At 44.4% G+C, this 230,686-nt stretch carries 249 protein-coding genes, 2 tRNA genes and 2 pseudogenes (2 of these 253 only partly in view); 217 read left to right on the plus strand and 36 right to left on the minus strand.

Going from position 1 to position 230,686, the window contains the following annotated elements; translation table 11 throughout:
• From FS818_RS00275 to FS818_RS00440, 35 genes and pseudogenes are all read left to right on the plus strand, one after another.
• Positions 1 to 899 carry the 3' portion of a hypothetical protein gene (locus FS818_RS00275; RefSeq protein ID WP_145328555.1) on the plus strand. It extends 346 nt beyond the left edge of the window, so 899 of the gene's 1,245 nt are visible here — the last part of the coding sequence; its start codon lies off the left edge, out of view; it ends in the stop codon at positions 897 to 899.
• Between the two features lie 153 nt (positions 900 to 1,052).
• The gene (locus FS818_RS00280; RefSeq protein WP_145328557.1) at positions 1,053 to 2,261 is read left to right on the plus strand and encodes an HNH endonuclease; all 1,209 of its coding nucleotides are present in this window, start codon (positions 1,053 to 1,055) and stop codon (positions 2,259 to 2,261) included.
• A 226-nt stretch (positions 2,262 to 2,487) separates the two neighbouring features.
• Entirely contained in the window at positions 2,488 to 4,500 is a 2,013-nt protein-coding gene (locus FS818_RS00285; protein ID WP_145328560.1) for a tetratricopeptide repeat protein, read from the plus strand.
• Between the two features lie 177 nt (positions 4,501 to 4,677).
• Positions 4,678 to 5,646: a restriction endonuclease gene (locus tag FS818_RS00290; protein WP_145328562.1), complete on the plus strand. Its 969-nt coding sequence runs from the start codon at positions 4,678 to 4,680 to the stop codon at positions 5,644 to 5,646.
• 205 nt (positions 5,647 to 5,851) lie between these two features.
• On the plus strand, positions 5,852 to 6,259 hold the full coding sequence (locus FS818_RS00295; protein WP_090921001.1) for a hypothetical protein: 408 nt from the start codon (positions 5,852 to 5,854) through the stop codon (positions 6,257 to 6,259).
• A gap of 600 nt (positions 6,260 to 6,859) precedes the next feature.
• The gene (locus tag FS818_RS00300) at positions 6,860 to 7,198 is read left to right on the plus strand and encodes a DUF6547 family protein (protein WP_145328564.1); all 339 of its coding nucleotides are present in this window, start codon (positions 6,860 to 6,862) and stop codon (positions 7,196 to 7,198) included.
• A 93-nt stretch (positions 7,199 to 7,291) separates the two neighbouring features.
• Positions 7,292 to 8,059 carry a GNAT family N-acetyltransferase gene (locus tag FS818_RS00305; RefSeq protein ID WP_186375381.1) on the plus strand — a complete coding sequence of 256 codons (768 nt, stop codon included), beginning with the start codon at positions 7,292 to 7,294 and terminating at the stop codon, positions 8,057 to 8,059.
• Between the two features lie 35 nt (positions 8,060 to 8,094).
• Positions 8,095 to 8,274, plus strand: a pseudogene (locus tag FS818_RS29135) (shikimate kinase); the annotation flags it as partial.
• A 328-nt stretch (positions 8,275 to 8,602) separates the two neighbouring features.
• A complete protein-coding gene (locus tag FS818_RS00315) occupies positions 8,603 to 9,058 on the plus strand; it encodes a GNAT family N-acetyltransferase (RefSeq protein WP_145328568.1) in 456 nt (151 codons plus the stop codon).
• A 31-nt stretch (positions 9,059 to 9,089) separates the two neighbouring features.
• Entirely contained in the window at positions 9,090 to 9,620 is a 531-nt protein-coding gene (locus FS818_RS00320) for a P-loop nucleotide/nucleoside kinase family protein (RefSeq protein WP_145332695.1), read from the plus strand.
• An 80-nt stretch (positions 9,621 to 9,700) separates the two neighbouring features.
• On the plus strand, positions 9,701 to 10,492 hold the full coding sequence (locus FS818_RS00325; RefSeq protein WP_145328570.1) for a GNAT family N-acetyltransferase: 792 nt from the start codon (positions 9,701 to 9,703) through the stop codon (positions 10,490 to 10,492).
• A 229-nt stretch (positions 10,493 to 10,721) separates the two neighbouring features.
• Positions 10,722 to 11,615: a serine hydrolase domain-containing protein gene (locus FS818_RS00330; RefSeq protein WP_260989752.1), complete on the plus strand. Its 894-nt coding sequence runs from the start codon at positions 10,722 to 10,724 to the stop codon at positions 11,613 to 11,615.
• 195 nt (positions 11,616 to 11,810) lie between these two features.
• On the plus strand, positions 11,811 to 12,299 hold the full coding sequence (locus FS818_RS00335; RefSeq protein WP_145328574.1) for a hypothetical protein: 489 nt from the start codon (positions 11,811 to 11,813) through the stop codon (positions 12,297 to 12,299).
• A gap of 45 nt (positions 12,300 to 12,344) precedes the next feature.
• Positions 12,345 to 12,767: a GNAT family N-acetyltransferase gene (locus FS818_RS00340; RefSeq protein ID WP_145328576.1), complete on the plus strand. Its 423-nt coding sequence runs from the start codon at positions 12,345 to 12,347 to the stop codon at positions 12,765 to 12,767.
• A gap of 73 nt (positions 12,768 to 12,840) precedes the next feature.
• Positions 12,841 to 13,608, plus strand: a complete 768-nt coding sequence (locus tag FS818_RS00345) for a nucleotidyltransferase domain-containing protein (RefSeq protein WP_145328578.1) — start codon at positions 12,841 to 12,843, stop codon at positions 13,606 to 13,608.
• Between the two features lie 16 nt (positions 13,609 to 13,624).
• Positions 13,625 to 14,017: a hypothetical protein gene (locus FS818_RS29140; RefSeq protein ID WP_260984459.1), complete on the plus strand. Its 393-nt coding sequence runs from the start codon at positions 13,625 to 13,627 to the stop codon at positions 14,015 to 14,017.
• A gap of 18 nt (positions 14,018 to 14,035) precedes the next feature.
• Positions 14,036 to 14,455, plus strand: a complete 420-nt coding sequence (locus FS818_RS28635) for a DUF7674 family protein (RefSeq protein WP_186331475.1) — start codon at positions 14,036 to 14,038, stop codon at positions 14,453 to 14,455.
• A gap of 69 nt (positions 14,456 to 14,524) precedes the next feature.
• A complete protein-coding gene (locus FS818_RS28640; RefSeq protein WP_186331477.1) occupies positions 14,525 to 14,665 on the plus strand; it encodes a hypothetical protein in 141 nt (46 codons plus the stop codon).
• Positions 14,659 to 15,018 carry a GNAT family N-acetyltransferase gene (locus FS818_RS00360; protein ID WP_145328580.1) on the plus strand — a complete coding sequence of 120 codons (360 nt, stop codon included), beginning with the start codon at positions 14,659 to 14,661 and terminating at the stop codon, positions 15,016 to 15,018. The genes FS818_RS28640 and FS818_RS00360 overlap by 7 nt, the downstream gene beginning before the upstream one ends.
• Before the next feature lie 120 nt (positions 15,019 to 15,138).
• A pseudogene (locus tag FS818_RS00365) lies at positions 15,139 to 15,690 on the plus strand (GNAT family N-acetyltransferase).
• Positions 15,691 to 15,744: 54 nt separating this feature from the next.
• Positions 15,745 to 16,326 carry a DJ-1/PfpI family protein gene (locus FS818_RS00370; RefSeq protein WP_145328582.1) on the plus strand — a complete coding sequence of 194 codons (582 nt, stop codon included), beginning with the start codon at positions 15,745 to 15,747 and terminating at the stop codon, positions 16,324 to 16,326.
• 35 nt (positions 16,327 to 16,361) lie between these two features.
• Positions 16,362 to 16,685 carry a hypothetical protein gene (locus FS818_RS00375; protein ID WP_145328583.1) on the plus strand — a complete coding sequence of 108 codons (324 nt, stop codon included), beginning with the start codon at positions 16,362 to 16,364 and terminating at the stop codon, positions 16,683 to 16,685.
• 72 nt (positions 16,686 to 16,757) lie between these two features.
• Positions 16,758 to 17,090, plus strand: a complete 333-nt coding sequence (locus tag FS818_RS00380; protein ID WP_260989753.1) for a DUF2834 domain-containing protein — start codon at positions 16,758 to 16,760, stop codon at positions 17,088 to 17,090.
• An 86-nt stretch (positions 17,091 to 17,176) separates the two neighbouring features.
• On the plus strand, positions 17,177 to 17,638 hold the full coding sequence (locus FS818_RS00385; protein ID WP_145328587.1) for an SRPBCC family protein: 462 nt from the start codon (positions 17,177 to 17,179) through the stop codon (positions 17,636 to 17,638).
• 139 nt (positions 17,639 to 17,777) lie between these two features.
• Entirely contained in the window at positions 17,778 to 18,353 is a 576-nt protein-coding gene (locus FS818_RS00390; RefSeq protein WP_145328589.1) for a dihydrofolate reductase family protein, read from the plus strand.
• A 159-nt stretch (positions 18,354 to 18,512) separates the two neighbouring features.
• Entirely contained in the window at positions 18,513 to 19,142 is a 630-nt protein-coding gene (locus FS818_RS00395; protein ID WP_145328591.1) for a hypothetical protein, read from the plus strand.
• 47 nt (positions 19,143 to 19,189) lie between these two features.
• Positions 19,190 to 19,780, plus strand: a complete 591-nt coding sequence (locus tag FS818_RS00400) for a GNAT family N-acetyltransferase (RefSeq protein WP_145328593.1) — start codon at positions 19,190 to 19,192, stop codon at positions 19,778 to 19,780.
• Between the two features lie 47 nt (positions 19,781 to 19,827).
• Positions 19,828 to 20,385, plus strand: coding sequence for an HAD-IIIA family hydrolase (locus FS818_RS00405; protein ID WP_145332697.1), 558 nt, complete (start codon positions 19,828 to 19,830; stop codon positions 20,383 to 20,385).
• Positions 20,386 to 20,404: 19 nt separating this feature from the next.
• Positions 20,405 to 20,914, plus strand: coding sequence for a hypothetical protein (locus FS818_RS00410; RefSeq protein WP_145328595.1), 510 nt, complete (start codon positions 20,405 to 20,407; stop codon positions 20,912 to 20,914).
• Between the two features lie 161 nt (positions 20,915 to 21,075).
• On the plus strand, positions 21,076 to 21,471 hold the full coding sequence (locus tag FS818_RS00415) for a hypothetical protein (protein ID WP_145328597.1): 396 nt from the start codon (positions 21,076 to 21,078) through the stop codon (positions 21,469 to 21,471).
• Between the two features lie 68 nt (positions 21,472 to 21,539).
• On the plus strand, positions 21,540 to 21,854 hold the full coding sequence (locus FS818_RS00420; RefSeq protein WP_145328599.1) for a hypothetical protein: 315 nt from the start codon (positions 21,540 to 21,542) through the stop codon (positions 21,852 to 21,854).
• 492 nt (positions 21,855 to 22,346) lie between these two features.
• Entirely contained in the window at positions 22,347 to 23,141 is a 795-nt protein-coding gene (locus tag FS818_RS00425) for a hypothetical protein (protein ID WP_145328601.1), read from the plus strand.
• A 148-nt stretch (positions 23,142 to 23,289) separates the two neighbouring features.
• On the plus strand, positions 23,290 to 23,952 hold the full coding sequence (locus FS818_RS00430; protein ID WP_145328603.1) for a hypothetical protein: 663 nt from the start codon (positions 23,290 to 23,292) through the stop codon (positions 23,950 to 23,952).
• A 28-nt stretch (positions 23,953 to 23,980) separates the two neighbouring features.
• The gene (locus FS818_RS00435; RefSeq protein WP_145328605.1) at positions 23,981 to 24,544 is read left to right on the plus strand and encodes a hypothetical protein; all 564 of its coding nucleotides are present in this window, start codon (positions 23,981 to 23,983) and stop codon (positions 24,542 to 24,544) included.
• An 87-nt stretch (positions 24,545 to 24,631) separates the two neighbouring features.
• Positions 24,632 to 25,111 (plus strand): hypothetical protein, encoded by a 480-nt coding sequence (locus FS818_RS00440; protein WP_145328607.1) that lies wholly within the window; start codon positions 24,632 to 24,634, stop codon positions 25,109 to 25,111.
• Positions 25,112 to 25,235: 124 nt separating this feature from the next.
• Here FS818_RS00440 and FS818_RS00445 read toward each other — a convergent pair whose 3' ends face one another.
• Complete coding sequence (locus tag FS818_RS00445) at positions 25,236 to 25,772, minus strand: hypothetical protein (protein WP_145328609.1); 537 nt, start codon at positions 25,770 to 25,772, stop codon at positions 25,236 to 25,238.
• A 211-nt stretch (positions 25,773 to 25,983) separates the two neighbouring features.
• Here FS818_RS00445 and FS818_RS00450 point away from each other — a divergent pair, with 211 nt between their 5' ends.
• From FS818_RS00450 to FS818_RS00495, 10 genes are all read left to right on the plus strand, one after another.
• Complete coding sequence (locus tag FS818_RS00450) at positions 25,984 to 26,550, plus strand: histidine phosphatase family protein (RefSeq protein ID WP_145328611.1); 567 nt, start codon at positions 25,984 to 25,986, stop codon at positions 26,548 to 26,550.
• A gap of 12 nt (positions 26,551 to 26,562) precedes the next feature.
• Positions 26,563 to 27,096 (plus strand): hypothetical protein, encoded by a 534-nt coding sequence (locus tag FS818_RS00455; RefSeq protein ID WP_145328613.1) that lies wholly within the window; start codon positions 26,563 to 26,565, stop codon positions 27,094 to 27,096.
• Positions 27,093 to 27,779 (plus strand): hypothetical protein, encoded by a 687-nt coding sequence (locus FS818_RS00460; protein ID WP_145328615.1) that lies wholly within the window; start codon positions 27,093 to 27,095, stop codon positions 27,777 to 27,779. Before FS818_RS00455 ends, FS818_RS00460 begins: the two co-directional genes overlap by 4 nt.
• 33 nt (positions 27,780 to 27,812) lie before the next feature.
• Positions 27,813 to 28,394: a chloramphenicol phosphotransferase CPT family protein gene (locus FS818_RS00465; RefSeq protein WP_145328617.1), complete on the plus strand. Its 582-nt coding sequence runs from the start codon at positions 27,813 to 27,815 to the stop codon at positions 28,392 to 28,394.
• Between the two features lie 556 nt (positions 28,395 to 28,950).
• Positions 28,951 to 29,778 (plus strand): transporter substrate-binding domain-containing protein, encoded by an 828-nt coding sequence (locus FS818_RS00470; RefSeq protein WP_145328619.1) that lies wholly within the window; start codon positions 28,951 to 28,953, stop codon positions 29,776 to 29,778.
• A 27-nt stretch (positions 29,779 to 29,805) separates the two neighbouring features.
• Positions 29,806 to 30,501: an amino acid ABC transporter permease gene (locus FS818_RS00475; protein WP_145328621.1), complete on the plus strand. Its 696-nt coding sequence runs from the start codon at positions 29,806 to 29,808 to the stop codon at positions 30,499 to 30,501.
• Positions 30,498 to 31,208 carry an amino acid ABC transporter permease gene (locus FS818_RS00480; RefSeq protein WP_145328623.1) on the plus strand — a complete coding sequence of 237 codons (711 nt, stop codon included), beginning with the start codon at positions 30,498 to 30,500 and terminating at the stop codon, positions 31,206 to 31,208. The genes FS818_RS00475 and FS818_RS00480 overlap by 4 nt, the downstream gene beginning before the upstream one ends.
• The gene (locus FS818_RS00485; protein WP_145328625.1) at positions 31,205 to 31,957 is read left to right on the plus strand and encodes an amino acid ABC transporter ATP-binding protein; all 753 of its coding nucleotides are present in this window, start codon (positions 31,205 to 31,207) and stop codon (positions 31,955 to 31,957) included. The genes FS818_RS00480 and FS818_RS00485 overlap by 4 nt, the downstream gene beginning before the upstream one ends.
• Positions 31,958 to 32,005: 48 nt before the next feature.
• Positions 32,006 to 33,016, plus strand: a complete 1,011-nt coding sequence (locus FS818_RS00490) for an LLM class flavin-dependent oxidoreductase (protein WP_145328627.1) — start codon at positions 32,006 to 32,008, stop codon at positions 33,014 to 33,016.
• A gap of 61 nt (positions 33,017 to 33,077) precedes the next feature.
• Positions 33,078 to 33,572, plus strand: a complete 495-nt coding sequence (locus FS818_RS00495) for a DinB family protein (protein WP_145328629.1) — start codon at positions 33,078 to 33,080, stop codon at positions 33,570 to 33,572.
• Between the two features lie 142 nt (positions 33,573 to 33,714).
• On the opposite strand, the gene FS818_RS00500 is transcribed toward FS818_RS00495, so the two are convergent.
• Complete coding sequence (locus FS818_RS00500; protein WP_145328631.1) at positions 33,715 to 34,086, minus strand: hypothetical protein; 372 nt, start codon at positions 34,084 to 34,086, stop codon at positions 33,715 to 33,717.
• A 171-nt stretch (positions 34,087 to 34,257) separates the two neighbouring features.
• On the opposite strand from FS818_RS00500, the gene FS818_RS00505 reads away from it, so the two are divergent.
• The 9 genes from FS818_RS00505 (at position 34,258) to FS818_RS00545 (ending at position 47,526) form a co-directional block, all read left to right on the plus strand.
• Positions 34,258 to 34,551: a hypothetical protein gene (locus tag FS818_RS00505; RefSeq protein WP_145328633.1), complete on the plus strand. Its 294-nt coding sequence runs from the start codon at positions 34,258 to 34,260 to the stop codon at positions 34,549 to 34,551.
• A gap of 151 nt (positions 34,552 to 34,702) precedes the next feature.
• Positions 34,703 to 35,743 (plus strand): ABC transporter substrate-binding protein, encoded by a 1,041-nt coding sequence (locus FS818_RS00510; RefSeq protein WP_145328635.1) that lies wholly within the window; start codon positions 34,703 to 34,705, stop codon positions 35,741 to 35,743.
• 1 nt (position 35,744) lies between these two features.
• Entirely contained in the window at positions 35,745 to 36,521 is a 777-nt protein-coding gene (locus FS818_RS00515) for a (2Fe-2S)-binding protein (protein WP_145328637.1), read from the plus strand.
• Between the two features lie 45 nt (positions 36,522 to 36,566).
• The gene (locus FS818_RS00520) at positions 36,567 to 38,294 is read left to right on the plus strand and encodes a helix-turn-helix domain-containing protein (protein ID WP_145328639.1); all 1,728 of its coding nucleotides are present in this window, start codon (positions 36,567 to 36,569) and stop codon (positions 38,292 to 38,294) included.
• Positions 38,295 to 38,598: 304 nt separating this feature from the next.
• The gene (locus tag FS818_RS00525; RefSeq protein WP_145328641.1) at positions 38,599 to 42,210 is read left to right on the plus strand and encodes an S-layer homology domain-containing protein; all 3,612 of its coding nucleotides are present in this window, start codon (positions 38,599 to 38,601) and stop codon (positions 42,208 to 42,210) included.
• Positions 42,211 to 42,688: 478 nt separating this feature from the next.
• Positions 42,689 to 43,813: a GntR family transcriptional regulator gene (locus tag FS818_RS00530; RefSeq protein WP_145328643.1), complete on the plus strand. Its 1,125-nt coding sequence runs from the start codon at positions 42,689 to 42,691 to the stop codon at positions 43,811 to 43,813.
• A gap of 550 nt (positions 43,814 to 44,363) precedes the next feature.
• Positions 44,364 to 45,665 (plus strand): ABC transporter substrate-binding protein, encoded by a 1,302-nt coding sequence (locus FS818_RS00535; RefSeq protein WP_145328645.1) that lies wholly within the window; start codon positions 44,364 to 44,366, stop codon positions 45,663 to 45,665.
• 70 nt (positions 45,666 to 45,735) lie between these two features.
• On the plus strand, positions 45,736 to 46,671 hold the full coding sequence (locus FS818_RS00540) for a carbohydrate ABC transporter permease (protein WP_145328647.1): 936 nt from the start codon (positions 45,736 to 45,738) through the stop codon (positions 46,669 to 46,671).
• 18 nt (positions 46,672 to 46,689) lie between these two features.
• Positions 46,690 to 47,526, plus strand: a complete 837-nt coding sequence (locus FS818_RS00545; protein ID WP_145328649.1) for a carbohydrate ABC transporter permease — start codon at positions 46,690 to 46,692, stop codon at positions 47,524 to 47,526.
• A gap of 567 nt (positions 47,527 to 48,093) precedes the next feature.
• Here the strand turns inward: FS818_RS00545 and FS818_RS00550 are convergent.
• Positions 48,094 to 48,534 (minus strand): hypothetical protein, encoded by a 441-nt coding sequence (locus tag FS818_RS00550; RefSeq protein ID WP_145328651.1) that lies wholly within the window; start codon positions 48,532 to 48,534, stop codon positions 48,094 to 48,096.
• 389 nt (positions 48,535 to 48,923) lie between these two features.
• Between FS818_RS00550 and FS818_RS00555 the strand changes: the two genes are divergently transcribed.
• From FS818_RS00555 to FS818_RS00585, 7 genes are all read left to right on the plus strand, one after another.
• On the plus strand, positions 48,924 to 49,166 hold the full coding sequence (locus tag FS818_RS00555) for a hypothetical protein (RefSeq protein ID WP_145328653.1): 243 nt from the start codon (positions 48,924 to 48,926) through the stop codon (positions 49,164 to 49,166).
• Positions 49,167 to 49,203: 37 nt separating this feature from the next.
• Positions 49,204 to 49,617 (plus strand): hypothetical protein, encoded by a 414-nt coding sequence (locus FS818_RS00560; protein WP_145328655.1) that lies wholly within the window; start codon positions 49,204 to 49,206, stop codon positions 49,615 to 49,617.
• Between the two features lie 566 nt (positions 49,618 to 50,183).
• The gene (locus FS818_RS00565; protein WP_145328657.1) at positions 50,184 to 51,452 is read left to right on the plus strand and encodes a ComEC/Rec2 family competence protein; all 1,269 of its coding nucleotides are present in this window, start codon (positions 50,184 to 50,186) and stop codon (positions 51,450 to 51,452) included.
• Positions 51,453 to 51,512: 60 nt separating this feature from the next.
• Positions 51,513 to 53,000 carry a HamA C-terminal domain-containing protein gene (locus tag FS818_RS00570; RefSeq protein WP_260989856.1) on the plus strand — a complete coding sequence of 496 codons (1,488 nt, stop codon included), beginning with the start codon at positions 51,513 to 51,515 and terminating at the stop codon, positions 52,998 to 53,000.
• 127 nt (positions 53,001 to 53,127) lie between these two features.
• Positions 53,128 to 55,671 carry a DEAD/DEAH box helicase gene (locus FS818_RS00575; RefSeq protein WP_260989754.1) on the plus strand — a complete coding sequence of 848 codons (2,544 nt, stop codon included), beginning with the start codon at positions 53,128 to 53,130 and terminating at the stop codon, positions 55,669 to 55,671.
• Between the two features lie 1,560 nt (positions 55,672 to 57,231).
• On the plus strand, positions 57,232 to 57,420 hold the full coding sequence (locus FS818_RS00580; protein WP_145328663.1) for an aspartyl-phosphate phosphatase Spo0E family protein: 189 nt from the start codon (positions 57,232 to 57,234) through the stop codon (positions 57,418 to 57,420).
• Positions 57,421 to 57,453: 33 nt separating this feature from the next.
• The gene (locus FS818_RS00585; RefSeq protein WP_145328664.1) at positions 57,454 to 57,759 is read left to right on the plus strand and encodes a hypothetical protein; all 306 of its coding nucleotides are present in this window, start codon (positions 57,454 to 57,456) and stop codon (positions 57,757 to 57,759) included.
• A 210-nt stretch (positions 57,760 to 57,969) separates the two neighbouring features.
• Here the strand turns inward: FS818_RS00585 and FS818_RS00590 are convergent, their stop codons facing one another.
• Together FS818_RS00590 and FS818_RS00595 are read right to left on the minus strand one after the other, a co-directional pair.
• Complete coding sequence (locus FS818_RS00590) at positions 57,970 to 58,311, minus strand: hypothetical protein (RefSeq protein ID WP_260989755.1); 342 nt, start codon at positions 58,309 to 58,311, stop codon at positions 57,970 to 57,972.
• A gap of 300 nt (positions 58,312 to 58,611) precedes the next feature.
• Positions 58,612 to 58,881, minus strand: a complete 270-nt coding sequence (locus FS818_RS00595) for a hypothetical protein (RefSeq protein WP_260989756.1) — start codon at positions 58,879 to 58,881, stop codon at positions 58,612 to 58,614.
• Positions 58,882 to 59,027: 146 nt separating this feature from the next.
• On the opposite strand from FS818_RS00595, the gene FS818_RS00600 reads away from it, so the two are divergent.
• Both FS818_RS00600 and FS818_RS00605 read left to right on the plus strand, forming a co-directional pair.
• Complete coding sequence (locus tag FS818_RS00600) at positions 59,028 to 60,476, plus strand: lipase family protein (RefSeq protein WP_145328668.1); 1,449 nt, start codon at positions 59,028 to 59,030, stop codon at positions 60,474 to 60,476.
• Between the two features lie 33 nt (positions 60,477 to 60,509).
• A complete protein-coding gene (locus FS818_RS00605) occupies positions 60,510 to 60,785 on the plus strand; it encodes a hypothetical protein (protein ID WP_145328670.1) in 276 nt (91 codons plus the stop codon).
• Between the two features lie 135 nt (positions 60,786 to 60,920).
• Here FS818_RS00605 and FS818_RS00610 read toward each other — a convergent pair whose 3' ends face one another.
• The gene (locus FS818_RS00610) at positions 60,921 to 61,157 is read right to left on the minus strand and encodes a hypothetical protein (protein ID WP_260989757.1); all 237 of its coding nucleotides are present in this window, start codon (positions 61,155 to 61,157) and stop codon (positions 60,921 to 60,923) included.
• A gap of 517 nt (positions 61,158 to 61,674) precedes the next feature.
• On the opposite strand from FS818_RS00610, the gene FS818_RS00615 reads away from it, so the two are divergent.
• The 3 genes from FS818_RS00615 to FS818_RS00625 all read left to right on the plus strand — a co-directional run bounded on the left by FS818_RS00615 (position 61,675) and on the right by FS818_RS00625 (position 64,514).
• The gene (locus FS818_RS00615) at positions 61,675 to 62,670 is read left to right on the plus strand and encodes a CPBP family intramembrane glutamic endopeptidase (RefSeq protein ID WP_145328672.1); all 996 of its coding nucleotides are present in this window, start codon (positions 61,675 to 61,677) and stop codon (positions 62,668 to 62,670) included.
• Between the two features lie 633 nt (positions 62,671 to 63,303).
• Positions 63,304 to 63,912, plus strand: a complete 609-nt coding sequence (locus FS818_RS00620; protein WP_145328674.1) for a zinc metalloprotease — start codon at positions 63,304 to 63,306, stop codon at positions 63,910 to 63,912.
• Between the two features lie 17 nt (positions 63,913 to 63,929).
• Positions 63,930 to 64,514: a hypothetical protein gene (locus tag FS818_RS00625; protein WP_145328676.1), complete on the plus strand. Its 585-nt coding sequence runs from the start codon at positions 63,930 to 63,932 to the stop codon at positions 64,512 to 64,514.
• Positions 64,515 to 64,641: 127 nt separating this feature from the next.
• On the opposite strand, the gene FS818_RS00630 is transcribed toward FS818_RS00625, so the two are convergent.
• Both FS818_RS00630 and FS818_RS00635 read right to left on the minus strand, forming a co-directional pair.
• Positions 64,642 to 66,321: a type 2 periplasmic-binding domain-containing protein gene (locus tag FS818_RS00630; RefSeq protein ID WP_145328678.1), complete on the minus strand. Its 1,680-nt coding sequence runs from the start codon at positions 66,319 to 66,321 to the stop codon at positions 64,642 to 64,644.
• Between the two features lie 122 nt (positions 66,322 to 66,443).
• Positions 66,444 to 68,045 carry a response regulator transcription factor gene (locus FS818_RS00635; protein WP_260989758.1) on the minus strand — a complete coding sequence of 534 codons (1,602 nt, stop codon included), beginning with the start codon at positions 68,043 to 68,045 and terminating at the stop codon, positions 66,444 to 66,446.
• A 358-nt stretch (positions 68,046 to 68,403) separates the two neighbouring features.
• On the opposite strand from FS818_RS00635, the gene FS818_RS00640 reads away from it, so the two are divergent.
• Positions 68,404 to 69,348, plus strand: a complete 945-nt coding sequence (locus FS818_RS00640) for an alpha/beta hydrolase (protein ID WP_145328680.1) — start codon at positions 68,404 to 68,406, stop codon at positions 69,346 to 69,348.
• A gap of 202 nt (positions 69,349 to 69,550) precedes the next feature.
• Here FS818_RS00640 and FS818_RS00645 read toward each other — a convergent pair whose 3' ends face one another.
• Positions 69,551 to 71,362 carry a sensor histidine kinase gene (locus tag FS818_RS00645; RefSeq protein ID WP_145328682.1) on the minus strand — a complete coding sequence of 604 codons (1,812 nt, stop codon included), beginning with the start codon at positions 71,360 to 71,362 and terminating at the stop codon, positions 69,551 to 69,553.
• Between the two features lie 361 nt (positions 71,363 to 71,723).
• Here FS818_RS00645 and FS818_RS00650 point away from each other — a divergent pair, with 361 nt between their 5' ends.
• The 4 genes from FS818_RS00650 to FS818_RS00665 all read left to right on the plus strand — a co-directional run bounded on the left by FS818_RS00650 (position 71,724) and on the right by FS818_RS00665 (position 75,745).
• Complete coding sequence (locus tag FS818_RS00650; protein ID WP_145332699.1) at positions 71,724 to 72,674, plus strand: ABC transporter permease; 951 nt, start codon at positions 71,724 to 71,726, stop codon at positions 72,672 to 72,674.
• A gap of 19 nt (positions 72,675 to 72,693) precedes the next feature.
• A complete protein-coding gene (locus FS818_RS00655) occupies positions 72,694 to 73,566 on the plus strand; it encodes a carbohydrate ABC transporter permease (protein ID WP_145328683.1) in 873 nt (290 codons plus the stop codon).
• Positions 73,567 to 74,381: 815 nt separating this feature from the next.
• A complete protein-coding gene (locus FS818_RS00660; protein WP_186375383.1) occupies positions 74,382 to 74,849 on the plus strand; it encodes a GNAT family N-acetyltransferase in 468 nt (155 codons plus the stop codon).
• A gap of 254 nt (positions 74,850 to 75,103) precedes the next feature.
• Positions 75,104 to 75,745 carry a FusB/FusC family EF-G-binding protein gene (locus FS818_RS00665; RefSeq protein ID WP_145328687.1) on the plus strand — a complete coding sequence of 214 codons (642 nt, stop codon included), beginning with the start codon at positions 75,104 to 75,106 and terminating at the stop codon, positions 75,743 to 75,745.
• 248 nt (positions 75,746 to 75,993) lie between these two features.
• Here FS818_RS00665 and FS818_RS00670 read toward each other — a convergent pair whose 3' ends face one another.
• A complete protein-coding gene (locus FS818_RS00670) occupies positions 75,994 to 76,587 on the minus strand; it encodes an NAD(P)H oxidoreductase (protein WP_145328689.1) in 594 nt (197 codons plus the stop codon).
• A 246-nt stretch (positions 76,588 to 76,833) separates the two neighbouring features.
• On the opposite strand from FS818_RS00670, the gene FS818_RS00675 reads away from it, so the two are divergent.
• The 6 genes from FS818_RS00675 to FS818_RS00700 all read left to right on the plus strand — a co-directional run bounded on the left by FS818_RS00675 (position 76,834) and on the right by FS818_RS00700 (position 80,933).
• Positions 76,834 to 77,208, plus strand: a complete 375-nt coding sequence (locus tag FS818_RS00675) for a winged helix-turn-helix transcriptional regulator (protein ID WP_145328691.1) — start codon at positions 76,834 to 76,836, stop codon at positions 77,206 to 77,208.
• Between the two features lie 36 nt (positions 77,209 to 77,244).
• Positions 77,245 to 77,871, plus strand: coding sequence for an NUDIX hydrolase (locus tag FS818_RS00680; RefSeq protein ID WP_260989759.1), 627 nt, complete (start codon positions 77,245 to 77,247; stop codon positions 77,869 to 77,871).
• Positions 77,872 to 77,886: 15 nt separating this feature from the next.
• On the plus strand, positions 77,887 to 79,011 hold the full coding sequence (locus FS818_RS00685; protein WP_145328693.1) for a hypothetical protein: 1,125 nt from the start codon (positions 77,887 to 77,889) through the stop codon (positions 79,009 to 79,011).
• A 188-nt stretch (positions 79,012 to 79,199) separates the two neighbouring features.
• Entirely contained in the window at positions 79,200 to 79,496 is a 297-nt protein-coding gene (locus FS818_RS00690; protein WP_145328695.1) for a hypothetical protein, read from the plus strand.
• Between the two features lie 58 nt (positions 79,497 to 79,554).
• Entirely contained in the window at positions 79,555 to 80,073 is a 519-nt protein-coding gene (locus FS818_RS00695) for a hypothetical protein (protein ID WP_145328697.1), read from the plus strand.
• Entirely contained in the window at positions 80,070 to 80,933 is an 864-nt protein-coding gene (locus FS818_RS00700) for a DUF4085 family protein (protein ID WP_145328699.1), read from the plus strand. The genes FS818_RS00695 and FS818_RS00700 overlap by 4 nt, the downstream gene beginning before the upstream one ends.
• 113 nt (positions 80,934 to 81,046) lie before the next feature.
• Here FS818_RS00700 and FS818_RS00705 read toward each other — a convergent pair whose 3' ends face one another.
• Positions 81,047 to 82,123, minus strand: coding sequence for an anti sigma factor C-terminal domain-containing protein (locus FS818_RS00705; RefSeq protein WP_186375384.1), 1,077 nt, complete (start codon positions 82,121 to 82,123; stop codon positions 81,047 to 81,049).
• Positions 82,123 to 82,635, minus strand: a complete 513-nt coding sequence (locus FS818_RS00710; protein ID WP_186375385.1) for an RNA polymerase sigma factor — start codon at positions 82,633 to 82,635, stop codon at positions 82,123 to 82,125. The genes FS818_RS00705 and FS818_RS00710 overlap by 1 nt, the downstream gene beginning before the upstream one ends.
• A gap of 144 nt (positions 82,636 to 82,779) precedes the next feature.
• On the opposite strand from FS818_RS00710, the gene FS818_RS00715 reads away from it, so the two are divergent.
• The 8 genes from FS818_RS00715 (at position 82,780) to FS818_RS00750 (ending at position 87,469) form a co-directional block, all read left to right on the plus strand.
• Positions 82,780 to 82,992 (plus strand): hypothetical protein, encoded by a 213-nt coding sequence (locus tag FS818_RS00715; protein WP_145328705.1) that lies wholly within the window; start codon positions 82,780 to 82,782, stop codon positions 82,990 to 82,992.
• Between the two features lie 89 nt (positions 82,993 to 83,081).
• Positions 83,082 to 83,618 carry an HAD-IIIA family hydrolase gene (locus tag FS818_RS00720; protein WP_145332701.1) on the plus strand — a complete coding sequence of 179 codons (537 nt, stop codon included), beginning with the start codon at positions 83,082 to 83,084 and terminating at the stop codon, positions 83,616 to 83,618.
• Positions 83,619 to 83,622: 4 nt separating this feature from the next.
• On the plus strand, positions 83,623 to 83,958 hold the full coding sequence (locus FS818_RS00725) for a hypothetical protein (RefSeq protein ID WP_145328707.1): 336 nt from the start codon (positions 83,623 to 83,625) through the stop codon (positions 83,956 to 83,958).
• Positions 83,959 to 83,978: 20 nt separating this feature from the next.
• Positions 83,979 to 84,266 (plus strand): SHOCT domain-containing protein, encoded by a 288-nt coding sequence (locus FS818_RS00730; RefSeq protein ID WP_145328709.1) that lies wholly within the window; start codon positions 83,979 to 83,981, stop codon positions 84,264 to 84,266.
• 18 nt (positions 84,267 to 84,284) lie between these two features.
• Positions 84,285 to 85,151, plus strand: a complete 867-nt coding sequence (locus FS818_RS00735) for a phosphotransferase (protein WP_145328710.1) — start codon at positions 84,285 to 84,287, stop codon at positions 85,149 to 85,151.
• A 525-nt stretch (positions 85,152 to 85,676) separates the two neighbouring features.
• Complete coding sequence (locus tag FS818_RS00740) at positions 85,677 to 86,522, plus strand: hypothetical protein (protein WP_145328713.1); 846 nt, start codon at positions 85,677 to 85,679, stop codon at positions 86,520 to 86,522.
• A gap of 30 nt (positions 86,523 to 86,552) precedes the next feature.
• A complete protein-coding gene (locus FS818_RS00745) occupies positions 86,553 to 86,945 on the plus strand; it encodes a hypothetical protein (RefSeq protein WP_145328715.1) in 393 nt (130 codons plus the stop codon).
• A gap of 143 nt (positions 86,946 to 87,088) precedes the next feature.
• Positions 87,089 to 87,469, plus strand: coding sequence for a VOC family protein (locus tag FS818_RS00750; RefSeq protein ID WP_145328717.1), 381 nt, complete (start codon positions 87,089 to 87,091; stop codon positions 87,467 to 87,469).
• A gap of 171 nt (positions 87,470 to 87,640) precedes the next feature.
• Here FS818_RS00750 and FS818_RS00755 read toward each other — a convergent pair whose 3' ends face one another.
• Positions 87,641 to 88,624 carry a cation diffusion facilitator family transporter gene (locus tag FS818_RS00755; protein ID WP_145328719.1) on the minus strand — a complete coding sequence of 328 codons (984 nt, stop codon included), beginning with the start codon at positions 88,622 to 88,624 and terminating at the stop codon, positions 87,641 to 87,643.
• 394 nt (positions 88,625 to 89,018) lie between these two features.
• On the opposite strand from FS818_RS00755, the gene FS818_RS00760 reads away from it, so the two are divergent.
• From FS818_RS00760 to FS818_RS00800, 9 genes are all read left to right on the plus strand, one after another.
• On the plus strand, positions 89,019 to 89,696 hold the full coding sequence (locus FS818_RS00760; protein WP_145332702.1) for a response regulator transcription factor: 678 nt from the start codon (positions 89,019 to 89,021) through the stop codon (positions 89,694 to 89,696).
• Positions 89,693 to 91,081 (plus strand): sensor histidine kinase, encoded by a 1,389-nt coding sequence (locus FS818_RS00765; RefSeq protein ID WP_145328721.1) that lies wholly within the window; start codon positions 89,693 to 89,695, stop codon positions 91,079 to 91,081. The genes FS818_RS00760 and FS818_RS00765 overlap by 4 nt, the downstream gene beginning before the upstream one ends.
• Positions 91,082 to 91,148: 67 nt before the next feature.
• On the plus strand, positions 91,149 to 92,435 hold the full coding sequence (locus FS818_RS29145; protein WP_260989760.1) for an ABC transporter permease: 1,287 nt from the start codon (positions 91,149 to 91,151) through the stop codon (positions 92,433 to 92,435).
• Entirely contained in the window at positions 92,432 to 93,109 is a 678-nt protein-coding gene (locus FS818_RS00780) for an ABC transporter ATP-binding protein (RefSeq protein WP_145328723.1), read from the plus strand. Before FS818_RS29145 ends, FS818_RS00780 begins: the two co-directional genes overlap by 4 nt.
• Before the next feature lie 212 nt (positions 93,110 to 93,321).
• Positions 93,322 to 93,861 carry an NUDIX hydrolase gene (locus FS818_RS00785; protein WP_145328725.1) on the plus strand — a complete coding sequence of 180 codons (540 nt, stop codon included), beginning with the start codon at positions 93,322 to 93,324 and terminating at the stop codon, positions 93,859 to 93,861.
• Between the two features lie 123 nt (positions 93,862 to 93,984).
• On the plus strand, positions 93,985 to 94,494 hold the full coding sequence (locus FS818_RS00790) for a DUF4275 family protein (protein WP_145328727.1): 510 nt from the start codon (positions 93,985 to 93,987) through the stop codon (positions 94,492 to 94,494).
• A 16-nt stretch (positions 94,495 to 94,510) separates the two neighbouring features.
• Complete coding sequence (locus FS818_RS00795; protein ID WP_186331496.1) at positions 94,511 to 95,104, plus strand: DUF4304 domain-containing protein; 594 nt, start codon at positions 94,511 to 94,513, stop codon at positions 95,102 to 95,104.
• Positions 95,105 to 95,116: 12 nt separating this feature from the next.
• Positions 95,117 to 95,347 (plus strand): hypothetical protein, encoded by a 231-nt coding sequence (locus FS818_RS28645; protein WP_186375386.1) that lies wholly within the window; start codon positions 95,117 to 95,119, stop codon positions 95,345 to 95,347.
• Between the two features lie 42 nt (positions 95,348 to 95,389).
• On the plus strand, positions 95,390 to 95,683 hold the full coding sequence (locus FS818_RS00800) for an RNA polymerase alpha subunit C-terminal domain-containing protein (protein WP_145328731.1): 294 nt from the start codon (positions 95,390 to 95,392) through the stop codon (positions 95,681 to 95,683).
• Positions 95,684 to 95,730: 47 nt separating this feature from the next.
• On the opposite strand, the gene FS818_RS00805 is transcribed toward FS818_RS00800, so the two are convergent.
• Positions 95,731 to 96,675 (minus strand): hypothetical protein, encoded by a 945-nt coding sequence (locus FS818_RS00805; protein WP_145328733.1) that lies wholly within the window; start codon positions 96,673 to 96,675, stop codon positions 95,731 to 95,733.
• 308 nt (positions 96,676 to 96,983) lie between these two features.
• Between FS818_RS00805 and FS818_RS00810 the strand changes: the two genes are divergently transcribed.
• From FS818_RS00810 to FS818_RS01000, 39 genes are all read left to right on the plus strand, one after another.
• Positions 96,984 to 97,505, plus strand: a complete 522-nt coding sequence (locus FS818_RS00810) for a DUF2569 domain-containing protein (protein ID WP_145328735.1) — start codon at positions 96,984 to 96,986, stop codon at positions 97,503 to 97,505.
• Positions 97,506 to 97,537: 32 nt separating this feature from the next.
• On the plus strand, positions 97,538 to 98,155 hold the full coding sequence (locus FS818_RS00815) for a histidine phosphatase family protein (RefSeq protein WP_145328737.1): 618 nt from the start codon (positions 97,538 to 97,540) through the stop codon (positions 98,153 to 98,155).
• A gap of 48 nt (positions 98,156 to 98,203) precedes the next feature.
• Positions 98,204 to 98,860, plus strand: a complete 657-nt coding sequence (locus tag FS818_RS00820) for a pyridoxine/pyridoxamine 5'-phosphate oxidase (RefSeq protein ID WP_145328739.1) — start codon at positions 98,204 to 98,206, stop codon at positions 98,858 to 98,860.
• A gap of 161 nt (positions 98,861 to 99,021) precedes the next feature.
• The gene (locus FS818_RS00825) at positions 99,022 to 99,972 is read left to right on the plus strand and encodes a radical SAM protein (protein WP_145328741.1); all 951 of its coding nucleotides are present in this window, start codon (positions 99,022 to 99,024) and stop codon (positions 99,970 to 99,972) included.
• Between the two features lie 174 nt (positions 99,973 to 100,146).
• Positions 100,147 to 101,169, plus strand: coding sequence for a phosphodiester glycosidase family protein (locus FS818_RS00830; RefSeq protein WP_145328742.1), 1,023 nt, complete (start codon positions 100,147 to 100,149; stop codon positions 101,167 to 101,169).
• A 1-nt stretch (position 101,170) separates the two neighbouring features.
• Positions 101,171 to 102,184, plus strand: a complete 1,014-nt coding sequence (locus tag FS818_RS00835) for a bifunctional glycosyltransferase family 2/GtrA family protein (protein ID WP_145328743.1) — start codon at positions 101,171 to 101,173, stop codon at positions 102,182 to 102,184.
• Positions 102,185 to 102,391: 207 nt separating this feature from the next.
• Entirely contained in the window at positions 102,392 to 103,105 is a 714-nt protein-coding gene (locus FS818_RS00840; protein WP_145328745.1) for an AAA family ATPase, read from the plus strand.
• Positions 103,106 to 103,164: 59 nt separating this feature from the next.
• Positions 103,165 to 103,653 (plus strand): cysteine hydrolase family protein, encoded by a 489-nt coding sequence (locus tag FS818_RS00845; protein ID WP_145328747.1) that lies wholly within the window; start codon positions 103,165 to 103,167, stop codon positions 103,651 to 103,653.
• Positions 103,654 to 103,720: 67 nt separating this feature from the next.
• Positions 103,721 to 103,951: a hypothetical protein gene (locus tag FS818_RS00850; RefSeq protein WP_145328749.1), complete on the plus strand. Its 231-nt coding sequence runs from the start codon at positions 103,721 to 103,723 to the stop codon at positions 103,949 to 103,951.
• 13 nt (positions 103,952 to 103,964) lie between these two features.
• Complete coding sequence (locus tag FS818_RS00855) at positions 103,965 to 104,429, plus strand: NUDIX domain-containing protein (RefSeq protein ID WP_145328751.1); 465 nt, start codon at positions 103,965 to 103,967, stop codon at positions 104,427 to 104,429.
• Between the two features lie 35 nt (positions 104,430 to 104,464).
• Positions 104,465 to 105,088: a hypothetical protein gene (locus FS818_RS00860; protein ID WP_145328754.1), complete on the plus strand. Its 624-nt coding sequence runs from the start codon at positions 104,465 to 104,467 to the stop codon at positions 105,086 to 105,088.
• Positions 105,089 to 105,343: 255 nt separating this feature from the next.
• Entirely contained in the window at positions 105,344 to 105,826 is a 483-nt protein-coding gene (locus FS818_RS00865) for a GNAT family N-acetyltransferase (protein ID WP_145328757.1), read from the plus strand.
• Positions 105,827 to 105,898: 72 nt separating this feature from the next.
• Entirely contained in the window at positions 105,899 to 106,408 is a 510-nt protein-coding gene (locus FS818_RS00870) for a hypothetical protein (protein WP_145328759.1), read from the plus strand.
• 157 nt (positions 106,409 to 106,565) lie between these two features.
• On the plus strand, positions 106,566 to 107,003 hold the full coding sequence (locus FS818_RS00875; RefSeq protein WP_260989858.1) for a LytTR family DNA-binding domain-containing protein: 438 nt from the start codon (positions 106,566 to 106,568) through the stop codon (positions 107,001 to 107,003).
• On the plus strand, positions 107,000 to 107,410 hold the full coding sequence (locus FS818_RS00880; RefSeq protein WP_145328763.1) for a hypothetical protein: 411 nt from the start codon (positions 107,000 to 107,002) through the stop codon (positions 107,408 to 107,410). Before FS818_RS00875 ends, FS818_RS00880 begins: the two co-directional genes overlap by 4 nt.
• 15 nt (positions 107,411 to 107,425) lie before the next feature.
• The gene (locus tag FS818_RS00885) at positions 107,426 to 107,824 is read left to right on the plus strand and encodes a hypothetical protein (RefSeq protein WP_145328765.1); all 399 of its coding nucleotides are present in this window, start codon (positions 107,426 to 107,428) and stop codon (positions 107,822 to 107,824) included.
• Positions 107,825 to 107,844: 20 nt separating this feature from the next.
• Positions 107,845 to 108,195: an immunity protein Imm33 domain-containing protein gene (locus FS818_RS00890; RefSeq protein WP_397351704.1), complete on the plus strand. Its 351-nt coding sequence runs from the start codon at positions 107,845 to 107,847 to the stop codon at positions 108,193 to 108,195.
• Positions 108,196 to 108,433: 238 nt separating this feature from the next.
• Complete coding sequence (locus tag FS818_RS00895) at positions 108,434 to 108,946, plus strand: hypothetical protein (protein WP_145328769.1); 513 nt, start codon at positions 108,434 to 108,436, stop codon at positions 108,944 to 108,946.
• Between the two features lie 29 nt (positions 108,947 to 108,975).
• Complete coding sequence (locus FS818_RS00900; RefSeq protein ID WP_145328771.1) at positions 108,976 to 109,230, plus strand: DUF7660 family protein; 255 nt, start codon at positions 108,976 to 108,978, stop codon at positions 109,228 to 109,230.
• Between the two features lie 46 nt (positions 109,231 to 109,276).
• Positions 109,277 to 109,780, plus strand: coding sequence for an NUDIX hydrolase (locus FS818_RS00905; protein WP_260989761.1), 504 nt, complete (start codon positions 109,277 to 109,279; stop codon positions 109,778 to 109,780).
• A gap of 11 nt (positions 109,781 to 109,791) precedes the next feature.
• Positions 109,792 to 110,364, plus strand: a complete 573-nt coding sequence (locus FS818_RS00910; protein WP_145328773.1) for a histidine phosphatase family protein — start codon at positions 109,792 to 109,794, stop codon at positions 110,362 to 110,364.
• Between the two features lie 75 nt (positions 110,365 to 110,439).
• On the plus strand, positions 110,440 to 111,084 hold the full coding sequence (locus FS818_RS00915) for a Type 1 glutamine amidotransferase-like domain-containing protein (RefSeq protein ID WP_145328775.1): 645 nt from the start codon (positions 110,440 to 110,442) through the stop codon (positions 111,082 to 111,084).
• Between the two features lie 18 nt (positions 111,085 to 111,102).
• On the plus strand, positions 111,103 to 111,996 hold the full coding sequence (locus tag FS818_RS00920) for a PhzF family phenazine biosynthesis isomerase (RefSeq protein WP_145328777.1): 894 nt from the start codon (positions 111,103 to 111,105) through the stop codon (positions 111,994 to 111,996).
• 28 nt (positions 111,997 to 112,024) lie between these two features.
• Positions 112,025 to 112,789 (plus strand): aminoglycoside adenylyltransferase domain-containing protein, encoded by a 765-nt coding sequence (locus FS818_RS00925; RefSeq protein WP_145328779.1) that lies wholly within the window; start codon positions 112,025 to 112,027, stop codon positions 112,787 to 112,789.
• 15 nt (positions 112,790 to 112,804) lie between these two features.
• Positions 112,805 to 113,077: a hypothetical protein gene (locus tag FS818_RS00930; protein WP_145328782.1), complete on the plus strand. Its 273-nt coding sequence runs from the start codon at positions 112,805 to 112,807 to the stop codon at positions 113,075 to 113,077.
• A 45-nt stretch (positions 113,078 to 113,122) separates the two neighbouring features.
• The gene (locus FS818_RS00935; RefSeq protein ID WP_145328784.1) at positions 113,123 to 113,719 is read left to right on the plus strand and encodes an HD domain-containing protein; all 597 of its coding nucleotides are present in this window, start codon (positions 113,123 to 113,125) and stop codon (positions 113,717 to 113,719) included.
• 45 nt (positions 113,720 to 113,764) lie between these two features.
• Positions 113,765 to 114,217, plus strand: a complete 453-nt coding sequence (locus tag FS818_RS00940; RefSeq protein WP_145328786.1) for an NUDIX hydrolase — start codon at positions 113,765 to 113,767, stop codon at positions 114,215 to 114,217.
• 98 nt (positions 114,218 to 114,315) lie between these two features.
• On the plus strand, positions 114,316 to 115,104 hold the full coding sequence (locus FS818_RS00945; protein WP_145328788.1) for a hypothetical protein: 789 nt from the start codon (positions 114,316 to 114,318) through the stop codon (positions 115,102 to 115,104).
• 51 nt (positions 115,105 to 115,155) lie between these two features.
• Positions 115,156 to 115,611 (plus strand): zinc dependent phospholipase C family protein, encoded by a 456-nt coding sequence (locus FS818_RS00950; protein ID WP_145328790.1) that lies wholly within the window; start codon positions 115,156 to 115,158, stop codon positions 115,609 to 115,611.
• A 30-nt stretch (positions 115,612 to 115,641) separates the two neighbouring features.
• Positions 115,642 to 115,824 (plus strand): hypothetical protein, encoded by a 183-nt coding sequence (locus FS818_RS00955; protein WP_145328792.1) that lies wholly within the window; start codon positions 115,642 to 115,644, stop codon positions 115,822 to 115,824.
• On the plus strand, positions 115,821 to 116,270 hold the full coding sequence (locus FS818_RS00960) for a YhfM domain-containing protein (RefSeq protein ID WP_145328794.1): 450 nt from the start codon (positions 115,821 to 115,823) through the stop codon (positions 116,268 to 116,270). The genes FS818_RS00955 and FS818_RS00960 overlap by 4 nt, the downstream gene beginning before the upstream one ends.
• 60 nt (positions 116,271 to 116,330) lie before the next feature.
• Positions 116,331 to 116,891 carry a GNAT family N-acetyltransferase gene (locus FS818_RS00965; protein ID WP_260984468.1) on the plus strand — a complete coding sequence of 187 codons (561 nt, stop codon included), beginning with the start codon at positions 116,331 to 116,333 and terminating at the stop codon, positions 116,889 to 116,891.
• 135 nt (positions 116,892 to 117,026) lie between these two features.
• Complete coding sequence (locus FS818_RS00970) at positions 117,027 to 117,566, plus strand: PH domain-containing protein (protein ID WP_145328798.1); 540 nt, start codon at positions 117,027 to 117,029, stop codon at positions 117,564 to 117,566.
• Positions 117,563 to 119,149, plus strand: a complete 1,587-nt coding sequence (locus tag FS818_RS00975; protein ID WP_145328800.1) for a PH domain-containing protein — start codon at positions 117,563 to 117,565, stop codon at positions 119,147 to 119,149. The genes FS818_RS00970 and FS818_RS00975 overlap by 4 nt, the downstream gene beginning before the upstream one ends.
• 22 nt (positions 119,150 to 119,171) lie before the next feature.
• Complete coding sequence (locus tag FS818_RS00980) at positions 119,172 to 119,534, plus strand: DUF3139 domain-containing protein (protein WP_145328802.1); 363 nt, start codon at positions 119,172 to 119,174, stop codon at positions 119,532 to 119,534.
• Between the two features lie 27 nt (positions 119,535 to 119,561).
• Entirely contained in the window at positions 119,562 to 120,347 is a 786-nt protein-coding gene (locus FS818_RS00985) for a Cof-type HAD-IIB family hydrolase (protein WP_145328804.1), read from the plus strand.
• 115 nt (positions 120,348 to 120,462) lie between these two features.
• The gene (locus FS818_RS00990; RefSeq protein ID WP_123065151.1) at positions 120,463 to 120,633 is read left to right on the plus strand and encodes a YHYH domain-containing protein; all 171 of its coding nucleotides are present in this window, start codon (positions 120,463 to 120,465) and stop codon (positions 120,631 to 120,633) included.
• A 195-nt stretch (positions 120,634 to 120,828) separates the two neighbouring features.
• Positions 120,829 to 121,398, plus strand: a complete 570-nt coding sequence (locus tag FS818_RS00995; protein WP_145328806.1) for a DMP19 family protein — start codon at positions 120,829 to 120,831, stop codon at positions 121,396 to 121,398.
• Positions 121,399 to 121,417: 19 nt separating this feature from the next.
• Positions 121,418 to 121,699 carry a hypothetical protein gene (locus FS818_RS01000; RefSeq protein WP_145328808.1) on the plus strand — a complete coding sequence of 94 codons (282 nt, stop codon included), beginning with the start codon at positions 121,418 to 121,420 and terminating at the stop codon, positions 121,697 to 121,699.
• Positions 121,700 to 121,773: 74 nt separating this feature from the next.
• Here the strand turns inward: FS818_RS01000 and FS818_RS01005 are convergent, their stop codons facing one another.
• Positions 121,774 to 122,547 (minus strand): sporulation protein, encoded by a 774-nt coding sequence (locus tag FS818_RS01005; protein ID WP_145328810.1) that lies wholly within the window; start codon positions 122,545 to 122,547, stop codon positions 121,774 to 121,776.
• A 164-nt stretch (positions 122,548 to 122,711) separates the two neighbouring features.
• Here FS818_RS01005 and FS818_RS01010 point away from each other — a divergent pair, with 164 nt between their 5' ends.
• The 13 genes from FS818_RS01010 to FS818_RS01070 all read left to right on the plus strand — a co-directional run bounded on the left by FS818_RS01010 (position 122,712) and on the right by FS818_RS01070 (position 136,462).
• Positions 122,712 to 123,389 (plus strand): class I SAM-dependent methyltransferase, encoded by a 678-nt coding sequence (locus FS818_RS01010; RefSeq protein ID WP_145328812.1) that lies wholly within the window; start codon positions 122,712 to 122,714, stop codon positions 123,387 to 123,389.
• A gap of 18 nt (positions 123,390 to 123,407) precedes the next feature.
• Positions 123,408 to 123,950, plus strand: a complete 543-nt coding sequence (locus FS818_RS01015) for a GNAT family N-acetyltransferase (protein ID WP_145328814.1) — start codon at positions 123,408 to 123,410, stop codon at positions 123,948 to 123,950.
• Positions 123,951 to 124,019: 69 nt separating this feature from the next.
• On the plus strand, positions 124,020 to 124,544 hold the full coding sequence (locus tag FS818_RS01020) for a YfiT family bacillithiol transferase (protein WP_145328816.1): 525 nt from the start codon (positions 124,020 to 124,022) through the stop codon (positions 124,542 to 124,544).
• Positions 124,545 to 124,715: 171 nt separating this feature from the next.
• Positions 124,716 to 125,099: a VOC family protein gene (locus tag FS818_RS01025; RefSeq protein WP_145328817.1), complete on the plus strand. Its 384-nt coding sequence runs from the start codon at positions 124,716 to 124,718 to the stop codon at positions 125,097 to 125,099.
• 269 nt (positions 125,100 to 125,368) lie between these two features.
• Complete coding sequence (locus FS818_RS01030) at positions 125,369 to 126,109, plus strand: class I SAM-dependent methyltransferase (RefSeq protein WP_145328819.1); 741 nt, start codon at positions 125,369 to 125,371, stop codon at positions 126,107 to 126,109.
• Positions 126,110 to 126,149: 40 nt separating this feature from the next.
• Positions 126,150 to 126,884 (plus strand): SDR family NAD(P)-dependent oxidoreductase, encoded by a 735-nt coding sequence (locus tag FS818_RS01035; protein WP_260989762.1) that lies wholly within the window; start codon positions 126,150 to 126,152, stop codon positions 126,882 to 126,884.
• Positions 126,884 to 127,420, plus strand: a complete 537-nt coding sequence (pgsA, locus tag FS818_RS01040) for a CDP-diacylglycerol--glycerol-3-phosphate 3-phosphatidyltransferase (RefSeq protein ID WP_145328821.1) — start codon at positions 126,884 to 126,886, stop codon at positions 127,418 to 127,420. Before FS818_RS01035 ends, pgsA begins: the two co-directional genes overlap by 1 nt.
• Before the next feature lie 172 nt (positions 127,421 to 127,592).
• Positions 127,593 to 130,265, plus strand: a complete 2,673-nt coding sequence (locus FS818_RS01045) for a winged helix-turn-helix domain-containing protein (protein ID WP_186375388.1) — start codon at positions 127,593 to 127,595, stop codon at positions 130,263 to 130,265.
• 133 nt (positions 130,266 to 130,398) lie between these two features.
• Positions 130,399 to 132,519 (plus strand): S-layer homology domain-containing protein, encoded by a 2,121-nt coding sequence (locus FS818_RS01050; RefSeq protein WP_145328825.1) that lies wholly within the window; start codon positions 130,399 to 130,401, stop codon positions 132,517 to 132,519.
• A gap of 183 nt (positions 132,520 to 132,702) precedes the next feature.
• A complete protein-coding gene (locus tag FS818_RS01055; protein WP_145328827.1) occupies positions 132,703 to 133,155 on the plus strand; it encodes a GNAT family N-acetyltransferase in 453 nt (150 codons plus the stop codon).
• Entirely contained in the window at positions 133,152 to 133,601 is a 450-nt protein-coding gene (locus FS818_RS01060; RefSeq protein WP_145328829.1) for a GNAT family N-acetyltransferase, read from the plus strand. The genes FS818_RS01055 and FS818_RS01060 overlap by 4 nt, the downstream gene beginning before the upstream one ends.
• Before the next feature lie 198 nt (positions 133,602 to 133,799).
• The gene (locus tag FS818_RS01065; RefSeq protein WP_145328831.1) at positions 133,800 to 135,020 is read left to right on the plus strand and encodes an RtcB family protein; all 1,221 of its coding nucleotides are present in this window, start codon (positions 133,800 to 133,802) and stop codon (positions 135,018 to 135,020) included.
• Between the two features lie 263 nt (positions 135,021 to 135,283).
• The gene (locus FS818_RS01070; RefSeq protein ID WP_145328833.1) at positions 135,284 to 136,462 is read left to right on the plus strand and encodes a DUF4272 domain-containing protein; all 1,179 of its coding nucleotides are present in this window, start codon (positions 135,284 to 135,286) and stop codon (positions 136,460 to 136,462) included.
• Between the two features lie 90 nt (positions 136,463 to 136,552).
• On the opposite strand, the gene FS818_RS01075 is transcribed toward FS818_RS01070, so the two are convergent.
• On the minus strand, positions 136,553 to 136,822 hold the full coding sequence (locus tag FS818_RS01075; protein ID WP_145328834.1) for a SunI/YnzG family protein: 270 nt from the start codon (positions 136,820 to 136,822) through the stop codon (positions 136,553 to 136,555).
• Between the two features lie 157 nt (positions 136,823 to 136,979).
• Between FS818_RS01075 and FS818_RS01080 the strand changes: the two genes are divergently transcribed.
• Positions 136,980 to 137,534 (plus strand): hypothetical protein, encoded by a 555-nt coding sequence (locus FS818_RS01080; protein WP_145328836.1) that lies wholly within the window; start codon positions 136,980 to 136,982, stop codon positions 137,532 to 137,534.
• On the opposite strand, the gene FS818_RS01085 is transcribed toward FS818_RS01080, so the two are convergent.
• The 3 genes from FS818_RS01085 to FS818_RS01095 all read right to left on the minus strand — a co-directional run bounded on the left by FS818_RS01085 (position 137,508) and on the right by FS818_RS01095 (position 140,099).
• Entirely contained in the window at positions 137,508 to 138,620 is a 1,113-nt protein-coding gene (locus tag FS818_RS01085; protein WP_145328838.1) for an MFS transporter, read from the minus strand. The two genes, FS818_RS01080 and FS818_RS01085, sit on opposite strands and share 27 nt — an antisense overlap.
• A gap of 90 nt (positions 138,621 to 138,710) precedes the next feature.
• Positions 138,711 to 139,244: a TetR/AcrR family transcriptional regulator gene (locus tag FS818_RS01090; RefSeq protein WP_145328840.1), complete on the minus strand. Its 534-nt coding sequence runs from the start codon at positions 139,242 to 139,244 to the stop codon at positions 138,711 to 138,713.
• An 84-nt stretch (positions 139,245 to 139,328) separates the two neighbouring features.
• The gene (locus tag FS818_RS01095; protein WP_145328842.1) at positions 139,329 to 140,099 is read right to left on the minus strand and encodes a DeoR/GlpR family DNA-binding transcription regulator; all 771 of its coding nucleotides are present in this window, start codon (positions 140,097 to 140,099) and stop codon (positions 139,329 to 139,331) included.
• A gap of 355 nt (positions 140,100 to 140,454) precedes the next feature.
• On the opposite strand from FS818_RS01095, the gene FS818_RS01100 reads away from it, so the two are divergent.
• From FS818_RS01100 to FS818_RS01120, 5 genes are all read left to right on the plus strand, one after another.
• Positions 140,455 to 141,414, plus strand: a complete 960-nt coding sequence (locus FS818_RS01100; RefSeq protein WP_145328844.1) for a metallophosphoesterase family protein — start codon at positions 140,455 to 140,457, stop codon at positions 141,412 to 141,414.
• Positions 141,415 to 141,431: 17 nt separating this feature from the next.
• Entirely contained in the window at positions 141,432 to 142,289 is an 858-nt protein-coding gene (locus FS818_RS01105; protein ID WP_145328846.1) for an EamA family transporter, read from the plus strand.
• A 91-nt stretch (positions 142,290 to 142,380) separates the two neighbouring features.
• Entirely contained in the window at positions 142,381 to 143,235 is an 855-nt protein-coding gene (locus tag FS818_RS01110; RefSeq protein ID WP_145328848.1) for an AraC family transcriptional regulator, read from the plus strand.
• Positions 143,236 to 143,529: 294 nt separating this feature from the next.
• Positions 143,530 to 144,081, plus strand: coding sequence for a nucleotidyltransferase family protein (locus FS818_RS01115; protein ID WP_260984469.1), 552 nt, complete (start codon positions 143,530 to 143,532; stop codon positions 144,079 to 144,081).
• Between the two features lie 24 nt (positions 144,082 to 144,105).
• Positions 144,106 to 144,861, plus strand: coding sequence for a YdcF family protein (locus FS818_RS01120; protein WP_260984470.1), 756 nt, complete (start codon positions 144,106 to 144,108; stop codon positions 144,859 to 144,861).
• Positions 144,862 to 144,953: 92 nt separating this feature from the next.
• Here the strand turns inward: FS818_RS01120 and FS818_RS01125 are convergent, their stop codons facing one another.
• Together FS818_RS01125 and FS818_RS01130 are read right to left on the minus strand one after the other, a co-directional pair.
• Positions 144,954 to 146,408, minus strand: a complete 1,455-nt coding sequence (locus FS818_RS01125) for a M56 family metallopeptidase (protein ID WP_145328850.1) — start codon at positions 146,406 to 146,408, stop codon at positions 144,954 to 144,956.
• A 9-nt stretch (positions 146,409 to 146,417) separates the two neighbouring features.
• The gene (locus FS818_RS01130) at positions 146,418 to 146,792 is read right to left on the minus strand and encodes a BlaI/MecI/CopY family transcriptional regulator (RefSeq protein WP_145328852.1); all 375 of its coding nucleotides are present in this window, start codon (positions 146,790 to 146,792) and stop codon (positions 146,418 to 146,420) included.
• A 226-nt stretch (positions 146,793 to 147,018) separates the two neighbouring features.
• On the opposite strand from FS818_RS01130, the gene FS818_RS01135 reads away from it, so the two are divergent.
• The 17 genes from FS818_RS01135 (at position 147,019) to FS818_RS01200 (ending at position 159,609) form a co-directional block, all read left to right on the plus strand.
• Positions 147,019 to 147,549 carry a hypothetical protein gene (locus tag FS818_RS01135; RefSeq protein ID WP_145412304.1) on the plus strand — a complete coding sequence of 177 codons (531 nt, stop codon included), beginning with the start codon at positions 147,019 to 147,021 and terminating at the stop codon, positions 147,547 to 147,549.
• A gap of 161 nt (positions 147,550 to 147,710) precedes the next feature.
• The gene (locus FS818_RS01140) at positions 147,711 to 148,604 is read left to right on the plus strand and encodes a TIGR01777 family oxidoreductase (protein WP_145328856.1); all 894 of its coding nucleotides are present in this window, start codon (positions 147,711 to 147,713) and stop codon (positions 148,602 to 148,604) included.
• Between the two features lie 256 nt (positions 148,605 to 148,860).
• Positions 148,861 to 149,862, plus strand: a complete 1,002-nt coding sequence (locus FS818_RS01145; protein ID WP_145328858.1) for a beta-ketoacyl-ACP synthase III — start codon at positions 148,861 to 148,863, stop codon at positions 149,860 to 149,862.
• Complete coding sequence (locus FS818_RS01150; RefSeq protein ID WP_260989763.1) at positions 149,852 to 151,093, plus strand: ATP-grasp domain-containing protein; 1,242 nt, start codon at positions 149,852 to 149,854, stop codon at positions 151,091 to 151,093. Before FS818_RS01145 ends, FS818_RS01150 begins: the two co-directional genes overlap by 11 nt.
• On the plus strand, positions 151,090 to 152,085 hold the full coding sequence (locus tag FS818_RS01155; RefSeq protein ID WP_145328860.1) for an NAD-dependent epimerase/dehydratase family protein: 996 nt from the start codon (positions 151,090 to 151,092) through the stop codon (positions 152,083 to 152,085). Before FS818_RS01150 ends, FS818_RS01155 begins: the two co-directional genes overlap by 4 nt.
• Positions 152,079 to 152,963, plus strand: coding sequence for an MBL fold metallo-hydrolase (locus FS818_RS01160; protein WP_145328862.1), 885 nt, complete (start codon positions 152,079 to 152,081; stop codon positions 152,961 to 152,963). The genes FS818_RS01155 and FS818_RS01160 overlap by 7 nt, the downstream gene beginning before the upstream one ends.
• Entirely contained in the window at positions 152,960 to 154,279 is a 1,320-nt protein-coding gene (locus tag FS818_RS01165) for a F390 synthetase-related protein (RefSeq protein WP_145328864.1), read from the plus strand. The genes FS818_RS01160 and FS818_RS01165 overlap by 4 nt, the downstream gene beginning before the upstream one ends.
• Positions 154,280 to 154,507: 228 nt before the next feature.
• On the plus strand, positions 154,508 to 155,512 hold the full coding sequence (locus tag FS818_RS01170; protein WP_260989764.1) for an SDR family oxidoreductase: 1,005 nt from the start codon (positions 154,508 to 154,510) through the stop codon (positions 155,510 to 155,512).
• A gap of 77 nt (positions 155,513 to 155,589) precedes the next feature.
• Positions 155,590 to 155,721, plus strand: coding sequence for a hypothetical protein (locus FS818_RS29150; RefSeq protein ID WP_260984473.1), 132 nt, complete (start codon positions 155,590 to 155,592; stop codon positions 155,719 to 155,721).
• 123 nt (positions 155,722 to 155,844) lie between these two features.
• Positions 155,845 to 156,399: a GNAT family N-acetyltransferase gene (locus tag FS818_RS01175; protein WP_145328866.1), complete on the plus strand. Its 555-nt coding sequence runs from the start codon at positions 155,845 to 155,847 to the stop codon at positions 156,397 to 156,399.
• Positions 156,400 to 156,513: 114 nt separating this feature from the next.
• Positions 156,514 to 156,660, plus strand: a complete 147-nt coding sequence (locus tag FS818_RS28650; RefSeq protein ID WP_186375389.1) for a hypothetical protein — start codon at positions 156,514 to 156,516, stop codon at positions 156,658 to 156,660.
• Between the two features lie 69 nt (positions 156,661 to 156,729).
• The gene (locus tag FS818_RS01180; protein ID WP_145332709.1) at positions 156,730 to 157,098 is read left to right on the plus strand and encodes a hypothetical protein; all 369 of its coding nucleotides are present in this window, start codon (positions 156,730 to 156,732) and stop codon (positions 157,096 to 157,098) included.
• A 13-nt stretch (positions 157,099 to 157,111) separates the two neighbouring features.
• Positions 157,112 to 157,267, plus strand: coding sequence for a hypothetical protein (locus FS818_RS28655; RefSeq protein ID WP_186375390.1), 156 nt, complete (start codon positions 157,112 to 157,114; stop codon positions 157,265 to 157,267).
• Positions 157,264 to 157,716: a hypothetical protein gene (locus tag FS818_RS01185; RefSeq protein ID WP_145328868.1), complete on the plus strand. Its 453-nt coding sequence runs from the start codon at positions 157,264 to 157,266 to the stop codon at positions 157,714 to 157,716. The genes FS818_RS28655 and FS818_RS01185 overlap by 4 nt, the downstream gene beginning before the upstream one ends.
• A 12-nt stretch (positions 157,717 to 157,728) precedes the next feature.
• Positions 157,729 to 158,127: a hypothetical protein gene (locus FS818_RS01190; RefSeq protein WP_145328870.1), complete on the plus strand. Its 399-nt coding sequence runs from the start codon at positions 157,729 to 157,731 to the stop codon at positions 158,125 to 158,127.
• 84 nt (positions 158,128 to 158,211) lie between these two features.
• Entirely contained in the window at positions 158,212 to 159,009 is a 798-nt protein-coding gene (gene murI / locus FS818_RS01195; protein ID WP_145328871.1) for a glutamate racemase, read from the plus strand.
• A gap of 24 nt (positions 159,010 to 159,033) precedes the next feature.
• Positions 159,034 to 159,609, plus strand: a complete 576-nt coding sequence (locus FS818_RS01200) for a histidine phosphatase family protein (RefSeq protein ID WP_145328873.1) — start codon at positions 159,034 to 159,036, stop codon at positions 159,607 to 159,609.
• Positions 159,610 to 159,683: 74 nt separating this feature from the next.
• Here the strand turns inward: FS818_RS01200 and FS818_RS01205 are convergent, their stop codons facing one another.
• Complete coding sequence (locus FS818_RS01205) at positions 159,684 to 160,046, minus strand: DUF423 domain-containing protein (protein WP_145328875.1); 363 nt, start codon at positions 160,044 to 160,046, stop codon at positions 159,684 to 159,686.
• Positions 160,047 to 160,150: 104 nt separating this feature from the next.
• Positions 160,151 to 161,080 (minus strand): type I pantothenate kinase, encoded by a 930-nt coding sequence (gene coaA / locus FS818_RS01210; RefSeq protein ID WP_145328877.1) that lies wholly within the window; start codon positions 161,078 to 161,080, stop codon positions 160,151 to 160,153.
• Positions 161,081 to 161,308: 228 nt separating this feature from the next.
• Between coaA and FS818_RS01215 the strand changes: the two genes are divergently transcribed.
• From FS818_RS01215 to odhB, 8 genes are all read left to right on the plus strand, one after another.
• On the plus strand, positions 161,309 to 162,097 hold the full coding sequence (locus FS818_RS01215) for a DUF3891 family protein (RefSeq protein ID WP_145328879.1): 789 nt from the start codon (positions 161,309 to 161,311) through the stop codon (positions 162,095 to 162,097).
• A gap of 172 nt (positions 162,098 to 162,269) precedes the next feature.
• Positions 162,270 to 162,752 carry an 8-oxo-dGTP diphosphatase gene (locus tag FS818_RS01220; protein ID WP_145328881.1) on the plus strand — a complete coding sequence of 161 codons (483 nt, stop codon included), beginning with the start codon at positions 162,270 to 162,272 and terminating at the stop codon, positions 162,750 to 162,752.
• Between the two features lie 61 nt (positions 162,753 to 162,813).
• A complete protein-coding gene (locus FS818_RS01225; RefSeq protein WP_145332710.1) occupies positions 162,814 to 163,182 on the plus strand; it encodes a YybH family protein in 369 nt (122 codons plus the stop codon).
• 86 nt (positions 163,183 to 163,268) lie between these two features.
• A complete protein-coding gene (locus tag FS818_RS01230; protein WP_145328883.1) occupies positions 163,269 to 163,703 on the plus strand; it encodes a GNAT family N-acetyltransferase in 435 nt (144 codons plus the stop codon).
• Between the two features lie 155 nt (positions 163,704 to 163,858).
• Positions 163,859 to 164,344, plus strand: coding sequence for a GNAT family N-acetyltransferase (locus FS818_RS01235; protein ID WP_123065105.1), 486 nt, complete (start codon positions 163,859 to 163,861; stop codon positions 164,342 to 164,344).
• A 54-nt stretch (positions 164,345 to 164,398) separates the two neighbouring features.
• A complete protein-coding gene (locus FS818_RS01240; protein WP_145328885.1) occupies positions 164,399 to 164,839 on the plus strand; it encodes an NUDIX domain-containing protein in 441 nt (146 codons plus the stop codon).
• Between the two features lie 610 nt (positions 164,840 to 165,449).
• A complete protein-coding gene (locus FS818_RS01245) occupies positions 165,450 to 168,323 on the plus strand; it encodes a 2-oxoglutarate dehydrogenase E1 component (protein ID WP_145328887.1) in 2,874 nt (957 codons plus the stop codon).
• Between the two features lie 5 nt (positions 168,324 to 168,328).
• Positions 168,329 to 169,603: a 2-oxoglutarate dehydrogenase complex dihydrolipoyllysine-residue succinyltransferase gene (gene odhB, locus FS818_RS01250; RefSeq protein WP_145328889.1), complete on the plus strand. Its 1,275-nt coding sequence runs from the start codon at positions 168,329 to 168,331 to the stop codon at positions 169,601 to 169,603.
• A 156-nt stretch (positions 169,604 to 169,759) separates the two neighbouring features.
• Here odhB and FS818_RS01255 read toward each other — a convergent pair whose 3' ends face one another.
• From FS818_RS01255 to mnmL, 4 genes are all read right to left on the minus strand, one after another.
• Positions 169,760 to 170,779, minus strand: a complete 1,020-nt coding sequence (locus FS818_RS01255; RefSeq protein WP_145328891.1) for an alpha/beta fold hydrolase — start codon at positions 170,777 to 170,779, stop codon at positions 169,760 to 169,762.
• 97 nt (positions 170,780 to 170,876) lie between these two features.
• Complete coding sequence (locus tag FS818_RS01260; RefSeq protein WP_145328893.1) at positions 170,877 to 171,857, minus strand: type I phosphomannose isomerase catalytic subunit; 981 nt, start codon at positions 171,855 to 171,857, stop codon at positions 170,877 to 170,879.
• 204 nt (positions 171,858 to 172,061) lie between these two features.
• Positions 172,062 to 172,646, minus strand: a complete 585-nt coding sequence (gene mnmM / locus FS818_RS01265; protein ID WP_145328895.1) for a tRNA 5-(aminomethyl)-2-thiouridylate-methyltransferase MnmM — start codon at positions 172,644 to 172,646, stop codon at positions 172,062 to 172,064.
• Entirely contained in the window at positions 172,647 to 173,600 is a 954-nt protein-coding gene (gene mnmL, locus FS818_RS01270) for a tRNA modification radical SAM protein MnmL/YtqA (protein WP_145328897.1), read from the minus strand.
• A gap of 314 nt (positions 173,601 to 173,914) precedes the next feature.
• Between mnmL and FS818_RS01275 the strand changes: the two genes are divergently transcribed.
• Together FS818_RS01275 and trmB are read left to right on the plus strand one after the other, a co-directional pair.
• A complete protein-coding gene (locus tag FS818_RS01275) occupies positions 173,915 to 174,115 on the plus strand; it encodes a hypothetical protein (RefSeq protein ID WP_090922175.1) in 201 nt (66 codons plus the stop codon).
• 151 nt (positions 174,116 to 174,266) lie between these two features.
• A complete protein-coding gene (trmB, locus tag FS818_RS01280) occupies positions 174,267 to 175,022 on the plus strand; it encodes a tRNA (guanosine(46)-N7)-methyltransferase TrmB (protein WP_145328899.1) in 756 nt (251 codons plus the stop codon).
• A 64-nt stretch (positions 175,023 to 175,086) separates the two neighbouring features.
• On the opposite strand, the gene FS818_RS01285 is transcribed toward trmB, so the two are convergent.
• A complete protein-coding gene (locus FS818_RS01285; protein ID WP_186375391.1) occupies positions 175,087 to 177,351 on the minus strand; it encodes an AraC family transcriptional regulator in 2,265 nt (754 codons plus the stop codon).
• A gap of 385 nt (positions 177,352 to 177,736) precedes the next feature.
• Here FS818_RS01285 and FS818_RS01290 point away from each other — a divergent pair, with 385 nt between their 5' ends.
• The 3 genes from FS818_RS01290 to FS818_RS01300 all read left to right on the plus strand — a co-directional run bounded on the left by FS818_RS01290 (position 177,737) and on the right by FS818_RS01300 (position 181,266).
• Positions 177,737 to 178,642 carry an ABC transporter permease gene (locus FS818_RS01290; RefSeq protein ID WP_090922181.1) on the plus strand — a complete coding sequence of 302 codons (906 nt, stop codon included), beginning with the start codon at positions 177,737 to 177,739 and terminating at the stop codon, positions 178,640 to 178,642.
• A gap of 36 nt (positions 178,643 to 178,678) precedes the next feature.
• On the plus strand, positions 178,679 to 179,614 hold the full coding sequence (locus FS818_RS01295; RefSeq protein ID WP_260984474.1) for a carbohydrate ABC transporter permease: 936 nt from the start codon (positions 178,679 to 178,681) through the stop codon (positions 179,612 to 179,614).
• Between the two features lie 98 nt (positions 179,615 to 179,712).
• Positions 179,713 to 181,266: an ABC transporter substrate-binding protein gene (locus FS818_RS01300; RefSeq protein ID WP_145328903.1), complete on the plus strand. Its 1,554-nt coding sequence runs from the start codon at positions 179,713 to 179,715 to the stop codon at positions 181,264 to 181,266.
• Between the two features lie 109 nt (positions 181,267 to 181,375).
• Here the strand turns inward: FS818_RS01300 and FS818_RS01305 are convergent, their stop codons facing one another.
• Together FS818_RS01305 and FS818_RS01310 are read right to left on the minus strand one after the other, a co-directional pair.
• Entirely contained in the window at positions 181,376 to 182,527 is a 1,152-nt protein-coding gene (locus tag FS818_RS01305) for an MGDG synthase family glycosyltransferase (RefSeq protein ID WP_145328905.1), read from the minus strand.
• A gap of 50 nt (positions 182,528 to 182,577) precedes the next feature.
• Complete coding sequence (locus FS818_RS01310; RefSeq protein WP_145328907.1) at positions 182,578 to 183,105, minus strand: phosphatase PAP2 family protein; 528 nt, start codon at positions 183,103 to 183,105, stop codon at positions 182,578 to 182,580.
• A 710-nt stretch (positions 183,106 to 183,815) separates the two neighbouring features.
• Between FS818_RS01310 and FS818_RS01315 the strand changes: the two genes are divergently transcribed.
• The 9 genes from FS818_RS01315 to FS818_RS28660 all read left to right on the plus strand — a co-directional run bounded on the left by FS818_RS01315 (position 183,816) and on the right by FS818_RS28660 (position 192,512).
• On the plus strand, positions 183,816 to 185,054 hold the full coding sequence (locus FS818_RS01315; RefSeq protein WP_090922190.1) for a glycosyltransferase family 2 protein: 1,239 nt from the start codon (positions 183,816 to 183,818) through the stop codon (positions 185,052 to 185,054).
• Between the two features lie 340 nt (positions 185,055 to 185,394).
• Complete coding sequence (infC, locus tag FS818_RS01320; protein WP_145332711.1) at positions 185,395 to 185,889, plus strand: translation initiation factor IF-3; 495 nt, start codon at positions 185,395 to 185,397, stop codon at positions 185,887 to 185,889.
• A 24-nt stretch (positions 185,890 to 185,913) separates the two neighbouring features.
• Entirely contained in the window at positions 185,914 to 186,117 is a 204-nt protein-coding gene (gene rpmI, locus FS818_RS01325; RefSeq protein ID WP_017689665.1) for a 50S ribosomal protein L35, read from the plus strand.
• An 88-nt stretch (positions 186,118 to 186,205) separates the two neighbouring features.
• Complete coding sequence (gene rplT, locus FS818_RS01330; protein WP_017689664.1) at positions 186,206 to 186,565, plus strand: 50S ribosomal protein L20; 360 nt, start codon at positions 186,206 to 186,208, stop codon at positions 186,563 to 186,565.
• Between the two features lie 574 nt (positions 186,566 to 187,139).
• Complete coding sequence (locus FS818_RS01335) at positions 187,140 to 188,180, plus strand: BMP family lipoprotein (protein WP_145328909.1); 1,041 nt, start codon at positions 187,140 to 187,142, stop codon at positions 188,178 to 188,180.
• Between the two features lie 199 nt (positions 188,181 to 188,379).
• Entirely contained in the window at positions 188,380 to 189,918 is a 1,539-nt protein-coding gene (locus FS818_RS01340; protein ID WP_145328911.1) for an ABC transporter ATP-binding protein, read from the plus strand.
• Complete coding sequence (locus FS818_RS01345) at positions 189,911 to 190,990, plus strand: ABC transporter permease (RefSeq protein ID WP_145328913.1); 1,080 nt, start codon at positions 189,911 to 189,913, stop codon at positions 190,988 to 190,990. Before FS818_RS01340 ends, FS818_RS01345 begins: the two co-directional genes overlap by 8 nt.
• A complete protein-coding gene (locus FS818_RS01350; protein ID WP_145328915.1) occupies positions 190,991 to 191,953 on the plus strand; it encodes an ABC transporter permease in 963 nt (320 codons plus the stop codon).
• A 184-nt stretch (positions 191,954 to 192,137) separates the two neighbouring features.
• The gene (locus FS818_RS28660; RefSeq protein ID WP_186331508.1) at positions 192,138 to 192,512 is read left to right on the plus strand and encodes a hypothetical protein; all 375 of its coding nucleotides are present in this window, start codon (positions 192,138 to 192,140) and stop codon (positions 192,510 to 192,512) included.
• A 6-nt stretch (positions 192,513 to 192,518) separates the two neighbouring features.
• Here the strand turns inward: FS818_RS28660 and FS818_RS01360 are convergent, their stop codons facing one another.
• Positions 192,519 to 192,962, minus strand: coding sequence for a GNAT family N-acetyltransferase (locus tag FS818_RS01360; RefSeq protein ID WP_397351755.1), 444 nt, complete (start codon positions 192,960 to 192,962; stop codon positions 192,519 to 192,521).
• Between the two features lie 601 nt (positions 192,963 to 193,563).
• On the opposite strand from FS818_RS01360, the gene ilvB reads away from it, so the two are divergent.
• From ilvB to FS818_RS01380, 4 genes are all read left to right on the plus strand, one after another.
• Positions 193,564 to 195,315 carry a biosynthetic-type acetolactate synthase large subunit gene (ilvB, locus tag FS818_RS01365; RefSeq protein ID WP_145328920.1) on the plus strand — a complete coding sequence of 584 codons (1,752 nt, stop codon included), beginning with the start codon at positions 193,564 to 193,566 and terminating at the stop codon, positions 195,313 to 195,315.
• Positions 195,312 to 195,794: an acetolactate synthase small subunit gene (gene ilvN, locus FS818_RS01370; RefSeq protein ID WP_090922209.1), complete on the plus strand. Its 483-nt coding sequence runs from the start codon at positions 195,312 to 195,314 to the stop codon at positions 195,792 to 195,794. Before ilvB ends, ilvN begins: the two co-directional genes overlap by 4 nt.
• Before the next feature lie 331 nt (positions 195,795 to 196,125).
• Positions 196,126 to 197,118 carry a ketol-acid reductoisomerase gene (gene ilvC, locus FS818_RS01375; protein WP_090922211.1) on the plus strand — a complete coding sequence of 331 codons (993 nt, stop codon included), beginning with the start codon at positions 196,126 to 196,128 and terminating at the stop codon, positions 197,116 to 197,118.
• Between the two features lie 141 nt (positions 197,119 to 197,259).
• Positions 197,260 to 198,801, plus strand: a complete 1,542-nt coding sequence (locus FS818_RS01380; protein WP_145328922.1) for a 2-isopropylmalate synthase — start codon at positions 197,260 to 197,262, stop codon at positions 198,799 to 198,801.
• 213 nt (positions 198,802 to 199,014) lie between these two features.
• Here FS818_RS01380 and FS818_RS01385 read toward each other — a convergent pair whose 3' ends face one another.
• The gene (locus tag FS818_RS01385; protein ID WP_090922215.1) at positions 199,015 to 199,995 is read right to left on the minus strand and encodes an aldo/keto reductase; all 981 of its coding nucleotides are present in this window, start codon (positions 199,993 to 199,995) and stop codon (positions 199,015 to 199,017) included.
• A gap of 251 nt (positions 199,996 to 200,246) precedes the next feature.
• Here FS818_RS01385 and leuB point away from each other — a divergent pair, with 251 nt between their 5' ends.
• The 11 genes from leuB to FS818_RS01440 all read left to right on the plus strand — a co-directional run bounded on the left by leuB (position 200,247) and on the right by FS818_RS01440 (position 211,877).
• The gene (gene leuB / locus FS818_RS01390) at positions 200,247 to 201,332 is read left to right on the plus strand and encodes a 3-isopropylmalate dehydrogenase (RefSeq protein ID WP_110897647.1); all 1,086 of its coding nucleotides are present in this window, start codon (positions 200,247 to 200,249) and stop codon (positions 201,330 to 201,332) included.
• 368 nt (positions 201,333 to 201,700) lie between these two features.
• Positions 201,701 to 202,240 (plus strand): peroxiredoxin, encoded by a 540-nt coding sequence (locus FS818_RS01395; RefSeq protein ID WP_062320195.1) that lies wholly within the window; start codon positions 201,701 to 201,703, stop codon positions 202,238 to 202,240.
• Positions 202,241 to 202,596: 356 nt separating this feature from the next.
• Positions 202,597 to 203,013 (plus strand): hypothetical protein, encoded by a 417-nt coding sequence (locus FS818_RS01400; RefSeq protein ID WP_090922221.1) that lies wholly within the window; start codon positions 202,597 to 202,599, stop codon positions 203,011 to 203,013.
• A 462-nt stretch (positions 203,014 to 203,475) separates the two neighbouring features.
• Positions 203,476 to 204,582: an ATP-binding protein gene (locus FS818_RS01405; RefSeq protein WP_145328924.1), complete on the plus strand. Its 1,107-nt coding sequence runs from the start codon at positions 203,476 to 203,478 to the stop codon at positions 204,580 to 204,582.
• Between the two features lie 135 nt (positions 204,583 to 204,717).
• On the plus strand, positions 204,718 to 205,668 hold the full coding sequence (locus FS818_RS01410) for an AAA family ATPase (RefSeq protein WP_186331607.1): 951 nt from the start codon (positions 204,718 to 204,720) through the stop codon (positions 205,666 to 205,668).
• Positions 205,669 to 205,672: 4 nt separating this feature from the next.
• A complete protein-coding gene (locus FS818_RS01415; protein ID WP_145328928.1) occupies positions 205,673 to 206,788 on the plus strand; it encodes a DUF58 domain-containing protein in 1,116 nt (371 codons plus the stop codon).
• Between the two features lie 95 nt (positions 206,789 to 206,883).
• Positions 206,884 to 208,104 carry a hypothetical protein gene (locus FS818_RS01420; RefSeq protein ID WP_222128804.1) on the plus strand — a complete coding sequence of 407 codons (1,221 nt, stop codon included), beginning with the start codon at positions 206,884 to 206,886 and terminating at the stop codon, positions 208,102 to 208,104.
• Positions 208,105 to 208,187: 83 nt separating this feature from the next.
• The gene (locus tag FS818_RS01425) at positions 208,188 to 209,144 is read left to right on the plus strand and encodes an aldolase catalytic domain-containing protein (protein ID WP_145328933.1); all 957 of its coding nucleotides are present in this window, start codon (positions 208,188 to 208,190) and stop codon (positions 209,142 to 209,144) included.
• Positions 209,145 to 209,452: 308 nt separating this feature from the next.
• Positions 209,453 to 211,579, plus strand: coding sequence for a bifunctional diguanylate cyclase/phosphodiesterase (locus FS818_RS01430; RefSeq protein ID WP_145328935.1), 2,127 nt, complete (start codon positions 209,453 to 209,455; stop codon positions 211,577 to 211,579).
• A gap of 142 nt (positions 211,580 to 211,721) precedes the next feature.
• Positions 211,722 to 211,795, plus strand: a tRNA-Pro gene (locus tag FS818_RS01435).
• Between the two features lie 11 nt (positions 211,796 to 211,806).
• Positions 211,807 to 211,877 (plus strand) — tRNA-Gly (locus FS818_RS01440).
• A gap of 285 nt (positions 211,878 to 212,162) precedes the next feature.
• Here FS818_RS01440 and FS818_RS01445 read toward each other — a convergent pair.
• Complete coding sequence (locus tag FS818_RS01445) at positions 212,163 to 212,507, minus strand: hypothetical protein (RefSeq protein WP_145328937.1); 345 nt, start codon at positions 212,505 to 212,507, stop codon at positions 212,163 to 212,165.
• Between the two features lie 541 nt (positions 212,508 to 213,048).
• On the opposite strand from FS818_RS01445, the gene abc-f reads away from it, so the two are divergent.
• The 4 genes from abc-f (at position 213,049) to FS818_RS01465 (ending at position 221,900) form a co-directional block, all read left to right on the plus strand.
• Positions 213,049 to 214,950 (plus strand): ribosomal protection-like ABC-F family protein, encoded by a 1,902-nt coding sequence (abc-f, locus tag FS818_RS01450; protein ID WP_145328940.1) that lies wholly within the window; start codon positions 213,049 to 213,051, stop codon positions 214,948 to 214,950.
• Between the two features lie 419 nt (positions 214,951 to 215,369).
• Complete coding sequence (gene pheS, locus FS818_RS01455) at positions 215,370 to 216,404, plus strand: phenylalanine--tRNA ligase subunit alpha (RefSeq protein ID WP_145328942.1); 1,035 nt, start codon at positions 215,370 to 215,372, stop codon at positions 216,402 to 216,404.
• A gap of 57 nt (positions 216,405 to 216,461) precedes the next feature.
• Complete coding sequence (gene pheT, locus FS818_RS01460; protein ID WP_145328943.1) at positions 216,462 to 218,915, plus strand: phenylalanine--tRNA ligase subunit beta; 2,454 nt, start codon at positions 216,462 to 216,464, stop codon at positions 218,913 to 218,915.
• Between the two features lie 138 nt (positions 218,916 to 219,053).
• Positions 219,054 to 221,900, plus strand: coding sequence for a cell division protein ZapA (locus FS818_RS01465; RefSeq protein WP_145328945.1), 2,847 nt, complete (start codon positions 219,054 to 219,056; stop codon positions 221,898 to 221,900).
• Between the two features lie 103 nt (positions 221,901 to 222,003).
• Here FS818_RS01465 and FS818_RS01470 read toward each other — a convergent pair whose 3' ends face one another.
• Both FS818_RS01470 and FS818_RS01475 read right to left on the minus strand, forming a co-directional pair.
• Positions 222,004 to 222,375: a cupredoxin domain-containing protein gene (locus FS818_RS01470; protein WP_145328947.1), complete on the minus strand. Its 372-nt coding sequence runs from the start codon at positions 222,373 to 222,375 to the stop codon at positions 222,004 to 222,006.
• A gap of 222 nt (positions 222,376 to 222,597) precedes the next feature.
• Positions 222,598 to 222,957, minus strand: coding sequence for a phage holin family protein (locus tag FS818_RS01475; RefSeq protein WP_145328949.1), 360 nt, complete (start codon positions 222,955 to 222,957; stop codon positions 222,598 to 222,600).
• 194 nt (positions 222,958 to 223,151) lie between these two features.
• On the opposite strand from FS818_RS01475, the gene FS818_RS01480 reads away from it, so the two are divergent.
• The 4 genes from FS818_RS01480 to FS818_RS01495 all read left to right on the plus strand — a co-directional run bounded on the left by FS818_RS01480 (position 223,152) and on the right by FS818_RS01495 (position 228,038).
• Positions 223,152 to 225,518, plus strand: a complete 2,367-nt coding sequence (locus FS818_RS01480; protein ID WP_145328951.1) for an endonuclease MutS2 — start codon at positions 223,152 to 223,154, stop codon at positions 225,516 to 225,518.
• A gap of 66 nt (positions 225,519 to 225,584) precedes the next feature.
• On the plus strand, positions 225,585 to 226,010 hold the full coding sequence (locus tag FS818_RS01485) for a DUF350 domain-containing protein (protein ID WP_090922248.1): 426 nt from the start codon (positions 225,585 to 225,587) through the stop codon (positions 226,008 to 226,010).
• Between the two features lie 120 nt (positions 226,011 to 226,130).
• Positions 226,131 to 226,697 (plus strand): hypothetical protein, encoded by a 567-nt coding sequence (locus tag FS818_RS01490; RefSeq protein WP_145328953.1) that lies wholly within the window; start codon positions 226,131 to 226,133, stop codon positions 226,695 to 226,697.
• A 132-nt stretch (positions 226,698 to 226,829) separates the two neighbouring features.
• Positions 226,830 to 228,038, plus strand: a complete 1,209-nt coding sequence (locus FS818_RS01495; RefSeq protein WP_145328955.1) for an MFS transporter — start codon at positions 226,830 to 226,832, stop codon at positions 228,036 to 228,038.
• Between the two features lie 119 nt (positions 228,039 to 228,157).
• On the opposite strand, the gene FS818_RS01500 is transcribed toward FS818_RS01495, so the two are convergent.
• On the minus strand, positions 228,158 to 229,381 hold the full coding sequence (locus FS818_RS01500) for an NAD(P)/FAD-dependent oxidoreductase (RefSeq protein ID WP_145328957.1): 1,224 nt from the start codon (positions 229,379 to 229,381) through the stop codon (positions 228,158 to 228,160).
• A 95-nt stretch (positions 229,382 to 229,476) separates the two neighbouring features.
• Between FS818_RS01500 and FS818_RS01505 the strand changes: the two genes are divergently transcribed.
• From FS818_RS01505 to FS818_RS01515, 3 genes are all read left to right on the plus strand, one after another.
• Positions 229,477 to 229,710 carry a hypothetical protein gene (locus tag FS818_RS01505; protein WP_145328959.1) on the plus strand — a complete coding sequence of 78 codons (234 nt, stop codon included), beginning with the start codon at positions 229,477 to 229,479 and terminating at the stop codon, positions 229,708 to 229,710.
• Positions 229,711 to 229,763: 53 nt separating this feature from the next.
• Positions 229,764 to 230,147 (plus strand): spore coat protein, encoded by a 384-nt coding sequence (locus tag FS818_RS01510; RefSeq protein ID WP_145328961.1) that lies wholly within the window; start codon positions 229,764 to 229,766, stop codon positions 230,145 to 230,147.
• 156 nt (positions 230,148 to 230,303) lie between these two features.
• Positions 230,304 to 230,686 carry the 5' portion of an Lrp/AsnC family transcriptional regulator gene (locus FS818_RS01515; RefSeq protein ID WP_145328963.1) on the plus strand. The gene runs 118 nt beyond the window's last position, so 383 of the gene's 501 nt are visible here — the first part of the coding sequence; it begins with the start codon at positions 230,304 to 230,306; its stop codon lies off the right edge, out of view.

A 230,686-nucleotide genomic window follows, 5' to 3' on the forward strand; every position in this document is an offset into this window, starting at 1 on the left:
CTCAACTAGAACCATTTTTTTTTGATATTAGTATATTAGAACAATATTATAACGATCCTAGATATTCTATCTTCTCTTCAGATTATTCTGGGTCTATTTCTTATATTTCTGAACAGATTCTTGATGAAAGAGACCAGATATTATTAGAGACATTTGGAATAGGATATGATAAGAATAATCATCGGGTAGTTGCGGTTTATCTAAGATACTTACATGATTTGACTCCAGAGCATCAGTTACGCTGGAAGACTTATCTTTTAGAAAATGATGATTGCGAGATAGTCTATGAATATTATCAGAATACAATTGCCGGGGAGTGGGCTGATAATGCTTCAATATATCAAGCTTTTATTGAGGAGTTATTTCATATAAATCAAATGGTGACTGTAATGTTTGGTAGTAAATTATTCAAAAATGACTTTAAAGAAGATCGACCACAAGATTTCCGTACTATTTTTATTCCAACAAGAGAGAATTTTTATAAATTTATTCATATCTTGGACAAAATGATGTCTGAGAATATAGATAAGAATTTTTTCCGAGGAAAATTAGAGCTAGAGGGCGAAACTATTCGTACCGATGGCAAAGTAATAGTAAATCAGAAAGGAACCATTCAACTTTTTGAAGAATGGTTAAGAAAATCTGTCCGATTACATGAAGAAGAAGGTTACGAAATTATAATTAATCCATTTAAGGAAATTCGCAAGATAAGACAAAAACCAGCTCATTCAATAAATCATAATTCTTATGATCGTCACATCTTTAAAGAACAAAATGAAATAATCAAGCGTTGTTATGAAGCAATAAGAACTATAAGGTTAGTATTTACCAATCATCCCGCAGTTCGAGAATATCAGATTCCCGACTGGCTATTTAAAGGGAATATAAGAATTTTCTAGTATTCTCAGAGAAGACCAAGACTTCACCTAACATAATATTCAAGCTGCGACTTCAGGAGTCTTGGTCTGCAAGATGGATTTCGAAGAGGGATTTCAGCAGACAACCCCGTTGGGCTTCGTGAATACAGCAACGTTATACGAAAGAATACAAAAATGAGAGAGGGTAAAAAAATGCAGTGTGTATACTGTCCAGCAGACATAGATGAATCCAATTCTAGTAGTGAACATATTATACCTAACGCTCTTGGAGGACTACTTGAATCTAATAAAATTTGTTGTAAGGAATGTAATACTAAATTTGGAGAAACAGCTGACTCAGATTTCACTAAAACTTTTGCGGCAATTACTGAAAATATAAATATTAAGAAGTCGAGAGTTACTGCCCCTTCTAAATATAAAGCAATTGTTGAAGACATGATGGGGAAAAAATATAATGCAGAGATGAAAGGTAAGAAAATCTGGACTGTTCTTTCTAACGAAGGAAAGTATATGAACAATTCAATTGATATAAAAACTTTAGAGCCTATAGAGTATAAATTTGAAGTTAAGAATGACGTTTTTAAAATAGGGTTCACTAAAATTGCTTTTAATTATGCTGTTCATTGTGGTATAGAACCTCGCTATTTAGATGCGGTTTATGACTTTGAGAATAGTAAGTTAAAAAATAAATTAATGGTCATTCCATTTATACCATTGAACTTTTTTGATAAATGTATTGAATATGAAAAAATTAATGATCTGAAGCATGCTATTATTTTGTTTTCTCACAATAATATATTGGCAGCGTACATAGAGTTATTTAGCACTTTTCAATTTTATGTTGTTTTATCAAATGATTGGAAAGGAGATGAAATCTATGAGTCATACTGTCAGTTGGTAGAAAAAAAAGAGTTTGATATTAATAAAGAAAAAGAAAATATAAAAATAAGTAGCTACAAAGATATGATGATAATTGCTGATCAGTATCAATTAGACTATTCTTCTAATTTTGAAGAGATAGAGTTCAAAGCTCTAGAGGCTATCAGAAAAAAAGAGTACGAAATTGATTATTTAAAATATATTTATGAACAAACTTACAAATGTAACTGTGCAAATCAATTAATCAAGAATAAAAATATGGAGGACTACTTCGGATACATGAATTACTTTATTCCAGAAAGTGAAGATGAAGCTGAGTCAATAGATCCTAATAAATTTAGGATTATAAATTATACTAAAAACGAAACACATTTGTATATTAAAGCGATTCATGATGAGATTAGTTCGAACGGATTTACAACAGTAGTTATACCTTATACAAATCAAAAAATGATGTTTCTCTCAAAAAAAATATTAGAAGTTAGATCTTTACAAGAAAGTTAGGTAATTAAGGAGAGAATATTCCATCGTATAACATAATATTCACGCTGCGGACATACATCCTTGATCCAGCATACGCTGGACACCCGACATGCGTCGGGTCGTGAATACGGGAACGTTATACGCAACTCAAAACCTCTACAAAAACTAGTAATCAAAATGATTTAATAACTCTTATAAAACGAGTCGGAAAAGCTTAGTATTTTGAACATTAAAGGAGAATGTAATAATGAAAGAGTTGACAATAGAACATTTAGCATATTTGTTGAAAGAAGCAAAGGAAAACAATAAACCTCAACCAATATTCTTTTTAGGTGCTGGAGCATCGCGTTCTGGTGACATACCGTTGACACAAGAAATCATTAACGACATATTTAAAAAACACCCCAATAGTCCTTTCATTAAAGATTTAGATGAAAAAGAAAGAACATATGCAAAATTGATGAGTTGTCTCACTCCACATGAACGGAATGAATTATTGAAAGGATATATTGATAAAGCGAAAATAAATGTCACACATATTTATTTGGCTCAATTACTAAGAGAAGGTTTTGTAGATTACATATTAACTGTGAACTTCGATAATTTGATGTTAAGAGCATTAGCAATGTTTAATATATTTCCTTCAACATACGACATGGCGATTCTTAAGGATTTGACAACGACAACTTTTAAAGAAAAATCAGTGGTTTATCTTCATGGGCAAAGTCATGGCTTATGGCTACTTAATACACCTGAAGAAATGGGGAAAGTAAAAGCTATAATTCCTCGAATTTTTGATAGCATCAAAAATGAAAGGCCTTGGATTTTTATTGGTTATAGCGGTGAAGATCCAGTTTTCGAACACATAAAAAAACTTGGAAGGTTTGACAATAGTCTTTATTGGATTACTTATAATGATGAGAATCCACAATCTCAAGTAGAAAACTTTATATCTGATCCGCATACTAATGCCTTCTTAATAAAGGGCTATGATTCTGATTCATTTATGCTGAAACTTAATAGCGAATTGGGATTAGATCAACCAAGCATTATAGATAAGCCGTTTACTGCTTTACAGGAAATGATCCAAGAAATTGTCGATATTGACGAGCAAGAACATTTTCAAGGGGTTAAAGAACGTCTAGAAATTGCAAAAAGACAAGTGTCAGAAGCTATACAACAATATGAATTAGGAGATATTATTACAGATCCCAAATTAATAGAACTTGAAATTGATAGATTAAGAAAAGAAATAATTAATTTGATTATTGATGAAGAGTATGACAACGAAATAATATCAAATATCGAAGAAAAAGTTAAGGAAACTAAAGATAATGTACTTTATGAATTGATGTCAAGATTGTATAACAACTGGGGAATTGCTTTAAAGAATTTGGCAGAGAGGAAAGAAGGGGAAGAAGGAGCAAAACTGTATCAGCAAGCTTTTGAGAAATACGAAAAAGCTATTGAAATCAAACCGGACAAGCATGAAGCGTATAACAACTGGGGAACTGCTTTGAAGAATTTGGCAATGAGGAAAGAAGGGGAAGAAGGAGAAAAGCTGTATCAGCAAGCTTTTGAGAAATACGAAAAAGCTATTGAAATCAAACCGGACAAGCATGAAGCGTATAACAACTGGGGAATTGCTTTAGGGGATTTGGCAGAGAGGAAAGAAGGGGAAGAAGGAGAAAAGCTGTATCAGCAAGCTTTTGAGAAATACGAAAAAGCTATTGAAATCAAACCGCACAAGCATGAAGCGTATTACAACTGCGGAATTGCTTTAAAGAATTTGGCAATGAGGAAAGAAGGGGAAGAAGGAGAAAAGCTATATCGGCAAGCTTTTGAGAAATACGAAAAAGCTATTGAAATCAAACCGGACAAGCATGAAGCGTATTACAACTGCGGAATTGCTTTGAAGAGTTTGGCAATGAGGAAAGAAGGGGAAGAAGGAGAAAAGCTGTATCAGCAAGCTTTTGAGAAATACGAAAAAGCTATTGAAATCAAACCGGACAAGCATGAAGCGTATAACAACTGGGGAATTGCCTTAGGGCATTTGGCAATGAGGAAAGAAGGGAAAGAAGGAGAAAAGCTGTATCAGCAAGCTTTTGAGAAATACGAAAAAGCTATTGAAATCAAACCGGACAAGCATGAAGCGTATAAGAACTGGGCAATTGATTTAGAGAATTTAGCTAAGAGAAAGCGCGGGGCAGAGGCAGATCAGTTACGTCAGAAAGCAATACAATTGAAAGAACGATTCTAAAATATGTAAAAAATAAAATATATGATAGGGAAAAGGCTGCGTATAACATAATATTCACGCTACGAGCATTCGCTCTTGGTCCGGCATTCGCCGGACACCCGACATGCGTCGGGTCGTGAATACAGGAACGTTATGCAACATAATTAATTAAATGATGAGAATGTTTTGGAGGACAAAATGGGTATATTAAAGAAATTATGGAGATTTAGACAAAGAATTAATTGTTTGAGTAATGAAGCGCTCATAGATGTTGTTTTTGAAATTATTTCTAAAAATGATAGCTTTGAAAGAGTAATCCTTGTCAATGAGGCCACTGATATTGGTACAGATATAATAGCAGAAACTAAAAGTGATAAATATCTTATTGAAGTAAAATCTGTTGACCTTATTGGTAGTGATTATATAAAAAAAATATCTACACTTAAGGATTCAGTAGGAAAAGCCAAGGAAGACAAGTTGAATATAAAATTAGTTTTGTGTAATACTGGTGATTTCTCTAATGAAGCAATAAAGTTGGCAAGCATCATAGGAATAGAATTATGGGATTACAAGACACTATTTGAGTTAGATTATTTGAAGAAAGAACTTAATGAACTTTTTAGAATTGGACCCAAAGAAACTCAAGAAGACCTTTTGATAAATAGGTTAGAATCAATATCAAGTGGAAAAAGTGAATGGAATGTTTACCAAAAGTGTATTGCAGATATTTTTGAGCTATTATTTTACCCAGTTTTAGGTACTCCAAAGTACGAAATATCAGATTTTGATGGTGCTAATAGAAGAGATATTATTATGGAAAATCAATCTGAATCAGGCTTTTGGCAAAATATAAGGGAACTATATAAAGGTGATTATATAGTAATTGACGCAAAAAACTACAGTGGAAGAATTGGAAAAAAACCTGTTATTGAAATTGCACATTATTTGAAACCATATGGTTGTGGAATGTTTGGGATATTGACAACTAGGAAAGGGAGTGACACTTCAGCACATCATGCAATGAAGGAGCAATGGATTGGTAATAATAAACTAATTATTGAGTTGAATGATTCGGATTTAATAGAAATGTTAAGTATAAAGAAAAATCATGGGATACCAGAAGCAATTATTAAAATGAAGATTGCTAATTTTAGAGTGAAATTGTAAGAATCATAACTTAGAATGAAAATCATTAATTACGTCGCATAACATAATATTCACGCGGCGGGCATGCGCCCTTGGTCCGGCATGCGCCGGACACCCGACATACGTCGGGTCGTGAATACAGGAACGTTATACAAAACCTGTGCAAGTGATAATATATAAACAAAACCTTAAGATACAAGAAATTTTGGCTAGCGGGGGATTAGAAATGAATAAAATGGTTGAGTATGGTTTTTTATGTGGCAGTAAGGATGAAAAGGTGCTTATGAGTGCTCTTTACAGTTTTTTAGAACCATTAAATAGAACTTTCTCAAAAACGAGGAACAAAAGCTTGTTGGATTCGAGGCTTCCATATGTTTATAAATATTATTATTGGAATTTGAACAAAGAAAAACAAGTATATATAGAAGTTTATCCCAACAAAGATTTAGAAGGGAAATATAAGTTTTCGAACGAGGACGTTGGCTGGATACTCTTTGCTAATATTATAGATCAAACACCACCTTACCATGTAACAATCGAAGAGCAAGAAAGGTATCTCCATGATATTTTAGCCTCATCAAATTTTGAGTATTTAAAGTTATATGAGTACAAAAATGGTGAGGAGAGATTGTAAAGGAATGAATATTTAATGATTTTGTATGTAGTTCTGGAAGGTGAAGGCATCGTATAACAATGTATTATCGCTGTGAGGCCTTACGGTTCCTTGGTCTGCCAGAGACATTTCGAAGAAGTTAATTCAGGCAGACAACCCTGTACTGGCTAAGTCCGTCGGACCAGGGGCTGTCACCCCTTAAGCCAGTGAGGGTTCGTGAATACAGAAACGTTATAAGATAGAACGAAGTTTATAGAAAGAAATTGTGCGAAAAGTCATTATCATAAAAATTTACATTATATATTAGGAGAAAACTATTATGTGGGGTATGGTGTCAACGGTGTTTAGCATCATAAGTTTAATAGCATCAATAATAGCATTGTATTTTCTTAATGGAAAAATCAAAGGAGACAGTGTTCAGACATTAAGAAAAGTGAAGTCATATATATATATTTTGATTGCAATCAACGGGATTAGTCTACTTTTTAGACTAATTTAAGTTAATAAATTCTAGGGGATTGAAAGTAATTCAAGGCACTTACGTATAACAAAGAATTAGTACATCGTCGTAAGCTCCTCGGTTACGGATAAGAAGTTGCAGAGAAATTATCAAAATGGGTATTGACTACTGGGTGGCCAAAGACAGAAGAAAATATAAAAGTTAATGAATTTATTGGTTCGCTGTGTGAAGAACAAAAACAATTACTTGCACAAATCATTCAACAATCACGAGATGGTGGCATACATGACGTTTTGGTCTACTTAAATGATGAAATAAACCTGAATGGAATGAAATTAATAAAAAATGACATTGAAATAGCAAAGGAACTTTTGATTCAGAGATGTATTTTGACTGGGTATGTAGAAGAGAAGGAGATCCGTGGCCGGATTCGGAGAAGAAGTGAAGCTTCGTTTAACATAATATTCCACTTGCTTCTCCTTCAGAGCCTTGCTCTGTGAGGTGAATTACGAGGTGGAATTTCCGCAGACTACCCTTCGTGATCCATGAATACAGGAACGTTATAAGAAATAGCCACAAAGGGGGGATAATTGGTGTTAGAATTAGCCAAGAATGAGCTTGAGACTGTTCGCTTTTTATGCAACGGTAGTAGTAATACAGTGCTTTTTGCAAATATAGAAGGAAATATAGGAAGGACATGGATCGACAGCACGAAGGAACCTACGTACTCCGTAATTATTGCAGGAGATTTCGCATTCTTACTTGGAAGTGTCGAAGCTTTGAAAGAAGTAGATATTCCATTGCGGTTCGTTCTTGAAGAATGCAGGGGGAAAATCATCATTACGAATGAGTTTTCTTGGATATCCCTTTTATCTCAATATCACTCCGATTCATTCCAAAAGTTTAACCGGTATTCCTTTAAGAAAGAATCGACTTTCCAAGTAGAACAGTTAGAAGAGAACATAAAAATGTTAGATACTGCTTTCAAAATCGTACCCATAGATGAACATATTTACCCAATGGTACTGCAGGATCCCTTTATGGCAGATTGTTGTTGTTTCTTCTCTTCCTTAGAAGAATTTACGCAGCATGGAATTGGATTTGTTATCCTCAAGGATAATCAGATTATTGCCGGTGCTTCTTCTTATACTTATCATGAAGGGGGAATTGAAGTTACAATTGGGACACATCCCTTGTACAGGCGCCAAGGTTTGGCACTAGCTTGCGCATCAAGATTGATTCTTGAGTGCCTGAGCCGAAATATCCACCCAAACTGGGACGCAGCCAATTCAGAGTCAGTTGCTCTTGCAGAAAAATTAGGTTACAAAATGGAAAAAGAATACGAAGTGTACTCTATATAAACAGTCACACGACGGGGACGAACAGGGCGATTACTATTAAGTTCATAATGATATTTGGCCCACAGGCCGTCGGAAAGATGACGGTTGGTCATGAATTAACGAAAATAACGGAATTAAAATTGTTTCACAATCATATGTCGATCGAGCTGTTTCATCCCTTTTTTGGTTTTGGTAGTGAAACTTGGAGGTTATCAAGTATCGTAAGAAGAGAACTATCTGAGAATCAATAATACAAATTTAAGAGGAAATGAAGTCGCAAGATTAATTAAAGATGAATTTAATTTATAGTACTTATGAGTAATCAAGAAGGTACCAACACCGTATAACTACATATTCAAGCAGCAGGCAAACTCCTTGGGTCTGGCATTCGCTGGGTCGTGAGTACAGGAATGTTATAGGATATCAGCGCAAGATTTTATTAAACAAAACCTACTTAAATTCATTGTTGAATTAAAGGGCAGTCTTGTGAAGTAAACTAGGATATTGATATTTTCAATGGAACTGCGAAATATTTCGAAATATTATAAGAGGGGGAACAAAGAAATGATTACATTAGAATTAATGAATTCTTCTGAATTCCAGGAGTATCTAAATTCAGCAATTAAAAGCTATGCAGAAAGCAACGTTAAATCGGGTAATTGGAGTGAACAGGAATCTGTCAGTAAGGCTGCAGAACAATACGCACAACTTTTGCCGGACGACGAGAAAACAGCTAATAATAAATTATTTACAATTCAATCTGATGGCAAAGAGGTTGGAATGATTTGGCTGGCATTAAAACCAAACAACAAGGGGGTTATCTACGATATAAAGATTAGGGAAGATTACCGAGGACGTGGATTTGGTAAGCAAGCGATGGAGGAGATAGAAAAAGTGGGTAGAGAATTTGACATAAGGAGTATAGAACTTCACGTCTTTGCTCATAATCCAATAGCACGTAATTTATATGAAAAGCTAGGTTATAAAGAAACGAGCATCGTAATGGCAAAAGAAATATAAATACAATACCTTGAAGATAGGAGGTGTAAGCATTTTATTTTTGCAGATGTCAGGATTCCCGGGATCAGGAAAGTCAACATTGGCAAGACAGATTAGCCAAGCAGCTGGAGCTGTGATTGTCGATCATGACATTTCCAAAACAGCAATTATGAAATCGTTATCATTACAAGGAAACACGATGGAGAGCAGAGCAATAGGACAGCTATCCTATGATGTAGATTGGTCGTTGGTGGATTTTTATTTATCGAATGGACACAGTGTCATTATGGATAGTCCTTGTTTGTACAGTAATGTATTAGAAACCGGACTTGAATTAGCGAGAAAATACCAAAAGAGATATAAGTATGTGGAGTGTTATATAGAAGACATTGAAATAATACGAAATCGATTAAAAAATCGAGAAAGACTTCTGAGTCAAATCGAAGGACCATCATCAAAAGAAGCATTTTATAGGACTATAAAAAACAGTAAAAAACCAGAAGGAGAGAAGTATATAGTAGTAGATTCATCGAAACCAATCGCAGATTACTTTCCAAAAGTTTTGGAATATATAAATGAATGAAGATAAAAGTAAATGAAATTAAAGAGCAGTTAATAAAGAAAGTGTGATTTGTATACTACTTAAGGAAGGGGATAAATTTAATGATATTGAATTTGGAACTAGCAGATATTCTAGAAAAATCTGAAATTAATTATATGGTTGATCGAATGACTGCAATCAAAGAACGAGAAGGAAACCCTGAGGGTATTGAAATTAAACAATTCGGGGAGAGCACGGCGTTTTATAGTAAAACCATGCCCTGGGGGCTTTTTAATAATGTAAAGGGAAGAATTTCTGAAGATGTCATTGAAGATATCTTAGACTTTTATAGTGAGAGGGAAAGGAATTTTGAGATACAAGTTATCCCCGGTAACATAAATCAAGAAGTAATGAAACAACTCCATAATAAAGGGTTTTATCAATCAGGATTTCATACAACGCTTTTTTGTGAACCTGGAAATCAAGATTCGTTCGATAATGATAAACTGGAAATTCGTGAACTGCACGAAGATGAGTTTGATACATATGCAGAAATTCATTGTTTAGGTACAGGATTATCTCTTGATGGGAAAGAACACGTAGCTGCAAATAACCGAGTGCTGTTTTCCCGTACCGGATGGCACTATTATTTGGGGTTGGATCAGGGGTGTCCAGTTGCAGTAGCTGTAATGTATGTAGAGGACAGTGTTGCTTCATTAACTTTTGCAACAACACTACCGGAATATCGAAATAAAGGATTTCAAACCAGTTTATTACTTAGACGAATTCATGATGCCTACAACAATTGTAATCTCGTTGTTAGTCAGTGCTCATATGGCTCGCAAAGCCATCGGAACATGGAAAGAGTAGGTATGAGAATTGGATATACCCGAGCAACATGGACAAGAATTTAATTGTGATGAGGGCGGGGTGGTGCATCTAACATAATATCCAAGCTATGGCTCCTTTCGGGGCCTTGGTTTGCGTAGGAGGGGTATTTCAGCAGACAACCCCGTAGGCGTTCCTGAACACAGTGAATGTTAAGTGAAATAATATGCAGATAAGGATGATAGAATGGATTCGAAGACGTTTAATGAATTTGCACGAGCGATAAAAAAGACAAAGGTCAAGAGCTGCCTAATCATGAGGGAAGATCGTTTAGTGTTTGAATACTACAAAAATCGTAAAATAGAAAACAATGCTCAAAAGATAAATTCGTGTACTAAAAGTATTTTATCCATACTTATTGGCATTGCACTTGATAAGGGATACATAAAGAGTATTGCAGAACCAGTGTGTAGTTTTTTCCCGGAATTAATCAATATCCTTGATGATCCTAGAAAACGAGACATCACGATTGAGGATTTACTTACGATGTCGGCAGGGTTTGAGTGGCCCGAATTCGGTGAATGGAATTATTCCACTCCAATGCTGTTTAGTTCGGACATGATAAAGTATGTGTTTGAACGAAATCTTGAACATAACAGAGGAGAGAAAATGAATTACAATTCTGGTTGTTCGCATGTGTTAACAGCGATCTTGCAGAAGACTACAGGAATGAAAGCTATAGAATTCGCACACCTCCATCTGTTTAAACCTCTTGGCATCACGAATGTACATTGGTACGAAGACAATAAAGGGATTAACCGGGGTGGAGACGGCTTGACGATGACCACTGTTGATATGTTAAAGATTGGTACGTTATGTTTGCGACAAGGGAAATGGAAAAACACTCGTATTGTTTCATCAGACTGGTTGGAAAAATCTACGCAACCTTATTATTTTACTTATGAATCGATTGGTCATTATGCTTACCATTGGTGGGTAAGACACCTTAATATGAACAATACAGAAGCAAGTGGGACAGAAATGATATTTGCTTTGGGCTTTGGTGGTCAATATATATGCATAATACCTAGTTTGGATATGGTTATTGCCATAACCAGTGACATGTATGAAGACTCATTGAAACCATTACGAATACTGGAGGAATGCCTTAATAATTTGCAGCAGGGCAGATCCTCGAAGAAGGCTTAATACTTAATCTAATCGCACATTCATACACGGTGCTTACCGGCTCCTTGAACCGCAAGAGGCATTTCGATGAGTCGTTTGCAGTGGACAACATTGAGGATCTAACCATGTCGCGGCTGAAGCATACGTCTTTTAAGCTTCTCGACTTCGTGAATTCCAAACGTTATCTGATATTTTTGCATGAGGTGAATGTATCAAATGATAAAATTAAATATAAAAGTAATGATCTTGATCTTATTTTTAATTTTGACTGCCTGTTCGGCCAGTAATGAAAAAGAGTCTTCTGACTCCATCTTTCAGGTTGGAATAGATGAGATTGAAAATGTTAAGGTCAACAAACCCTTTCAATTCGTAGGGTATTTGAAAAATTCATCAAAAAAGGCAGTGGAGATATCTCATGGTTCAGGCATGTTCAGTTACGAGATTTATAATGAAGCTGGCGAGAGAATCCTTCCAAATGCAACCGTGCTATTAGAACACGCTATTGGCTATCAGGTTGAGATTGGGCCAGGTGAAGAATATAGAAATAATGGACAAGAGCAACGAAGTAAGGAATATTATGAATTAGTTATCCAGCAGCCAGGCAATTACAAAGTTAAAACGCATGTCGAATTTATGATGAATAATGATGACAAGCAAAAGAAAATAAGCTTATCGAGTGAATCCAAAGAATTCAAAGTGCAGTAGAGGATTGCAGGGAATCTCAACATAAATTTAGCCGAGGTGATTTCAATGGAAGTACAAATACTCAAAAAACAAATTAGTGTAGAAGATTATATGAATCTCAGGGAAATCGTGGGATGGGGGAATCCTGAAAATATAGAGGCCATTGAACGTGGATTAAAGAACACGTTATATTCCATCTGTCTAGAGGTTGAGGAGCAGACCATAGGATATGGAAGAGTCGTGGGCGACGGTGGGTTTACTTTTTATATACAAGACATTATCGTGCTGCCTTCCTATCAGAGGATGGGGTTAGGCCATAAAATAATGGCGGAACTGATGGAGTATATCACCAGTACTTATCCGCCAGGAAGTTCAGTGGGACTCATGTCGGCAAAAGGCAAAGAAGATTTTTATAAGAAATTTGGATTCGTGGAGAGACCCAATGAAAGTTATGGTGCAGGAATGATCCAATACTTAAAGAAACCATAGTAGAGGTATTTCGAGCAAGAGGAATCCACCGCACACATAGCCGAAAGAAGTTCTTTAATGAGGAGGACCCTATATGATATTAGAAAAAGTTATAAGTCAAATTACCATACAAAGTGAATATAAGGATTTAGTTGATACGTATGTAGAGCATGTCCTGAACGAATTCAAAGATAAGATTCATAGCATTTATATGTGCGGCTCGATTCCCAAAGGAACGGCTCAACCTTTTAAGTCCGATGCAGACTTTACGATTGTATGTGCAAATCCCAAAGATATTGATTACGAAAGATTGTCGAATATCAAAGATAAGCTTTTGGAAGAATACCCATTTGTCACGAAGATGGATACGATTATTTGCTCGATGGATGATGTATTAAGTCGACCGAATGATTGGGGTTTTTGGGTTAAAATCATTTGTGTTTGCATACATGGGGAGGACATTGGTGAAAAAGTACCCCCGATCATTATCTCTCCGGAATTCATCTTAGACTTAAATACAGATACCAAGGAGGAAGTGGATCGTGTACATCGTTCACTTTCTAATGCTAGTGATGACGCGATGAAAACGAGATATACTAAAGGTTACTCGAAGAGATTACTTCGCGCATTATACTCGTTGATTATAGAAGATACAGGGGTATGGGAAGACGACATGACTAAGATGAAAAATGCGATATTAGACTATTGCGAGATTGACCCCGCTTTAGTTGAGTATCTATATGCTTGTTATTTGGATAGTTGTCATGTACCTGTTGAAGAGTTTCTGAGAAATGCAGAGGAAGTATATCGCTATTTCGAGAATGCTTTACATACAATGGCTGCATCCAGAAATTCAAAATGAATGCGAGGTGGGACAGATGAAGGAGGCTACTCCTAAATATGTTGAACAAGCATCCATGGAAAGTCTCATACAAAAGTTGAATCTGCCGCCACTCACTCCATTTTCACAGGACTGGGAGTATACGTCGGCTGATGCATCGAGATTAGATGAATTCATTACGTATTACGAGAATCATCCATTAAACGAAAATGAGAAATTTACACTGATGATCATTATGATCTCTTCATTGGATGACTACCTTTCCGAAGGAAAAGGAACGGATGATAAGGAACTATGGGATAGAATAAGACAAAATCTACGTAAAGACTATGAGTTACATATCCATACCATTAATTACTGGGCTCAAGATGAGAGCGATCTGGAAGATTGTTTTGCAGTCACACCCTATGTCAGAGAAATGCGAACCTAAACGAAGGTGAATACGACAATGATTGAAAAAGAAGAAATCATGGAGAGGTTATTAATAGCCGTGCCCTCCTATAAGGATAGATACGAACGGTACATCCAAGAGAACTATGAACCTGGAGAAGAGAGATTGATCTATGTCGATATAAGCGACTTCGTCAAACATGTTGTTGAGTGTTATCAACGTAAAAAAACGGATGAATTCGATGCATTATTTGAAGTCATTGAAGAGCTTCATACGAATGGAGATTCATTTGTTAAAGAATTTGCTACAGTCGGTATTCTTGAATCATTTCAGAACCAATTATTGGATAAGAATATCGAGTATAGTGAAGTTGAAAAATATTTAAAAGCGGAATCAAAACGATGGTGGAATCATGTAATTGATTATTGGAATGGAAAGACTCCATACATTGGAGGACCGATTAAGGAACAATCATAATGTTCTGGATACTGGTGATTTTGAAGCAACCCAAGAATCATTCAAAAGCCCGAAAAGGAGATTACGCTTATGAAAGTCACGCTTCGCTTTGTCTTACCTAGTGATGCTGAACATGTACAGCAATATGCAAGTTACCCTGAAATTTCAGAGACAAGCAACTTCCCTATCCTTATCCAGACGGAGCAGGTGAATCATGGGCAAAAATGGTGATTGCCAGACGTGAACAAGGAATATCCTATGTATTTACGATTTTATTGGATGATCAATTTGCGGGTGTCATGTCTTTAAATGCTGTGGATTTAACTGAGAAAACAGCAGAGTTGGATTACTGGATTGCAGTTCCTTTCTGGAACCGAGGCATAGGTACAATCGCAGCCCAAAAGGCTATTGCCTTTGCATTTCATGAATTGGATCTTCAAATTCTTAGAAGTGCATGTTTGGCGAGTAATAAAGGCTCGTTAAAGGTCCTTGAGAAGAACGGATTTGAAAAATTGAATGACTTTGTTTTTGAAGATGGTAAGTTTAAAGATAAAACAGGATGTAGACTTGAATTACATAGGTGACGACCTTTAGGTTGCAAATCCCGATGAGAATTTTACGGAGTCTGTGATTTGATTAGATTGAGTGAGCGGGAAAGGTCTTCATTCTCTACTTCAGCAAAATCCATTAAAGGAGAAGTGTTTATGCCTCGATTTCCAATTTTAGAAACAGAACGATTTGAGCTAAGACAGATCACGCAAAATGATTCGTTAGATGTATTTCAGTATTTTTCTTTGGACGAGGTTACCAGGTTTTATGATGTGGAGAGTTTTAGAGATATTAAATAAGCAGAAGAATTAATTCAGAAGTGGAATGAAAGATTTGAAAATAATCAAGCCATTCGCTGGGGAATCACGTTGAAGTCAGAAGGTAGGGTAATTGGAACATGCGGATTTCATGGTTGGATGAAACATCATTATAAAGCTGCAATTGGATATGAACTTTCGCCTGAGTATTGGTATCAAGGTTTTATGACTGAAGTGATTGAGAAGATTGTTGAATATGGATTTCATCATCTTGAATTAAACCGAATCGAAGCTTTTGTTGAACCAAAGAATGTGGGGTCAAGAAGAGTACTTGAGAAAACTGGATTCAGGGAAGAAGGGGTATTGAAAGAGCACTATTATTGGAGAAATAGCTTCGTTGATAATGTGGTATTTGCTTTACTTAAGAATGATTATAAAGGAAATGAGTAAAAGGAATAAAATCAGGCGATTGTTGATTACGACAGAAAAGAGAGGAATGATTCTATGAAGATGGCACTCATTTTATTCAATGGAGTAACATTTCTTGATTTTGTTGGTTTCTATGATGTTATCTATCGGTTGAATTTATTTGACCAAACCAAAGGAACGACCTGGGACATATGTGGATTGACTGAGGAAGTGACAGATGAACTTGGGATGGGCGTAAAGGTGAATGTCATAAAACCTGATTTATCTCAATATGATCTTGTTTTTGTTCCAGGAGGTATGGGGACTAGAAAATTAAAAGAAGACATTGAATTTGTGGATTGGATTCGAACTGCCGAATCGGTAAGGTACAAAATCTCGGTTTGTACGGGTTCACTTTTATTAGGCGCTGCCGGTTTCTTGAAGGACAAGATAGCAACAACCCATCCGAATGCATATGACTTACTTGAGCCGTACTGCAAAGAAGTAGTTAAAACGAGAATCATTAAAGATGGAAACGTGATCACTGCGGGAGGCGTAGCGACATCGATTGATTTGGGACTATATTTGATTGAATTGTTTGCAGGCCAAGAAGAGGCAGATGTAGTAAAGAAACAAATTGATTATCCATACACTGCAGTAGGAATCATTGAGGTTTAGTTTTTTCGAAGAGGGCAATTCAAAGGGAGAAGGAAATGAAAAAGAAAACGTATCTTGTTAATGTTGCTTATTTAATTGATTTGAGCGATGAAGAATACAAAGAAATGGGTGACCAATTGATCCCAGAACTTGAGAATGAAATGACAGTCAGGCAAAATCTAAAATTAAAATGGGAGAGTAGTTCTACTATATTACTTGATTCAGAGGTTATGAACTGTGGAAGGTGTTCGAAATGTAATTCGTGGGTAACCGACAGAGAAAAACCGGATTATATAGATGAACTAAACAACGGAGCGGTTGTCGATGATCGATTACTCTGTGATGAGTGTTTGCCAGAAGATCATAGGTGGGCATTCTAGAACGCTGTCTGGGTGCACGCACGAGAGTCATTTCCAGTAGGTGAATTTAGATGGACAAAATATATAAATGAGGTGAGAAGTTTGAAGTATTTTTACGGGGTGTTAACTATTTTAGGAATCGCATTGCCCTACATGGCGTTTATTCCTTGGATTGGTGAAAACGGATTCAATCTAACCATGCTATTGAGTGAAGCCAGACAGAATCGGATTAGTGAGTTTGCTTGGTTGGATGTGTTAATTTCGGCAGTCGTATTGATTGGGTTTATCATATATGAAGGAAAGCGAATTGGAGTAAAGCATATGTGGTTACCGATCATTGGAACGTTAACTGCTGGGGTTTCATTTGGATTGCCATTATTTTTATTATTGCGTGAAATTCATATGGATAAAATGAAAAATAAATAAACTTGTGGAGTGGTTATAGGTTAGTGGCGGATTCATGTAGTCCTAATCCAAATAAATCGTTGGTTACTTGTTGAGGTGATTATGGAGTGGTTATAGTTGAGACAGAGATTCTAATCGATGCTCCAATAGAGTTATGTTTTGATATGGCGAGAGATATTGATGTTCATACACAAACGGTCTGGAAACATACGAAAGAGAAAGCTGTCGCAGGAGTGACTTCTGGAAAGATTAATCATAATGATAAAGTAACTTTCGAGGCCAGACATTTTTTGATTAGGCAAAAGTTGACGTCAAGGATCACAGCGTACCAAGCTCCTTATTATTTTGTCGATGAAATGTTGAAAGGTGCGTTTAAAAGCTTGCGCCATGAGCATATTTTTGAAGAACATAACGGCAAGACACTCATGAAAGATCGGCTTACTATGGTGGCTCCGTTTGGAATTATAGGCTGGGTCACCGAACGACTCATTTTAAAATCATATATGAAGCGTTTCCTCATACATCGAAATCAGCAAATGAAATTACTAATAGAGATGCAAAGTAAATAGAGGAACGTGATATACATCTTTTTGAAATAGTCGTATATTTCATTTGTAGTTCGCAAAACATATGAGAAAACAAGATGCATCATGCCGGAGTTCAGTTCAGATTTTCGGAGATATCCCTCATAAACAAGGAGAAGTGAAGATGAGAAAACTCGTTTTATTTCTACATTCATCGCTTGACGGTTTTGTAGAAGGACCAAATGGAGACATGGATATTGGCTGGGTTTCTTACGATTCGGACTTGGAGAAACACGCGAAAGAAGTTCTGAGCACTGCTGACACGGTCATTTGGGGACGTGGGACGTATCAGATGATGCACGGTTACTGGCCATCTGTACGGTCGGACGCATCAGCTTCTCAGCATGAACGGGAGCATGCCGAGTGGATCGAGAAGACCGCCAAAATCGTTTTTTCCACAACGCTGGACGACGTCGAGTGGAACAATTCCCGGTTGGTAAAAGAAAATATCGAAGAAGAGATCAAAAATCTCAAACAGCAGCCAGGACAGGATATGGTCATACTCGGTAGTCCAAGGTTTGCACACTACCTTATGCAGCTTGATTTAATAGATGAATATAAAATTACGGTGTCTCCCGTATTAATCGGAAGTGGATTACCGTTATTCCAAGGTCTCAACCAGAAGATCAATCTTGAACTTATTGAAAATAAAACCTTTGATTCCGGTGCTCTAGGCCTCTTTTACCGGGCGATAAAATGAGGGATCTTCTTAAAGTAGAATAAAGGGAGAGAATTCCATTACACACGATCCAGTCTAAGATAAAATGATCTAAGGCTGGGTTCTTTTATAGATGAAAAAAATCTTCCACAATCTGCTTTTGGCGGAAAGATGTTAAAAAAATGAAAAGGAGCATAAACCGTGAGCGAATTTACTTCAGGAAGCGTAACATTAATGAAATATAAAGAGGAAATCCTTAAATATGATCCAATATACATAGATGATTTAAATGATCAATGGTTTGTATTCATCACTAAAGATACAGAGGTGAGTGAAGAAATTCCGGAAAGTTTAGTTCGAATTTCGGAAAAAATCCCAGTATTATATTTTTATAATTTCGAGGACCATGGTTGGGGTTATCGTTTAGTTTACAACTCAAAAGAGATTGCAAGTCTTCAAATCATATATGAATTAATAGATACGATAATTATAGAGCTTGCGGAAGAGAGGTATCCGGAAGAGGATCATATTGAGTTTTTATATGTCGACCCTAGAGGGGAGAGTATCCGAATAGAACTCATTGAAGAAGTCCAAAGCACGAATAAATATAATGAGGCAATCGCAAGACAGTTTATAAATTGCAATCTAGAGGCATTTAAAAGATTTGAAATTGCTGATGAACAAATACAACGATTAAGCCAAGTTTTGAATGCAAACTATTATTCTCAATTGGAATCTAAACATCAATTAGTAGAAGAATTTAAGGAAGTACTGAACATTCAAGAAATGAGTTGGATCCAAGTTGATCATTTGCATGAAAGTGAAGTGTAATGCCTGAATCACTCTACTATAAATATATAAAACCGGAGGTGTGGAAAATGAAGATTGAAGATGTTTACAACAATTTACCTGTGCTTGAGACTTCGAGAACGATACTTAGAAAAATTGAAAAGAATGATGTGCAAGATATCTATTCTTATTGTAGTGACCCGGATGTATCCAAATATACAACATGGCATCCGCATATGAAAATAGAGGATACAGAGAATTTTGTTGATTTCATTATAGATAAATATAATAAAAGCCAGATCAGCCCATGGGGGATACAAGACAAAACCACAGGCAAGATCATCGGAACTTGCGACTTTGTAGGCTGGGATATCAATCACCACAAAGCAGAGATTGGATACGCATTGTCAAGAGATTATTGGGGACAAGGTTATATGACGGAGTGTGTGAAGAAAATAATCGAATTTGGTTTTGAACATATGGATTTAGTTCGAATTGAAGCTAGATGTATATCAGCGAATACGGGTTCTTCAAGAGTCATGGAGAAAGCAGGCATGGAGTTTGAAGGGATTTACAGAAAGCATATATTCATTAAAGGGAAATTCGAAGACCTCAAAACGTATTCCATCTTAAACGAGAATTCAGCCAAGTTATTTGAAGCAAACTTTTCTACGCGATAACATAATAAAAGTAACTAAACCCTTTCATATGGAGGTTGATTATGGGAGTGCATAAAATAGAAGCTGTTTTTATTGATCGTGATGGTACAATCGGCGGTTCAGATGAAGTCCTTTACCCCGGAGAATTTGAATTGTTTCCATACACTGAAAATTCTTTAGAACAATTAAAAGCACTTGGAATTAGATTATTTGGATTTACGAATCAGCCGGGTATTTCAAGGGGGGAAGTGACAAAAGAGGTATTTGTAAAAGAAATGATAGATTTCGGCTTTGACGATGTTTATATATGCCCACATCAACATACAGATGGGTGTGATTGTCGGAAACCGAACCCAGGAATGTTACTTAAAGCAGCTAAGAAGAATCAATTAAATTTAAGCCATTGTATTGTAATTGGGGATAGATGGTCTGATCTATTGGCAGGTCATCATGCTGGATGCAAGAAAGTATTAGTTTTGACAGGAGCGGGGAATGAGGCTTTGAGCAAATATAGATATAAATGGTCGGATATAGAAGCAGATTTTATTGCAAAAGATTTCGAAGATGCAGTTAATTATGTTATTAGTCTTCACGGAAAGGAAACAGAAGACAGGGCTATCCGCTAAGCAATTTGGAGGGATAATATTGCGAGTAAGTACATTTCTCGAGGAAAAAGATTTTAGATTGATGGATGTGGAATACTTGTCTCCAGCAATCAAGGCGCTCATGGTCGATCATCACATTAAGGTCACACAAGGAGGAAGTGAAAATATTGCAAACATACATGTTCAATATAATGATAACTTGTCTTTTCAATGTAAAGTAATTGATTTATATCAGGAGCATTCACCAAAGATCGAATGGATCAAAAATAGTTACGTAACAGATACTTCGAATGATGATTTTGATTATGAGGATGTTATGCCACCTTTTGGTGTTGTAGAGTTATATGATTTTGATATGGAATGTAACTCGGATTGTACGAAAGTCATGCTGCAAGCGTTGTATCAACTAACGTTCAATTTCTTGCTGGAATATTTCAATGTGATTGTTCTCCATTCAAGCGAAGTTAGGAATGTTATAGATCATGAGAAAATGAGATTTAAGCGTTTTATGATACATGATGAACTATATTATAGGTCGACCGCTTACTGAGTATAAAGAAAAGTGAATTCATGCAACTGTAACGAAATTAGGTGGGAGGCGGGAAATTGCTCCAAAATATGATCCACATGATAAAAGGAAAAAACATAGAGGACATCAATTTGTCAGGGTTTATCAATTTAGAAGAAAATGGTGTGTATGAATTCACTCCAATGCTTACATTTGTATATGTCAAATTTGGAGAAGAATACTTGGAGTTTGCGTCCATAGAACAATATTCGAGACTAAGAATTACGATTGTGCCCTCGATCAGACATGATTTCGAATTGGTTGAAGATTTTTATCCAGCGGTGTCTTCGATCAGTGATGTGGTACTCATTAATCCTACGTCGCTGACGAATATGGTCTCGAGCATTGAAATTTTTAATATGGTAGAGAGAGAAAATGAAATGATATGTGATAGCATTTTGATTACGCTGAAGAATGAACAAGTGCTGTTTTTCGATCCAACGTTTCTCTCTGGCATTAATATAGGCGGAATAGAGCAGTATGAATTTTGGCGGATTCATCATGAAGAGGAAAAACAAGAGGTATACATCAAGATTTAAGGATACGATTGGGAGTATTACTCATTTTATTGCACTACATCAATCTAATATATTGGAAGTGGTCTTCAGTGAAGAAAGTAGCAGTCGCGAGCCTGTATTTTTTGAGTGAGGCAGAGGGCGGACAGAAGTCAGCAATTACGAAGGACTTTTCAGCACCTATCGTTTTTGATGTGGATCCAGATTTGCAATTTGGGCTCTGGAGTGCTGTCGTGAAGTTACATAGTCAACCGGATGAACATAGGGAAGCCAAGGCTGATCTGTACTATCTATTCCATAATTCAGAAGAGGTACCGAATCATCTGTTGGAACCCGGTAACCGTTTTTCACTACAAACGAATAAGACTATTGCCAAAGGCACAATAGAATATTTAAAAGAAGGATAAAAACATCAAACCCTGTAGTTTCGATAATATAAGGTACCCATTCGAGAGATCGAGCAATATGAAACAACTAACAACTTTTGGACGTCTATATTATGTGACCAATAAATATTAAAGGGAGACTGATATGGAGATGAAAAAATTGAAATATCGTCTTATTCTACCACTTATTCAATGTTGTTTAGTGATCGCCGCTTTTGTTACAAATAAGAGTATGCATAACGGGTCAGGGGAAGGCATGAATCAGATCATTGCCAACATCTTAACGAATATAGAGTTTTATTTAAAAACATTATTCGGATACGATGATATTGTTAATTACCATTTTAGATTTGTGACTACATTTCTGGGGATACTTATCTGGTTGTTCCTTGGTTATCTATTAGATGTAATGATGCAACCAAAACATAAATTGAAGTTGAATCCATCCAAAGAATGATCACTAGAGCAAGCGTATATAGTAGACCACATACGTACAGAAGGAGTTATGCATAAATGGTAAATCATATGACCACATTGGGATTTCGTGTACATTCCCCGGAAGATTTTGAAGATATCGCCGAGTATGCACTTTCAACTGGAACCAGAATCAAAGCTACCTATGGGCAATATGCTCTGGCTCTGGCAGGAGAAGGGATTGAGATATGGCTTCAGATAGATAAAAAGAATCAGGTTATCGGACTGAATCCACATTTCTCAGGTTCATCCCGTATGAAGATTGGACTTACCGCAGAACTAGAACCAGACGAAAACAATAAACTAGATGGCAGATTTCATGCTTGGGCCGAACCAGATGAGTCGATGGAGTCGGGAATTTATCCATTCGTTTTTGACCTGCCGAACCGAGGGGTTTACGGGCAGATTCTTATTCCACAGATGATACATGTACAATTGTCTGCATTCGCACATGAAGTGACGATCTATAAAGACGAAGAAGAATTTAACCTATCTCAGGATAGTGAATACAAATTTGCAGTGGAATCCTTTGTTCCATCCGGACTATTTAGTGAAGGTACGCCAAGTGCAACTGCCATGTTCACAGGAAGAATCGTAGAAACAGCAGAGATTGTTAATGAGCAGTCGAAGCTGCGGTTCACCTGGGCATTAGTCAAGACGTTAGGTGGAGAGATTGATGTTCTCATTGATCAAGAACTCGTTAACAAGGAAATGATTGTCGGGGACATTATCTCTGGTTCATTTTGGCTTAGTGCAAAGTTCCAAGATGAACCTATAATGAAGAAAAAGAGCAACGTGATTAACAGAATGTTTGGAAGAAATAAAGAGAAATGAACGAAATTTGATGCCAAACATGAGCCCCGCGATTCATTGTCGCGGGGTTTCTCCATAAGGTAAGATGGAGAAGAAATGTAATCTTTTTACTATGAAGCATGATTGAATCGGATGGATCAAAAACAGCTAATCTGAGGAGTGATCACGAATGGATATGAAGAGTCAGAGCGGTGATTTTCTTGGTAGAATTCAGATGGAATCGCAGGAGAGTGATTACGTCGTAGATCAAATTATACGTACTCTGAAACCCGGTGATGGAAAGGCCATTTACATTGCAAATGCTGGAGAGCACCAATTCACCCAGCAGACGAATTATGCTGCCGTTGAATGGGAGCACGGACTGGAGCAGTTGAAGGAAACGCTGACGGAGTGGCAACCACAGTTTCCGGCCCATGCGGGAGTTGAGAGTATTCAGGTCTATTATGGATTCGATAATCTGACACCTGATGAGATTGAAGCTATGGCTGAAGAGAGCAGAACCACAGGACAGCAGGTCGTGGTCCGCGATTTGCATCCAAATAACAAACTTGTAGGTGTCCGAATCCGTTATCAAGGAGAAGGGGCACTGACCCTTCACATTTTTGGGACAACCAAAAGCCGAGTTTACCTGTCTGAGGATGAATTGTCTCGGGTGAAACCACTACGCGTTCGGGACGCGGAAGCATTTTATTTTTCAAATCACGGAATGGATCGGTTGATCTGGATTGAGGCTGGAAGTAGCGGAAAAGCGCTACAGTATGAACTGATCGGGCAGCAGCAGTCCGCAGCAGCATTAATTCAAATCGCTGAAGGGATGAGCATAGAGTCTTAGTTAAGCATCGAAAAGAAAGGGAACAGATATGAATAACAGAAGATGGGCATTACTTTCAACGATTATTGTGATTGTAGCCGCAATATTTATTTATCAGTATTACAAGTCGGACTCCACAAGCGAGGCAATAACAGAGAAGGTTTTGAACCAAGATGGGTATACCGTCACGCTGAGATCAGAACATATTCCTGTTGAAATTTTTGTAAAACCGGAATGGATTAATTTTAATGTCGATGAACCCATGAACAAAGATATCCAAGCAGCCGAGATCCACAACTCGACGCTGCTACTGGATGTGGTGAACAGAGGTAACGATATTTATTTTTCGTTTAGAACGATCTTTAATATGAACAATCCTTCGGGCGTATTTATATATAATGGATACTTTACTGAAGAGGGAATTCAAACTTATACGGATACAAATGTGAAATTGTACGATAAAAATGGTGAAGAAATCGCAGTAAGTCAAACAGGACTTGGTCCAGGTGCAGCATTTTCCTTTGGAATTGAGGAGGAACAACAGAAGCTTATCAAGGAAGGGTTCTATATGAAGTATGATGATTTTAATGTTTATAATTATATGAAAAAATAGCAGCCCATCATGACTGAGTTCAGCGATCAGATGCGCCTTGCCATGAGGTAAATGGATGGGTGTGTGAAGCAATATATGGAGGATATCATGGATATTGTAACCAAGCAGTTGAAGCTGGAAGAGCTTAGTGATTTGAAATATGAAGTCCATATTGGAGATTCGAAGGCAGTGAAATATTGCAGGATCATGATTCTAAAGTTCATGGGTGAATATGGATATGGTTCTGGGGGGAATTCAGATGCCATCTATATGTGTGCCATAGGCAAAGCGGTGTTAGAAGCCTGGGAACCAGCGGGTTTGATCCTGGATTTCAGTGAACTGACCTATGAATGGGGAGATCAGTTAGAGGATGTGTTCTATATTGGTGAAGATCAGTATCGCAACATTCCTTTTCCAGTAGCACTTATTGTAGGCGAACAGTCGGAAGAAGCGATCAGAACGTTAATATTAGGGGTATATAGTGATCAGACCACCGAAGACATTGACTGGGTGCACCGTGATCTGAACAGTGCGTGGAGATTCATTGAGGAGAAATTGACGGAGTACGATCGAGATAAACGATTGTAAAATCTGCCGTGACAGCCTTTTAAGTATAAATCCAAATGAAAAAGCCCCAACGTTGGGGCTAACTCCAATTCCATGCTAATTCATCGATAAAGGCCTGTGGGAGGGATAAGATAGAGTCACATGGTTAGGAATCCTGATTCAGGTTGTACTTTTTCATAACGAAGTCACGGAACGTCGAATACTCAGATAATTGTTGTGATGAGGAGGACTCAGGTAAGCTATATTGGCTTACGCCTTCCAAGTTGAATTTTCCCAAGTTATCATTAATCAAACCGTAATCACCATAGGAGTTTCTCAGCAAAAAAAGCACACTTGGTTCATTCTTCTGCAGTTCTACATAATCATTTGCCGTGTACTTCACATTTTCATCCAGGCTGACAGGTTCGATGATTGTCAATTCAGTTTGATCTGAAGGGAAATCCTCAGGTTTCTTTAGTATTTTCGTGATCTTTATATTGGTGTTGGTGTGAAAGGACTGCATGGCTCCATCATCGAATGCAGTTATGACATGCTCACGATCCGCAAACCCGTCTGTTGCATAACCAATCACGATGAATTCAGCGAACGCATGTAGCTTTTCCACTTCACTGAAGGTGATGGAGTTGGCCGGTAGATGGACTACGGTATAAACACTTTGCTCCGGTTTGGATTGAACATTCATATATGTGAAGATCGATAGAGTGACAACGGCTATGCATACAACGAATATCAGAATAGATCTCTTATGGAATGAAAACATCAGCTTATCCTCTCTTAGATATTACTTTTCTCCACTTCTACTATCACATATATGAGAATTCTTGTAAATTATACATAGGAGTATGAACCGATAGATGAATGGATTTTAGAGATGAGACCGAAGGAGTTTTTCTATGAAAACGATCATTTATATGGTTAGGCATGCGGAGTCGCCATACAATGAAGGAACGGAAAGAACAAGAGGACTTACCTTGAAGGGCTGGGAGAATGCGGCCAAAGTAACCGAGATGTTAAAGGAAGAAGGAATACATACCATCATCTCAAGTCCGTATGCCAGGGCTGTTCTAACTTTAGAGGGGCTGGCAACGGCTTTGGGGCTAGGTATGCAGCTCATGGAGGATTTGCGAGAAAGGCATTTTTCAGATGAGGCTGTTGCAGATGAGGATTTTAGCGCGATTACGGAAAGAATGTTTGCTGATCCAGAGTATGCATTGCCCGGAGGCGAGTCTAACAAGGTGTGCCAGCATAGAGCTGTGAGTGGTTTGAAACAGATTTTAGAAGAGTATTCTGGGAAAAAAGTAGCAATCGGCACACACGGACATGTCATGACGTTAATGATAAATGCCTTTGATCCCACGTACGGTGTGGAATTTATCAATCAGATCAAGAAACCGGATATCTATCAATTACAATTTGACGGGATGAAGTTAGAGAAAGTGACTAGACTGTGGGAAGAATAGGAGATGGTTCCGATGAAAATTGAACCTACCAAAGAGTTTGCTTGTAAGCTGGGGATCATGCTTGAGAGCAAATTAATCTGGTACAAGCACTTCCACCCGTTTTGTGATGACGTTATTCTGGAATACGAGAAGCCACCATATTGGATCATTGAATTAGCAACGGTGAAATATCAAGGTGACGCGATTGGCATCGTTAACAGATATATTCACTCCGAACCTTTCGTCGATGAATATCTGAACTCCTTACACGACCATTACATCGCTTGTTTGTATATGAAGTACGATCGAAGAGAAATATCCTGGGCCAGTTTTCTGCTCGGTTCCGGACAGTATGCCGATCATTACCAGGCAGTGAAAGTGGAATGCGAATATTTCTATGAATTATTAAATGAATATGAGGCTGAAGAGTTCGATATGGAGCTTGAGCACAAAAAAAGTGAAGAGATTCGGGATACGTTTCGGAACGAGATCACGGAAATGGAAGAGATCTATGATGTGTTTAGGAATTATTTTAAACAATATATCAGGAAGGAAAGAGAAGCATGAAGCTTTTTCATGGAAAAGAAACCGACGATGTACCGCGGATGCCTGCGATGCCGTCTATTTGTACACCTCTGGGCACCGTGGAATTCTCGCTTTCGGTCTCAAACCAATCCTATCTTGCAACAGATTGCGCCAAGCTCAGCAGCGGTGGATGGTTGTATAAGTATTACTACGACTTGTGGGACTGCGAACTCGCGATTTGTAGAGTAGATGTAGAACTTGCTTGCGATCAGGCAGTAGAGGAATGCTGGGGAGCTGTATTCCGAATCAAACCAAAGAATGATCACCAGATTGATGAGTGCAGCTTCACAGCCTTGTGGGAAGAGGGTTATAACTGGACAAGCTGTGGATCGGATACAGGAGAAGGACTCGAAGCGATTGAGTATAAAAATCAAATCGATCGGTTACATATGGGTACACAAGACGGAACCTTGTTAATGATGAGGAGAAACCAAGGGGATCGGATTCCGAAATCCTATGGTGAAGGTATGGATGTTGAAGCACAGGGGTACATCCTGAGTTCTGGAAAAGGGATTAGTGTGCCCATGTCACAGATAGAATCGGATGAAATATGTGAAATTCATGTTGTAATCGCTTGGAAGAAGTATGTAGAAGACGATGTGTCTACCTGGTTCGCTGTGGATCAATTTTCAAAGGATATATTAAGAGGAGAAGGACTCAGATAAGCAACACCAATTTAATAGATAAGGGTGAACCCTATGGAACGAGGACTCATTATCTTTTTAAACGGAACGTCCAGTTCAGGCAAGACAAGCATTGCGCTGGAAATGAAAAAGCAGGGGGAAATGCCGTTGCATCATCTGTCCGTAGATCAATTTTTTCAAAATTACGATCAGTTCATCGATACGACATATCCGGATATGCAGCCAACAAGAGAAGTGGAGCCGGGTGTGATGTCAGATATCCTATTTGGCCCGATTGGCTCATTGTACTTCTCAACTATTAAACTATTTTCGGAGCTGGGCCTGAATGTAATTGTGGATACGGTCATCAGTGATGACAAGTTTTTCAATGATTTTTATGATTTGCTTGCCGATTATCCGATACTGTTTGTTGGTGTTCATTGCTCCAAAGAAGAACTTACCAGAAGAGAGCAAAGCAGGGGGGATCGCGAGATCGGGCTAGCCCATTCCCAGTTCGATTACATATACGCTTACGATGAGTATGATCTGGAAGTGAACACGGAAGAACTCAGTTCAGCTGCGTGTGCGGAAAAGATATTAAGTTATATGAATTCCGGGCAAGAGTACTCGGCATTTAAGAAGTTAATTCGAAGATAACTATATAAGTTGAACTATTTATTTACACAGAAACGGAGAGGACAGAAAAAACCTGAAAAAGCGAAGCGGTCGCCTTTATCATCGGATTTGTCCCTTTAGAAAAGGGAATCAAAAAAATCCGGGGATAACAGCGATGGGAAGGTTATTCTGTCGTCGGAGTACTTCGCGTAAACATCTTTAGTTGAACTTATATAGAAGATAAGTGAAGGAAAGGGCGGCTAGTTATAGTTTCATAAGGATGTTAGACATGTTGAACCTAACGATTCTTCGTTAGGTTTTTTTCTTGTATCTCCGAGATCACCCCTAGATAACGATAAGGATCAGATTTAGTGTAGAAATCGTCTATATTATTGCAAGTGGGCACTGACGGTACTGTTAAGGCGAAGCGAGTTGTAATCGCACCCATCGAATATTTTATTTATATATAGAATTGTTCTATAAGTAAACCCGTTGACGATGTTCCTGTTGGAATGCTATTTTTAGATCAATTAATTCCTAGTTAACATGTAAGAATTAGTGGTTTAAAATAATCGCACACATAACGGGGGAGAAAAACATGAAAAAATGGTCTGTTCTAACACTTACAACCGCAATCGTATTGGCGCTCACAGGATGCAGTACCGGGGGAGACACCAAGACAGCATCGGGAGCTGATGGAGCGAAGGAACCAACCAAGATTATTGTGGGAACAGGCACGCAATTTCCGAATGTCGCTTTTATTGACGAAAATAACAAGCTGACGGGATATGATGTAGAACTTGTCAGAGAAATTGATAAACGACTGGATGATTACGAGTTTGATCTGCAGACGATGGAGTTCACGAACTTATTGCTCAGCCTCGAAACGAACAAGATTGATATGGTTGCGCATCAGATGGAGAAAAACCCGGAGCGCGAACAGAAATATTTATTCAATAAAGAAGCGTATTCCCACTGGAAGAACAAAATCGCGGTTCTCAAAGATGATAATGCCATTCATTCCATTGATGATCTGAAAGGCAAAAAAGTGTTAACGACAGCAACCAGTGCCCAGGCCATCTTGCTTGAAAACTACAACAAGGAACACGGCAACGCACTAGATATTGTATATTCAAGCGGTGTGGCCAACGATTCCATCGCACAGCTCAAGGCTGGACGGGTTGCAGCATTTGTAGCGGCGGATTTTACGCTTCCACTTATTGATCCGAGTGGCGAGCTGAAACTGGTGGGTCCTGCACTTAGTGAATCGGACACCCTGTTTATGTTCCGCAAGGATGATCCGGACGAGCAAAAGCTCGCTGACCGCATCGATGAAGCACTCAAGGAAATCAAGGCAGACGGTACGTTGAAGAAACTGAGTGAGCAGTGGCTTGGCTTTGACGCTACGCAATCAGAAAGCAAATAACACGTAGACGAAAGGCAGGTCGCAGCGATGGGTGCACCATTTGAATTCAGTTATGTCATTGACTACTTTGTAAAGCTCCTACCCACCATCAGTACTACGCTTCTAATTGTAGTTAGTGCAATGGTGTTTGGTCTAATCATCGGTTCCATCGCGGCACTGCCGCAGATGTACAATATTCCGGTGCTGAAACAGCTGTCTAAGCTGTATGTGTCCTTTTTTCGCGGTACACCGATCTTGATTCAGCTATTTTTGTTCTATTACGGTGTGCCGGAAATTTTGGGCTTGTTCGGTATTAATGCGAACCGTGCACCTGCAATCTACTTTGTCATTCTGACTTACTCGCTTCATAGCGGAGCGTTTATGGTAGAGATGATTCGGGCTTCCGTCGCTTCGGTGGATCGGGGCCAGGTAGAAGCTGCTTATGCCATGGGCATGTCTGGCCCGCAAGCGTTCTTCCGAATCGTATTGCCGCAGGCTTATGTGACGGCATTGCCTATATTCGCCAACATGGTCATTGGCAGCCTGAAGGATACATCCCTTGCCTTCAGTGTCGGTGTCATGGAGATGACGGGCAAATCGTCTACACTGGCAACGATCTCTCGTCATTTTATTGAAGCGTATATCTCGCTGGCACTCATTTATTTTGTTTTGAGTTTTGTGCTGGAGCGGGTGTTCGGTGTGCTTGAGCGGAGAGTGCAGAAGAGGGGGTTTGCTCCGATATGAGCTTTGATCTTTCCTTTGTATGGACCGCTTTCGTGCAGCTTCTCGGTGTCATTCCGATCACACTGGCCATCACGGTGGTCTCGGTGGTTCTCGGTTTTATCATCGGCACAGCGGTGGCACTTCTCCGCCAGTTTCGGATTCCTGTACTCAGCCAGCTAGCGACTGCCTACGTTACGTTTATTCGCGGTACACCGATGATTACACATCTGCTTCTGATCTATTTCGGTTTGCCGATGATCATTGACAGCGTGTCTTCGTCACTCGGACTTGGGTTCAATTCATCGTCTATTCCATTGATCGGCTTTGCTTACCTGTCATTCTCGATTACCGCGGGTGCTTATGCGTCAGAGATAGTCAGATCCGGCTTGCTCGCGGTGGATCGCGGTCAGATCGAAGCGGCGTATTCACTGGGTATGACAGCGACGAAGGCATTGCGCAGAATTGTGTTGCCGCAGGCTTTTGCAGCCAGTCTACCCAACATTTCAAACATGCTGATTGGCATGTTGCATGGATCTACACTGGCCTTTGCGGTCTCGGTGGTGGAGATTAACGCCAAGGCACAAATTGTTGCATCAACCAACTGGAAATTTTTTGAGGCGTACGTGGCGGCAGCTCTCATTTTCTGGGGGCTGACCATCATGATTGAAAGACTGACCGCAGTGGCAGAGAAGCGGTTCAGATCGTACAACCGGGGAGGCGTGTCATGATTGAACTCAAGCAAATACACAAAAGCTTCGGAGACAACAAGGTGCTGTCAGGAATTAATCTGAATGTGGCGCGCGGAGAGGTCGTTGCGATTCTGGGGCCCAGTGGATCAGGTAAAACAACGCTTCTGCGCTGCATTAACTATTTGGAAAAACCGGATTCCGGGCATATCACACTCGGTGATTCTACCTTGGATTACGGCAAGCACGCCAAAAAGGACATCCATGCCTTACGCCAAAAATCAGCGATGGTATTCCAGCAATACAATCTGTTCCGCCACAAAACAGCGCTGCAAAATGTAATGGAAGGACTTGTCGCTGTTCGCAAAGTGGCTAAAGAGGAAGCACGGACGCTGAGTGTCGCCCTGCTTGAAAAGGTAGGTCTCGGGAACAAGCTTGATTCATACCCCAGTCAGCTTTCAGGCGGACAGCAACAACGCGTCGGGATCGCCCGGGCGCTGGCGATGAACCCTGAGGTGATTCTGTTTGACGAACCGACCTCCGCGCTGGACCCGGAACTTGTAGGTGAGGTGCTGGCGGTTATTCGCCAGATTGCCGAGGAAGGCATAACGATGATCATCGTGACTCACGAAATGGGTTTTGCACAGGAAGTGGCGAATCACGTTGTATTTATGGATGGCGGGGTCATTGTGGAAGAAGGAGAGCCGAAGCAGCTGTTCCGCTATCCGAAGGAAGAGCGGACGAAGCAGTTTCTCAAGCGCATTACGCCGGATAGTGGGTACTCCATATAAGAAAACGGGATCAGAAACATGATAAAGAATATCTAAGGGGGAAGAGAGATGTCCTTTACATTAGGGATTTTGGATCAGAGCATTGTATTTCCGGGCCAGTCGGCCGCGGAGGCGTTGAAAAATACCGTCGAAGTGGCGAAGCTTGCAGAATCACTTGGATATGACCGGTTTTGGGTAGCGGAGCATCATGACTCGGAAGGGGTTGCCGGTTCATCGCCAGAAGTGCTCGTTTCGTATCTGCTCGCACAGACTCAAAAAATCCGGATTGGCTCCGGAGGTGTCATGCTCCAGCATTATAGCCCATATAAGGTGGCGGAAAATTTCAATGTGCTTGCGACACTGGCTCCGGGGCGCGTCGAAATAGGGATCGGGCGTGCTCCAGGCGGCTTGCCGCGTTCCACAAAGGCGCTACAAAAGGGAATCGCCGAGTCGGAAACGTTGGATGACAAACTGGTAGAACTGAGAAACTTCCTGAACGCCCCCGCAAGTGAAACCCATGCGCAGCCAGGGCTGACAGCACATCCGTTGCCGGGACAGCCGGCACGTATTTATATGCTGGGCACGAGTGTTTCCAGCGCGGAACTCGCAGCCAAGCAGGGGCTACCTTATGCGTTCGCGCTGTTTATCAACAGTGATCCCGAAACGGCACGCATCGCACTGGATACGTACCGCACGCAGTTTAACACGGAACATGGCGGAGAGCCTGAAGCCATTCTGGCCTTGTCGGTCATTGCTGCAGACACGGAAGAAGAGGCAAATGCGCTGGCGGGACAGCACAAAACGGTGCGTGCAACGCTGGCGAGTGGCAAAACCGTGAATGTGCAGACGTTGGAGCAGGCAGCGGAATTTGCAAGGCAAGCGGGAGAAACGTATACGGCGGTTGAGCGCGAAGCGGACATCACACGCGGGACCAAGGAAACCGTGCGGAAGCGTCTGCTTGAGCTGTCGGAGGAATATGGCGTAAACAGCTTTGTGTTTACAACGATTATTCCTAATTTTGAACAACGGACACGTTCGTTCCAATTGCTTAAAGAAGCATTTACGGGGGAGCTGGTGTAAGCACAGCAAATCCTATCATCCGTATTTTAGTTAAACTTATATAGATCGGAGAGCGGTGATCATGGGGAACACAACAGTGAAGACAGAATCAATTATATCGGCATATGTACACGCTTATGAAGAGATTGAGCAGGAGATTGCGGGTCTGACCGAGCAGCAGTTGAGATGGAAGTCTTCTCCATCCTCCTGGAGTGTTACCGAAGTGCTGGCACACCTGGTGGACCACAGTATCGTCGTATCCTTCCGCATTCGGGAAATATTAGCGGGATCACCGGCGACGCTGCCTGGTTTTAACCAGGATGCATGGGTTGCCGGACAAAAGGCAAATGAGGAGCAGATCTCTCAGCTGATTACGATTGCTAATGGTCTGGTCCAGTACAATTCAGGACTACTGGAGCGGCTAAGTGAGGAAGAATGGGAGAAAACAGGCGTTAACTTCAAAGGCGAGACGGTATCTCTGACCGCGATTATTCCGGGTTTTGTCGCTCATGTGCAGAACCATCTCAACCAGATTCGCAGAATCAAACAAGAGTTGGTCGAAAAGAAGGTGCAGTAATAGGAAATGCGGTGGTCAGAGCAACGGGAAGGCAGGCATCCGGTATGTCTAAGTCCGTTATGTCTATGATTCTATGATGGATAAGGATCTGGAATTGAATAAGAAGTGACCTGGAAGAGTTGAATATGAGTTCAGATGAAAGTCAGGAATTGGGCCAAATCTTTCTTTTAGCGTTGTCCTGCCCTGATAAGTAGATTTCATTAATATTCCCATAAGTATTAGAGAATGAAATGTTGAAGTCCTTATGACCTCTAATCGGAAGTTTGCTGCCTTTGATCTGGATGGATAATGAATGATCATGATGTGTAATGTTGTAACCGTGATATTTGCTGATACTGTCTCCAAATCCACCTTGTATCGTAATAAGTTCAGGAGAAACTTCAGTCTTGGTAACCATAATCTCTTCCGGATCGACAACCTTGTTCAACATATAAGATCCAATGACAATAGGAAAAGCAATAATGGCAACGGTGAAAACTATAGTGATATACTTCCTATTTAGTCGCATACTCATGATTCACCTCATAGTTAGATGATATGAATCGATGTCTCAGTTATTATTGGGGCATCGATTCTTTGGTTTTTGATCAGATGATGTGACTGTACTAGGAGTTAGAAGCATTGGCTTTATTTGAATGATATACTAAATAATTTAAGATAGATAGAGATAGGGGGAGGGCACTGAATGGAATCTAAAGCGTTGACTCCAGAAAAGCATATTCAACAAATGTTACATACCATCATTGAGAACGCACAATCCATCATTAGCGGTCAAGGAAAGCAATCCTTCGGCTCTCTGGAATGTTTCCTGGGACATATTTTAGAGTATCGGGATGAAAAGCGATTCCTGACAGAGGATTGGCATATCCGCACACCGCGCTGGCTGGGGGAGTATGGCAATACGCCGGAGGAAGAAGAGCTTCTTGCAGACATTTACCGTCTACAGGCTTATATTGCTAAGAAATTAAAAGGTGCATAGTGGATAGGTGAAATATCAATCATGATGTCGCATTAGTCCGACTGAAATGTCGCAAAAGTACATGGTAACACGATACACAGATCGTTTATACTCTCTTTATGTTTCGATAATGAAAATCATTATCACTAGTATACATAAGGGGGATTTACAAATGAAACAAGGAACACAGGGGCAAGCGGCCGGAAGCAAAGGCTATGCTGCTCACAAATCACGATTACTCATGGGCTTGATGCTGGCCCTGATTCTTGTCCTGACGGCGTGCGGTGCCGGAACAGGTACAGATAGCGGTAAACAATCTGAGGCAACACCTTCGGATACACCTGCAAGTACAGAGACGAAGACCGATGGCGCTTTTCCGGTAACAATCAAGGGTATGAAGGGTGACATCACTCTAAACGAAAAACCGAAGAAAGTTGCCGTGCTGGATGTTAAGTTTTTGGATCAAATGTTAGCCGTTGGCGAGAAGCCGGCAGGTAGTGTTATCGCTGGAGGGAACACTGATTTTCCAGAATACTTGGGTGATCAGGCAAGTGGCGTAGAAGTTCTGGGTACACGGGACGAGCCGAACCTGGAAGCCATTGTTGCACTCGACCCGGATCTGATTATCATGACCGACTTCCAAGAGAAGCAGTATGAGAGTGTGAGCAAAATCGCACCTACCCTGGTACTCGATTTCTACGAAGACTGGCGGGATACGTTAGCTACAATAGCTAAAATTACGGACAAGCAAGACGAAGCAGAGAAAGTGCGCACAGCTTATGAAGAGAAAGTGGCAGGAATGAAAACCAAACTGGCTGAGAAGCTGGGTGACGAGACGGTAGCATTGATTCGTCCGCGTAAAGAAGGTATCCGTGTTCATGGCATCGAGCACCGCACAGGTGGTATTCTGTATAATGATTTGGGCTTGAAAATGCCTGAACTCGTCGCGGGAATCAAGGATGACACTTCCGTAGAAATCTCGATGGAGAAAGTGCCTGAGATTGGAGCGGATCGTTATTTTGTACTGTCGGATGAGCTGTTTGCCGCAGAAGCTGAGGCGATGGTGAATAATCCGGTATGGAAGTCTCTAGATGCAGTAAAAAATAACCGTACTTATGATGTAAACTCCACACTTTGGATTGCATACTACGGACCGCTTGCGATTAATCTGATTGTAGATCAGGCGTCGGAAGCCCTGCTGGGATCGAACTAATATGAGCCGATATCTCTCAACAGACGTATGGAAAGAGACGGTGGAGGATCATTCGATTTTGCTTGGCGAGCCGCCTCAACATAGTGTCCGTAGCATTGCGCTGAGTGAGCTGCATGACGAAGAGGCGTGCCGAGAGTATATCAGCTGGTTTCAACATTATATCGATGCACCAGACATGAAGGTTGCCGCTTCCATGTTAGCCAAGCGAATTGGCTATTTATGGACGACTCCGCTCGTGACTGCGATGACATATCATCATCAGCATGTAACCTTTCAGCTGGAGAACAGCTTTCTCTATCATCCGAAGCTCGAAGAACATGAGGGCGGTACACGTTTTCCTTTTCTAGCGGTGAATGGGCTTAAGGCTGAAGAACTGACGGGAGACAGGCACGTATGGCGGGAAAAGGCGGTCCAGGAGATGTTTGCGGTACAGCTTACACCACTGTTAAAGACACTGGCTGCGATTGCGCCCCTTTCGATGAGCGTTCTCTGGGAGAATATCATGGTACGGATCGGGCGACTGTTCGCTCCTGATGAAGGTGAGACGGAGCAGGAACGTAAGACCATTCGAGAGGACTTCTCCTATCTGACGCAGGTGGCGTCCGGGCAAGTGTTTGGTGAGAGGAAGAATCCATTGACCCGTTTCACCGATTGTAAGGACAATGTACATGTTGCCAAAAGTGATCGGCTCACCTGCTGTTTCTGGTACCAGATGTCAGGGGAATATTGCCTCAAATGTCCGAAAATTGACAATGAGAAAGAATCTCAACTACAATGACAACAGCAATGATTATACCGATGCGATTGTCAGGAGATGAGAGAAATGCCGCTGCAAGAACAGACAAGTGGTTGGAGTGATACAGCGATCAAGATGCTGGACGGATATAGTGGTACTTTGCAGACAGGCAGCGTTTTGCACGAAACCAATGTAACTTCTAATGTGCTGCTGCTGGCATACGGAGGCGAAGGGGAGCTTGCAATGGATGGCGAAGGTTGCCACATTGGAGCTTCTTTTGCCTGTCATGCGGTGAAGGGATCATCCTACACGCTGACGGCCAGATCAGAGGACATTCATTATATAGTGATCATGTACAAGGCTTCTTCGATGGAGGGAGCCTCTATTGTTATGCCTTCATACCGCAAACACCCGCTGCGCAGATCATTTGTGCAGAACTCGGCAGCCCACGCGGAATGGATCGAGAATGTGGAAAAAATAGTAGCCAAATGGCGCCGCGGCGAAGGGCTGGAACGATTCTATGCGAACGCTTTGCTCCAGGGAATGATCTACGAGCTGATCATGGCATATGAACGTGGTCAGGGGGGAGCGGAGTCCGATATGGTGGATGTGGTCGCTTCCTATATTGCGTCACAATATCGTCAGAACCTGGAGCTTAAAGAGCTGGCTGCCCTTGCGGGTTGTAGCGTAAGACAGCTACAGCGTCGCTTCAAACAAGAAAAGCAGCTTGGACCGATGGAGTACGTCATTCAGCTGCGCATGGAAAGTGCTTCACGGATGCTGCGTCATACGGATGCTTCGATCGGTGAAATTGCCGACAAATTGGGCTATCGGGATATGTATTATTTCAGCAGAGCGTTTAAAAAGTATTACGGCGTTCCCCCGCTGCATTATCGGCATGCCGTTGCTTCGAGAACCGATGCAGACTACGCGAAGGCTCTGCTGCAAAATCGCACAGCTTCATCCTATGAATCTGCCCAAGGCCCAGTTATCTGTCATATGCAAGGGGAGTACACCGTCACCGAAACACCGCAGCGTATCGCTGTTCTAGATGTGCAGTATGCCGATCATTTGCTTGCGCTGGGCTTGGCCCCGGTAGGAAGTGTCGGACTAGGAAGCAGCGTGTTATCCTTCCCCCAATCGCTTGGGGCAGAACTCCAGCACACCGAATTACTGGGTACATATGAATATCCTGATCTGCCTGCGGTGGAACGACTTGCACCGGATCTGATTATCTGTACCGAGGTACATGAGCAGTATCTTGAACGGTTAAGTGGGGTGGCTCCAGTACTCATGTTCAGACGAAATGAAAACTGGCAGACGATACTAAGTCTGTTCGGTGAACTAACCGGCAAGCGAGCAGAAGCCAAGCAGATTATTGCGGATTATCTTCGAAGAACGGCTTTGCTGTCTGAGGAATTAGCTACAGTATTGGCAGGCAAAAGTGTGGCTCTGATCCGTCCACTGGACTCTCTCGTTCGTGTGCATTCCGCCGCTCATCGCACAGGTGCTGTGCTGTACCGTGATCTGGGTCTGCCTGTACCAATGTTTGTCGCAGACACCTCCGACACAGCCTATCACATCTCGGTTGAGAGATTACCCGCAGTGCAGGCGAGTCACTACTTTTTGCTGAGTAACGAACTTATGCAGGATGGGATATCTGCGACAGAGGAGCGGGTTTTGGGAATGCTCGGTGGGGGCGAGGAGCAGCGATTGCATTCGGTGGATGCGGCGACCTGGATTGGTTGTTATGGGCCGATGGGGATTAATGGGATTGTGGATCAGGTTGAGCAGGCGTTGTTGGGGTTTACGTAAAGCATTTATTTACCCTAATCAGGGTTCAAATAGCTGTTCTAAAGACTATAGACAGGTCATCTTTTCTCTCCATAAAGAGATTAAGTGACCTGTTTTTTTGGTTTTAATGAGTTGGAATAGGGCGAAAGTTCTAAAGATAGTTCTTAAAGCACAGGAATTCTTTTCGATAATGCCGCAAAATGGATTTTGTCTATGTAGTAAAGGTTTTATAAGGGGTTCAACTAATTCCGGTGTTAATTAATGCTTATGTTTCAGCAATAGTGAGATTCTCAGGATTAAATCTAAACGATAGGGAGAGTAGTCGATGAAGAGTTTATTACGAAAAATGTTAGTCCTGGTCACCATTGCATTAACCTTTCAGGCGGGATTCGGTAATTATATTACACCGATAACCTTTGCAGCAACGGGTCCTGTGTTAACTCTAACTGGAGGTTCTGCTTCGTTCGTTGCTGGGGATAATGCGTCCTCAACTCCGGTTGTTATTGACTCCGCCATAACGGTAACGGCGGATAGCAGCACTACGCTTGTAAGCGCAACAGTGGCGATTACAGGTAATTTTCGTGCTGGAGAAGATATGCTGATGTTCACTAACAATAACGTGCAGATCATGGAGAATATTGCGGCGAGTTATAATGCATCTACTGGTGTGCTGACGTTGACATCAGCTGGCGCAACTGCAACATTGGCCCAGTGGCAAGCCGCTTTGAGATCAATTACTTATACAAATACAGCGGTCACACCAAATGCGGCAACACGTACGGTTAGCATCACGGTAAGTGACGGCGTCAATGCAAGCAGTACAGTGACACGAACTTTGATGGTGACAGCTACCGACCAGACACCAATCGTGACCACGAGTGGTGGTTCGACGAATTACATCTCCGGAGCTTCGACTCCGGTGGCGATCGACAGCGGTCTAACGGTATCCGATCTGGACAACACCACCTTGGCTAGCTCAACGGTTAGCATCATGATGAATTTCGAAGCGGGAAAAGACGTATTGGCATACACTAATGATGGGGTGACCATGGGGAATATTACGGCGAGTTATAATGCATCTACTGGTGTGCTGACACTGACATCGGCAAATGCAACCGCAACGTTGGCCCAGTGGCAGAGTGCGTTGAGAAGTATTTCATTTTCAAGTACAAGTGCTACGCCAGGGCAGCGTATCGTTAGTTATTCCGTAAATGATGGAATGAAGAGCAGCGTTGCTGTTACACGTACAGTGGAAGTAACGGTAATCACGCCCTTGAGCCTGACTACAAGCAGCGGTTCGGCTCCATTCGTGGCTGGGGATAATGCGACCTCAACTCCGGTCGTTATCGACTCCGCCATATTGTTAACAATAGATAGCAGCAAGACTCTTGCAAGCGCAACAGTGGCGATTACAGGCAATCTTCAAGTTGGAGAAGATCTTCTGTTGTTCACTAATAACGGGTTGAACAAGGGAAATATTGTCGCTAGTTATAATGCCTTTACTGGCGTGCTGACATTGACATCCGCAGGCTCTGCTGCAACGGGGTTGCAGTGGCAGAACGCCCTGAGATCAATTGCTTATACTAGTGCGGCGATCACGCCGAGTACGGTGGACCGTACGGTTAGCTTCAATGTGACAGATGGGGTTAGCACAAGCAATACAGCGACAAGACCTGTAACGGTCACAGCAACCAACCAGACTCCAATTGTGGCCACAAGTGGTGGGTCGACGAATTACATTACCGGTGCTTCGACTCCGGTGGTAATCGACAGCGCTCTAACGTTATCAGACCTTGATAATGCAACCTTGGCTAGCGCATCAGTTAGTATTATGAGCAATTTCGACGCGGAAAAAGACGTATTGTCATACACCAATGATGGAGCGAGCATGGGAAATATTACGGCGAGTTATAATGGCTCAACAGGCGCACTAACGCTGATATCCTCAGGCGGGACCGCAACGTTGGCGCAGTGGCAGAGAGCGTTGAGGGGAATTTCGTTCTCAAGCACAAGCGCCACGCCAGGGCAACGCAACATTAGTTATATCGTGAGCGACGGAACTAAGACCAGCGCTGCTGCTACACATCCTGTGGAAGTGACGGTGATCGCGCCTCCGATTCTCACTACAAGCAGCGGTTCGGCTTCATTTGTGGCTGGGAATAATGCACCCTCGACTCCGGTCGATATCGACTCTGGCATAACGGTAACAGCAGATAGCAGCACTACTCTTGCAAGCGCAACAGTGGCGATTACAGGTAATCTTCATGTTGGAGAAGATGAGCTTGGTTTCATCAATGACGGGCTGAGCATGGGGAATATTACAGCCAGTTATAATGCATCTACGGGTGTGCTGACGCTGACATCATCGGGCGGAACTGCAACGTTGGCGCAGTGGCAGGCCGCCTTGAGATCAATTACTTATACAGATACGGCGATCACGCCAAATGAGGCGACACGTATAGTTAGCTTCACGGTGAACTCCAGCGTCAATGCAAGCAATACAGCAACAAGAGCTGTAACGATCACAGCTACCAATCAGACACCAAGGGTGACCACAAGTGGCGGGTCGACGAATTACATCTCTGGAGCTTCGACGCCGACAGTTATTGATAGCGGTGTAACGGTATCCGACCTGGATAATACCACCTTGACTAGCGCAGCGGTTAGCATTACGAGCCACTTCGATACTGGAAAAGACGTATTGGCATACATTAATGATGGAGCGAGCATGGGGAATATTACGGCGAATTATGATGCTCTCATGGGCGTGCTGACATTAACGTCCGCAGGTGGAACCGCAACGTTGGCGCAGTGGCAGAACGCATTGCAAGCAGTTACTTACAGTAACACACAAGTTTCTACGAATATGACGACGCGCACGATCGGCTTTACCGTAAGCGATGGTAACCAAATGAGCAACATTGGAACAAAAAGCATGACCTTGCAGGGATTAAGAAGTTTAAAGGCTACTCCGAATACGTTAAACGTAATGAGCGGGCAGACTGCATCCGTGGCGATTACAGCTGTTTTTTCAGATCAGTCGCAAAGAGATGTGACCTCATCGGTAACCTGGAGCGTTCGCAATCCGTCAATTGCTAATGTTACCGGTGGCATGGTTACAGGTAAGACAGCTGGTACTACTGTCGTCAGTGCTGTCTATGGAACCCAATCGGTAGATATAAACGTAACAGTAACCGGTACGCCAATTTCGGGGTCAGGTTCTTCCCCGAGCAGTTCAACCAATACAAGCACTCCAATCGATACGAACACTCCGGTTAAATCGGACCCTTCAACGCCTCCTGTACAGGAGACCAAGCATTTTCACGCTCTTGTTGAAACCGATCGGCTCGTAGCTTTTATACAAGAGGCATTGGCTGGTAACGCTATAACGTTCCAGGATGCAGCGTCCCATTGGGCTTCCAAAGATATTTTGTCCGCTGCCAAGATAGGTATAATTAATGGGTATCCAGACGGCAGATTCAGACCGGATGCTTCTATTACAAGGGCAGAGTTCAGCACACTTCTCGTTAAAGCATTTGCTCTGCGTTCAGGAAGCGAAACGTTTGAGTTACGGGATATTCAGAATTCGTGGGCGAGAGACTCTATAGAAGTTCTTGCTTCTAATGGCGTTATTAAAGGGTACTCTGATGGAACGTTCCACGCTGATTACAGGATTACACGGGCCGAGATGGTTGCTATGATTTCGAAAATCCTGATTTTTCAGAATAGTGCATCTGGCGATGCGGCAACATTCGTTGATGTAGCACCCAAGCATTGGGCGAAGGAGATCATTGAAGCGGCTGCAAAGGCGGGATTACTTGAGGGCAAGAGCCCGAATCGGTTTGAACCGAACGCCAATCTCACGAGGGCGGAAGCCTTAACGATGATCATGCGTATGCTGAGAGAGAATCCAACGATAGATCAATTGCTGGGTTAACCATGAAATAGCTCATAGCTTCTAAGCTGAGCAGATATAAAACAAAAATGTATCCCCCTTTTCGGTAGGCAGTGTATAGATAAAACCTGCTACAGTGAAGGGGGATATCTTTTGTCGCATAGTCGCCTCCAATAACTAAAACGTGAATAGGACGGAGTGGGCCTTATTCACGCTATGTAATGCAATGCTAAAGATTATTTAAAATCGAGATTGTTTGATGTATATGCATTACATACAAATGTCACTATACGAAATCGATAAAGGTAAATTTTATAAAAAATAACAATTATATTACATTGAACTGATAATTCATAAAGTGATCACGAAAGTTCGGAGAGATTATCTCAATTCAGTTGAATGAGAATGTGGGTTACTGGCAGATTGCCCACAGAAGTTCGGCGGTAATCTGATTAACTTTGCGAAAGACTTCTTGTGTAATATACTTAGTATATTAATATTATGATGTCAGGGTGGTCTTGTGGAATTGCATTTATACGAGCAGATATATGTCTATATTGTACAAGAGATCAAAGAAGGTCGATTAAAAGAAGGAGACCGAGTCTCTTCTGAAAAAGAGTTGGCTGAACAATTTGGCGTCAGTCGTATTACATCTAAAAAGGCTCTGGAGAAATTGGCCGATTCCGGGGTGATCAAACGGATACAAGGAAAAGGTTCATTTGTGGCCGATAGTATAATTGGAGGAAAAGAACCGAAGCACTATGCAGAGGTAACAACGACCTTGGTTCCTGAGGATGATAAGCGGTTGATCGGTTTTATTATACCGAATTTTTCTGACGAGTTTGGCCTGCAGCTTCTTAGATCGATGGAAAAGCGAAGTGCTGAGCACAATTATCAACTCATTATCAAGCGAACTTGCGGGGATCGGGATGAGGAAAAACGTGCGATCGACTTATTTATGGGTTTAGGCATCAAGGGATTAATCGTGACTCCCATTCATGGTCAACACTATAATTCGGAACTGCTTCGGCTTGTATTAGATCGGTTTCCGATTGTTTTGGCCGATAGATATCTTAAAGGGATTCCGGTTTGTTCGGTATACACAGACAATAAGAAAGCAGCCATGGATCTTACACGTCATCTGATTAACAAAGGACATAAAAAAATTGCCTTTTTATCTCCGCCGGAAGAAAACACTTCAACATTGGAGGAAAGGCTGCTCGGATATACGTTTGCCTTCACCCAGGAAGGGATGAATTTGAACAAAGATTATGTATTGACGAACCTGAAGGGCACCCTTCCTATGAACATAAATGGAACAGCGATTGAAAGTGATAAGGAAACAATAAAGCATTTTTTGAAACAACACCCTGATGTAAAGGCGTTTGTCGCGTCGGAATTTCTAATAGCTACCATGCTGGCTCAAGTCATCCACTCGATGGGGAAATCTCTGGAGGAATTCGAGATTGTTTGTTTCGACTCTCTGAATGATTACTTGGGTCAGCCCATCTTCACACATATTAAGCAGGATGAGAAGCAGATGGGTGAATTGGCAGTGGATATGCTAATCTCTCAGCTGCATGGAGCAGCAGTTCCCGAACTGAACATTATTGAACATCGTATGGTCGTGAAAAATAACACATAGGGTTAATACAAGCTCAGTGCAACTCAACAAAATCAAGGATATTTTTCAATGTGTCGAAAAGCCCGCCAGGGGCTTTTCGGCACTTTTTTTTGATATCAGAAATATGAACAACTTCAAAGCTGGGACCTTCCGGACCTGATAACGCAGGAAAAACTTCTTCTAAATGTCGCCTGTCTTCTGTGTAGTATGTCGGTAGCCGTTTTTCTTATGGTAAAGCATGTTTCACATCAGGGAATGGGTTGGGAGACTGGAGACTCATGAACCTTGAAACGTCGATTTACATATCAATTAAAGCCATACGACATGAATAATCATGTCGTAATATTGCAATTGACTTAGTTTGCAATGTCATATTAATATACTTAGTATATCTAGTGTAACTAGTAGGATTCTTATAACCAATTCACTTCGTTCATCATTTTCTGATTTTAAATCGTTCATATCACCAATGTTGTTACCGCTTACATAAATAATGGATTGTTCAGAAAAGGAAGTGGATTCTATAGGAATTCAAGTTAAACGAATTCATTTAACTTAAGGGGGACTTTGAATGAGGAGATCCAAAAAAATCGCATTTCCAATTCTTGCTTACTTCCTGGCTATGTTACTACTTCTAACTGCTTGCTCAACGAAGGCAGGCTCCGGCGATCCGGCTGGAGAGGGGAATACAACGGTTACGATGTGGCATGGTCTTACCTCCATTGATCTAGATAATATGAATAAAGTCGTGAAGGCATTTGAGGAGAAAAACCCTACCATCAAAATGAAATTGGTTTATACGGAATCCAGCGAGGGATCCGATCAGAAGCTGCTGACTGCGGTCGCAGGCGGCAATCCGCCCGATGTTGCACTTTTCGACCGATTTAAGGTCGGTACTTGGGCTGCCCAAGGTTCGCTGACTGACTTATCCTCGATGGCAGCAGAATCCGGAATTCGTAAGGAAATGTATTATCCATTTGCTTGGGAGGAATCCAGTTATCAAGGAAAGCTTTATGCAATGCCGATGGATACGGATTCTCGCCTGCTATTTTACAATAAGGATCATTTCAAAGAAGTAGGGCTGGATCCCAACAAACCACCACAAACGATCGCCGAGCTTGAAGCGGCCGCCGATAAGTTAACCATCAAGGAAGGTAAACGTTTCAAACGGATCGGGTTCATCCCATGGTATTCGCAAGGCTGGCTGTATACTTGGGGATGGGCATTTGGAGGAGAATTCCAGGACACTGCCACCGGCAAAATTACTGCAAATGATCCTAAAGTCGTTGAAGCGCTGCAATGGATGACCGACTTCGGCCAAAAATACAATGTCGAGGATATTGCCGGATTTACTAGCGCAGCTGGCACGGAGGAAATGGATCCCTTCATTTCCGGTCAAGTCAGCATGAAGATCAGTGGAAACTTTACGGTGAAGGGGATCGAAAAATTTAAGCCGGATCTAAATTACGGCGTTGCACCGATACCGACTCCAACGGGAGCGGATTTTACGACATGGTCAGGAGGCGGCTCCGCTATTATTCCTAAAGGGGCCAAGAACGTCGCTGCTGCTTGGAAATTCCTCGAATTCTTAGGGAAAGAAGAGGGGCAAACGTTATTAAACGCCGACTCTCAAATTTCCGTTATCGATTCGGTTAACGACAAATACGGTTACAAGGACGATCCGATCATGAAGGAATTTATTACTATTTTGCCCAATTCACACAACCGCCCGGTTATTCCTGAAGGACAGCTTCTATGGAATGAATTAGCTTCCGCTACGGAAAAGGCAACCCGCGGCAACGGTACTCCGAAAGAGAACCTGGATCAAGTAACAGAGACGGTTAATAAGGCTTTAGAAAAATACGACAAATAGGGTGCTCGGTAGGCAGGGAGCGAATCTTCTCCTTGCCTATTCATGAATGACAATTGGAAGGAGAATGCACATGGCGAAACTAGCCGATTCCGTTCAAGTAAGCGCAATTCCATCGGCAAGGAAACGGGCACTTCACAGAACTAACGTGATTGGGTGGCTGTTTGCTTCACCTTGGGCTATAGGGCTGCTGTGCTTTTATGCAATTCCGATGCTCATGTCCATCTACTTCAGCTTCACGACTTACAGCATTCTGCAGCCTGGTGAATTTGTCGGAATGAATAATTATCGAGATCTTTTCCAGGATCCTCTGTTTTGGAAATCCATATACAACACGATTTATTTTACCGTATTTTTTGTTCCATTAAGTATATTCTTCGGTGTGGCACTCGCTATGATGTTGAATATGAAGGTCAAAGGTATGGCTGTATTCAGAACGATCTTTTTCTTACCTACGCTCGTGCCGCAAGTGGCTTTGGCTGTTCTGTGGATGTGGCTGTTACATCCAAACTTCGGATTGGTTAACGGGATGCTGGCGCATATCGGTATTGATGGGCCTTCCTGGCTTGGTGGTGAGTCGTGGTCCAAGCCTTCGCTCATTCTGATGTCGCTCTGGGGTATTGGACAAGCGGTCGTGATCTACCTTGCTGGACTAGGAGACATCCCTGATGAGTATTATGAAGCGGCACAAATCGATGGAGCTAACTGGTTTCAGAAAACGAGAAAGGTAACCCTGCCTTTGCTCACTCCCGTTATTTTCTACAACCTTGTCATGGGAATGATCGGTGCATTTCAACAGTTTACTCTTCCCTATACGTTGACCAAAGGGCAAGGAACTCCTGCGAATTCCATGACTTTTTACGTCATGTATTTATATGAGAACGGATTCAGGTATTTCAAAATGGGTTATGCCTCCGCCATGGCCTGGATCTTATTTATTATCGTTATGGCATTAACCGGAATTATTTTTATTACGTCTAAACGCTGGGTTCATTATCAAGGGAAATGAAGAGGGGGGAAGTAAAGAATGAGTCCTACCGCGATCAAAAGAATCAATCGGGCGTTAGCCTATTTATGTCTCATTGTTGCTTCTGCATTTTTCATTACTCCGTTCATTTGGCTACTTTCGACTTCTCTTAAACCACTCACACAAATCTTTACATTCCCGCCCGAGTGGATTCCGAGTCCCATTCTGTGGAGTAATTATTCCCGTGCCGTGGAGTATATCCCTTTTTGGACGTATCTGAAAAACACGGCGATTATAACCATCGCGAGTACGCTTGGTGTGATTATATCCTGTCCCTTGGTTGCATATAGTTTTGCCAAGTTAGAGTACCGCGGGAGAGGTTTACTTTTCTTTGTAACCCTCGCTGTGATGATGATTCCCGGACAGGTGACGATGATTCCGCTATTCTTGTTGTTTACTAAATTAGGTTGGGTAGGAACCGCTCTTCCACTGATTGTACCCCAATTTTTTGGAGTGCCCATTTACATTTTTCTATTGCGGCAGTTTTTCATGGGACTGCCTGATGCCCTGCGCGAAGCGGCCCGCTTAGACGGTGCCAGTGAGTTTCGCATATATTTACAGATCATGTTTCCACTAGCCAAATCCGCCGTATTAGCCGTGGCATTGTTTCAATTTATGGGAAGCTGGACTGATTTCATGGGCCCCTTGCTCTATTTAACCAATGAACCATCTTACACGGTTTCGCTCGGATTGCAGCAATTCCAGAGTCAAAAGGGATCCGAATGGGGTCTATTAATGGCCGTATCCACCTTGATGACATTACCTATTATTGTTTTGTTCTTTTTTCTTCAAAAGACGTTTATTAGCGGCATTACATTTAGCGGTATAAAAGGTTGAACATCATGGGTATGGCTGAAGCTCCAGCGATGCGGAACCAAGGCGTGTTAGGACAGACACAGACTTGAGAGGCAGTTTTTCATGAGGAAAAAACAAAAGAAACCGTTTCGTAGTAAATGGAAGTGAAAGCGACCATATACCAAAGGAGACGGTTTCTTTGTACATTTTACATACTCGAGTGAGGATACATTGGACTAGGTCGGGTGTTATGGTACAAGAATGATATATGAAGTAAGGGGTATATGTTAAAATGATAGAAAGTTGATCCATTAAGAAAAATAGGAGGTAACACTGCGTATATTCAGTATTGAAAGCCCAATGGATGTATATGGATTTGAGAGATTAAGTTTCCTAATTATTCGAAGGAATATCTCTTAACATCATATTCATGTTGCGTGGTCTTGTATTTGCAGGTATGCATGATAGGAAGGCTAAGAATCTGCAAGAAAAAAAGAATCGGCGAACCGATTCTTAAAAGTGAGTTTCATGCTCATTCTTAAAGCGTAAAAAAACAATTTTAACATGATAGCAGAATCTACATCAATTTAACCGGTAGATAAGCTTATCTCAATCTTGTAATTCATGATAATTACCAGTCCACGGATCAAAAACGTATGAATTTACTTCTGAATTTTTTTCCACTGAGAACATATAACCTTTTTTAATTTCATTAGATTCATCTTCAATTAACGTATTCTTCTGTTTATTAACCACATAAGGTTCTTCTAGGTTTTGAGTGACCTTATCTACCGCACTTTCATACGTGTATTGAGGAAGTGTGGTTATCGTATAAATTGGAATAAATATTAAAAAGAGTGTTTGTAAAAAAAACACTATTTCTTTACGTTTTTTACTTAGTTGAACTTTTAAGAAATAACTCAGCACCATGAAAAAAACTAACACTCCAATGAAAGGAAAAAGATCTAAAATATTATTGTATCGATATTGTAAAAAAATTAAAAAAGCCACTTCTATCAGACAAGCAATAATGATTAGTCTTCTATACATCATATCTCCTTTGAATAAGTAGTTGAAGCCAAGCATTATATGCTCCGATTATGCATAGATCAGTAACCCCTGTTACTTGAAACACTTAAAATACTAACAATCAGAAGAGAAGAAAAAAGAAGTGAATAATTCTTCCATACGGATACTCCTTTAAATAATATACTTTAAAACGTTTTATATCCAATCATTTCCTAATATAATTACATCATATCATTTAAGGCAAATGATTATCTTTTGACCATGAGTTGTTTTAAAAAAAGTCCGACCACCTTCTAAGCGAATTTGGTGTATAAATTAAGTGAGGATGTATCGCCTACATCTTTGTCTCGAATGTATATGTTACAATGATAGAAAGTTTATAAAAATACAAATAACAGAAGGTTTAGCGTATGAAATGGCATAAAGTGAGAGAACTTTTCCCTGACCAATTTGTCCTGGTTTCCATCCTTCAATATCATGAGGAAGATAACAAAAAAATCGTAGATGAAGTTGCACCAATTCGTACCGTATCCGAACAAGATGCGAATAAAGAGTTTTTTCGAGTAGAGCCTGGTAACGTTGTATATCATACTTCTAATCCAGACTTTGTGATCCATCTCCGTAAAGATCCATTAATGAGGGCGGGATATTGAACCGATATGGAGCAAAAGATTTAGAAGGGGAGAGCCTATGAGCGAAAGAGCTGAAAAGAAATTGAAAATGCAATTTGGTCTCATCATATTATTTATTTTTATCATTGGCGTGCAATTAATTGTCAAAAACTACTTCGTGAATGATCCACCCGCATGGACAACTGGATTATACATTTCTTGTTTTATTATATTTTGTATACTTGGACTGCTAACCTACCTTGATCTCAGAAACCAAGAGCAATTCGTAACCATTGGACAAATCGTAGATGTGAAGAAGGATAAATATATCATTATAGTCAAAGGGCTGGGGAGAGGTCATCGTAAAATATTAATAAAAGATAGTCATATCCTGAATATGATGCAGCCAGATGAACTAATTGAAATCACGAGATTAAAATATACAAACATGATAACGAAGAAAGTGTACCAGGATCAGGAGATGCAGCTTTGATCAAGTGATGAAAGGGTTGTGATTTTTTTACATATCGTTGACAGTAATAAGCAAGCTGATGCATTTAAAAGAAGCAAGGGAGTAGAGCTATTTGCTACACCACTCAATGGTTGTGACCTACAGGAAGCTGTAGATACTCGTAATGAATTTGAAAAGTCTTTAAATAGTCTAAAATAGTTAGGTCAAGCATTGGTGTAATCTGCAGAAGACCGATATCAGAATTGCCTAAAACCTTTGCGAAGCAAGGGTTTTTTATTATTATTTTGCATAATGTTTTATACGACAATATACACGTACTCTATGATTTTGAAGACCCTATAAGTCAGATCTATAGTTTTGAAGCGATCAAAAAGGGGTTATGCGTCCTGCAGGGCGATTTTCAAACCTCAATTCAGTTGTGGTCATGATATCAGTAAAGTCTGAAATATAATTTTTATCCCACAATGTTTTACGAAATTTAGGACTTTTGAAGGAATAAGTAGGATTAGTGTCGAATTGGGAAGAATATGTAGAGGTTACAATTGATTGTTTGAGGATGAACCAAGGAAATGGAGAGAAGGAGCGAGATGCTAAGAATTGAAGTGTTTCCAGCATCGTACGGAGATAGTTTTTTAGTTACGTGTACCGGAGAGCAAAAATGTTACCTTCTTATCGATATGGGATTTATGTCAACGTATTCAAAGAGTATTAAAGCCAAACTATTAGAAATCAAGAACAATGGTGAGAGCTTGTCTTTGATGATTCTTACTCATGTTGATGATGATCACATCTCAGGGGCAATAAAGTTTTTTGCAGAAAATGAATATCATGAGCATCCCCAAATAGTAAGGGTTGAAAATATCTGGTTTAACAGCTACAGACATTTACAGTTTGAAAAAAAGTATGCTTCTGATAAGGTGTTAACAGATGAGAACTCGTTTATACTGGAGAATTTGAAAGGTAAAGAAAGGCCGCGAGAGCAAGGCTTAAGGAGCATAGGTAGCATAGGGGCAATACAAGGCTCGACATTAGCTTCATTATTGTATCACTATAAATATTTAGAAGTGTGGAATTCACATTTTAATAAAAATGCTGTATTAGTTGAAAAACAGGACGATGAAACCTTAAAAAGAATTCAACTGACGGATGAAGTAAGTATTACTATTTTATCTCCAGATATAAATAAACTTAGTGCTTTGGACGCTTTATGGAAAGAAAAGCTCGTTTCTGAAGGATACAAAGGACCAATATTAAGTAGTGAGTTAATGGATGATGCTTTTGAAGTATACTCAGTAAATTATAATGGAAAAGATAAACGGAATAAAAAACTTTACAAAGTCTCTTCTCATCAGGAGGTTGAGAAGATAGCTAATGCTCCCATTATCGAAGATTGTTCACCTGTAAATGGTAGCTCGATTGCGTTTATTTTAGAGTTTCAAAACAAAAAGGTTCTTTTTTTAGCAGACTCACATCCCGATATCATAGTTGAAAATCTTAAAAAAATTATGTTGAAAGAAAAAATTGAAAAAATACATTTTGATGCCGTAAAAATTTCTCATCATGGTAGTAAACATAATACAAGTAATGAATTATTGGAGATAATTGATACAGACAAGTATATATTCTCGACAAATGGAAGAGGAAAAGGTTTTGTTCATCCTGATATTGAAACTGTCCTAAAAATAATAACAGTTAAAACTGATAGGAAAAAGACTTTAATTTTTAATTACAAACCAGTTCATATTTTTCAGATTATTAATAATAACGATTTAATAGAAAAATATAATTATGAAATTATACACATGAATGATGCATCTGTTGGAAAAGACAATTATATTACCACTATAAATATCTAACCTTTGGAGGGAGTTATCATAACTAACATTAAGAAAATTTACGAGATAACATCCATTTTAATGTGTGGTGGAATCCAAGGTACTGCATTTTTCATTGATGAAAGCTTTGCTGTAACTGCAAAGCATTGTGTGAACAATAATATTGATAAAAATGCAGATATCTTATTGTGTTTTGTTGATAACAGTAAGAAAGAATCAAGCTGTAGAGCTGAGATTGTCGATTATGATGAAGAATTAGATATTGCGTTGCTACGTCTTTCTGAGCCAGTGAGTCATGTGAAAGAATGGGTTCAGCTATGTAGCGATAAGGTCATTCAAGATCAAAACTGGGAAACTGTAGGCTACCCCGAAAATTGGAATGAAATCGAAGAAGGAACAAAGCATTGTTATATCAAGGGTAGTGTTCACTATATTGATGATTTTGAGAAAAAAACTGTATATGATGTTCATTTGTCTAGCAATTTAATAAAGGAAGACTGGCCTTATACTTTAGGAGGGCTCTCAGGTTCTCCATTAATTATTGATGGAAAGATTCAAGGTATTATTGTCCGTGAGGAAAATAGTGTAATTAAATCTCAACTAAAAGCAGTTAGTTTCAAGAAATGTGAAGCATTTCTTATAAAAAATCAAAGAGGAATTAGTGGTTCATTTACTAGTAACAATACACTAGTTACTGGACGACTTGAAATTCAGATGCAAAGCTGTAATGAATTTTTTCAAAAAATAGATTCTGTAGCAGCGGATAATGGTTTGAGAGTGGTTATTGATCCGTATTATTTGAAGTATGACAAAACAGGTAAAAGTAAAATAAAGGATTTAGCTGAATACTTAGCAAATTCTTTGAATCAATATGTATGTAACCTTTCAGAATTGAAAGAGTTATCAACAAAGCCTATGAAAGTGAATGAAATTTATAGAAAAACTAAAATTGCAATTCATGAAATACATAGGCAAGGAAAGTTGGGTTCTATTCTACTTTGGATGCTACTGGAAGGTGTTGTAGGAGTTCCAAAGTTTTTTAAACGATTTGGTATGGCAAACACTGATATGAATTTTAGCGAAGTACATTTAGGAATGAAAGAAAGTAAATTACTGTTTTATTTGGGAGAAGGGAAATTAAGTAGTGACTTTAACAAAAGTGTAATGAATTTAATGGAAATATTATCTGAATGTGCTGATATTCAGAAAGATATATATATTTCAGATGAAAACATGTATAACGACCTTTCTCAAGGTCATTTCAAGTTCTTAATAGACAAGTTTATAAATCATAAAACTAGAGACTGGGATGATATTATACTGGAAATAGCTGTTTTTACAGGGTATGATTCAATGCAATTGAAAAGGGTTGAATCTGCAAATTACTCAAATAACATCGAAGAAATATTCAAACAAGTCTACAGTATTGAATCTGAACATAACAGCAGTTCTATCTATGATAAATTGCTTTCGGTAGGAAATATAAATCAAATGACAATAAAATGGTTTATCCTTCCGTTCAATAACGTATCAGAGTTTGAAGAAATGGTATTAAAAGAATTTGAGTAATAATTATGCACATTTTTTAAAAGAATAAATAAATACATCAATGAGAACTGGTGTTCCTTTTTGGCTTGAAGAGGTGTAATATAGTAAATAGTTGGACCTTTAAAATGAAAATGAAGGGGGTATTAAAGTGAATCCTTTAGTTGCAAGAGTTCAAACTAAAGAGAGGGTTGATGAACTCCTTAAAAAGATTAAAGTAATTGAAATTTATAGCGAGTTTTTTAAGAATACAAATAGTGATTTTCAAAAATTAACTTTAGACGAAACGAAAATATTAATTGAAGTGGCTAATATACTAGCTTCATCTTCAGATGTAGAAGACATGAAAATCGCTTTACAGATCGTGACCACTCTCCCACTAATTCATACTTCTAAGGGAGTTGAACTAAGTTCATTTCTAATTTTAAGAAAGCTAGGAAATTATCCGGCAATATCATTGTTGCAAAAAAAGAAAGAAATTGTTGATTATAAAGCCTATTTAGGAGGCTTAGCAACGCTGGAGGAATTTGTGCGTGAAAGCATAAATACAAGAAACTTTCTCGGAAAGGAATACTTACTAACGAATTTCCAAAAAAAGGTGACAGACCTAGCGAATGATAATTTTGGGGTAAGTGTGTCTGCTCCAACATCTGCAGGTAAGTCTTTTGTTTTTTTGAAAATTTTGTTGGATCGGGTTATTGAAGAGCCTGGATCAACAGCAATATATATAGTGCCTACACGGGCATTAATTAGACAAGTAATGAACGATATTTTGCTACATATAAAAGAATTTGATTTAAAAGGTGTTAACGTTAGTTGTTCATCGGAGACCGAAGTCCTTATTAAAAATAATGAGCGGTCTAATATCCTAGTATTGACTCAGGAAAGGCTTTACCATTTATGTGCAGATATAGATTCTTCACATAATTTGAAAACTAAAATAATTATTATAGATGAAGCACAAAATATTCAAAGTGGTGGTAGAGGCGTATTACTGGAAAACTCCATTAAATTTGCTCAAACACTATGGCCTCAAGCAAAAATAGTGTTTTCTAGTCCATTAGTAGAAAACCCTGAAAAACTACTAGAAACGTTTGAAATAGCAAATGGAATTGAAGAAAAGGAAAAATTCCCTTTAGTTAGACAGAATTTGATAAAAGTTGATGTAAAAGCGGATAAGCTAGTGATTAAAACAGTATTTGATGAAGAAGAACTTGAAATTGGATCACTAGACTTTGCTCAAGATGGGACAGCCGACTATAAGCTTCTTGCGGATGTTGCTTTGGCTTTATGGAATAATCAAACATCAATTATATATGCAAGTGAGCCAATGAGATCTACTGATGTAATAAGAGCTATAGCATTTAATGGAGGTTTCCAGAGGTTATACAACGAAAAGCTTGATGAATTCGCGGATTTTATTGAAGAGTACATTTCAAACAATTATGAATTGGCTAACTTTATTCGTCGAGGACTTGCGTTTCACTTCGGTTCCTTGCCACCAATAATTAGATCAGGAATAGAAGATTTATTTAAATCGGGTGACTTAAAAATAGTAAGTTGTACTTCTACTTTGTTGGAAGGGATGAATATGCCAGCCAAAAACATCTTTGTGCATAAGCCAGAAAAAGGCAGTAACGAACCGATGGATAAATTAAACTTTTGGAATTTAGCTGGTAGAGCGGGTCGCATGGGGAACGACTTTTCAGGCAACATAATTTGTTTGGAATTAGAAAAATGGAAAGAAAATCCCTTTAAAGGGTCTAGAGAACAATATATAATTCCTTCAACAGAAAAAAGATTAAAGACAGAGAGTTTGGAGTTTAAAGAATTTCTTTTAAACAATACTTCTAATCCAAAATCTGATGATTATAATGAACAACTAGTATCTGTAATTCTTAATGAAAGAATTCGGGGTAAAAAGTTACAAGGATCAATTTATGAAAATGAATCAAATGTCGCTACACTAATAGAGATAGATCTTATTGCAGAATCTTTAATAGAAGATTTCCGTCCCCCTAAAGAATTGTTGCAAAGAATACCAGGTATATTACCACAAAAAATAAATGAGTTATGGGTATTCTTCTCAAATAGTGATAATCTTGAGGAACTGATGCCAATGTATCCTGTATTTTCATATGGAGATAGCTATAAACGTTTTAAAAAAATCATAGGATTATTTGGTGATTTTTTCGAAAACAGCAACTGGAACGAAGCATTTGTAACGAAAATATCAATTAATGCTTATAGGTGGATGTTGGGGAATTCACTTTCTTCAATAATTTTTTATGATAAAAAAAGCTTGACTAAAAAAGAAAGGAGTTTAACAAGTCTTGTTAAATCGCAGGTTGAGTTTCTTAACAATACAATTAGATATAAAATAGTAAAGTATATGCAGGTATATACGGAAGTATTAAAAGCTTATTTAATTTTTGTTAATAAGAATGATGATGCTGAAAAGCTTGTTAATTTAGCAGCCTATCTAGAGTACGGAGCCTGTACAGTTCCAGCTCTTGAATTTATGGCAATAGGCCTTCCTAGAGAAGCGGCATTACTACTATCCAGTAACTTAGGTTATAGAGAAGTATATACGGCTGAAATTTGCATGGATTGGTTAAAAATACTTGATGTTGAATCGTTAAACACTAGTGTCTACATGAAGAAGCAAATAACAACTGTTCAAAACAGTATATAAGTGCATTTTACTCTTAACCTGGCGGTTAATTTATGTTGACTGGCTTGAAGGCGCATTTTATTCTACAATGAGTAAGGAACCGATAGTACATAACTCGACGCGTGAGTTATGTACTGCTGGTTGTGTATGGAAGAGGAGGAATGTCATAATTCAAACGGCTACTTTAGCAACTTTTTTAATACTTCTAAGCACTTATGATTCTAAAGTAAATAAAATCGACTGCGCACTCTTCTGGTAAGTTCCATTCGATGCGCGCATAATGAGCGATTGGGATTCTGAATCTCCCGAACAAACCCTTCGCAAGATTAAAAAGCCCCTTTTCTCACTCTTCTCTGACTCAGTTGTAGATGAGTTGATTTTTGGAAAAGAGGTGCTCCCTCAAAAAGCTTCGTCCAATAGTGCCGCGCCATCACTCGTTAGTCAATTTCACGAATCTTGGATGCATTACTGTTAGTATCCTCTAGAATTTAATAGAAATAATTATTAAATAGAAAGCTCTGATCTATAAAAGTTTAAGGGCAGTCCTGGTGATTAGCTAGAATATAAACTGGAGTGTCCGAATACATAATTAACTATGCAATATATGCATAAAACCCCATTTGACCGGTAATCCTTTGAGAAGCAATATGCATTAAATCGCAGAAAAAGAAAGCTCCGCAAGATGGGGCGACGTATACTTAGCGCCATGAAATAACCATTAGAGCAACGCAAAAACAAGCAATACAGAGAAAAGTTTTCCATAGACGGCATTTCTGTTGTGCCAAACAATGTCGGGATATTAAGTGTTACTAGATTCAGTGGAAGAAAACGTCTATTTGCCAAAGGGTTTTGTAAATGAGGACGACCTGCTCCGCCGTTATTCCTGAATCGGTAACAACAAAAATTTATCTACCTTAAAAATCACAAAAGAAGACCATGCGACGGTGACGCATCTTCAAGCACCATTGATATGTACCGAGTTGACAGGTGATATCTTGAACACAGAAGAACCGTTGAAAACTTGATGTTGCTAGGCTCTTGTTTTTTCCAGATGAACACTGTCACGAAGTAAAATGACAAAGGATTGTCCTTGGACAGATCGTGAATAGTTAAAAAATACTGGTTTTATTATGGTCATGGATTATGCTTATGGTAAGTCGGAACATTTGAATCGTTATAAAGAAGACATGCTTAGAGTCAAACGTTTCTGTTATTTGAAGTGGCTTCATGTTTCGTTCCTACAAGGCAACATGTAACTTCACTGCAGAATTGTTCTCTTTGGTAAGAAGCCAGGGAAACCGTATTTTTCCCACTGTCATCATGTTGAAGTCAATTATTTAGAAAGGCCAGCCCTCCGCCTCGTTTCACGATTGTAATTGTGGATAAGCAGATGAAAAAGCATGGTATTCTAACACCGAAGATTTTTTCTGTATCATTTTATTATAGTTCGATATTCGCATTAAAATAATAATAAATCTATTTATAATTGGATGAGGCAGAGAAAGTATATTTGTGCTATCTAGGCGTAGCCTCGCATTTAACAAGACATGATGCAGTTAGACCCATCAGAGAGGTGCATGTATGAGCCGGTTGCTTGACTTATTGGAAGAGGAACGGCGCAAGCTTAATCAGCTTGGAGAGGCATCCTTGAAGCAAGCTATTCCGTTGTGGGACAATCCTGCGGTTCAGGAGCAGAGCCGGAGGGTGGATGAACTGGTGGCACGAGTTAATGAAACGAAGGCGAAACTTAGTCGAGTGGTACGGCAATGAGCGAAGTACATAATGCGTAGGGGAGGAGAAGCTATGGATTTTCCGCCGTGGATGCAACGAGCGATTCAGGCAAGGTTGGATGAGATGTCTTCACAGATCGAGCATGATCCTGAACTGAGCCGTGTACGTGGGGAAACCGACGAAGCGTTTGAAGCTTTGTTTGCTGGCAAGGATGTTGAGCTAACAGCTGAATATGCTGAATGGGAGAATCGTTACATTGTCAGCAAAGGCATAGAAAATGAACGGTTGTACATTCAAGGGCTGCGAGATGGTATTCAGCTAACGGCTTCCTTGTTAGGTCAGTCGATGTTGGCGGAGAGAGGGCATGAATCTGACTAACACGCTAGTTGATTTACGAAACTTAGCAATGTGAAAAGCCCGTGCATGCTTACATAGCTTAGCTTGGTAAGCATGTACGGGCTTGATCCACTGACGCGAACCCATAGTCCAGGGGGAGCGCCCCCGCTTTACACTCAAAAACCCGAGCCGTAGCGTGAATAACTCGCTTCGGCTCGGGTTTTAATGCTTTACTTTTCCCAAAACAAAATCTTATTTCCCACTCACAGACTTGAACCAATCATTCACCTCTGGGGTGGTCTGGTCGCCGCCGTTGGATTTCCAGTTGGCTACGAATTGGTCGAATGCATCGATGGGCAGTTTGCCGTAGATGATTTTGTTGAAGGTTTCGAGTTCGGACTGACGGAGCAGGTTCCACTTGGATACCATGGTTGGTGTGGCTGCGCCCGTGAAATAGTTTTGTTTGCGGATGTCGATCTGGGACATCACGACTTTACCAGCATACCAGTTTTCCGGTTTACGGAATTCGGCGATTTGTTTCTCGTACGGTGTTTCAGCTTTCTCGCCGTTGGCGAGCTTCACGAGTGTTTTCATGTACAGATCTGGAATACGCGCCGGGCGGTTAGGAACGGGAATTCGTTGGAGAAGATCTTCAGCAATCTAGTCCTTTGGAATGGTTAAGTGATTTTTTGGGATCAAAATTATCCGACGTTCTATTTATTTATATGGGAAGTATATCCTTTAATGAGGAATTTGATTTATAATGTATGAATATAGCATATATGGGTATCGTCCCAAAAGTATACGTCTAACAACGTAAAAATGATCTAGATATTTGCTCCAGATCATTTCTGATTAAATATATACATTACGTTTTTGTTTAGGTAGACTTTTTCAGGAATCCTTTTTCGGATTTCGACGATCTATAAACCAGCCCGGTCCTTCTACACTGACAACCTCCTGTGTATCGTAGTTGTAAGAAACGGTAATACGTTCATCCTCATGTCCAGTTATGTGACCGTACAGGTATAGACGTGAATGGATGGAAGGGTCATCCACATCGTGACTCGTTACAACAAAGTCTGCATTGTAGTATTTCTTTATGTACTGAATGCTTATGGGTGTAGCCTTTTCTACAATCATTTGTTTATCTGAGGCAGACATACTTGAACATCCTCCTAGTATAAATAAAAAAATAATGAAGGTTAGTAGCAGCAATTTGTTTTTCATAGATGTTAAATCTCCTTTTATGGAAATAAACTCTAAAAATACTTTAATACATATGATTGGATTAGACAAGGTGGGAGAACATGACTTATATCAATGATAAGACGTATTGGACCATTGCTGATGAGGTATACAAACGAGATTTACCCTCTAACGGATATAAAAACGAGAATCTTCCAGGATGGACAATAGTTGAACCTGAGGGAGCAATGTTGCATGATACAAACGGCTCTGGTTTTGATGCTACCGTATTCTATAACGAAGAGCACAATCAAGTTATTATAGGCTACAGAGGGACTGAACCACCTGATCGTCCAATATGGAGCGTACTAACAGACTGGGAGACCGATTTAAGTGATGTTGTGGGGAATCGTGCTAAAAATCTGGAGAAGACTCACAATTATATGGAGCGGCATAAGGAAGAGATTTCGTCGTTACCTTTGCATCAGCAACTACCTTTTATTCAAGAAGAAGCAAGGTACCAGAATAATCAGTTTGTTCAGGCAATGAACCTGTTTGAGAAAGTGAAGGAGGAGTACCCAACTGCTGATATATCAACAACTGGGCACTCGTTGGGAGGTGCTCAGGCGGAATATGTTGCTATTCGTAACGGAGTATCTTCAACAAGTTACAATCCGCCAAGTATTGTACATTTACTTCCCGATGACTTACAAGAGAAGGTTCAAAACGGGGATTATCTGAAAACGAATGTGGCCTATGTCCATCCAGGGGATACTGTTGGATCTGGAGTGAAGAATGCGGATCAGCATGTTGGCTCTACCTATTACATTAATTCGACCTTTGAAGAAGCTAATCGATACGAGACAATCCCTATTTTCTTACCAATGCGACGAGAGACTTGGTGGGAACAAGCGTTGTTCGGTAACAAGTGGTCGACTGAATTTATTCGTGTTCCGTCTATATCTGGAGAACAGAGTGCACTGTCCAAGTTTTTGGATTCCATGCTCGTTGGTCAGAAAGCGCATAGTATGGATCATTTTTCATTCGATGAAGATGGAAACATCAGTAATCCATTATATACGCTAGATGGTCGACGGGTTGATGGCCAGCCTAGAGTGGAAAACTATTCAGAGATGATGAAGACAAGAGAAAAATTGAATGCTGAAATGAACAAACTTTATGAGGAATATGGTCCTGCTGTTAGGGAAAGTTTAAGTAAACTTGTTACAGCGGTACTTGGAACCCACTCAGTAGATATGGCTAGACAGAACTCTGCGTATTATGTGGGTGATCGACACGGGAGCACCATACAGCTAACACCTGAGGAGCTTGCACATGCTTCCAGACAGATGCGGAATAGCCTACATGATTTTGCTAGTGATACCAATTCTTCAATTCAGATGTTCCAAGCTTATATATCAACCAGTGAGAGTCGGTCCTTTAATTCAATTGCCCATGATGCTACAGCAATGTTGGAGCGAATTAATCGGTGGTATCAAGAATCTATTACAGACATCGCAGATTATATTGAGCAGAAAAGACAAGATTTTGTTCTCGCAGATCAATCATAGTGTATCTTTAACGAACGTGTAGGAGGTGTACATATGGGAAGAATAGCTGTTTCTTTGTCAGACTTGAGAAGAGCAGTTCAACAGTGTGAACAGTTGCAGCAGAACTTGATTCAGCAAGAACAGCAGATGCAAAATATATATAGAAAGTTGGAAGAATGGAAGGGAGAATCCGCAATAAAGTTGTCTGAAAAAATGTCGAGGTTCCTTGAAGGGAGTACATCCAGATTAGCAGAGCTAGAAGCACACCAAGAAAGATTAAAACAGTATATCAGGAAAATGGAAGAGGCCGACTATGGATATCAACGATAAATCTGTGCTTATAGTATAGCGAACCCATATGTCATGGGGGAGCGACCCCGCTCTACACTTAAAAACCCGAGACGAAGCGTGAATAACTTGCTTCGTCTCGGGTTTTAATGCTCTACTTTTCCAAAAAACAAATTCTTACTTACCACTCACAGACTTGAACCAATCATTCACCTCTTGGGTGATTTGGTCGCCGCCGTTGGATTTCCAATTGGCTACGAATTGGTCGAATGCATCGATAGGCAGTTTGCCGTAGATGATTTTGTTGAAGGTTTCAAGTTCGGACTGACGGAGCAGGTTCCACTTGGATACCATGGTTGGTGTGGCTGCGTCTGTGAAAACGTTTTGTTTGCGGATGTCGATCTGGGATATCACGACTCTAACTACGTATCAGTTTTCTGGTTTACGGAGTTCGGCGATTTGTTTCCGAATGGTGTTTCTGGTTTCTCAAAGTTTTCAATCAGGAGAAAATCATCAAGAGTATGAATCAATTTAATAGCATGTAACCATCTAGGCAAAAACTTTACAATTAATCGATAGATGTTGGAGGAGAGAAAACCGAAAAAATAAAAGTGTATATGAGCTTAAGAGAAGTGATTGAACAAATATGGGCAAAATTGATATGATTAATATAAAGTTGGAATATACAACTTCTAGCCAAATTTTTGTTGCTCATTGTAATAATGCTTTGAAAAAAAGTAAGAACAGGGGTCCGAGGAGCTCCGAATAAACATCAGATTCAAATACATTTCTGGTGGAGTATAGATCTGCGGGGTGAAGGGGGAGTAGACAATTCCTTTGGAGATATTGAAGCAGTTTGTTTAGAGAGACTAGTTCATCTATAAGAATACATAAGACAAACAGAATGTTACGTAAGGCATAGTTAACGGTAATGGAAATGCGAGATTTTTTCAAAAGAGGAGTGATTAAAATACTTTCTTTCTTCTATCAACGATATAAAACGTGGTTTTGGTTTGTTTTGTTTTTGGCTTTTGGGTCAGGTGCGGTGTCCAAATCTTTTCATTCCTCGTTGTGGGAAGTGCTGCTCAATGCTAGTCTGGGGTTAATATGTCTTGGGGTATTTATTGTCTTTCTTTTTCGTGAAAATTCAATCGCGTCTCCGACTACGAACAAAAATGGTCGGTTAGTTGTAACTTTCACCATCCTTGGCGTAATTGGGGGAGCTACTATTCTACCTTATTTGATAGGAACCGTAGGAACTCAATTGACTGAACAATTCAACCTTCCTCTGTATGGGATCGTTATTATTACGATTTTGAATGTCGCATTTATGTCTTTTATTGCTAGTACGATCGGACTCATTTTAGCCGAAAAAGTTCAACTTGGTGTTCCCATTTTAAGAAGATTATTGTACTCAGGCAGGTTATCGGAAGTTTCAAAACAGTGGATTATTATTGCGATATTGGGTAGCTTCATCGGAACTTTTGTTATTGTTATGCTCGAAACGTACATATTTCAACCACATATGCCACAATTAACGGCAACTCCAACATTGGCATGGTGGAAAGGTTTACTGACTATTTTTTATGGTGGAATTGTCGAAGAAGTTTTTCTGCGTTTATGTTTAATGACGGTACTGGTATGGGGAATGGTGAAGATAACTAAAACTCAAGCAAGCATTCCTGCGGCTATATACTGGATCGCCATCATTATGTCTACTGTATTATTTGGGTTAGCACATCTGCCAGCGACTGCGAGTTTGTTTGGAGAATTGACTCCAATAATAATTATTAGAGCAATTATAAACAATGGAGTGTTAGGAATTCTGTTTGGTTATTTATACTGGAAAAAGGGTCTGGAATACGCGATTCTTTCTCATATGTCAGCAGATTTTTTCCTTCATGTCATTTGGGCATCTTTAGTATGATCCTTCTCCCGATTAATCAAAAAACAAGCCGAGGCGTTAGAACTAAACGCTTTGGCTTGTTTTTTGATTCAATTATTTTGTCTCATACTATTTTCCAAAAAACAAATTCTTACTTCTCACTCACCAACTTGAACCAATCATTCACCTCTTGGGTGATTTGGTCGCCGCCGTTGGATTTCCAGTTGGCTACGAATTGATCGAATGCATCGATTGGCATTTTGCCGTAGATGATTTTATTGAAGGTTTCAGGTTAAGACAAAAATAATAATGATTATAGACACAAAATAGACACAATTTTAAGTAAACATTTTCCATATATGTTACGTTTATATAATTAGAGTGATCAACATTTAGTTATGGTGATAAAGATGCTTATTTTCGTTAAGTGACAGTGCAGATTTAGATTGTAATCAGAGATATTTCCATGCTCTCTTTTACAATACATATGCTTGCTAAATTTCTAGGACGAAGGTGAATTTACTACAAGCTCGAAAGTTCTATTGATTATAAAGATAGAACTGTTGAGACTCGTTCATACAAGGGGGGATTATGCAGTTCATTTCACCACTAAACTGTAGTGTTTTATGTAATTCAAACAAATGCTGAACAAATTTTTGCGGAGAGGTGAATATTTTGAAAAAACGTTGGATGGCAATGTTAACCTGTTTAATGGCTGCATTCCTCATTACAGCATCTGTAAAGGCAGCAAGCTCAGATTATTATAGCGGATCATGGGATACAAGTAATACAACCAGTTTAGGTATAGCAGTAGGATCTAGTATGTCCTCACATTTAAGTTCGTTTCAAAGCTGGTATACCGGCTGGAATGGTGTATCCTCCAAAGTAGGCTTGGCAAAGCCTTATGAACAATCAAGTCTAGATCAAACACCACATTATGCAAGAATCAATATTATTGGAAAGAATCTTGGTGCTACAGGTAACTGGGCTCAAGCTTGCAATTATAAATATAGTGTTATATGGGGTTATTCGTGTGATTGGAACGGATCTTGGAAAGACTCTATTATTGAATTTAATACCAACACGGATTCAAAAACCAAAGTAGGGTATTCCTTTCATACTGCTAATTTAAAGAAAAAAATATTCTTACATGAATTGGGACACTCATTAGGACTTAAACATCCAGATACTACTTCTACCGCCATCATGAAACAAGGTGATAACGGATACTATGTTGTACAGACCTATGATAAGTCCAATCTAAAAGAGAAATATGGAAATTAAATTTTGGAGGTGTTGAGATGAAAAAGTGGATAATGGCAGGAATTGTAGCTTTAATGGGGGTTAGTATTTTTTTTGGATACAAGCATCTAAATGCACAAGAACTACGTCCAGATGCAGATTATCAAAATTACTCTCTTTCTGAGATCGAATCACTAGCTACTGTCATTGTGGAGGCGGACTGGGAAGAGGAGACGAATTCAATCGTTGAATTAGATCAAAAGGATAAATATCCATTAGACACACGTACATTTTCAAATATAAAAGTGAAGAAAGTATATAAAGGTGAAGTGAAGGAGGGGCAGGAACTAAACGTAGTTGAGTACTATGCCAAATGGAGAGATGTGGCAGGTGCATATGTAAAATATCCGAATGAATTGTATCAACCTCTAAAGTCAGGTAAAAACTACCTCCTGTTCTTATATCAAAGTCCAGAGGAACCTTCAGGTTCTTATGAGATCATTGGCAACCATCAGGGTAAATATGTTTACCCTGAAACTCAAAGTAACATGAGTATTCAATCCACAAGTGATCTGGATATTGCTGAAAAAGATGAACATTATTCTGCCTTGTATAACGAGGTTAATGAAAAGTATTTTAAGTAGCATAATGGATACTATTTGAATTACAGAAGGAAGCAAACCTGCTTTTAAACTTAAAAACCCGAGCCGAAGCGTGAATAACTCGCTTCGGCTCGGGTTTTAATGCTTTACTTTTCCCAACAACAAATTCTTACTTCCCACTTACAGACTTGAACCAATCATTCACTTCTTGCGTGATCTGGTCGCCGCCGTTGGATTTCCAGTTGGCTACGAATTGATCGAATGCATCGATTGGCAGTTTGCCGTAGATGATTTTGTTGAAGGTTTCGAGTTCGGACTGACGGAGCAGGTTCCACTTGGATACCATGGTTGGTGTGGCTGCGCCAGTGAAATAGTTTTGTTTACGGATGTCGATCTGGGACATCACGACTTTACCCGCGTACCAGTTTTCCGGTTTACGGAATTCAGCCATTTGTTTCTCGTAAGGTGTCTCAGCTTTCTCGCCGTTCGCGAGTTTCACGAGTGTTTTCATGTACAGATCCGGAATACGCGCCGGGCCGGTCAGGAACGGGAATTCGTTGGAGAAGTCTTTGATCTTCTCTTTGTCACTGGTCGGTTTACCGTCTACGACATCCCAGTCGTACCCTTTCGCAAAGCCGTACTCGTACGGGCTTCCCGCTTTCGGGTTCGCCAGGTTATCCAGCAGATAGTTGTAGTACAGGAAAATCGCTTCCGGGTGCTTCGCATCTTTGTTGATCATGATACTTGCGTTGACGCCAGAGTTCTGCCATTTCGTACCGATCTTGCCGTCTGGACCAGCCGGAACAGGGTAGGCTTTGTATTTCGCGCCAGGTACGTTCTTCAGCAGGTCAGGTGCAGGCCAGTCCGGTACCCAGTTTGCGCCAGGCAGAATGCCGGCTTTGCCAGCAGTCCAGCTTTCGGCGGATTTACCTTCGTCCCATAGCGCGGAGTCAGCGTGGATATAGCCTTTTTCCATCCATTCAGCCAGCTTGGCCAGGGCTTGTTTCGCACCCGGGTTCACGGAGCCGTACTCCAGATTGCCGTTTGCGTCTTTGTTCCATTGCTCTTCAATCGTGCCGTATGCACCGAACAACCAGTCGAGTCCACCCATCCAGGTGTTGGTGTTGTTTTTGAGCGAGATCGCCAGCGGGAATACTTTGTCTGGAGACAGGCCGTCCGGGTTCTCGTTTTTGAATTTGTCCATGATGTTCTCAAGGTCTGCGATGGTTTTCGGTGCTTCCAGGTTCAGCTTCTCCATCCAGTCCTCACGGAGCCAGAGCAGGGTATCGTCGTTATCTGTATACTCCATGATTGGCATGTTGTACTTTTTGCCGTCCTTGGTGAACGGGTACCACAGCTCAGGATGTGCTGCCGCGTGCTCTTTCAGAATCGGGCTTGCATACTTCTCGAACAGTTCATCAATGGCGATGAATTGACCGGAGTCGATCAGCTGATTCGTCAGTACCGCGTTCGTTGGCACGGTTACGAAATCAGGCAGCTTCTCGCCAGACGCAATTGCAAGTTGCAGCTTCTGTCTGTATTGATCGTCAGTGGCCGGATACCACGTATCTTTGTGCTTCATGCCCAGCGTTTCGAGCATCCAACGGTCATGTACGTTGTTCTCTTTGGTATCGCCATGAGCGTATTTTTTCGGCATCAGCACGGAGCTGAATTCGATGGGCGGGTCGTATTTTCCTTTGGCAAACGCTGCTTCCGCTTCCGCAGAGCCGACTGCCTCTTGTGTATCATTCGTGCCTTTCTCACTGGCTGACTCGCCACTGCCGCATGCAGTGATGGTGATGAGTGCGATGACCATGAGCAAGGACCACCATGTTTTGAATTTGATCATTGTTCAATCCCCCTACGATGTATGATCTTTACACTGTAACTGTACCAAGAGGAGCAGAGGGCATCTATATGAGTTTGTTAGTTTCGATAGGACTCTCTTAGTGAAAGTTGAAAAAGATTCGTTTAATGCTGGTCGCGGTACTCTTGAGGTGTCACGCCGAATTGCCGTTTGAACACTTTGATAAAATACGCCGGGTCCATATAGCCGATCTCCAGGCTGATCTCATAGACTTTCTTGGTGGTTGTGACCAGCTTGTGGCAAGCCCGATCCATCCGCAGGCGAGCGATATATTCACTGATGCCTTCGCCAGTCTCAATCTTGTAAATCTTGGACAGATGTGTTGGATGCAGGTTCACATGATCTGCGAGCACACGCAAAGATACATCCAGATGCAGGTTTTTATCCGTAAATTCCTGAATCTTCTTCACATACTCTGAACGGGTGTCTTTGACCTCGTTGGATGTGCCTTCCTTGAGCTTGGCGAGTACGCCGAGCGACCATTTGCGCAGTTTGCCGATGGTGGAGAAGACGTCGCCGCTTTGCAGCTGCTCGATCTCACTGCCCATGAGACCTGACAGGGTGAGCTTGTTCCGATGAGCCAGGTTCGTGAACGCAGCGGTGATGAGAAAACCCGCCTCCATACAGTGTTCCCATGATTCCGACCATTTCTCGTCCAGTTCGGCGCAGACGGCACGTATTTTGTCTTCGGCGGCGTCCCATTGGCCGCTTTCCAGCAGCTGAATGAAGGTAGGCGGTGTGTACAGCACGTCCAGCGGGCCTTGTGCCGCTGGTGCTTCGACATCGGTCACCCGCATGACGAATTCACGCTCGTCCCCGACGATCTGGCGGAAATAGGCGGAAGCCTGACGGAAGCGATCGTAGATCTGTTCCGGGAAGGTGAACCACTCGGTCATGACAATGGAGAGGGAGCCTTTCAGAAACTGTTTTACTTTGGATTGAAGCTGGATGGACAGCTTCTCCAGAATGGTTTCTTTTCCAATATCGCCGTTACGTTCCTTCAATTGCAGCAAAAACACGACATACCCGTGCTCTTCCTTCACACCCCACACGTGCATAAACTCACCCATAATCTCTTCCGCCATGTTGATGATGGCATATTCGATCAGGGTCTGATCGTGGCTGTCGTAGTGGCCGAACTCATTATCCATGCGGACCAGCATCAGCGCGGCATCCCCGGCGTGGAAGGGCAGATCGTAGTTGTCCAGTTTGCGCTCCCATTCGCTTGCGGAGAACCGAATTCCCTGTAATGCTTCTAAAAGTAGGCGTCCACGCAAATGCGGCAAATTTTCGCGAAGGGTAAACTGTGTCCGTGATAGGGAGCTGACAAGAGCCCATTCATTGTTCAACTGGTCAATGGCTTTCTGCACCGCGCCGATCAGTTCTTCATCTGTTGGCGGTTTGAGCAGGTAGTCCACGGCTTCGTACTGGATGGCTTTTTTGGCATACTCGAATTCGGAATAACCGGATAAGAGGATGCATTTTATTTTTTTGTCCCGGATACGGATGCGTTCGATCAGCTCTATACCTGTCATTTCCGGCATCTGAATGTCCGAGATTACGATATCGATCGGATGGGTTTCAATGAGTTGCAGGGCTTCACGAGCGGAGTATGCCCGGTGAACCTGTTCGATCCCGAGCGTATGCCAGGGTTTGGTCATGGACAGGTTGTCCACCCAGTGTGCTTCGTCGTCGACAATGATCATTTGCATGTTGCTTTGGCTCCTTGCTTGAAGGTTTACACGATTCAAAATCTGACATGTGTTGCAAGCAGTATATCACACCACAATCCGCTTCTCTATGGAAACAGTTCCGTGCACATCTGCGCTTGAAAAAATGGAATGAATATTGAATATTTATGAATAGTATTCCGATATATAGGGTGAAATTGCAATTGCTAAACTCCTCCTTAGAGAAGTAGGATGAATATGTACGGCTGGTCACCCAGTCTGGAGCGATCGCTCAGCAAATAAGGAACTACAGAAATACATAAAGAAAAAGATGACAACGACGAAGAAGAAAAAGAAGCGAAAAAGATAAAACGTATCATTACGGGGGGATTTTGTGAGTACGGCAAATCATTTTCAGTTTAAATCGGACGAAGGAACTCGAATCCATGTGTATAACTGGCTACCTGCGAGTGACATTCAGGTCAAAGGAGTGGTCCAGATCTGCCACGGCATGGCGGAGACGGCGGCTCGGTATGAGCGTTTTGCGCTTGAACTGAATCGGAATGGATACATCGTGTACATCCACGACCAGCGCGGACATGGCAAGACGGCAGAGGTTGTGGAGAACCTGGGTCATCTGGCAGATAGCGATGGCTTCGAGTGGATGGTGCATGATCTGTATAAACTGACTGGAATCATTAAGAAGAAGTATCCTGAACTCCCTCTATTTTTGATGGGTCATAGTATGGGCTCGTTTGTTACGCAGCGTTATCTGATGCTCTATGGCGAAGAATTAGACGGGGTTATCTTGTCGGGTTCTACACTGCATGTGCGCTTTATTCTTCATGCGGCTACGCTGTTGACCAAAGAAGAGATTCGTCGCCGTGGCAGACGTGTACCGAGCCATCGGATGAACAAGTTGTCCTTCGGCAGCTACAACGATTCGTTCAAGCCTGTCCGCACTGAGTTCGACTGGCTTAGCCGGGATGCGGAAGAGGTCGATAAATATATCCGTGATCCGTTCTGTGGAACGGTGTTTACGACAGGATTTTTCGCAGACTTTTTCACTGGACTCAAGCAGCTTGGGATTAAAAACAATCTGAATCTGGTGCGCAAGGACCTGCCAATTCATATCTTCTCTGGAGACAAGGACCCGGTAGGCAGCTTTGGCAAAGGCATTATCCGGCTGTACAACGCTTATAAACAGCAGGGCATTGACAACGTGACCTACAAGCTGTATCCGGGTGGGCGGCATGAGATGCTGAACGAAACGAACCGGGACGAGGTCACCGCGGATATTGTGAATTGGCTGGATGAGCGGATGAGCAAGAAAGTATAGGCGTAGTGCAAATGGAAAGAAGAAAGCAAGAAGATAGCAAAAAGTGTAGCAAAGAGAACAGCAAAAAGGATACCAAAAAGATACGAAGAAGATAGAAAAAACGCCTTTACCGCCGCCACAATGAGCGGTTGGAAGGCGTTTTTTAGTACATGCAATCGTTATGCGAGGCCCTTAAGAGGTGATCAGGTTAATTTGTCTTTATCTATCCGCCTGAGTTGTTCCCAGGTTCCTTGTCAGCGTCTTCGCTCGGAATTTCCCAGACGATTTCGGTGCGGAATCCGCCGAGTGGGGATGGGCCGAACAACAGGTAGGAATGGTTGCCAAAGGTGTGAATCATACGCTGGTACGTATTCCAGAGACCGCAGCCGACTTCCTCTTGCAAAGGCTCCAGCATTTCCTGGTTCAACGCTTCGTACTGCTCTGGCGTGAGGCCGGGGCCGTCGTCATCGATATAGATTTTGCCAAAACCATTCGCACTTTCCCCGGTGATTCGAATCTCCCCGGATGTATACGATTTCCCAATCCCATGAATCACCGAGTTCTCGACCATCGGTTGCAACATTAAACGCGGTACCGATTGGGCAAGCATGTGCTCTGGAATGTCGATGTGATATTCGATACGGCCGTTGCGTAGCTTCTGTATGTCCAGATAGTTGATGAGGAGCTTGATCTCTTCCTGCAATGAAGAGGTTTCCCGTTCCATCCGGGTGGTGTAGCGATAGTATGCACTCAGATTATGCGCCATGGACACCACGGCTTGTTCGTCCTTCATCTGCGCCATGTTGATGATATAACCGAGACAGTTGTATAGAAAATGCGGGTTAATCTGTGCCTGGAGCTGCTTCAACGTCGCTTCTCTGGCTCGTATTTTTTCCTGAAACACATTTTCGATCAGGTCCTGAATCTGGTGAGACATGTCGTTGAAACGGTGGAATAAGAATGAAAACTCATTCTGGTTGTTGCTGTGCAAACGCACGGAGTAATCACCTTGCTGTACGCGGCGCAGACCTTTGATCAGTTTCTGGATGGGGTACTGCACATTGCGATACAGAAGGATGGATGCCGAAATGCCCACAACAAGTAGCAAAATCATACAGGCATAGAACAGATTCTGACTCAGCGAGATCGGCTCCAAAATCTGATATAGCGGCACGACATCGACTAGATGCCAGTCCAGATACGTGGATTTGACGGTGCTGACAAGATAGTTTTTGCCACCTAGCTCTACGACATCTTGCGTTGTATCTTCAAGCGAGTGAGTATCCAGATAACGGATCAGGTCGCCGGATAACTGCTTGTCTGCGGTGCGGTTCAGAATAGGGGCATTGCCTTTGTGATAAAAGAATGGGTCACCCTGTCCACCTGCTTTGTACGTGTCGAGCATATTTTGAATGTTCTCATGGCTGAAGCTGGCTTCAATGACCAGATTACTGCCTGTGAGCATCCCTGGCTGTGCCAATGAATCTGTATAGAACCAGTAGAAAGATTGCATGGCGTCTTTCGCGTCGGTGGAATGATCCCCGTAGGTCCATTGTCCGCTCATGTTTTTTTTCAAATACGCCTCATCATAACCTGTATCGCGGGTGTAGTTCGCAATAACCTCTTTGTTTTGCTGGGAGTACACCGCGTAGCGGGTGGGCCAGAGATCGGTTACGCCGGTCTGGAGCGTCATTTTCTCCTGAATGATGTACCTCGTCTGCATCTGGTCGTACTTATCCTGCCACAGGTTCAGACCGTTGAAGGCACGCACATTCGGATCACGCGAGAGAATCAGGCTGAAATCCATCATCTGATTGATGCGCGAGTCGATCTGACTGGACAAAAACGTGAGCTGCTTGGTGTTCGATACCTGCAGTTCTTTGCTGACGACGTCGTAGGTGACGTTGTTCGAATAGGTGTACATGATCAGAATCGGGATGAACAGAATGACGATTAACAGGTTGATTTTGGCGAAAAGGCTAAAGCGGGATCGGATTCCTTTTTGAAAAACATTAAAGCGCTCCCATGTATACATAAAAAGTCTCCTCTATATTCACATACTGACTATATTGATTGCCCTTTTTCTCACACGTTAACGGAGAGGGCAGAAAAAAACCGGAAAAGCAACGCGGTCGCATTTATCACCGGATTTTCCCCTTGAAAAGGGAATGAAAAAAATCTGGGGATAACGGCGATTGGAGGTTTGTTCTGCCATCGGAGTGTCTCGTGTGAGGAATGGATGCTTATTAATATAGATCAAACTAACAAAACCCTATCCACCCTAACAATGTTATATAGTCAGACCTCGGAATGGCTTGATACTATTTATATCAGAGAAGCCCAAGACACACAAAAACTTTTTTTGGGAACAGGAGAAGGTTCATATGGAGGCTAAAATGGAGGGTCAACGGCTACCGCAGGCGAATGTCGGCAACAAGCTGGAAAAAAAGAAGAAAAAACGCTACAAACAGCCGTGGGTGCTGCACTTCATGGTGCTGCCAGCGGCCATTATGGTCTTTATTTTTTCATATATTCCGATGTCAGGTATTCTAATGGCCTTTCAGGATTACAAACCTGCGCGGGGGTTTACGGGTTCAGAGTGGGTGGGGCTGAAGCATTTCGAGTATATGTGGACCAATGATTATTTCCTGCAAATTACGTGGAACACCCTATTCTTTGCTTGCTCGAAAATCATCATGAACCTGATCATTCCGTTTATCTTTGCGCTATTGCTCAATGAGGTACGGAAGATGGCGCTGAAACGTACGATCCAGACACTGGTGTATCTGCCACACTTCTTGTCCTGGGTAACGCTGTCCGGTATTCTGATCGACATTCTGGCACAGACGGGAATATTGAATCAGTTTCTGGTGTCGGTGTTTGGTATCAAACCGATCTTCTTCCTCGGGGACGGCAACTGGTTCCGCTTCACCGTCATTATCAGTGATGTGTGGAAAGAGTTTGGCTTTAACACGATCATCTTCCTTGCAGCACTGGCGGGCATCAACCCGTCTCTGTATGAGGCGGCTGAAGTGGACGGGGCGGGGCGCTGGAAACAGACGATGTATATCACCATTCCGGCACTTATTCCCATCGGGATCGTTATTGCCACGCTGGCGCTGGGCAACGTGCTGAACGCCAACTTTGACCAAATCTTCAATCTGTACAGCCCATTAATCTATCAGCAAGCGGATATCATCGATACGTTTGTGTATCGCGAAGGTCTGCTGAGCGGACAGTTCAGCTTTGCAACGGCGGTCAATCTGTTCAAATCGGTCATCAGTCTGATCCTCATCGTGATCTCGTACCGACTGGCGTACCGTTTTGCCGGATACCGAATTTTCTAAGAAAGGATGATGACGAACCATGTATCATAAAACGTTACCTTATCGCATTTTCAGTATCTTCAACAATGTGTTTCTGACCATCCTTTCGGTGCTCTGCTTGCTGCCGCTGTATCACTTGCTGATGGTATCCCTCAGTTCGTCCGCCCCTGCGAATGCAGGGCTCGTGACATTCTGGCCGATTGGATTTACGTTCGAGGCGTACGCCAAGACGTTTGATAACTCCAATTTCTTATCCTCGCTCTGGGTATCGGTGGAGCGGACGGTGCTGGGCACCGGGCTTGCACTCATCGTCAATACGCTTGCGGCGTATGCACTATCCAAAGAAACGCGTGTGTTCCGCGCTCGGAATATCTACCTGTGGTATTTTGTCATCACGATGCTGTTCAGTGGGGGCCTGATTCCGGGGTATATCCTCATTCTGAAACTCGGGTTGATGAACACGCTGTGGGCACTAATCCTGCCTGGTTTGGTGGCGGTGTTCAACATCATTCTGTTGCTGAATTTCTTCCGTACAGTGCCGAAAGATTTGGAGGAGGCGGCATTTATCGATGGCGCAGGTCACTTCCAGTCGTTTGTGAAAATCTATCTGCCCGTGTCCGTGCCGGTTATTGCTACCGTGTCTCTGTTCATGATGGTGGGGCACTGGAATGCATATTTCGATGGCATCATCTACATCCGTGATTCGGAGAAGCTGCCTCTGGCGACATTCATGCAGACAATCATCGTGCAGGGCGACATGACCAAGATGGACCCGCAAGCGATTGCGAACTTGTCCCAACGGACCATCCGGGCATCGCAAATTTTCATCAGCGCACTGCCGATCCTGCTCGTGTATCCGTTCCTGCAACGTTACTTTGTAAGCGGAATTGTGGTCGGGGCTGTGAAGGAGTAGGGACTTAAGGTTGTAATTAGAATGCCGTTAATAGCGATTGAGAAGTGAAATGCATGTGTAAACTTTTGATTTCGAGTTATGTGAATGTAACGTGAAAAGAAAGCTGCCAAACTGGGGAAGGCCAGGGAGGCGGCTTCTTTTTTTGTAGTCTTTAATAGATCATCTTGTAGTACGTCTCTTCATCCCTATCTTGAAGCAACTATACACAGTTATGATGATGTTCAACAATAATACACCTAAGTATCCGTCCGTATATTGAGTTCTCTCAATCCATTTGTTCACCAGCTCTCCAGAACGAGCTTGTTTTGCTAAGTAGTTATTCATATCGTTCGTATCTATTTCATCGATGTAAATGAGTGGAAACTCCATGCTATTGGGGGAGAAGGCTAGAGGTGGATAGAATTCGACCCATTTCTGACCTGTCCATCGATCATTCTTATATTTGAGGTCCGCGCTGGACGCAGATTCAAGATAGTTCCATCTCATAAAACCGAATAGCAGTAGAATACACAGTGTAAAAATGCTAAAGATTATCCTTTTATTATTCAAATGATCACATCCTTTTGGCGCGAACTATATCTATTTTAGACGATTGGGAACCACTTGGTACTAATTGGGCTGTACCCGTTTTATTTTATCAACACTGCCAGTTCTCTGGAAGGACATTCTCTCATGCTTAACTAAAATCTCTCCAGTTACCTTTATTTGAATTAAATGGTACGATAGGAAAAATGTGAAATAATGCTAGATGAACATATACAAGAGCATGTATGGGGGAGCATTTACAATTTACTCTACGAGCAGGGGGAAATGAAATGGATTTCAGAAAAATCACTTGGGATAACTTTATTGAATGTATTGAACTCAAGGTTTCTCCGGATCAGCAGCAATTCATCTCTTCGAATCAGCATGCACTTGCAGAAGCGTACATAGCCTCGGATGAGGGACAGATCATTATCACATTTGCAGTATACAAGGAAGAACGAATGGTCGGATTTATTTCGATGTATTATGACGATGGAGATGGAAATTTCGAGTATAGCAGCTATGGCATTTTCAAAATGATGATTGACCATCGGTACCAAGGCCAGGGATACGGCAGAGAAATGGTAGAGAAAGCGATTGGGTATGCACGTTCAGCCCCGCGTGGGGAAGCCAAAGTGGTAGAGCTGACATATAAGCCTGAAAATCTGGCTGCAAAGAGCATTTATGACTCGCTTGGTTTTCAACTTACGGGTGATGTATTGGCTTGTGGTGAAGTGCAGGCGATACTAACGTTGTAATTGCCCCCTTCCCACCATTCCTGCTATAATTCCCGTATATCGACTGTATTGGGGGTTATGACGTGGCAATAGGGATGATGCCGGATTGCTCGTTCGCTAGAAAGCCTTACGCAAAGCCTGAATAGGGGCGGACTTTGTGTAGGGCGCGACAAAATGAGATCGTGTGCCCTGAGTAAGCAACACCAATATCATGGTTCGACCCGCAGGCTTTGCACCTTATTTGCTTGACCACTATAAATAAGGGGCTGAAGGCCATGCAAACACCATTTATTCATAATCATCAATATAACTATATTTATAAACAAGCCAAATTTCTGCTGAAAACGCTGCGCTCGGTCGTGGACCCCAAAGTATTGGATACGGTCCGCTACACCGTCAGTACGAATGCCGTAGGCATCTTCGATGATCTGACGCTGGAACAAAAGCAGCTGCTGGAGCAGCTGTCCTCGTATGCGACGCCGCATGACGTGCAGCTTTACCTGAATCAGCTTGAAGAATATCTGATTCCATACCCACAGGTTACAGCCAAGCAGATTCAAAAACTGTTTCCAAAGGCGAAGAAGCTTAAGCTACCTGATCTGGAATCCATCGATTATACACACACCACGTACTTGAGATGGATGGACATTGCGACCAGCCGTTTGTTCATCGTGTACCCGCACGAAGGAAAATTCCTCGGGATTGAGGGACGAATTACGCCCACGAATAAGAAGGGGTACTGCATGTTCTGTCATCGCCATCAGGAGCTGGGGTTTTTCAACGTGAAGACCAAGGCACAGTCGGCGGACAATTTTGCATCCGTTGGCCAGTATGTGTGTATGGATGATAAGGCGTGTAATGAGAGCATTACGGATATCAGCATGCTGAAGAAGTTTCTGCTTGCAACGATGAAATAAAGCTGGAGATTCGGGTGTAACGAATATATCCAAACTGGTCAAACGACGTTAGTATCGTAAAATAGCACAAAACACAGGAAGGGCCGCTCAGTTGAGTGGCCCTTTTTGATGTGTAATGCCGGAGTGTTTACTTACCGTAACCGCTCTTGAGAAGCGGAAACGGGTGATTCATTTTACCAAAGGCGGAGCGGAATGTGAGGCGTTTATTTTTTCAATTGTGAAAGGGGTGGATGGACCCTAACCATTTATTATGTTGACTGTTCAGCAAATGCGCTGGCATAGTTAACGCCCAACTCGTACGCCTGATGCAGCAGTTCCTCATAGTGTTTCGGCGGAGCATCCACCGTTTCGTACAGGAATTCAACCTTGGAGCGGGACACACCGCAGTAATCGGCGATACCGACATTGAGCAGGTTGCGAATCGAGTCACCATAGCCCCGCTTATTCATCTGTTCTTCCGTCACACCGGAAAGAGCAATCCACAGAATTTGCTCATGATGCAGATTGTTCGCACCATAGGCAAAACTGTTGTTCATGACGCGATCAATGTACCCTTTCAGCATCGCTGGCAGATGCCACCACCACAGAGGGAAGACAAGAGCAATGGCATCGTGTTTCTTGAGACGTGCAATTTCCGTTTCAATCTGGGGGGAGAATCGCTGATGATCTTGCGTATAGTCCGGTTCATCTTCTGCCCGCAGGACCGGATCAAAACCAATCTCGTGCAAATCCACGATTTCGGCTTGATGACCTGCTTCGGTCAGACCTTGAACGAAACGATCGGTGACCTGAAAGGTCAGGGAATCTTTGCGCGAATGAGACACCACCACTAATACGTTCATTATCAATCACAACCTTTCTGGAGCACGGTTCGGTAGCCAGAGCTCCTCTGCTGATGCTATTATAAACAGAGTTGAAAACATCTGGAAGTACGCACTTTATTGTTCTATAGGGAGATGAAAGTACCCTAAGAGCATGAAATTTGAACGTGAAACTTAAAAGTACCTTGATGGAAATGTCATGATTTAAGAACCATGATATAAAGGCCATGACATGAGGCTCGGAAAGATAACGGAGGGAAGACCAAGATGGAACAAGATCAGACAAATAGTGAGGCTCCCAAGAAATATAGAGTTGGCGTTGAAGCAGCGCTGGAAGTGATGGGTGGCAAGTGGAAGCCGCTCATTATTTATCATTTGTTTACAGGGTGCAAAAGAACGTCGGAGCTGAAGCGGTTAATTCCCGACATTACGCAGAAAATGCTGACCACACAGCTGAGAGCACTGGAAAAGGATGAGATCGTGCAACGTAAGGTATACTCTGAGGTTCCTCCGCGAGTGGAGTATGAGGTGACAGCGTATGGATTGGGACTTAAGCCTGCGCTGGATCTTCTGTGTTACTGGGGAGAAGATCATCTGGACAAGGTTTACGGGGATAAGTCGAAGGTGTTGGAGGACTTTTAATTCCAAGAAAAACGTGAAGGACAGGGGAGAGAATCGGTGGAACATACAACGAATGCGCAAGGATTAAGCCAAGTGAATCAAACGGGTCAATTAAGCCATTCCGACCAAAACATGCAAGCCAATAGGGCTAAACAAGTTAATAAGTCCACGAAGGATACTCCGGCCAACTCAAGCGATCTAACCAATCCAGAAAAACAGACTGTACCGATCCGCTGTGAAGGGGTTGCGGTGGTACTCTTGAAGAAAGATCTGAATGAATTTCATGTCCTGATGCTGAAACGGGCTGGTCGAATGCTTCATGGTGAGTGGTGTTATATTGGCGGTGGTATTGAGCAAGGGGAAAAGGCATGGGAAGCCGCGCTTCGAGAGATTCATGAAGAAACCGGCATCACGAATGTTCGTTTGTACACGACTAATCAGTTCGAACAGTTCTATTCACACGCAGAGGATTATATCTATATGGCCCCTGTATTTGTAGGTTATGTGCACGAGGATCAGTCTGTCCAGTTAAATCATGAGCATAGCGATTACCGATGGATGACGTTTGACGAAGCCAAACAAAACGCAGCATTGCCCGGAATAGATGATATTCTGGATTTTGTAGAAAAGCATTTTGTCAGAAAAGCCCCTTCCAAGTGGTTGCAGATTAATACGCATCAATAGAGAGGTGTGAGAAATATGATTAATGAACAATATTATGAGAAGCTTAATCAGGACGCAATGGACAATTATCTATTTTACAAACAAGAAGCTGAGGCAAAGGTACATAGAAGAGAGTATACAACAAGTAAACGGTATGACATTATGCCCTTTTGGTTGGAACGTGAGGGACAAATCCCTGGAGAACTTTCGAACGAAGAAACAGATACCTATTACGAGTTTGATGATCAAGGCAGATTGCTGATATTGGCCTGTGACGATCTCATTGACGGTTATACGTATGTTACATATAAAGATGATCTGATAACGACAAGAACATATGTTGAGGGCACATTGGATGGAGTGAAGGAATATAGGTTGCAGGGCGGGCATGTCTATCGATCTGTAGAATATCTTTCTCGGTTTAATAAAATTAACGTTGAAGAATATATTTATGAGGGCAACCTGCTTGTGCAAGTCTATCAGCCGCAATATGAAAATAATAAATATTACGATCATCTTGTCCGAACGTATTTCGAATATGATAAGCAAAATATCCTGCTACGAGTGTTAGATGGAACGCAAGGTGTGATTTATGTCAGAATGGCAGACACAGAAGTTCAGACATTGCGGGAAACGGTGAAAAAGGAACTCATGTTGGCGGTGAAGCAAACCATAGATACGCTCTGTGACTCTCCATCGGAAAGTTCCTATTGTTTCTTATCCATCTACTTGCATGATGAAGTTCATGCAGTGTACTCGCCTATGTTCAACCCGGGTTGGGATGAGGTAAGAGAGGAACAGATAGAAGAAAAAGATGAGCATGATGAGTATTATCATTACAGACTTTGGAGTTCAGGCGAACATCCATTGAATGATCAACAAGAGCTGGAGGATCATGATCTGATCCAGAGGCTTCGAACTTTGATTATATATTGGCGTAGCAGAGGAGATTGGTTTGAAGAAGGCAAGCGCTTGTGGCAGGAGGTTGCCTACGAGCTAAATGTAACGACTAAATGGTCCGAATATTCCCAACTTACAGATCATTTTGTTGTGTTTGTTGAATGGGAAGCGATGGATATCATGAATGGAGATTTACATGCAAGCATACCTGCGGGCAAGCTAGAGTTGTTACAGTTAGAAGACTTGGCACCGAACAATTAATAAAGTGCAACTAATATAACCTAACCAAAAATCAGGGGGGATAACTCATTACGTTCAAGACGATTTATCCAAGAGCTGTACTGCAATTAATTTGTATGTTAATGATTGTAGTTTTATTTTCTAGAAATGTTTTTTATGATGAAAATGGTGTTATGAAATACATCGATTTATTTTTTTTCGTCTTCATCATGGGTTATATCATCTTTCTAGTCGGGCGGATATTTTTCACCAAACCTAGCGTTACGCTGGATAGCGATCATATCATCTCTACCAAATTACAGAAATACGATGCTTCTCAGATTGAGTGTATTTATATGAATTACAGACGAATCGGGTTTAAATTGTATGGTAAACGGATTGTGCCAATGGATTTATGTTTTTATTTTAAGGGAGATCAAGAGACCGCAGGGGTGGAAGCTGTCCGTGAATGGGCCGCGCGGAACGACAAAGAGATCAAACACAAGTTTTTTCAATCTTGGGTGTAGACCGGCATGTTTGTGAGTGTAAGAGAATGTTGAGGCTGGAAAATCTGGAGGAGTAGCGATGAAAACTATAGAACAATTTCTAACCAGCGATTGGTATAAAAATGTCACGGCTGAACTTGTTCAGCTTAAACCTCAGGTGAAATTTGTGGAACATGCTAGTTATGAAGCATCGTTGCTGATGGATTCTTTTAGAGAACGCAAATATGTTCTGGAGGGCTTTAACGGCCCTGCTCCAACCGAAGAAGAATGTGTGCAGTGGATTATGGAACAGATTGCCGAGGACAAGGACGAGATTATGTCTTATGTGGTAGCCCGGTTAACGTTCAGTGAGCAGTTGGATGATGATCCGGACGGGGAATTTGCTGAGGGCGAAGAACTGGATGCAGGGGATCGGTCGGAAGTGGTAGAGATTTTGGGATTTACGAGATCGGTTATCGCAATCACGGTCATTGAATATGATCTGGTGAAGAATCATCCGAAACAATTAACGGCGTTTTTCAAACGCACACGTATTCCCGGCGCAGCCAAATTCGCATCAGAGATTAAAAAGCTCTACAAGCAGGAGAGAGGCCTATGAAATATTTAACAAAAGAGTGGTATGAAACGTGCCAGCAGACAGGGCTTCATTTTGGCTTGAGAGTACATAAAGGCGCGGCGTCGCTGGATGAGGCTCTTTTCCAGAGACTGTATAAACGGAAGGAAAAAGAGCATATAAAGCAAGAGCGTGAGATCTATGATACCGATCCTCGATTCATGCTGGAGCAGGATGGCCAGGTGATGACCCGTGCAGACAAAGCTTTTAGCGGGGAAGAGATCACGGCAGAAGACCAGATGGTGTATCACATGCCGCCGGAAGAGCGAGCGCATATTGAGAAGCTGATTGCCGAATATGATGCCCGTCCTGCTTTTGATGAGAAGCAATGTAAAGACAAGTATAAAGAAGCGATGGAGTGGAACTTCCGATACCATGCGGAGAAATTACCTGCTGAGATCTTGGAACAGATTGCGGACATCCGAGTGTTTGCACTGGGTTATTGTACAAGCGATGTCCTGCGGCAACTCAAGAAAAAGAGTGCAGAGAATACCCAAGAGATGGAACGCATCGGACAAGACTACAGGGAAGCGATGTTGGATCAGAATATTGCGGATGATGTTCACCGCCGGGTGCAATTTCACGATTGCCAGGTGACCAAACTGTTGCACTCCGATAATCTGGTTATCAGTTTTGACAACCGTGGCGGCTTCACCGAAATCAATAAACTCACGTTGACTGCCCCTGAAATTGTTAAGCAAGAAGGTGAGATCGTTGGCAGTCACTGGTTGTACCAGGAGCTGTATGGGATCGATCAGGGGTACGAACTGCATGTTCTTTTGGATGGAGAACCTATGCCTGAATTGATCGTACGTTGTACCGATATTATTGCGGAGATTGAGTGAGGGGTTACCATTTTGCTTCGGCTGCGTTATTTGTATCTCATGTATGTAAAAAAAGAGATCATGCCTGTTCACACCAAGGCATGGTCTCTTTTCCAATCGAAGACCGTGTATGCTTAATCCCAATTCCATATCTCTACCCGGTTCAGATGAACATGCTGGAATTCCGGATTCTCGCTAATCTTCTGCAATTCGCGTACGGGCCCTGTTACAACAGCACCGTATACTTGTACGCCATTCTTTTTCAGATAGGCAAGTCGTCGTTGATCCCAATCAACACCGTTGTAACTGAGGTTGCTCGTCATCCATTCCAAATCAGACATCATGGCTTGGATTTGTTCCTTCATCGTTCCTTCTGACTGTGCCAGCTCCTGATCTTTAGTGTCTCTAGGAAAATAATTAAACCATCGGCCTCCGCCGTCTTCCATTTCATAGAGCGGCTTAAGCGTCAGATGAGGAACATCATAATCAAACAGTCCTGCTCTCGAATAGGAAAGATTTTTTTCCTGCATTTCGCCTGAATAGATCGGCATTGCTGTTACTCGGACATCATATTTAGAGAGCAGCTGCATCAATTGCTCAGGCGATTTTAGATCTTTCAATGAGATCGACATCTCGGCAACATGTCCGTCATCTATTTTACGAAGCCGCTTGGAAGCGCTATTTTCCTCCGTGTCCTCATGGGAAGGTTTGCCGTCAACCAAGTCATACGGAAGGTAAAATGGACCGGGTTCGTTTCCATTTAAATAAGCACCGGTGCTATTCATCTTGTAACTGAATTTACCCGTAATACTTCGTTCGGCCTGAACCTCACCAGTAATGACTTCCGATGAACCGACAAGGCGATATACCTTCAGATTGGCCTTCTGTGTTAGAAAGGGAGTGACTTCAAACGTCTGATGGGGACTTTTTTCGACGCGCAGTCCGTCACCATGCATCTCCACCACCGAAATAATAGAACGCATGAACTCGTTCCGCACCTTGGATTGATCGAAATACATATGCAGAGCCGTAATATAGACATGATAGAGTACAAATATTAAAAGTAGAACTCCCCCTGCGTTCAGGAAAAATTTCCAACGTGTTTTCCATACCATTCGTCTAAATTGCTTATGACCCCATTCCGGGCGTTGAGGTTCAAAATCATCTGCATGGAGTACAGGCAGTTCATCGGGTTCCGTTGGTTTGGACATCATTCATTCTCTCCTTTCATCTGTAACATCTCTTCTTTAAATCGTGCTCTGGCGCGAAACAGGGTAACTTTGACTTGGCTCATATTCATATCCAGAACCTTGCAAAGTTCCTTGTAAGACAGCTCATTCATCTCGCGAAGTAGCAGTACAGTCCGATATTGTTCGGGCAGTTTCTTCATGACCTGTTGAATGAGCTTTACCCGTTCACGAGCGGCGAGTACTTCCTCGGGAGTACGATATGTATTCTCTACACTTTGTTTCTCCAGTTCCCGGCTCATTTCCATTTCCCCGCGGTTCTTTCGGTACCAATCGATAAATAAATGTCGGGCTACTTTGTACAGCCATGCTCTGGCATAGTCGGCATGTTCGGTTTTCATGGATACCATAGCTCTGTAAAATGTTTCTTGAACTAACTCCTCAGCCGTTTCTTGTGATCCACACATCCGGTAGAGATATAGATGCAGGGAGGACTGGTACTGTTTGAATAGTTCGGCATATAAATCACTCCTCATTCCAGATTTCATCCTCCTTCATTTAAGACAACGGGAGGAGTTGAAAAATGTTACAATTAAATTGAATATTTATTAAAGAGATGAATTGGACTATGCTTTTGTCAGGCACGCAAGTTCATAGACACCAAGGAGATGTACACAACTATGGAATTATTTACATCGTTCATTGCCGTTTTTGTATGCATTATTTTCGTGCTCATCGTTGCAGCCGTTGTACGTTATGCCGTAGATTCGTCCAAAACATCAAGGAAACTTGATCTACTGATGAAGGAAGTACGTGATCTGCGCGCAGAAGTCAGGCAGCTTCAGTATACGAAAGGGCAGGACAGTCAACATATTATCGATGAAAAAGTGTAATAGCTGTGTGAAGCGGTGGATCATGTAAGTTAGTGAGTGGTGGATATCATGATAACTTGAATCGGGGGTGCACAACGTTTATGACTTCAATGCAAAACGTTCAGGCTGTTTTTATTGACAGAGATGGCACGATCGGTGGTACAGGACATTTTATTCATCCGAGAGACTTTGAGTTATATCCAAATGCGCAGGAAGCGATTATGCTCTTAAAGCAAAACGGAATGAAGGTATTCGCAATTACCAACCAACACCGAATTTCACGCGGACAAGCAACGATTCAGGAGTTTGAACAGCAGTTTCAGGAATACGGGTTCGACCAGGCCTACATCTGCCCTCATGAAGAAGAATGTGGCTGCCGAAAGCCTAAACCCGGCATGTTACATCAGGCTGCTGAACAGCATGGTTTAGACTTGACCAAGTGCATCGTTATCGGAGACGTAGGCGAAACGGACATGCTTGCTGCGCATGCCGTAGGAGCAACGAAGATTATAGTGAGAACGGGTTGGGGCGAATCCTCGTTGACGAATTTCAGACATAAGTGGGCCCAGACGGAGCCGGATTATATTGCAGCTGATATTTTGGAGGTTGTGCATTGGATTATTGGAAATTTCGTTTATAAGGAGTGAGCGTATGATCGCAAGAACATGGCATGGAGCGGTACCGCTGGAGAACAAGGAAGCTTTTTTGGAATACGAGGTTGAAACAGGTGTGAAAGATACACTCGCTGTTAAGGGGAATCGCGGAGCATATCTGAAAGTGGTTGAGCAAGGAGCCTACGCACACTTTTTCCTGTGTACCATGTGGGAGGATATGGAGTCGATGATGGCATTTGCCGGGCCTGAGCCTACCATTGCTGTCACGTATCCGAAGGATGAGGAGCTTGGTTTGATCTCTGATCCGATTGTCATTATACAGGAAGTAACCAGTGCAGATAGTCCGTTTGAGGAAGAAAAGAAAAGTATTTAACATTTAGGGGGCAATGAATTTTGAAGGGATTATCCATCATCGCAGTTATATTATTTACATTGACTTTATTGTTCATATTTGTTGTGGGGCCTACAAACGAGGGGGCTGCGGTAGGAATAGCACTTTTATCTATGTTTTTTGCCATACCTTATTCTATTTTTGTGCTTGTAAAAGTCAATAAGTTAAACAAACCAGTAGTTAACGTCCATGAACAGCTTTTACAATTGGGGGATTTAAAGGACAAAAATATCATCTCGGAATATGAATTCGATCAGAAGAAAGAGAAGTTGCTGGCAAAGATCAGATGAAACAGGGAGAAAGATAGGATGAACATCAAACCGAGCATCGAGGAGATGAACGTACTTTTTCAAAAACATAGCATTCACGAACAGATCGTGGAAGTAAGACAGTTGTCGGGAACGACGGCGGGGCGGGTGTTCAGGCTACTTGCTAGCTCGGGCGAACGGTACATTTTGAAATGGGACGATCCTGAGGACATTCGTGTTACATGTCAGTTTCTGAGTACTTACAGTGAAGTGATGCTGTTGTCAAAGGTTCTTTTTACGAGTTCGGACAACACTTATTTTGCATACAGCTTTATGGAAGGTGTGACTCATAACCATCGGGGAGCGAAGAAAGCCTGGTTAACCCGGCTTGTGAAAAAGCTGTTTAATACATATGTGCGATTGCCGGATACTAAGCTATGGGGAAGAATGGAGTATCCACGTGAGACATGGAAGGGATTCAATCAGATTAGTATTGATGAGGCGAGAGAGAATCTTGGCGATGTGCTTACAGCGGAAGATTACAAACTTGTTCAATCTACAGTGAATCGTCTGTTTGAGAAGGATGAGGCGGCGAGGTTTCTTTTGCACGGGGATGCAGGTGTACATAATCTTGTGTTCAAGCAAAAGGAACTAATCGGGGTGATTGATCCGTCTCCCATGGTGGGCCCGGTTCTCTATGACTTTCTCTATGCTTTTTGTTCCTCACCCGATGACCTCGACCCGGCATTGTTATGGGATGTATTCGAGTATCTTGAGCAGGTGACTATGAATAAGTCCAGATTGATGGAAGAAACTCTGGTTCATCTATACTGCCGGATTGGGCTCAGCAACAAACATCATCCGCAGGACTTGCCCGAATATCTTAAAGCATGGGAGTTGTGGAAGGGGCTCTGTGAGGGGGATTAGTAAAGAAATTAGATGAGGTTACGATATCATGAAAGATTTGTATGAGAAGTTCAGTTTTACATGAGCAGGGACGTGCTCCAGTGGGGGGAAGTTGTTTATTTTGAAAGCACAGGCTAATGATCGGATTATTATGGCTGGAGTGCTGGCGGAATAAAGGGATCGTGGAAATATTTCGATCAATATAATAAGAGAGCTCTGGCTTAAAGTCGGGGCTCTTGTCATTTTTCAGTATTCAACAAAATAATCTATATGCACGGATACTGGGTGTCGCGAGGACTTAAGTGGTACTCCAATTCTAACGATCCCCACGAAGCTTATTTCTTGCAAAAACCTCAAAAATACACTGGATTGGAGCAAAATCAGCTAAATAGCGTCTCTGTGGATCGTTAGAAAATAAAAAGCAGAGAAACAGGCCAAATAAGGCTTCTGGTGATCGTTAGCGTTTTAGTTGAGTAAGAATACGATGAATATCGTTCCATTCAAGAACCCAAACAGTCAATGATGTATTACGGAGGAGGAAGTGTAATGACGAGCACTTATAAGATTCCTGAATTGCTGCAAGATATGATGGATTGGGAGCAGGAGATTAAGCGCGAAGTACCTTATCTGGAGACACCGACGGGTTATTTTCTACAATTTGATCCGTATGATCATGGGGGTTATTTGTGTTCTCCCGCTGATGCGATCGTGTTTGCCAATACAGGCATGGATGGCATTCATTATTCATTTTTGACGGACTTTGGGTGTGCTTCCGATCTAAGCTTAGCGCCTGTAATTCGTGTAGACCCCATGGATTTTGGGCGTTATGCGAGGGTTGTTGCCAGCAATATTCGGGAATTTTTTGCTCTGGCTTTCTCAGGTCATGAGGGACTGCTCCTGAATGAGTTTGAATCGAAACAACAATACCTGAACTACGTCATAGAGCAAGCGGCTGGCGCAAGTGAAAGTGAATACTTCGATAGGAAGCGTTGGGATCAAGAAAAAAATAAGTTTCGTGACTTGGCCATGCAGCGATTTGATCTTCAGCCCATTCGGGACGGTTACTCTTACATTCAGGAAGCACGTCAGATCAGACGCAGTGAAGTCGTTATCGATACACTTGATGGCCTTGGAGTTGCGCTGCGGAAAGATTTAGTGGGTGATCAGAAGCGAGCGAAGCCTCATCCGTGGCATGAGAAAGAAATACCGTACGATCAGGAGGAGCAGTTAAAATCCTATATATCGGGCGCAGATCAGGTGGGTCTGTTTAGTTTAATCCGGGACAGTCAGGCCCAAGGGTTCGATGATCCTGATGTATATCGAGCGATGAAAGATCGGCTCATTTCATTCGGTCTGAAGATGGAAGCGCAGAAGCTGATGCACTACAGGTGAAATAATTGAAACCTAAGGAGGGATAGAGAAATGCGAGACAGGCGTGAAACTTGGTCTACACCTTATTTGAGCTACATCGGTTTTGGGCTGGTTGTTATGACAGTCATGGTGAATTTAATTTTCAAATGGGGGATAGAACAACGTTGGGATATGGGTTCACTCATGTTGCTGTCGCTAGCTAATGCATTATTATTGTTATTTACATTGGTTTGGGGAATTTTTGGGGTATTGGAATTTGCGATGTTACGGAAGCAGAGATATAGAATTAAGTTGAGGGCGGGACGTGGAGCAATTGATCCAGAAGAACAGGAGAAACAGATTAGAATTCTGAAAAGAAGTATGATCATTAATATCAGTTATATTGTTATTCTGCTGTGTCAATTAGGATATGTAATTCTGAATTGGGATGAGATAGATATTTAGACGGTTACCTTTGGATTGGAATACATAACGATGTGATTTGCCGAAAAACACCCTAGACGTACTGTCATTTTATCTATAAAATGGAATTATAAAACGAAACTTAGTTTCATTAAGTGAAACTGAACGAAGGAGTGATGAATTACATGCATTTTCATTTCAATGGCATTGATCATGTGCAGCTGGCTGCTCCTGAAGGTTGCGAGAACGAAGCCAGACATTTCTTCAATCAAATCTTGGGCTGGACAGAGATTCCAAAGCCTGCATTGCTGCAGAAACGCGGCGGTGTGTGGTTTCAGTGCGGCGTTCATCAGGTTCATATCGGTGTGCAACATGATTTTGTACCCGCTTCCAAAGCCCATCCCGCCTTTCATGTTCAGAACCTGGAGCAGCTGCGTGAACACCTGGATATGCACGGTATCCAAGTCGTAGATGATGAAGCAAGAGCAGATGAGGGAGTACGACGCTTTTATTCAAATGATCCCTTTGGTAACCGGCTGGAGTTTCTGGAGTTCATTACGGTATAAACGCAATGCAATGCCGATCCAATGCTGTACTGATGCTGTGCGAAAGCTGCGCCTACGTGCGATAATGCTAATGTTGCAACAGCAATAAAAAAACAGGGCGATCCCTTAATGGGAATCGTCCTGTTCTTTCTTATCCAAATAAAAGCGAGTATCCACTAACCTGCACTAAAATTAATGATGGTGATGCGCATGTGCGTCAGGTGCGTCACCTTTTACGGTGCAGAGGACGGAGGTGTCGTGAAGATGCTTTTCCGACTCAACCTGCAAGGTGACATGTTTGATCTCTTTGTGCTCCAGCAGGTGCTCGATTTTTTGCACCAGAATTTCGGACGCATATACATCCATCGTGCCGTCTACGACAATATGTGCGGTCAGTGCGTTCAGGTTGCTGGTGATCGACCAGACATGAACATCGTGTACACCTTTGACGCCATCCACCTGCTGTATCGTCTGTACCAGATCGTTGACATCCACGTTGGCAGGTGTACCTTCCATGAGAATGTGCAAAGAAGACTTGGTGACATAATACCCACTACGCAATACGAGTATCGCCACAATGACACTCGCCAGCGGGTCAGCCCAGCCCCAGCCGAAGAACATCATGAGCAGGGCAGCAGCAATGGCACCAATCGAGCCGAGCATGTCACTGATTACGTGGAGATAAGCACCGCGCATGTTCAGGTTACCCTCGGTATCGCTGCCACGCATCATAATCCATGCAACGAGAATGTTCACAAGCAATCCGACCGTACTGATGATCAGCATACCCATAGTAGCCACTTCGGGTGGATTGATAAAGCGGCCAATGGCCTCGTAGAAAATGTAGAGCGCAATAGCAATTAACGTAACGCCGTTTAACGTTGCTGCCAGAATCTCAAAACGTCTGTAACCGTAGGTTTTACCCGTATTGACGGCTTTTTCCCCGAATGTGAATGCCAGTAAAGCAATCCCGAGTGCAATGGAATCTGAGAGCATATGGCCTGCATCGGAGATGAGTGCCAGACTATTCGTAATGAATCCCCCGAAGGCTTCTACGATCATGTAGAAGGTAATGATAATGAAGGAAAAGAGCAGTACTTTTTTGTTATTCGTGCCGTGCGCGTGATTGTGTCCATGGTCATGTCCATGATTGTGCCCGTGTTGTTGTCCTGACATTGAAATCCTCTCCTTGGGAGCCTTGCTCCGTTATGTAAGTTGCCTGTTGCAGTTGAGTAATACAAGTTACGTGTTGCTTGTTTCTAATGCGCGGGGTTCTGTTGCAGGTTGCTGTAACATCACTTTATATCTTGTTGTCCTGAGTAGAGTTATGTTACATGTTTCAATGCTAGTGCCGTTTGGTTACTTGATATGAACATATGAGCAATCACTCATATGTTATGTGTTCATTATAATTCCGTCATACAGTAGTGTCAACCAGATTTGCGAAAATATAAACATGCACCTGACTCAGACAGCTATACTGGTGACTGTACTGGTAACTGCGCTGGCTAATGGCTTCGTTTTTGTGCTACCATCGGGGCAGGATCACTATAGAAGGGCGGACAACGAGATGAAACATCTGCTGCTGGCAGACGATGATGCCAATATCCGAGCACTGCTGCGCCATGTCATGACGAAGGAGGGATACCGGGTACATGAAGCACAGGACGGAGTGGAGGCGGTCAAAATAATACAGGAGACAACGATCGATCTCGCGATCCTCGATGTCATGATGCCAGGCATGGACGGACTTGAACTGTGTGATTACATACGTCAGCATTACGACATTCCTATTATATTGCTGACCGCAAGGGATCAGCTGGCAGATAAGAAAGAAGGATATTTGCGGGGCACGGATGAGTATGTGACCAAGCCGTTTGAACCTGAGGAACTGGTGTACCGGGTCAAAGCTTTATTTCGCCGATATCACCGAACTTCCAGCGATATGATTCGCATGAACCGGATCGTGATTGACCGCAACAATGTGGAAGTGAGCGATGGGCAGTCTATTCTTTTTTTGCCAATGAAGGAGTTTGAGCTACTGTCTCAACTTGCGCAGTTTCCGGGGCGCCTGTTCTCGCGTGATGAACTCATTCGGCTCATCTGGGGTGCGGATTATGAAGGGGATGACCGAACGGTCGACGTACATATCAAGCGGTTGCGTGACCGCTTTGCGGATTATACCGATGATTTTGTCATTCAGACGGTGCGGGGCATTGGATACAAAATCGAGGTGAAATCGCATTGAGATCATTATACGTTCGCATATTTCTCATTACGGTGGCGGTGATTATCGTCAGTAGTTTGCTCGGATTCTTTTTCTCCAACATCTACTATCACGCTAAACTCAAAGACTTTAATGATGAGAAGCTGGTCGGTATCGCCATGGACATGAAAAAGTTTGCCGAAGAGCAGCCTGAGCCGGGTACGGTAGAGCAATATCTTCACAATGCAGCGGCATTAGGATACGAGATTTATGTCACGGATGGTCAGGGCGATGATCGGTTTTACGGCCGTGAATTCCGCGAAAAAGAGTTGGACAGGCAGGCTATTCGCCTAGTATTGGGCGGCGATGTGTATCATGGCGTGGCCGAGTTTCCGAGCCAACCGTTTATTACCGGATTTTTTGACAATCAATTAAGCAATACGGTGGGGGTTCCGCTACAGGTGGGCGATGCGCGCTATGCTATGTTCATGCGTCCCGATGTTATTTTGCAATTTGGAGAACTGCGGATTTTCTTTGCGCTCATTGGGGCATTAACGGTGGGGATCAGTGTCCTGATCTTTCTGTTCAGTACGCGTTATCTGGTCAATCCGATTGAACGACTGTCGGAAGCGACGAAACGCATAGCCCAGGGCAATTATAATCTGAAATTAAATACAGCAAGACGTGACGAGATCGGGCAGCTTGCCCAGCATTTTATGACGATGAGCCGTGAACTGGAACGGGTGGATCAGGCTCGGCAGCAGTTTGTGTCGAACGTATCCCATGAGATCCAGTCACCGTTAACCTCTATTCAGGGATTTGCGCAGTTGGTCGCGGACCGTGAATTACCAGAGCAAGAACGGGCGCATTATGCATCCATTATTGAAAAAGAAAGCCGGCATCTCTCGTTGCTCAGTAAACAATTGTTACTCCTGTCTTCCTTGGAACAAGGTCATGAAGATATGACCGGAACCCAAACGACCTTCTCGCTGAAAGGCCAATTCCGTCAAGCGGTTCAAGTGTTGCAATGGCAATTGGAGGAGAAGGAGTTATCCCTGCGCATGTCTGTACCGGAATCCATACAGTTTACGGGCAATGAAGTGTTACTGATGCAGGTTTGGATGAACTTGCTTGGTAATGCCGTGCAGCATCTGCCCAAGGGCCGTAGCATCGAGATTCGGGCAGAGCAAATGGATAAAGCGTGTGTCGTGTATATCCAGGATACTGGGGATGGAATCGCAGCCGAGCATCTGCCGTTTCTGTTTGACCGTTTCTACCGGGCGGATCATGCGCGTGAACGTTCATCTGGAGGGACTGGCCTGGGCCTTGCGATTGTACAGAAAATTATTCGTCTCCATCATGGCACGATTGAGGTGTCCAGTTCAGCTGAAGGTACGCTCTTTGCCGTAACGCTTCCGCAGATGTAATATGTTATTCATTTTCCGTTCATTTTCACCTCCTATACTTGGGCTATCAAGAGGGAGGTCAGAGCATATGTACTTGGCTATACGAGAAATCAGATTTGCAAGAGGACGATACGCCTTGATTGCGACCATCATGGTGCTGGTTTCGTTTCTGGTGTTGTTTGTAACCGGACTTGCCCAGGGGCTGTCGTATGATAACGCGGCTTCGATTAAAAATATGGCAGCAAACCATTTTATACTCGAACAGGATTCGAATCATCGATTTACTCGTTCACAGGTGGGCCAGCAGGAGCTGGATAAGGCACGTGCTATCGTTGGACAGACCAACGCCGAGCCGCTTGGGGTCCGAATGACCACGGTTAGTCCGGCGGACGATACCAAAAAGATCGATGTCACCCTATTTATGGTGAACCCGGGAAGCTGGCTTTCACCTACGGTTACCGAAGGCAAAGCGATCAACGATAAGTCTGCGGGACAGGTTGTGGTCGATCAGAAGCTGGCGAAATCCGGCGTAACGATCGGCACGGTTCTGGTGGATCAAGCCTCCGGAATGGAGTGGACGGTGAGTGGTTTTGTGCAAAATGAATCGTTCAGTCACGCACCGGTGGTGTTCCTGAATGAGCAGGAATGGCTTGCGTTGCAAGCTGGATCACGTACGGTGCAGGCGGCATCTGCAACAAGTGAAATAGAAGCAAAATCGGGATCAGGAACTATGGAAGCGAGTGCTGGCCGTGACACTGGAAAAAGCGTGAGCGCTAAAGCGGACACGGGTGCTATTGGCAATGAAGATGCAACGAGCAATACAACGGCAAGCGGTACATCGCCTGCATCTGGTTCATCGGGGACACCAGTCTACAATGCCATCGCGGTCAAAGGTACGGATGAACAGGTAAGCAAGCTGAGCGCCGCATTGCCACAGACGGAGATCATCACCAAAGCGGAGGCCGTATCCGCTATCCCCGGTTACAAGGAGGAACAGGGCTCACTGTTGATGATGATTGCTTTCCTGTACGTCATCTCTGCATTTGTGCTTGCAGTATTTTTCTACGTCATTACGATTCAGAAGACCAGTCAATTTGGCATTTTAAAAGCAATCGGTACCCGAAACGGTTATCTGGCAGGCAGCGTTTCTTTGCAGGTGTTGCTGTTGTCCGTGGGCAGTCTGGTGATTAGCGTGTTGCTTGTACGGCTGTTCGAATCTGTTCTTCCAGCATCCATGCCATTTCAATTGGGATTATCCACGCTCGCGTTAACTTGTGCATTATTTATCCTGATGTCAATGGCGGGTTCGTTATTCTCGGTGTGGAAAGTCACTAAAATTGATGCACTCGATGCGATTGGGAGGACGGCAGCATGAGAAACCGACTGGTATTACAAGGGATTACCCAGACATTTGATGACGGCGGCAGTCCGCGCACGATTCTGGATCAGCTTGATTTACAGGTGGCAGAAGGAGAACTTGTCGCGGTGATGGGACCTTCGGGTTCAGGCAAGAGTACATTTTTGTCTATTGCAGGTGCACTGCTCGAACCCACGGATGGGGAGGTATTGCTGGACGGTACTTCGATTATGGGCAAAAATAAAGCGGACATCTCGGATGTACGGCTGCGCCAGCTCGGATTCATATTTCAAAGCGCGAATCTGATTCCGTACCTGAAGGTGGAGGAACAGTTATTCGTGGTTGCGAAGCTTGCGGGTATGGACAAAAGCAAAGCCGAGCGCCGTGCAGGTGAGTTGCTGGAGACGGTGGGCCTGTCTCACCGGCGCAAAGCCTACACCGACAAGCTGTCCGGTGGGGAACGCCAGCGCGTTGCCATTGCGCGGGCGCTGATGAATGATCCGGCTGTGCTACTGGCGGATGAACCGACGGCCAGCCTGGATGCGGAGCGCGGGCTGGATATTGTAGGCACGATTGCACGGCTCGTGAAGGAGCAGGGCAAGAGCGCGGTGATGGTTACGCATGATGAGCGGATTTTGCCGCTCTGTAGCCGGGTTCTTTTTTTGGAAAAGGGAAAGCTGGTGGCGCGTTAAAGGATTATGGATGTACATTTATTTCGACAAAATAAGTTGATGAGAAATAAAGCTAAACAGTAAATTTGAGTGCGATAAGAGGGTCACAACTCCTGCAAGGGAGGTGGCCTTCTTTTTGTGTTTTCGACTATAATTGGAAGAGTATAGCATATGCACTTGAATCAGGTCACTACATAACATCAGGACATGAAATTGGAGAGGATTGGATACAGATGAGTGGAATAGATGCGGAACAATTTCCGGCACTGAGCACGTCGATCCACTGGGGAATTATTGAGGCGGAGTTTAGGCTGGGCGAGCATATAGACGAGACACTGGTGAGTAATGTAAGCATTATTCCGTTTGTCGGGGAACGGTGTGTTGTGTTTCAACTGGATAACGGACTGTGGGAACTGCCAGGAGGAACGTTGGAAGCAGGAGAGCTTTATATGGACGGTTTGAAACGCGAACTGATGGAAGAACTAGGCGCGGAGCTGCGTAGCTATCGATTATTTGGACAGTTTTATTGCACTTCCCGTGCTGCGGAGCCGTATCGACCTCACATTCCGCATCCGCATTTCATTAGAGTCATTGGTTACGGTGATGTGGAATTGGTCGCTGATCCGCTTAATCCCGAGGATGGGGAGCAGGTGGTATTCGTTGAGGTGGTTGAAATCGCTGAAGCGGTACGTCGTTTCCGGGAGCAGAAGCGGCAGGATATAGCGGAGATGTACCAGCTGGCCTACGTGCTGCGAGAAGAGGGGAAACGCTGACTCAGATGAAGAGTGTTGTTTGACTGTTTGATTCCAGTGAGGTCGCTTGTGTGCGCGTTTACATGTATCCTCTTGGACAATAAAAAGTTTTATTTAAAGCCATCTACATAAGGAGGGCTCCGTATGGTTCGTGATGAGATTAATAGGATGCTGGATGTGTTGCCGAAAAATGAGCTGAATGTGGCTCGTTCATATATTGAAATGGTGCACCGCAAATATATGTATGAGAAAAGGATTGCGGACAAGGGAGTACAAGTCACCGAGTTCTGTGAGGAGTCTGAGGAAATTATGCAGCGTTGGGATGAGGTGTTCGCACATAACCTGGATGATGTTTTAAAAGAAGCGATCCATTACAGCCAGTACAAATGGCATATGTTCAGTTATGAACAGCAAACTTGTTTAGAAGGGGAAGTAGCGCGAGCGGCCTTTGATGCAGAGGAAAAAAGGGATTTATATGTGATGTATCAGCATTCACCTTATGTACAGGTCTATGAAAACGCAAGCGCTGTTGTCGCAGCTGATTTTGATGAACAGCAGGATATCTATATTTTTGACAAGGCGTTTACATGGACATATGTGCATACACATGAATCGATGTGCGGGCCGTATTTTTATAACATCGAACAGGCATAGAAGGGAGGGAGTTTCGTTGCAGGAGCTTTTTAAAGAGATGATCAAAAATGAAGTAAAACCTTGGTTTGCCCGTCACGGTTATACCAAAAAGGCTCTGAATTTTCGCAGGGTCGTTGACAGCGTTATTTACGAATTCAACATTCAGAAGTCCCAGGCCAATACAGCCAATCACGTTCGCTTCTATATTAACTGCATGATTCATTCCAAGGAGCTGGCAGAGCTGCAGTCTAGGATATCGGGCGGTAAAACGATGCAGGAGCAGGCTCATTGGATCTGCAGGATTGAAGAGATTGTTCCGTCTGCTCCAGACCGCTACTCGTTGACACCTGACACTGACCTGGTTACCTTCTCAAAAGTATTGTTGTCCCATTTGGAAGAAGCTATGGAATATATGAAGAACCTAACCAGCGCCAGAGATCTTGTGGAATATTATATGAAAATAACCGCACTGCATTTGAGTGAAGAAACCTTTCATTTCCTGCTGCAAAATGGTGATACGACGACTGCTCAGAAATATTTACAACAATTGCATGCTAAATACGGAGCCGAAAATCGCTGGGCGATCTTCGATAAGAAGTATGCAGCCATTTTTGCAGCGTATGGTAGGTAAAAGAAAACCAATTTGATTGAATACAGACAAGGGGATAGCGAGGAGATCGTCGAGGCTCTGGAATTAACGGATTTCTGGTTTAGTTGTGCTATCGTTAGTAAAGGTACTGCGCCCGGGCAATTCAATAGTTATCTGTCCTATACGGAACAGGGTCTTGAACCGGAAGACCCGGATGGCATGGTGCTTTATATCACCAGATTAGGAATAAAGAGAGGTTTTTGGAGAAAACTCTCTCCAAATTAAAACGGTTTATGGAGATAGAGCTTATAGAGGAGGAAAGTCCATATGACAAACGCAAAAGGAACTCGGAGAACATGTGAGAAGGGACATACTTTTGTTAAAAAGAGTGATTGTTCGACTTGTCCCAAGTGTGAGGCGGAACGGAAACCAAAGGAGGGATTCATGAGTCTCCTGTCTGCTCCGGTAAGACGTGCACTTGAGGCGGAAGGTATTATGACATTACCCAAACTTGCCGAGTATACGGAAAAAGAGATTCTGAAACTACACGGCATTGGGCCTTCGTCGATGCCCATACTGCGTAAATCGCTGGAGGAAGAGGGATTGTCTTTTAAGGCATGATCTTAAGCTTTTTTGATCGTTTTCCTCATTCCTCAGCTCATTGGAACCTACTCTATAACAGATAACAGTTCTTCCATCGTTACTTGATACAGCAAGTCCCCCTCACTCAGTAGCAGCCGATCCTGCCTGAAATCCTGTCGTGCCTGTTGGAAGGGGCGTTTTTTCTCGTTCAGCAAAGTGAACTTCGTCCCCTTGGTGAGGCTGCCAGGCTTATGCATTTTCTTGAAAATAAATGTTCCATGCTTCCCGTACCCGGCATCAAACAGGAAGTGATATCCATCCGTACAGAAACCGGAGGAACCTGATATATTCGGATTCAGGAAGTTCACTCGAGTAGACTCCGGTTTGAATCCTCCCGAAATACAGCCAAGTGTAAATTCAGTATAATAGTAGAACCAGACTTCTTCTTCGTTCACCACATTGAGTGCATAACAGTCGGCAATGTCGGCGCTGTTATTTTTATAGAGTACATTCCCGTATGCGTCCCAAGCTAGCAATCCAGTCTCTCCAACGGGCTGATCCCAGCCATAGTTACCAAAGATACCTTCATCGAAGTAACTCGTCCAGATCGTTCCATGCTTCGTCACCTGTACACTCTGAATCCCATCTCCTAGCAAAAATTCACGAATCGTTGTGCCTTCCATATCACATACTTTGGCATTCAGATCATATTGACTGTTTCCGTAATAGGTACAGCGCGCACCAACGAGCAGCAGATGTTCTTGTAAAGGCTGCACGTAATGATAGTGAAATTGTTGTCCCCCGATGACGACTTCCTGGATATATTGATCCGATACGATCAGCACTTTGTACGTATAGGGCTCCTTTAGTTTGGTTTGCACAAACATACCTTGTTTTCGTTCAGGGATTTGATTAATAAGTAGTATATATGCAAGGCCATCGTGTCCCCACTGTACGGAGACGATGTCGAAACCCTCGGTGTAACTGGAAATATCGGCAAAAGGCAGTAACGTTAATTTTGGTTCAGACATAGCCAAAACCTCCTTCATTATTATAAGCGATCCTAAGGAGCATCGCAGGCTGCTGTTGTTATGTTGAATTATGACATGCGCAGACTGGTCGGAACATGGCGAAAGTATAACGATTCCGAAAAAGGAGCTGAGAAAATCATGGGTATGCCTCTTTTCTCTCCTGTAGTACAATAAGGAAGCTGTGTCAATTTTTATAGGGAGAATAGATCGCTTTCGAGCGAGAAATAGGAAGGGAATCTATAGCGCATCTATACATATGGAATCGAATAGCCGCGGTTATAACAACATGAGAGAAGGAAGTGTTAGAAATGCAGCAAGAACCTATACAAGAACCATTTCAAGAATCCATGAGAGAACACCGCCCACTTGGTGTGTCTGGGCTCGGAGGCTGGCTGATCCTTATCCAGATTGGGTTGTGGTTCACAGTAATTATGCTACTGGTACAGATCAACCAATCTATGTTAACCATATTAAACACAGAGACATGGGAGGTTCTTACTGCTAAGGATTCAGGCTTGTATCACCCGCTTTGGGCTCCAGTAATTATTTTTGAAACTGTTTTTAACCTAATGTTTCTGGTATTTACAGTGTACGTCATTGTTGCTTTCTATCGGAAAAAAGCAATGCTTCCACGTCTGATGATTATTTTTTACAGTCTAAGTCTCGCAGTTGGAGTTGTAGATTATCTGCTGCTCTATCAAATTCCGATAGCAAGAGAACTCGAAGATGGAAGCTCAATTCGGGACATTGCACGTTCTGTCATTGCTTGTGCGATTTGGATTCCGTATTTTGGGAAATCTGAACGTGTGAAAAACACATTTGTTCGTTAAATAATGAGACAGTGAGAGGTGACAAGAACGCAATGAAGATTTTTCTGGTTCGACATGGTGCGGATGAAGAAGGTTATCGGGGCGGTTGGAGCCAAAGGGGACTTACTGAAGCAGGTGTTATTCAGTCCAGAGCATTAGGAATGTATCTGTATGAACATGCAGAGCAGTATGATATTCAAACGGTGATAAGCAGCGACCTCCCTCGTGCTGTGCAAACAAGCACCGCGATTGAAGAGTCATTGGGTATCCAAGGCATCTATACAGCCGACTGGCGTGAGATGAACAATGGTGAATTGGCGGGGATGCTCCATGCGGAAGCGGATGAAAAGTATCCTGGAGTGTATTTTAATACGCTCAAGATGGATACTGCTTTTCCGGGCGGAGAAACTCCGAGTCATTTTTATACTAGAATACGAAATGCATTCGAGAATCTTTGTATTCAACTCGAAGAGAAGCGAATCCAATCGAACGTTTTGCTGGTGACCCACGGTGGGGTGATTAATATTCTTCACTATGTGCTTGCTAACAAGGAATGGAGCAATACGTCCAGTTTTTATCCCATCGATAACACGAGTATTCATACGATTGAGAAAACAAAGGATGGCTGGAGCATGTTGGACACGAACAGGATTCCTCATTTAACATCGTAAATGAACTCAACTTTAAGGTACCAAATGATAAGAAGGAGGTAGGGAATGATGAGTAACCAAGCGGAAGAACTGCTGCATCAATTAAAGTCTTTATCCGGACCATTTCCACCTTGGAATTTAGAACATTTGCCTGACCAGCCGGGAAAGTTATTTTTGGAGTGGCTGAAGCTGGCGATAGAAAACAACGTAAAGGAACCTCATGCTATGACCCTTTCAACCGTTGATCAACAGGGTTATCCAGATGCGAGAGTGTTAATTTTAAAAAATATCATCGAGGACACGTTTTATTTTGCCTCCAGTTCGAACAGTCGAAAAGGCCACCAGTTGCACGATAATCCTAAGGTGGCACTTACCTTGTACTGGCCTGCATTAGGCAGACAGATTCGGATCAGGGGGATTGCACAGGATCAGGGAGACGAAGCAGGAGCTAGTGACTTCCGTAAGCGCAAATTTGGAGCGAGAGTGGTAGCCATGACGGAGCGTCAGAGTCAGCAGTTAATTGAGGAGGGAGAGTTGAATCGTTCCATTGAGGTTCAGAAGAAACGCCTCCGGGAGGACCCTGATTTTGCCGCGCCTCATTGGCGTTTATACGCTGTACATGCAGAGGAAGTGGAGTTTTGGCAAGGTGATACAGATCGCAAACATATTCGTGTTCAGTATACACGGCAAGACGAACAGTGGCAAAGGAATAGGCTGTGGCCTTGATTTTAGAGGCTCATAGAGGCAACATATAAGAATAATTTCTTAGGCCTAATCCTTCCTGAACGTACATAATGTCATAGCCCCTGCGGAATATCTTCCACTATAATTTTCAGGTTATCAGGACGTAGATCTGAAATGTTGAAAGATAAGTAGGGGGAAGAGTTATGACGATCAGAAACAAATACAAAGCACTTGAACTGGAGAACCCGGGCGTCTATGAACTGGAAGGGCTAGAGGTCGGGGTGACTTCGAATTGCAATTATAAATGCGACTACTGCTGCGCGTACAATCGAGATGATGGGGAGTGCATCAGCGGCGCAGAGGTCATCCGCATAATTCGTGAGCTTCCACATCTCAAGCGGGTACGCCTGTCTGGCGGCGAGGTGACGCTGAAATACCAAGACTGTTTGGACATCGTAACTTACTGTGCGGCACATGGCATTGATACGCAGCTGAACACCAATGCCAGTCTGTTGACAGAGGAAAGAATCATAGCGTTACGGGACGCCGGCTTGTCCAACATCCATATTTCTTTCAACTACACCGATGCGGAGTCATACGCTGCCTACTATCGTGTTCATCCACGCATGTATGAGAGATTAGAGCATAACATTCGTTTATGCACAGAGCTTGGTCTGGAGACGGTGCTAGAAACATTGCTGTTCAAAGGTAATCAGGAAAATATGCAGTCGATCAGCGATAAGGTCTATGACTTGGGTGTACGCATTCATGAGATTCAGAACAGCATCAAGATGCCACATACCGACTGGAGCCAGATTGTTTCCAAAGAGTCGCTGGTTCAATCCGTCACGGCGTTAATCGAAAATAAAAAACCGGATATGACGCTCTATTTCACATGTATGGATCGGTTTGCCGAACAATTGAATCTGCGTGAACAGCCAGGTGTATATTTCTCGAACTGTGTAGATGGCACGAAACAATTACACTTGCATGGTAACGGGGATATCCTGATCTGTGAGCTCTGTCATCCGGTGGTGATTGGTAACATTTACAGTGGCACGTCATTGAAGGATATTTATAAGCAGCAGCCCGCCGCACTAACGGATTTTCTAGAAAACCGGCCTTGTCCAGCGTACGATGCTTTGTTTGCATAGACATACCTAACTTCAACGTTGAGGTCTTCTACTTTCCTTTAATGGAAACGGGAGGCCTTTTTAAATTGTAATATAAACTTATGATCATCTTACCCCTTTCGTTTCAGATTCATTTAAGTTACCGGTCCTAATATGGCATTAGAACGTAAATGAATCTGGAGAGGTGAACGATACATGATCAAATTCTTTGAAAAAACAAACCGGAAAGACCAACATAGCATTCCTGTTTCCCGAAAAAAACGCAGGTGGCTTACCATTACCCTTGTGGCTGTCATTGTTATAGGCAGCATTCTGTATAGCCTGGCTGACCGATATTTAATCCGCCATGTACAGGTGGTTGTGGCTGATGATAATACGGCAGTTACTCGTTCAAGTGTGGATGCTGCATCTGAGGGAACCGCAGGTACAAATCCTACTACGACTGCAACGGATGTACATGCCACATCGGATGACTGGAATTACAGCAGTGACGATCTAAAGATTCAGATTCAGAAAATGCAGACAGGGTCTGGATCGGATCAGATAACGTATTATGTAGCCGATGTACAGGCGAAGGACGCGAGCAGTTTGCGAACTGCGCTGGCGGACAATAGCTTTGGCACCAATATCACGGAGGACACATCGGAGATTGCCGAAGCAAACCATGCGATTTTTGCAATAAACGGTGACTACTACGGGTTCCGTGATGACGGTGTTATTATCCGTAATGGCGTATTGTACCGTGACAGCCCGACTAGGGATGCGTTAGCACTGTTCAGTGACGGGACGATCAAAACCTATAACGAAAATGATATTTCCTCTGCTGAACTGCTGGCAGAAGGGGCAACGAATACGTTATCCTTTGGACCGATTTTGGTGCAAAACGGTGAAATTACAAGTGATTTCAGTCGTGTGAAAATCGACAATAACTTTGGCAACCGCTCCATTCAGGATACGAATCCACGAACAGCGATCGGCATGGTTGCTCCAAACCATTACGTGTTCGTTGTGGTCGATGGGAGACAGGATGACAGCCGGGGCATGACGCTTGCCGAGCTTGCCCAGACGATGAAAGACTTGGGAGCAACCGAAGCGTATAACCTGGACGGCGGCGGTTCATCCACCATGTATTTTATGGGCAGGGTCGTGAACAATCCTTTGGGACGTAATCAGGAGCGTGGCGTGAGTGACATTCTGTATCTGACGGAGGCACAATAATATGACGATCCTTATTCCATCCTATGAACCGGACGTTCGTTTATTGAATCTGGTTATGCAGTTGCAGACATTTAAGCTTGGCCCGATTGTCATCGTGGATGATGGTAGCGGGGCTGAATACCGTGGAATTTTCGAGACAGCTGAGGCGTATGGTTGTACAGTGCTGACTCATGAGGTCAATCGGGGCAAAGGCCGGGCGCTGAAGACAGGTTTTCAGCATATCAGGGAGCATGGCCCCCAAGGAGGAGTCGTATGTGCAGATAGTGACGGGCAGCATCTGCCGCATGATATTCACAGTATCTTTGAGACACTGCTTACGCAGACAAGCCCTGGCATTGTATTAGGCAGCCGTCGTTTTACGGGGAAGGTGCCTGCCCGTAGCCGTTTCGGTAACCGTGTTACCCGTACTGTATTTGCACTGACAACAGGCAGTAAGGTGTATGATACACAGACAGGACTTCGTGGTTTTCCATATGCAATGCTGGACTGGCTATGCCAAATTCCCGGAGAACGATTTGAGTATGAGATGAACATGCTGTTAACCGCACATAAGGAAGGATATGAAATTACAGAAGAATTCATTGATACGGTCTATCTGGATCACAATGCGTCATCCCATTTCCGTCCTTTGGCAGACTCGTTCCGCATATACATGCCCATTCTGATGTTTAGTACTTCTTCTGTCTTATCTGCTTTGATTGATTTTGGATTATTATTTATCATGCAGTATTTCACACACCATCTGTTCTTGTCCGTCGTAACAGCAAGGCTCTGTAGCTCCATCTTCAACTACACCATGAATCGCAAATATGTATTTTCCGCAGGTAGGGGCTCCAAGATCGGGCAGTCGTTACCGAAATATTTCTCGCTTGTGGTTCTTGTGCTACTACTAAATTACGGTTTGTTATATTTGTATAATGAACAACTGATTATTCCGCTATTGGCAGCTAAAATTCTGACGGAAATTTCAATCTTTGTGTTCAGCTATTGGGCACAGCGAAGATTTGTATTTTAATTAGCCTAAGGATCGCGCGCATCCGTTTAGCTCCAGGCTGCGTTGTCCTGCTGGGTAACAAGTGTGTTCATTCACTTGGAAAAGTAACATAAAGAGTGAGCCAACGGGCTCGCTCTTTTTCAATTGAAGCAGTTTCCAAAATATTGGATTATGGGGTACGATGGACATAGGAGTTAACGTGAATGAACCTATGGCAGGAGGTAGATCATGTATCTTCGAAGTGTTGAATTAATGTCAGACAAGATTGAGCTACCTGAGGAATATCCCTTTAGTATCCCCTCGATTCATTCCATGGGGAGACTAGCATTTAGCAATAACGTTACGTTTTTTGTCGGTGAAAATGGATCTGGAAAATCAACATTGCTGGAAGGCATCGCTCATCAATGTGAATTTAATACCGCCGGAGGCGGGCGGAATAATGTATTTGAAACTCATGCTTCAGAGTCCTCACTGGGAGATTATCTAAGACTGGCCTGGATGCCTAAAATGGCAAACGGTTTTTTCCTGCGATCGGAATCGTTCTATCAATTTGCATCACATGTCGATCAGATGCCCGAATCGCTTCGATATTATGGTGGACGTTCGTTGCATGAGCAATCCCACGGAGAGTCTTTTCTTAACTTGTTCCTCAACCGTTTCAGTTCAAAGGGGATTTATCTGCTTGACGAGCCGGAGGCTGCGTTGTCTCCAGCTAGGCAGCTCTCGTTGCTGCGAATTATTCATGACTTGTCGAGTACGTCGCAATTTATCATTGCTACCCATTCCCCCATTCTGCTCGGGTACCCTGGGGCCGAAATTTTAAGTTTCGATGACGGACATATTCACGAGGTTACGTATGAGGATACAGATCATTATCAGATCACTCGCCGTTTTCTGGAGAACCGGGATCGAATGCTGCATGAATTGTTTAGAGATGATTAACTGGATAACGACAAACAGAACTACGAATTAAGCCGTTAGATATTAGAAGGAGAGATTGGATGAAAACAGGATTGTTAATTGTGGATATGCAAGAGAGCATTGTGCGTCAAAAGATGGATCAGAAGGCTATAGACCGTGCCTGCGAATATATTAATCATGTCGCGAATGTGCTCCGCTCCAATGATCATGTGGTTGTGCATATTCAGGATGTGGAAGGCATGGAAGGAGCAGAACCTGAGCAGTATGAGGTCATTCCCGAGATTGATGTGGATGGGGAAGATATTATCGTAACAAAAGAGAGTTCCAATGCATTCTGGCAGACCAGTCTTGAGCAGACGCTTAAAGATCTGGGCGTTGAACTGCTCATCGTGTCCGGTTTTGCCGCAGAAGAGTGTGTCCTGTTCACATACAATGGTGCGATGGAGCGTGGATTCAGACCCGTGTTATTACAGAACGGTATTCTTAGCACATATTCAGATGCCGTAACTTCAGCCTATAGGGACCGTAATGTGATCTCGTACCCGGTGGTAGATTACTTGATCGGATAGCGGATGTCATAACGGAGTTTACTGTTCATCAAGATGCTGGTTTTATTCTCAAAGGGGGAAAAGCAGGATGGATGGATACTACACTGGTTTATTGATCGTACTTTCTTGTATTGGGCTGATCTGGACAGTCAAAGGCATTAGTAAAAAGCTGCGTCTGATGGTGTTTTTCGGGGTCATTCTGATGCTGGCACCTGTGCTTGTGATTACGGGCAGGATGGTTTGGTTACCGCTTATAAGTTCCGTTGCGCTCGTTGCTTCTTTAATTGTGCGGAAAGACGTCAAGAGGACAGAACTTTGAAAGAGGAGGAACAATGACTAGACGTATTATCGTAACAGGCGGCGCTATAATTCGAGACCTTGCGGGGAGAATTTTGCTTCAACGAAGATCGGATTACGGAGATTGGGGATTACCCGGAGGCGGTATGGAGGCCGGTGAGCAGATCGAAGAGACGATGATCAGGGAAGTGAGAGAGGAAACGGGCTTGGAGGTGATCTCTTACGAATTGGCTGCGATATACACGGGTGAAAGAATGAACTATACGTATCCTGACGGGAATGAAGTCGTTTTTGTCATGTTTCTGTTTCATGTTACTGCTGAGTTGGAAGGAAAACTCGCTGAGGATCATAAAACACTTTTATTTGAAGATGAACAAAAAGAATCGCTGCAGCTTGTGTTTCACCAGTTGGATGAGATCGATTTGTCAGCCATCAATAAGGTTCAGCAACCTGTATTTATCGACCTGATGCAAGGTGAAGCCACGCTGCTTCGTCATTGAAATCATAACATCTCTGAATAAAAGGAGGGCTTAAATTGCCTTGGCCAATGGTTCATTTTGCAGTAGCAGCCGAAATCAATTCGCACCCATCTCCGTCTCTATTACTGGGGAGTTTAGCACCGGATTCCATTCATGTGAGAACGAACATACGCAGTGAAAAGGCAAAAACTCACCTAATGGCTGTAGAACATGAATTTCCTACAGATGTTGATTTTCAGCAGGTGATCGAATCGAACAGACAACGGATGCAGCAAGACCGTCAATTTGCGCAATACCTATGCGGTTACGTTGCTCATATTTATACGGATCGAGAGTGGACATATCAGATTTATCCACCATACGAAGCTGACCCGAACGGACGAAGTGTGTACACCCATGATGTGAAAAAGCTGGAGTTCAGAATCCTGCGAGAATATGTCGGTGCTCCGGCATGGTTAGATCAGCTGATCACAGCAAAGGCATATGAGTTTGGCGGTCTGACAGCACAGGAGGTGTACAAGTATAGGGGAGAAAAGCTGGATTTTTTCATCAATGGGGATAACGAGCCTGTGGATGATTTACATATAGTAACGATGGACTCTATATCGTCTTTTATTAAAAAGACCGCCCTGGATTTGAAAACAAGATTCAAAGAATGGCATGTATATGAGCATCTATAAGTTGAACTATTCATTTACACTTTAACGGAGAGGACAGAAAAAAACTGAAAAAGCGAAGCGGTCGCCTAAAAGCTTTCTGCAAGAAAGCTACATCGGAAGCATATGCTTATCACCGGATTTTCCCCTACGAAAAAGGGAATTCAGAGAATCTGGGGATAACAGCGATTGGAGGTTTATTCTGTCACTCGGAGTGGACTGTGTAACAATTTTCAATTCAAATTATATAGATTCTTAGACTGGAAGTGGGTAAACAGGATGGGACAAGTTATTCGTTTGGTGCATTATGAAGAACGATATCATCAGGATCTAACCCGGTTTACGCTGAAAAATGAACAAGCTCACTTCACGGCATTGCCTGCCGAGGTGATCGAAGAGGCTATGATGAATCCGGACAAAGATCCGGTTGTTATTTTACATCAGGCTGTGCCTGTAGGGTTCTTTGTTTTACATAAAGGTTCAGAATACGTGGAGCCAGCGGAATCGGATCGCAAAATTCTCATTCGTGCGCTGTCGATCTCGGAGCAATTTCAGGGGAAAGGATACGCACTGGAGGCCATGAAGCAATTGCCAGCTTGGGTACGTGAGTTTCACCCAGAAGTCGACGAAATTATTCTGGCTGTGAATGAGGCGAATAAGGCTGCGTATCAGTTGTATGTAAAATCTGGTTTTCTTGACCTTGGATTGACCCGAATGGGCAGTCATGGTCTTCAGCATATTTTGCATTACAGTATGAGGTAAGGTGGTAACATAAGCGGACATCAACATGAAGCTCGAACCACATACAAGTAATTGAACAGAGAGGAGCTTGTAATGAAGGCTGAAATCAGACAAGAAGATTTAAATTCCCCAAAACTAAGCTGGCTTTGTATCGAACCGATGCTGGTCTCCGTCCGCGGACAGAGTATGGATGCCAAAAGAAAGGTATACCTGCGGCTAAACGAAGGGCAACAAGCGCTGTACCTGTTTTACTCGTTTCACAATCACACTAAAAGTCTGACAGAGTTTTATTGGTTCTCGGCATATAATATTATCGATTTGCGTAGCTGGAGCGGGATCAGGAAAGGCATGAAACTTTTTGATTTGAATGAGATGGTGGATGTACTGGATAATATTGAAGCTCTTATAACGGATGCCAAAAAATCCGGAGAAACGTGGCACGAAGTATCGCCAACCGATTTGGAACATAACCCTCAGTTACTTCAAAAGACGGGACTGTTATACGCGACATATCAGCAGGAAGCGCAGGAAGCCATTATTACGATGAACGAGTGGGTACGGCAGCATCAGGACTTGGTTTTAGAGGTTAAGGCAGAGGCATAGAAAAACGAGCCAAAGATCGTATAACTACTCTGAAGAGTAGTTTTTTTGTTTTTAATGCAACACAACTACGGGTTCATGCAACAAAACGCAAATTAGTGGGAAGTGTCTTTTCAGATAGGTAATATGAGTGGTGAGAGGAGGGCAACGTGTGAAAGTTATGTTTGAGGAAAATCAGGAGATGCAGCCTAACGAGGCCAAAATAGTAACTCATCCTGCAGAGAAGTCAAAGTGGGATCGTATTCGGGAAGCGATTGGTCAATCCGAGACGGAACTGATCGTGATCCAGGCGAAAAACAATCGTCAGGTGAGGATTAGACTTAGCAGCGTCATTGCCATTGAATCGGAAGACCGCATGTGCGGGGTGCGTGTCGTCACAGGAGAGAGATATTTGCTTAACCAACGTCTAAAATATGTGGAAAAAGATTTTCAAGATACTTCATTCGTACGAATCAACAATCAGACGATGATTAACACCACACATATTAGCAACTTTTCAGCTGCCGAACATGCCAGAATCCAGGTTAATCTGAGCGATGGCTCCAGCTACTCCGTCAGTCGGTTCTATATCCAAAACTTTAGGAGGAAATTATCATGATCCAACAGCTTAAAAATTCATTTTTTCAAGTATTTACAGTCACTACACTCTGGTTAATTCTACTGCTGACGATGTTCTATCGCGATCAGCCGATCCAAATGTCATTTCTGTGGAATGTGGCAGGCATTTCGCTCATTGCAGCGTTGCTGTTCGGGGTGATGTATAGCGCGCTTTGGAACCATTTCACGTTAAAGCCGATCTGGAATATCGTCATCTCTTCTACATGTAATATTGCCGGAGGCATGCTCATTATGTGGTTGTTCTCCAGAGAGATGTTTGAGTTGATTGCACCCTGGTTACCAGGAATGTGGCTACTATCTATCGTGTTGCACGTTATTGCATTTTATTTTTATGCTAGAATGGATAGCAGGAAAAAAGCGGAAGAATTGAACGACATTCTAAAGTAATCAAGGTGAACGGCTATGAATGAAGATGAATTGTTGCAAATGTACGGACTGGAGCCTGACAAGAAACATCGGGAATCCATTCGTAGGCTACTGCAACAAGAGATGGAGAACCGGGAAGCAGACGATCATGAGATTTTGAAACTGCTGTGCATCATGTTGTTTGCTATCGGGAACGTAGAGGATACAGAGCTGATCTGGCTGGCCAAACGAAAAAATCAAAACGCAGGCAGTTATATTGATGTGCAGTTGCTTTGCGGTGCGGGTATTGAAGAGACAATCGTATATTTGGAAAAAAAGGGCGGAGAACAAGCGCACAAGCAATTGCTTTATCTCAGGAAATGCGAGCCTTATGACTTTGTGGATTTTTCCAAAGATCAATGGTTATCTGAATACAAAGCGTATTACGGCGTTTGATGCCAAGAGGGAGGGAGATTGTGAAGCAGGAGAACGTTATACACGTGCAGAAGCAACTGTGTAAGAAATACCATGCAGACTATGTTCCGAGCGAACCCCATCTGAAGGTAGGGATTGCTTGGAACGTGAAGGAGAAGCGTGAACCCATTCACGGAATGCGAATTCAGCCAGAAGGCGATACGACGGGGTGGTACATCTGGGCAGAGGAATATTCGGTAGCCGATGATTTTTTTGTCCCGCTGCATGTTGCACATATCGATGAATGGGATGAGAAGATTAAGCGATATCTCGGGCTTGCTCCAGGGTGGAGGTTCCTAATTGCCGAGGATTATGAAGATGTGTGGTTTGATGAAGGCCTGCTTAATCGATAGGCTGTATCGAGTTTTGGCAAGATGATTTGTAAATTACAATGCCGCGTTATGGCGCTACCCTATTACATGGATAACTCATGTAGGGTAGCGTGTTTTTTTGTCAGGAGGGGATATGGTCTTGAAGTTGACTTATTTCGTTCGTTCGCAAATCCCACATTATGGGTTATGATGTACCTGGGAGAAATTTTTTACAGCAACAGGAATTCATGGGTTGATAACGAACGGGGAGTGAACTGGAATGATCCGTAAGTTAGCTTTTATCCTCGGTGTTATGTTGTTATTTGTAACGGCTTGTCAGAGTAAAACAGAGCCTGAGGATACACAGAAACCAGATGTCTCGTTAAGTACGAATGACGAATTACCAGTGGATGAAGATGAACCGGCAGTCTCTACGCCACAAGATGAAGTTGTCCCACCAGAATATGTGGATGAGAGCAAGTACTCCGGTGATGAGCTGGAAATGGTCAAACTAATGAATGCACGTATGCGTTACTTATATGAGAAAGATGAAAAGGGGTATATGAGCCTGTTTGCGCCGGAATCTCCGATCTCTGGCATGCCGAGTTATACAGTCCGCAAAATCATTTCCATGGGTGACATTACGATTACGGAACAAAAAAAGCTCTATCAAGGTTTTGTGATCATTACGGAGTTGGAAGAAGGGAACATCGAGTCCAGCCCTACCATGGTGTTTTGGAAAAAGAAAGCGGATGGTGATGCTGCGAAATGGATCATTGCTGACATCGATTGATAAGTACAACATGAAAGAAGGTACAGAACGTGGTGCAGAAGACATTATTTGAACTGGTGAATGAGGTGCAGGATGAAGCAACTTTTGTTGCTTTCCTAAGTGCTTTAAGTAAGGATCGGCAAACCTGTGCCGATGAATGGCAACATGATTCGATAGAATCATTTTTGGAAGCGTCAGCCGATTGGGGGCAGGAATCCATTAAGGGATTGGTGCATTATGAGAAGCCAGATAACCCTTGGAAGCGTTGTGCTCAGATGATGTACATGGGCAAAATTTATGAGTAAGAGTCCCGTTGTTTGTGAGCGGATTTCAGAATGGGGTTGTTGAAGGATGAACGGTTCGATGACAGATGCGGTGAACCGAAACATATCGTATATGCAAGACAACAGCCGATTTAACTTTCGTGTTGCCGGTATCGTGATCGATACGGACAGAGTTCTTTTACACCAGGCGAAGCAGGATGATTTCTGGAACTTTCCTGGTGGGCGGGTGGAGATGAATGAATCAACGGAGGATGCGATTCGACGCGAGATGATGGAGGAGCTTGGCGTTTCTATTCAGGTTGAGAGGCTGGCATTTGTTTGCGAAGACTTTTATAAGTACGATGACAAGGAGATGCATGAAATTGGATTTTACTATGTGATCTCTTTGCCCGAAGGTCATTCCTTTTATAATGAGCCACAGTTTAATGGTTTGGAGAGAGATGGCGAATTAACGTTTCGCTGGTTTCCGATCCAAGAGACAGAGCAGATGGAGCTTTACCCTGTTTTTTTGCGAAAAGAACTCGTTAATCTTCGTGATGCGAGCAGCATCAGACACTTCATTCAGAAATAGAGGGGTAGCGAGTGGATATTACATTTATTCGTCATGGTCACGCGGAGCATTTGTTGAATTATCCGAAGGAGCTTAACCGGTTACACCCGGGGTTGACGGAACAGGGAAAGAAACAGATCGTAGCCTTACGTAAAAACATCAACATCATGCCTAATGATACTATTGTGGTAAGTCCAACGAAACGCACCCTTGAAACGGCAGCATTATTAACACCGAGAGAGCGTGGTAGTGTGGTAATAAGCCCCTTGGTTGGTCCAAGAATGTATCCTCAAGATGCGAAGTTTACTCCTTTAGGCTGCGATCAGATCTATTCTAGGGCAGAACTCAGCGTATTATATCCAGATAAGCATTGCATAGATGTCGGAGTAGAAGCCTGGGAAGAAAGCATAAATCAAATGAGTACACAACAGTTCACACGATTAGCAGAGCAATTTTTGGCATGGTGCAGGAAACAGACGGGTCATACGTTCATCGTGTCACATGATGGTACGATCACGAATTACAGAATGTTGTTAGGTGAGCATGATCTAACCAGAGATGATTTTCTGGGAGAAGCAGGGTACTACACAGTCCGCGATGTTTAGCTTGAGAAGGAGAAATGCGTTACATAAGGCGGCAGTAATCTAAGACACGTCCTAATACAAGAGGGGGTTAATCTAATGACACAGCGTAAACTGGTTTTGCTTAGCGATCTGTATTTTGAGCCTAGTGATGAACTGAATGAGAGAATTCGAAGCTTGTTTCAGCACAAAAAGCCCTCAATCGGTTACATCCCTTCCTGTTCCGACCCACAGCGAATTTATGTCGAGCACACTCGGCGTTTTTATCGCCAGTTTGGGATGGAAGATGTGCAGTATTATGATCCGGATACCGAGTATGAGGAAAGCATGCTGGACTCTCTTTTCCGAAGTGATGCGATTCATTTATCTGGCGGGAATACGTTTTATTTTCTAAGTTTGCTACAGCAACGAAATAGGTTTGAACAGCTACGTTCTTATGTCAGTGACGGTGGGATTTTGATTGGGGTTAGCGCGGGCAGTATTCTGATGACACCTACGATTCGAATAGCTGGATACGGTGAGGATGCAGACGAGAATCATCTCGGTTTGACTGATCTTCAAGCTCTTGCTCTTGTAGATTTCGAGTTTGCACCTCATTGGAATCGTTCGGAAGAGATGATGCAATCATTCAGAGAATACGCTCAAAATCATCAAACCAAAGTATATGCGTGTCCGGATGGCGGGGCTGTTGTTGTTGCAAATGAATCACTTGAATTATACGGCGGGGCAACTCCTGCTCTGTAAAGAGAGGATGAAGAGTAGATGCGTGCTATCCAAGTGTACCACTATGAAGCCTTTTCAAGCATTCCAGGCAAGGGCAACCCGGCGGGCGTTGTTTTTGAAGCAGATCATCTGAGTGAAACTATAATGCAGCAGATTGCTCAAGCTGTCGGTTTTAATGAGACGGTATTTGTATTGAAGTCTGAAACGGCCGATGTCCGGTTGCGTTATTTTACTCCGGGTCACGAGATTAATCTGTGTGGTCATGCGACGATGGCGGCGATGTATGGACTTAAGACACATCATTTACTACAAGGAAAAGACTCTATCACGATTGAAACGAACGTAGGTATATTACCAATCCAGTTTGAGCAACAAGATGACACTTGGTTGATGGAGATGAAGCAGGACCAGCCACGTTTTGTTCCCTTTCAAGGCGATGTAGAAAAGCTTGCTAGGTCTATTCATCTGACAACGGATGATTTGGATATGACCATGCCCATCGTATATGGAAGTACAGGCACGTGGACGTTATTAATTCCGATTCGTCGTTTAGATGCATTTGTTAAAATGAAACCGGATTCTTCTCAGTTCCCGGACATTTTATCTGAAAATCCCAAGTCATCCTTACATCCCTTCTGCTTCGAAACTCGCGATGATGATGCTCTCATACATGCAAGGCATTTTTCTTCGCCATATTCAGGCACAACAGAAGACCCTGTCACAGGTACCGCATCAGGGGTGATGGGTGCCTATGTTTTGACATATGTGAATCAGGAGATTCACGAGGTTGATTTTACAGTAGAGCAAGGGCATGAGATGGATAGAGATGGTAAGGTTCAGGTGAGCATACGTCGGGAGCAAGAGGGAATGGATGTCCGAATTAGAGGAACGGCTGTTTATGTACGGAAGATGAATGTGGAGATCGACAGTTGAGTTGATGACAGAAGGAGAGAAAGTCAATATGGACGAAAAGGCCGTATTGAGCAGGCTAATCGATATATTAAAGGAAGAGTTAGCCGACGCGTTAACAGGCGTGTATTTGCATGGCTCCATGGCGATGGGATGTTTCCATCCGCTGCAGAGTGATATCGATATTTTAGTTGTATGCAGAGAGAAACGCTCTTCCGAGACCTATCGCAGAATTGCCGACCAACTGATACGAATAGAAGATGAAATGCATATTCCGAAAGGGTTTGAGATTAGTATTGTACTAGAGTCAGCTGTAACACGTGGTCAATACCCTACGCCTTTTGAGTTTCATTATTCTGCTTATCATCGTGAAAAGTATAGAAGTGATCCTGAATATCTCTGCGGTGGTCATGAAGACTCGGATGTTGTTGCACATATGGCGGTGATCTATGATCGAGGTATTGTGCTGTATGGCAAGCCGATCAAGGAATTATTCCAACCGGCGAACCGCGAGTATGTCATCCATTCGATCGCCTCCGATGCAGATTCAGCGTTGGAAGAAATCGTGGATAATCCGGTCTATTACGTATTAAGTTTGTCGCGCGTGCTGTTGTATATTCAGGAATCAGTGATTTACTCCAAGCGAGAGGCTGGAGAGCGTGCGGTGGCAGAAGCATTGCCTGAACATCGGGAACTTATCTCGCAATGTTTGGCTAAGTACAACGGGGAACGTGAATCGGTCAATGTGGAACATGCACGTTTAAGAGATTATGCCGAATATATGCTCAAACAAATTCATGAAGCTATGCAGGCTTAAAGGAGAACATGACATATGAAAGAGTCACAACGGATCAAATGGGAGAAACAATTACAGCAAGGAAAAAGGCATCATATCCTGGTGCGTGGCGTTTTGGGCTGGGGTCTGCCACTTGCTTTTCTGTATACCTTGGTGATGACGTCATGGAGCGGACAAAGTTTAACCCTGAATGGTGAGTTTTATGTAAACTTACTGACGGCACTTGTTCTGTTTCCCGCCGCTGGCATCTGGTATGGTGCCTGGACGTGGAAAATCCTGAAAATGAAAGTCGAGCAAGGCAGAAGGTAACAGCATTTCATAGTGTATGCGTTAGTAATTGAAGGGGGTAAGAGCGTGGATGAGACACTAGAGTCACAGATCCAGTTTCTGATTGAAATAGACAAGCTGAAAACGATTGAACGAAGAACAAGAATTATCCATGGCGAGCGGCTCGAAAATGATGCGGAACATTCTTGGCATCTAGCCATGATGGCGTTAATATTGCATGGTCATGCTAACAAGGAAATCGACATGCTTAAAGTGATCAAGATGTTACTTGTTCATGACCTTGTTGAAATTGACGCCGGTGATACCTTTGCGTATGACACCCAAGGAAACACAGATAAACATGAACGAGAGCTTAAGGCTGCACATCGGTTATTCGGTATGTTGCCAGAAGACCAAGCCGAAGAACTGTTAAGTCTGTGGATGGAGTTCGAGACCAAAGAGACACCGGAGGCCAGGTTTGCTTCTTCCATGGATCGGTTGCAGCCGATCATTCATAATCATCAGAATGAAGGTGACACATGGCAGAAATATAACATTACGAGTGATCAGGTATTAAATCGTAATGCTGAAATTGCAGACGGGTCGGCAACGCTGTGGAAGTATGCACAACAAATCGTACAAGATTCGGTAGATCAGGGGATATTGAAACAATCCGGTTTCTAAGTAAACTGGGGCTGTTTTTACTACATTTGGACTCAGGAGGATAACATGGGATACATCATGGATTTGCGAAAAATGGTAGGCACACGTCCCTTGATCATGGCAGGTTCATGTGTACTGGTGTTTAACGAGCAGGGTCACCTGCTACTCCAGAAACGAACAGATAGCTTGGATTGGGGCACTATTGGCGGTTCGCTTGAACCGGGTGAATCATTGGAAGAGACTGCTGCGCGTGAATTATATGAAGAAGCTGGTCTACGAGCAGAGGCATATAAGCTGATTACCATATTTTCGGGTCAGGATATGTATTACCGTTATCCGCATGGAGATGAGGTATACAATGTCATGGCAATCTATGAAGCAGGGGGCATTACGGGCAGTCCGACGGTGATGGATGATGAAGGGTTAGAGCTCAGGTACTTCGACTTGACTCAGCCGATTCCTGATATCAATCCATTCACCAAATATGTGCTGTCCAAAGCGGGATATATCCAAGGTTAGTAAGCGTTTCGCACAATATTATCATTTTTCTCTCAGTGATTTACGGATACTGATTTAGTATGATAAGAGTATCATTTTGCAAAGAGAGAGGGTTAGACATGGATACATTTTTACAGCAAATTAACGAGTTAAATAAGCTTCAGACCGAGCTGGTCAGCCTGCATCCTTTTTTTGCAGAACACCATCCGGTTGTTGTAGCGCACGAATCGTTGTTATATATCTTTGATTATTCATCTGAAACCGGGCAGTATGAATGGGTCAAAACCGTACCGGATGACTTGTATATTCCCGATGACTGTCTCGGCGCAATGCCTGTACACCATATGGACAATCGCATGTGCGCGATCGTGACGGCGTCTGTTTTCAAAGATTTAGAGCAGAAGGTTTTTCTGTTCCATGAATACGTGCATTGTTCTGTCTATGGGAAATATGGGGAACGGATTGTTGACCGTCTGCAGATTAAACATAAAATGACCCAGCTTAAGCGTGTAACCTGGGAGATCGATTATGAGTTTCCGTACGAAGATGAGACTGTTGCCGGGCGAATCGATTCTCTTCTATCTGCGTTGAAAAGTGAGGATTTACAGCAAATTCAGGCGGCGCGAACGGCGTTGTTCCAATCTCTTACAGAAGAGCAAGCGGAATACTGGAGCTGGTTGGAGTGGAATGAAGGTTTCGCGCGGTATATCGAGAATTTGATTCGAGCCAAGTATGGATTGGAGCCTAATCATGTTGGCGATACAGCACCTTTTAACCGCCTCGTATTTTACGAGTGTGGGTCGGAATATATCCGTTTGCTGGTAAAGGAACAGCCTGCGTACCATACGGATCTGGAGAAGTTGTTTGACCGGATGCAGGACGAGAGAGTGGCAGGTTTGGTGAGCTAACGAGAGATTAAATTTACAACCATTTCTTCAACGGAAAAAGGAGATCTGTCTATGCCTCTTCCTATGGTACATCTAAGTGTAGCTCATCGATTGGCTGATATGTTGCCTGAGCCCCTGGACCTGGGAGCATTTTATCTCGGAAATATTGCGCCGGATGCCATTCACATACGTGAGGGCACGACCAAGGACGACAAGCAGCATACTCATTTTTATCCTGAGCAAGAAAACAATTATACCGGACGTCTCCAGAAGTTTTATGGTGATTACATTAGCGAGCGCACGAGTGAAGGCTGGACTTCCTTTGTTCTCGGTTACTTCATGCATGTGATGACGGATTATTACTGGTTTCGAAGTGTTTATCCCACATTCATGGAACAGGTTTGTGAGCATGACCAGCGTGAGGGAGTCGTGCGAACCAAGGAAGACCTGTCCCGTTTATATTACGAGGAGACGGATCAGATTGATTTTAATCTGTATCACACCATGAATTGGAGCGAAGAAGTATGATCAGCCTTAAATAACTCGTCAGGGTTTGAAATGACAAATCGTTTAACGGCGGATGAAATTCTAGGCTGGCGGGAGCGTACGTTTTCTTTTTTGCATGGGGAAGCACCGGGCATTATTCCGTGTTACATTACGGAAGAGGTTGTACAAGCTTTTGTTCAAAAAACAGTCCCACGCTTAATCGACTTATTAGCTGAATGGGAGGCCTATAAGTGAGACATATCGGAATGTTGCTTCTATTCTTCAGCGTCATATTCATTGCAGCGTGCGGTGGCAACAATTCGAGTGAGATGGGCTCCAAAGAGGCTGAGAAAATGGAACAGAGTCAGGGGATTCCTACCTTAATTACGTTAGCGTGTAACCAGGCTTTTCCCTCAAGTCCATGCCGGAATGTAGAATTTGACCGCGCTGACGAGATTCAGATCGTTACCGAAGCGATATTCAGTGCCGAGCGTATGCAGGGGGTACTTGATTATGCTGCGGAGTACAAGATGAACATCACATACGCAGACGGTTCCGTTACTCGGTATGATCTTTCACTGGGTACAGATCCTAAGTCGCAAGGTTTGCTTGTAAACCAGAAGGATACGATGACTGGATATACGATCCCTCTTGAGAACGCGAATAAACTGAGACAAATCATTCAGCGGCGTACGGACTAAATGGAGCACACAGACAAACAACATGAATACAGGCTTATAGATGAATGGAGTGCAGGCAAGTTGATAACAATCGGAACACTGACGGCAGCAGATGTGGATGGAGCATATCATATTTTTGAGACAACTATTCCAGAAGCATATCGTCAGGAAGGAATCGGCTCCCTTCTGGATGAGATTCAGGAAGAGATCGAGCATAAAAAGGCTGTAGTACAAGCTGTTTTACAGCATGAGCCTGATCTCGAACCAACGAAGACGGCTCCCTTTTTCCTTGTTGCCCGGAAAGACGGTAAGGTTGTGGGGACGATTTCATATGGGCCTTGCGGGAAAGTCGTTCAGGAATGCACCAGCCATCGTCTGGATCACGTTGGAACGCTGGGCTCCCTGTATGTTTTACCTGAACTGCAGGGTCAGGGGATTGCTTCTGCGCTTATTACAGCACTGGTCACCGAACTACAGGAGCGGGGGATTACCCAATTTTGTCTGGACAGTGGTTATCGGATCGCACAGCGGAAGTGGCGGCGGAAGTTTGGAGAGCCGTATGTTGTAGTGAAGGACTACTGGGGCGAAGGCAGCGAAAATATGGTATGGTTGTGTGAAGTACAGGATTTTACTGGAAAATAAACGAAAACAAAAGATGACCCCCTGCACGTGAACAGGAGTCATCTTTTTTTACTTCTTTTACTTAAAGCGCATCGCTACATAAGCATTATCGTAAAGTATACAGACAGAAGACAAAAAGAGAAGAGGGACTGCAACATGACAGAAACAACAGATGCACCAGATAAAACAGGAACAAGAGGAACAGAGGAATGGAGCCCGCCGCAACAGAAGCTTTCCCCTCATGCTATAAGCTTGTGGAGAGTTAGCGCGATCCTCTACAACGTCATAGGCTTTGTGGTATTGGCAGCGTTGCTTATACTGGACTCCGTGTATGATTGGAGGCCGTGGATCGGCTGGATTTTATGGGGAGTCACGGTTATATCCGCAGGTTATGCCGTGTGGGATATATTTTTGCAGCCCGTGTGGTTGTATCGATATTGGTTTTATGGCGTTAACGCAGAGTTTGTGCAATTGAAGCATGGGGCATTGAACAAGGTGCATCAGGTCATTCCGATGGCCAAGGTGCAATCCGTATCAACCAATCAGGGGCCACTCATGAGAAAATACGGACTGTACTCGGTGTCCATCGGAACGATGGGTTCATCCCACCATATCCCGGCCTTGCCGGAAGATGTGGCATTGGCGCTACGTAACCAGATTGCGGATTATGCCCGGATTAACGAGGTGGATGAATGACGGAGATGAAACGGCATCATGCTCTCAGCTTGTTGTGGAGTCTGGGCAATCTGCTTAAAAGCACATTTGCCTTTATTCTGTTTTTATTCGTATTCCGTGCAGGATCGGATTCGACATGGGTCTTCTATGCGAGAATCATCTTTTACATCGGTATTTCCATCGCGCTGATCTCTATCATCTGGAAATGGTTCACAACACGTTATGCAGCCGATGAGAAAGCTTTCCATATCTACACGGGAGCATTCAGTCGAACCCGCAGAACGATACCGTATACGAAAGTACAAAATGTGAGCCGGCATACGAGCTTTTTACATCGATTGTTCGGTGTAACCTCTATACGCTTCGAAACGGGTATCAAGGGGGATGATGCGACGTTTCTGCTACAGGTCGTTTCGGTTTCTGAAGCAGAACGGTTAGAAAAGCAGGTAGCCCTTCATTTATCCGAGGTCCAAGCTACAGTTGAAGGAATTATGGATGATGAGCGGAACGTACAGGATGAGAAAAGCTTACTTGCAGAGCGGGATATCGAAACTGAAGAACAAGCAGGCAGTGACGTAAGCGCAAATGCCAATGACAATGCCAATGGAATTAAAGGCAAACTCGAACACGTCGTTCACTATCGTTCTACGCGCAAAGATGTGTTCAAAGCTTCGTTTACCTCACTTAGTTTTCTGGTGTTGATCCCGATCTTGGGTTCCTTGTACTCAACCGTAAAGGATTTCTTCCCAGACGAAACCGTAACCGAAAGCCTTGTATTATCCTGGCTTGAATCATGGTGGGTAACGAGCCTGATCATCCTGCTATTGATCCTTATATCCGTCGGGCTTGGCATTGTTCGTACCTTTGTGAAATATGGAGATTTCCAGATCACGTCCGATGACAAGCGAATTTATATTACGAAGGGCATGCTGGAAAAGACATCGTTCTCGATCCAGAAAGACCGTGTACAGGCCGTCAAGATTACACAGTCCCTGATGAAAAGAATGCTGGGTCTTGCCGAGGTAGAACTAACAACCGCTGGTAGTTTGGGTGAAGCTAGCCAGGAGATTAACACACTATATCCTTTTTTACCTGTGAGAGAGGCCTATCGCATTATTGAAGAAATGCTACCTTCCTATCATGTGACGGAGGAAATGCAGAGGTTGCCGCAAAAAGCGTTGTGGTTGCGTGTACTTAAACCAAACTGGTTGTGGATCATCGTAACGGGTGTGCTAGCATACTTCAAACCGGTTTTGTTCAGCATGGAACAGTCATGGTGGATGATTTCGCTACTGTTGCTCGTGTGCATTACAACGTGTAGGGTGGTTAATTTTTATCATACGCGGTATGCATTGAACGATCAGTTCATTCAGTTTCGCTCAGGTGCGCTGACTTCGACACTGTTTCTGTCCAAACGGGAAAAGGTCATTGAAATCAAGATTACACGTCATCCCTTGCAGCGCAAGTTAGGGCTGGCTTCCATCCATACCGTAAATCGTGCCAAACCTGTCATGCATCATCATGTTCACGATATACCGGGTGACGTGGCAAACGCATTTCAGATGTGGTACATGAGGCGCTCCAACGAGGTGCAGATCCGGTAGACAAAGGCAAAGGGGCGTTAAGATGAGTAAAACGAAAAAGATCGTATCATGGACGATTGGCATTACGCTGATTTTATTGATTCTCACGCCATTTATCTATGTAAAAGCTAACAAAATGATCTATGCACATCGTGTCACGACATATTTAACGGAGCAGAAACATTATTCTCCTAATGAGATTGAATCCGTAGAAGGCGTCTGGAGTGTGAAATTGCCACCCTTCCTTGCTGTAGTAAAGTTTAAGAATGAACCGGATGTGGAGTATATATATTTTGCACATAATGATGTAATTCAGTTCAGCCACCGCATTTCGGAAGAGGCGAAGAAGAGCGGCAAAACGAAATCAGACCTGAAGCATTTCGAGCCAATGGACGACCAGCATTAGAGGAGAAGAGGAAGAGGATGAGGGTTAATGAAAAAAGTAATAAAAGCTGTATTTTTGGATGTGGACGGTACGTTGCTCAGTGAAAAAGATCGTAGCCTTTCCAAGGATACCGAAGAGTCCATCCGCAGGTTAATCCAAAAACGAATTCATATCATCCTTGTGACGGGCAGACCACATCAACTGTGTGAAAAGTTCAAACATCTTGGCATAGATACGGTTATTTCAGCTAACGGAGCTTTGGTTACTTGCCGTGGTGAAATTATTCATAAATCCATTCTTTCTTCAACCATGGTTAGGGAGTTTAGTCATTTTGCTGCGTCTCAGGGACATGCACTTTCCTACTTTACGGAGTCTTTAGGCATGAACGGAACTTGCCGGACGGATCATCGTGTGACCGATGCTCTTCGAGAGACACTTGGATTGATGGAATATCCGGATCAGACCATGACGCTGGATGAGGAGATATACTGTATGTGTTTATACGCAAATGAGGAGGAAACAAACCAATATAAAGAACGGTTTCCCTCTTTGCGATTTGTACGATTCCATCCATACGTTTGTAATGTGCTTGAAGCAGGTGAAGTCAGTAAATCTGTAGCAGCTCAGATCGTTCTAACTCACCTAAATATACGCAGAGAGGAAACGATGGCTTTTGGCGATGGAGAGAACGATATAGATCTACTAACTTATGTGGGCGTAAGTGTTGCTATGGGGAACGGTGGAGAGCGAGTCAAGCAAAGTGCCGATTATGTCACACGGAAAGCGAGTGAGGATGGAATAACCCATGCGTTAAGGCACTACAAGCTTATATAAAAGGACTTTAGTTGGAATAAGGGATATCCATATTGTGGATTTTTATGTAAAATGAGATGAAGTGAAATGAGAAAGCCCTAAAGCATAGGGTGTGAAAAGAAAGGTGAAATTTGATATGAAAAAAGGTTTTATTATCATGTTATCGCTGGTTATGCTTATCGGTGTATCCTCCTCGGCGTATGCACATCCGGGTCGATTGGACAAAAACGGTGGACACAAGTGCTCTGCAAAATCGATTAAAAAAGGTCTGTGCACAGGCTACCATTATCATAAAAAGAAAAAGTAGTTTCGGTGGGCGGCATCCTTCCCCCTCCCTAAACTTGTAATGCCAAGATCATAACAGCGAATTATTTTTCGTAAGTCAAATGCATGTTAACTTGGCGCGATTTCTTTTCTATACAGCATATTCTGGTATGATGGAGAGACGTGGCGGCGCAGATCATGACTACGCTATATAGAGAGATACAGAAGGAGAAGTGAGATGAACAAGTTACAGGAAGAACTGGCGGAGTTGATGCCGCTTGCTGGTATCGAAGAGATGTCAGGTGAAGAAATCGTGGGCAGCATTGCAATGGATATGTACAGGGCTGAATTCGCCACGATTCGGGAGCAGGTCTCAGAGCTGCCTGTTGTGCTGCGGGACATAATACTGATTATTGATCTGGATACGGAACTATCCATGAATGGATTGACCGGTTACTTGGAGAATGCAAGCGGCCAGCATTTGAGAGAGGTCACAGGCGCGTTGATGCGAAGTGGCAATGAGACAGATGCGATGATTTTGCAAAAGGTGGAACAGCTCCTGACGGAACAAAGGATTACGCCAGGTCAGTTAAGAGAAAATGTGGAGCGTCTGTCTGAACACGACATCTCAACAAGTTTGCAGACACATGGGCCACAGATCCATGAGTTATTACAGCAGGTAGAGCAGGAAGGTCAACATTTAAGCTTTCAAGCGGATAATGAAGAAAGTTTCGACTTGCTGTACCAGTATGTAGATGAGCATAAAGATGAATTAAAGCAACAGCTGGAGCAGTTTCTCGTTCTATAAGAATAAGGGGGCGAAATGAATGCGTCTGAACAAACGTGTGGGAATTGAAACGGTGATCGTATCGGGTATTTTCATACTTTTGTTAACAGTTTGGAATGTAGTTCAAGGCATGGTTCTAACATTACAGCATGTTCCGCAAGGTACACAACTCCCAACGTCTGGTGCGCCATCGCAAGTTGACTTTGGACATGTGGCAAGTGGAAGCGGTTTGATGATAGCCCTAAGTGTTGGGGGGACGTTCCTTTTTGCTATGGCGTATTATGTCATTCGTTCTTATATTGCAGGTAAGAGCAAAAGATAAAGAGAACAGCCCCTGGCATCGGATGGATGCTAGCAAGGGCTGTTGTTCTCTTTATGTTGTTTCGTTTTCGCAGTCTAGAGATGCTGTGATATAATCTCTTCTAAGCCTTGTGCGACGGAGCGAGCACCACGCTCCAGATGTCTCTCGTGCAGTTGCAGACGCACATAGGTCTCATCCGTGCCCATGGCTTCGGATAACATTCCGCTAAGTCCTCGTGCACGACGGTCGATCTGGATTAACAGCTCCAAAGAATCCCCCATTGGATAGAAGAGAACTTCAAGTTCGTCCAAATATCCGCGGAACTTGCTGGTCGGCACAAACTCAAACTCCTGTACAAACGGCAGGTTGCCACCGAGCCTTGGAGCATAGTCATTGGTCACTTCACGAAGCTTGAATCCCAGTAGATCAATGGCATCCAGAACGGTTTCCATCTGTCTGGAAGGCACAACATGAATAAGATCCCGATCTGAGGGGTCTACTGCACTAGAGATATCGAGCCCCGTTTCCACCCACACTTCCGCACGGTGTAGTGTAATCGGTAGATTTTCTGGCAGATCGAATTGAAAGCTCTTCTCCAGTCTTGCACCAGGCTGTAACGTAAATCCCTCGGTGAGCAGATATTTGGCGACAACAGCCGTTTCCTTCACTTTGCGATCATTACTTTCCCGAATGTAGTGCGTTTTGATTAATAGATAAATTCGATCGACCTGTTGCTGCACATCCCCGCCTTCAATGTAGACAATTCCTGAAAGCACTCCACCGGGCATGACCTCTGTCGTATGTAATTCCGTATTCACTTTCGCTGCACCTACACCAACACTGGCCAACATCTTCTTGAAAAATGACATGCAAGTAACCTCCAGATTCAATGGATTATGATGGGGAAAATATGATTTCGAGCATAATACGGACGATGAAATAGATGCGTTTCAATTTTTAGAGAAGAAGGGGAATCAGCGTGGTTTTGTCGAATATTGGATGAGATAAATGCTATCGGATGAGGAGGATATCTATGAGCATGGAATGGTACGATATGATTGCACTGCGTAATGGTGGATACAGAGCTCGGGCACAGTACATATGGGAGGGGAAGTCCGCAGAAGAAATGTTCGAAGAGAGGCTGATCCAGTTACTGCCTGCGTATACATCGGTGCTTGATGCAGGCTGTGGACACGGCGATTTTACTCTTAGAATGGCGGCACATACTGCTCATATAACAGGGTTCGATAACTCGGAAGAGATGATTAAAATAGCCCAAAAGGGGCTGGAATCCAGTACGATTCAGAATGTGGATTTTATCTGTGCAACAACAAAGGAAGAACCGCCTTTTCAGGATAAACAATTCGGATTGATCTATAATCGTAGGGGCCCCACATCTATTATCGAGTATGGAAGAATTCTCCTCCAAGGAGGACTGCTATTCGGAATACATACAGATGTAACCAAGGTGCGTGAACGGTTGGAACGTAACCGTTATGAGCAGATAGAGATCGAAGAATATCATGAGGCACTCATGGTCTTTCCTGACGAAAATGAGTTTGCTCTTTTCCTTGCAGACGTTCCGGGAAACCCGGATTATACACTGCCTGAGTATGGTGAACAATTGAAAGCCAAGTTAAAGGAACATACGGTCGATGGAAAAATAGCGGTGCGAGAACATAAATATATCTGGAAAGCTGTAAAAGGGTAAGCAGATTGGAGGATTGAAGTGAACAAATTATATCAAACGGAGGATATCACCGTTCGCCTGTTACAGACAGAGGATGAGCCTACTCTAGTCAAATGGTTGTCTGACCCGGAGGTTCTGCAGTACTACGAAGGTCGTGATCAGCCGCATGATCTGGAGCGTGTGAGAGCACATTTTTACGATCAAGATGATGAAGCGACCCGGTGTATTGTGGAATATGAAGGTCGGCCAATCGGATACATTCAGTTCTATGAACTGGAGACAGAGGAACGTGCGGAATATGGTTATGCTGACCATGGTGAAATCATCTATGGCACGGATCAGTTCATCGGGGAAACGGATTACTGGAACAGGGGGATCGGCTCGCAACTGGTGAAGTCTATGACAGCATATTTGATTCAGGAGAAACATGCCCGGAAAATCGTGATGGACCCGCAAGCGTGGAACGAACGTGCGTTATCTTGTTACGAGAAGTGTGGCTTCAAACGGGTTAAAAAGCTACCACAGCATGAACTGCATGAAGGACAGATGAGAGATTGCTGGCTGATGGAGTATACTCTATAAAGTAGCTCGGTGAGTGGTGTCGTGATAATATGCAGTAAACAAATCCACAGGGATCATGGGGGAGATAAGATGGACTATAGATATCCGATTGGGCAGTTCACACATGAAGGTGAAGTAACGCTGGATCAAAGGCAACAATGGATTCAAGATATTGCAGACTTGCCTGAACGTGCGAGAGAAGCGGTAAAAGGACTTGATGAAGAACAGTTGAGTTTGCCATATCGGGACGGCGGCTGGATGCTAAAACAGGTTATTCACCACATGGCAGATAGTCATATGAATAGTGTAATTCGCTTCAAGCTCGCTTTGACAGAGGATACGCCCACGATTCGCCCGTATTTTGAGGAGCGCTGGGCTGAACTGAGTGATTCCAGGGATTTAGATATTGAGTATTCCCTTCAGCTTCTGGATGCACTGCATCGCCGCTGGTCGGCATTGTTAAGCTCATTCTCGGATAATGACTATGCTAAACAGTTCTACAGCCCTTCATCCAATAAGACAATGAGACTGGATTATTGTTTGGGACTGTATGCATGGCATGGTAAACACCATGTTGCCCAGATCACTTCGCTTCGAGATCGACTGGGAATATAGAGAGAAATTACAGCAAACTTTCCTCGCCGTATAGGTGGCATGAAACGTCAATTTAGTTGCTCTAAAATGTTTATCTTAAAATAGGACATGCATGTTATACTCAATTGGAATCTAAGGCAATCTAAGATTGAAGGAATACCGAGATAACTTGATTAGAGGAGTGGTTGGTACATGTTTAGCAAATTAGGCCAAGTTATGCTGTACGTCAATAACCAGGACGAATCCCTGGCTTTTTGGACGGAGGTAGCCGGATTCCACATCGTGGATGAGGTCATCCTTGATGAAGGTATGCGATGGATTGAAGTCGCGCCTGCGAAAGACGCACAGACCAGCATCATTTTGCATGATAAAGAGGTCGTGGCGCGTATGTCGGCCGAGCTAAATTTGGGGACACCCTCATTGATGTTTTTCACAGATGACCTTGATCGGTTATATGCCGATTTGTCCGCTAAACATGTAACGGTTGGAGAGATTGTAGAGATGCCGACAGGGCGTGTCTTTAATTTTGCAGATAATGAAAAAAATTACTTTGCCGTGATGGAGCGCAAGGGATAAAATGAAAAGAATTTATAGCTGTACAGTTGTAATCTTATAGCTGGAAGTTCAAGCGGACGACATGTGATGTTGTCCGCTTTTTGTATGGAAAAAACAATGCATATTCTACTAAATTCACACATGAGAAATAGAGAAAATAATGGTTAAAAATGTTATAATGAAGTGTATTGGATTGAGTTGGATTTCATGCAAAAATACTAGTGAAACAGTAGGGTGAACGTAGTGGAGAAGTACCTATTTTACGCGGTAAAACAGGAGGAATTCAGACTTTGGAGAAAACGATAAAAAGTGTGCAGGATCTCTATGACATGCTCGATGCGGACTTCAGATCGGCCAAGCAGTTTTGGGAGCCGTTCTATGAGAATCGGGACAGACCCATTCCGTTTTTTCCAAACAAGCCAGACGAGAATCTGGTTGCTGATGTAGAAGCTGGACGGTTAAGAGGGGGCAGAGCGCTGGAGTTGGGATGTGGCCCCGGTCGGAATGCATTGTATTTAGCAGGGCACGGATATCAGGTTGACGCCTACGATCTGTCAGAGACTGCGATTGCCTGGGCAAAGGAGCGCGTAGCGGAAGAACAACTGGATGTACATTTTGAATGTCGTTCGGTGTTCGATCTGACGCCGAAGCAGGAATATGATCTGGTCTATGATTCGGGCTGTCTGCACCATCTGCTACCGCATCAGCGTATTCCTTACATTGAGATGATTCATCGTGCGCTGAAGCCGGGAGGGCTGTTCGGCATGACTTGTTTTGCACCAGGATTCGGCGGTCAAGGCGGCCCGGAGCATGTGATGGACGATTGGGAAGTGTACCGCGAGAAGTCAATGCGGGGTGGACTTGCTTTTACGGAGGAGAAGCTTCGGTATTTACTGGAGGACCCGTTTGAGTGTGTGGAACTGCGTCCAATGAAAGCGATGGGGCAGGAAGATCCGTATTTTGGTTTGCCTATTTTGTGGGTGACCATGTGGAGAAAACCACAAGTACAGAATGAAAATCTTTATGGGTAACTAGACTACATATCATTCCTGACATAGAGAGAGAAGATCGATGCAATCGAAAGGCGGCAAACATATGGGAGACAGAACCTTTATTATCACAGGTACATCCAAAGGCATTGGTAGACAGCTTGCAGAACTTTGTTTGGAAAAAGGAGACTCCGTCTACGGCATAGCACGCGGAGCATCCGACTTGGGCAATATCTACAAAGGGTACACTCATGTCCAGTTCGACCTTAAAGACATTCATGGGATCGACGATGTAATCTCGGGTATATTGGAGCAGATCCCGCTTCTTTCTGTGGAATGCATCGGACTTATCAATAATGCGGCCATGCTTGAACCGTTGAAACCCATAGATCAGTGTCTTGCGGACGAGATTAGCGTTCATCTGAATATTAGCTTGGCCGCGCCGATGATTCTTACGTCATCTTTTATTCACCATACCAACCATATAACGGCACGCCGAAAAATTATTAATGTGAGTTCCGCTTCGGGCAGTTATCCTGCTCCTTCAATGGCCACCTATTGTACATCAAAGGCAGGAATCAATATGTTCACACAATGTGTCGCGATGGAGCAAGCTTCACAGTCTAATCCGGCAGAGGTCGTCGCTTTTGATCCGGGTATGGTGGATACGGAATTGCAGGCCGTGGCGAGAGGAAAAAGTACAGAGGAATTTGCGCTGTCCGGAGCATTTCGAGATGCTTATGAATTAGGTCAACTGAAATCTCCACATGATGTTGCATTGGAAATCCTGAAGTTGCTGGAGGGGGCGAAGGAGTAGTGAATCTGGCAAACGGGATCACTCTGGCAAGAATCGCATTAATTCCGCTGTTTATGCTATGCTTTCTCGTTCAGCAGGAGCCGGGTTTGATGGTTGCGGTAATTATTTTTGCACTAGCCGCTTGTACGGATAAGCTGGATGGGTATATTGCCAGAAAGTACAATCAGGTGACTAGGTTGGGTAAGTTGCTCGATCCACTTGCAGACAAGCTTCTCATTTCAGTAGCACTTATTATGATGGTTCAGGTGAATATGATTAGCTCGTGGGTTGCAGTTGTTATTATTGCACGTGAAATTGTAATCACTGCCTTGCGTATGGTAGCCGCAGAACAGGGAATCGCACTTGCTGCTGATCAGTATGGAAAAATAAAAATGGTTCTTCAAGTCGTTGCAATCCTTACCGTTTTACTTCATCATGTGATATTTAGTACTTTTACAGATTTGAGAATAGATATGATTTTGATATGGATTGCGACGGGTGTTACGCTGTTATCCGGGTTGAATTATATCATCGTCAATTTGAAGTTATTGAGATAAAAAGGTAAATAAACGTCTCTTTTGCCCTGTACTTCTGTGCAGGGTTATTTGTCTTTGTTTTTGTATAAAATCGTGTGCGATATCGACGTTGTTCCCTGTATACTTAGAATATCTAAATGTACATACAACGATTTCTATAATGTGCACCTCAGTGCGGGTTCAGGAGGACTACATGCAGCAAGAACAAACGGCTGGTTTCCACGGCGACTGGCTTCAATTTATGATTTTGACAAACAAACTGGAATTTCCCCCTTTACCAGTGGATACCATGGATCGTCCAAGGCTCAGCTCGCAATACGATGAAGTTATGCAATCCAAGATGACGCTGTTGACTGCTCCTGCCGGTTCGGGAAAATCAACACTGCTGGGGAGTTGGCTGAGAAAAGCCGCAGGGCATGCGGCTTGTGTCTGTCTGGATGAGAAGGATCAAGATCCACTTCAGTTTTGGCTTTACATTATTCATGCGTTGGACCGCGTGAGACAGGGGTTATGCGGGGAGGTTCTGCCTTATTTCTTGCAACGCTATCCAATCGAGCCGAGAGCAGCACTAATTTTGCTGTTGAATCGTGTTGCCCAGAGTGATCAGCATACGATGCTTATTTTGGATGATTACCATGTGATAACACAGCCGGATATTCATTCGCAGATGCAGGATTTTATTGAAAATCTTCCTTTGTCTATCCATCTGGTCATATCGAGTCGGACGTATCCTCCGTTTAAGCTGGAGAAGCTACGGCTGAGAGGGGAATTGAAGCAACTTACCCTTCAGGAACTTGCGTTTACAGCGGAAGAAGGCATTGACTTTTGCCAGAACGTGATGCGTATCGAGCATGCCAGCAAGGATGCACTTGGGTGGGTACAGCAGACGGAGGGGTGGGCGGCCGGGTTGAAATTGCTTGCTTTATCTCACACACTAGGGGCAGCAGACTCGGTGAAAAATTCAATGACCTTCCTCTCCTCATTCCCATCTCGCTCCATGGATGCAGAAACGGGAAACAGAAACATCTCGGATTATTTGCTTGAAGAGGTATTTCAACGTCAGTCACCAGAAATGCAGCGCTTTTTACTTCGAACTGCGATAACAAGAAGGATGAACAGCCGTTTAGGTCAGGTGTTAAGTGGTTTGGAGGAAGCTCCACAGTTGTTAAGGCAGCTGGAGAAGGAACATCTTTTTCTTATCCCGCTGGATCGGGAAGGGGAATGGTATCGTTATCATCATTTGTTTTCGGCATTCCTGAAGCGTGAGCTAACACGTAATCGCTCAGAGTTGGGCAATGAATTACATGGTTTGGCCGCACTTTGGTATGAACATAACGGATATCCCTCTGAAGCGCTGGATCATTATATTTTTGGGCTACATATGGAGGATGCTGCAAGATTGCTGGAAGAGCTGTTTGCCCATTTCATTATGGGAGAGTGGTGGACACTTCGTAAATATTTTGATGTTCTGCCGCTGGAAATGGTGAAGGCTCGTCCTAAATTATATATGTCTTATCTGTTTCTAGTTGCGCGTGAAATGCCTTACGGGGAGATGGTGAAACAACTGGATGAGCTCGAGCATGTCATCCGCGTGCATCTCCAAGGACAGGTAGCACCAGAGATTATCGAATATTTGCTACAAGTGATCTGTGTCATGAGAGCTTATATGGCGTATCTTAACCGGGATTTAGAAGGACTTTCTGCGTATCTGGTGTCTTATATTGATCAGGGCTATCCTGATGATATCGCATTTCAGTATATGGACTACGATCGAAGAGAGAGCATGCGTGTGAGAAGTTTTCACGGCGTTAATGGTTACTTGAGGAGAGCTGAAGCTTGTTTTGGAGCTATTACAAAGCGCTGGTATGATGAACCTGCCTATGTAACGTCCTACTATGGAGCAGGATATGGTGAGGTTTTGATGGAACAGGGGCAGTTATCCGAAGCAGTGAAGTATGCGGAACGAGCTCTTGAAGTGGCCTTGCAGATTAAAGTGGCGGCACTACTTGTTCCTGTATATGTATTGAAAGCTAGGCTTGAATTACATTCAGGTAGACCTGAGGAAGGGGTAAAGCTGTTGCAGCAGGCTGAGAGTCTGCTGTCCGAGAAGGATACAGAGTACTGGAAATCTGTATTGGAAGCACATCGTAATCGAATATGGCTTGAGCAGAGCCCTGTGGACACGGCCACGCACATACTCGCTAATCCGGTAGACGAACAACAAATGCTCATTGAAATGAGTTGTGATCAACTATTTCAGTGGATGATTCGAATCCGTGCAGCCGTGATTCTTGAGCAGTATGATTACGCGCAAGAGGAACTGCAACGAGTTCGAGAACACGCTGAAAAACGTGATCTGTTGACAGAGCAGATTGAATGTGCCCTGTTAGAGTCCGTGATGTTGCAGAAGCAGGGGAATCTAGATGCTGGTGTTGTAGCTTTATCGCGTGCTCTTATTTTGGGAGAACCTGAAGGATATATTCGTTCATTTGTTGCCGAAGGGGAGCCGGTAAGATGGCTACTTCAGCAGTATTTGGTGCTTCGCCGTAAGATGGCCATCTCGGAAGATGGAGTGAAATTAACTTATGTGAAGCAATTACTCTCTGCTTTTGTCCAAAACCAAAAGGTGCGGGGCCGTTCAGGGCTAGATGATGCCAAGCATGAGCAGAAGGAAGTGGGACTGAGTCCCATGGAGCAGAAAATATTTGGTCATATTGCAGAAGGTCTGACCAGCAAGCAGATTGCAGCCGAATTTGGGATATCACCCGGCACAGTAAATACACATATACGCCGCGTGTTTGCCAAGCTTGGAGCAAGCAGTCGTACGCACGCGGTACAAATTGCTGAGCAACGGGGCTTATTATAAGGTGTGAAACAATGTCTACTTTTTTGTAGACTGTCTGGACGATGTGGTCTCTTCTACAATGAATCTAACGAAATAACGCTGTGAATTTTCGGTGTCGTTAGCGATAAAATTCTGTAGGAGGTTGTGTTAATAAATGTCTATTCGTAGATTCAATTCTAAAGGTTACTCTGAACACCGTTGGAATAAAGTTGCGCCGTATATAGCCGCCGTGTTGTCGCTTACTCTCGTTGGTGCTCCGGGAACAGTAAGTGCCGCGGAGGATGCGAAAAGTATTCAGGACTTGCGTCAGGCTGCTCCTTGGGCCCAGCAAGCTATTGAAAAAGCTACCCAGCAACAATGGATTCTTCCCGACGGAACAGGTCGTTTTAATCCAGGTTCACCCATGACAAGAGGAGAACTTGCACATATGCTGTCTCAGCTTCTGGAGATCAAGGTCTCGTCTTCAGACCAACGACCGAAACAGCTATTTAAAGACTTAGAGCGTACAAGTTCGAACGAATCTTATATCTATGCTCTTCACTTAATTGGCATTATGAATGGGTATCCTGATGGTACGTTCCGGGCGAATGATGTAGTGACGAGAGAACAGCTCGCTGTTACGATGATTCGGGCACTTAAGGTGAAAGGGTATGATGGGGCATCTAATGGACAGCAATCATTATCATTTAAGGATAGCAAGGATATTAGCACCTGGGCTTTGCCCAGTGTGCAGCAGGCCGTTGAATTAGGTCTTCTCAAGGGAGAAAATGGGTATTTTGCACCGAAACGCTCTACGTCCAGACAAGAGATGGCTGTCATTGCGTTACGAGCAACAGATACGATTCAAGTATTGGAGGCAGCAAGTTCAGAGCAAGAAGGTTCCAATTCGCAGGGGTCAAACGATATTCCAGGCAAAGTAACGGAGACCCAAGGTACAATTACAGGAACAGTGGGCAATGGAAATGCTACGGTGAACAACAACAGTAATACTGGTACGATGCCGGGCGGAACAACAGGTGGAGAAAGCGGACGATCAGTTAATCCGGGTAATCCGTCTGTCCCATCAGACCCTCCCAATCCGACGAACCCAACGAACCCAACGAACCCAACCAATCCATCGAATCCAGGAAGCAATAATCGTGCTCCAATCGTTAATCCGGGAGGTTTGCCTGCTCAGGAATTAACGTTGGATCACGCTTCGAAGGACTTGCAGGCCTCTTCTTATTTCAGCGATCCAGAGGGCGGGCCATTGAAGTTCGCTGTCTTGTCGGGAGATGAGAACCTGGTATCCGCTACTGTGACGGACTCAGTAATTCGACTTGCACCGCGGGCTGCTGGTCAGACGATGCTGACCATTCAAGCTACAGATGAACAAGGCGCCAGTGTAACGGCACAACTCCAGGTTACCGTACAAGTGAATACGATTAAACGTCAATTCCCTGACACGCATTTGGCTGGAGCTATAGCATTTTGGCTACAAAAGGATCTGGATGCTCCGCTGACCAAAGTGGAATTAGCCGAGGCTCTTATCCAGACTCAGGGAGGGTTGTATGCAAGAGAGGCTGGGATTTCCGATCTGACAGGTGTCGATATATTTAAAGGATTAAATGTCGTAGAAATTGATCTATCTGGCAATAACATAAGCAAAGCCGATGCTTCCGGGTTCGAACATTTAGAGTGGCTTGATCTGTCGGGGAACCGTTTGAGTGAAATCAATGTCACAGGACTTGAGAATTTGCATTATCTAAATTTGAGAAATAATGAGCTTACTGCGCTGGACGTGACAGGGTTGAATTCCTTGCAAGCATTGTACATGCAAAACAATCAGCTTGTTCATATTCCGGGCGGTCTGGTTGACTTAACGAAATTGGAAGATGTAAGGTTAAATTCGAATCAGATTGACCTCAGAAAAGAACCAGATTCCATAACGCACCAAGCACTACGACTAAAAGAAGAACTGATATATGTTTTTGATGGTGCTCCACCTGAATTAATCGAGGCACCAGCAGGAAGTACGGCTTATGTAGGTGGGGATGAAATCGAGATAGACTTGTCCTACATGTTTAGAGATGAGGATGACGACAGCTCGACACTTGTGTTAGAAGCGGAGTCTCCTGACGAACAATTAGCAACCGTTCGAATGGTTGGACAGAAATTATACGTCACAGCATTAGGGACAAGTAATACGCCTGTACGAATATGGGTAATGGCTACAGATCCGTTGGGTATGACGGGCGGGGGTTATGTAGAGGTTTATCTGAGAGAAGCCCAGTAGAGCATATCGTAGTCTAATTTGAATGGAACGATAACAGACGCACTTTCCTAATAGGAAGGTGCGTTGTTTCCATTTTGTGTAATATAGTATAAGATGAGTGAGATAACGTTAAGTGATAATATGCGATACATAGACAGTAGATTCTAATTTTGATTATTGTAGAACGGAGAAGGGAGTACAGGTATGCCACTTACCAACATTACACCAAGTACCGAAGAAGATTCAGCCTATGTCCGCCAGCAATTGGTCGCCTACAATGCGGCACATGTGAGCGAGGCTTTAAGGAACAGATACGAGGAGCTTCATTTTCATATTCGAAACGAGGCAGGGCAGATTGTAGCAGGGGTACTTAGCACCTTATGCTGGAACTGGGTCGAGCTAGATATCTTGTGGGTTGATGCCAAAGAGAGGCACAAAGGGTATGGAACGAAACTGCTACAGGAGGTAGAGCGTTTGGCCCGGGAGAAGCAGTGTGATTTCATTATGCTGAATACGTTCTCCTACCAGGCCCCCGAATTTTACCAAAAACACGGATACGAGCTGATGACGATGATCGAGAATGCACCTACAGGATACCAACACTACTATTTCAAGAAGGATCTCGTCAGATCAGAAGGAGCAGAGGCATCACGATGATTACAATTAAACAGATTGAACCGCAGGATTTGCCTGCGTTAAACCAGCTGTATCATGAATTGATGGGTACACCTCCCAATGAACAGCAGATGAATGCGCAGCAAATGCAAAAGACGTTTCAGCAAATGAAGAAACAGGGTCACTACTATGTGCTTGGAGCCTATGATCAGGACAAACTTGTGGGATCGGTTATGGGGGTTGAATGCATGGATCTGATGGGTTCTTGCGAGCCGTTTATGGTCGTGGAAAATGTCATTGTCTCCGAACGGGTTCGCAGGCAGGGCGTTGGACAGAAGCTCATGCTTAAGCTCGAACATATTGCCAAAGATCTGGGATGTGCGTACATCATTCTGGTGTCTGGAGATCAGCGCAAGGAAGCCCATCGATTTTATGAGAAACTGGGCTTTGGCGACGAGAAGGTTCAGGGATACCGAAAACATTTATAAAAGGCAGTATGTTTTCTATAACACGGTAAAAAAGGGAGTGAGCCCTTGGCGGACGCTCTCTTTTTCTGTGTTCCAACGGAAGGGTGGGAACTCTGTACAGCCGTATAGCGTATCCTACACCTATACTTTAGGAGCATATCGGGAAGGATAGATTTTTGTTAAACTTTAGGAAAAAGAATACGTAGGAGGTTACCGAATATGCGTATCGTGGATAACATCAAAGTCTGGGGGGAACCGCTGGAGAACGCCGTCAGTCAGGCGGTGACTTGTTCAAAATATGGAGATGTGCTGGGCGTGGCCTTAATGGCCGATCATCACAAGGGATATTCGCAACCGATTGGCGGAGTGGTTGCTTATCGCAACATGGTCAGTCCGTCAGGAGTGGGATACGATATTGCCTGTGGTAACAAAGCAGTGCGCACGAACCTGATGTGGGACGATATTCGTGACCGGATTGCGGTCGTTATGGATGATATTAATACAACGATCTCATTCGGCGTAGGCCGGAACAATCCAAAACCGGTGGAGCATGAGCTGTTCGACGATCCGAACTGGAAGCTCTTCGATACCATCGCAGGCGGATTGCAACAGAAGTTGAAGACACTCGCGCGGAATCAACTCGGAACCGTCGGTAGCGGCAATCATTTTGTCGATATTTTTGTGGAAGAGCAGACGGGCAAGGTATGGATTGCCAATCATTTTGGCAGCCGTGGCTTTGGGCATAAGGTGGCGAGTGGATTCCTTAATCTGGCGGCTGGACGAGAGTTCGGTGGCAAAGCACCGGGTGAATCAATGGATCAGCCGCCGACCCTGTTTGACCTGAACAGTGAAATGGGTGATATGTATTGGGCAGGTATGACGCTGGCAGGTCGTTATGCCTATGCCGGAAGGGATTACGTGATTGAGCAGGTGCTGGATATCCTCGGAGCGAGTGCTGAATATGCCGTACATAATCATCATAACTTTGCGTGGAAAGAGCAGCATATGGGCGAGGAGGTCGTCGTCGTTCGTAAAGGAGCGACACCGCTGGCACCTGGCCAGCTTGGCTTTGTCGGCGGGAGTATGGGGGATATTTCGGTTATTGTAGAGGGCATCCATAGTGAGGAGAATGCCGAGTCCTTCCGCAGTACGGTTCACGGGGCAGGACGAATCATGAGTCGTACGCAGGCAGCAGGCAAAATGAATTACAAACTTCGCACGCGTATGGGCGGCGAAATTAGTGAAGAACAGATGCAAGCCGCCATTCGAGCATATGGCGTGGAGCTCCGCGGAGCTGGCACAGATGAAAGCCCGTTTGTCTACAAAAAATTGCAAGACGTGCTCAATGCGCACGCGAATACGCTCAAAATCAATCATATCCTGCGCCCGGTAGGCGTAGCGATGGCTGGCGGCAATGAATTTGACCCCTACAAGGATTAATCGAAGATCAATCCGGGGCACGTATTATTTTTTGAAAAACTATATAAGTTGAACTATTTTTTACACATTAACGGAGAAGAAAGAAAAAACCTGAAGAAGCGTAGCGGTCGCCTTTATCACCGGGTTTTCCCCTTTGTAAAGGGAATCACAAAAATCTGGGGATAACAGCGATTGGAAGGTTGTTCTGTCTTTGGAGTGGCTTGTGTAAAATCTCTAGTCTAACTTAACTAGAATTCAGACACAAGAAGGAGGGCGAACACGCAATGAGAAACTGTGCGATATACAGCTCCCAGTTTGACCTGGATCAGTTATATGAAATCATTCAATCCATCTATCCCGGGGCCGCCATTCAGCGTAGAGAAGATCAGACACACATACAGGTGATCCAGAAGAAATGGTTTAGCAAAAAAACAAAGGGCTTCAATATCATGACCAGCCAGACGCATCCCGAGGAGTTCGGCACGATGATTCAAGGTATGCTTGGGTTTATGAGTCAGATTGAAGGGCGTAATGTTGCGCTTCAGGAAAAGGTACTGATTAAATGCTCCACCCTGAACATGGTGATCGGCATCGAGACAGAAGAAGATATCTCGGAAGAGTTCTTTAACGAGTTATTACAACTGGCTGAAGCGCTGGATGCCGTCATTTTCTGGGGAGGTGGCTCCCTGCTGAATGCTCAGGGTCAGCTGCTTCTGGATGTAAACGGCGAATCCGAGGTAGAGGATTACACGGTAACTGCACACACGAGTTATCTGGATGACACTCGTCCACCCTCAGTGGACGCTGTGGAGCGCAAGGCACGTTCAGAGCAGCGTTTAGCGGCGCAAGGTGTTCCGTATAATGCCAATCTGCCAGCAAGAGCAGGTGAGCAGGACACAACGATTCGAACGAAGGAAGAGGTTGCGCAGCGTGCTGTAGCTCTCTGTATAGCTGCCCTAAAAGGTGAGTGCCTGGGAGCAGGTGAGAGTGACGATGATACCGCTGCGCTTGTGCAGGAAGTTATCGACAAGTATGATGCTTCCGCCTTCTTTTCTCCGGATGAAAAGTCTTTTCTGAATCAACATGGAGCACAGCAGCAAGAGGTCATTCGCTTCTCTTGGGGATATGAGGCATATCATGTTATGCTGTGGGCGCTAGGGTACGTGGAAGAATTGACTCCACCTACTGAGCTGTGCAACGTAAGTAAGGATGTTGGTTATTTACAGCAAAAGGACAGCTATGCAGAGTTCCTGTCGGATGCCACTCTGCGTAGTAAAGATGAAATTTTGGACGAGGCCGACTTGATCTATCGGTACAACTGGATCTGTGTGAACAGTCGGATTAAGAGCGAAGCGCCGCCTGCAGGGTTGAATCCCGGTGTAGCTTATGAACGGCATCGCGCACTTAACTGGCTCATCTGTTATCTCGATCAGGCGTGGGACGACGTACGTACGGATACGTAAATGAGATCAAAATGAAAAAGAGCCATCGACTAGAATGTTTTATCTAATCGGTGGCTCTTAATTGTTTTATGGAATTGAACCATTGACATGCTAACTTGTTGTGTGAGATATCATAGCCTGGATTTGAGAAATTAGATTCACGCTATTCGTAAATAAGATGTATGATTGATTCGTGGTACGAATCAGAATTCGTTCGGTTGTACCACCGACAGGACCAATCCGAATGGCTGAAGGTTCACTGCCTCCATAGGTATCATCCAGCGTGACAGATGTGATCTGAGCGAGGGGAATTTCATATTTGGATAACTGCCAGCGAATGATGAGTTGATCTTCTACTTGTTTTGCGCTTACAGCAAACATTGGATGACCTCCTTTTTTGTACGTATACAATAGTTCCAGTTTATCATTTTTGGCTAAAAATTCCTAATTAATAAAGATGAAGTCAAATAAAAATCACAACATAAGATACCATGTTTGAGTAAATTCAGGTCCAATGTTCTGTAAGGAGATGAGTTGCATGAAGCACCTCAATGGATATCATTATTTTGAGAAAAGTTTAGGCCCGTTCCTTAATCTTTCGAGCCTGTCTCAGAGAGAGGCTGAAGCAGTCTCACGACAGATTCGACAGGAAGGCCGGGTTTTTGCCGCTCAGCGGTCATCCGACTACATAACAATCAGGAGACGGCTTGAGCATCTGGCATATGAGAAGTTCATAGCAAAGGGAGGAAAGCCGACACAAGACTATCCCCATTATCTAACGCTCGGTATATGTCCCTGGCTAGAATCATGGTATCAGGAGCCGGATCATATCATCATTCCATGGGAAGAGTTACCCGCGGAAGTTGTAAGCTTTACATACGGTGACCTCTTCCCAACGATGCGTTACGAAGACGATAAATCATATCGCAAGCAGGTGTATACCAAAGACGAAATCGTTGAACTGATTAAGACCTATGGTTTGCCACAGGATTGGAATCAGAGCGGCAAACAGGGTCCCGAACGATATATTGAGATTCAGGTCTGGGACAAATTATTCAGAGCCGGCTCAGGCCGGTTTTACACGAAGGAATAGCCCCAGCAAACCGAGTATAGCAAACGCCATAAAAGCTACCGTACTGGAAAACACCTCGATGGTGTATCCCGCCATAAATGATCCTAGGAATTGACCCACGCCCAGTGCAAGAAATGCAAGACTAATGCCGATGGAGACATTCGGCTGGAACAGTCTCGTTGCCCACACAATAAATATACTTGTAAGAAAAATGTACGTGCTGCCAAACAGGACGGCTGAAACCAGACTTGATGTCATCGAAGGCAGGACAATAACGCCAAGCGAGATCGATAGTAACAGAATACCTATTCGATAGGACCAGCCTAACTCAATCCGTTCAATAATCCGACCCGCACTACCCCCAAGTATGCCTGTCACGCCCATAACAATCCAGAACAAGACGGCTTCCGAATCGGAGGCCCCTTTCTCGTCCGTAAGAAAGTTTCGGGCAAAAGTCCAGTAAATCGCAGAGCTTGCGCCAGTTAACATACAAGCCATGAGCAAAGCCGATCCTGGTCTGGTTGGTCTCATGCAAGACCAGATGGACTTCGTACAAGGGAGTGTTTTGGTCGCCGGAATCGCATGTCGGTTCCATAGCACTACGGTTATTCCGATGAGGGCGAACAGGATATAACTCAAACGCCAGTAATCGGTGAATAGCAAGTAGAGCGGACCGGAGACGATAATGCCAAAGCTAGTTCCTGTATTGATCCAGCTGTTCCCTCTGGCGTGCAGATCTGGTGCGAGTTCTGCACTTACTGCATTCCCGAGGGCTGGAGAGGCCCATCCTGTGCTGAGTCCGGCAAGAAAAACGCTGACCGCAAGCAGCCAGGTATCATGTGCCAGTCCGATGCCTATCAAGCCAAGAATAGCACTGATTCCAGCAAGCTGAATGACGTAATGGTGCCCTTTGTGATTAATGATGAGTGGCGCAGTCAGAAGGGCAAGACAATACGCAATATAGGTTGCCGAATTAATGGCCCCGGATGCCGATTCGGATAATTGTAGAGCCTCGGAGATTTCTGGCATAAACAGTCCGTAACTGAAACGCCCAAAAGCATAACATACTGCGATCAGGGCAACGCCAGGAAGGACTATCTTTTTCATTGGATTCCACCGCCTTGTTTTATATAGAACGATCATTATATTTCTGATGAAAATAAAAAAGTGAGTTGAAATATGAACTCACCCTTTGTGTTATGAATTGAAACTATTTTGAGTCATGTGAATCAGTTCCTGGCAGACCTCTTTTACATTTTCCGTTTCGGCCAGCGCCGTCGAACCCTCTAACAACAGCATAAATTGCATGATGCTTTGATCATTTGCTTCGGGATCACTTTTTTTTATCAGGGTTATGACTTGTTTTTTGTGCCCGTTAACGGTTTGCACGATAGCATGGTTTGGATCAGCCCCGAATTCTTCCTTCGCTCGCAAAAAAAGACATCCCCTTGCTTCATGTTCCATCAGCCACTTGGCATGACCCTCAGCCAGATTAAGAAAGACGGACTGTGCCTTGTTATCTGCATATGAACGGAGTTGCTCCAGATAGCGCTGTTCGCGGCGCAGAAGCACCTCGACAATCAAGTCTTCCTTGGACGCAAAGTGATTGTATAACGTCATGATGGCCACGTCAGCATCGGTAATGATCCGTTTTAAGCCAATGGCATGAAAGCCATGCAGATAGAACAGGTCCTCGGACACGTTCAGCAACATTTCCTTTTTGCTACTCATAGTCGCTTGCGCCACTCCTTCCACCCATTTTCAGTAAAAATAGAATGATCATTATATCCAAAATATAGAACGTACATATCAATGTCAATCTGAAATGACAGTTTCAATCTCCAGCTGCCCAAAGTTCTCGATCCATTCGGCAGGGCATCTTGAGTCCGTAATCACCATGGATATGTGATCGGCAGGTACAATTCTGGCAAACGTGGAGCGTCCAAACTTGGTATGATCGGCTACCAGAATGGCTTCTTCGGCTCGTTCGATCATTTTACGCGAGATCTGGGCTTCCTCCAGGACATAATCGGTGATTCCATCGGTGAAGGAAATACCTCCAGCCGAAATGAACGCTTTATTCACTTTGAACTGGTCAAGTATCTCATGTGCCCCAGGCCCAGTGGCGGCTTGAACAGCGGTGTTGATTTCGCCTCCGGCAAAAATGATTTTACCTTTAAAAGACTCCAGGGCAACAGTCAGGATCGGGACCGAATTCGTAATCACTGTTACGTGGGATCGATGCTGCAATTGACGCATAATTGCGAGTGTCGTTGTGCCATTGCCCAGCATGACGGTTTCTCCGTCTTCAATCAAGGAAGCTGCCGCGATTGCAATAGCCTGCTTTTCTTGAACTTGCAACTGTGAGCGCTTTTGGAAGGGTGCTTCAATCATACCCGAGCGGACACGTACAGCGCCCCCGTACACTTTACGCAACTCACCTTCTTTCTCCAGCCGATCCAGATCCCGCCGAATGGTTTCCGTGGATACCTGGAATAGCTGAGCCAACGTTTGTACCTGAACTTTGCCTTGTGTGGCAAGCTGGGCAAGGATCGTATGTTTTCGCTCCTCATATGTTAATGACATTCGAATTCCGCCTCCGTACGTTCTATAGATAGAAGTTTGTTCTTTATGTGGATTGTTGTTGTTTTTAATAGTTTAAGTTGGTGAAAACCACTTGTCAATTTCATTCGGCAGATGTAGATATTAAGACATCAAGGAAGTGTTGACAGAAAATAGATGTGGCGATATCATCATATAAAAACAACTTAAAACCACAAAAAACCACATTTTTAAGTGGAATCGAAAATGAGTTGTTCCGAGAGTAATTTCAACCACGAATCAGCTTAACATATAACCAATAGATCAAACTGCATGAATGAAATGATGCGTATAACTCGCTTTCCTTGCGTATTCATGTGGTATTCGGGAGGACAACACAGTGAAACGACAACTTGCTTTTCGTGAAAATGGAACCTTTACCATCGTACAATTTACCGATTTGCATTGGAAAGACGGGCGACCTGAAGATCTGCGAAGCCAGCGGATGATGCAATCGATCATCGAGCTGGAACAGCCGGATCTGGTTATTTTCACAGGCGATGTGATCTACACCGGGCCTGTCGATCCGGGGAATCAAGCATGTGAGCATCCGGAGCAGGCTTTTCGCGATGCTGTCTCGGCTGTGGAGACGTGTGGGATTCCGTGGGCTTTTGTGTTTGGTAATCACGATGCCGAGCAACGAATCACTCCGGCGGAGCTCATGCATGTTGTCCAGGAGCATGCGCATAGCGTGACGGAAGCGGGCCCGCGTGATATTGCAGGATTGGGCAATTACACGCTGGAAATTGCCGGAGCGGATGGACTTCCGGCAGCGGTGTTGTATCTGCTCGATTCCGGGAGTTATTCGGCCGTGGAATCGATCCCCGGTTATGGCTGGATTCAGCAGAGTCAGCTCCGGTGGCTGATGGGTGAATCCACACGCGTCAATCCCGGCCGCAGCCCGGGGGATAAGCTGCCAGCCTTGGCGTTTTTCCATATCCCGATTCCGGAATATCAACTGATGTGGGACAGTCGAATTTGCTATGGCAACAAATATGAACCTGTCTGCTGTGCGCAAGTCAATTCGGGTTTGTTCGCTACAATGCTGGAGATGGGGGATGTAATGGGTACGTTCTGCGGACACGATCATGTGAATGATTTTCACGGTCAGTATCAAGGGATACATCTTTGTTACGGGCGTTCGAGTGGCCACAGTACCTATGGAAGGCAAGGCATGTTGCGCGGAGGACGTGTCATTCAGATGCGTGAAGGCGAGCGGGAGTTTAATACCTGGCTTCGTTTGGAGGATGGATCGGTGGTGAAGGAACAGCCGGAGCATCAACCGGAGCAAGGAAAGTAGAGAGGAACGTATACAGCATGATTTTACCGTTAGTTCTGGTGCTTGCTTCGGGAATGGCACATGCCGTCTGGAGTATGTTTACGAAACGAAGTTTGAACAAAAGTGTTTTTCTATGGTCGATTATGATGATTCCCACCGTATTGTTGTTGCCTGTGCTGGTGGTAGAATTGTCCCGTGAGTCGTTACCCGTGTCAGCTTATGCACTGTTGATTGTTTCGATGGCACTGCAGGCATTATATTCCTGGCTGTTGTCTCAGACGTATGAGCTTGGCGATCTGTCTCAGATTTATCCGATTATGCGGGGCACGAGTACGTTGCTGGTGCCGTTGATCGGGGTTGCTTTTCTGGGAGAAAGGTTGTCGGGATTCGGGTGGTTAGGCATTGCCTGCATGATTGTTGGTTTCATCGTTCTTAGCGGTGTGGGAAGCAGGAAAGCACAAGCAGGCTCTGGAATGAAGGGGGCGAAGCCGGTTCTGATGGCCTTGTGTGTGGGGTTATGTACGACGAGTTATGTATTTGTGGACAAATTGAATCTGCAACATATTTCGCCCTTGGCGCTGCTTGAGGTTACGAATATCGGTTTTGTGGCTGGATTAACGCCAGCGCTGCTCGCTTCAGGGGGATTGCGTCAGGAGTGGAGGGTCAATCGTTCGACGATTTTGCTTGGGGCTTTGCTGAATCCGGGATCATATCTGCTCTTTCTATTTGCCCTGGAACAGGCTCCGATGGCCAGATTGGGCCCGCTTCGGGAAGTGGGTACGGTATTCGCGGCTTTTCTAGGGATATGGTTATTAAAAGAACAGCAGGGCATGAAACGTATTCTTTGTTCCATCGTTATTTTTGGCGGCATTCTCCTGATTGGTGTGTGGGGATAGGGTAGAAAGACATCGGTCAAAAGAAAGCACAAAATGACAGGCTTCTATACCCTTCTTCGTGTATCATGATAAGCAAGGAGTGATGCAGTACATGAAATGGATTGAGGCGATACAGAAGTCAATTCAATATATAGAAGAGCATTTACTGGAGCCTATGACGACGGATCAGATTGCAACGCACGCGCATATGTCGGCATTTCATTTTCAGCGCATCTTTGGACTAATGACCGACGTTACCGTGGCGGAGTACATCCGGCGCAGAAGATTAACACTGGCGGCCAATGAACTGTTGCAGGGAGATCCCAAAATTATGGACTTGGCCTTAAAGTACGGTTATGACACGCCTGAATCGTTCGCCAAAGCTTATCGCAGACAACATGGGATATCGCCAAGCGAAACCCGAAAGTCCGGTGCCTCAGTCCAGTCGTATAATCGACTCGTTATACAAGTCAGTTTACAAGGAGCAGAGCCAATGAAACATCATATTGTCGAACAAGAGGCATTTTCCATTGCAGGCATCAAACAACGGTTTTCGTATGTGGATGGGCAGCATTTGCAGGGGATTCCTAATATGTGGGAGGAAGCGTATCACAGCAGTGCAGAGGATCGGATAGCTGCATTGAATAACGGGGTTATCCCAGGTTTGCTAGGGGTGTGTGTGGATCAGGGCGAGATCGAGGACAAGCAGATGGAATACTGGATTGCAACAACGTATGAAGGAGAGCAACCGGAAGGGTTATCCACGTTAACGTTCCCTGCCAGCAAATGGGTGGTTTTCGAGGTGGAGGAACCGATGCCTCAAGGAATACAAAAGCTGTGGAAACGTATTGTAGGCGAATGGTTCCCTTCAAATGCATACGAACATGCCTGGTTGCCTGAACTGGAAGTCTATCGAGGAAAAGAGCATGCTCCTCAAATCTGGATACCGATTAAATCGAGTGTGTAGAAACCGTTACACATAATAGAATGATTAGAGTTATTAGAAATGATCACAAAATAAGTCACACATATGTATCACAAGGTTTCAAATCTTCACAACTCCGCTCAGGAATCGTGATTTTCAGGCGTGCATTCGTTTTGGATGTACATGAAAATGACAGCTTGAGGGGAGTTGTTTATTTTATTCCTAGGTTGGAAACATGTTATATTAAAAAACAGTAGTCTCATCTATCCCTAAGAACGACGGACAGCCAAGCGGGAATGAGGATATCAGATTCGAGTAGGTCAAGGAGGATTTGCTGTGCAATACGAAGAACGGCTTGTCCAAACGTTGCGACAACATGAGCAGATCATGCAGGATCTGCGGATTGTACGTTCGCTAGAGTTGCCCGATTGTTACATCGGTGCGGGTTATATTCGCAATTACATATGGGATACGCTTCATGGCTTTACCAGACGGGAGCTGCATAGCGATATTGACGTTGTTTATTTCAATGCTGCCGATCTTCGAGAGGAGCGGGATTACGAACTTGAGCAGGGGCTATGTACTGTAACAGGTAACACGAAGTGGTCGGTTAAAAATCAGGCCAGGATGCACCTGCGCAATGGGGATATGCCGTATCACTCGACTGAAGATGCACTGCGCTTCTGGCCTGAGCAAGTAACAGCCATCGGTGTACAATTGCATGCTGACGATCAAATCAGGATATGTGCCCCTTACGGGCTGGAGGATCTGTATGCGTTAGTGGTGCGCAAAAGCCCGGCGTTTATGGATGCGGCCTACTATAACGAACGTGTGTGCAAAAAGAATTGGCAACAGCACTGGCCCAAGCTAACCATTGTACGGGCATAATATAACGAGTGTGGATGTCAATGTATGGGAAGGAGTGTTGCTGTACTGATACAGAAATTTTTACGGGAGAAAGGATATATTTTGGATCTGATCCTGCTGGCGTGTGTGGTTTTCTTTCTGATCTTTTGGGGCTGGAACTTTGCCGTGAAATTTTTTTCTCTCCTCGCGGCAACCTTTATCATATTAAGACGGATTGATTACGAGAAACACATCTGGCTGAAACGTGTCCTGTTGGTCGTTTTCGGGATCGGTGCTGTTTCCTTTATCATTATTGAAGCTCTGGTATTTACCCAGCTTGGTTCAAAGGAAGAGGAGCGAGCGGACTATGTCATCATTCTCGGGTCGGGTATCAAGGGAACCGAATTGTCACTGACCTTGAAACAAAGGCTCGATGCCAGTCTGGATTATATTCGCAGTCACCCGCAGACGCCAGTCATTGTATCCGGGGGCCAGGGACCAGGGGAGTCCATTCCTGAAGCCCTTGCGATGAAAAATTATCTGGTGGATCAGGGCATTGCCCCCGCTCAGATCATCATGGAGGACCGCTCAACAAGTACGCAGGAAAATTTGGCTTTTTCTAAAAAAATAATTCTGGCTTCCGGGCTGGAACACCCCGAAATAATGATTGTCACAAGTGATTACCATATGTTCAGGTCGAAATATATTGCGGCCAAAAACGGCTATGCTGCAGAATACGGCATATCCGCTCCTTCACCAGGGTATTTAAAGCCGATTAATATGATTCGTGAATATTTTGGCACGGTGAAGGCATTCTTATAGCAGAACGAGAAACAGGACGAAGCGGAGTAAACGCTTCGTCCTGTTTTCTTTTTTTTATGGTGAACACTACATTAAACTTGAATGGACAAGACTCACTTATCTGCAGAATCGCTAGAAGCTCTAAGCTTAGTTGCTCTGGACTCGGCTGCTGGAGCGGTAGCTGCTCTTGCGTTGTCCGGTACAATTGCAGCTTCAGCGGTCTCATCCCTAGGGGAAGTTGCTCTGGATTCAGTCGCTGGCACGACTGCCTCTCTTGCGTTGTCCGGTACAATTGCGGCTTCAGCGGCCTCATCCCTAGGGGAAGTTGCTCTGGATTCAGTCGCTGGCACGACTGCCTCTCTTGCGTTGTCCGGTACAATTGCGGCTTCAGCGGCCTCATCCCTAGGGGAAGTTGCTCTGGATTCAGTCGCTGGCACGACTGCCTCTCTTGCGCTGTCCGGTACAATTGCGGCTTCAGGGTCCTCAGTCCGAGGTTTGACAGCCCGAGGTTCAGTCGATCGAGTGGAAGTCTCTCTGGCGTTGTCCGGTACAACTATAGCTTCAGTTGACCCTGGCTCCACTTTGGGCGTATAGCTCGATGCCCATACGGCGGTAGACGTACTTGCTACAGCAATTAAACAAACGGATGAGATTGTTATGATCCAATGTTTCTTTTTCATTTTTTTGACTTCAAACATCATCGTAAGTCTCCTTTTGAGTTGTTTTCCCTCCCCTGAAAGGGATGAGCAAAATTGCGCAGGCACGCTTCGCGATCCTGCCGTGACGTTTAAAATGGTTTCGCCATACCGCTTGCGATCTTCAATGGACATCTCCTGGACAACCTTTTCATCACAAGAAAACTCACTCCAGGTGTGAATCTCTCGGCGAAGGAGGTGAACGAGAGGATTGAACCAGTGCAAGGCGCTGATCGCCAGAGTGAGTGCCTTGACCCACAGATCTTTATGTTTAAGGTGAGCTAATTCATGGTGATAAACCAGACTCATATTCAAGTAAGCTGTACCCGCTAGAGGTAAATAAATCGTAGGTTTCGTTAAGCCGACCAGCACGGGACTTCGTAACATCGGACTATATGCCAGGTTGACATGCTGGGTAATACCTAGCTTTTCTTTCATGATAGGGAGCAGTAAGGCGGCCTCGCTATTTTCTTTTACATCTGACTGTGTCCGTTTCAACGCATGGATGAATCTGTAATAACAATAAATCTGCCAGCTCGAATAACCAAGAACGCCTACCCCCCAAGCACTGAGCAAAACGTAGGCCGCTGTAGAAGATATCGCCCATTCCGGGGTAAGCCCCCCTCCAAGCATGCCCTGCAAGAAGTCAGATTGTTCATGATTTGGGCTTGAAGCATGATGAAAAAGACTGGAGAACCCTGTCATTCCGAACGATAGGGGCAGTACATAAAAAACGAAAGCCATTTTATTCAGCCCGTAACGCCAGGAAGCGGGGAAAAGATGTACCGGTAGAAGGCGCAAGGCAAGAATGCAAGCGGCGGCAATGCTTCCAGCCACCGTCAACGTGATCAGCAGATCAATAAAAAGATTCATGCGTGCCACCTACTTTTCCGACAGCCATTGTTTTAGTTCGGCAATGTCTTTCTCTGAAAGCTTATCCCCGTCATACATGGCTGAGACCAGATTTTTAACAGAGCCTTGATAGAGGCCGTCGAGTACGGTTTTGGTTTTCTGAAGTTTGTAGTCTTCTGGCAGTAAAAGAGGCTCATAGTAGTTGGTTCGCCCCTGTCTCGTGACAGTGAGCGCCCCTTTATCCACCAGTCTGGATAGGAAAGTGGAAATGGTCTGTGCCTTCCACGCTTTTCCCTTTTCCTTAAACATGTCTAACAGTTCGGAAGAAGTGACCGGAGGAGTACAAGACCAGATTACCTCCATCAGTTCCAGCTCGGTTTCGGACCATTTTTGAGTTTGGTGCACCAAAGAAGCACTCCTTTACAACGTTATGCGTCCATAACGATAATTTTATTACTACACTACGTAGTATATATAAACTACTACAACATGTAGTACATAGTCAAGCACAGTGTGTGAGAACCTCGTTTCTTCCTCTGTTTTCAAGAAGATTCTGCTTCTATATCCCAAATTCAACGAAGAAAAGCATGTTATACTATAGGTCAACAATAGATGACCGAAACAGGAGTGAATGATCATTACAGCATATCAATTACCCGCTCTGAAGGAGCAGAACATGATTTCAACGAACGATTTACAAGACATTATTCGCATGCTCGCCCATGCGCCCTTACTGTATGACGAAGGTCAGCATATTCAGGTTCAGGATTACCTAGAAGGGCTTGAGGTAGGGCTAACGCATGATCATCGTCGTGCAGCGATTGAATTGTACGAACTGGGTGTCAAGGCTTGTCGCCAATTCAAGGATGTAATTGCCTATGAGCAGTTGCAGGATGTGCTTGGTCTGCAGGCTGAGTTGTGGCAGGAGGGTGTGCTTGCACTGCAGGACTGGATGAATTGGCTAAAAGAAATTGGCGAAGGGCGGAGAACTTTGCCTGAGTATGATTTTGCGTCCATTTTGGGTGAACTCCCCGAAGGGTATATGATTCATGATTTTCATGATGAACTACAGGTTCGACTAGAGCAGGATGCTTCGAATGTTTGGGCGAACGAAGAGCGAAGTCGGTTATACACAGCGATTGGTGTGAAAGAAGTAGTCTGAGGGGAAGGTACGATTGGAAGTGGAACTTTTTAAACGTCGATGGGCGTCTCTGCGCACGGAAATGGAATCCATATCAAACGAAACGGTCTGCTACGTTGTTTAGTCTGATATGAATGCACTGCATAGATGGCATGATCCATCTGCTGAAATGAGGGGATACCGTGAAAAAGGTTGTACTTGCTGGTGGGACGGGATTTGTCGGACAGGATTTCGCACCCCGGTTTAAAAAGCTGGGATACGATGTGCGGGTGGTCTCACGCCAGTCTGGACACATCTCTTGGGAAGATCGTACAGCCATCATTGAAGCGCTTGAAGGCGCGGATATGCTGATTAATCTGGCTGGCAAATCGGTGAATTGCCGTTATACAGACGAGAATCGTAAAATGATTATGGATTCCAGAACAGAAACCACACACATTCTCGGTGAAGCAGTATTATCATGTGTACACCCGCCTGGATTGTGGATTAACTCCAGTACGGCAACCATCTATAGACATGCGGAAGATCGTCCAATGACGGAACAAGATGGAGAGATCGGTTCGGGTTTCTCCGTGGAGGTTGCTAAGGCTTGGGAGCAGGCGTTTTTCGGATTCAAGTTGCCATCTACACGTCAAATTGCACTACGCATTGCGATTGTGCTTGGGGAAGGCGGGGTGATGGAACCACTGACGAATCTGGTTCGATTTGGCCTGGGTGGAGCCCAGGGAGCAGGTACCCAAAAATTTAGCTGGATCCATATAGAGGATCTGTTCCGCATGGTGATGTTTGTACACGAGCATCCGGAGCTGGAAGGGGTCTACAATGCTTCATCTCCTCGTCCAGTGACCAATAGCGAACTGATGGCAAGTCTCAGAAAGCAGATGAATGTTCGCATTGGCCTGCCATCTCCGCGCTGGGTGCTTGAACTTGGAGCTATATTTATCCGCACGGAAACGGAACTGGTGCTCAAGAGCCGCTGGGTTATTCCCGACAGAATCGAAAAGGCAGGTTTTACGTTTAATTATGCTTCGCTGGATACGGCACTTGCTGATCTCTTCAAGCCTAAAAATGGGTAGCAGGTAGTAGACAGCAGACATAGGTGCCCCCATTTTCAGACTGTGAAAAACATGTGCAGGAATCATTAATATGTGATGGGAGGGCAGAGCAATCTGCCCTTCCGTCTATTTCGATGATATTTAGGCTCGGATGGATCGTCAGGCTACTTCAAATATTCTTTTTCATTTTCACTATTATTCAGTTGCAGGTATATTCGTTTAATGGGTAATATCACGAAATTTACATAACACGCATCAAAGAGAAGAGGGTGGGCATATGCAGCTTAGAAGAGTAAGAATCGCGGGTACAGGGAAATACCTGCCTCAGATGAAGGTAACGGATGAAGAGTTGGATGAACGATTAAATGTTTCCGCAGGCTGGGTCAGCAAAGCGACAGGCGTCGGCTACCGTTATTATGCTTCGGACGAGGAGACTTCTTCCTATATGGGTGCCAGAGCGGCAGAAGCAGCTCTGGCCGATGCGGGGCTGTCTTTTGGCGAGATCGATTGTTTGGTATGCACGAGCGGTACGAAAGAACAGCCGTTGCCAAGCACAGCCGTCTTTATCCAGCAGGCCATGGGACAGGAAGAGTCAGGTGTACCTGCTTTTGATATGGATGCGACCTGTTTAAGTTTCCTGAATGGACTCGATGTCATCTCTTATATGGTAGACGCTGGACGTTACCGGCGTGTATTGCTCGTAGCCACCGAGATTGCTTCAGCGGGATTAAACTGGAAAGATCCTGAAAGTGCTGCCTTGTTTGGTGATGGCGCGGCGGCAGTTATCATTGAGCGGGCATCAGAGGAATCCGGGTCACAGATCGTTCATGCATCGCTGCGAACCTATAGCCGCGGGGCACGGTTTTCGGAGATTGCAGGCGGAGGCACACGGCATCATGCGGCTGAGTATGATGTGGCGTATCCAGATCCTTTCCTCTTTCATATGGATGGACAGGCGATTTTTCGCATGGCGTCCAAGCTGTTACCCGGGTTTATGGATGAGATGCTTCAAGCCTCCGGTAATCAAATGGATGATTTCTCTCTCGTCATTCCTCATCAGGGCAGTGCAATGGCGATGCGCCTGATTCGCAAGAAGCTTGGGATTCCGGCAGAACGGTTCATGGATATTACACGAGGTCATGGTAATACGATTGCGGCCTCCATTCCGATGGGACTGCATGAGGCAATTCGCCAGCAACGAATAGAGCGTGGTGATCGGGTATTGATGATCGGAACGGCGGCTGGGCTGTCTTTAGGAGGATTGATCTTTGATTACTAGATTTGCACAACGTGACCAACGTGTACTCCAAGGACAAGCGGGTCATGCATACAGGGTACTTCTTACCGGAGGAAGGGCCCCGGTTACGCTTGATTTGGCGCGTATGTTGCAGCGGTCAGGTCACCTTGTATTTATTGCGGAGAGTATGGAACATCATCTGTGCAGAACATCTAGCGCGGTGGAGCAATGCGTACTTGTTCCATCGCCGCGTCACCATACGGAGAAGTACCTGTCGGCACTGGAACATTGGGTTAGGATATGGCAGATCGATGTGCTGATTCCGATGTGCGAAGAAGTGTTTTATGTGGCTAGTGGGGCTGAACGCTTAAGGCAGCGTTGTCGTGTTCTTGTTTCCGGTCTGGAGCAACTACACGTTCTGCATCATAAGTATGATTTTAATATGCTTGCCAAGTCTATGGGGCTTCCGGTTCCGGATACACATCTGATTCAAACTCCACAGGAGTGGCTGGAGAGGCAGCAGGTTTTAAAGGGAGAGTGGGTCTGGAAACCGGTCTATTCCCGTTTTGCTGCCAGAGTACGTATGCCGAAACTCGGGTACCACGATCCACCAGCCGAAGACACGTTATCTCCTGCCTCACCTTGGGTTGCGCAGCGGTACATTCATGGACGGGGACTGTGCACCTACAGTGTAGTGCATGAAGGCCATTTGATCGCGCATGCCGCCTACGACAGCCGATATCGTACGGGAAGCGTAGGCGCGAGTGTTTTTTTTGAACAGGTGCAACATGAGGGCACACACGCGTGGGTAGAACACTTTGTACGCGCGACGGGTTTCAGCGGACAGATTGGATTTGATTTTATCGAAGACGTGACAGGTGAGGTGTATGCTATTGAGTGTAACCCGAGGGCAACCAGTGGCATTCATCTGTTTCACCCTGGTAATGGATTAGTGAGTGCATTGCTTGAACCTGAAGTGGTGCTAGACGAAGGAAATGAAGTGACACCGCAGTCAGGTGATGATAAGGCGATGTTAGCACTGCCCATGCTGGGGAGTGGTATCCGGCAGATTCAAGGTAGCAGCGGTAGCCTGCGAGCATGGAGAGCGGCTTGGCGGGGTGCCAGGGATGTCGTGTATATGCGGCAGGATCGGCGGCCTTTTTTCGAACAATTTGCGGTCGTACTTGCAGCCTGGCGTCTTGCACGTTCACAGCAGATTACGCTGACGGAAGCATTGACTCATGACATAGAATGGAACGGTGAACAACGATGAAGAGAGCATTAGTGACCGGGGCTACAGGGTGTCTGGGTAGACATCTGGCGATAAGGCTTGCGGCAGAAGGCTGGGAAGTGACAGGCACGGGACGACAGCAAAAGATAGGTAGCCTGCTTGAAGCGGCTGGAATTCGCTTTATCAGGGGAGATATTCGGGATGTTCAGGTTGTAGATGCAGCATGTGCAAATCAGGATGTCGTGTTCCACTGTGCGGCCTTATCCTCACCATGGGGGAGATATCAGGATTTCTACAGCAGTAATGTGCAGGGAACGCAGAATCTGATTGATCGTTCTGTACGCCATCAGGTGCAACGGTTCGTGCATGTTTCCACGCCGAGCGTTTATTTTAACTACATACCGCGTTATGAAGTTCATGAACATGACCCGTTGCCAGCTAAACCGGCTAATCATTATGCGGCTACCAAACGTATTGCCGAAAACCTTGTGATGGAGGCACATCGTAACGGATTGCCATCAATTATGATTCGTCCGCGTGCCATTTTTGGCCCGTATGACCAAACGCTTTTCCCGCGGATTGTTGCAGCGAATGCCAAACGGGGAGTACCGATGATTGAAGGTGGACAGGCTCTGATTGATCTGACGTGCGTAAATAATGTGGTGGATGCGCTGTTATTGTGCAGTGATGCTTCTGGTGATGCACTTGGGAGGGTCTACAATATTTCGAACGCAGACCCGAGACCGTTTGCAGATCTGGTCGGGACTCTTTTTGACAGGTTAGATATGCCGCTGCGGCGTTTGAATATTCCATATAAAATGGCCTATGGGGTGGCCAGTGTGCTGGAAGGTGTGCATCGATTCATCCCTGCTCTGGGAGAGCCGTTACTGACCAGATACACTGTTGGATCTTTGGGTGTGCCGCAAACGTTGGACATTAGCGATGCTAAGGTGAAGCTAGGATATTTCCCGCGGGTTTCCATTGAAGAAGGTTTGCAACAATTTGCAGATTGGTGGAGGAGTGAAGGATGTTAACAACGAAGCCGGTAAAATTATATTTAGGCGCAGCGGGTTACTGTACTCATCCAGAGTTCCTTACGCTACGGGGAGGAAGCTTCCGGCCTGTTCGTTTCCCGGCAGGGTTCGCTTGCATTCTTCATCCCGATCATGGCCCTATACTACTGGACACCGGGTACAGTTCCCGTTTTTTTGAAGAAACCGCTCGACTTCCGAATGCATTGTATCGTCATATCACGCCCGTTGTATTCCGGGAAGAAGACAGTGCCGTTCATTTTCTGAAGCAGATCGGGCTGGTGCCGTCAGATGTCCGTTATGTTATTCTTTCGCATTTTCACGGGGATCACATTGCAGGTGCCAAGGACTTCCCGGAGGCTCGGTTTATTTATTTGCCCAGAGCCTATGATGCGGTTCGCTCTCTTGGTTCGATTGCGGCGGTGAAGGCTGGTTTTCTGGCTGGGCTGCTACCTGACGACTTTATCCAGCGGTCACTGCCCGTGAACGACCCTGCCAAGCGATGGGCGGACATGAGGGAGACTGCAGGGATTGAAGTCCCATCAGGGTTTCCTTGGGAAGAGGTATACGATCTTTTTGGAGATGGTAGCCTGCTTGGCGTGGAAGTATCGGGTCATGCGGAAGGGATGATGGGTTTATTGCTTCGGACAGAACAACATGATTATTTTTTATGTGCCGATGCAGTATGGTCGAGCCGGGCTTTCCGAGAACAGCGCAGACCTCATGCACTGGCAGGCATCATCATGTCAGATCGGCAGGAGTACCGTCAGAACTTTGACAAGCTGGTTCAATTGCATCAACAGTTCCCTGCGCTTCGTATCGTGCCGAGTCATTGCCAAGAGGCGCTGAGCGCATGGGGCACAGGAGGAACGGAACGATGAGCAACCCTGTTCGTATTGTTACTCATTATGCACTTGCACGTGGCTTACGCAGATGGCGTACCAGGGCACAGCTGGAACAGTGGCAGGAACGCCGAATCATTCGGCATGTGGAACGGATTCGGGCGCAGTCTCCATTTTATCAAAAGTGGTGGGAAGGACTGAACGCAACCGGGTGGAGACAGTTCCCGCAGATCGATAAAACGGTGATGATGCAGTATTTCGACACGCTGAACACGGTAGGTGTTACGAAGGAAGAGGCGCTAATCCTTGCTGGCGAAAGTGAGGATACCCGTAATTTCAAGCAGTCTTCCATTCAAGGCGTCACGGTAGGGCTATCATCCGGCACATCGGGAAACCGGGGCATTTTTCTGGTAAGTGATCGGGAGCAGGATGCGTGGACGGGCACCGTGCTGGCCAAACTTCTTCCGGGCGGGCTGTGGAAACCCGCGAAAATCGCGTTCTTCCTGCGGGCGAATAGCAATCTGTACGAATCGGTCAAGCGTGGCAAGCTGCAATTCCAATATTTTGACCTGCTGGAGCGTGTGGATGTCCTGATTGAACGTATGAAAGAATACCAACCTACGGTGTGGGTGGCTCCTCCTTCCATGCTTCGTATACTGGCTGATGCTTATCAGCAAGGACGTCTAACACATGTGCCTCAGAAAATCATTTCCGTAGCCGAGGTACTCGATCCTCTGGATCGTCAGGTGCTGGAGCATATCTTCGGCCAGACGGTTCATCAGGTGTACCAGTGTACAGAGGGATTCTTGGGAGCGACGTGCGAGCACGGAACGATACATCTGAATGAAGACATTGTGCATATTGAAAAAGAATACATTGATCTTGCCACCCGGCGGTTCGTACCTGTGATCACGGACTTTTCCCGAACGTCGCAGCCGATTATCCGGTATCGGCTGAATGATATTTTAACCGAGGCGGCAGCGCCGTGCGCCTGTGGTTCGTTGTTTACTGCCATTGAGCGGATTGAAGGCCGCTGTGATGATACGCTTTATTTTTCGCATATCGATGAGGAGAAGGCTGTTTCGGTTTTTCCGGATTTTATCAGTCGCGCGGTCATTGCGGCTTCGCCAGCCATTCAGCATTATCGCGTGGTGCAACGTGGCAGTGGAACACTGGAGGTGTCGATGCGGGTCAGCGAAGAAGCCGATCAGGAGCGGATACAAGCCGCTGTGTTGCAAGAGTTGGGGAAATTGGCAGGGCGACTGCAATGTGTGCTGCCTGACGTTCAATTTGTGCCGTATACGTTTGAAGCAGGGGTAACGAAGCTGCGGCGGGTGGAGAGACGGTTGGATTAGTTGAGGTTCAACGCAGAGTCTACATGTACTATATAAGTTGAACTATTCTTTTACACGTTAACGAAGAGGACAGAAAAAACCTGGAAAAGCGAAGCGTTCGCCTTTATCACCGGATTTTCCCTTTTGGAGAAGGGAATTAAAAAAATCTGGGGATAACAGCGATTGGAAGGTTATTCTGTCATCGGAGTGGACTGTGTAAAATCTTTAGTTCAACTTATATAGTTGAAAATGAATCGAACGATCATGAAAGTAGGTGATAAAGTGACCGTGTGGACTTATAAAATAGGAGAGGATTCGCCAAACCCTGTGGATGGCAAGGTTACATCAGGAGCGGAAAAATCAACGGAATTATTTCAATCAGCTCATGCAAATGTAACCAAATCAGGCCAGCCGGGGGATCAACCTCCTGTAGCTCTCATTACAGGTACCTCCAGCGGATTTGGGATGCTGACTGCCATCACTCTTGCCAAGCAAGGCTATCGTGTTATGGCTACAATGCGTGATCTAAGTCGCAAGGGAGAACTTGCGAATCGTGCCGAGGAAGCAGGAGTAACCGGGCGAATTCATTATGTACAGCTTGATGTGACAGATTCGGAATCTGTGCAAACCGCTGTGGATGCGGTGCTTCAGCAATATGGACAAATCCATGTGCTGGTGAATAATGCTGGTTTTGCTGTAGGAGGATTTATTGAGGAAGTGTCGATGGAGGACTGGCGGCGCCAGATGGAAACGAACCTGTTCGGACTTATCGCGGTGACCCGAGCGGTTCTGCCTGTTATGCGTGAACAAAAACGCGGACTGATTATTAATCTTTCGAGTGTAAGCGGCCTATCCGGTTTTCCGGGATATGCCCCATACGCTGCCTCGAAATTTGCCGTGGAGGGATTCACAGAAAGTCTGCGCCATGAGATGTCTTCATTTGGAATACGGGTCGTATTGGTAGAGCCCGGAGCCTATCGCACGCCTATTTGGAACAAAGGTCTTGGCGAAATTCACCGGAATGAGGATTCGGCTTATAAACATAAGCTGGATGCAGTTCTGCGTTATTCGAAACATGCCAGCGAGACTGCTCCTGACCCGCAAGAGGTCGCTGATCTGATCGGACGTATCGCACGCATGCGTTCACCAAGGTTGCGCTATGCATTAGGCAAAGGTTCTCGGATTCTTATTATTGCAAAGGCGTTGTTGCCGTGGAAATGGCTGGAGTGGCTAATTGCCCGTGGTCTTCAATAGTTAAGAGTAGGTAACTATATGATCATACTTGTGGCAGAATCATCATCTTTTCCAAGTGGAAATGGAGGTCTGAACTAATGTTTGAAGTGATTGTCGTTGCGTTGCTCATGATCATTACAGGACTACTCCTGCATATCAACAGCAAACTCCCGGCCCGTGACCGGGTTCAGGAAGCGATGCAGCGTGACCGTGATCGGCGCGACAGTTAGAACCAGAGCCGAGATTGGTAGGCGAAACCGAACAGATAAACTGAAATAAGATCCTTCAGAGGAGGAAAATGATTTATATTGTGAAGACCTGATATTTCTTGACATGCAGGGAGTGAATGAGGGATGAGTTCAGATGTTTTCAAAGAGAGGTATGAGCTGCGTAATATTCAACGGGACGAATCGGATCTGTATTGGCCACTAAGGCTTGAAGCGCTGAAGACGCATCCCGAAGCCTTTGGCGCTTCATACGAGTTGTCCAGTCAGTTGCCCGTTAGTGAGGTGAAAGAGCGAATACATAATGAGCCTGATGATTACATTCTTGGTGCGTTCACCCCTGAGGGGATGCTGGCGGGCATGATGGGTTTCAAAAGAGAATATGGTCTAAAGCTCAGGCACAAAGGATTCATCTGGGGTGTCTATGTATCACCTGCTCATCGGGGGAATGGACTGGCTTCCCAGTTGTTATCCGAGGTTCTGGAACGGGGGAAACATCTGGAGAATATGAAGCAGATTAATCTAAGTGTAGTGACTACAAATGTTTCAGCGAAGCGGTTGTATGAGCGGTATGGGTTTGAAACCTACGGCATCGAACGCAATGCGCTGGAGGTGAACGGCCAAGGATATGATGAAGCGCACATGACGTATTTTTACAATAAAAGAGTAGATGAAAACATCTAAATTCAAAAGCAAGAGGAGGGGGCCTGTGATCGATCAGGTTGTTCATGAGATCGACGGTGTAACATTTATGTTAAAAGAAAAGCATGCCTTCGATGGGTTAACTCCGTTGGCAGTTTGATTTATGATTTTGCGGCGGACGAGATTCACATCTGTGAGACATTACATGAGATTGCCCTGCGCGCGGTAAATCCGGATCGTTCTCAGCGGTACCCTTCCGTGGCGGAATTAGGCTTGGCATGGAAAGAGGCTAATGCGCAATAATGTAATCGTAGATTCGTAACCGTGTATAAAAACCCGTATAATGGAAAATGACAAGGAGGCTTGATGAAGGTGTGTCGATATGCGATGTCTGGACCTTATAAGGAAGTATATGCATGCTTTAACTGCCGTAAGTCTTACAAACAAGTATCGCCGTATGATTTAAGCAAGGAAACCGCAGCACGACTTGAACATAAATGTCCGCAATGTGCGGAGATTATGGTGAATATGGGGCATGATTTTCAAGCACCCAAGCAAACGGATATCAAACAGTGGAAAAAAGTCATAACCCTATATCAGCATGGCATTACCTATCATAATTGTGGATGCGGAGCCGGATATCGTCCAGCTGAGCTGCGAGAAGTTCCCGGGTTTCTGGAGCAGCAGGCTGCTGGCCGGAGAAGTGAAGGAGAAAAGTTGCTTCATCGTTGGATCAAATAGGAGAGCAGAGCGCATGATTCGTACTTTCATACAAAAAGACTTGCAATATGTCATAGAAGCGCATATCCGTATTGATCCGGACGAGTATAATTATGATGACAGCTTTGCGGCATGTATTAATGAGGCGGTGAAGCAAGGACAGAATTTGCGTCAGGAGATAGAGCGATGAAAACAGAGCCTGTCTATGCTGAGAATACTATTGTTGGCGTTTGGTTTCAGGGCGTGTGGCGCTGGTACGTCACCGAACGGGAGTATTGGTTTTTAAATATAGAGATGGAAGAACGGTTTGGTATCGATGTATTGAATGAAGAGACGGCGGCCGTGTTCTTACAAGCAATCCGGGAGGAGCAGGTAAGTGCGGCTGAACTGAGGAGTGCGCTTCATCATTTTCGGGAATCCCGTCCTGCAGGCGATGAATGGCTTAAATATGTGCCGTCCTTTCTTGTCGATTTCGATAAGCGGCTATTTTTCTCGATGTTCCCGGAGCCTGCCTCCTTTGAGCATTACATGCCGGATGGCTGGATCGGGAGTTACAAGGAGTTCTTGGAGAGGGTGCCAGAGAAGGAACGATACTGGATTGTACCAGGAAAGTCTTTATTCGAAGATAACCTTCTATAGTGGGGGGCTGTAATGAAACGTAAGTGGCTTATGACGAGCTTACTCTTCTTATGCACAGCGTTAGCCTTATCTGCATGTACAGTTACAGCGGATAAGCCTTCCGCAGCAGAAACGATTAAACAAAGTTTGAATACGATGGTCAACGAGCCTGTTCTGGCTTCCAGCAGTAACCCGAATGATTATATTGCAGGCCATCGGGACGTGTATAAAGCTATTCTACAAACGGGATCAGAAGGTCTGAATTTCTTGTTAAATCAGCTGGAATCCAGCGACGACAATGGTTTGAAAGAGTGGATCATGGCTCTGGCCAGTGCTGAACTGTTGGGAGAAGACAACCCGGTGCAAGACTGGGACAGTGGTAAGGACTGGCTGAGGCAATATAACATGATCGCAGCAGATCATTCCGATTAAGATAATAACCTTCACCTCCAGTCAGCATGAGCAGTAAAATTACGGTTCCTAGAACCGAAAGAATACGTTATAGAGGTGACATCTTTGACGAAAAAGATTGCTTTTTTTGATTCAGGCATCGGTGGATTAACGGTACTGCATACCGCTTTGCAACAGTTTCCGGAAGAATCCTATATATATTATGCAGATACATTACATGTCCCTTATGGAACCAAGCCGGCGGACGAGGTTCGTCGTTATATTTTTGCTTGCGTGGAGGCGATTATACGGGAACAAGTAGATGCAATCGTGATTGCGTGTAACACGGCAACCAGCTTGGCGGTGAATGATCTGCGTTCCATGTATGACATCCCTATTATCGGCATGGAACCGGCGGTCAAACCAGCCGTCGAGATGAATAGGGAAAACGGCAAGCGCGTGCTGGTATTTGCTACGGCTTTGACACTGAGTCAAACGAAGTATAACGAATTGGTCTCTCGCGTGGATGATGAGCATCGGGTCGATTCCCTTGCGCTGCCTGAACTGGTGGAATGGTGTGAGCAACTGGAGTTTGATCCGGTCAAAATAACAGCATACTTCCGCTCCAAGTTAGCAGGCCTGGACCTGGAACAATACGGTACGGTGGTGATGGGCTGTACGCATTACCCGTTCTATACAGCTATGCTGCGCAAGGTGCTACCAGATCATATCCGGATTGTTGATGGTAGCGCAGGTACGGTAAGTCATTTGAGTCAAAGACTTGAACTTGGTGCACAGCAGCAAGCTGGGAATACGGAGCAGGTGCAGGCAGGGACTGTGTCCTTTTTCAGTTCATCGGGTCGAACGGAAGATCATAATAAGATGCGTGTAGCGCTTCAATATCTAAGTGACAATGTACTGTAGACTAGACTATGGGAGGTGTCCGTAATGGAGTCGATTTACCTGATACGCCACGCCAAAGCCGAAGGGCAGGAGCCATACGCAAGTCTGACGGATGAGGGATGCAGGCAGGCTGAAAAATTGGCAGATGTATTGTCTGCTCAAGGAATCTCTTATATCGTATCCAGTCCATGGAAAAGAGCCGTACAGACTGCAATGCCTTTGGGTGTAGCGATAGAGCGCCACATTCATACCGATGAGCGCTTGCAGGAAAGAGTGCTGAGTACAAGGGATCTGCCAGACTGGATGGACGTGCTGAAACGTACATATGAAGATGAAGATTGGGCTGCGGAGGGCGGAGAATCTTCCAGAGTTGCAACTGCCAGAGCCTTGGCGCTGCTGAAGGAATGTTGGCGCAGACCGGAGCGTCATGGAGCGGTTGTTACGCATGGCAATCTGTTGTCCTTAATCATTCGTTATTACGAACCGTCTTTTGGTTATGCGGAGTGGGCCAAGCTTTCCAATCCTGATGTATATGTTCTAAAACGGGAGCAGGAGTCTACAGATGATGAAGACAATGAGGAGGGGAAGCAACCTGTCATTTCCAGACTGTGTCTGGATTGAATACAACAGGAGCATCCCAGCATCACATGTTCATTCAGCCAGGACACTCCATATTTTTGTTGCGCGTTTTTTTGTTAAAGAGCTGCGAACAGCAATGTAATCCAGCCGGCAAGGAAGGCTACACCACCGATGGGTGTGACGGCTCCCCACTTGCGAACACCTGTGACACTCAGTGTATAGAGGCTTCCAGAGAACAGGATAATCCCGGCAAACAAGAGCCATCCGGAGGTCATGACAAGAGACGGGGAGCTTAGCCTGTCTGCGAACAGTCCAAGCAGGATGATGCCGAGTCCGTGAGCAATATGATACTGGACACCGGTCTCATAGATTTTGATCATATCGGCGGATAACTTGCGTTTGAGCGCATGTGCCCCGAAGGCACCGAGTGCAACGGCCAGAAACATCATAATGCTGCCGAGAACCACGAGGGTTTGCATGTCATTTTCTCTCCTTTAAATAGGGTAATAATGCGAATCTAACGGGTAATAAGCAACACAAGCAGAATATCTATCATGGCGAAAGAAGTGGCCTTGGTGTTAGGTTACAACTTGCGCAATTGAATCTGCTGAATGGAGTGATCGGCTTCTTTTTTCAAGATTAACCGCGCACGTCCTTTGGTTGGTAAAATGTTTTCATGCAGATTTTTCGCGTTAATGTCCTGCCAGATCTGATTGGCTGTCTCAATGGTTTCCTCTTCGTTAATATTGGCGAACCGCTGATGGAAGAAGGAATCCTTGTTCTGAAAAGCGGTCTGACGGAGCAACTTGAAACGTTCGACGTACCAGTGACGAATATGTTCTTCCTCTGCATCAATGTATATGGAGAAGTCAAAAAAATCACTTACAAGTAATGGCGTCTCCCGTTTCACTTGTAATACGTTGATGCCTTCAATGATCAGAATATCCGGCTGGCAGATCGTTTTCTCTTCACCCTGAATTACGTCGTAGGCCAGATGTGAGTAGACCGGTGCTTGTACCTCAGGTTTGCCTGATTTCACATCGCCCATGAATTTAATGAGTGATTTGATATCATAACTTTCAGGAAAACCTTTGCGGTTCATAATTCCTTTTTCTTGCAACACCGCATTGGGATATAAAAAGCCGTCCGTGGTAACCAGATCGACCTTGGGGTTGTTTTTGCCTCTGGCAAGTAATGCCTGGAGCAAGCGGGCTGCTGTGCTTTTGCCCACGGCAACACTGCCCCCGATCCCGATAATATAGGGGGTGTGAAGTGTTTCTTTTTTCATAAAAGAGGCCGTTAGGCGATCAAGCTCTCTCGATGCTCTTGCATATAGGTCGATGAAGTGAGTTAGGGGTAAATAAACATCCTCAACTTCCTGAATGGATACTTCTTCGTTCAAGCCCTTTAACTGTTCCAGTTCAGCTTCCGTCAGTGGAAGGGTGGTCTGATGTTCTTTAAGTCCAGCCCATTCTTTGCGGTTAAACTCGATGTAAGGTGAGTATGAATTCATGAGATCCCGCTTTCTGTATGTAATGTAATCGAAGACACAATCATTAGTGTACCAAATTTCAGCGAACTGACAACACCTTTACATGCTCTGTTCAATACGTAATGTCGTAAACACAGGCATAAGGTAGCGTAATTGCAGGCTGGAAGGCGGCTTATAAGAAAGTGTAACCCAAATTATGTTAAAGTCAATGTAAATGTAAACGTAAACCATGCGGAAGGGTGACAGCAAATGATCGTATATGAGAGAGAGCATGATTTTGTTTTGACCGCACAGCATGAGCATGGAATTGTCGCTGGAGATATGGCTGCACATTGGAAGACGGAGTGGCTTCCCCAAGGCTCGCATCGCGATGACCTGATTCTCGCGGCGAAGGAGCATGACCGGGGCTGGATTGACCTGGATGCTGCTCCTTTATGGAACGATTATAGTCAAATTCCGTACTCCTTTCGTGATTTCCCGCTGAGACCGCGTTTTGTGTTTTATCGCAAGGGGATCGAAGAAGTAAGGCAGCAAAATCCTTATGCGGGTTTACTATGTAGTCTGATGTATACAGAGTTGTTTCAAAAAACACTCGGGGCAAATTCTGAGGATGATGATGACATCAGGCAGTATTTGCAAGAAGAGCAGCTACAGCAGGAGAGTTGGAAGAAAGAACTGGAGGTTAATGCCTCTGAACTAGAACAGCGGCTGAAAAACGATGTAGAGATCATGTTGTTCTGTGACCAGCTTAGTCTTTTTTTATGTATGGAAGAGCCAGGTACACCTACGGCACGTTATGATTTTTTTGCTGAAGGGCTCGGCTGTGGCTTTGACGCCTGTCCAAGTTCCAACATTCAAGTCGAGTGGGTATCAGGTGAGAAGGTAGCGTTATCCTTTTTTCCCTTCGATAGTGAGTTTGAAGTGAACATGTCTTATAAAGTGATACCCAAGGCCAGCATTCGCAAATTTGGAATGTTACAGGCATATCGCCGGGCAGATTGGAAGAAACGCCGAATATGGATCACAGCTCTATCCTAAGCTAAGCGTACTCCTGATTTAAGGAAAAAACCACATATTTACGTGATTAAAAGGCGGGCATCTGATATTACGGGCGTCCGTCTTTGGTATGGAAAAAAGTCTAGCAGGAATTAACGCAAGATTTCCAGAAATGTAGTGAAACGTGAGAAAAGCGCATCTTGGGAGGCTGAACATGAATTATCAGGTTGAGATTTATACGATGAGTATGGTGTGGAACCCGGTTAGCGATCAGGTTTTGCTGATGAACCGGCCGAATCATAAAGGGTTCCCGGGGTATATTGCTCCTGGCGGAAAAGTGGAGTTCCCCGAAAGTATTGTGGACGGAGCTATCCGTGAAGTTCGTGAGGAGACAGGGCTTTTGGCGAAGCAAATTACGTACAAAGGGCTGGATGAGTTCTGTGATCCTGAGCAAGGGTTAAGATACATGGTGTTTAATTATCTGGTAACTTCATATGAAGGCGAACTTCTTACCGACCCGCCGGAGGGAGAGTTAGTATGGGTATCCTTGAAGCAGGCATTGGAATTGCCGATGCAAGATTGGTTTGCAGAGCGGTTCCCGCGTTTTTTTAACTCAGGTACATTTGAACGAAGCGTGGTCTGGGAGAAGTCGAGTGGACAAACCTTGCAAGAGACGTTCAGGACATATAGGGACTAGAATGTGACCATGCGAGAAGAGAACACGGATATAGAATACAGAAGGAATGAGGATGAGGGCCATGGGATATGGGGAAACGCTGAGAGCGTACATAGAAGCAACGAATACGCATCAGTTTGACGAAGTGAGCAAGCTGCTTGCGCCGAATGCAATCTATTGGTTTACAGGTACTTCTTGTACAACCCTGGATGAGATCCGGGCCTACTTCGAAAATGCTTGGGAAACGGTGAAAGAAGAGGTATATCGTGCAGAGAATGTGGATTGGATTGCAGTAGATGAGCGACAGGCGGTATGCACTTATTCCTATCACTGGGAAGGATACGTTCGTGGGAATCATGTTTCAGGACAAGGGAGAGCTACAAATGTATTTGTAAAAGATAATGAGGGAGCATGGAAATTGATTCATGAGCATTTGAGCCTGAGTGAATAGGAACAATCACATCGTATCCATATCTATATATTTAGTTCCAGATATTATGATATAATGAAGTTTGCTTTGTTTTGGAGGTGCAGGTGATGGGAGTTGTATTTCGGGATACGCTGGCGGGAATTAACTGTGACCAATTAAGTGGAGGGTTCTTTGACGGTTGGCCGAACCCGCCATCAACTTCAACGTTTCTCAAATTGTTAGAGCAGTCGTATGCGATTGAACTAGCTGTCGATGAGCAGACAGGCAATGTGGTAGGTTTCATCCAAGCCATTTCGGATGGCGTACTTAGTGCGTACATTCCTTTGTTGGAAGTGTTGCCGAAGTATAAGGGGCAAGGAATTGGCACTACACTTGTCAAGCGCATGTTTCAGCGTCTGGAGGGATTATACATGATTGATCTTTTGTGTGATCCAGAAATCCAAACATACTATGAAAAACAAGGAATGCAGAGGTCAACAGGCATGGCTATTCGTCATTATTCCAATCAAGCAGGACACATAGACAACAAACAGAACGACTAACATAGATTTCAGGACAGCAGAAACAGTAGCAACATCAGGTGATTCAGAGGGACCGACCTTAGAACTTCATAATGAGTAATTTGTAGATTTGCCATACATAGGGCTTCTGCAAAGGCATGAAAAAATAATTTGGATGCGAAGAGGTGGGGATTGGCATGAACTTGTCGTTCCGAATATTGGACTGGGATGAAGAAAAACCGTATGAACTTTTGCTGATGGCAGATCCTTCTAAAACGATTGTGGACGAATATCTCAGCAGAGGTGTTTGTTTTATAGCGGAGTATGAAGGAGAGATGGTAGGAGAGTTTGTATTACTTAAGACTCGTCCGGAGACAGCAGAGATTGTGAACATCGCGGTACAGGAGGAATTGCAAGGACAGGGTGTTGGCAAACACATGATTAAGGAGGCTATGGAGGCGGCAAGAAGGCTAGGTTGTCGTATATTGGAGATCGGAACGGGCAATTCCAGCTTCCATCAATTGAAGTTGTACCAACGGTGTGGATTTCGGATTACCGGCGTGGACAGGGACTTTTTTGTAAGACATTATGAGGAAGAGATCATTGAGGACGGCATTCGTTGTGTGGATATGATTCGTCTGGCCGTTGACCTAAATGACATAGCGGATGAGGAGAAGAAGTAGAGCAGAAGTGAAGAATCTGAAGTTTTTGAAGTAAGGGAAGGGTAGGGAGCAAATGTGAACACGCATACGCATGTTGGTGTTTATGGGCTGGCTGTGTGTGAACAATTTTATCTGCTGATCCAGAAGGCTCGTGGGCCATACTACGGAAAATGGGATCTGCCTGGTGGAAGAATGGAATTCGGGGAGCCACCAGAAACTGCATTGAAAAGAGAGTTTGAAGAGGAAACAGGGATCATTCCTTTGCAATGGTCCATTCGTTCTTCACAATCCGTTGTTGTGAATTGGGAGTACCGGGGTGAACCCGAGGAAGTACATCATATCGGTATTTTATACGATGTTATCATCGGACAGAACAATCCGCTGGAACAGATCAAAAGAAATCCTGATGCTGAAGACTCGCTGGGAGCAGCGTGGTTTACATTAGAACAAGTGAAAGATTTGCAATTAACGCCCTTTGCAAAATATATGATGCATCTTTCCCAGAAGGAGAGATAGGACAGTCAGTCAGGAAGCCGCCGGGATTTGCATTCGAGCGGCTTTATTCCATGTTGTATATTGTCAGGGTTCATTCTGAAAAATCCAATTTCTTGTTGAATGACATTTGAATTGGTTAATGTTTAGATGGACGGTTTGTTTTTGGACAGAATGGACCACAATTCTTATTAAGGAGGTATATACGGAAATCAGATCTGGATTTGACCGAATCCAGCGTTTCTGGCTTGCCCAGAATTGCGCCGATTATTCGATTCATCTAATTTATGCATCAATTGAGCTAAAAATAGGAAATGCTCCTGAGCGTAAAAGTTTATAAAATAGAGATTAGAACACGAACTTCTTTGGAAACGGGGAAGAACGTATAACCTTCGAACGGATCAGGACATTATTCGACATCTGTGCGACGGTAGAACTAATCATTGTATTACTTTGATTTTGAAAACGCAGACAAACCTTTGACGGGAGCGTCGGAACAACGTTATTACTACGAACAGCACGATGATTGGACTTCATGAAAAATTTCGCTTAAAATGTTGAACGAACGCGAATTACAGCTTATTCAATGATTTCCGTCAAACCCTATGACAAAATCAAGACGGAGGGAACGTCGATGACGATCGAGAAAGGCAACATGAAACCCTGGGAGAGTTACTATGGTCCCAATATGGGATACGTACAAGAACAGTATGAATTATTCACCCAAGATCCGGGTGCAGTGACACCGGCCTATCGTGAATTGTTCGAGCAATGGGGTGCACCGCCGATGTCTGGCAAGGGTGCAGAGACTCTTTCGAATAGCGGGAATGGTCAAGTTGCTTCTGGAAGTGTTGATATCCAACTATTGCAGAAAGCGGTTACAGCGGGCAAGCTTGTATGGAACATTCGCACGTATGGGCATCTGGCTGCCGATATTGATCCACTCGGGATCAGTGAAGCAACAGATACGTCGTTGCTGGAACCAAAACATTTTCAATTAAATGAGGAAGATTTGAAAGCATTGCCTGCCTCCCTGATCTGGGAAGGGGCAGACGGCCAGACAACGACTGGCTGGGATGCAATCCAACGTCTTCGTCAAATCTATACAGGTCCGATCGCTTACGAATTCAGTCATGTGCATGAAGTACAAGAACGTGAGTGGTTGAATCGCCGTGCGGAATCCCGCACATCACCCGCTCCGCTTACGCAAAATGAACGTACAGCGTTGCTGGAACGCTTGGTTGAAGCTGAACAGTTCGAAGATTTCTTACACAAAACATTTGTTGGACAGAAACGTTTCTCCATTGAGGGGAACGATGTGCTTGTTCCTATGCTGGATGAAGCGGTCCGCCTTATGGCAGAAGCAGGCTCCAGTCATATTCTGATGGGGATGGCTCACCGCGGACGCCTGAACGTTCTCGCTCATGTCCTGGGCAAACCGTACAGCAAAATTTTCTCTGAATTTCATCATGCCCCGAACAAAGACTTGGTTCCATCCGAAGGTTCAACCGGAATCAATTATGGTTGGACGGGGGATGTCAAATACCATATGGGCGCGAACCGTTTTGTAAAAGACGGGGAGACAGTACAGGCTCGCCTGACACTTGCCAACAACCCTAGCCATCTGGAATACGTCAATCCGGTTGTGCAAGGCTTTGCACGTGCTGCCCAGGATGATCGCCGTGAACCGGGTTATCCGAAGCAGGATGTAACGAAGGCAGCGACCATTCTGATGCACGGGGATGCGGCGTTCCCGGGAGAAGGTATTGTAGCCGAAACGCTGAACTTCAAAGCATTGCCAGGGTACCAAAATGGCGGAACGATTCACATCATCGTGAACAACCGTCTTGGTTTCACTACGGACAGCAGTGATTCTCGTTCAACTTATTATGCAAGTGACCTTGCCAAAGGTTATGAAATTCCGATTGTGCATGTTAACGCAGATAACCCTGAGGCTTGTATTGCGGCAATCCGCATGGCAGCGGAGTATCGCAACCGGTTCAAGAAGGATTTCCTGATTGACCTCATCGGGTATCGTCGTTACGGTCATAATGAAACAGATGATCCTGAAACGACTCAGCCGCTCGTGTATGACAAGGTGAAGAATCACCCGACAGTCAGTCATCTGTATCAGGATATGCTTAAAAAGGAATCCGTTATTGATGATGCGTTCATCGCGAGTGTACGTGATGGCGTAGCGGATCGTTTAAAAGAAGCCTATGATCAGATGAAGAAAAATGAAGTGCATGAATACTACCAGCGCAACATCAGTGAGTCTGAGGCAGTCACAATTACGCCAACAGCGGTGCCTTTGGAGCAACTGCGTAGCATTAATGCTGATCTTCTGAAGTGGCCAGAGACTTTTAATGTATATCCTAAATTGCAACGGATTTTGCAACGCCGGAGTACAGCTCTGAATGAAGGGGAAAAAGTAGACTGGAGCCTAGCCGAAACACTGGCATTTGCAACGATATTGGCAGACGGCAAGCCGATCCGTATCAGTGGTCAGGATGCGGAGCGTGCAACCTTCGCTCATCGTAACCTTGTATTGCATGATGCTACGAATGGTGAAAAATTCTGTCCGTTGCATCATCTGCCACAAGCAAAAGCATCGTTTGCGATCTATAACAGCCCACTGTCAGAAGAGTCTGTCGTTGGATTTGAATATGGATACAATGTGTACTCACCAGATACACTCGTCATTTGGGAAGCACAATTTGGTGACTTTGCGAACTGTGCACAGGTCATTTTCGACCAGTTCGTATCAGCAGGTCGTGCAAAATGGTCTCAAAAATCGAGTCTGGTCATGTTGCTGCCACACGCTAACGAAGGCCAAGGGCCAGAACATACAAGCGCACGTCTGGAACGTTTCCTGCAATTGTGTGCGGAAGACAATATGACAGTGGTTAATCTGTCGAGTGCTTCACAGTACTTCCACTTGTTGCGTCGTCAAGCTTCATTAACCGAGACAGAAGATGCACGACCACTTGTGATGATGTCACCAAAAAGCTTGATTCGTAATCCGCGTGTTGCGTCACCAGCTGTGGAATTTAGTGAAGGTAAATTCGAACTTGTGCTGGAGCAACCAGGTCTGGGTACAAAACCGGATCGGGTAGAACGTATTATTTTGTGCAGTGGTAAAGTTGCTATTGATCTGGAAGATGCGATTGAAAAAGAGAAGGGCGATTATTCCTGGCTTCACATCATCCGTGTCGAGCAACTCTATCCGTTCCCAGCCGAAGAGATCAAACGTGTACTCGCACGTTTCAGTCAATTAAAAGAGCTGGTATGGGTGCAGGAAGAGAACAAAAACATGGGTGCATGGACATATATGGAGCCTCGTCTTCGTGAGATCGCGCCTGAAGGCACTACCGTAAGATATGAAGGCCGTCCGGAACATGCAAGTCCTTCCAGCGGTTACCAGCTTGTGCATAGCATGGAGCAACAATTGATTATTACAGCATCGTTGAAACAAACGGCGAAGAATAATATTCCACTGGGGAGGTAACAGCTGTGAGCGAAATTAAAGTACCTGCAATGGGTGAGTCAATAACTGAGGGAACGGTATCCAGATGGATGGTCAAAGAAGGAGACACCGTCAACCAAGGCGATGTTCTGCTTGAATTGGAGACAGATAAAGTCAACATCGAGATCAGTGCTGAAGAGAGTGGTGTACTGGAAAAAATCATTCGTCAAGAAGGCGAGACAGTAGTTATCGGTGAAACGATCGGTACACTTTCGGCTGGGGCAGGGGGCGGAAACGCTCCAGCTGCTTCCGAACCAGCAACGTCCGAATCCAAACCGGCTTCTGCACCAGCTCCGGAAGCTCCAGTAGCACCAGCTGCTGTTGCGGCACCGCCAGAGTCATCCGACAGCAACAAGACAGCGTCTCCTTCTGCACGCAAGCTTGCACGTGAGCGTGGGATTGAACTGGATCAAGTGCAGAGCAAAGATCCGATTGGTCGCGTGTATCAGGATGATGTGAAAAGCCATGGAAGTCAGCCGTCCGCTCCAGTGGCACCGCCGGCAGCTAAAGCTCCTGCTTCCGCGCCTAGTGCTCCAGCAGTCAGTGGCGCAACTTTTGCCAAGCCTGTAGAACGCCAACGTATGTCTCGGCGCCGGGCAACCATTGCAAAACGTCTGGTTGAAGCACAGCAGACTGCAGCGATGTTGACCACATTCAATGAGGTTGACATGACAGCGATCATGGACGTTCGTAAACGTCGCAAGGACAAGTTCAAAGAGAAGCATGATATTAACCTGGGCTTCATGTCTTTCTTTACCAAAGCGGTTGTCGGTGCACTTAAAAAATTCCCAACAATTAATGCAGAAATTGATGGCGAAGACGTTGTACTGAAAAAATTCTACGATATCGGTATTGCGGTGTCTGCCAAAGAAGGTCTGGTTGTTCCGGTTGTACGTGATGCTGACCGTCTGGGCTTTGCCGAAATCGAAAGAAGCATTGCAGATCTGGCGTCCAAAGCACGTTCCAACACGCTCGCATTGTCTGATCTGCAAGGTGGTACATTTACGATTACCAATGGCGGAACATTCGGTTCCCTGTTGTCTACGCCAATCCTGAATACTCCGCAGGTAGGTATTCTCGGGATGCACAAAATTCAGCTTCGCCCAGTGGCGATTGATGCTGAACGGATGGAAAACCGTCCAATGATGTACATCGCTTTGTCCTACGATCACCGGATTATTGATGGAAGCGAAGCTGTACGATTCCTGGTGACTGTAAAAGAATTGCTTGAAGATCCAGAATCATTGTTGATTGAAGGCTAATCATTTCTGAGATTTGGTCTGGACTTTATTTCTCATCCTATGAAACCTGAGATACTTCAATAGAATAAAACCCCCTAAACGAGCACAATACAGACTGTGCTCGTTTAGGGGGTTTTTGCTCGCATTTGAACCGGAATTGAATCAGAAAAAGATTTTTTACATCAAAGCCGTCTGATTCGATTGAATTTCAAATGACGGATCTCTATCGCAATCTTGTTGACTATTATTTTGTGTAGGTTGTTGCTCGATCGTCGGCATATGGCGTTTTAACCAATTCAGGATATCTTGAGTCACTTCGTTACGATTGGTCTCATGGAGCATCTCATGTCGTCCGCCCGGATAAAGACGATATTCTACATCTTGAAGTCCAAGCTTCTGATACTGAGCGTATAGGTTAAGCACACCTTTGCCCCGAAGACCGACAGGATCTAGTTCACCTGAGAACAGAAGAACCGGCTTGTGTTTCGGGATACGTTCCATATGCTGCGGAAGATGGATTTCTAGTAGCAGCTTAAAGAAATCTCGAAAAAAACCAGCGGTACATATCGCTCCACACATGGGGTCGTCGATGAATCGCTGTACTTCCTGCTGGTCACGAGATAACCAGTCAAAGGGGGTTGCGGCTGGCCGGAAAGCGCGGTTAAATCCGCCAAATACAATGGCATTCAGTAACAGGCTTCGATGATTGTCACCTTGAATGCCGCACTGGAGTAGCGCCAGCTTTTCTCCAAACCGAAGCAAGCCTCGTTTGCCGTTTGTGCCGGACAGCACAAATGCGTGGTATCTCTCATGTCCTGCATACATCAGGTGCTGTACCAAAAAGGAACCCATACTGTGCCCCATAAGGAACACAGGAGTACCTGGATGTTGTTTGGCAACTAGCTCGCCCAGATTGACCATATCTTTAGCCATCCAGCGAAATGCGTCCACACCTGCATCACCCAGTGCCTCGGTGCTCTCCACCGTTTTGCCATGCCCCCGATGGTCATTAGCATACACAGCAAAGCCGTGCTTCGTAAGATAACCCGCAAATTCGGCATAACGCGCTGCGGTTTCGCCCATTCCATGCGCGATCTGTACAACGCCTTGAATGTGTTCGTCCGGATCGGGAAGCCAGCAGTATACATGAACACGGGTACCTTCATTGCCTATCAGCGTAAAGGTAGATTCCTGCATTTCGTGTAATTCCTCCTTCACAGGTTATCGTTGACTAAAGCTAAAGAAAGCTAAAGAAAGCTAAAGAAAGCTAAAGAAAGCTAAAGAAAGCTACAACTTAAGGCAGATAGGATCGAAGAACGGTTGTATTGCCACTTAGTGTATAGTTACCCAGATTAGCCGGAAGAAGATAACATTGGCCTGCTTTCAATCCTAGCTGCTCGCCTTCCTCAGAACCACTCCATTCAAGCGCACCCTCACCTTCACACACAACAAGAATGGTGAAGCTGTCCGATGTCGTAGATAACTCCCAGCGTTCAGTCACCACGCCTTTTTCTACTACAAAATAAGGACAAGAAGCAAGCTGGAGCCACTCACCAGGTACAACATTGCTCGTTTTCATCGTTGTCGCTCCTGCACCTTCATAGGCGGTGACATTCAAGGAATCTTCCACATGCAGTTCACGTGGCTTCCCGTCCAGTCCAGGGCGGTTGTAATCATAGATCCGGTACGTTGTATCTGAATTTTGTTGTATTTCTGCTACAACAACCCCGGCACAAAGAGCGTGCACCGTTCCAGCAGGGATGAAGAATGTATCTCCGGCTTCTACAGGTACTTGACGAAGAGTATCCATAACGGTGCCATTCTCCAGCGCCTGTCTCAACCCCTCACGATCTACACCTTCATTAAGGCCGTAAATGATATGGGCACCGGGTTTGGCGTCAAGCACGTACCACATTTCGGTTTTACCCAGTTCACCTGGAGGAAGAGCCTTGTAGTCATCTGTAGGATGAACCTGAACGGAGAGGTCATCGTTACAATCAAGCAGTTTGATTAGCAGAGGGAAGCGTCCGCCTTTTTCAGAGACGCCTTTGGTTCCCAGCCAGGCTGTTCCGAGTTGTTCACGAACCTCATCAAGTCCTTTGCCAGCGAGTGGTCCATTTATTACCTTGGTCGTACCGTTTGCGTGATCTGCGATCATCCAGCCTTCACCAATATGTCCTTCAGGGGGAGTAAGGCCGAATTGCTCCAGCGCTCGACCTCCCCATACACGTTCTTTGAATTCGGGTTGGAATTGTAGCGGGTATGGCGTAGACATGGATATCTCTCCTTAGTATATGAAATGGTGATTCGCTTTAACCAGTTCGGGCCCTTTAACGATCGACATATGCAGATGTATGTTGTGAACGAGTGCAGAATATAGTTGCACCATGTAGGTGGCACTGCGATGTTGGGTGAAGCAGAAAGGCTTGTCCGGTCAATATGTTCAGTGTATTTCATTTGGTACACAAAGCGAATTATTTTATTTTTTTTCAATACCGATTAAATAAGGTGAAGTTTTACGTTGCAACTGGCGGTACATCACAACCTGAGCTTGTTCGACAGGTAAAGCGGCGGCCCATGTGGATACAGCATCAGCTTCCTGGGCGCCACCTTCGTGACCCGGATATAACACGACAGTGATCATACCGCGTGGACGCAATAACATCATAGCAGCTTCAAGTGCTACAATTGTACTCGTTGTTTCGGTGATGATTGAAGCATCCGCTCCTTCAGCAGGTAGGTAGCCTAGATTAAACATAATAGCCCCTACATTACCGATCCAGGCGTCAGGAACGGCTTCGGCCATTCGTGCATGGCTTAATTCCATCATGGAAATGGAACCAAGTTTGCTACTATCAGCATGCTTTCGAATTCTGGCTTGTGCAAGCATTAGTGCTTCGTTCTGGATATCAAATCCGATGACCTGACCACGCTGGCCTACTTGCTTTGCGAGAAACAAAGTATCCGCACCTGTACCCACCGTGGCATCAATGGCGAAATCTCCTGGCTGGAGCCGAGAACCAATCCATTGATGTGCGCAGCTAAGAACCGATAGAAAGCCCATTTATGCCTCCCTCCAATACTTACCCTGCCATGTATCGCGTTCACGCAGTTCGCGGTCGATGGAATTCAGAACTTCCCATTTGTTCAAAGACCACATGGGACCAATAAGCAGGTCGCGCGGGGCATCTCCTGTAAGACGATGAACAATCATTTCTGGTGGGAGCATCTCGAGGGTATCTACAATAAGCTTGATATACTCATCCTGTTCAAGAAATCGAAGCAGACCCGCTTCATATTGCTTAACCATCGGCGTTTTGCGCATCAGATGAAGCAGATGTATCTTAATGCCTTGCACGTCCATATTAGCTACGGCACGACCCGTATCCAGCATCATTTCGTGTGTTTCTTGCGGCAAGCCATATATGATGTGTGTACAGACCCGGATGTTGTGTTTGCGCAATTTTCCTACAGCTTCTTCATAACACGCCGTATCATGTGCACGATTGATCAAATTCGAAGTGGAATCATGAATCGTTTGCAGTCCCATCTCTACCCATAAATAAGTGCGCTGATTAAGCTCTGCCAGATACTCCACAACATCATCCGGTAAACAGTCCGGGCGAGTAGCTATGGATAAACCGACAACGCCGGGCTGTTGTAAAATTTCTTCAAAATATTCACGCAGTTCTTCGACTGGTGCATAGGTGTTGGTGTACGCCTGAAAATAACCGATATAGTGAGCCGAAGGCCATTTCAAATGTTGCCTGTCGCGAATCGTATTGAACTGGCTGACGAGGTCTTCGCGTCTGCTTCCTGCAAAATCACCTGAACCCCGTGCACTGCAAAAGGTACAGCCCCCTTTGGCAATGGAGCCATCCCGATTCGGGCAGGTGAACCCGGCATCCAGCATCACTTTGAATACTTTGTTATTAAATTGATCGCGCATTTCATAATTCCAGGTATGGAACCGTTTATCCCCCCACATGAGTGGGGACTGTGTAGCCGGTGCATTCATTTTCAAGGTACTCCTTTGAGGTCTATGGCTTAAAATATAGTACTTTTTTGGTTCATTTCTTATTCTGTAATATCATACCTGAGCAGGGTATGCAGCTGCTGTGCGGTTTTCGTCATTTATTGTACCAAAAATCCGAAAAAAAGGGGAATGCAAACGAAAAAAAAGGCCGTCAAATCAAGGGTTTTTACTTGATGTAGTTTACACCTTATGTTATATTTAAATCAGCGTCAGACACCATCCAGTGAGTAGTTTTCATCGTGGCATTTGAATGAATGTTGACGTCATGGATCATACTATACCGTGAGGTGATATGAATGAATTCCCAAGTTAAAAATAATGAATTCCAGCATGTATCTGTTGAACTGACGGCAGAAGAGGCGCTGGCCCTGACAGGCGTTCGTTTTAATGGAAATCCGAAAGTGAAAGCGGCTGCAAGACAAAAAGTTCGCGATGCTTTCGAAAAGACATTTGATTTTTCACACCAAGATAAGGTAGACTATGAACTACTAAAGTAGTTGGACCCCAATTCCAAATAAATCGAAAAGGGAATCTTTGAGATTTGCCCAACGTGGCAGGTCCGGAGATTCCTTTTTCATTGCTCTTTACAATTGGCCGGTTCTTCGGCAAAATGAGTCTAGGACAAGTATGGACAAACGGAGGAATAACATGCGTTTACGTGGTAGAAAAGGCATTAGAGAAAATCTGGAGCAACAAGAGGATCTGGTTGTACTGGAGCCAAAGCAACATAAAGGCCAGTGGGCCGAGCTGTTTGGCAATGATCATCCGATCTTTGTCGAGTTTGGCATGGGTAAAGGTCAATTTATCAGCCAAATGAGTTATAAATATCCCCAATATAATTTTATCGGTATCGATATGTATGATGAGCTCGTTCGTCGTGCCAGTGAGAAGGCGCGTAACGCCTGGAGTCAAGCTGAGATAGAGACACCCCCGAACCTGAAGCTGGCGCTCGCGAACATCGAACAGATCGAAGAGGTGTTTGAGCCTCAGGAACTGGAACGCATTTATTTGAATTTTAGTGATCCGTGGCCAAAAGCAAAACATGCACGCCGCCGGTTAACACACCCACGCTTCTTGAAAAAATACATTGAGTTACTGAATCCCAAAGGGCAGATTCATTTTAAAACGGATTCAGAAACGTTGTTTGAGTTCTCTCTGAACTCAATCGCTGATTTCGGCTTGCAGATGACGAATTTGTCCCTGAACCTGCACCGTGATGGCTTGAATGAAGAACATGTCATGACCGAGTATGAACAAAAATTCATGGGTAAAGGCATGAACATTCACCGGGTCGAAGTGATTGTAGGGGAAGAGGCTTTGCGAGAGTACAATGAAATGCGTCTGGATAAGTACAAAGTGCGTGAAGCGACAGACGAATCTGGCGAGGATCAGGACGAAGCATAAAAAAGGCGGTATCTGAGGGCAAATGCATTGCTCCAAGATACCGCTCTTTTTTTATAAATAGAGGTTACAGATGCTCAGAATGAAGCTCTTTACGGCGATAATCGTTAGGGGTCACGCCGTTCAACTTTTTAAACATCCGATAAAAATAAGAGCTGTTGGTAAAACCGGTTCGCTCGGCGATATCCGCAACGGAATTTTCGGTCTGCACGAGCATATGTTGTGCTTTAGCAATGCGTGTCTCATTAATGACATCTGTAAGTCCTTTCAATGTGAGCTGTTTATATAACCTGCTGACGTAGATTGGCGACATGCTTAGTTCCTCTGCGATTGAGGTTAAGCACAGATTCGGGTCAGCATAATCCCGTTCAACAATATCGTTGATTCTCCGAATGAGTTCCTCATGCTTAAGTGTGCGTTTTTCCTCTACTTTGGAGCCGAGTTCGTCAAACATCCGATAAAAATGTTCATGCACCTCGCTGAGATCCTCAGCATTTTTCACAGGAAGCATCAAACTGCCTGAAACGGAATCCAGTGTAAGTTGATTGTTTTTCTTGAGGGTATTGCGAACATGATTAAGGGTCATCGTCAGATGGGACAGAGCGAGTTGAAAGACGGTAAACGGATAGGCGGCCGTTTCACTCACGATATCTGCGTATATTAGCTTGGCTTCTTCAGTCTTGCCCGTCATTAAGCATTCCACAAGCTGTCTTTCTTTGCCTGCGGGAAAAGTATACTCTTTGCTCTGATACGCCATAATGCCTGTGGTATGAATCAAGCAACCTGGTCCCATGAACAGGCGATGCAGCGATGCTTCAGCGGAACGAGCGTAACCTTCAATACATTCCTGCAGTGAATTTTCTTCTGGACCCAGCGTACAGGAGATGGAACATTTGAGATGAGTCATGACTGCCGCCTGCATCATACGTAGCAATTCCTCAATTTGATGAGAAGCCGAAGCTTCATTTTCTGACAAAGAATCATTTTCTGATTTTTTATTAAACAGAAGCGTAATCAGGTCACCGCCCATATCCACTGCTTCCACATAATAGTGAATATCCGCGGTTTCGGTGCAAATGTTCATCATCGCGTATTTGACAAGCTTGGTATCATCCCGATAAGTCTCGCAAAATTCCGTAAAATGGTCGATGCGCAAAAGCACCATTCTTGAGGGGGAATGTACATCAATGGGGGAACCGTAGAACCTCATCCGCTCTTCCAGCATATTGCAGGTCACGGTTTCCCTTCCTTGTAGTGCACCTCGTAAAAAATCCTGCCTGAGCAAGTGCAGACTACCCCGGCGTTCGGCTTCCATCACGCGCATACGGACAAGTACGTTGTTGATCGGGTGATATAGCTTGCGCGATACCAGATAAGAGAGAATCAAACCCGCAGCCAGTAGCCCTAGGCAAAATAACAGGGTGTGCGTGCGCATCCCGCGAATATCGGCTGTAATCACGTCATAGGGGGTGATTCGTACGTAACGCCATCCTAGACTGTCTGGAGCGGTGTAGGTGATGAGCGACTTTTCCCCATCCACTTGCTCGGTAAAATAAGCAGAATGCTCCGTATCTTGCATGATTGGACGCATGAAGGTTTCGTTTGCGAGATGGTTAAGCAACGGGCGATCACCAAAATCGGACAACAAGTCGCCTTGTTCATTCACAATGAATGTTTTGCCAGGCTGGTCTGCCGCATTCATATTGGGACTAAGCCAGTCATCCTTAATGTTGACGATAACGGCGTAATTGAGCTTGGCGTTGTCGTTAATGGTGTCGTAGCACAGGTAAGTGTAACTGTTCACCTCACTGGCTTCGGTTGAGCCGACCTTATACGTGCGCGGAATAGGCACAAAGGGTTTATAGTCATGGAAACGATCCAGAATATGTTTGATCCCCTGGTCATCGATCTCGGATATAGACTGCTGCCCATTGCGAACCCCGTCGGAACTGATAAAAAATTCACTGCTTTTCGAGTTATATACATAGATGGATTCAATAAAAGGAAGAGACATGCGGTAATTATCGAGTTGCTCCATGGCCGAAGTGATCTGATAGATACTGGGTTTGGAATAGAGCATCAGGGAAGAAATCGTGTAGTCCTGATATATTTGGTAGGAGAGTGACTTGGCGCTTTCCGTCATTTTGGCCACTTCACGGCTGGTCTGGGTAAGACTGTTCACATCAGTACGATAGACCTGGCGTAGGGCAATTCGATTGTAGTTAACATATAGAATGGCTGATGCCACAAGCAGCGTTGCGGCAGTGCTGATAATAATACCGATCAGAATCCGCGTGAATACTTTCTGACTATCCTCTGAACGTTTGCGCATTCTTTTTCCCCCTCGTACCTCCTGATATAAGTGAACTGCTGTATTTTTCATAAGAAATACTGAATTTCATATGTAGCAAAACAGAAGAGCAAGGTAACTTGAATTATATATTATGTATGCGTTTACATCAATGCTGTACAAGCGTTTTGGTTCCTTTTCCCTAGATAAAGTTCAACTTTCGCGGAATTGTTCATCCGGCTGGAACTATGCACGATATCAACTTTTGTGAACGTACATGCGTTCATTTCATAATTAGTACATATTGTTCACTTCTCCATTCGCAGTATCGTTCACCAATGGGAGGAAGCTTCAGTATTCATTAACGAAGAAGTCAGTCTACAATGAATTCAGAGCTTCACCGTTACATTTTGGGAGGGATCGAGCCATGCTCAAAGAATTGAACAAAAACAAAATCATGTTTCTGATGCTGCTACCCACGCTGATCTTTTTTCTCATTAACTCGTATTTTCCGATGGTCGGTATTTACTACGCATTTACCAGTTATGATTTTGCAGGAGGGTTATTCGGAAGCCCGTTTGTCGGGTTAGACAACTTTAAATTTCTCTGGCAATCGGGAATGCTGTTGAAACTTACGACTAATACCGTAGGGTATAACCTGGCTTTCATTATATTAGGTAATGGTCTCGCGATCTTTTGTGCGATCATGCTCAGTGAAATCCGGGGCAAGTTGTTCAAAAAAATAACCCAGTCCGTCATGTTCCTGCCGTACTTTATCTCTTTTGTTCTATTAAGTGTAATCGCTTACAACATGTTTAACTATGAATCCGGGTTTGTGAATACCGTGCTCAAACGTTTTGAGGCAGGGCCGGTGGATATCTACAACACACCATGGATATGGGTGTTTCTCATCATTATCTTTTATTTGTGGAAAAACCTCGGGTACAGCATGGTCATCTATCTGGCCGCTATAACGGGAATAAGTGACGAGTATTATGAAGCGGCGCGCATTGACGGGGCGAATATCTTTCAGCGGATCTGGTACATCACAGTGCCGATGCTCAAACCAACGTTTGTCATTCTCCTGTTATTCTCGCTTGGCAGCATCATGAAAGGACAGTTTGACCTGTTCTATCAATTGATCGGGAATAACGGCGTGCTCTACAACGCTACGGATATCATTGATACGTATGTCTATCGTTCATTGAAAGTAACCTTTGATATCGGTATGGCAACGGCAGCCGGCTTGTACCAATCGTTATTCGGGTTCATTCTCATCATGACGGTCAACTACATTATTCGCAAAATTAACGAGGATTACGCCTTGTTCTAGAATAAGCACGCCCATAGGGCAGAAGGGAGAACAACGATGAGCACACAAAAGCATACCCAAAGACGGATACGGACCCAGACTCGTGCCAAAGATTCGGAATTCAACTTGGCTTTTCAGCTCATTGCCTATGGTATCATCATTGTTTTGTCATTGATGTGTCTGCTTCCATTCCTGCTCATTTTGTCAGGTTCATTCAGCAGCAACGAATCGATCGTGCGGGATGGGTATCATCTTTTTCCAACACACTTCTCTCTGGAAGGTTACAAAATGGTATTCAAATTCCCGACACAGGTACTCAAAGCGTATGGAGTAACGGTGTTCACCACGGTTGTGGGAACGACACTGGGCCTGTTTTTTATCACCATGGCGGGATTTGTGCTCCAGCGTAAAGATTTCAAATACCGGAACACGTTCTCCTTTTTCATTTACTTCACAACGTTGTTTGGCGGAGGCCTTGTGCCTTGGTACATTATGCTGGCGAACTACTTCAATCTGACGGATACGTACACCGTACTGATTTTCCCGGGGTTAATGACACCATTTTTGATCATTCTGATGAAAAACTTTATTCGCTCCGCGGTGCCGGATGAACTGATCGAATCGGCGAAGATTGACGGTGCCAACGATTTCCGGATCTATTTCAGCATTGTGTTAAAACTGGCGATGCCGGGCATTGCAACCGTTGGACTGTTTCTTGCTCTGGGGTATTGGAATGACTGGTTTACATCATCCTTGTTTATCAATAACCCGGATATGTACCAGCTCCAATTTTATTTGTACAACACGATGAATACGATTACCTTCATTGACCAGATGGCGATTGGTACGGGTGTAACGCTTAGTCAAGACGTTCCAACAGAGTCGACCAAGATGGCGATGGCGATTATCGTAACAGGCCCGATTTTGTTCCTGTATCCGTTTGTTCAACGTTATTTTGTCAAAGGACTCACCATTGGAGCCGTAAAAGGTTAGAACGTACACACGCTGGGGACTTCAGGCTACCGAGGATATGGATGGTCTGATGCATAGCGGGTCTGCGCTAACATATAGGTTTAACACAAAAAGGGAGGATGCATATGCGTAAAAAAATGATTCGGCACCTGTCTGTGGTAATTGTTATGATGTTATTTGCTGGCGTGCTGGCGGCGTGTAACGGCGGCGGTTCTGGAGGGAATACGCAAGGTAATGCTCAGGGAGGCACGTCGGACAACAAAGGCGAGAAAGTAACCCTGCAATTTTATATGCTTGGAGATGCTCCGAAAGACCTGCCTGTGATTGAGTCGGAGATTAACAAGCTTGCTGAGGCCGATCTGAACGTAAATGTAAAATTCAACTTTACGTCCTGGACGGACTGGGATCAAAAATATAAATTGCTGCTGTCTTCCGGACAGCCGATTGACTTAATCTTTACAGCAGACTGGACGAACTACCAGTCTTACGCGAAGAAAGGTGCTTTCCTGCCGCTGGATGAACTGTTGGCAAAAACACCAAAGCTCAAATCTCATGTCCCGGATGATATGTGGAATGCGGTGAAGATTAACGACAAAATCTACACGGTTCCATCCACGTGGATTGAATACGTGACGGAAGGTATTGCATACCGTGAAGACCTGCGCGAAAAGTATAATCTGCCGAAGCCGGAATCGATGGAAACGCTCGAAGCATACCTGGACGGCATCAAGGCAAATGAGCCCAATATGATTCCGATTGCAGACAGTAATGCAAACCATACGCATGGTGTTCGTCAATTGACTTCCAAACTGGTAAATACGGCGGGTCAGCTTCCATATGGCCTGGATATTATGTATGATACACCATCTACAGTGACGTCCTACTGGGGCTCGCCACAGCATCTGGAAGACCTGAAAACATACAAACGTTGGATGGATAAAGGCTTTTTTCCCAAAAACGTACTGAATGTGAAGGATACATCCAATTCCTTGTTGCAAAATGGTAAAGCAGCTGTCATTCTCGCTGGTGAGAATCCGAACAAATTCAATTCCGATGTGATCAAGGTTCAGTCCACTCACCCGGACTGGAAGCTCGGATATTTCCCTTATCCGAATGCGAAAGGCTTTGCACAGCCGGTACATCCGATTCACAACGGTTTTGCTATTCCGCGGAGCAGTAAAAATCCGGAAAGAGCACTGGAATTTTACGAGAAGCTTGTAACCGACAAACGTTATAACTGGCTGACCGAGTATGGTGTGGAAGGCAAAAACTTCGAAGTCAAAGACGGATACTATCATATGATTGGCGATGCACAAAGCAATGGTTTCCCGCGTGAAGGCATGAATGGCTGGGCATGGCGTAATCCGGAGTTTATGCTGTATGACAAGAGCTTTGATGATGTACTCACTATGTTCAAAGACCTTGATAAGATCAAAAAACCCGATATCTTCACTGGTTTTGCCGAGGACTGGACACCTTATCAAGCGGAGAAAGCGGCTTTGGAACAAGTTGAGAAGCAATATCTGTATCCACTTAACGTAGGCCTTGTTGCAGATGTAGAGGGCGGTTTGAATACGTTTATGGAAAAAGCAAAACAAGCCGGTCTGGACAAAATTCAGTCCGAGTATACAAAACAATGGCAGGAGTACCTGAAATCTGCTGGTATACAATAAGCGTGTGGTTAATTTTCAGACTTAAGAAAAAAAGGTGCCTTCCGTTTCGAAGGCACCTTTCTCTTCGTTATAAGAGACAAGAAGGACGGGATTTTCAAACTGTAAAAGGTTATAAACGGGTCGACTCTGATGATACCGGCCGCATATCCTGTAACAAATTCATAATAGACTGTGCGCTTTCCATCGGATGTACTTTGGCAATCTCGGCCAGATGGCGTTTCCGCTTCTGGAGCACCTCTGGATAGTGATGCAGCAGTTTGTTCATCCACTTTACAACCACATCAAGGGAGGTAATTCGTTCACCCAATCCTCTGGCCGTAAAATAATGGACATTCTCTTCCTCCTGACCCGGGATCGGATTATGAAACAGCATCGGAATACCTTTTGCCAAACCCTCACTGCAAGTCATTCCGCCTGGTTTTGTAATGAGTAGATCAGAGACTTCCATTAATTTATCAATTTCCGTTGTATACCCGATAATGTGGATATTTTCTTGCTGGAACAGTGGGTCCTGTTCCATGCTAATCCGTATCTTGTCATTACGTCCGAGACAGAAAATAATCTGGATATCTTCATGCCAGCGTGCTAATAATTGGTGAACCACTTTGTCACTGAGCATTCCCCAACCACCGCCCATAACAAGCACGGTAGGCATTTTTTTTAAGTTAAATCTGGATCGGATCTCGTCATGCACGGGATGCTCCCAGAAGTTTGGGTGCACCGGGATACCGGTTACCTTGATTTTCTCTACGGATACGCCTCGATGCATCAACTTGGATTTAACTTCGTCAGAGGAGACGAGATACAGATCCACTTCAGGACTGATCCATGTACCATGTGCGTCATAATCCGTTAAAACGTTACATAAAGGCACCTTCGTACCTAACCGCTTTAACCTGGATATAACCGCACTTGGAATCGGGTGCGTGCAGACAATAGCATCCGGATGCAACTGACGCACCACACTGCGGGTATGGGTGTAAAACACTTTGTGCAGTGCAAGAGTTGTTAACCGATTCAATGGCTTTTTATATTGCTGTCTGTACATGTATCCAACAAGTTTGGGTTGATTGGTCACCGTTCTTTTGTACGCATTAATGATAAGTGGTGCAACTTTCGGGTTAAGAAAGCTTCCGAGTTCAAGCACTTTGGTCTGGATATTCGGCGACAGTTTTCGTAAGTGGCTGGACAATGCATAAGCAGCCTGGGTATGTCCTGCGCCAAATCCCTCAGATAATAGTAAGATTCTTTTTTTCTCCACGCTTGCTTCACCTGTTCCTGCTAGGTTTTCCTGAGTCTAACATATCGGCTTTAAGCCCAGAATGCAACTGTAGCAAGTGCGACTAAAGTACCGATTGTGGCTCCTGCCAACACATCGGACGGATAGTGTAGCCCCAGATAGATTCGAGAGAATCCGACAATAAGGGCCACAGGAAGCAAAGTCAGCAATAGAAACGGCTCAGTAGTCATAAAGGGTACTGTAACCGAAAAAATAGCGGTTGTATGCCCCGACGGAAACGAATGGTCTGTCAGTGGGTTGCGAAACGTTATTGTATCAGGCAAGGCCAGATAAGGTCGAATGCGAGGATACAATTTTTTGGCAATGGCTACAGGAATATGACTTACCGCTAATGCGATGCAGGCTTGAAGCCCGGTCGTACTCCAGGGAGCCGGGGCCAGTAGCCAGATTAACAAAGATACTGCAATGGAAGAAGTTGCTCCACCGAGATGGGTGAAATAGTACAGCCAGAAATTCATAAATCGATTATGAAGCCGGCCGTTAATCCACATAAACACATTACGATCGTACTTTTGAAACTTTAAGAAAAAACGGCTCATATTGGCCTCCTGCCAGTCAGGCCGTCCCGAGGACGGCAGTATTTCCGGGATGTTACCCGTGTCGGTTTGCCACCTGTGTAGTATATAACCGATTTTGAAGGTCTTGAGGTTATTTCAGGCATATGTTTATCATATTTTTAAATGTTGTCCTTTTCAAGAAGAAGACATGTAAAGAACGTAAAATTCATGTAAAAGAGTGGATGAAAAACCAATGGTCTTTTTTGACTTCATTCTGCGAAAAAAGATACAATGATTCAACATGGCTGAAATGAGGTAAAAAAATGTGAGTTTTAGATTAAACTTTTTGGTGGCCATTTACGTTATTTGATGTAGAGAGACGGTTCAGTTGCAGGAAGCCACATCAAAAAGAAGGGACTTTAGAAATAAAAATCAAGAAAACGGCTGAAAATAAGATATATCAGGCATGAATGCGAGGTTGTGGCATCACGGAGTGGCTATTCAGCGTTTAAAGTTCACATTTCTGCTTCAGAAAGTGGAATTGGGGTTTTGACAAATTGCTGAAAAGAATACAGAATCGATAAAGCAGCCAACTGGTCGCAACCATGATTTGAAACATTGTCTGAATGATTGACGTAGTACACAAAAGCACAGGGTCATATTCTGCAATTACAAAAAAAATAAAATGCAGAATCAGGAAGAGAAATGCTAAAGTAATCTGGGTTTTATCTAAAAGGGGGTAACAGAGAACGATGTTGGACGCTATATTCGTCACGCTGCAGGTCATTCTGGCGCTGCTTGCCGTGTACCAATTCACGTTTTCGCTGTTCGGTCTGTATAAGAAAAAGAAAAAGAAAAATTATCCTGCAACAAAATCATTTGCTGTGCTGGTTGCTGCTCACAATGAGGAACAGGTTATCGGTGCGTTGATGGAAAACCTGAAGGAACTGGATTATCCGAGAGATCTGTACGATGTATTTGTCATCTGTGACAACTGTACAGACAGCACGGCAGAAATCGTTCGTCAGCATGGCTGGAATGCATGTGTACGTACGAATCCAGACTTGAGAGGTAAAGGGCACGCTATCGAGTGGATGCTTAAATACCTGTGGGATTTGCCTCGCCAGTATGATGCGGTTGTTATGCTTGATGCTGATAATCTGGTTGAGCAAAACTTCTTGCTTGAAATGAATAATGACTTGTGCAATGGAGCACGTGTTATTCAGGGATACATCGATACGAAAAATCCTGAAGATTCATGGATCACTGCGGCTTATGGTGTATCGTACTGGTACATCAACCGGCTATGGCAGTTGTCTCGTCACAACCTGAACATGGCGAATTTCCTCGGCGGTACAGGGATGTGCTTCGAGACCAATCTGCTAAAAGAAATTGGCTGGGGCGCTACAAGCCTTGTGGAAGACCTGGAGTTTACGATGCGAAGTGTACAGCGTAATGTGTATCCGGTGTTTAACTATGATGCCAAGGTTTTCGATGAGAAACCATTGACATTTAAAGCTTCAGCTAGACAACGTTTGCGCTGGATGCAAGGGCACTTTACGGTAGCGAGAAGATACTTTTTCCCATTGTTATGGCAGTCAATCAAGGAAAGAAGTCTGGTCAAGTTTGATCTGGCTGTGTACGGTGCCAACGTCTATGTGGTGCTACTAACCTTCCTGTTGACGGCTGTAATGTCAATCGATATTTATGTATTGGACGGCCCGCATATCGCTAACATTTATGGATATTTCCCATTATGGGTTGGATTCATAGCGATCGGCATGAACGTGTTAACGTTCCTGTTGTCTATGGCACTCGAAAAAGTTAAGTTTGCTAAAGTGTATCTGTATCTGATTCTGTTCCCGATTTATTTGTTGTCATGGTATCCAATTACGTTTTATGCGTTCTTTACGCAAAACAACAAACAATGGAGCCACACGCAACATACACGTGTTGTGCGTCTGGATGAAGTACAGAGCAAACAAGGCTAACTTTTGGATAGATTAATTGGTGAACCTTTGCATAGCTATGAATGTTGTCACATTCTTTTTACAAAAAAGTGTTTTGTATGTTGACAATGTTTGTTGGCAGATGTTATAGTATTCAAGTGCGTTAAACAAATAGCAAAATGGAATCACAAGCAGAAGTCCGACTTCTCACCTGACCAACATACGTTGGCTGGTCAACGATCCCAATAATTTATGAAGTGTATACTCATGAAGAATTGTGTTGATTACAGGGATGTCGGTAGCTTGACCGGCATCCCTTTTATTTTTGTGTAACAGGATATTCAAAATGACCTGGAGGTGGACGGTTATTAGTAAAGATCACATGATTAATGACGAGATTCGGGCGAAGGAAGTACGCCTTGTCGGAGCTGAAGGAGAACAAATCGGGATCACTCCCATTCGTGAAGCACTTCAAATGGCAATTGACCTGAACTTGGACCTGGTTAATGTGGCCCCGCAGGCTAAACCGCCGGTGTGCCGCATCATGGACTATGGCAAATTCCGCTATGAGCAACAAAAGAAAGAAAAAGAAGCCCGTAAGAACCAGAAAATTGTTGATATTAAAGAAGTATGGTTCCGTTCCAATATTGAGGAGCACGATTATCAAACGAAGCTTCGTAATGTAGTTAAGTTTTTGAAAGAAGGCGACAAAGTGAAATGCTCCGTTCGTTATCGCGGACGTGAGATTGCACACGCGTCTATTGGCCAAAAGATTTTGGAACGCGTTAAGGTGGAAGTTGCAGAACTTTGTACCGTTGAACGTCAACCGAAACTGGAAGGCCGCAGTATGATTATGATCTTGGCTCCTAAAGCCTGATAACATTGGAGGAGGAAACACAACATGCCTAAAATGAAAACACACAGCAGTTTGAAAGGACGCTTCAAAATTACCGGTTCCGGTAAAGTCCTTCGTTACAAAGCTCACAAAAACCACTTGCTTTCTCACAAATCCAAACGTGCTAAGCGCGTTTTGAACGGCAACCCTGTAATGGCTGCTGGCGACGTGAGACGTTTGAAACAAGGTTTGGCTAACCTGAAAGGTTAATTCAAAATAGTAGATTCCGTACGGGGGATTGGCTTCGGCCATACACATACCACGGATACATTTATATTTATTTGGGAGGTTCTTTAATATGGCAAGAGTAAAAGGCGGTTTTGTAGTACGTCGTCGTCATAAAAAGGTTTTGAAACTGGCAAGAGGTTATTTCGGTTCCAAACACCGTATCTTTAAAACAGCTAATGAGCAAGTAATGAAATCCTTGGTATACGCATACCGTGACCGTCGCAACACAAAACGTAACTTCCGCAGACTGTGGATCGTTCGTATCAATGCTGCAGCACGTATGAACGGTTTGTCTTACAACAAATTGATCCACGGATTGAAACTTGCTGGTGTAGACATGAACCGCAAAATGTTGGCTGATCTGGCCGTTAATGACATCAATGCGTTCAACTCTTTGGCTACTGTAGCTAAAGGCAAAATCAACGCTTAAATCTGTATGAAGTAAGCCGCCGTACCTATGGCGGCTTTTTTTACGGGCTTGAGAATAAAAATGGCTTAGGAAGAACAACCTAAACATATCGCAAAAGCTGGAAGTGATAGCAACGATGGAACGCCGTTGGTGAATAACACAGCGTGGCATTACATAAAACACGAACGGTACAAAAATACAAATGAATCAGAGTGGTTTTACAAAAAGTTTGAAGCGAATGTGATATTTTTGTTATATAACATCACATCGCTGTAACGTTAGTGTGTTAAAACACTAAATTATTAAGCGCTTTCAATAAAAAAAGTACAAAAATAAGTGGTTTTTGGTGATTATACATCTGGATTTTAACACTGGTTGATTGTATAATCACCTCTAGTAGGCCAGTCCTAAATTTTTCTTTTCGGGTCATAATGTTCGGTTTTTCGACAGATGAACAGATGTATCGTCTATAGGAATACGCTTTTAGTGAGCCATTGGCGAAACATTTCGCTTTTAACCTGTTCTTTATATCTGTTGAGCCGAGCAGTGCAGACGAGATTTGAAAGGGACATATTATTAAGGGGGAAAAAGAGAAATGAAAAAAATGCTTAGCCTGTCTCTGGTAATGTTGCTGGCAGTATCGGTTATGCTCGCAGGATGCGGAAGCAAACCGAAAGAAGAAACAAATGCCGGAGGAGATAACGGTGGAACTTCCACTGAAGCCAAATCCGATGTTCAAATCGGTATGGTTACTGACGTAGGCGGCGTAAACGACAAATCCTTCAACCAATCGGCTTGGGAAGCACTGCAAGCAACCGAAACTGAAACAGGTGCAAAAGTAAAATACCTGCAAAGTAAATCCGATGAAGAATATATTCCTAACTTGAACGAATTTGTTAAAGGTGGATACACTCTGACTTGGGGTATTGGTTTCCAACTGGCTGATGCGATCAAAACGGTAGCTGAGCAAAACCCTGATGCTAAACTGGCGATCATCGACAGCGTAGTGGATGCACCTAACGTGAAATCCGTAACATTCGCTGAAGAAGAAGGATCTTTCCTGGTTGGTGTTGTTGCTGGTCTTTCAACAAAAACAAATAAAGTTGGTTTCGTAGGTGGTATGGATAGCCCGCTGATCAAAAAGTTCGAAGTTGGTTTCAGAGAAGGGGTTAAAGCAGTAAACCCTAAAGCTGAATTCATCTCTAACTATACAGGTGCTTTTGACAAGCCTGACTTGGGTAAAGCAGCGGCAGCTACATTGTACAACAAAGGCGTTGACATCATTTTCCACGCTTCCGGTGCAACAGGTAACGGCGTGTTCAATGAAGCGATTGCTCGTAAAAAACAAGGTCAAGATGTATGGGTTATCGGTGTAGACAAAGACCAATCCCTTGAATTCGGCGATGAAGTAACACTGACTTCCATGATCAAAAAAGTAGACGAAGCGGTTAAACGCGTTAATAAAGAAGTTGTTGACGGTACATTTGCTGGTGGATCCGAGAATCTGACGCTGAAAGAAAACGGCGTAGGTATCGCGGACACTTCCAGTAAAAATGTAAAACCAGAAGTTCTGGCTAAAGTTGACGAATACAAAGAAAAAATCATCAGCGGCGAAATCAAAGTACCTACTGAGTAATACGAATTCGTAGCCATTTTGATATCTGCTGTATTATAATCATCCGGGCCGGTCTTGACCGGCCTTGTGATTGTAAAGGCAGGAACATTTGATCAAGGCATTATAACATTTGTACAATTCAACCATTGCAATAGTGCTCCGAGTAGGAGCTTTTCTTTCGTTTGCGGAACCAAACTATATCAGTTATAAGGGTGATTACATGGGTGCAGCAACCCCCGTCGTTGAGTTGAAACAGATAACGAAGCGTTTCCCAGGCATTGTTGCCAACGACGCCATCAGCCTTCAGCTTCAGAAAGGCGAGATTCATGCTCTACTGGGCGAAAACGGCGCTGGTAAGTCAACATTGATGAACATTGTTTTTGGTCTCTATCAGCCAGATGAAGGTTCCATTGAAGTGAATGGCAAACCTGTCATCATTGACAGTCCGAACCGGGCGATCGATCTTGGCATCGGTATGGTGCATCAGCACTTTAAGCTTGTGCAGCCATTCACGGTAACAGAGAACATTATCTTGGGATCCGAGCCTACAAAGGGTCTCAATATTAACTATAAAAAGGCCGCTGCAGAAGTACAGCGCTTGTCCGAGCAATATGGACTCAAAGTAAATCCTCACGCCAAAATTCACGATATCTCTGTCGGCATGCAGCAGCGTGTTGAGATTGTTAAAACGTTATATCGCGGTGCGGACATTCTGATCTTTGATGAACCTACAGCGGTACTCACGCCGCAAGAAATCAAAGAGCTCATGGTTATCATGAAAAAGCTTGTCGCAGAAGGCAAGTCAATCATCCTGATTACACACAAGCTGAAAGAAATTATGGAAATTTCGGATACCGTTACGATTATTCGTCGTGGTAAAGTCATTGATTCGGTCAAAACTTCGGAAACCAATCCGAATGAATTGGCAGAGAAAATGGTTGGCCGCAACGTTACGTTTAAAGTGGATAAGAAACCTGCTACACCTGGAGCTAATGTGCTTGAAGTTAGTAAGTTAACCGCTAAAAATAAAGAGGGTATCTCGGTTCTGAACGATCTGAACCTGAATGTGCGTGCTGGAGAAATTGTTGGTATTGCCGGGGTAGACGGTAATGGTCAAAGTGAATTGATTGAAGCCTTGACAGGTTTGCGTAAAGTGGATAGCGGATCGATCCGTTTGGAAGGAAAAGAGCTTTCCAATCACTCTCCTCGTCACATCTCAGAAGCGGGCGTTGCTCATATTCCAGAAGATCGACATAAGCATGGGCTTGTTCTGGATTTTTCGGTGAGCGAAAATATCGTTCTGGAATCATATTACAAAGAGCCATATACGCGCAAAGGTTTCCTAAACTTTGACGCGATCAAAAAACAGGCAAAGCGGCTGGTAGAAGCATTCGACGTGCGCACACCAAGCATCGAAACGAAGGCACGTTCCTTGTCGGGAGGAAACCAGCAGAAAGCGATTATCGCCCGTGAGGTGGATAAAAACCCTGAACTGCTGATCGCCGCCCAGCCAACCCGTGGACTGGACGTGGGAGCTATCGAGTTCGTGCAGAAGCAGCTGATCGCGCAGCGCGATCAGGGCAAGGCCGTTTTGCTTATTTCGTTTGAACTCGACGAGATCATGAACGTTTCCGATCGCATTGCGGTTATCTATGAAGGACAGATCGTTGGCGAGGTGCTGCCGGAAGAAACCAATGACAGGGAGCTTGGCTTGATGATGGCGGGCAGCACCCAAAAGAGAGGTACTGTGCATGAATAAAGTGTTAAAATGGTTTACCCGAGATTCATTTATTTTGCCAGTTGTAGCGATTCTGATGGGACTTATTCTCGGCGGGATTGTTATGCTAATTGGTGGATATAACCCGATAGAAGCATACGGTGCTTTGTTCAAAAAGGTATTTGGGGATATGTACAACTTCGGGGAAGCTGTGCGGGAAATGACACCGCTCATCATGACGGGGCTTGCGTTTGCTTTTGCGGCTCGTGCCGGATTGTTTAATATCGGTGGAGAAGGACAGTTTCTCGTAGGCATGACAGCAGCTACATTTGTAGGTGTGAAGTTTACAGGTCTGCCTATTTATATTCACGCACCACTTGCACTGATTGCAGGTGCTGTATTTGGCGGACTGTGGGCCGCAATTGCTGGTTATTTGAAAGCTGCACGTGGGGTTAACGAAGTAATCAGCAGTATCATGCTGAACTGGATTGGTCTGTACTTGGCTAATCTGATCGTACGTCAATTTCTGTTATTGCAAGGGGAAAACCGTTCCGTTAATATTAGCGATTCTGCCTCAATCAGTTTGACTTGGCTTTCTGAATTGATGGGTAATTCACGTGTTCATATGGGAACGTTGATTGCTCTTGTGATGGCGGTGCTCTTTTATATTTACATGTGGAAAACAAAGCAGGGTTATGAAATCCGTGCCGTCGGTTATAACCCGAATGCGGCGGAATATGCAGGTATGCATGTTAACCGGAATATCGTCAAAGCGATGTTTATCAGTGGTATGCTTGCTGGGCTTGGCGGAGCGTTCCAGGTTCTCGGGGTGTTCCAGTATCAGACCGTAATGTCAGGTTCGCCAGGCACGGGGTTTGACGGGATCGCAGTCGCTTTGATTGGTCTGAATCATCCGTTTGGAGTGTTACTTGGTGCGTTGCTCTTTGGTACGCTTACTTACGGTTCTGCAGGAATGAGCTTTGCTGCGGATGTACCACCTGAGATTATTCGGATTGTCATCGGTTCGATTATCTTCTTCATTGCCGCACAAGGCATCGTGCGCTGGGTACTTAAACCGTTCTATTCCAAGCGCAAGAAAGAGAAGGTGTTGTAGATGGACTTGTTGACAATCGGGCAAATTATCAATACGACGCTTGTCTTTGCTACGGCATTGATTTTTGCTTCCCTTGGCGGGATTTTCTCGGAAAAATCCGGGGTAACGAACCTCGGACTTGAAGGTTTCATGGTGTTTGGTGCGTTTGCTGCCGGCATTGGTGCTCACTATGCTCAGGAAGCAGGTATGGGCGGGACAACTTCGGCTTGGATGGGGGTACTGGTCGCCATCGTGCTTGGCGTGCTCGTTTCACTTATTCACGCTGTAGCATCGATTACGTTCAAAGCTGATCAGATTATCAGCGGTATCGTCATTAACTTTTTGGCGGCAGGAAGTACATTGTATCTGGTAAAACTGCTGTTTGAAGGTTCAGGTGACTCACCTTTGGTTCAAGGCTTCAGCAAATTCAATGTGCCGTTTCTCGAAAATATTCCTTTGCTTGGAGAAGCATTTTTCAAGAATGTATATCCAACGACGTATCTGGCGATTTTGTTTGTGTTCTTGACATACTACATCTTGTTTAAAACACCGTTTGGACTTCGTCTGCGTTCTGTAGGTGAACATCCAAGTGCGGCGGATACCGTTGGGGTTAAAGTCCGTCGTTACCGTTATGTTGCTGTTATGATCAGTGGTGCGCTTGCTGCGATTGGTGGAGCAGCCATTACATTGACGACAACAGGTACATTTTCGCACAATACCGTTTCCGGTCAAGGTTACATTGCGATTGCAGCGATGATCTTTGGTAAATGGAATCCAATCGGTGCTTTCGGCGCGGCTGTATTTTTCGGATTCTCTCAAGCGATCCGTAACTATGTGCAATTGTTTGAATGGTCACAGAGTATTCCCCAGGAAATTATTTTCATGTTGCCTTACCTGCTTACGATCATTGTTCTGGTGGCTGCGGTTGGACGTTCTTCGGCTCCATCTGCACTGGGCGAACCGTATGATCCTGGTAAAAGGTAACTTTAGCAAAGAGGATATCTTTTGGTATCCAAAAGATTATTCGAAAAAAGATCCGCCTTTAAGCGGGTCTTTTTTTTTGTGCGTTCCATTGTAGTACCCAACTTTTTCGGTAGGGACAAAGAAACAGGCGAATTCGGTCATGGACGAATACACTGTTTTGAATGATCCGAGGAGGAGGGATAGTATGAGAAAACAGGTTACGCGTACTGCAGCGATGAAACTTATAGGCAAAAACATAGTTGCGGTCAAGAAAGACGGTACTCGGGTTACGGGGAAACTGTTAAAAGTATCAGGTAACAAACTCGTTCTCAAGCATTTAGGTGGAAAAAAAGTACGTACCAAAGCCATCTTGCCTTTGGTATTATTTGATCTGCTGGCCATTGCGACCTTACCTTACGCTTATGGACAGGGCCCGGGATTCGGACCAGGGTATGGTCCAGGTCCGAAACCTGATTGTTGCCAAGGGTACGGCCCTGGTTATGGTCCCGGACCGGGTTACGGCCCAGGCCCAGGATATGGTCCTTATGGTCCCGGACCGAGACCGCCTGGATTTTTCTAAACATGACTAGAGTCTTTTTTCCATTTCGTAACAGCGACTGATCAGGATATATCTCAGGTTTTGATAGCCGTTTTTTTGATAGAATTGATTTCCCTTGGTATTGCCTTCATCCACCATGACTTTGGATTTTTTGCAACCACGGGATACCGCAAAGTTCTCTGCTTCATGCAGTAACGTCTGTCCGTAACGTTTACGTTGCTCTTTCGAACTAACGGCCATCATATCAACGTAAAGCAGTTCTCCGTGCATAAGAAAATGAATGAATGCCACAGCAGGTTTATTTGGCTCCGGCGAGATTACAAAGGTCATGCCCCTGTTCATTCGCAGGGGTATTTCTTTGCGTATTTTATGGATTTCCTTCTCGCTCATATGTGATAAAGGAACAAGCTGTGTGTCAATCAGCTTCATAATTGCGCCGTCATCCAGTTTGGATAAACGCTGACGAATGATCATGCGGGGCCTCCTTTCAAGGCCGGTCGTGCGGCCTGTATATCTTATGCCTGGTGCGAGATAAAAGGTGACTGCATGAAGGGCGGACATTGGGGCAATCATAGAGTGGAGAGCGTGTGTGGACCTGGTCAGCACATTTTTATCAAAAACAGGTATTGACTTATCGGTTAGAGGAATCATATAATGTTCCTAACATTTAACGAGAATATTTCATCGGCTATGAAGAGGACGAAGTTTTAAGGGCTCTTTTGCTCAGAGAGTGGATGGATTTGCTGAAACCACCACCATTACCCCTTATATACGAGCTCACCTCGGAGCTGTTTTCCTGAAAAGCACTGAATCGTCAAATTCATTGCGTATTAGGGAGAATCGTAAGTCTGCGTTACAGACAACAGGTATGGGAGACGACTCTGTTCGTTTGAACATCGTTTTGTTATACCTGGTAAGGTCCGTTATTGCGAAATTTCGGACAAAGTTGGGTGGTACCACGGAAGCGATAACCTTTCGTCCCTCGCAAGCATGAACTTGTTTGCAGGGATGGAAGGTTTTTTTTGTAACTTTAAATGTCAGAATGGTGTAAATTCCGAGAGGAGGATGACTGATGGGAGCTCATATTCCAGAAGTACGATCGACAGATGAATTACGTGAAAAATGGATGAAGCCGGAGGTCATTAGCGGCTCCGAGATTCTGCTGAGAAGTTTGCTGCTTGAAGGTGTTGAGTGTGTGTTTGGTTATCCAGGCGGCGCCGTGTTGTATATCTATGATGCAATGTATGGCTTTGAAGATTTCAAACACGTTCTTACACGTCACGAACAAGGAGCCATTCACGCAGCTGATGGTTATGCACGTGCGAGCGGCAAGGTTGGTGTCTGTATCGCGACTTCCGGCCCGGGTGCTACAAACCTTGTAACCGGTATTGCAACAGCTTATATGGATTCCGTTCCGTTGGTGGTTATAACAGGTAATGTTGTTTCCAGCCTGATTGGCTCAGATGCTTTCCAGGAAGCGGACATTACGGGAATTACAATGCCGATCACCAAACACAGCTATCTGGTCAAAGATGTAAAAGATCTGCCGGGTATCATTCATGAAGCGTTCCATATCGCAAACACGGGTCGCAAAGGACCGGTACTGATCGACATTCCGAAAGACGTGTCTGCAAACAAAACATTGTTTGAACCACACACGGAACCTGTTATATTGAGAGGGTACAATCCACGGACGGTACCGAACAAGCTGCAGGTTGAGCGTTTGGCACAAGCGATCCAGGAAGCTGAACGTCCAATGATTCTTGCTGGCGGCGGAGTCGTTTACTCCGGTGGACACGAAGCGCTTTTTGAGTTCGTTGAGAAGACGGGTATTCCGATCACGACAACACTTCTGGGACTTGGCGCTTTCCCAAGCGGGCATGAGCTTTGGACCGGAATGCCGGGAATGCACGGAACCTACACATCGAACATGGCAATTCAGCAATCGGACTTGCTCATTAACATCGGTGCAAGATTTGATGACCGGGTAACGGGTAAGCTGGACGGATTCGCACCACATGCGAAAATTGTTCATATCGACATTGATCCTGCAGAGATCGGCAAAAACATTGCGACAGATATTCCGATCGTAGGCGATGTGAAAACGGTACTGGAGATTGCTAATAAGGAAGTTGGACGTGCTGAACGTGCCGATGCCTGGAGAGATCAGATCAAACAGTGGAAACAGGAAAAGCCGTATTCCTACACGGATTCGGATGAAGTGTTAAAACCGCAATGGGTGGTTGAATTGTTGAACGATACCACAAAAGGTGAAGCAATCGTAACAACGGATGTTGGACAACATCAGATGTGGGCAGCTCAATACTACAAATTTAACCAACCGCGTTCATGGGTTACTTCAGGTGGACTTGGAACGATGGGCTTTGGATTCCCTTCTGCGATTGGTGCACAAATGGCGAATCCGGATCGACTGGTTATCTCCATTAACGGAGATGGCGGGATGCAGATGTGTTCTCAGGAACTGGCAATCTGTGCGATCAACAACATTCCGGTTAAAATCGTAATCATCAACAATGAAGTTCTTGGTATGGTGCGCCAGTGGCAGGAACTGATCTATGAAAACCGATACAGCCATATCGACCTGGCAGGAAGCCCTGATTTCGTGAAGTTGGCTGAAGCCTACGGCGTGAAGGGTTTACGTGCAACAAACAAGGAAGAAGCTGAGCGCGCTTGGCAGGAAGCTTTGGATACGCCAGGGCCAGTCGTTGTAGAATTTGTTGTACGCAAGGATGAAAATGTATATCCAATGGTTCCGCAAGGAGCAACAATCGATCAAATGCTGATGGGAGATGCTGAAGAATGATAAGACATACGATTTCGATATTGGTTAACGACCAGCCAGGTGTCCTTCAGCGTGTATCCGGATTGTTTGGTCGACGCGGGTATAACATCGAAAGCATTACAGTAGGTCAATCTGAAGAGCCCGGACTTTCCCGGATGGTCATTGTGACGATTGGTGACGACAAAACGCTTGAACAGATTGAGAAACAATTGTATAAGATCATTGATGTCATCAAAGTGGTTGATTTTAGCCTGAAACCGATGGTTGCACGTGAACTCGCGCTGATCAAGGTGAAGGCAGAGCCTTCCGAGCGTCCGGAAATTTTGGGTGTGGTGGAAACATTCCGTGCATCCGTTGTTGATGTAGGCCCAGCAAGTCTAATGGTACAGGCCGTTGGTGATACGGACAAAATTGATGCGATGATCGAACTGCTCAAGCCATATGGCATTCGTGAATTGTCCCGTACAGGCGTAACGGCATTGGTACGAGGCAACGTATAGAGGTATAATGAAACCAAAATGGGCTGATCCATACATGAGCACAATGATTTACTTGTGAAAATGCACAGTTAGCGTAAAATAAATGCTATCTGATCCAAATGTGTCAGTCCAGTAACTGCTGTAAAGTAACATTTTAGTGATGTAACGCTTGAAAAGAGAGCCACACCCCCGCATTAACGAGCGGGTGTCTGAACGGATTGGATCGGATCATATGCAACGGTAATCAGCATCGATCAGCCAGTTTTTTTACCAAGATGTGAAGGCTACCGGTCCATTGAGACACCCGCTCATTAATGAAGGGTTCTTTACAATACAAAGGAGGACTTATAACATGCCAGTAACTACTTATTATGAACAGGATGCAGAGCTTAGCGTATTGAAAGGAAAAACGATCGCGGTGATCGGATATGGTAGCCAAGGTCATGCTCAGGCACAAAACCTGCGTGACAGCGGATTGAACGTAGTCATCGGACTTCGTGAAGGTAAATCTTTTGACGCTGCTAAAAATGATGGATTTGAAGTGTTGTCTCCGGCTGAAGCAACTAGCCGCGCAGATGTGGTTCAAATCTTGCTGCCGGATGAAACACAAGCTTCCGTATACAAAAACGAAATCGAACCAAACCTGAAAAAAGGCGCAGCATTGCTCTTCTCTCACGGTTTCAACGTTCACTTCGGCCAAATCGTTGCTCCAAAAGACAGCGATGTATTGCTGGTAGCTCCTAAGTCCCCTGGTCACATGGTACGTCGTACCTATGTAGAAGGATTCGGTGTTCCTGGTCTGATCGCGATCGAAAAAGATGCAACAGGTAAAGCGAAAGACATCGGTCTCGCTTATGCTAAAGGTATCGGCTGTACACGTGCAGGCGTTATCGAAACTTCCTTCCGTGAAGAAACAGAAACAGACTTGTTCGGTGAGCAAGCGGTTCTGTGTGGCGGTGTAAGTGCCCTCGTTAAAGCTGGATTCGAAACGTTGACAGAAGCTGGATATGCTCCAGAAATGGCGTACTTCGAGTGTCTGCACGAATTGAAACTGATCGTTGACATGATGTATGAAGGTGGACTTGCAAGCATGCGTGATTCCATCAGTAACACTGCGGAATACGGTGACTATGTAACTGGACCTCGCGTCGTTACTGAAGATACGAAGAAAGCAATGAAAGAAGTGCTTTCCGATATCCAACAAGGTAAATTCGCACGTGACTTCATCCTGGAAAACCAATCCGGTCGTGCGTTCTTGACAGCAACACGTCGTAACGAAGCTGAACACCCAATCGAAGTGGTTGGCGGACAATTGCGTGAAATGATGCACTGGATCAAAAAGTAAGCAACGATTCCGTTCACTTTTTTGAACAAGCATCTTAAGGGATTCGAGCAACTTACAGCGTGAACTGGTAATAGCGGCCGTGCTTATGCGTGAGCCGCTATTCTGGTTTACAGAAATGAATAATATGCAGGGGGTGCGAAGGTGCGTAAAATCTATGTATTTGACACAACGCTGCGTGACGGAGAACAGTCTCCAGGAGTCAATCTGAACACTCGCGAGAAGGTGGAGATTGCCCATCAACTGGAGCGTCTAGGCATTGACCGGATGGAAGCAGGTTTCCCGGCAGCATCTCCGGGTGACTTGGCCGCAGTTAACGCCGTAGCGAAAGCGGTTAAAAATATTACAGTGATCGGTTTGTCCCGCTCCAGAGAGCAGGATATTGACGCGGTGAAGGAAGCACTTAAAGGTGCAGAAGACCCGTGCATTCACGTATTTTTGGCCACTTCGCCAATCCATCGCCAGCATAAGTTGCGCATGGACAAAGCGCAGGTTCTGGACACGGCTCGCTCTGCGATTCGTTATGCGAAGAAGACATTTTCCAAGATTGAGTTTTCTCTGGAGGATGCAGGACGTACCGAGTATGATTTCCTCGTGGAAATGGTAAATATGGCCGTTGAAGAGGGTGCTTCTGTCGTTAACATTCCAGATACGGTCGGTTACCTGAGCCCATATGAATACGGGAATATTTTCAAACATCTGAAAGAAAATGTTCATAACATCGATAAAGTTCAGCTGAGTGCACACTGTCACAACGATCTGGGGATGGCCACGGCGAATACGCTTGCCGCCATTTTGAACGGAGCCGATCAGATTGAAGGTACGATTAACGGCATCGGAGAGCGTGCAGGCAACACGGCGATTGAAGAAATTGCGATGGCACTCGAAACACGTCAGGAGTTTTTCCAGGCGAAAACGACATTGCAGTTGTCCGAGATCGCGCGTACCAGCCGTTTGGTTAGCCGTTTGACCGGTATGGTTGTTCCCGGCAACAAAGCAATCGTTGGCGCTAATGCCTTTGCTCATGAGTCGGGTATCCACCAGGATGGCATGCTAAAGGAGAAAACAACCTACGAGATCATGACGCCAGAAACGATCGGTCTTAAAGAGAGCAAGCTAGTGCTTGGTAAACACTCTGGACGTCACGCGTTCCGTGAACGCTTGATTGACCTCGGATATGAACTGGATGACGAGGCGTTGAACCGTGCATTTGCACAATTTAAAGATCTGGCAGACAAGAAAAAAGAAGTTACCGATGAAGACCTGCTTGCCGTTATCGAAGAAAAATTACAGGATGCACCTGAGGTGTACAAATTGGAATCGATCTTTGTTACGTACGGTGATGAATCCGTGCCTACAGCCAAGGTGCGTATTGCTACGCTGGACGGTGAAACGGTGGAGAAACAGGCGGAAGGTAATGGTTCGGTGGATGCGATCTATAACGCTATTGATCAGGTGAGCGGAGAAGAAGTAACGTTATCTGATTATTCCATCAAATCCGTAACACACGGCAAAGATGCACTCGGTGAAGTGCATGTTGTCCTTACTCAGAATCAAGTTTCTGTTCAAGGACGCGGCGTGAGCACAGATATTCTCGGTGCTAGTGCGCGTGCGTATGTAGATGGGTTGAACCAGCTCATTGAGAAACGTAAAACATACACCAACCGTGTTAACGTCAATTTGTAGAAGAGTACTGCACGGTGTGCTTGAAGTACAGACATACAAACCTGCCAATTAGGTGGGAATAGTAAGGCCAAAGCCGATTTAGCAAAGCAAAAGCCGAACATATTAAAAAGTCTGACCCTTCTGGAGTGGACTGTACCTTGTAGTGTAGACGTTATGAAGTCTATCTATGAGGGTACAGTCCTGCGAGGGTCAGACTTTTTTTAGAGTATCAATTTACCACGCGTATGCGTTAGGCGCGTGTCCACCAGGACCAGGGAAGATTTCATCCAAACGGTTGAGTGTAGACTCATCCAGTGTCATGTCAAGACATTTCAAGGCAGTTTCGAATTGCTCCAGTGTGCGCGGACCAATGATTGGCGCAGTAACAGCCGGATTAGCAGCAACCCAGGCAAGTGCAACTGTATCCTGTGGCTCACCAAGATCACGGCAAAGTGCGGCGAAATCTTCAAGTTGCGTCTGATGCTTCTCAATTCGTTCTGCGATACCTCCACTGCGTGTCCCTTCAAGTTTCTGTAAGGCATTACGTCCGAGCAAACCGCCATCCAGCGGGCTCCATGGAATAACGCCAAGCCCGAGCGCTTTAGCGGCTGGTAATACCTCCAGCTCAGGCAGACGGCAATTCAGGCTGTATTTATGCTGCTCCGATACAAGGCCGAGGAAGTGACGGTTTTTCGCTTCGCTCTGAGCAAGGGCAATTTGCCAAGCGGCGAAATTACTTGAGCCGACATATCCGATTTTGCCTTGGTATACTGCATGCTCGAATGCACCCCACAACTCGTCCCATGTGATAACAGGGTCAACATGGTGCATCTGGTATAATTCAATATGATCGGTTTGCAGACGCTGAAGAGAGCCTTCAAGGTGACGTCTGATTTTATATGCGGAGAGACCGGCTTCGTTGTTAGGGCCATCTGTTTCATCATGCATGGAACCGTAGACTTTCGTGGCAAGCACAACCTTCTCACGTCTGCCTCCGCCTTGTTTGAACCAGCGCCCGATGATCTCTTCTGTCAGACCGGAATTTTCACCCCAGCCATAGATGTTAGCGGTATCAAAAAAGTTCACCCCGGCATCCAGTGCTGCGTCCATAATGCGGAAAGCTTCTTTCTCGTCCGTGGCTGGTCCAAAATTCATCGTACCAAGACAGATACGGCTGACCTTAAGGCCTGATTTACCCAAATACGAGTATTGCATGTCAAACATCCCTCCAGCATACTTGATTTGATTTCAGCTATATTTTACCTTACCCTGAACTGGCGAACAACTTCGAAGCTTGTCATTATCCTTCTTATAGGCAAAAACTATTAAAGTCATAGATTGTATATCTTGGTCAAATGACCGTAGAATATGATACAAAGAAGAGAGTTATTTATGAGACGATGTTTACACAGAAACGCCAACATGAGCGGATCAGTGATGAATGAAGATGAGGGAGTGGACAACCTATGGCAGACGTGAAAAAAATCGCAGTAATCGCAGGTGACGGAATTGGTCCTGAAGTTGTGGCCGAGGCGGAAAAAGTTCTGAAACGTACGGAGGAAGTATTCGGTTATCGTTTTGAAACAGAGCACGCACTGTTTGGTGGTATTGCCATTGACGAGAAGGGCACACCGCTTCCGGAAGAAACATTGACTGTATGTAAAAATGCAGACGCAGTGTTGCTCGGAGCTGTAGGTGGACCGAAATGGGATAATAACAGTAAGGAGTTGCGTCCTGAAACAGGACTGCTGGGTATTCGTAAAGCGCTCGGACTGTTCTCCAACCTGCGTCCGGCCGTTGTGTTTGACTGTTTGAAAGACGCATCCACGCTGAAACCGGAAGTACTTGAAGGTACGGACCTGATGGTTGTTCGCGAATTGACGGGCGGAATTTATTTCGGTGAGAAGTTCAGACGCGAAAGTGCCCAAGGTGAAGAGGCAGTGGACACTTGTGCTTACAATGTTGCGGAAGTAGAGCGCATCGTTCGTCAAGCATTTGAGATCGCCCAAGGTCGCCGTAAAAAACTGGCATCTGTCGACAAAGCTAACGTGCTGGAAACATCCCGCCTCTGGCGTGAAGTGGTTAACCGTGTAGCTCCGGATTACCCGGATGTTGAACTGGAGCATGTGCTTGTAGACAACTGCGCGATGCAGTTGCTGCGTCGTCCGGCAAGCTTTGACGTCATCGTAACAGAGAATATGTTCGGTGACATTCTGAGTGATGAAGCGGCTATGCTGACAGGCTCTATCGGTATGCTCGCTTCGGCATCGCTGGGTGAAGGAAGCTTTGGTCTATATGAACCGGTACACGGCTCTGCGCCGGACATTGCCGGTCAAGGCCTGGCTAACCCGATTGCTACCATCTTGTCGCTCGCGTTGATGTTCCGTACAACGTTTGGATATGCAGAAGGTGCAGATGCGATCGAAGAAGCGGTAGCGAACGTGCTGAATGCGGGCCACCGCACAAGTGACATCGCTGTTGATAAGAGCAAAGCGATCAGCACGACCGAAATGGGCGATCTGATTGTTGCAGCTATTCAGAAAAAGGCTTAAGTTTCGTTTCAGCCTTGTTCACTTATCGAGACATTAACAGATCTCAGGATACAGTCCTGTAGTTCGTATAAGAAACAGCCCTTTGATGCCCTAGTAGACCGTCTTCTGGTTTCTAATAGTGGAGAATGCAAAGGGCTGTTCCTTTCTCATTTGCAACTTGAAATCGGCACGAAAATTTCTTATTTATAATTATTATAAAAAAATAACGTTTATAATCTTGACTTTGAGAAGTACGGATGATAACATTTTATTTGTACTTGAGAACAAGTATCAACAAATTTAATGACAGGACAAGCGCCCTGCGTGCATCCTGATGATGAGCAATCCATATGGATGCTTACATAATCCCAAAGGAGGAATTTTTAGTTATGGCAGAACGTTTGGTTGGTAGACCAGCACCAGATTTCGCAATGGAAACAGTATCAGGAGACGGACAAGATTTTGGTTCCGTTAAACTGTCCGATTACCGTGGTAAATGGCTCGTATTCTTCTTTTATCCTTTGGACTTCACATTTGTGTGCCCAACTGAAATTACAGCTTTGAGCGATGCTTCCGAGCAATTCAAAGCTTTGGATACAGAAATTCTTGGCGTGAGCGTAGACTCCGTACACAGCCACAAAGCATGGATCAACACACCTAAAGACAGCAATGGTCTTGGTCAGTTGAACTTCCCACTTGCTTCCGATATCACGAAGCAAGTAGCTAAAGATTACGGCGTTCTGATCGAAGAAGAAGGCGTAGCATTGCGCGGTCTGTTCATCATCGATCCAGAAGGCGAACTGAAATATCAAGTCGTTAACCACAACGATGTAGGACGCAGTGTTGAAGAAACACTTCGCGTACTGCAAGCACTTCAATCCGGTGGATTGTGTGCAATGAACTGGAAACCAGGCGATAGCAACCTGTAAGCCGGGTTTACTTGAACGATTGATGTTCAAGCCCTCATCCCAAGCGGGATTGAGGGCTTTTTGCAACCTTTTTCAAAGATATACCGTTAACTTAATAAAGGTGTTTGAACAAGCTGTCAGACGTGTTAATAATGTAATAGAAGAAGATCTTCTTTTTATAAAAGAAAGAGGAATTGAAGGCTTGTAAGGCGAATAGGGTATGGAAACCCGGTAATTTAAGTCATTCCGGTAATCCGCATTTATAATTTGCATATGAATGTGATACACTGTTTGAACGATTCCCTTTCGGAGGTCTTTCAAGTGCACGGGTGTATATTGACTAAATTCCCGGCACCTAATAAGGAGGGTGAACAAAAATGAGTTACTGTTGTGGGGCAAGTATGGTGGGAACGAAGGGCACGCTGAAGCATTACCGCACCCAGGTTCATAATGTTCCCCTGCTGTTTTGTCCGGTGTGTCACCGGGTGGAGGTGCATTACAAGGTTGAGAATGAATATGAAATTCTTGCTGAATATGCGCATGGCGATGGGGCTTCCGAGATTGATTTTCAAGACTATGTGACAGAAGACGAGGATGCCATCTTCGAAAATTGCGTAAACCGTGAAAGTGAAGATGCGATGGTGATTGTTCAGCGTCAGATTGATATGTCACTTGATCTGCTACGGCTCGCCAAGGAAATGAAGGATGAGAAATGGGAGAGCGAATTGAAACGCCGCCTTGCCGTCATGAGTCAACGAAAACTTAAAATTCAGCATAACAAGACTGGGCTATAGATTGCATTGAGATGTGACATGCTTAGACAAATATCCGATTTACGCAATATTGAACGAAGCTGATTTCCCAACAGGGCGATACGGCTTCGTTTTTTGTATTTTTTAGATAAACCTTTGTTGTTTTTGCAAAATAATTTCCATTCGACACTTTCTCCGATTGACTCTGTTCCCTAAACTTGTCTATGATAAAAGCAGACTTGCAAAAGAGGCGGAGCAAAATAAAGGGTTTTCGTTTGGGAATTGGAAAAGGTTAGAAAGGAACAAAACGTAAATGATTTTTCCGGATTCTTGAATGAGCCGGATTAGACCAGCTTAAGTTCCGGACATGCCATCCTATTTTCGGCTCAGCCCCCTGATGAAAGGGAACCGGTAATCATCAAAAAATCGGCCCTTCCTGTTTCTGTGATGATATGATGTCCGAACGGCAAAGTTTATCATTTACGTGAAAAGGAGGAACCTGAAGTGATTCGTGAATTTCAGGACATAGTGCCTCAACCAACGGATGTGATTCCTCAAGTACATCTGGATAACAATAAGTATGAAAATGTGCTAGAACACATGGATAGCGGTATTATGTTATTTGATAATCATGGGGTCTTGACGTTTATTAACGTTCAGATGGCTAAACTACTGGAGTTGCCTAGAGATCTGTTAAGCGGTTGCACGTTGATGCAGATGTTGCGTTTGCCCCAGATGACTCGATTTAAGAAAAAGAAAATTTTACGAATTTATCGGGAAACGATCTTTCATCGTAAGCGTTATCATGAACTGACGGATGAGTATGGAAGGCACTGGCTTGTGACCGTGACCTATGGTGATCAGATGGATGGCGATTTTCTTTTTAGTGTCAAGGATGTTTCGGATTACAAGCAGATCGAGCAGACGGCCTATCAAAACGATAAACTGGCTATGCTTGGCCGTATCTCCGCATCAATTGCTCATGAGATTCGTAACCCGTTAACAGCCATTCGCGGATTCATCCAGTTACTTCGGCCTCATCTGCTACAGCTGGGTAAAGACGAGTATGCCAGAATCATACTCACCGAGATCGACAGGGCAAATGACATTATCTATGAATTTCTGAACTCCTCGAAGCCTTCAGCTCCGCAGAAAACGGTCATGACCGTAGAATCTTTGCTTAAAGAGGTTGTTCTATTGACCGAGAGTGAAGGGTTGATGAAAGGATGCGAAATTCTGCTGGAGGTGGATGACACCCCGCTTAATGTATCCATTGATGTGAAACAGATCAAACAGGTCATTCTGAATATGGTCAAAAATGCAATGGACGCGATTGAAGAAGTCGGTGAAGAATATACAGGCTTGATCCGAATCACAACAGCTACGGAAAATAATTTTGTGCAAATTACGATTGCGGATAATGGACGAGGTATGGATCATAACACGCTGGTACGATTATTCGATCCTTTCTTTACTACAAAAGAAAGCGGCACGGGTCTGGGACTTTCCGTGAGTTACCGTATTATTAAAAATCATGGGGGTACCATCTCGGTGGATAGTAAAAAGGGCGAGGGCACCAGCTTTATGATCAAGCTTCCACTGGTGAATTGACACAAACGCTTACTGAAGGGATCGGTATTTTGCCGATTCCTTTGTTTTTTGTTGGCAGGATAAGGGTTATAGTTAGAAATGAATGCGAATACATAAGCATCGCGGAAGGAAGGGATTTCTTTGAATATTCAAGATATGGAGCAAATGAACGGACAATTCATTGAACATGTAGGCAAAGTGATCGTAGGTAAAGAGCATACGATGGAACTGATGTTGACAGCGATTATTGCATCAGGTCATGTACTTCTGGAAGATGTCCCTGGTACAGGGAAAACCATGCTAGCCAAATCGATGGCGTCTTCACTGGACTGCACATTTCAGCGGATACAGTTTACACCTGACTTGCTACCATCCGATCTGACGGGTATCCATTTCTATAATCAAAAATCAGGGGATTTCGAATTCAGGCCCGGACCGCTGTTTGCGAATCTTGTACTGGCGGATGAGATCAATCGAGCAACACCACGTACACAGTCCAGCTTGCTTGAATGTATGGAAGAACGCCAGATCAGTATTGATGGTTCAACAAGGCAGCTTGAGCGGCCGTTTATCGTTATCGCGACTCAGAATCCTATTGATAATCAAGGAACATTTCCGTTACCCGAAGCTCAGATGGACCGGTTTATGATGAAGATTCGTATGGGGTACCCAACTGATGAAGAAAGCGTAGAGATCCTAAGAAGGACGGTGGCCAACCGCTCAGTAAATGATCTGTCTTCTATTATCTCGCGCGAGCAACTTCTGAGAGCACAGGAAACGTATAAAACGGTTAACGTAAACCAGGACCTCCTGCTATATATTGTACAGCTCACTGAAGCAACGAGAAAACATCCTGAACTGTCACTTGGGGTTAGTCCACGGGGGGCTCAGGCGCTTCTAAAAGCTAGTCAGGCATGGGCCGCGCTTCATGGCAGAGAATATGTTGTACCTGATGATATTAAATTACTGGCAGAGCCTGTGCTGGCTCACCGCCTGGTGTTTCGTAATCGAATCAGACAGCAAGAAGGACTTGCAGAACTTATCATTCAACAGATTCTGACCGAAACCGAGGTGCCAACCGAGACACTTACTACAGGCGGACGTTAAGCTTATGGCACTTCTATGGCTTGTCGTTGTTGGAAGTTTAGTGATTGTGTTGCACGGCATATGGTTTGGACGGCCTGTGTTGCGAAATCTCAAGTACAGTAGACAGTTCAGCAAAACACGGTGTTACGCTGGTGATGAACTGGAGATGATTGAAACGATATCCAATGAAAAACGAATTTCTGTACCTTGGCTTAGACTTGAAGCAATGATGCCTGCTTCATTTGTGTTTCGTTCAGGTTCAGGTATGGATATTAGCCAAGGTAATATTTATCAGAACCATAAGAGTGTTTTCACATTAAAACCGTATAATCGCATTACCCGCACTCATCCGTTTGTCTGCTCCAAGCGGGGTGTGTACACGATGGATACAACTACCATGACCGGTGGAGACTTATTTGGAGTATGGCGTTCCTCCAAGCCGATTCCTGTGCAGATGACGATGATTGTATATCCTTCATTGGTAAACACTGAAGATATGCCAGCCATCTATCAGGTGTGGCAAGGAGAGGTGGAAGTTTCTCGCTGGATTGTGGAAGACCCGTTTCTAATCCTGGGGGTGCGGCCTTACGGGGCTGGTGATCCAATGAATCGTATCCACTGGAAAGCAAGTGCGCGGACAGGAGAACTTCAGGTGTACAAGCAAGGCTGGACGGCAGATCCCCAGTCATGGATTATTGTAAATATACAGGACTCTGCTGAGATGTGGAGTGTGGTTACTCGGCCTGAGCTGATTGAGCAGGCACTCCGCTACGCAGCCACTGCAGCGGTAGAGGCCATTGGAAGAGGATTGCCTGCTGGATTTGCACATAACGGCTACCGTGTAGGCGGGGGACGCGATGTACTTCGTATTGAACCGGATTACGGCACACCTCATCTGGAGATGTTACTGGAAGCTATGGCTGAAACTGAGTTGAAGTGTTTGGTACCGATGGAGCAGTTTTTGCAAGATGAAGTACGATTGAATGAAGAAGGACAACAGATTCGCAGTTATTTGTTGATTACATCATATGTCTCGGCTGCCATGGAACATGAAATCGGACGTTTGCATGAGCAGGGGCATCGGGTAACGGTTTTGCCTGTAGAACAGTTGAAGCGTAATACAGGGGCGGTGGGCGTATGAGTGAAAATGATGCAATAAAGCGAACACATATCATATCCATGTGGGCTGTTCTTTCAATAGGGATATATTTGTTTCCAATCTTTACGATCACATCATTGTATACCCGTGCTTATTTTCCATATCTGTTGTTTTGCTTGTATGTTATGGCAGGCCTGTTCGGTCTATGGATTCAACATCGCTTTACGAGCATTGCAGAGAAAAACGCATTCGTTCGAGGTCTGACGGCATTTGTTATCTGTATTTTGTTCGTATGGGTTTCTGGTATGTTACTGACGCTTTCACTCCCAGCAATCATTACGCTTGGGGCGGGTTTATTTATTGCATCATACTCAGGTTTGCATTTTGATCCTGCTTTTCATTCGAGCAGACTGTGGCGCCTGCAACTCGTGGGTGTAATCAGTGCCATTGTATCCACGATCGCGGCAATGCAGATTGAACTCATGCTACCGATGCAGATGTACACGGGCTACATCTATGCTGCTGGAGTCATCAGTTTTGGATGTTGGATTGTGGGACAATACAGGGCACAACTGGATCGTGCGGTACTTAATGATGGCAAGCGCAGATTGGTACTGCGGGAATTCACACGGGCAAACCACCTTCGAATCATATGGATGTTAATTATTATTGCAGGTATTGGTGCTTTTCCGAGTCTTGCTGCATGGCTTGCACCGTTGCGGGATCGTCTGCTTGCGTGGATCAGAGGTCTGTTCGGAGCTTCTTCACCTCAGGAACCGCCACTTACTCCTGAGATGCCGAATGAGCCGATGAACCTGCCGGATGAGTTCAGAGAGCCAGCTTCAGATCCTTCTTTATTCTGGGAAATCCTCGGCTGGATCGTTTTTGGAGCAGCGGCGGCAGTGATTTTATGGCTTTTGGTCAAACTGGGCAGAACCATCATGGATAAACTGGCGGAGCGTTTCAAAGGATTGTTACAGCCTGTTCAAAAAAGACAAGAACCGAAAACAGATTATGTTGATATCAGCGAAACGCTGGAAGTGCCCACAAAGGTTCGTAAACGATGGTTCCGCAAAAAGGAACCTGTTCCCACTCAGGCTGGAGAACGTATTCGATACTATTATCGGGTATGGGTAAGCAATGCGATGGATCGGGGAGCAAAGGTTGAGAAGTCTTATACGCCGCTGGAGACAGCGGAAAGCATTAAGGAGAGTAATCCTAAGAGTAAAGAGGGGACAGAGGAAGAGCTGGCAACGAGGCTTCCTGAAATCTATAATGCTGTGCGCTACGGTAAGAAAGATGAACATAACCCGGATATGATGGAGATGGACCGAATCTGGAAATCTTACCGTAAATAAGCCCGGAATCCCTTTACTTTTCTTGTCACGTTCAAGTATCATGAGAGGAATACACAAGTTGGTCAGAAAAGGAGCAGACATTAATGAAGACAAATCATAGTAAAATTGTAGATTGTACCATTCGTGATGGTGGATTGGTGAATAATTGGGACTTTAGCGTCGACTTTGTTCAAAAGCTGTATGCAGGGCTGAATGAAGCTGGCGTTGATTATATGGAAATTGGCTACAAAAATTCGCCGAAGTTGCTCAAAGGCTCCGAAGATGCCGGACCTTGGCGCTTCCTGAATGATGATTTTCTTCGTAAAGTCATTCCGCAAAAAGGCAACACCAAACTGTCTGCACTTGTGGACGTAGGACGTGTAGATGAGAACGATATTTTACCGCGCAGTGAGAGTATGCTGGATCTGATTCGTGTCGCTTGTTACAGTAAAGATGTGGACAAGGCGCTTCAACTGGTGCAAACGTTCCATGATCGCGGTTATGAAACAACACTGAATATTATGGCACTCTCGAATGTGATGGAGAATGAATTGCTGGAAGCTTTTGAAATGATCAAGGAGAGCTCCGTTGATGTCGTCTATATCGTAGACTCTTACGGTAGTCTGGATCATAACGATGTGAAATATCTGGTGGAGAAATTCAAAACTCATCTTCCGAACAAACGTCTTGGCGTTCACACGCATAACAACATGCAACTTGCGTTCTCTAACACGCTTGTAGCCGCTGAACTTGGAGTTGAATTGCTGGATGCTTCTGTATACGGTATGGGGCGCGCGGCAGGAAACTGCCCAACAGAACTGCTGGTAGCGCATTTGAAAGGAACCAAGTATAATCTTCGTCCAGTACTTGAAGTGTTGGAACAGCTTATGGTTCCACTGAGAGAAAAAGAAGAGTGGGGTTATATCCTGCCTTACATGATTACAGGTACGCTGGACGAGCATCCACGGTCGGCTATGGCACTTCGTTCATCGGAGAACAAAGACAAAGTCGTAGACTTCTATGATAAGTTGACAACGCCTGAAGTAAACTTCGATAAATAAAAATAGTCTTAAATACAGTTGTAAATTAAAAAAACATGGTCCCTAATTCGAGGTCCATGTTTTTTTAGTTCTTTGTGCCTTGTTTTTACTCGTTTTCATGAATAGATATTCCTACTTATAACTATTTTTTAGTTCACGAATAGGGATTTAAATGTTATTATGTACCAGATAGAATATATGGATTTTTAAATTAAACAGTGGTCAATATATGTTTTTGTCGAAATGTGTAATATACTTGGTGAATCAGATCAATAGAATTCAGTTGTACACGTATTACAGGATAGTGATCCCGGGAAGGAAAACATGGCATGAAGTTTAAAACGCAAGGTCAGAGTCAAATAGGTTGGGTCGCCATCGGCGGCTTATTGTTTTTCCTCGTAAGTCAATGGTTTCGTTCTTCTTCAGGCTATGATCTGAATTTTTCGGGTTACCCGGTAATAACACTTCTAGGTGGATTTGCTGCAACGGCCGCATGTATCGGTATTTATAATCAAAGCTGGCTATTTCAAACTCAAAAATTGACGCTACGCAGAGTGTTAATGACAACACTCTTTTTAATGTTAGGTCTATTTGAACTGGTGCATATCGTTTCGTTTGCAGAAGAAGTTCCTAACAGAGCGATGATGGAATCCGATTTTTCATTAATGATGTCAACGATGGGATCGCTGGTTTGTTCTGTGGGACTGTTATTTATATATAGCGTACACGAGAAGCAAGTTGCATTACCGCGCAAATTTCTTCTGTTCAGCGCTACCCTTGGTGCCTTTCTGATTTTGTACATCTGTTCTATTCAAGAGTGGAGTTTTCTACCTGAGATGCTTGATGGTCATCTACTTGGTAAAGTATTCACTCGCCTGCATTGGGTTGCAGGTCTGCTGTATGTTACTGGGGCTATCGTTCTGTATGTGCAGTGGAAAAAGACAAAAAACGCCGATCTACCACCTATCCTGAACGGTATACTCTGTTTTTTGCTAGGTCAGGGGTATTTCGTGACTGCAAGTGTAGTGGACGATCTCAATCTGCTGCTTGGTATGCTCAGCAATTGTTTGGGCTACTTTTTCATTCAAAAGGGGCTCTATGCATCTGTAGTTGACACGCCCTTCCTGCAACAACAGGCCGCTGAGGCCAAAATGAATTATATCGCACACCATGATGACGTCACCGGCCTTCCAAATCGCCGGCGCCTAAGTCAACGTCTGCAACTCATGCTGGATGATGCTGTTGTGGAGGAAAAGCTCGTCGGTGTACTTGTACTTAATATTAACCGTTTCAAAACCATAAATGACTCCCTGGGACAACAAGCAGCTAATCGGGTTCTGCGTCAGGTTGGACAGCGATTGAATCATTCATCTCTTCCGGGAGAAGAGGTGTTTGGTCTAGGTAGAGATGAATTTGCGCTGACCATGACGGACTTTTATAGTACAGATACGGCATTACGCCGGACGCGGTCCATTCTGCAACTTTTTGAGAAACCGGTTATGGTGGATGGGAGCGAATATCATCTTACGCTGGGCATAGGCATGGCGATCTTTCCTTATGATGGAGAATCTCCCCAAGAGATTATTCAGAATGCCGATACGGCTCTGCATAGTGCGAAGGAGCAGGGAATTGAACTCAACCGCTACGCACATGCCATGCAGATGAAAGCTCAGGAACGATTGCAACTTGAAAATGATTTGCGCAAAGCACTGGCTCGAGGGCAGTTTTATCTGGTATACCAGCCCCAGGTGAATCTGCAAAGCGGACTGATCGTAGGCATGGAAGCTCTTGTGCGATGGCATCATCCGCAACGCGGTTCAGTGTCACCGGCAGAGTTTATTCCACTGGCCGAGGAGAGCGGACTGATTGTTCCTCTCGGAGAATGGGTGCTACGAGAGGCATGTGCACAGAACAAGCTATGGCAGGAAGCGGGATATCGCAAATTATGTGTATCCGTTAACCTGTCGATGAGACAGTTCAGACATTCGCACCTGCTCGACAGCATCAACAGTATTCTCAGAGAAACGGGACTTGAACCGGCATGGCTTGAACTGGAGATCACGGAGAGCATGACGTTTGACAAAGACCGGGCCTTTGAACAGCTTCATAAAATTAAGGAGATAGGTGTACATATCAGTATTGATGACTTTGGCACGGGATACAGCTCACTACATTATCTCAAGGATCTGCCGATTGACCGGCTCAAGATCGACCGATCATTTGTGAATGAAATAATGGAAGACAGCAATAACGCTGCTATTGTATCCACGATTACTTCGATGGCACACCATTTACAACTCAAGGTTACAGCAGAAGGTGTTGAGAACGAGGAACAGATGATGTTTCTCCGCAATCAGCATTGTCATGAGGCACAAGGTTATTTTTTCGGTAAACCGATTGAAGCGGCGGACTTTGAGCAAAGGTTCCTTAGAGATATTGACAAGCCTGCGGGATAAGGAGTAGCAGGGCCGCGAGAGCGTTCCTGCCTTTCTGGAATCCAGTTTTAGGAAAAAAACTGCCGATGTACCTTGCACGATAGAGCAGATCGTGGTATATTAGGTTTTGTAAAATCACTGTTAACTTCCATTTGGAATTTAACGGGACGTAGCTCAGCTTGGTAGAGCACCTGGTTTGGGACCAGGGGGTCGCATGTTCAAATCGTGTCGTCCCGATTGTTCATTTTGCGGGTGTAGTTCAATGGTAGAACTTTAGCCTTCCAAGCTAATAGCGTGGGTTCGATTCCCATCACCCGCTTAATAGTAGTACATTGAAAACCCTTGGTTATCAAGGGTTTTTTGTTTGCGTAAAATTTGATATATGGTTAGATTATTTTCGTTCTTGGAATTTAGGACATATATTTATTAAATCTCTATTTCTAAAGTATGTAGGAGGGGGAAAAATAAGAAACCGCCATAAATTAAGATGGCGATTTCTTTATGCAAATATGTTTTATGAAAAACAACATGTGGCTTTATAATACCTCGGATAAATACATTTATTTCAAGCTACAAACCCAGAAATCTTTGCTTTTAAAGTACATTATGTTGCGTTGATACTTATAACGTATTTTACATAATCCCCATTAGGATTATAGGAATACACAACTGCTGTTCCAAGGGAATTCTTAGATGAAACAACTCCACCAGGACTTATTGAAATAAGGTGTCCGCCAGATTGGATTTGAACATTCGAATTCGAAGAGAATAACTTTACGTTTGAATTTCTAAGCATGTTGAAATTAACAGTTGCGATGAGATCTCCTTGAGTCACAACAGAAGAATCTGTTGTAATTTCTTTAGCGAAAACTTGTGAAGATATTGAAGAGGGAATAAAAAGCGAGATTGAAAGTGTCAATAAAATAAAGATATTTCTTGAATTTTTCATAAACACGCCTCCTATAGAATTAGTATGAGCTAAGCATATCATAGTAAAAGTGTAAAAATCAACTAATATTTTACATATAAAACAAATATTATATTCATTTTTATTTTATATAATTGGATAAACTTAGCATTAACGCTCACTTCCTTTCTAATTTTTCTTGACTAATTCGAGCATTAGTTGCTTTTTTTCAATGATCTGGTACAATAACGGAGAATTGATACTACCCATGAATGAGAGGTAACCATACGTCCAATGAAGTAAGACACATGAAGTGAACCCCAGTTAACTGCAGATTGTATTATGACGCAGTCAGCCGAGCGGCTGAGCAATGAGGGGATTCGTGTGTCCAAATTCAGCTATAGGGAATAGTATGGAAGAAGCAAGTTTTTCGGCTTGCGCATGCCCTCGTTAGGGTTTCTTTGTTCATGCTATGGTAGTCCTCATATCTGTATTTTGAACCCGTTTATCCATTAAAAATTGCTAAACCGCCGGCTGATGCCAGCGGTTTTTTTGATTTTTTTTTCAGGAAGGATGAGGACTCATGACGACATTGGTGCGCTTGCATGAAGTATCAAAAGAATGGAACGGTAATGAATTGTTTGCGGGATTAAACCTTGAAATTAACGAAGGCGAACGACTCGCCATTTTAGGCCGTAACGGATGCGGCAAAACCACACTTTTACGGATTATACTCGGCGAGGAGGATGGAGGTGGACGTATTGATCGTCAACTTCCATTGTCAGAATGGGGGTTCATGCGTCAGCGTTCAGAGGTACCGAGTAGGATAAATGTATTGGATGCAGTAAGGCGGGAGAGTGGACGGATTGATGAAATCAAGCGGAAGCTGGAAGAACTCGAGCGCCGATTGAGCGAAGCTGATGCTACCGGAGATAACACTTTGCTGGACGAATATGCCCGATTTTTGGAGGAATATGAGCAATTGAACGGCTACATGTGGGAAACGGAGGTAGAGAAGGTATTAACCCGTCTCGGGCTTACTACAGAACACTGGAGCAGGCCTTATCAATCACTTAGCGGTGGTCAGAAAACGAAGGCACGGCTTGCAGGACTACTGGTCAGTAATCCCAAGTTTCTGATTTTGGATGAACCAACCAACCATCTGGATGAAGAGAGCATGCGTTGGCTGGAGACATGGCTATCCTCATACGAGGGAACGGTGCTGTTTGTATCACATGATAGGACATTTATTGACCGGGTAGCGACCAGTGTAATTGAATTCAGTGCAGAAAAACTAACGAAATATAAGGGTGGTTACACCGATTATAAAGGCCATAAAGAGCGGGAACTGAAGGAACAGGAGACAATTTATCGCAAGCAGCAACTGGAACGTAAAGCACTGGAGGAAACCATTCGTAATTATCAGCAGTGGTTCCATAAAGCTCATAACTCGGCAGGAGGTCAGGAAGTAAAGATTACCCAGAGCTTCTACAAGGCCAGAGCCAATAAAAATATTTCGCGTTACCATGCCAAACAGAAGCAGCTGGAGCGGCTCGAAAATGAGCGGGTGGATAAACCACGGGAAGCCACGAAACTGAATATGGAGCTACAGATGACTTCACTCGGTGCACATCAACTTCTTACGCTGGAAGAAGTAAGCTTTTCGTACGATCCAAAGCAGTCGTTTCTTCATGATTTGCGGCTGGCAGTCGAACGTGGGGATCGGCTTGCCGTGCGTGGAGCGAACGGAACGGGCAAGAGCACGTTGCTGAAATTAATAATTGGAGAGCTTCAGCCTTCGCAGGGAAAGGTTAGCCGTCATCCCCAGCTTAGCATCGGTTACTTTTCACAAGAGCTGGAGGGATTGCCTGAGAATGTAACGCTACTGGACAGCTTACTGGTTCTCCCTTCTATGACGCAAAGTGCCGCCCGAACCATTCTGGGATGTTTTTTATTTTCACGAGAAGATGTGTTTAAGCGCATTGGAGATTTAAGTATGGGGGAGAGATGCCGTGTAGCATTTCTACGGTTGTATTTCGGCGGTGCTAATTTGCTTGTACTGGATGAGCCAACGAATTATCTCGACATCGACACCCAGGAAGTGATGGAGAATGTGTTAAAAGAAGCCACCGGCGCACTGGTGATTGTATCCCATGACCGGATGTTAGTCCGAACGCTGGCGAATCGTCTATGTGACTTGAAGTCGGACGGCACAGCATCACTTTTTGAAGGAGGCGTGGCGGATTGGGAACAAACGGTACAACTACGGGAGTCTGCACTGGACACACGTGATTCAGACGATGAACGTCTGCGGCTGGAGATGAGGCTGTCTGAATTACTCTCTCCGGTGAGCGTAGCGGGAATGGAACGAGAACGCTTTGAGCCTATCGAACCTGCGGAAGAGAGGGAGGCGGAAGCAGCCGAGATTCGTGACATTCAGCAACGGTTAAAGGAGCTGAGGAATCAAGGTACATCTGCAAATTAGCAACGGGGCATGCTTGCTATTTTGCCGTATTTTGCATATAATAATGAACGATCATCGATCATTGGTGTCGATACAGGTTATGTTAATTTGAACAAACGTATTGATGGAGACAAGTAAGCAGTGCCTCTGGACAGGGAGGAAGCGCCGTAGATTGAGAGCGTTTCTGTAGAACCAGGCTGCCGAAATTCACTCCGGAGCGGTTCCCTGAACCTGATGATGTGTACAGACACAGAGACGACAGTAGGGGTAAACGGTTAACGGTCGTTATTCCGTACAAAGTGAGACAGAACGTGTTGCAGAGCTTGTTGCAATGTGACAACGGAAGTCTAACAAGGGTGGTACCACGGTCTTTTCGTCCCTTTTGGGGAGAAAAGGCCTTTTTTTGTTGTAATAACAGCATTTAAAGGAGGCAATTACACATGAAAGAACGTTTGGAAGCATTAAAGATTGAAGCGCTGGAACAGCTATCCGGCGTTAACGATCCGCAGACCCTTAGTGATCTGCGTGTAAAGTATTTGGGGAAAAAGGGTGCGTTAACTGAAATTTTGCGTGGCATGGGTGCGCTTAGTGCAGAGGAGCGCCCAGTCATTGGGCAAGTGGGTAACGAGGTTCGTGGAGCGATTGAAGAGGTTATTGATCGCAAGCAGGAGCAGTTCCAAAAGGAAGAGACTGCGAAGCGCCTTCAATCCGAGAAGATTGACGTAACCTTGCCGGGTCGCCGCGGACGTCAAGGCGGACTGCATCCGCTGACCAAAGTGGTGCAGGAGATTGAAGATATTTTTATCGGTATGGGATACCGCGTAGCAGAAGGTCCTGAGGTGGAGATGGACTATTACAACTTTGAAGCCCTGAACCTGCCAAAGAACCACCCGGCGCGCGATATGCAGGATTCCTTCTATGTTACCGAGGACCTGCTGATGCGTACACATACTTCTCCGGTACAGGTTCGTACGATGCAGAGCATGAAAGGTGAAGTGCCTGTCAAAGTCATCTGCCCAGGTAAAGTATATCGCCGTGATGATGACGATGCGACACACTCCTTCCAGTTCCATCAAGTCGAAGGCCTTGTAATCAGTGAAAACATTCGTATGAGTGATTTGAAAGGAACTTTGCTGCAATTTGTGCGTGAAATGTTCGGCGCTCACACGGAAATTCGTCTGCGTCCAAGCTTCTTCCCGTTCACCGAGCCAAGTGCGGAAGTGGATGTAACTTGTGTACAATGCGGTGGTAGCGGATGCCGTGTATGCAAGCAAACAGGCTGGCTCGAAATTTTGGGCGGAGGTATGGTTCACCCGAAAGTGCTGGAGATGGGCGGATATGACCCGGAGAAATACAGTGGCTTTGCCTTTGGTATGGGTGTAGAGCGGATCGCGATGCTGAAGTACGGCATAGATGACATCCGTCATTTCTATAACAGTGACCAGACCTTCCTGAAGCAATTCGGACGTCTGTAATTATATTGAATGTCAATGAACGTCAAACTAATACAAAGATTAAGGAAGTGAACGTGCATGAGAGTATCGACAGATTGGCTGTCTGATTATATTGCCCTTGAAGGTGTAACCCCGCAGGAGCTGGCAGAAAAAATCACCCGTGCAGGGATCGAAATTGATGTTGTGGAGAACCGCAACCAAGGGGTAAACAAGGTTGTTGTTGGTTATGTGAAGAGCAAGGAAAAACACCCGGACGCGGACAAACTGAATGTCTGTGTGATTGATGCAGGACAAGAGGAAGAGCTACAGATCGTATGTGGCGCGAAAAATGTGGATGCGGGTCAAAAAGTAGCGGTAGCCCTTGTTGGCGCGAAGCTTCCAGGCGGGCTGGATATTAAAAAAGCGAAGCTGCGCGGCGTTGTATCGCTTGGTATGATCTGTTCTGCCAAAGAGCTTGGCATGAACGACAAATTGCTGCCTAAAGAGCAACAGGAAGGTATTCTTGTTCTGCCGGAAAACACAGAGATCGGCACGCCAATCAGCCAGGTGCTGGGCCTGGATGATCATGTGCTGGAGCTTGACTTGACGCCGAATCGTTCCGACGCTTTGAGTATGCGCGGTGCAGCATACGAAGTGGGGGCGATCCTGGGACGCGAAGTGACGTTGCCGAATCCGAAAGATCAGCTGGTCGAAGCCGGTGATGAAGCGGCTAATCATATTTCTGTGGAGATCAAGGCCCAGGAGCAGTGCAGCCATTATGCAGCTCGCTATGTGACTGGAATCAAGCTGGGGGCTTCCCCGCTCTGGATGCAGAACCGTCTCATGGCAGCGGGCGTACGTCCGATTAACAATATCGTGGATATTACGAATTATGTCATGCTTGAATACGGGCAACCGCTGCATGCGTTTGATGCAGATAAGCTGGAGAACGGCCGCATTGAAGTGCGCATGGCACACGAAGGCGAAACGATTGTGACGTTGGACGGACAGGAGCGTAAGCTGGAACCGCATATGCTGCTGATTACCGACGGCGTGAAGCCGGTTGCCATCGCCGGGGTTATGGGCGGTGAAAATTCCGAGGTATCGGAAGGCACCGTGAATCTGCTCCTGGAGTCCGCCAAGTTTGATGGCGGAACGGTTCGGAAGACGTCGCGCCAACTGGGGCTACGTTCCGAAGCAAGCTTGCGTTTTGAAAAAGAAGTAGACCCGGGTGCGGTAATAACGGCTCTGGATCGTGCGGCTGAACTCATTCAGCGTTATGCATCAGGGCAAGTATATCAAGGGATTGTGCAAGCTGGCGCTGAAGCTTCCGAGAAGCGTGTCATTCAAATGTCTCTGAACAGACTTAACCGTTATTTGGGAACGGATCTTTCTCTGCTTGAGGTGAAAACAATCTTTGCCCGGTTGCACTTTGCATGTGGTGATGCGGAGCAGGGTGTTCTCGATGTGGAAGTGCCTACTCGCAGAGGGGATATCACGATAGATGTGGATCTGTTCGAAGAGGTTGCCCGTCTATACGGGTACGACAACATTCCAACAACGTGGATCGAAGGCACGACTACACCAGGCGCATATACCCGTCCTCAAGCCATTCGTCGTACGATCCGTGGGTTGATGTCTGGTAGCGGCTGGCAGGAAATGATCAGTTATTCCTTTGTTCATCCAGACAAAGCAGTGCTGTTCCCTGCGCTGACACAAGGTAGCAAAGCGGTTAAGCTGGCTATGCCGATGAGTGAAGATCGTAGTGTGTTGCGTACGAGCATTTTGCCGCAGATGCTGGATGCTGCTGTATACAACATGAATCGGAAGCAGGATTCGCTTGCCGTGTTTGAAGTAGGCAGTGTTTTCTTCACGGAGGAAGAGAAGCTGACGAAGCAACCGCATGAAATTCCGGTACTCTCCATGTTGCTTACGGGTAACCGTGTAGCGCAACAATGGAATGTAGGGGCAGAGAAAGTGGATTTCTTTGACATCAAAGGTGCACTTGAGAACTTGTTTGCTTATTTGGGGCTGGAGCAACGGATTCGCTTTGTAGCGAACAGTCCGGAAGGATTCCATCCAGGGCGTTCTGCCTCCATCTATCTGGATGGCAAAGATGGAAGTGAAGGCACATTGATCGGTACTCTCGGTCAGTTGCATCCAGAACTACAGCAACAATATGATCTGAATGATGTTTATGTTGCTGAAATTGCTCTTGAAGGGATATATGAGGAAGCGGATGCGGATATTCGTTATCGTGAGCTTCCGCGCTTCCCGGCGGTAGAGCGTGATATTGCTGTGGTGGTAAACAAAAATATCGAAGCTGGCGACATGCTCCGTACCATCCGTGAATGTGCGGGTGAACTGTTGCAGAACGTACAGGTATTTGACGTATTCACAGGCAGCAAGCTGGGTGAAGATAAGAAAAGTGTGGCCATGGCTCTGGTATACCGAAACCGTGAACGCACGTTGACAGACGAGGAAGTTACCGAAGCTCATGCACGGGTAGTAACACGTTTGGAAGAGCAATTCAACGCAGAACTGCGCAAATAGGACAGAAGTCAATTTTTTGAACAAAGATTAGCAGGAATTGCTCGAAGTCACATCGAATCCTTAGCAATAGAGGATCGATGTGACTTTTTTGTCATTACAGCTTAGAATCAACATACAGACTTGAAGGAGGGCACAACTGTGACTACACCTGATCGTACACGCGTCACCGTAGAGATCTACGGGACTTCCTATAAACTGGTCGGCAGCAGTGCCGATTATATGAAACAAGTAGCTAATCTGGTAGATGAGCGTATGAGCGCCATCTCCAAAAGTCATTCCCGTTTGGACACGCCGCGTATTGCTGTACTTGCGGCCGTACATATGGCTGAGCAGTCTCTTCAGACGCAGGAGATCCGAAATGAGCTCAAGATGCTCACGGGAGAACGTACAGAACTTCGAAATGAATTAAACCGATTAAACGCCATTCAGAGCGAACACCAAAAAGAATTGCAACAGCGAGATCAGTCTCTCGCTGAGGTTCGCCAGCAGAAGATTGAGGCAGAGCAGGCTTTGCAAAAGCTCACCGCAGACAAGCAGGCTGAAATCACCAAGCTGAATGCGATGTTGGAGCAAGAGCGCAGCCAAATGAAGGATCAGATCCAGAAGATGCAGGCGCAAGCCGCGGCACAACTCAAAGAGGCAGAAGTGAAAGCTAATACACGTGTAAAGGAAGCAGAGGAAAAAGCAGCAAACCAACTTAAACAATTACAGGCTCAATCTGCGTCGCAACTTAAAGAAGCACAGAACCGTGCGGCAGCTGAGCTACAGCAGGTGCGGGCCAAAGCCGCGACCGAGTACAAAGAGCTGCAGGAAAGAACTGCGGCACAATTGAAGGAAGCCGAAAGCAAGGCAGTAGCAGAGCGCCAAAAACTGCAGGTTCAGGCGGCAGAGCAGGTACAAGCGGCCAAAGAAGAGGCAGAAGCTGCGATCCTCTCTGAACTGGAACAGGCTGAAGCCAAATTGAGACAGGTGGAGGAAGAGGCGACCCTTCAATATAGCGAACTTGAAAATCAAATGAAGCAGCGTCTGGAGCAAGCCGAACAGAAAGCACAGAAGCAGGCAGAAGCGTTCGAAGCACAAGCGAAACAAGAGCGTGAAGCATGGCTTGCTGAAGCTGAACAGAAGCACCAGGCTGCTCTGGAGCAACAGAAGTCTGAGTTTAGAGCTCTTTCCGAGCAATCCGAGCTTGAATGGATGGAGAAAGAGGCTTTCTATGAAGAGCAATTGAAAGAAGAGCAAGAAGTAGCGGCTACCCGTGCAGCTGAGGCAACGGCAGCGGCTGAAGAAACGCTACAGCAGGAGCGGAGTAAACTGGCTCGTCAGTTGGAGGAAGAACGTGCTCAGGCAAATGCTCGCATAACGGAGATCAATGAACAACTGGGCGAGGTTCGGAGTCAGCTTCAACATACGCAGGAAGTGGTTTCTGAGCAAGAACAGTTGCTCCAGGCGGAACGTACCCAAGTGGAGTCGTTGCGACAGGAGCACGAGATCCGTGTTCAGGAACAGGAGACTCAGACACGTCGGATCGCGGAGCTCCAGCAACAAGTGGAGCAGTTGAGAGAAGGCAGCAATGATCTGCAAAACAAACTTCGTGAAACGGAGCAGTCGTTGAAACAGACACAGGAGTCACAGCAACAGTTGCAAGATCAGTATAATGAAGCAGTGGATCGTGAAACAGCGCTAACCGCTCAACTGCGCAAACTGCAGGAACAGCATACCCAGCTTGAACAGGATGCACAGCATTTGCTTGAAGCAGAAGCGAAGTCAGAAGAAGAACAGCGCAGACTGCAGAAGGTGCTGGAGCAGGCACATGCGGCTGTACGTACATTGCAAAATGAGATAACAATGCTGACGGAGAGGGAACAATCCTGGAAAGATCTTGCTGAACAGCGACTCGCCGATATTGGAGATCTGGAGAATCAGATTCTCGAAGCAGCTGAGCAGAATGAAACGCTGGAGTCTGGTGTACAGTCCTTGCATGATGAACTTTCCGTCGTGAAGGAAGAAGCGCGCCTCTACAATGAGGAGGCTGTTCGTTATGAGAAAGAAAACGAGATCCTAGAAGAGAAACTCAAACAAATGAATGAGGATTTACAAGGCACACGCCGTGAACTAAATAATAATCATGAGGAGCTAGCTGAGAAGAATAAGGAGTTAGCTGACAAACATGAGGAGCTAAATAATACTCGCGATGAATTGCATAGTGCCCAAGAGGAATTAAGCCGTCTGCAGGAACAATACAAGCAGATCCGTAACGATTACAGTGATGCTCTTCAACGAGAAGAGAATACCGGTTCCCTAATGAGTGAACTCGAAGCGGAGAAGAATGCGCTGGAGCAATCGCTGAACGAAGCAAGACAGTCCGCTGAGCAACTTGCCAAGCGTTATACGGAGCAAGCGAGTCAGCTCGCGCAGACGGAAGAGGAAGCTCTCGAATGGCAAATTAAACATGAGGATCTGTCTGCCAATCAGTCGGAACTGTCTTCTCGTATCCAGCAACTGATGACACGTGAAGAAGAGCTTCGTTCACAGTTGGAACTGGTAACTGAGTCGGCAGAGCAGAACGAACAGGTATGGAAGCTACGTGCTGACGAATGGGCGGAGCAGGAGCAGGCATGGCAGGATCGCTGGACAGCACTGGAGAGTGAATTGACAGCGTGGCAAAGAGAGAGTGCAGCAAGTTCAGAGAAGCTGGAGGAACTGGTACAAGAACGTGATCTGTTGCTCAAGGAGCGTTCACAGCGGGAACAGCATCAAGTGGAGGCAGACGAGGAGAAGCAGATCATGGAGAATGAACTGCGAGAAATAAGTGAACGTTATGAACTAACGGCAAACCAGCTTCGATTGTTGCAGGTTGAGCGGGAGATGGAACAAGAAAAGGCGGAGCAGCTCAATACGAAATATCGTCAGCTTCACGATGAATATACAAAGTTACAGACGGAATATAACGAATGGATTGAATTGATTGAGCAGGATCAGACGTAAATATTGACTCTTTTTGTCGATGTGCTGACCAGCGAACTCTTGCATTATTTGTTATAATACAAAAAAGAGCTCCCGTCGCTACGGGGGCTCTTGTCTTGAAGTGTTATTCTTCTACTATAATTTTGGAGATCATGCTACTGTGTCCGGAACCACAAAAAACGGAACATGACATTTCGAACTCCCCGACTTTGTCAGGGACGATGACTTTGGAGCTTGTTTGGGTGTCTAACCGAAGATTGAACTCAGGCACGAGCAAACCGTGATTTCCGTTGACGTTTTCATAAACAATCTTCACAGGCACACCTTTTTTGAGTCGATATTCGGGTTGATCGAATTCGTAGTTGCTTGCCTTGATCACCAGTTGTTCACTGGCTGTAACCTCTGGCTCGGATGCTCCTGAATCTTTGGGACTACCGCATGCAGCAAGAACAAGAATTAACATACACGCGGCAAGCCATGTTATACCTTTCTTCATCATGTACCTCCTTCAGGCGTGTGGGATGGATAAAATTTGAATGATTTCTCAAGTCATCATACCGCAATCTGGCGATGCCTGTACATGTGGGGTATGTCGTTTTATTGAAATTTATCGATAGTCGCTGATCACTTGATGTGCAAAAAGAAAAACCTCTTCAGGCCAATGGCCTTCCGAGGTTTAGATATCTTGTTAGAGCGCTAGCAGTATGACAGTCAGTCTTTAGCTTTTGGAGCTGCGTCCGGCATCAAACGGTGTGGATACCGGAATGAAGAGATCGATAATCCCGATGACCAATGCGGCGAGAATGGCACCGAGCAGGCTGACCTCAACGTGATCAACCACATATTGACCCAGCCAAATGACCAGTGCACTCACGATAAAGCCGACGATTCCCCGGCCAAAAGGGTTCACTCTTCTGCCAAAGATGCCTTCAACGATCCAGCCCAGCAAAGCGATGACCAACGCAAGCATCAGCGCGCTCCAGAAACCACCAACGGCGAAACCGGGAACGATCCAGCTTACAACCATTAACACGATAGCGGCGATAATAAATCGTACGACATGGCCCAGAAAATTCATGGGGGTTACCTCCTTTATTCAGATTGGATTGTGCATAAACATGGGAACTCTAAGGGAGTAAAATTGAATAGCACAATCCTGACACATGTAGTTTGTGGCGTCATACCCCAAGTTATGTGTGGAAGGATTCGTTAAATAGCGCAACAAAGTTTCTTTCGTTATAATACAGGTATAGTTTGGAAGGAGTTGTACACTTGGATACGAAAATATTACACACTTTGGAATATCGTAAAATTTTAAATACATTGATTAGCTTCGCTCAAACATCAATGGGCAAGAAAAAAGCAGAGCAACTTGAGCCTAATAGTGATCTGGAGGAAGTAAAACGATTACTTCAACAAACGGATGAAGCTTTCACCTTTGAGCGTCTCAAAGGTTCTCCGTCCTTTGGCGGGATTGTAGACATCACGGCTTCTGTAAAACGTGCTGAGATTGGAGGCACACTCAACCCGCATGAACTGCTGGGTATTTCTACAACGACACATGTGGCCAGACGGTTGAAACGTCAGATTGCAACGCTACATGAGGACGAGCCGATAGCGTCGCTCTTCTATATCAGTGACCAGTTGTCTGAGCAGAAGGAACTTGAAGATGCGATCCGTATCTGTATTGATGATAATGCGGAGGTTGCAGATAGTGCGAGTGTAACGCTGGCACAGATTCGCCGCGAACTGCGCGGGGGAGAAGCACGGATTCGGGAGAAGCTGGATTCAATGATTCGTTCGTCCACCGTTTCCAAAATGTTGCAAGATCAGCTCATTACGATTCGTGGGGATCGATTTGTTATTCCTGTCAAAGCAGAGTACCGCTCTTATTTCGGCGGCATAGTCCATGATCAGTCAGGCTCAGGAGCGACTCTTTTCATTGAGCCGGAATCCATCGTGGCCATGAACAATAAATTACGCGAAACCCGGATTCGGGAGGAACGCGAAATTGAGATCATTTTGCAAAAATTGACGGCCCTTGTCAGTGAGCAGGGAGAGTGGCTGTTATATGATGTCGATTTGCTGGCATCGCTTGATTTTATTTTTGCCAAAGCGCGTTTAGCCCGTGAGCTCAAAGCAACGCTGCCTCGAATGAATGATCGAGGTTTCCTCAAGCTGAAAAAGGGACGTCATCCGCTGATTCCGATTGAACATGTCGTTCCAATTGATGTAGAGCTTGGCAACGACTACACCTCTATTATCGTGACTGGACCAAACACAGGTGGTAAAACGGTAACGTTGAAAACCATCGGTCTGTTAAGCTTGATGGCGATGTCGGGATTGTTTGTTCCAGCAGAAGACGGCAGTCAGTTATGTGTATTTGATGCGATCTATGCCGACATTGGTGATGAGCAGAGTATCGAGCAGAATCTGAGTACGTTCTCCAGCCATATGACCAACATCATTCGTATTTTGAAAAATATGACGCCGAAAAGTCTCATCCTGTTGGATGAACTTGGAGCAGGGACAGATCCAGCAGAAGGTTCTGCGCTCGCCATCTCCATGCTAGAGCATATGCACCAGACAGGTTGCCGCATGGTGGCAACGACTCACTATAGTGAGTTGAAAGCTTATGCTTACGAGCGTAAAGGCGTTATTAACGCCAGCATGGAATTTGATATTAATACACTGAGTCCGACTTACCGTCTGCTTGTCGGCGTACCGGGACGCAGTAACGCTTTTGCGATTGCAGAGCGCTTGGGACTTCCGGGTTACATTCTGGATTATGCACGCGGTGAAGTGAAAGAAGAAGATCAGCGGATTGAACACATGATCGCTTCGCTCGAAGAGAACCGTCTAACAGCTGAACAAGAGCGTCAGAAAGCAGAAACGCTTCGCCAGGATATGGAAAAATTGCGTAGCCGCCATCAAGCCGAGCTGGAAAAGCTGGAACAACAGCGTGACCGCCGGATTGAAAAAGCGGAGGAAGATGCGCGTAGCATCGTAGATAAGGCTCGTGCAGAAGCAGAAAAAATTATTGCTGACCTTCGTCAGCTGGCTCTGGAGGAGGGTGCTTCTGTCAAGGAGCATAAGTTGATCGCTGCTCGTAAACAGCTGGATGAAGCAGAGCCGGAAAAACGTAGAAAAACGGTGAAAAAGACAGCTGCTCCGAAAGCACGTGCGATTGGCCCAGGTGATGAAGTTTTAGTTTACAGTCTCAATCAGAAGGGGCATGTCGTGGAGATGGCAGGCAGCAAGGATGCTGTGGTACAGCTCGGCATTATGAAAATGAAAGTGTCGCTGGATGATTTGGAGTTGCAACAGACAGCACCAGCGGCAAAACAGCCAAAGCAAAAACCGGTCACAGGCATGAAGCGTACTCGAGATGATAACGTGAAGAGTGAACTGGATCTGCGGGGGGCTAATCTGGAAGAGGCCCTGATGGAAGTAGATCGTTTCATCGATGAAGCCTTCCTTGCCAACTTGGGTCAAGTGTATATTATCCATGGTAAAGGTACAGGAATTTTGCGTACGGGTATTCAGGATTACCTGCGGAAGCATAAACATATTAAAAGTTATCGTCTAGGCAATTACGGAGAGGGAGGCAACGGTGTAACCGTCGCTGAACTGGAATAGCCTCAGGATGAATAAACAACAACCTGCTGTTCCGTCGTTAAGTCGGACAGCAGATGCGGAAGGAGAATGGGAGTGAAAGAAGCGATTGACGGACTGCTGTCTCATCCGCTCGGGATGGTCCTCGGTTTCTTCTCGGTTGCCATCATGGAGTTGCTCGTTTTTCTCGCATGCTTCGAACTGGTAACCAAATATAAATGCTGGACGGAGATCAAAAAAGGCAATGTGGCTGTGGCTATGGCTACAGGCGGGAAAATCTTTGGGATTTGCAACGTACTCCGTTTTTGTATTCAAGCAAAATCTTCAGTATATGAAGCGATGACATGGTCATTTGTCGGGTTTGTTTTGTTGCTCATTGCTTATTTTTTATTCGAGTTCCTGACGCCAGTGTTTTCAATTGACCGGGAGATTGAAGCAGATAACCGTGCAGTTGGGTTGATATCCATGATCATTTCTGTCTCACTGTCCTTTGTTATTGGCGCAAGCATTGTCTAGGGGGATCGATGATGAAAATATTGATACGGATTTTGTTTGCGGCATCGATTGTGTTTTTTGCCATCGGTGTGATCTATGTGTTAAATACGTAATTATATGAAAGAGAAAGGTTGATACATGATGGAAACAACGGTATGTCCTTGGTGTCAAACAGAGATTGTTTGGGATGAGGAGCTGGGTCCGGAAGAAGAGTGTCCGTATTGTCACAATGAATTAAAGGGTTACCGTACACTGAACATTAACATTGGCGATGAAGAGAATGATGATAGCGAAGAAGAGTTCGACATGGAGGACATTTCAAACGATAAAGAGCAAATCTCGGATCTGACTTCGCTTTGGGGTGATGAAGTGGAACTGAAGTTGCCTGAACTTCGTACTTTGAACAAATATGCAGACGAGGGCAACGATCTCATTCAATATGAACAAGGTGTAGAAAAGCAACTGGATCAGCAAGAGGAAGTACCAGAGTGTCCGAATTGTAGGGAATTCATGATTCTAGCTGGTACGCAGACAGCGAGTCAGGATACATTCACACCAGTAGCCAATGCTGCTTCCGGGACAGGTGTTGTCTTGTCATCTCCATTTACAGTATTGACTTACGTGTGCTCTGGTTGTTTCCAGGTTCAATACAGTTTATCAGAGGATGACCGTTTGCGTTTGATTCAGAACCTGAGTGCACACGAATAGATCACATTGGTTTGAAAGCTAATTTTATACAACGCCAAAGATTCATCATGTTTTCCTCCGGCTTGGGGTACGTTAACCCTTAAGAGCCGCCTGTTCACGTTAAGTTGGATTCAGGTGATGGAGGAGGGGCAGATGAAGATTACTTTGGGAAGACAATCCATTCTGCTTTTAGGCGTGAATGGATTGTTTGCGTTAGCCGGAGCCTTGTCCGGTACGTTTTTGAACGTGTTTCTATGGAAAAGCCGTCCGGATTACGCCATGCTCGGTTGGTTTACCATCAGTCAGCAACTGGCTATTGGCATCACGTTTTGGGTCGCGGGGAAGTGGGTCAAGGAACATAATAAAATGAGTGCATTGAGGCTTGGAACAGCTTTATCTGGTATTTTCTATATGCTTGTTCTGTGGACCGGAAAGACCGCTGTGGATTGGATCTGGCCGCTAGGTTTGCTCCTGGGATGTGCACTGGGGCTGTTCTGGATTGCCTTTAATGTCGTCTATTTCGAAGTGACGGATCGGGAAAACAGGGACTTGTTTAATGGCTGGGTTGGTTTGTTAGGCTCAATGACAGGCATTGTTGGACCATGGTTCTCGGGCCTCATTATTTCACGTATGGCAGATAATACAGGATATCGGCTTATATTCACCGTATCTCTTGTCATTTATATCATCGCAGTGATCTTCAGTTTTTTTCTAAAAAAACGAAAAGTTAGCGGGACATACTGCTGGTCAGAACCCATTCGGCAGTTGTCCACCTCAAAGGGTCCGTGGCGGCCGCTTTCCATGGGACTGTTTGCTCAAGGCGTTCGGGAAGGGGTATTTGCCTTCTTGATTGCACTGCTTGTATATCTGGCGACAACTGAGGAATACAAGCTTGGACAATTCTCTCTTATTACTTCAGCCGTGGCACTCGTCAGTTACTGGGCTGCAGGAAAATGGTTCAAACCTCATTATCGATCTAAAGGGATGCTCGCAGGTTCCGTGTTGTTGCTTGCGGTGTTGTTCCCTCTTCTCTGGAAAGTGACTTATGGAACACTGCTTTTTATGGGAATCGGAAGCGCTATAGCGATGCCGCTATATATTTTGCCGATGATCTCCGCAGGATTCGACATGATGGGCACGAGCGGCGAAAATGTGGAGAAAAGGGTTGAACTTGTCGTATTAAGGGAACTCAGTCTGATGTGCGGGCGGCTTTTTGGCTTGACCGTATTTATGATTACTGTGCTAAACTCGCCATCAACTAAAGTGTTAATCTGGCTCATTATCATTCTGGGGGCTTTTCCACTGATTGGCTGGATGTTCATGAGAAAACTTTTGATCAAGTCGACAACTCGTGATTCATAAAAGTTCATAACTGAAAAAATAAAAGGGTGCAGCGAGGGGATGAAAGCTTCCCCTTAGCCGTACCCTTTTGTCATGTTTAATACGACGAAGCTGTATGTCATTCTATTCGATGTTGCTGTTTAGACTGGAGATGGTTTGCTCGTTCTTGTCAAAGAGAACAACTTCATATCTTCATTCTGGGCGCCGCCGCTAATGGCATCTGCGATCAGGGAGGCCGCAATCATGCTGTACACCGTTCCGTTCCCTCCGTACCCTTCGACGAAGTATGAATGTGGGTAATCCGGATGCGTACCAATGAGGGGAAGGCCATCATGTGTATTACCAAACACAGCACCCCAAGCATAATCTACCTCTAGCTGATCAAGTGGAAAATACGTTCTGAGCTCTTCTAACAGAACTTCGCCTTGATTTTCGGAACGGAGCTCCCGCTGATCCTGGGCAGGTGTTTCTTCATCAAGCCCACCCACGATAATGCGGTTGTCTGGCGTGGTGCGCATATATAGATAAGGGCGAGCTGTTTCCCAGATCATAGCTTGCTCATGCCAAGAGCTCAGATCAGACAGAGGTTTGGTTGTTATAGCATACGTTGCTTTCAAATACGCTCCCCGGTCTTTCTTAATCTCTTGCGTTTCATAACCTGCGGCATAGACGACTTGCTTAGCACGAATTTTGCCATGGGGCGTATAACACGTTACCCCTTCATCATCATATTCACAGTGAATCATTTCTGTTTCTTCGTAAATTCGTGCCCCATGTTGAACGGCCGACTCAAAAAGGCCTTGGACAAATCGATACGGGTTTACTTCTGCATCTCCTTTGGTGTACAAGGCAGCGGGTTTCACAAAAGGAAAGTGGCTTTTGATCTGGTCAGAGCTCCATAACTCTGCTTCGAATCCATACTTCTGTAGAGTTTGAAATTCTTCCTCAAGCAAAGAAACATCTTCCTCAGAGCTAGCAAAGCAAAAGCTGTTCCGCGGAATAAACCATGGATCGGTCTTCAGACTCCCGGCAATCCCGGAAAGTTGCTTCATGGATTCGCGGCATAGCTCATAAAAGCGTACCCCTTTTGCTTCTCCAAATGTGTTGATGCACGATGTCAACGTTTTGTCATTGGTATATTGTAGCAGGCCGGTGTTGGCTGAACTGCTTCCATGCGCTATTTTTCGCTTATCAATGACAACTGTATCGAATCCGCGCTCTGCAAGCAATCTAGAAGTCAGAGCACCTCCCATACCGCCACCAATAATCAAGCAGTCACAAGAGATGTCGCCATTTAACGAGGGATAATCCACATCCGATTTATAAGTAGAAGGCCAGTAAGGTGTACCATAGACGAGATCCATTAGAACCAGCTCCTTTGTCTTCACATTGGTATAGTTTTGTCATTCAAGGTAACAATAAACTCGCATAAACTTTAGATCTAGGAGGTACGACGTACATGCAACATTCACAAATGCAAGCCCTGAGTCCAAAAGAGTTGAACTACATTGCCGATTCCATCTCCAACGAGGAGATGCTGATCAAGCAATGTGCAGCTACGGCTTCTATATCCACACATCCGGCCATTCAGCGGGCATTGAATCAATATGTTCGCTCTCATGAGCAACATATGAATACACTGATTCAAACCTTGCATCAGCATCAGTCTCTTGCACCTTCCCAATCCCAATAATTCACATCAACAAGCAACCCACAGCAATAAATCAGCACATAGGAGGAAAACACATGTATAATCAAACCGGTACTTTTATGCAAGAACAGGATTTGTTAAAAACCATTCTTGCAGATCTGAGACGAACTTCGCGCGAATACACGACGGCTACAACAGAATCTTCATGTCCCATGGTTCGCAGCATGTTCAATGAATTGACGAATGATACACTTCGTCTGCAAGGAGAACTGTTCAATCTGATGCAGCAGAACAACATGTACTCCGCTTCTGCCAAAGCACCGCGTCAGGACTTGGACAAGCAGATTCAGTCTGCACACCAGGCACAGCAGAAATGCCAGCAATTCGTGCAGGAGAAAAATGTACAAAACAGTCCATATGGCCAAGTGCCAAATGTATCTCCGCGTCAACCGAATTACGGGAACCCTTATTACATGTAACCTGTAGATAAGGGTTTTGAAGCATGTCCCTACCGACCATACCACCGCTTGCCTGAATTGAAGGCAGGCGGTCTTTTGTCTATGCACCAACGTTGAATTCATGTAATATAAGTATTAATTCATTTTAGGAACCTGGATGACGCTGGAGGGAAAACGATGAAAGAGTTGAACGATCTGCAACTTAAAGTTCTGGATCTGTTGAAGGAAGACGCGAGAAGGACTCCCGCACTGCTGTCAACGCTGCTGGGGGAGTCGGAAGATAAAATCAAAGCTGCTGTAGCACAGCTTGAACAAGAACACGTCATCGTAAAATATGCAACGGTCGTGAACTGGAGCAAAATTGATGATGAGAAAGTGACAGCTCTGATCGAAGTCCAGATTACACCTGAGCGTGGACGTGGCTTCGAAGGGATTGCCGAACGAATCTATCTTTATCCGCAAGTAAAGTCCGTTTACCTCATGTCAGGAGCATATGATTTGCTTGTTGAAGTAGAGGGCGGCAATCTGCGAGAAGTGGCTAACTTTGTATCGGAGAAGTT

This window comes from Paenibacillus xylanexedens (genome assembly GCF_007680605.1).
Lineage (GTDB): Bacteria > Bacillota > Bacilli > Paenibacillales > Paenibacillaceae > Paenibacillus > Paenibacillus xylanexedens_B.

Excerpts from the sequence above, each read along its gene's own strand:
- FS818_RS00280 (WP_145328557.1), top strand. The coding sequence starts at position 1,053 with ATGAGAGAGGGTAAAAAAATGCAGTGTGTATACTGTCCAGCAGACATA.
- FS818_RS00285 (WP_145328560.1), top strand. The coding sequence starts at position 2,488 with ATGAAAGAGTTGACAATAGAACATTTAGCATATTTGTTGAAAGAAGCA.
- FS818_RS00290 (WP_145328562.1), top strand. The coding sequence starts at position 4,678 with ATGGGTATATTAAAGAAATTATGGAGATTTAGACAAAGAATTAATTGT.
- FS818_RS00295 (WP_090921001.1), top strand. The coding sequence starts at position 5,852 with ATGAATAAAATGGTTGAGTATGGTTTTTTATGTGGCAGTAAGGATGAA.
- FS818_RS00315 (WP_145328568.1), top strand. The coding sequence starts at position 8,603 with ATGATTACATTAGAATTAATGAATTCTTCTGAATTCCAGGAGTATCTA.
- FS818_RS00325 (WP_145328570.1), top strand. The coding sequence starts at position 9,701 with ATGATATTGAATTTGGAACTAGCAGATATTCTAGAAAAATCTGAAATT.
- FS818_RS00330 (WP_260989752.1), top strand. The coding sequence starts at position 10,722 with ATGAGGGAAGATCGTTTAGTGTTTGAATACTACAAAAATCGTAAAATA.
- FS818_RS00335 (WP_145328574.1), top strand. The coding sequence starts at position 11,811 with ATGATAAAATTAAATATAAAAGTAATGATCTTGATCTTATTTTTAATT.
- FS818_RS00340 (WP_145328576.1), top strand. The coding sequence starts at position 12,345 with ATGGAAGTACAAATACTCAAAAAACAAATTAGTGTAGAAGATTATATG.
- FS818_RS00345 (WP_145328578.1), top strand. The coding sequence starts at position 12,841 with ATGATATTAGAAAAAGTTATAAGTCAAATTACCATACAAAGTGAATAT.
- FS818_RS29140 (WP_260984459.1), top strand. The coding sequence starts at position 13,625 with ATGAAGGAGGCTACTCCTAAATATGTTGAACAAGCATCCATGGAAAGT.
- FS818_RS28635 (WP_186331475.1), top strand. The coding sequence starts at position 14,036 with ATGATTGAAAAAGAAGAAATCATGGAGAGGTTATTAATAGCCGTGCCC.
- FS818_RS28640 (WP_186331477.1), top strand. The coding sequence starts at position 14,525 with ATGAAAGTCACGCTTCGCTTTGTCTTACCTAGTGATGCTGAACATGTA.
- FS818_RS00360 (WP_145328580.1), top strand. The coding sequence starts at position 14,659 with ATGGTGATTGCCAGACGTGAACAAGGAATATCCTATGTATTTACGATT.
- FS818_RS00370 (WP_145328582.1), top strand. The coding sequence starts at position 15,745 with ATGAAGATGGCACTCATTTTATTCAATGGAGTAACATTTCTTGATTTT.
- FS818_RS00375 (WP_145328583.1), top strand. The coding sequence starts at position 16,362 with ATGAAAAAGAAAACGTATCTTGTTAATGTTGCTTATTTAATTGATTTG.
- FS818_RS00390 (WP_145328589.1), top strand. The coding sequence starts at position 17,778 with ATGAGAAAACTCGTTTTATTTCTACATTCATCGCTTGACGGTTTTGTA.
- FS818_RS00400 (WP_145328593.1), top strand. The coding sequence starts at position 19,190 with ATGAAGATTGAAGATGTTTACAACAATTTACCTGTGCTTGAGACTTCG.
- FS818_RS00415 (WP_145328597.1), top strand. The coding sequence starts at position 21,076 with ATGCTTACATTTGTATATGTCAAATTTGGAGAAGAATACTTGGAGTTT.
- FS818_RS00425 (WP_145328601.1), top strand. The coding sequence starts at position 22,347 with ATGGTAAATCATATGACCACATTGGGATTTCGTGTACATTCCCCGGAA.
- FS818_RS00430 (WP_145328603.1), top strand. The coding sequence starts at position 23,290 with ATGGATATGAAGAGTCAGAGCGGTGATTTTCTTGGTAGAATTCAGATG.
- FS818_RS00435 (WP_145328605.1), top strand. The coding sequence starts at position 23,981 with ATGAATAACAGAAGATGGGCATTACTTTCAACGATTATTGTGATTGTA.
- FS818_RS00440 (WP_145328607.1), top strand. The coding sequence starts at position 24,632 with ATGGATATTGTAACCAAGCAGTTGAAGCTGGAAGAGCTTAGTGATTTG.
- FS818_RS00445 (WP_145328609.1), bottom strand. The coding sequence starts at position 25,772 with ATGAATGTTCAATCCAAACCGGAGCAAAGTGTTTATACCGTAGTCCAT.
- FS818_RS00450 (WP_145328611.1), top strand. The coding sequence starts at position 25,984 with ATGAAAACGATCATTTATATGGTTAGGCATGCGGAGTCGCCATACAAT.
- FS818_RS00455 (WP_145328613.1), top strand. The coding sequence starts at position 26,563 with ATGAAAATTGAACCTACCAAAGAGTTTGCTTGTAAGCTGGGGATCATG.
- FS818_RS00460 (WP_145328615.1), top strand. The coding sequence starts at position 27,093 with ATGAAGCTTTTTCATGGAAAAGAAACCGACGATGTACCGCGGATGCCT.
- FS818_RS00465 (WP_145328617.1), top strand. The coding sequence starts at position 27,813 with ATGGAACGAGGACTCATTATCTTTTTAAACGGAACGTCCAGTTCAGGC.
- FS818_RS00470 (WP_145328619.1), top strand. The coding sequence starts at position 28,951 with ATGAAAAAATGGTCTGTTCTAACACTTACAACCGCAATCGTATTGGCG.
- FS818_RS00475 (WP_145328621.1), top strand. The coding sequence starts at position 29,806 with ATGGGTGCACCATTTGAATTCAGTTATGTCATTGACTACTTTGTAAAG.
- FS818_RS00480 (WP_145328623.1), top strand. The coding sequence starts at position 30,498 with ATGAGCTTTGATCTTTCCTTTGTATGGACCGCTTTCGTGCAGCTTCTC.
- FS818_RS00485 (WP_145328625.1), top strand. The coding sequence starts at position 31,205 with ATGATTGAACTCAAGCAAATACACAAAAGCTTCGGAGACAACAAGGTG.
- FS818_RS00490 (WP_145328627.1), top strand. The coding sequence starts at position 32,006 with ATGTCCTTTACATTAGGGATTTTGGATCAGAGCATTGTATTTCCGGGC.
- FS818_RS00495 (WP_145328629.1), top strand. The coding sequence starts at position 33,078 with ATGGGGAACACAACAGTGAAGACAGAATCAATTATATCGGCATATGTA.
- FS818_RS00500 (WP_145328631.1), bottom strand. The coding sequence starts at position 34,086 with ATGAGTATGCGACTAAATAGGAAGTATATCACTATAGTTTTCACCGTT.
- FS818_RS00505 (WP_145328633.1), top strand. The coding sequence starts at position 34,258 with ATGGAATCTAAAGCGTTGACTCCAGAAAAGCATATTCAACAAATGTTA.
- FS818_RS00510 (WP_145328635.1), top strand. The coding sequence starts at position 34,703 with ATGAAACAAGGAACACAGGGGCAAGCGGCCGGAAGCAAAGGCTATGCT.
- FS818_RS00515 (WP_145328637.1), top strand. The coding sequence starts at position 35,745 with ATGAGCCGATATCTCTCAACAGACGTATGGAAAGAGACGGTGGAGGAT.
- FS818_RS00520 (WP_145328639.1), top strand. The coding sequence starts at position 36,567 with ATGCCGCTGCAAGAACAGACAAGTGGTTGGAGTGATACAGCGATCAAG.
- FS818_RS00525 (WP_145328641.1), top strand. The coding sequence starts at position 38,599 with ATGAAGAGTTTATTACGAAAAATGTTAGTCCTGGTCACCATTGCATTA.
- FS818_RS00535 (WP_145328645.1), top strand. The coding sequence starts at position 44,364 with ATGAGGAGATCCAAAAAAATCGCATTTCCAATTCTTGCTTACTTCCTG.
- FS818_RS00540 (WP_145328647.1), top strand. The coding sequence starts at position 45,736 with ATGGCGAAACTAGCCGATTCCGTTCAAGTAAGCGCAATTCCATCGGCA.
- FS818_RS00545 (WP_145328649.1), top strand. The coding sequence starts at position 46,690 with ATGAGTCCTACCGCGATCAAAAGAATCAATCGGGCGTTAGCCTATTTA.
- FS818_RS00550 (WP_145328651.1), bottom strand. The coding sequence starts at position 48,534 with ATGTATAGAAGACTAATCATTATTGCTTGTCTGATAGAAGTGGCTTTT.
- FS818_RS00555 (WP_145328653.1), top strand. The coding sequence starts at position 48,924 with ATGAAATGGCATAAAGTGAGAGAACTTTTCCCTGACCAATTTGTCCTG.
- FS818_RS00560 (WP_145328655.1), top strand. The coding sequence starts at position 49,204 with ATGAGCGAAAGAGCTGAAAAGAAATTGAAAATGCAATTTGGTCTCATC.
- FS818_RS00565 (WP_145328657.1), top strand. The coding sequence starts at position 50,184 with ATGCTAAGAATTGAAGTGTTTCCAGCATCGTACGGAGATAGTTTTTTA.
- FS818_RS00570 (WP_260989856.1), top strand. The coding sequence starts at position 51,513 with ATGTGTGGTGGAATCCAAGGTACTGCATTTTTCATTGATGAAAGCTTT.
- FS818_RS00580 (WP_145328663.1), top strand. The coding sequence starts at position 57,232 with ATGAGCCGGTTGCTTGACTTATTGGAAGAGGAACGGCGCAAGCTTAAT.
- FS818_RS00585 (WP_145328664.1), top strand. The coding sequence starts at position 57,454 with ATGGATTTTCCGCCGTGGATGCAACGAGCGATTCAGGCAAGGTTGGAT.
- FS818_RS00590 (WP_260989755.1), bottom strand. The coding sequence starts at position 58,311 with ATGAAAACACTCGTGAAGCTCGCCAACGGCGAGAAAGCTGAAACACCG.
- FS818_RS00595 (WP_260989756.1), bottom strand. The coding sequence starts at position 58,881 with ATGTCTGCCTCAGATAAACAAATGATTGTAGAAAAGGCTACACCCATA.
- FS818_RS00600 (WP_145328668.1), top strand. The coding sequence starts at position 59,028 with ATGACTTATATCAATGATAAGACGTATTGGACCATTGCTGATGAGGTA.
- FS818_RS00605 (WP_145328670.1), top strand. The coding sequence starts at position 60,510 with ATGGGAAGAATAGCTGTTTCTTTGTCAGACTTGAGAAGAGCAGTTCAA.
- FS818_RS00615 (WP_145328672.1), top strand. The coding sequence starts at position 61,675 with ATGGAAATGCGAGATTTTTTCAAAAGAGGAGTGATTAAAATACTTTCT.
- FS818_RS00625 (WP_145328676.1), top strand. The coding sequence starts at position 63,930 with ATGAAAAAGTGGATAATGGCAGGAATTGTAGCTTTAATGGGGGTTAGT.
- FS818_RS00630 (WP_145328678.1), bottom strand. The coding sequence starts at position 66,321 with ATGATCAAATTCAAAACATGGTGGTCCTTGCTCATGGTCATCGCACTC.
- FS818_RS00635 (WP_260989758.1), bottom strand. The coding sequence starts at position 68,045 with ATGATCATTGTCGACGACGAAGCACACTGGGTGGACAACCTGTCCATG.
- FS818_RS00645 (WP_145328682.1), bottom strand. The coding sequence starts at position 71,362 with ATGTATACATGGGAGCGCTTTAATGTTTTTCAAAAAGGAATCCGATCC.
- FS818_RS00650 (WP_145332699.1), top strand. The coding sequence starts at position 71,724 with ATGGAGGGTCAACGGCTACCGCAGGCGAATGTCGGCAACAAGCTGGAA.
- FS818_RS00655 (WP_145328683.1), top strand. The coding sequence starts at position 72,694 with ATGTATCATAAAACGTTACCTTATCGCATTTTCAGTATCTTCAACAAT.
- FS818_RS00660 (WP_186375383.1), top strand. The coding sequence starts at position 74,382 with ATGGATTTCAGAAAAATCACTTGGGATAACTTTATTGAATGTATTGAA.
- FS818_RS00665 (WP_145328687.1), top strand. The coding sequence starts at position 75,104 with ATGCAAACACCATTTATTCATAATCATCAATATAACTATATTTATAAA.
- FS818_RS00670 (WP_145328689.1), bottom strand. The coding sequence starts at position 76,587 with ATGAACGTATTAGTGGTGGTGTCTCATTCGCGCAAAGATTCCCTGACC.
- FS818_RS00675 (WP_145328691.1), top strand. The coding sequence starts at position 76,834 with ATGGAACAAGATCAGACAAATAGTGAGGCTCCCAAGAAATATAGAGTT.
- FS818_RS00685 (WP_145328693.1), top strand. The coding sequence starts at position 77,887 with ATGATTAATGAACAATATTATGAGAAGCTTAATCAGGACGCAATGGAC.
- FS818_RS00690 (WP_145328695.1), top strand. The coding sequence starts at position 79,200 with ATGGGTTATATCATCTTTCTAGTCGGGCGGATATTTTTCACCAAACCT.
- FS818_RS00695 (WP_145328697.1), top strand. The coding sequence starts at position 79,555 with ATGAAAACTATAGAACAATTTCTAACCAGCGATTGGTATAAAAATGTC.
- FS818_RS00700 (WP_145328699.1), top strand. The coding sequence starts at position 80,070 with ATGAAATATTTAACAAAAGAGTGGTATGAAACGTGCCAGCAGACAGGG.
- FS818_RS00705 (WP_186375384.1), bottom strand. The coding sequence starts at position 82,123 with ATGTCCAAACCAACGGAACCCGATGAACTGCCTGTACTCCATGCAGAT.
- FS818_RS00710 (WP_186375385.1), bottom strand. The coding sequence starts at position 82,635 with ATGAGGAGTGATTTATATGCCGAACTATTCAAACAGTACCAGTCCTCC.
- FS818_RS00715 (WP_145328705.1), top strand. The coding sequence starts at position 82,780 with ATGGAATTATTTACATCGTTCATTGCCGTTTTTGTATGCATTATTTTC.
- FS818_RS00720 (WP_145332701.1), top strand. The coding sequence starts at position 83,082 with ATGCAAAACGTTCAGGCTGTTTTTATTGACAGAGATGGCACGATCGGT.
- FS818_RS00725 (WP_145328707.1), top strand. The coding sequence starts at position 83,623 with ATGATCGCAAGAACATGGCATGGAGCGGTACCGCTGGAGAACAAGGAA.
- FS818_RS00735 (WP_145328710.1), top strand. The coding sequence starts at position 84,285 with ATGAACATCAAACCGAGCATCGAGGAGATGAACGTACTTTTTCAAAAA.
- FS818_RS00740 (WP_145328713.1), top strand. The coding sequence starts at position 85,677 with ATGACGAGCACTTATAAGATTCCTGAATTGCTGCAAGATATGATGGAT.
- FS818_RS00745 (WP_145328715.1), top strand. The coding sequence starts at position 86,553 with ATGCGAGACAGGCGTGAAACTTGGTCTACACCTTATTTGAGCTACATC.
- FS818_RS00750 (WP_145328717.1), top strand. The coding sequence starts at position 87,089 with ATGCATTTTCATTTCAATGGCATTGATCATGTGCAGCTGGCTGCTCCT.
- FS818_RS00755 (WP_145328719.1), bottom strand. The coding sequence starts at position 88,624 with ATGTCAGGACAACAACACGGGCACAATCATGGACATGACCATGGACAC.
- FS818_RS00760 (WP_145332702.1), top strand. The coding sequence starts at position 89,019 with ATGAAACATCTGCTGCTGGCAGACGATGATGCCAATATCCGAGCACTG.
- FS818_RS29145 (WP_260989760.1), top strand. The coding sequence starts at position 91,149 with ATGTACTTGGCTATACGAGAAATCAGATTTGCAAGAGGACGATACGCC.
- FS818_RS00780 (WP_145328723.1), top strand. The coding sequence starts at position 92,432 with ATGAGAAACCGACTGGTATTACAAGGGATTACCCAGACATTTGATGAC.
- FS818_RS00785 (WP_145328725.1), top strand. The coding sequence starts at position 93,322 with ATGAGTGGAATAGATGCGGAACAATTTCCGGCACTGAGCACGTCGATC.
- FS818_RS00790 (WP_145328727.1), top strand. The coding sequence starts at position 93,985 with ATGGTTCGTGATGAGATTAATAGGATGCTGGATGTGTTGCCGAAAAAT.
- FS818_RS00800 (WP_145328731.1), top strand. The coding sequence starts at position 95,390 with ATGACAAACGCAAAAGGAACTCGGAGAACATGTGAGAAGGGACATACT.
- FS818_RS00805 (WP_145328733.1), bottom strand. The coding sequence starts at position 96,675 with ATGTCTGAACCAAAATTAACGTTACTGCCTTTTGCCGATATTTCCAGT.
- FS818_RS00810 (WP_145328735.1), top strand. The coding sequence starts at position 96,984 with ATGCAGCAAGAACCTATACAAGAACCATTTCAAGAATCCATGAGAGAA.
- FS818_RS00815 (WP_145328737.1), top strand. The coding sequence starts at position 97,538 with ATGAAGATTTTTCTGGTTCGACATGGTGCGGATGAAGAAGGTTATCGG.
- FS818_RS00820 (WP_145328739.1), top strand. The coding sequence starts at position 98,204 with ATGAGTAACCAAGCGGAAGAACTGCTGCATCAATTAAAGTCTTTATCC.
- FS818_RS00825 (WP_145328741.1), top strand. The coding sequence starts at position 99,022 with ATGACGATCAGAAACAAATACAAAGCACTTGAACTGGAGAACCCGGGC.
- FS818_RS00830 (WP_145328742.1), top strand. The coding sequence starts at position 100,147 with ATGATCAAATTCTTTGAAAAAACAAACCGGAAAGACCAACATAGCATT.
- FS818_RS00835 (WP_145328743.1), top strand. The coding sequence starts at position 101,171 with ATGACGATCCTTATTCCATCCTATGAACCGGACGTTCGTTTATTGAAT.
- FS818_RS00840 (WP_145328745.1), top strand. The coding sequence starts at position 102,392 with ATGTATCTTCGAAGTGTTGAATTAATGTCAGACAAGATTGAGCTACCT.
- FS818_RS00845 (WP_145328747.1), top strand. The coding sequence starts at position 103,165 with ATGAAAACAGGATTGTTAATTGTGGATATGCAAGAGAGCATTGTGCGT.
- FS818_RS00850 (WP_145328749.1), top strand. The coding sequence starts at position 103,721 with ATGGATGGATACTACACTGGTTTATTGATCGTACTTTCTTGTATTGGG.
- FS818_RS00855 (WP_145328751.1), top strand. The coding sequence starts at position 103,965 with ATGACTAGACGTATTATCGTAACAGGCGGCGCTATAATTCGAGACCTT.
- FS818_RS00865 (WP_145328757.1), top strand. The coding sequence starts at position 105,344 with ATGGGACAAGTTATTCGTTTGGTGCATTATGAAGAACGATATCATCAG.
- FS818_RS00870 (WP_145328759.1), top strand. The coding sequence starts at position 105,899 with ATGAAGGCTGAAATCAGACAAGAAGATTTAAATTCCCCAAAACTAAGC.
- FS818_RS00875 (WP_260989858.1), top strand. The coding sequence starts at position 106,566 with ATGTTTGAGGAAAATCAGGAGATGCAGCCTAACGAGGCCAAAATAGTA.
- FS818_RS00880 (WP_145328763.1), top strand. The coding sequence starts at position 107,000 with ATGATCCAACAGCTTAAAAATTCATTTTTTCAAGTATTTACAGTCACT.
- FS818_RS00885 (WP_145328765.1), top strand. The coding sequence starts at position 107,426 with ATGAATGAAGATGAATTGTTGCAAATGTACGGACTGGAGCCTGACAAG.
- FS818_RS00895 (WP_145328769.1), top strand. The coding sequence starts at position 108,434 with ATGATCCGTAAGTTAGCTTTTATCCTCGGTGTTATGTTGTTATTTGTA.
- FS818_RS00905 (WP_260989761.1), top strand. The coding sequence starts at position 109,277 with ATGAACGGTTCGATGACAGATGCGGTGAACCGAAACATATCGTATATG.
- FS818_RS00915 (WP_145328775.1), top strand. The coding sequence starts at position 110,440 with ATGACACAGCGTAAACTGGTTTTGCTTAGCGATCTGTATTTTGAGCCT.
- FS818_RS00920 (WP_145328777.1), top strand. The coding sequence starts at position 111,103 with ATGCGTGCTATCCAAGTGTACCACTATGAAGCCTTTTCAAGCATTCCA.
- FS818_RS00925 (WP_145328779.1), top strand. The coding sequence starts at position 112,025 with ATGGACGAAAAGGCCGTATTGAGCAGGCTAATCGATATATTAAAGGAA.
- FS818_RS00930 (WP_145328782.1), top strand. The coding sequence starts at position 112,805 with ATGAAAGAGTCACAACGGATCAAATGGGAGAAACAATTACAGCAAGGA.
- FS818_RS00940 (WP_145328786.1), top strand. The coding sequence starts at position 113,765 with ATGGGATACATCATGGATTTGCGAAAAATGGTAGGCACACGTCCCTTG.
- FS818_RS00945 (WP_145328788.1), top strand. The coding sequence starts at position 114,316 with ATGGATACATTTTTACAGCAAATTAACGAGTTAAATAAGCTTCAGACC.
- FS818_RS00950 (WP_145328790.1), top strand. The coding sequence starts at position 115,156 with ATGCCTCTTCCTATGGTACATCTAAGTGTAGCTCATCGATTGGCTGAT.
- FS818_RS00955 (WP_145328792.1), top strand. The coding sequence starts at position 115,642 with ATGACAAATCGTTTAACGGCGGATGAAATTCTAGGCTGGCGGGAGCGT.
- FS818_RS00970 (WP_145328798.1), top strand. The coding sequence starts at position 117,027 with ATGACAGAAACAACAGATGCACCAGATAAAACAGGAACAAGAGGAACA.
- FS818_RS00975 (WP_145328800.1), top strand. The coding sequence starts at position 117,563 with ATGACGGAGATGAAACGGCATCATGCTCTCAGCTTGTTGTGGAGTCTG.
- FS818_RS00980 (WP_145328802.1), top strand. The coding sequence starts at position 119,172 with ATGAGTAAAACGAAAAAGATCGTATCATGGACGATTGGCATTACGCTG.
- FS818_RS00985 (WP_145328804.1), top strand. The coding sequence starts at position 119,562 with ATGAAAAAAGTAATAAAAGCTGTATTTTTGGATGTGGACGGTACGTTG.
- FS818_RS00990 (WP_123065151.1), top strand. The coding sequence starts at position 120,463 with ATGAAAAAAGGTTTTATTATCATGTTATCGCTGGTTATGCTTATCGGT.
- FS818_RS00995 (WP_145328806.1), top strand. The coding sequence starts at position 120,829 with ATGAACAAGTTACAGGAAGAACTGGCGGAGTTGATGCCGCTTGCTGGT.
- FS818_RS01000 (WP_145328808.1), top strand. The coding sequence starts at position 121,418 with ATGCGTCTGAACAAACGTGTGGGAATTGAAACGGTGATCGTATCGGGT.
- FS818_RS01005 (WP_145328810.1), bottom strand. The coding sequence starts at position 122,547 with ATGTCATTTTTCAAGAAGATGTTGGCCAGTGTTGGTGTAGGTGCAGCG.
- FS818_RS01010 (WP_145328812.1), top strand. The coding sequence starts at position 122,712 with ATGAGCATGGAATGGTACGATATGATTGCACTGCGTAATGGTGGATAC.
- FS818_RS01020 (WP_145328816.1), top strand. The coding sequence starts at position 124,020 with ATGGACTATAGATATCCGATTGGGCAGTTCACACATGAAGGTGAAGTA.
- FS818_RS01025 (WP_145328817.1), top strand. The coding sequence starts at position 124,716 with ATGTTTAGCAAATTAGGCCAAGTTATGCTGTACGTCAATAACCAGGAC.
- FS818_RS01035 (WP_260989762.1), top strand. The coding sequence starts at position 126,150 with ATGCAATCGAAAGGCGGCAAACATATGGGAGACAGAACCTTTATTATC.
- FS818_RS01045 (WP_186375388.1), top strand. The coding sequence starts at position 127,593 with ATGCAGCAAGAACAAACGGCTGGTTTCCACGGCGACTGGCTTCAATTT.
- FS818_RS01050 (WP_145328825.1), top strand. The coding sequence starts at position 130,399 with ATGTCTATTCGTAGATTCAATTCTAAAGGTTACTCTGAACACCGTTGG.
- FS818_RS01055 (WP_145328827.1), top strand. The coding sequence starts at position 132,703 with ATGCCACTTACCAACATTACACCAAGTACCGAAGAAGATTCAGCCTAT.
- FS818_RS01060 (WP_145328829.1), top strand. The coding sequence starts at position 133,152 with ATGATTACAATTAAACAGATTGAACCGCAGGATTTGCCTGCGTTAAAC.
- FS818_RS01065 (WP_145328831.1), top strand. The coding sequence starts at position 133,800 with ATGCGTATCGTGGATAACATCAAAGTCTGGGGGGAACCGCTGGAGAAC.
- FS818_RS01070 (WP_145328833.1), top strand. The coding sequence starts at position 135,284 with ATGAGAAACTGTGCGATATACAGCTCCCAGTTTGACCTGGATCAGTTA.
- FS818_RS01075 (WP_145328834.1), bottom strand. The coding sequence starts at position 136,822 with ATGTTTGCTGTAAGCGCAAAACAAGTAGAAGATCAACTCATCATTCGC.
- FS818_RS01080 (WP_145328836.1), top strand. The coding sequence starts at position 136,980 with ATGAAGCACCTCAATGGATATCATTATTTTGAGAAAAGTTTAGGCCCG.
- FS818_RS01085 (WP_145328838.1), bottom strand. The coding sequence starts at position 138,620 with ATGAAAAAGATAGTCCTTCCTGGCGTTGCCCTGATCGCAGTATGTTAT.
- FS818_RS01090 (WP_145328840.1), bottom strand. The coding sequence starts at position 139,244 with ATGAGTAGCAAAAAGGAAATGTTGCTGAACGTGTCCGAGGACCTGTTC.
- FS818_RS01095 (WP_145328842.1), bottom strand. The coding sequence starts at position 140,099 with ATGTCATTAACATATGAGGAGCGAAAACATACGATCCTTGCCCAGCTT.
- FS818_RS01105 (WP_145328846.1), top strand. The coding sequence starts at position 141,432 with ATGATTTTACCGTTAGTTCTGGTGCTTGCTTCGGGAATGGCACATGCC.
- FS818_RS01110 (WP_145328848.1), top strand. The coding sequence starts at position 142,381 with ATGAAATGGATTGAGGCGATACAGAAGTCAATTCAATATATAGAAGAG.
- FS818_RS01120 (WP_260984470.1), top strand. The coding sequence starts at position 144,106 with ATGGGAAGGAGTGTTGCTGTACTGATACAGAAATTTTTACGGGAGAAA.
- FS818_RS01125 (WP_145328850.1), bottom strand. The coding sequence starts at position 146,408 with ATGAATCTTTTTATTGATCTGCTGATCACGTTGACGGTGGCTGGAAGC.
- FS818_RS01135 (WP_145412304.1), top strand. The coding sequence starts at position 147,019 with ATGATCATTACAGCATATCAATTACCCGCTCTGAAGGAGCAGAACATG.
- FS818_RS01145 (WP_145328858.1), top strand. The coding sequence starts at position 148,861 with ATGCAGCTTAGAAGAGTAAGAATCGCGGGTACAGGGAAATACCTGCCT.
- FS818_RS01155 (WP_145328860.1), top strand. The coding sequence starts at position 151,090 with ATGAAGAGAGCATTAGTGACCGGGGCTACAGGGTGTCTGGGTAGACAT.
- FS818_RS01160 (WP_145328862.1), top strand. The coding sequence starts at position 152,079 with ATGTTAACAACGAAGCCGGTAAAATTATATTTAGGCGCAGCGGGTTAC.
- FS818_RS01165 (WP_145328864.1), top strand. The coding sequence starts at position 152,960 with ATGAGCAACCCTGTTCGTATTGTTACTCATTATGCACTTGCACGTGGC.
- FS818_RS01170 (WP_260989764.1), top strand. The coding sequence starts at position 154,508 with ATGAATCGAACGATCATGAAAGTAGGTGATAAAGTGACCGTGTGGACT.
- FS818_RS29150 (WP_260984473.1), top strand. The coding sequence starts at position 155,590 with ATGTTTGAAGTGATTGTCGTTGCGTTGCTCATGATCATTACAGGACTA.
- FS818_RS01175 (WP_145328866.1), top strand. The coding sequence starts at position 155,845 with ATGAGTTCAGATGTTTTCAAAGAGAGGTATGAGCTGCGTAATATTCAA.
- FS818_RS28655 (WP_186375390.1), top strand. The coding sequence starts at position 157,112 with ATGATTCGTACTTTCATACAAAAAGACTTGCAATATGTCATAGAAGCG.
- FS818_RS01185 (WP_145328868.1), top strand. The coding sequence starts at position 157,264 with ATGAAAACAGAGCCTGTCTATGCTGAGAATACTATTGTTGGCGTTTGG.
- FS818_RS01190 (WP_145328870.1), top strand. The coding sequence starts at position 157,729 with ATGAAACGTAAGTGGCTTATGACGAGCTTACTCTTCTTATGCACAGCG.
- FS818_RS01200 (WP_145328873.1), top strand. The coding sequence starts at position 159,034 with ATGGAGTCGATTTACCTGATACGCCACGCCAAAGCCGAAGGGCAGGAG.
- FS818_RS01205 (WP_145328875.1), bottom strand. The coding sequence starts at position 160,046 with ATGCAAACCCTCGTGGTTCTCGGCAGCATTATGATGTTTCTGGCCGTT.
- coaA (WP_145328877.1), bottom strand. The coding sequence starts at position 161,080 with ATGAATTCATACTCACCTTACATCGAGTTTAACCGCAAAGAATGGGCT.
- FS818_RS01215 (WP_145328879.1), top strand. The coding sequence starts at position 161,309 with ATGATCGTATATGAGAGAGAGCATGATTTTGTTTTGACCGCACAGCAT.
- FS818_RS01220 (WP_145328881.1), top strand. The coding sequence starts at position 162,270 with ATGAATTATCAGGTTGAGATTTATACGATGAGTATGGTGTGGAACCCG.
- FS818_RS01225 (WP_145332710.1), top strand. The coding sequence starts at position 162,814 with ATGGGATATGGGGAAACGCTGAGAGCGTACATAGAAGCAACGAATACG.
- FS818_RS01230 (WP_145328883.1), top strand. The coding sequence starts at position 163,269 with ATGGGAGTTGTATTTCGGGATACGCTGGCGGGAATTAACTGTGACCAA.
- FS818_RS01235 (WP_123065105.1), top strand. The coding sequence starts at position 163,859 with ATGAACTTGTCGTTCCGAATATTGGACTGGGATGAAGAAAAACCGTAT.
- FS818_RS01245 (WP_145328887.1), top strand. The coding sequence starts at position 165,450 with ATGACGATCGAGAAAGGCAACATGAAACCCTGGGAGAGTTACTATGGT.
- FS818_RS01255 (WP_145328891.1), bottom strand. The coding sequence starts at position 170,779 with ATGCAGGAATCTACCTTTACGCTGATAGGCAATGAAGGTACCCGTGTT.
- FS818_RS01260 (WP_145328893.1), bottom strand. The coding sequence starts at position 171,857 with ATGTCTACGCCATACCCGCTACAATTCCAACCCGAATTCAAAGAACGT.
- mnmM (WP_145328895.1), bottom strand. The coding sequence starts at position 172,646 with ATGGGCTTTCTATCGGTTCTTAGCTGCGCACATCAATGGATTGGTTCT.
- mnmL (WP_145328897.1), bottom strand. The coding sequence starts at position 173,600 with ATGAATGCACCGGCTACACAGTCCCCACTCATGTGGGGGGATAAACGG.
- FS818_RS01275 (WP_090922175.1), top strand. The coding sequence starts at position 173,915 with ATGAATTCCCAAGTTAAAAATAATGAATTCCAGCATGTATCTGTTGAA.
- trmB (WP_145328899.1), top strand. The coding sequence starts at position 174,267 with ATGCGTTTACGTGGTAGAAAAGGCATTAGAGAAAATCTGGAGCAACAA.
- FS818_RS01285 (WP_186375391.1), bottom strand. The coding sequence starts at position 177,351 with ATGCGCAAACGTTCAGAGGATAGTCAGAAAGTATTCACGCGGATTCTG.
- FS818_RS01290 (WP_090922181.1), top strand. The coding sequence starts at position 177,737 with ATGCTCAAAGAATTGAACAAAAACAAAATCATGTTTCTGATGCTGCTA.
- FS818_RS01295 (WP_260984474.1), top strand. The coding sequence starts at position 178,679 with ATGAGCACACAAAAGCATACCCAAAGACGGATACGGACCCAGACTCGT.
- FS818_RS01300 (WP_145328903.1), top strand. The coding sequence starts at position 179,713 with ATGCATATGCGTAAAAAAATGATTCGGCACCTGTCTGTGGTAATTGTT.
- FS818_RS01310 (WP_145328907.1), bottom strand. The coding sequence starts at position 183,105 with ATGAGCCGTTTTTTCTTAAAGTTTCAAAAGTACGATCGTAATGTGTTT.
- FS818_RS01315 (WP_090922190.1), top strand. The coding sequence starts at position 183,816 with ATGTTGGACGCTATATTCGTCACGCTGCAGGTCATTCTGGCGCTGCTT.
- infC (WP_145332711.1), top strand. The coding sequence starts at position 185,395 with ATGATTAATGACGAGATTCGGGCGAAGGAAGTACGCCTTGTCGGAGCT.
- rpmI (WP_017689665.1), top strand. The coding sequence starts at position 185,914 with ATGCCTAAAATGAAAACACACAGCAGTTTGAAAGGACGCTTCAAAATT.
- rplT (WP_017689664.1), top strand. The coding sequence starts at position 186,206 with ATGGCAAGAGTAAAAGGCGGTTTTGTAGTACGTCGTCGTCATAAAAAG.
- FS818_RS01335 (WP_145328909.1), top strand. The coding sequence starts at position 187,140 with ATGAAAAAAATGCTTAGCCTGTCTCTGGTAATGTTGCTGGCAGTATCG.
- FS818_RS01340 (WP_145328911.1), top strand. The coding sequence starts at position 188,380 with ATGGGTGCAGCAACCCCCGTCGTTGAGTTGAAACAGATAACGAAGCGT.
- FS818_RS01345 (WP_145328913.1), top strand. The coding sequence starts at position 189,911 with ATGAATAAAGTGTTAAAATGGTTTACCCGAGATTCATTTATTTTGCCA.
- FS818_RS01350 (WP_145328915.1), top strand. The coding sequence starts at position 190,991 with ATGGACTTGTTGACAATCGGGCAAATTATCAATACGACGCTTGTCTTT.
- FS818_RS28660 (WP_186331508.1), top strand. The coding sequence starts at position 192,138 with ATGAGAAAACAGGTTACGCGTACTGCAGCGATGAAACTTATAGGCAAA.
- ilvB (WP_145328920.1), top strand. The coding sequence starts at position 193,564 with ATGGGAGCTCATATTCCAGAAGTACGATCGACAGATGAATTACGTGAA.
- ilvN (WP_090922209.1), top strand. The coding sequence starts at position 195,312 with ATGATAAGACATACGATTTCGATATTGGTTAACGACCAGCCAGGTGTC.
- ilvC (WP_090922211.1), top strand. The coding sequence starts at position 196,126 with ATGCCAGTAACTACTTATTATGAACAGGATGCAGAGCTTAGCGTATTG.
- FS818_RS01385 (WP_090922215.1), bottom strand. The coding sequence starts at position 199,995 with ATGCAATACTCGTATTTGGGTAAATCAGGCCTTAAGGTCAGCCGTATC.
- leuB (WP_110897647.1), top strand. The coding sequence starts at position 200,247 with ATGGCAGACGTGAAAAAAATCGCAGTAATCGCAGGTGACGGAATTGGT.
- FS818_RS01395 (WP_062320195.1), top strand. The coding sequence starts at position 201,701 with ATGGCAGAACGTTTGGTTGGTAGACCAGCACCAGATTTCGCAATGGAA.
- FS818_RS01400 (WP_090922221.1), top strand. The coding sequence starts at position 202,597 with ATGAGTTACTGTTGTGGGGCAAGTATGGTGGGAACGAAGGGCACGCTG.
- FS818_RS01410 (WP_186331607.1), top strand. The coding sequence starts at position 204,718 with ATGGAGCAAATGAACGGACAATTCATTGAACATGTAGGCAAAGTGATC.
- FS818_RS01415 (WP_145328928.1), top strand. The coding sequence starts at position 205,673 with ATGGCACTTCTATGGCTTGTCGTTGTTGGAAGTTTAGTGATTGTGTTG.
- FS818_RS01425 (WP_145328933.1), top strand. The coding sequence starts at position 208,188 with ATGAAGACAAATCATAGTAAAATTGTAGATTGTACCATTCGTGATGGT.
- FS818_RS01430 (WP_145328935.1), top strand. The coding sequence starts at position 209,453 with ATGAAGTTTAAAACGCAAGGTCAGAGTCAAATAGGTTGGGTCGCCATC.
- FS818_RS01445 (WP_145328937.1), bottom strand. The coding sequence starts at position 212,507 with ATGAAAAATTCAAGAAATATCTTTATTTTATTGACACTTTCAATCTCG.
- abc-f (WP_145328940.1), top strand. The coding sequence starts at position 213,049 with ATGACGACATTGGTGCGCTTGCATGAAGTATCAAAAGAATGGAACGGT.
- pheS (WP_145328942.1), top strand. The coding sequence starts at position 215,370 with ATGAAAGAACGTTTGGAAGCATTAAAGATTGAAGCGCTGGAACAGCTA.
- pheT (WP_145328943.1), top strand. The coding sequence starts at position 216,462 with ATGAGAGTATCGACAGATTGGCTGTCTGATTATATTGCCCTTGAAGGT.
- FS818_RS01470 (WP_145328947.1), bottom strand. The coding sequence starts at position 222,375 with ATGAAGAAAGGTATAACATGGCTTGCCGCGTGTATGTTAATTCTTGTT.
- FS818_RS01475 (WP_145328949.1), bottom strand. The coding sequence starts at position 222,957 with ATGAATTTTCTGGGCCATGTCGTACGATTTATTATCGCCGCTATCGTG.
- FS818_RS01485 (WP_090922248.1), top strand. The coding sequence starts at position 225,585 with ATGGGAGTGAAAGAAGCGATTGACGGACTGCTGTCTCATCCGCTCGGG.
- FS818_RS01490 (WP_145328953.1), top strand. The coding sequence starts at position 226,131 with ATGGAAACAACGGTATGTCCTTGGTGTCAAACAGAGATTGTTTGGGAT.
- FS818_RS01495 (WP_145328955.1), top strand. The coding sequence starts at position 226,830 with ATGAAGATTACTTTGGGAAGACAATCCATTCTGCTTTTAGGCGTGAAT.
- FS818_RS01500 (WP_145328957.1), bottom strand. The coding sequence starts at position 229,381 with ATGGATCTCGTCTATGGTACACCTTACTGGCCTTCTACTTATAAATCG.
- FS818_RS01505 (WP_145328959.1), top strand. The coding sequence starts at position 229,477 with ATGCAACATTCACAAATGCAAGCCCTGAGTCCAAAAGAGTTGAACTAC.
- FS818_RS01510 (WP_145328961.1), top strand. The coding sequence starts at position 229,764 with ATGTATAATCAAACCGGTACTTTTATGCAAGAACAGGATTTGTTAAAA.